The 225,631-nt window shown below is 71.4% G+C and carries 208 protein-coding genes, 5 pseudogenes and 1 riboswitch (2 of these 214 running past the window's edge); of the genes and pseudogenes, 134 read left to right on the top strand and 79 right to left on the bottom strand.

Features of this window, described 5'->3' with window-relative positions; all coding sequences use genetic code 11:
• A protein-coding gene (locus ACZ7L7_RS08085) for an acyl-CoA dehydrogenase family protein (protein WP_285512318.1) crosses the window boundary here: on the bottom strand, positions 1-1,018 show its 5' portion. Its footprint begins 638 nt before the window's first position; only the first 1,018 of its 1,656 coding nucleotides appear in the window; the start codon lies at positions 1,016-1,018; the stop codon falls past the left edge of the window.
• 74 nt (positions 1,019-1,092) lie between these two features.
• Between ACZ7L7_RS08085 and ACZ7L7_RS08080 the strand changes: the two genes are divergently transcribed.
• A complete protein-coding gene (locus tag ACZ7L7_RS08080; RefSeq protein ID WP_285512317.1) occupies positions 1,093-1,854 on the top strand; it encodes a PaaX family transcriptional regulator C-terminal domain-containing protein in 762 nt (253 codons plus the stop codon).
• 61 nt (positions 1,855-1,915) lie between these two features.
• Here ACZ7L7_RS08080 and ACZ7L7_RS08075 read toward each other — a convergent pair whose 3' ends face one another.
• On the bottom strand, positions 1,916-2,689 hold the full coding sequence (locus tag ACZ7L7_RS08075; protein WP_453603749.1) for a pectate lyase: 774 nt from the start codon (positions 2,687-2,689) through the stop codon (positions 1,916-1,918).
• Between the two features lie 348 nt (positions 2,690-3,037).
• On the opposite strand from ACZ7L7_RS08075, the gene ACZ7L7_RS08070 reads away from it, so the two are divergent.
• Complete coding sequence (locus ACZ7L7_RS08070; RefSeq protein ID WP_472075304.1) at positions 3,038-4,333, top strand: extracellular catalytic domain type 1 short-chain-length polyhydroxyalkanoate depolymerase; 1,296 nt, start codon at positions 3,038-3,040, stop codon at positions 4,331-4,333.
• Positions 4,334-4,360: 27 nt separating this feature from the next.
• Here the strand turns inward: ACZ7L7_RS08070 and ACZ7L7_RS08065 are convergent, their stop codons facing one another.
• Positions 4,361-5,698: an FAD-dependent oxidoreductase gene (locus tag ACZ7L7_RS08065; protein WP_472075302.1), complete on the bottom strand. Its 1,338-nt coding sequence runs from the start codon at positions 5,696-5,698 to the stop codon at positions 4,361-4,363.
• A 199-nt stretch (positions 5,699-5,897) separates the two neighbouring features.
• Between ACZ7L7_RS08065 and ACZ7L7_RS08060 the strand changes: the two genes are divergently transcribed.
• Complete coding sequence (locus ACZ7L7_RS08060; RefSeq protein ID WP_285512313.1) at positions 5,898-6,371, top strand: DUF6214 family protein; 474 nt, start codon at positions 5,898-5,900, stop codon at positions 6,369-6,371.
• 4 nt (positions 6,372-6,375) lie between these two features.
• Here the strand turns inward: ACZ7L7_RS08060 and ACZ7L7_RS08055 are convergent, their stop codons facing one another.
• On the bottom strand, positions 6,376-7,035 hold the full coding sequence (locus ACZ7L7_RS08055) for a TetR/AcrR family transcriptional regulator (RefSeq protein WP_285512312.1): 660 nt from the start codon (positions 7,033-7,035) through the stop codon (positions 6,376-6,378).
• Positions 7,036-7,470: 435 nt separating this feature from the next.
• Here ACZ7L7_RS08055 and ACZ7L7_RS08050 point away from each other — a divergent pair, with 435 nt between their 5' ends.
• Positions 7,471-7,929, top strand: coding sequence for a hypothetical protein (locus ACZ7L7_RS08050; protein WP_285512311.1), 459 nt, complete (start codon positions 7,471-7,473; stop codon positions 7,927-7,929).
• A gap of 100 nt (positions 7,930-8,029) precedes the next feature.
• Here ACZ7L7_RS08050 and ACZ7L7_RS08045 read toward each other — a convergent pair whose 3' ends face one another.
• The 6 genes from ACZ7L7_RS08045 to ACZ7L7_RS08020 form a co-directional block, all read right to left on the bottom strand.
• Entirely contained in the window at positions 8,030-8,752 is a 723-nt protein-coding gene (locus tag ACZ7L7_RS08045) for an HAD family hydrolase (RefSeq protein ID WP_453603743.1), read from the bottom strand.
• A 40-nt stretch (positions 8,753-8,792) separates the two neighbouring features.
• Positions 8,793-9,491 (bottom strand): phosphatase PAP2 family protein, encoded by a 699-nt coding sequence (locus tag ACZ7L7_RS08040; protein WP_472075299.1) that lies wholly within the window; start codon positions 9,489-9,491, stop codon positions 8,793-8,795.
• A 77-nt stretch (positions 9,492-9,568) separates the two neighbouring features.
• The gene (locus ACZ7L7_RS08035; protein WP_453603739.1) at positions 9,569-10,504 is read right to left on the bottom strand and encodes a M56 family metallopeptidase; all 936 of its coding nucleotides are present in this window, start codon (positions 10,502-10,504) and stop codon (positions 9,569-9,571) included.
• Positions 10,505-10,574: 70 nt separating this feature from the next.
• Positions 10,575-11,102, bottom strand: a complete 528-nt coding sequence (locus ACZ7L7_RS08030) for a DUF5134 domain-containing protein (protein ID WP_285512307.1) — start codon at positions 11,100-11,102, stop codon at positions 10,575-10,577.
• 151 nt (positions 11,103-11,253) lie between these two features.
• Positions 11,254-12,021 carry a VOC family protein gene (locus ACZ7L7_RS08025; protein WP_285512306.1) on the bottom strand — a complete coding sequence of 256 codons (768 nt, stop codon included), beginning with the start codon at positions 12,019-12,021 and terminating at the stop codon, positions 11,254-11,256.
• Positions 12,022-12,109: 88 nt separating this feature from the next.
• Positions 12,110-12,502 carry a VOC family protein gene (locus tag ACZ7L7_RS08020; protein ID WP_285512305.1) on the bottom strand — a complete coding sequence of 131 codons (393 nt, stop codon included), beginning with the start codon at positions 12,500-12,502 and terminating at the stop codon, positions 12,110-12,112.
• A gap of 73 nt (positions 12,503-12,575) precedes the next feature.
• Here ACZ7L7_RS08020 and ACZ7L7_RS08015 point away from each other — a divergent pair, with 73 nt between their 5' ends.
• On the top strand, positions 12,576-13,112 hold the full coding sequence (locus ACZ7L7_RS08015; RefSeq protein WP_472075296.1) for a GNAT family N-acetyltransferase: 537 nt from the start codon (positions 12,576-12,578) through the stop codon (positions 13,110-13,112).
• A gap of 9 nt (positions 13,113-13,121) precedes the next feature.
• Here ACZ7L7_RS08015 and ACZ7L7_RS08010 read toward each other — a convergent pair whose 3' ends face one another.
• A complete protein-coding gene (locus ACZ7L7_RS08010) occupies positions 13,122-13,805 on the bottom strand; it encodes a glycerophosphodiester phosphodiesterase (RefSeq protein WP_285512303.1) in 684 nt (227 codons plus the stop codon).
• Positions 13,806-14,199: 394 nt separating this feature from the next.
• Here ACZ7L7_RS08010 and ACZ7L7_RS08005 point away from each other — a divergent pair, with 394 nt between their 5' ends.
• From ACZ7L7_RS08005 to ACZ7L7_RS07990, 4 genes are all read left to right on the top strand, one after another.
• The gene (locus tag ACZ7L7_RS08005; protein ID WP_285512302.1) at positions 14,200-15,597 is read left to right on the top strand and encodes a DUF6421 family protein; all 1,398 of its coding nucleotides are present in this window, start codon (positions 14,200-14,202) and stop codon (positions 15,595-15,597) included.
• Positions 15,598-15,632: 35 nt separating this feature from the next.
• Complete coding sequence (locus ACZ7L7_RS08000; RefSeq protein ID WP_285512449.1) at positions 15,633-16,385, top strand: SDR family oxidoreductase; 753 nt, start codon at positions 15,633-15,635, stop codon at positions 16,383-16,385.
• Positions 16,382-17,452, top strand: coding sequence for a threonine aldolase family protein (locus tag ACZ7L7_RS07995; RefSeq protein WP_285512301.1), 1,071 nt, complete (start codon positions 16,382-16,384; stop codon positions 17,450-17,452). Before ACZ7L7_RS08000 ends, ACZ7L7_RS07995 begins: the two co-directional genes overlap by 4 nt.
• An 81-nt stretch (positions 17,453-17,533) precedes the next feature.
• Positions 17,534-18,106, top strand: a complete 573-nt coding sequence (locus ACZ7L7_RS07990) for a transglutaminase-like domain-containing protein (RefSeq protein WP_471429993.1) — start codon at positions 17,534-17,536, stop codon at positions 18,104-18,106.
• 7 nt (positions 18,107-18,113) lie between these two features.
• On the opposite strand, the gene ACZ7L7_RS07985 is transcribed toward ACZ7L7_RS07990, so the two are convergent.
• Positions 18,114-18,842, bottom strand: a complete 729-nt coding sequence (locus ACZ7L7_RS07985; RefSeq protein ID WP_285512299.1) for a lysophospholipid acyltransferase family protein — start codon at positions 18,840-18,842, stop codon at positions 18,114-18,116.
• 234 nt (positions 18,843-19,076) lie between these two features.
• On the opposite strand from ACZ7L7_RS07985, the gene ACZ7L7_RS07980 reads away from it, so the two are divergent.
• The 4 genes from ACZ7L7_RS07980 (at position 19,077) to ACZ7L7_RS07965 (ending at position 22,074) form a co-directional block, all read left to right on the top strand.
• Complete coding sequence (locus tag ACZ7L7_RS07980) at positions 19,077-19,403, top strand: TlpA family protein disulfide reductase (RefSeq protein ID WP_285512298.1); 327 nt, start codon at positions 19,077-19,079, stop codon at positions 19,401-19,403.
• 117 nt (positions 19,404-19,520) lie between these two features.
• Positions 19,521-20,030 (top strand): flavin reductase family protein, encoded by a 510-nt coding sequence (locus tag ACZ7L7_RS07975; RefSeq protein WP_285512297.1) that lies wholly within the window; start codon positions 19,521-19,523, stop codon positions 20,028-20,030.
• 242 nt (positions 20,031-20,272) lie between these two features.
• Complete coding sequence (locus tag ACZ7L7_RS07970; protein ID WP_285512296.1) at positions 20,273-21,061, top strand: electron transfer flavoprotein subunit beta/FixA family protein; 789 nt, start codon at positions 20,273-20,275, stop codon at positions 21,059-21,061.
• A gap of 50 nt (positions 21,062-21,111) precedes the next feature.
• Positions 21,112-22,074, top strand: a complete 963-nt coding sequence (locus tag ACZ7L7_RS07965; RefSeq protein ID WP_472075292.1) for an electron transfer flavoprotein subunit alpha/FixB family protein — start codon at positions 21,112-21,114, stop codon at positions 22,072-22,074.
• 62 nt (positions 22,075-22,136) lie between these two features.
• On the opposite strand, the gene ACZ7L7_RS07960 is transcribed toward ACZ7L7_RS07965, so the two are convergent.
• The gene (locus tag ACZ7L7_RS07960) at positions 22,137-23,042 is read right to left on the bottom strand and encodes an endonuclease/exonuclease/phosphatase family protein (protein WP_472075290.1); all 906 of its coding nucleotides are present in this window, start codon (positions 23,040-23,042) and stop codon (positions 22,137-22,139) included.
• 204 nt (positions 23,043-23,246) lie between these two features.
• Here ACZ7L7_RS07960 and ACZ7L7_RS07955 point away from each other — a divergent pair, with 204 nt between their 5' ends.
• Entirely contained in the window at positions 23,247-24,536 is a 1,290-nt protein-coding gene (locus ACZ7L7_RS07955; protein ID WP_472075288.1) for a DUF6986 family protein, read from the top strand.
• Between the two features lie 67 nt (positions 24,537-24,603).
• Positions 24,604-26,259: a serine/threonine-protein kinase gene (locus ACZ7L7_RS07950; protein WP_285512292.1), complete on the top strand. Its 1,656-nt coding sequence runs from the start codon at positions 24,604-24,606 to the stop codon at positions 26,257-26,259.
• Here the strand turns inward: ACZ7L7_RS07950 and ACZ7L7_RS07945 are convergent.
• Together ACZ7L7_RS07945 and ACZ7L7_RS07940 are read right to left on the bottom strand one after the other, a co-directional pair.
• Entirely contained in the window at positions 26,205-26,996 is a 792-nt protein-coding gene (locus ACZ7L7_RS07945; protein WP_285512291.1) for a hypothetical protein, read from the bottom strand. The two genes, ACZ7L7_RS07950 and ACZ7L7_RS07945, sit on opposite strands and share 55 nt — an antisense overlap.
• A 7-nt stretch (positions 26,997-27,003) precedes the next feature.
• Positions 27,004-28,098: a LacI family DNA-binding transcriptional regulator gene (locus ACZ7L7_RS07940; RefSeq protein ID WP_285512290.1), complete on the bottom strand. Its 1,095-nt coding sequence runs from the start codon at positions 28,096-28,098 to the stop codon at positions 27,004-27,006.
• Between the two features lie 146 nt (positions 28,099-28,244).
• Here ACZ7L7_RS07940 and ACZ7L7_RS07935 point away from each other — a divergent pair, with 146 nt between their 5' ends.
• The 3 genes from ACZ7L7_RS07935 to ACZ7L7_RS07925 all read left to right on the top strand — a co-directional run bounded on the left by ACZ7L7_RS07935 (position 28,245) and on the right by ACZ7L7_RS07925 (position 31,272).
• Entirely contained in the window at positions 28,245-29,192 is a 948-nt protein-coding gene (locus tag ACZ7L7_RS07935) for an ROK family protein (RefSeq protein WP_285512289.1), read from the top strand.
• Between the two features lie 700 nt (positions 29,193-29,892).
• Positions 29,893-30,093: a hypothetical protein gene (locus ACZ7L7_RS07930; RefSeq protein ID WP_093719319.1), complete on the top strand. Its 201-nt coding sequence runs from the start codon at positions 29,893-29,895 to the stop codon at positions 30,091-30,093.
• 141 nt (positions 30,094-30,234) lie between these two features.
• Complete coding sequence (locus ACZ7L7_RS07925) at positions 30,235-31,272, top strand: NUDIX hydrolase (protein WP_453603721.1); 1,038 nt, start codon at positions 30,235-30,237, stop codon at positions 31,270-31,272.
• Between the two features lie 19 nt (positions 31,273-31,291).
• Here ACZ7L7_RS07925 and ACZ7L7_RS07920 read toward each other — a convergent pair whose 3' ends face one another.
• Entirely contained in the window at positions 31,292-32,647 is a 1,356-nt protein-coding gene (locus tag ACZ7L7_RS07920; protein WP_453603719.1) for a dipeptidase, read from the bottom strand.
• A 193-nt stretch (positions 32,648-32,840) separates the two neighbouring features.
• Here ACZ7L7_RS07920 and ACZ7L7_RS07915 point away from each other — a divergent pair, with 193 nt between their 5' ends.
• A complete protein-coding gene (locus ACZ7L7_RS07915; protein WP_472075285.1) occupies positions 32,841-34,094 on the top strand; it encodes a geranylgeranyl reductase family protein in 1,254 nt (417 codons plus the stop codon).
• An 87-nt stretch (positions 34,095-34,181) separates the two neighbouring features.
• On the opposite strand, the gene ACZ7L7_RS07910 is transcribed toward ACZ7L7_RS07915, so the two are convergent.
• Entirely contained in the window at positions 34,182-34,652 is a 471-nt protein-coding gene (locus ACZ7L7_RS07910) for a nitroreductase family deazaflavin-dependent oxidoreductase (protein ID WP_453603716.1), read from the bottom strand.
• Between the two features lie 269 nt (positions 34,653-34,921).
• Here ACZ7L7_RS07910 and ACZ7L7_RS07905 point away from each other — a divergent pair, with 269 nt between their 5' ends.
• The 3 genes from ACZ7L7_RS07905 to ACZ7L7_RS07895 all read left to right on the top strand — a co-directional run bounded on the left by ACZ7L7_RS07905 (position 34,922) and on the right by ACZ7L7_RS07895 (position 37,658).
• On the top strand, positions 34,922-35,659 hold the full coding sequence (locus tag ACZ7L7_RS07905; RefSeq protein WP_285512283.1) for a TetR/AcrR family transcriptional regulator: 738 nt from the start codon (positions 34,922-34,924) through the stop codon (positions 35,657-35,659).
• Between the two features lie 110 nt (positions 35,660-35,769).
• Positions 35,770-36,996 (top strand): sensor histidine kinase, encoded by a 1,227-nt coding sequence (locus tag ACZ7L7_RS07900; RefSeq protein WP_285512282.1) that lies wholly within the window; start codon positions 35,770-35,772, stop codon positions 36,994-36,996.
• Positions 36,993-37,658 carry a response regulator transcription factor gene (locus tag ACZ7L7_RS07895; protein ID WP_285512281.1) on the top strand — a complete coding sequence of 222 codons (666 nt, stop codon included), beginning with the start codon at positions 36,993-36,995 and terminating at the stop codon, positions 37,656-37,658. The genes ACZ7L7_RS07900 and ACZ7L7_RS07895 overlap by 4 nt, the downstream gene beginning before the upstream one ends.
• Here the strand turns inward: ACZ7L7_RS07895 and ACZ7L7_RS07890 are convergent.
• Entirely contained in the window at positions 37,619-37,903 is a 285-nt protein-coding gene (locus ACZ7L7_RS07890; protein WP_472075283.1) for a DUF6332 family protein, read from the bottom strand. The genes ACZ7L7_RS07895 and ACZ7L7_RS07890 overlap by 40 nt on opposite strands.
• Before the next feature lie 248 nt (positions 37,904-38,151).
• A complete protein-coding gene (locus ACZ7L7_RS07885; RefSeq protein ID WP_453599406.1) occupies positions 38,152-39,639 on the bottom strand; it encodes an MFS transporter in 1,488 nt (495 codons plus the stop codon).
• 85 nt (positions 39,640-39,724) lie between these two features.
• Between ACZ7L7_RS07885 and ACZ7L7_RS07880 the strand changes: the two genes are divergently transcribed.
• Positions 39,725-40,102: a MarR family winged helix-turn-helix transcriptional regulator gene (locus ACZ7L7_RS07880; RefSeq protein WP_285512278.1), complete on the top strand. Its 378-nt coding sequence runs from the start codon at positions 39,725-39,727 to the stop codon at positions 40,100-40,102.
• A gap of 6 nt (positions 40,103-40,108) precedes the next feature.
• On the opposite strand, the gene ACZ7L7_RS07875 is transcribed toward ACZ7L7_RS07880, so the two are convergent.
• Positions 40,109-40,849, bottom strand: a complete 741-nt coding sequence (locus tag ACZ7L7_RS07875) for a maleylpyruvate isomerase family mycothiol-dependent enzyme (RefSeq protein WP_472075280.1) — start codon at positions 40,847-40,849, stop codon at positions 40,109-40,111.
• 143 nt (positions 40,850-40,992) lie between these two features.
• On the opposite strand from ACZ7L7_RS07875, the gene ACZ7L7_RS07870 reads away from it, so the two are divergent.
• Positions 40,993-41,529, top strand: coding sequence for a DM13 domain-containing protein (locus tag ACZ7L7_RS07870; RefSeq protein WP_285512276.1), 537 nt, complete (start codon positions 40,993-40,995; stop codon positions 41,527-41,529).
• Between the two features lie 127 nt (positions 41,530-41,656).
• Here ACZ7L7_RS07870 and ACZ7L7_RS07865 read toward each other — a convergent pair whose 3' ends face one another.
• Positions 41,657-42,838 (bottom strand): MFS transporter, encoded by a 1,182-nt coding sequence (locus ACZ7L7_RS07865; protein ID WP_472075278.1) that lies wholly within the window; start codon positions 42,836-42,838, stop codon positions 41,657-41,659.
• Between the two features lie 154 nt (positions 42,839-42,992).
• Here ACZ7L7_RS07865 and ACZ7L7_RS07860 point away from each other — a divergent pair, with 154 nt between their 5' ends.
• From ACZ7L7_RS07860 to ACZ7L7_RS07840, 5 genes are all read left to right on the top strand, one after another.
• Positions 42,993-43,634 carry an HAD family hydrolase gene (locus ACZ7L7_RS07860; RefSeq protein WP_285512274.1) on the top strand — a complete coding sequence of 214 codons (642 nt, stop codon included), beginning with the start codon at positions 42,993-42,995 and terminating at the stop codon, positions 43,632-43,634.
• A gap of 137 nt (positions 43,635-43,771) precedes the next feature.
• A complete protein-coding gene (locus ACZ7L7_RS07855) occupies positions 43,772-44,902 on the top strand; it encodes a helix-turn-helix domain-containing protein (protein WP_472075276.1) in 1,131 nt (376 codons plus the stop codon).
• A 686-nt stretch (positions 44,903-45,588) separates the two neighbouring features.
• On the top strand, positions 45,589-46,086 hold the full coding sequence (locus ACZ7L7_RS07850) for a DUF6415 family natural product biosynthesis protein (protein ID WP_471591878.1): 498 nt from the start codon (positions 45,589-45,591) through the stop codon (positions 46,084-46,086).
• A gap of 460 nt (positions 46,087-46,546) precedes the next feature.
• Complete coding sequence (locus tag ACZ7L7_RS07845; RefSeq protein WP_285512271.1) at positions 46,547-47,611, top strand: peptidoglycan recognition protein family protein; 1,065 nt, start codon at positions 46,547-46,549, stop codon at positions 47,609-47,611.
• 181 nt (positions 47,612-47,792) lie between these two features.
• Entirely contained in the window at positions 47,793-48,698 is a 906-nt protein-coding gene (locus ACZ7L7_RS07840) for an expansin EXLX1 family cellulose-binding protein (RefSeq protein WP_285512270.1), read from the top strand.
• A 3-nt stretch (positions 48,699-48,701) separates the two neighbouring features.
• Here ACZ7L7_RS07840 and ACZ7L7_RS07835 read toward each other — a convergent pair whose 3' ends face one another.
• Positions 48,702-49,541 carry a class I SAM-dependent methyltransferase gene (locus ACZ7L7_RS07835; RefSeq protein ID WP_472075273.1) on the bottom strand — a complete coding sequence of 280 codons (840 nt, stop codon included), beginning with the start codon at positions 49,539-49,541 and terminating at the stop codon, positions 48,702-48,704.
• An 80-nt stretch (positions 49,542-49,621) separates the two neighbouring features.
• Between ACZ7L7_RS07835 and ACZ7L7_RS07830 the strand changes: the two genes are divergently transcribed.
• The 3 genes from ACZ7L7_RS07830 (at position 49,622) to ACZ7L7_RS07820 (ending at position 52,888) form a co-directional block, all read left to right on the top strand.
• Positions 49,622-50,023 carry a helix-turn-helix domain-containing protein gene (locus tag ACZ7L7_RS07830; RefSeq protein WP_472075271.1) on the top strand — a complete coding sequence of 134 codons (402 nt, stop codon included), beginning with the start codon at positions 49,622-49,624 and terminating at the stop codon, positions 50,021-50,023.
• A gap of 163 nt (positions 50,024-50,186) precedes the next feature.
• Positions 50,187-52,247: a galactose-binding domain-containing protein gene (locus ACZ7L7_RS07825; protein WP_472075269.1), complete on the top strand. Its 2,061-nt coding sequence runs from the start codon at positions 50,187-50,189 to the stop codon at positions 52,245-52,247.
• A 29-nt stretch (positions 52,248-52,276) separates the two neighbouring features.
• Positions 52,277-52,888 carry a TetR/AcrR family transcriptional regulator gene (locus ACZ7L7_RS07820; RefSeq protein WP_285512266.1) on the top strand — a complete coding sequence of 204 codons (612 nt, stop codon included), beginning with the start codon at positions 52,277-52,279 and terminating at the stop codon, positions 52,886-52,888.
• On the opposite strand, the gene ACZ7L7_RS07815 is transcribed toward ACZ7L7_RS07820, so the two are convergent.
• Positions 52,883-53,392: a hypothetical protein gene (locus ACZ7L7_RS07815; protein ID WP_472075267.1), complete on the bottom strand. Its 510-nt coding sequence runs from the start codon at positions 53,390-53,392 to the stop codon at positions 52,883-52,885. The genes ACZ7L7_RS07820 and ACZ7L7_RS07815 overlap by 6 nt on opposite strands.
• Before the next feature lie 216 nt (positions 53,393-53,608).
• On the opposite strand from ACZ7L7_RS07815, the gene ACZ7L7_RS07810 reads away from it, so the two are divergent.
• Together ACZ7L7_RS07810 and ACZ7L7_RS07805 are read left to right on the top strand one after the other, a co-directional pair.
• Complete coding sequence (locus tag ACZ7L7_RS07810) at positions 53,609-54,394, top strand: cyclase family protein (RefSeq protein ID WP_471432070.1); 786 nt, start codon at positions 53,609-53,611, stop codon at positions 54,392-54,394.
• The gene (locus tag ACZ7L7_RS07805; RefSeq protein ID WP_285512263.1) at positions 54,391-56,016 is read left to right on the top strand and encodes a thiamine pyrophosphate-binding protein; all 1,626 of its coding nucleotides are present in this window, start codon (positions 54,391-54,393) and stop codon (positions 56,014-56,016) included. Before ACZ7L7_RS07810 ends, ACZ7L7_RS07805 begins: the two co-directional genes overlap by 4 nt.
• 96 nt (positions 56,017-56,112) lie before the next feature.
• Here the strand turns inward: ACZ7L7_RS07805 and ACZ7L7_RS07800 are convergent, their stop codons facing one another.
• Complete coding sequence (locus ACZ7L7_RS07800) at positions 56,113-56,763, bottom strand: FMN-dependent NADH-azoreductase (protein ID WP_285512262.1); 651 nt, start codon at positions 56,761-56,763, stop codon at positions 56,113-56,115.
• Positions 56,764-56,868: 105 nt separating this feature from the next.
• Between ACZ7L7_RS07800 and ACZ7L7_RS07795 the strand changes: the two genes are divergently transcribed.
• The 8 genes from ACZ7L7_RS07795 to ACZ7L7_RS07760 all read left to right on the top strand — a co-directional run bounded on the left by ACZ7L7_RS07795 (position 56,869) and on the right by ACZ7L7_RS07760 (position 65,121).
• Positions 56,869-57,228 (top strand): winged helix-turn-helix transcriptional regulator, encoded by a 360-nt coding sequence (locus tag ACZ7L7_RS07795; RefSeq protein ID WP_285512261.1) that lies wholly within the window; start codon positions 56,869-56,871, stop codon positions 57,226-57,228.
• Positions 57,229-57,525: 297 nt separating this feature from the next.
• Complete coding sequence (locus ACZ7L7_RS07790; RefSeq protein WP_285512260.1) at positions 57,526-58,635, top strand: GNAT family N-acetyltransferase; 1,110 nt, start codon at positions 57,526-57,528, stop codon at positions 58,633-58,635.
• Positions 58,636-58,795: 160 nt separating this feature from the next.
• Complete coding sequence (locus ACZ7L7_RS07785; protein WP_285512259.1) at positions 58,796-60,025, top strand: DegT/DnrJ/EryC1/StrS family aminotransferase; 1,230 nt, start codon at positions 58,796-58,798, stop codon at positions 60,023-60,025.
• A gap of 77 nt (positions 60,026-60,102) precedes the next feature.
• Positions 60,103-61,047, top strand: coding sequence for a GNAT family N-acetyltransferase (locus tag ACZ7L7_RS07780; protein ID WP_472075263.1), 945 nt, complete (start codon positions 60,103-60,105; stop codon positions 61,045-61,047).
• Positions 61,048-61,242: 195 nt separating this feature from the next.
• Positions 61,243-62,367, top strand: coding sequence for a Gfo/Idh/MocA family protein (locus tag ACZ7L7_RS07775; RefSeq protein WP_453599365.1), 1,125 nt, complete (start codon positions 61,243-61,245; stop codon positions 62,365-62,367).
• The gene (locus ACZ7L7_RS07770) at positions 62,364-63,275 is read left to right on the top strand and encodes a DUF6807 domain-containing protein (protein WP_453599362.1); all 912 of its coding nucleotides are present in this window, start codon (positions 62,364-62,366) and stop codon (positions 63,273-63,275) included. Before ACZ7L7_RS07775 ends, ACZ7L7_RS07770 begins: the two co-directional genes overlap by 4 nt.
• Positions 63,269-64,021, top strand: coding sequence for a cupin domain-containing protein (locus tag ACZ7L7_RS07765; protein WP_471432074.1), 753 nt, complete (start codon positions 63,269-63,271; stop codon positions 64,019-64,021). The genes ACZ7L7_RS07770 and ACZ7L7_RS07765 overlap by 7 nt, the downstream gene beginning before the upstream one ends.
• A 68-nt stretch (positions 64,022-64,089) precedes the next feature.
• Positions 64,090-65,121 (top strand): saccharopine dehydrogenase family protein, encoded by a 1,032-nt coding sequence (locus tag ACZ7L7_RS07760; RefSeq protein WP_472075260.1) that lies wholly within the window; start codon positions 64,090-64,092, stop codon positions 65,119-65,121.
• Positions 65,122-65,191: 70 nt separating this feature from the next.
• Here the strand turns inward: ACZ7L7_RS07760 and ACZ7L7_RS07755 are convergent, their stop codons facing one another.
• Both ACZ7L7_RS07755 and ACZ7L7_RS07750 read right to left on the bottom strand, forming a co-directional pair.
• The gene (locus ACZ7L7_RS07755) at positions 65,192-67,411 is read right to left on the bottom strand and encodes a heavy metal translocating P-type ATPase (protein WP_285512448.1); all 2,220 of its coding nucleotides are present in this window, start codon (positions 67,409-67,411) and stop codon (positions 65,192-65,194) included.
• A 54-nt stretch (positions 67,412-67,465) separates the two neighbouring features.
• Positions 67,466-67,687 (bottom strand): heavy-metal-associated domain-containing protein, encoded by a 222-nt coding sequence (locus tag ACZ7L7_RS07750; protein ID WP_285512253.1) that lies wholly within the window; start codon positions 67,685-67,687, stop codon positions 67,466-67,468.
• Positions 67,688-67,864: 177 nt separating this feature from the next.
• On the opposite strand from ACZ7L7_RS07750, the gene ACZ7L7_RS07745 reads away from it, so the two are divergent.
• Complete coding sequence (locus tag ACZ7L7_RS07745) at positions 67,865-68,830, top strand: hypothetical protein (protein ID WP_285512252.1); 966 nt, start codon at positions 67,865-67,867, stop codon at positions 68,828-68,830.
• A 1-nt stretch (position 68,831) separates the two neighbouring features.
• Here the strand turns inward: ACZ7L7_RS07745 and ACZ7L7_RS07740 are convergent, their stop codons facing one another.
• Both ACZ7L7_RS07740 and ACZ7L7_RS07735 read right to left on the bottom strand, forming a co-directional pair.
• Positions 68,832-70,670: a glycoside hydrolase family 15 protein gene (locus ACZ7L7_RS07740; protein WP_285512251.1), complete on the bottom strand. Its 1,839-nt coding sequence runs from the start codon at positions 70,668-70,670 to the stop codon at positions 68,832-68,834.
• A gap of 79 nt (positions 70,671-70,749) precedes the next feature.
• Complete coding sequence (locus ACZ7L7_RS07735; protein WP_285512250.1) at positions 70,750-71,529, bottom strand: DeoR/GlpR family DNA-binding transcription regulator; 780 nt, start codon at positions 71,527-71,529, stop codon at positions 70,750-70,752.
• A gap of 122 nt (positions 71,530-71,651) precedes the next feature.
• On the opposite strand from ACZ7L7_RS07735, the gene ACZ7L7_RS07730 reads away from it, so the two are divergent.
• Both ACZ7L7_RS07730 and ACZ7L7_RS07725 read left to right on the top strand, forming a co-directional pair.
• On the top strand, positions 71,652-72,533 hold the full coding sequence (locus ACZ7L7_RS07730; RefSeq protein WP_472075257.1) for an SIS domain-containing protein: 882 nt from the start codon (positions 71,652-71,654) through the stop codon (positions 72,531-72,533).
• 52 nt (positions 72,534-72,585) lie between these two features.
• Complete coding sequence (locus ACZ7L7_RS07725) at positions 72,586-73,443, top strand: class II fructose-bisphosphate aldolase (RefSeq protein ID WP_472075255.1); 858 nt, start codon at positions 72,586-72,588, stop codon at positions 73,441-73,443.
• On the opposite strand, the gene ACZ7L7_RS07720 is transcribed toward ACZ7L7_RS07725, so the two are convergent.
• Positions 73,427-74,575 carry a methyltransferase gene (locus tag ACZ7L7_RS07720; RefSeq protein ID WP_453599341.1) on the bottom strand — a complete coding sequence of 383 codons (1,149 nt, stop codon included), beginning with the start codon at positions 74,573-74,575 and terminating at the stop codon, positions 73,427-73,429. The two genes, ACZ7L7_RS07725 and ACZ7L7_RS07720, sit on opposite strands and share 17 nt — an antisense overlap.
• Positions 74,576-74,620: 45 nt before the next feature.
• On the opposite strand from ACZ7L7_RS07720, the gene ACZ7L7_RS07715 reads away from it, so the two are divergent.
• Together ACZ7L7_RS07715 and ACZ7L7_RS07710 are read left to right on the top strand one after the other, a co-directional pair.
• Positions 74,621-75,304, top strand: coding sequence for an alpha-ketoglutarate-dependent dioxygenase AlkB family protein (locus ACZ7L7_RS07715; protein WP_453599339.1), 684 nt, complete (start codon positions 74,621-74,623; stop codon positions 75,302-75,304).
• A gap of 36 nt (positions 75,305-75,340) precedes the next feature.
• Complete coding sequence (locus ACZ7L7_RS07710; protein WP_285512245.1) at positions 75,341-76,585, top strand: ROK family protein; 1,245 nt, start codon at positions 75,341-75,343, stop codon at positions 76,583-76,585.
• Here ACZ7L7_RS07710 and ACZ7L7_RS07705 read toward each other — a convergent pair.
• A complete protein-coding gene (locus tag ACZ7L7_RS07705; protein ID WP_285512244.1) occupies positions 76,571-77,410 on the bottom strand; it encodes a helix-turn-helix transcriptional regulator in 840 nt (279 codons plus the stop codon). The genes ACZ7L7_RS07710 and ACZ7L7_RS07705 overlap by 15 nt on opposite strands.
• A gap of 103 nt (positions 77,411-77,513) precedes the next feature.
• Here ACZ7L7_RS07705 and ACZ7L7_RS07700 point away from each other — a divergent pair, with 103 nt between their 5' ends.
• A complete protein-coding gene (locus ACZ7L7_RS07700) occupies positions 77,514-78,221 on the top strand; it encodes an SDR family oxidoreductase (protein ID WP_285512243.1) in 708 nt (235 codons plus the stop codon).
• On the opposite strand, the pseudogene ACZ7L7_RS07695 reads toward ACZ7L7_RS07700, so the two are convergent.
• A pseudogene (locus ACZ7L7_RS07695) lies at positions 78,188-78,812 on the bottom strand (LysR substrate-binding domain-containing protein); the annotation flags it as partial. The gene ACZ7L7_RS07700 and the pseudogene ACZ7L7_RS07695 sit on opposite strands and share 34 nt — an antisense overlap.
• Between ACZ7L7_RS07695 and ACZ7L7_RS07690 the strand changes: the two are divergent.
• Positions 78,807-79,430, top strand: a pseudogene (locus ACZ7L7_RS07690) (ketol-acid reductoisomerase); the annotation flags it as partial. The pseudogenes ACZ7L7_RS07695 and ACZ7L7_RS07690 overlap by 6 nt on opposite strands.
• Here ACZ7L7_RS07690 and ACZ7L7_RS07685 read toward each other — a convergent pair.
• Complete coding sequence (locus ACZ7L7_RS07685; RefSeq protein WP_472075252.1) at positions 79,402-79,812, bottom strand: VOC family protein; 411 nt, start codon at positions 79,810-79,812, stop codon at positions 79,402-79,404. The pseudogene ACZ7L7_RS07690 and the gene ACZ7L7_RS07685 overlap by 29 nt on opposite strands.
• Before the next feature lie 61 nt (positions 79,813-79,873).
• Positions 79,874-80,065, bottom strand: a complete 192-nt coding sequence (locus ACZ7L7_RS07680) for a DUF1272 domain-containing protein (protein ID WP_285512240.1) — start codon at positions 80,063-80,065, stop codon at positions 79,874-79,876.
• A gap of 243 nt (positions 80,066-80,308) precedes the next feature.
• Between ACZ7L7_RS07680 and ACZ7L7_RS07675 the strand changes: the two genes are divergently transcribed.
• The gene (locus ACZ7L7_RS07675) at positions 80,309-80,590 is read left to right on the top strand and encodes an SHOCT domain-containing protein (RefSeq protein WP_453599330.1); all 282 of its coding nucleotides are present in this window, start codon (positions 80,309-80,311) and stop codon (positions 80,588-80,590) included.
• A gap of 188 nt (positions 80,591-80,778) precedes the next feature.
• On the opposite strand, the gene ACZ7L7_RS07670 is transcribed toward ACZ7L7_RS07675, so the two are convergent.
• Positions 80,779-81,318, bottom strand: coding sequence for an ATP-binding protein (locus ACZ7L7_RS07670; RefSeq protein ID WP_285512238.1), 540 nt, complete (start codon positions 81,316-81,318; stop codon positions 80,779-80,781).
• Positions 81,319-81,504: 186 nt separating this feature from the next.
• The gene (locus tag ACZ7L7_RS07665; protein WP_093719490.1) at positions 81,505-81,828 is read right to left on the bottom strand and encodes a hypothetical protein; all 324 of its coding nucleotides are present in this window, start codon (positions 81,826-81,828) and stop codon (positions 81,505-81,507) included.
• A gap of 326 nt (positions 81,829-82,154) precedes the next feature.
• Between ACZ7L7_RS07665 and cds1 the strand changes: the two genes are divergently transcribed.
• On the top strand, positions 82,155-83,279 hold the full coding sequence (gene cds1 / locus ACZ7L7_RS07660; protein WP_472075249.1) for an L-cysteine desulfhydrase Cds1: 1,125 nt from the start codon (positions 82,155-82,157) through the stop codon (positions 83,277-83,279).
• A gap of 1 nt (position 83,280) precedes the next feature.
• Here cds1 and ACZ7L7_RS07655 read toward each other — a convergent pair whose 3' ends face one another.
• Entirely contained in the window at positions 83,281-83,757 is a 477-nt protein-coding gene (locus ACZ7L7_RS07655) for an SRPBCC family protein (protein ID WP_472075247.1), read from the bottom strand.
• A gap of 53 nt (positions 83,758-83,810) precedes the next feature.
• The gene (locus tag ACZ7L7_RS07650) at positions 83,811-84,638 is read right to left on the bottom strand and encodes a DeoR/GlpR family DNA-binding transcription regulator (RefSeq protein ID WP_261717588.1); all 828 of its coding nucleotides are present in this window, start codon (positions 84,636-84,638) and stop codon (positions 83,811-83,813) included.
• A gap of 290 nt (positions 84,639-84,928) precedes the next feature.
• Between ACZ7L7_RS07650 and ACZ7L7_RS07645 the strand changes: the two genes are divergently transcribed.
• Positions 84,929-87,262 (top strand): hypothetical protein, encoded by a 2,334-nt coding sequence (locus ACZ7L7_RS07645; protein ID WP_472075245.1) that lies wholly within the window; start codon positions 84,929-84,931, stop codon positions 87,260-87,262.
• Here ACZ7L7_RS07645 and ACZ7L7_RS07640 read toward each other — a convergent pair.
• From ACZ7L7_RS07640 to ACZ7L7_RS07625, 4 genes are all read right to left on the bottom strand, one after another.
• Complete coding sequence (locus ACZ7L7_RS07640; protein WP_472075243.1) at positions 87,232-89,682, bottom strand: right-handed parallel beta-helix repeat-containing protein; 2,451 nt, start codon at positions 89,680-89,682, stop codon at positions 87,232-87,234. The two genes, ACZ7L7_RS07645 and ACZ7L7_RS07640, sit on opposite strands and share 31 nt — an antisense overlap.
• A 159-nt stretch (positions 89,683-89,841) precedes the next feature.
• On the bottom strand, positions 89,842-90,450 hold the full coding sequence (locus ACZ7L7_RS07635) for an Rv1733c family protein (protein WP_453599317.1): 609 nt from the start codon (positions 90,448-90,450) through the stop codon (positions 89,842-89,844).
• 181 nt (positions 90,451-90,631) lie between these two features.
• Positions 90,632-91,459, bottom strand: a complete 828-nt coding sequence (locus ACZ7L7_RS07630; RefSeq protein WP_285512447.1) for an MOSC domain-containing protein — start codon at positions 91,457-91,459, stop codon at positions 90,632-90,634.
• 52 nt (positions 91,460-91,511) lie between these two features.
• Positions 91,512-91,940 (bottom strand): DUF6643 family protein, encoded by a 429-nt coding sequence (locus ACZ7L7_RS07625; RefSeq protein ID WP_093719483.1) that lies wholly within the window; start codon positions 91,938-91,940, stop codon positions 91,512-91,514.
• A gap of 326 nt (positions 91,941-92,266) precedes the next feature.
• Between ACZ7L7_RS07625 and ACZ7L7_RS07620 the strand changes: the two genes are divergently transcribed.
• Positions 92,267-93,559, top strand: coding sequence for a TerD family protein (locus tag ACZ7L7_RS07620; protein WP_472075241.1), 1,293 nt, complete (start codon positions 92,267-92,269; stop codon positions 93,557-93,559).
• A 1-nt stretch (position 93,560) separates the two neighbouring features.
• Here ACZ7L7_RS07620 and ACZ7L7_RS07615 read toward each other — a convergent pair whose 3' ends face one another.
• Positions 93,561-94,754: a glycosyltransferase gene (locus ACZ7L7_RS07615; protein WP_471591893.1), complete on the bottom strand. Its 1,194-nt coding sequence runs from the start codon at positions 94,752-94,754 to the stop codon at positions 93,561-93,563.
• Positions 94,755-94,793: 39 nt separating this feature from the next.
• Between ACZ7L7_RS07615 and ACZ7L7_RS07610 the strand changes: the two genes are divergently transcribed.
• Together ACZ7L7_RS07610 and ACZ7L7_RS07605 are read left to right on the top strand one after the other, a co-directional pair.
• Complete coding sequence (locus tag ACZ7L7_RS07610) at positions 94,794-95,579, top strand: glutamate racemase (protein ID WP_285512230.1); 786 nt, start codon at positions 94,794-94,796, stop codon at positions 95,577-95,579.
• Between the two features lie 73 nt (positions 95,580-95,652).
• On the top strand, positions 95,653-96,195 hold the full coding sequence (locus ACZ7L7_RS07605; RefSeq protein ID WP_285512229.1) for a hypothetical protein: 543 nt from the start codon (positions 95,653-95,655) through the stop codon (positions 96,193-96,195).
• A 376-nt stretch (positions 96,196-96,571) separates the two neighbouring features.
• On the opposite strand, the gene ACZ7L7_RS07600 is transcribed toward ACZ7L7_RS07605, so the two are convergent.
• Positions 96,572-97,630, bottom strand: coding sequence for an O-antigen ligase family protein (locus tag ACZ7L7_RS07600; RefSeq protein WP_285512228.1), 1,059 nt, complete (start codon positions 97,628-97,630; stop codon positions 96,572-96,574).
• 234 nt (positions 97,631-97,864) lie between these two features.
• Here ACZ7L7_RS07600 and lnt point away from each other — a divergent pair, with 234 nt between their 5' ends.
• The 4 genes from lnt (at position 97,865) to ACZ7L7_RS07580 (ending at position 103,068) form a co-directional block, all read left to right on the top strand.
• Positions 97,865-99,475 (top strand): apolipoprotein N-acyltransferase, encoded by a 1,611-nt coding sequence (gene lnt / locus ACZ7L7_RS07595; RefSeq protein WP_453599309.1) that lies wholly within the window; start codon positions 97,865-97,867, stop codon positions 99,473-99,475.
• A gap of 286 nt (positions 99,476-99,761) precedes the next feature.
• A complete protein-coding gene (locus tag ACZ7L7_RS07590) occupies positions 99,762-100,241 on the top strand; it encodes an NUDIX hydrolase (RefSeq protein ID WP_285512226.1) in 480 nt (159 codons plus the stop codon).
• Positions 100,242-100,295: 54 nt separating this feature from the next.
• Positions 100,296-101,096, top strand: a complete 801-nt coding sequence (locus tag ACZ7L7_RS07585; protein WP_453599305.1) for a 3-hydroxybutyrate dehydrogenase — start codon at positions 100,296-100,298, stop codon at positions 101,094-101,096.
• Between the two features lie 67 nt (positions 101,097-101,163).
• Positions 101,164-103,068: a helix-turn-helix domain-containing protein gene (locus ACZ7L7_RS07580; protein WP_471591894.1), complete on the top strand. Its 1,905-nt coding sequence runs from the start codon at positions 101,164-101,166 to the stop codon at positions 103,066-103,068.
• A 67-nt stretch (positions 103,069-103,135) separates the two neighbouring features.
• On the opposite strand, the gene ACZ7L7_RS07575 is transcribed toward ACZ7L7_RS07580, so the two are convergent.
• Positions 103,136-104,506, bottom strand: a complete 1,371-nt coding sequence (locus ACZ7L7_RS07575) for an MFS transporter (protein ID WP_471591895.1) — start codon at positions 104,504-104,506, stop codon at positions 103,136-103,138.
• Between the two features lie 122 nt (positions 104,507-104,628).
• Here ACZ7L7_RS07575 and ACZ7L7_RS07570 point away from each other — a divergent pair, with 122 nt between their 5' ends.
• On the top strand, positions 104,629-104,802 hold the full coding sequence (locus tag ACZ7L7_RS07570; protein WP_471432100.1) for a hypothetical protein: 174 nt from the start codon (positions 104,629-104,631) through the stop codon (positions 104,800-104,802).
• A gap of 57 nt (positions 104,803-104,859) precedes the next feature.
• Here the strand turns inward: ACZ7L7_RS07570 and ACZ7L7_RS07565 are convergent, their stop codons facing one another.
• Positions 104,860-109,707, bottom strand: a complete 4,848-nt coding sequence (locus tag ACZ7L7_RS07565; RefSeq protein WP_453608793.1) for an FG-GAP-like repeat-containing protein — start codon at positions 109,705-109,707, stop codon at positions 104,860-104,862.
• Between the two features lie 406 nt (positions 109,708-110,113).
• Between ACZ7L7_RS07565 and ACZ7L7_RS07560 the strand changes: the two genes are divergently transcribed.
• Together ACZ7L7_RS07560 and ACZ7L7_RS07555 are read left to right on the top strand one after the other, a co-directional pair.
• Entirely contained in the window at positions 110,114-117,118 is a 7,005-nt protein-coding gene (locus ACZ7L7_RS07560; protein ID WP_471591897.1) for a polymorphic toxin-type HINT domain-containing protein, read from the top strand.
• Positions 117,119-117,158: 40 nt separating this feature from the next.
• Positions 117,159-117,386, top strand: a complete 228-nt coding sequence (locus tag ACZ7L7_RS07555) for a hypothetical protein (protein ID WP_285512219.1) — start codon at positions 117,159-117,161, stop codon at positions 117,384-117,386.
• Positions 117,387-117,545: 159 nt separating this feature from the next.
• Here the strand turns inward: ACZ7L7_RS07555 and ACZ7L7_RS07550 are convergent.
• From ACZ7L7_RS07550 to ACZ7L7_RS07540, 3 genes and pseudogenes are all read right to left on the bottom strand, one after another.
• Positions 117,546-118,796 (bottom strand): annotated as a pseudogene (locus ACZ7L7_RS07550) (tyrosine-type recombinase/integrase).
• Positions 118,796-118,984: a helix-turn-helix domain-containing protein gene (locus tag ACZ7L7_RS07545; RefSeq protein ID WP_285512218.1), complete on the bottom strand. Its 189-nt coding sequence runs from the start codon at positions 118,982-118,984 to the stop codon at positions 118,796-118,798. The pseudogene ACZ7L7_RS07550 and the gene ACZ7L7_RS07545 overlap by 1 nt, the downstream one beginning before the upstream one ends.
• Positions 118,981-120,729, bottom strand: coding sequence for a replication initiator (locus ACZ7L7_RS07540; protein ID WP_472075236.1), 1,749 nt, complete (start codon positions 120,727-120,729; stop codon positions 118,981-118,983). Before ACZ7L7_RS07540 ends, ACZ7L7_RS07545 begins: the two co-directional genes overlap by 4 nt.
• A gap of 365 nt (positions 120,730-121,094) precedes the next feature.
• Between ACZ7L7_RS07540 and ACZ7L7_RS07535 the strand changes: the two genes are divergently transcribed.
• The 6 genes from ACZ7L7_RS07535 to ACZ7L7_RS07510 all read left to right on the top strand — a co-directional run bounded on the left by ACZ7L7_RS07535 (position 121,095) and on the right by ACZ7L7_RS07510 (position 124,396).
• Positions 121,095-121,472 (top strand): GntR family transcriptional regulator, encoded by a 378-nt coding sequence (locus ACZ7L7_RS07535; RefSeq protein ID WP_285512446.1) that lies wholly within the window; start codon positions 121,095-121,097, stop codon positions 121,470-121,472.
• 638 nt (positions 121,473-122,110) lie between these two features.
• Positions 122,111-122,494, top strand: a complete 384-nt coding sequence (locus ACZ7L7_RS07530; protein WP_285512445.1) for a type II toxin-antitoxin system RelE/ParE family toxin — start codon at positions 122,111-122,113, stop codon at positions 122,492-122,494.
• The gene (locus ACZ7L7_RS07525) at positions 122,491-122,829 is read left to right on the top strand and encodes a helix-turn-helix domain-containing protein (RefSeq protein WP_232649539.1); all 339 of its coding nucleotides are present in this window, start codon (positions 122,491-122,493) and stop codon (positions 122,827-122,829) included. The genes ACZ7L7_RS07530 and ACZ7L7_RS07525 overlap by 4 nt, the downstream gene beginning before the upstream one ends.
• 14 nt (positions 122,830-122,843) lie before the next feature.
• On the top strand, positions 122,844-123,080 hold the full coding sequence (locus ACZ7L7_RS07520) for a helix-turn-helix domain-containing protein (RefSeq protein WP_453609175.1): 237 nt from the start codon (positions 122,844-122,846) through the stop codon (positions 123,078-123,080).
• Positions 123,081-123,250: 170 nt separating this feature from the next.
• Positions 123,251-123,688: a DddA-like double-stranded DNA deaminase toxin gene (locus ACZ7L7_RS07515; protein WP_472075234.1), complete on the top strand. Its 438-nt coding sequence runs from the start codon at positions 123,251-123,253 to the stop codon at positions 123,686-123,688.
• Positions 123,689-123,802: 114 nt separating this feature from the next.
• Positions 123,803-124,396: an Imm1 family immunity protein gene (locus ACZ7L7_RS07510; protein ID WP_453609169.1), complete on the top strand. Its 594-nt coding sequence runs from the start codon at positions 123,803-123,805 to the stop codon at positions 124,394-124,396.
• 240 nt (positions 124,397-124,636) lie between these two features.
• Here ACZ7L7_RS07510 and ACZ7L7_RS07505 read toward each other — a convergent pair.
• A pseudogene (locus tag ACZ7L7_RS07505) lies at positions 124,637-125,713 on the bottom strand (IS630 family transposase).
• A 313-nt stretch (positions 125,714-126,026) separates the two neighbouring features.
• Here ACZ7L7_RS07505 and ACZ7L7_RS07500 point away from each other — a divergent pair.
• Positions 126,027-126,371, top strand: a complete 345-nt coding sequence (locus ACZ7L7_RS07500; RefSeq protein ID WP_471430598.1) for a hypothetical protein — start codon at positions 126,027-126,029, stop codon at positions 126,369-126,371.
• A gap of 103 nt (positions 126,372-126,474) precedes the next feature.
• Here the strand turns inward: ACZ7L7_RS07500 and ACZ7L7_RS07495 are convergent, their stop codons facing one another.
• The gene (locus ACZ7L7_RS07495; protein WP_285512444.1) at positions 126,475-126,696 is read right to left on the bottom strand and encodes a DUF5959 family protein; all 222 of its coding nucleotides are present in this window, start codon (positions 126,694-126,696) and stop codon (positions 126,475-126,477) included.
• Positions 126,697-126,906: 210 nt separating this feature from the next.
• On the opposite strand from ACZ7L7_RS07495, the gene ACZ7L7_RS07490 reads away from it, so the two are divergent.
• Entirely contained in the window at positions 126,907-127,305 is a 399-nt protein-coding gene (locus ACZ7L7_RS07490) for a VOC family protein (protein ID WP_285512214.1), read from the top strand.
• On the opposite strand, the gene ACZ7L7_RS07485 is transcribed toward ACZ7L7_RS07490, so the two are convergent.
• On the bottom strand, positions 127,302-128,114 hold the full coding sequence (locus ACZ7L7_RS07485; RefSeq protein ID WP_285512213.1) for a class I SAM-dependent methyltransferase: 813 nt from the start codon (positions 128,112-128,114) through the stop codon (positions 127,302-127,304). The two genes, ACZ7L7_RS07490 and ACZ7L7_RS07485, sit on opposite strands and share 4 nt — an antisense overlap.
• Before the next feature lie 207 nt (positions 128,115-128,321).
• On the opposite strand from ACZ7L7_RS07485, the gene ACZ7L7_RS07480 reads away from it, so the two are divergent.
• Both ACZ7L7_RS07480 and ACZ7L7_RS07475 read left to right on the top strand, forming a co-directional pair.
• Positions 128,322-129,518, top strand: a complete 1,197-nt coding sequence (locus ACZ7L7_RS07480) for a serine hydrolase domain-containing protein (protein WP_472075231.1) — start codon at positions 128,322-128,324, stop codon at positions 129,516-129,518.
• Between the two features lie 82 nt (positions 129,519-129,600).
• Positions 129,601-130,377, top strand: coding sequence for an isoprenyl transferase (locus ACZ7L7_RS07475; protein ID WP_285512211.1), 777 nt, complete (start codon positions 129,601-129,603; stop codon positions 130,375-130,377).
• 97 nt (positions 130,378-130,474) lie between these two features.
• Here the strand turns inward: ACZ7L7_RS07475 and ACZ7L7_RS07470 are convergent, their stop codons facing one another.
• From ACZ7L7_RS07470 to ACZ7L7_RS07445, 6 genes are read right to left on the bottom strand one after another with little or no spacing between them, the layout of a single operon-like run.
• Entirely contained in the window at positions 130,475-130,960 is a 486-nt protein-coding gene (locus ACZ7L7_RS07470; RefSeq protein ID WP_453599425.1) for a hypothetical protein, read from the bottom strand.
• Position 130,961: 1 nt separating this feature from the next.
• Positions 130,962-132,125: a glycosyltransferase gene (locus ACZ7L7_RS07465; protein WP_453599428.1), complete on the bottom strand. Its 1,164-nt coding sequence runs from the start codon at positions 132,123-132,125 to the stop codon at positions 130,962-130,964.
• Positions 132,126-132,138: 13 nt separating this feature from the next.
• Positions 132,139-133,401, bottom strand: coding sequence for an MFS transporter (locus ACZ7L7_RS07460; protein WP_453599431.1), 1,263 nt, complete (start codon positions 133,399-133,401; stop codon positions 132,139-132,141).
• A gap of 14 nt (positions 133,402-133,415) precedes the next feature.
• Complete coding sequence (locus ACZ7L7_RS07455) at positions 133,416-134,234, bottom strand: class I SAM-dependent methyltransferase (RefSeq protein WP_472075228.1); 819 nt, start codon at positions 134,232-134,234, stop codon at positions 133,416-133,418.
• The gene (locus ACZ7L7_RS07450) at positions 134,231-135,085 is read right to left on the bottom strand and encodes a beta-keto acid cleavage family enzyme (protein ID WP_472075226.1); all 855 of its coding nucleotides are present in this window, start codon (positions 135,083-135,085) and stop codon (positions 134,231-134,233) included. The genes ACZ7L7_RS07455 and ACZ7L7_RS07450 overlap by 4 nt, the downstream gene beginning before the upstream one ends.
• 57 nt (positions 135,086-135,142) lie before the next feature.
• Complete coding sequence (locus tag ACZ7L7_RS07445; RefSeq protein WP_472075224.1) at positions 135,143-135,775, bottom strand: GTP cyclohydrolase II; 633 nt, start codon at positions 135,773-135,775, stop codon at positions 135,143-135,145.
• Between the two features lie 383 nt (positions 135,776-136,158).
• Between ACZ7L7_RS07445 and ACZ7L7_RS07440 the strand changes: the two genes are divergently transcribed.
• The 5 genes from ACZ7L7_RS07440 (at position 136,159) to rosB (ending at position 141,362) form a co-directional block, all read left to right on the top strand.
• The gene (locus ACZ7L7_RS07440; RefSeq protein ID WP_285512204.1) at positions 136,159-137,760 is read left to right on the top strand and encodes a gamma-glutamyltransferase; all 1,602 of its coding nucleotides are present in this window, start codon (positions 136,159-136,161) and stop codon (positions 137,758-137,760) included.
• 83 nt (positions 137,761-137,843) lie between these two features.
• Entirely contained in the window at positions 137,844-138,320 is a 477-nt protein-coding gene (gene ribC, locus ACZ7L7_RS07435) for a riboflavin synthase (protein ID WP_285512203.1), read from the top strand.
• 534 nt (positions 138,321-138,854) lie between these two features.
• The gene (ribX, locus tag ACZ7L7_RS07430; protein WP_285512443.1) at positions 138,855-139,415 is read left to right on the top strand and encodes a riboflavin ABC transporter permease RibX; all 561 of its coding nucleotides are present in this window, start codon (positions 138,855-138,857) and stop codon (positions 139,413-139,415) included.
• A 75-nt stretch (positions 139,416-139,490) separates the two neighbouring features.
• A complete protein-coding gene (gene ribY, locus ACZ7L7_RS07425) occupies positions 139,491-140,528 on the top strand; it encodes a riboflavin ABC transporter substrate-binding protein RibY (protein ID WP_285512202.1) in 1,038 nt (345 codons plus the stop codon).
• 60 nt (positions 140,529-140,588) lie between these two features.
• Positions 140,589-141,362: an 8-demethyl-8-aminoriboflavin-5'-phosphate synthase RosB gene (gene rosB, locus ACZ7L7_RS07420; RefSeq protein WP_285512201.1), complete on the top strand. Its 774-nt coding sequence runs from the start codon at positions 140,589-140,591 to the stop codon at positions 141,360-141,362.
• A gap of 37 nt (positions 141,363-141,399) precedes the next feature.
• On the opposite strand, the gene ACZ7L7_RS07415 is transcribed toward rosB, so the two are convergent.
• A complete protein-coding gene (locus ACZ7L7_RS07415; protein WP_285512200.1) occupies positions 141,400-141,834 on the bottom strand; it encodes a response regulator transcription factor in 435 nt (144 codons plus the stop codon).
• 183 nt (positions 141,835-142,017) lie between these two features.
• On the opposite strand from ACZ7L7_RS07415, the gene ACZ7L7_RS07410 reads away from it, so the two are divergent.
• The 8 genes from ACZ7L7_RS07410 (at position 142,018) to ACZ7L7_RS07375 (ending at position 148,372) form a co-directional block, all read left to right on the top strand.
• Complete coding sequence (locus tag ACZ7L7_RS07410; RefSeq protein WP_472075221.1) at positions 142,018-142,695, top strand: 4'-phosphopantetheinyl transferase family protein; 678 nt, start codon at positions 142,018-142,020, stop codon at positions 142,693-142,695.
• A gap of 114 nt (positions 142,696-142,809) precedes the next feature.
• Positions 142,810-144,477: an AMP-binding protein gene (locus ACZ7L7_RS07405; protein WP_453599450.1), complete on the top strand. Its 1,668-nt coding sequence runs from the start codon at positions 142,810-142,812 to the stop codon at positions 144,475-144,477.
• 31 nt (positions 144,478-144,508) lie between these two features.
• Positions 144,509-145,366: a ferritin-like domain-containing protein gene (locus ACZ7L7_RS07400; RefSeq protein WP_453599452.1), complete on the top strand. Its 858-nt coding sequence runs from the start codon at positions 144,509-144,511 to the stop codon at positions 145,364-145,366.
• Positions 145,366-145,875: a PaaI family thioesterase gene (locus ACZ7L7_RS07395; RefSeq protein WP_285512196.1), complete on the top strand. Its 510-nt coding sequence runs from the start codon at positions 145,366-145,368 to the stop codon at positions 145,873-145,875. Before ACZ7L7_RS07400 ends, ACZ7L7_RS07395 begins: the two co-directional genes overlap by 1 nt.
• Before the next feature lie 2 nt (positions 145,876-145,877).
• Positions 145,878-146,165: an acyl carrier protein gene (locus ACZ7L7_RS07390; protein ID WP_285512195.1), complete on the top strand. Its 288-nt coding sequence runs from the start codon at positions 145,878-145,880 to the stop codon at positions 146,163-146,165.
• On the top strand, positions 146,162-147,046 hold the full coding sequence (locus ACZ7L7_RS07385) for an SAM-dependent methyltransferase (protein WP_285512194.1): 885 nt from the start codon (positions 146,162-146,164) through the stop codon (positions 147,044-147,046). Before ACZ7L7_RS07390 ends, ACZ7L7_RS07385 begins: the two co-directional genes overlap by 4 nt.
• Positions 147,043-147,888 (top strand): acyl-ACP desaturase, encoded by an 846-nt coding sequence (locus ACZ7L7_RS07380; RefSeq protein ID WP_453599457.1) that lies wholly within the window; start codon positions 147,043-147,045, stop codon positions 147,886-147,888. The genes ACZ7L7_RS07385 and ACZ7L7_RS07380 overlap by 4 nt, the downstream gene beginning before the upstream one ends.
• A gap of 76 nt (positions 147,889-147,964) precedes the next feature.
• Entirely contained in the window at positions 147,965-148,372 is a 408-nt protein-coding gene (locus ACZ7L7_RS07375; protein WP_453599460.1) for a MaoC/PaaZ C-terminal domain-containing protein, read from the top strand.
• 7 nt (positions 148,373-148,379) lie between these two features.
• Here the strand turns inward: ACZ7L7_RS07375 and ACZ7L7_RS07370 are convergent, their stop codons facing one another.
• Positions 148,380-150,239, bottom strand: coding sequence for a non-ribosomal peptide synthetase (locus ACZ7L7_RS07370; RefSeq protein ID WP_471592207.1), 1,860 nt, complete (start codon positions 150,237-150,239; stop codon positions 148,380-148,382).
• 354 nt (positions 150,240-150,593) lie between these two features.
• Between ACZ7L7_RS07370 and ACZ7L7_RS07365 the strand changes: the two genes are divergently transcribed.
• From ACZ7L7_RS07365 to ACZ7L7_RS07305, 13 genes are all read left to right on the top strand, one after another.
• Positions 150,594-151,568, top strand: coding sequence for an ABC transporter ATP-binding protein (locus ACZ7L7_RS07365; RefSeq protein WP_285512190.1), 975 nt, complete (start codon positions 150,594-150,596; stop codon positions 151,566-151,568).
• A complete protein-coding gene (locus tag ACZ7L7_RS07360; RefSeq protein ID WP_471592208.1) occupies positions 151,565-152,377 on the top strand; it encodes an ABC transporter permease in 813 nt (270 codons plus the stop codon). Before ACZ7L7_RS07365 ends, ACZ7L7_RS07360 begins: the two co-directional genes overlap by 4 nt.
• Entirely contained in the window at positions 152,374-153,150 is a 777-nt protein-coding gene (locus tag ACZ7L7_RS07355) for an ABC transporter permease (RefSeq protein WP_471592209.1), read from the top strand. Before ACZ7L7_RS07360 ends, ACZ7L7_RS07355 begins: the two co-directional genes overlap by 4 nt.
• A gap of 10 nt (positions 153,151-153,160) precedes the next feature.
• Positions 153,161-154,504 carry a condensation domain-containing protein gene (locus ACZ7L7_RS07350; protein WP_471592210.1) on the top strand — a complete coding sequence of 448 codons (1,344 nt, stop codon included), beginning with the start codon at positions 153,161-153,163 and terminating at the stop codon, positions 154,502-154,504.
• Positions 154,501-158,289, top strand: coding sequence for an amino acid adenylation domain-containing protein (locus ACZ7L7_RS07345; protein WP_472075216.1), 3,789 nt, complete (start codon positions 154,501-154,503; stop codon positions 158,287-158,289). The genes ACZ7L7_RS07350 and ACZ7L7_RS07345 overlap by 4 nt, the downstream gene beginning before the upstream one ends.
• Positions 158,286-163,181 (top strand): amino acid adenylation domain-containing protein, encoded by a 4,896-nt coding sequence (locus ACZ7L7_RS07340; RefSeq protein WP_472075214.1) that lies wholly within the window; start codon positions 158,286-158,288, stop codon positions 163,179-163,181. Before ACZ7L7_RS07345 ends, ACZ7L7_RS07340 begins: the two co-directional genes overlap by 4 nt.
• A 110-nt stretch (positions 163,182-163,291) precedes the next feature.
• A riboswitch (FMN riboswitch) is annotated at positions 163,292-163,420 on the top strand.
• A gap of 120 nt (positions 163,421-163,540) precedes the next feature.
• Positions 163,541-164,200, top strand: coding sequence for a 3,4-dihydroxy-2-butanone-4-phosphate synthase (gene ribB, locus ACZ7L7_RS07335; protein ID WP_285512184.1), 660 nt, complete (start codon positions 163,541-163,543; stop codon positions 164,198-164,200).
• A gap of 49 nt (positions 164,201-164,249) precedes the next feature.
• Positions 164,250-165,158 (top strand): hypothetical protein, encoded by a 909-nt coding sequence (locus ACZ7L7_RS07330; protein ID WP_472075212.1) that lies wholly within the window; start codon positions 164,250-164,252, stop codon positions 165,156-165,158.
• Positions 165,159-166,367 (top strand): cytochrome P450, encoded by a 1,209-nt coding sequence (locus tag ACZ7L7_RS07325; protein ID WP_453599475.1) that lies wholly within the window; start codon positions 165,159-165,161, stop codon positions 166,365-166,367.
• Positions 166,368-166,386: 19 nt separating this feature from the next.
• Positions 166,387-168,009, top strand: coding sequence for a hypothetical protein (locus ACZ7L7_RS07320; RefSeq protein WP_472075210.1), 1,623 nt, complete (start codon positions 166,387-166,389; stop codon positions 168,007-168,009).
• 25 nt (positions 168,010-168,034) lie between these two features.
• Positions 168,035-168,301: an acyl carrier protein gene (locus tag ACZ7L7_RS07315; protein ID WP_285512180.1), complete on the top strand. Its 267-nt coding sequence runs from the start codon at positions 168,035-168,037 to the stop codon at positions 168,299-168,301.
• 19 nt (positions 168,302-168,320) lie between these two features.
• Entirely contained in the window at positions 168,321-169,181 is an 861-nt protein-coding gene (locus ACZ7L7_RS07310; RefSeq protein ID WP_285512179.1) for a class I SAM-dependent methyltransferase, read from the top strand.
• The gene (locus tag ACZ7L7_RS07305; RefSeq protein ID WP_471430578.1) at positions 169,178-170,173 is read left to right on the top strand and encodes a phosphotransferase; all 996 of its coding nucleotides are present in this window, start codon (positions 169,178-169,180) and stop codon (positions 170,171-170,173) included. Before ACZ7L7_RS07310 ends, ACZ7L7_RS07305 begins: the two co-directional genes overlap by 4 nt.
• A 70-nt stretch (positions 170,174-170,243) precedes the next feature.
• On the opposite strand, the gene ACZ7L7_RS07300 is transcribed toward ACZ7L7_RS07305, so the two are convergent.
• Complete coding sequence (locus ACZ7L7_RS07300) at positions 170,244-171,707, bottom strand: SDR family NAD(P)-dependent oxidoreductase (RefSeq protein WP_472075207.1); 1,464 nt, start codon at positions 171,705-171,707, stop codon at positions 170,244-170,246.
• Between the two features lie 67 nt (positions 171,708-171,774).
• Here ACZ7L7_RS07300 and ACZ7L7_RS07295 point away from each other — a divergent pair, with 67 nt between their 5' ends.
• From ACZ7L7_RS07295 to ACZ7L7_RS07270, 6 genes are all read left to right on the top strand, one after another.
• On the top strand, positions 171,775-172,494 hold the full coding sequence (locus ACZ7L7_RS07295; RefSeq protein WP_285512176.1) for a hypothetical protein: 720 nt from the start codon (positions 171,775-171,777) through the stop codon (positions 172,492-172,494).
• A gap of 253 nt (positions 172,495-172,747) precedes the next feature.
• Positions 172,748-173,914, top strand: a complete 1,167-nt coding sequence (locus ACZ7L7_RS07290) for a 3-dehydroquinate synthase (RefSeq protein WP_472075205.1) — start codon at positions 172,748-172,750, stop codon at positions 173,912-173,914.
• Entirely contained in the window at positions 173,911-176,040 is a 2,130-nt protein-coding gene (locus ACZ7L7_RS07285) for a DegT/DnrJ/EryC1/StrS family aminotransferase (RefSeq protein WP_472075203.1), read from the top strand. The genes ACZ7L7_RS07290 and ACZ7L7_RS07285 overlap by 4 nt, the downstream gene beginning before the upstream one ends.
• Positions 176,037-176,744 (top strand): dTMP kinase, encoded by a 708-nt coding sequence (locus ACZ7L7_RS07280; protein ID WP_471592218.1) that lies wholly within the window; start codon positions 176,037-176,039, stop codon positions 176,742-176,744. The genes ACZ7L7_RS07285 and ACZ7L7_RS07280 overlap by 4 nt, the downstream gene beginning before the upstream one ends.
• Positions 176,741-177,460, top strand: coding sequence for an SDR family NAD(P)-dependent oxidoreductase (locus tag ACZ7L7_RS07275; RefSeq protein ID WP_285512172.1), 720 nt, complete (start codon positions 176,741-176,743; stop codon positions 177,458-177,460). The genes ACZ7L7_RS07280 and ACZ7L7_RS07275 overlap by 4 nt, the downstream gene beginning before the upstream one ends.
• Before the next feature lie 45 nt (positions 177,461-177,505).
• Complete coding sequence (locus ACZ7L7_RS07270; RefSeq protein ID WP_471592219.1) at positions 177,506-178,558, top strand: alcohol dehydrogenase catalytic domain-containing protein; 1,053 nt, start codon at positions 177,506-177,508, stop codon at positions 178,556-178,558.
• 7 nt (positions 178,559-178,565) lie between these two features.
• On the opposite strand, the gene ACZ7L7_RS07265 is transcribed toward ACZ7L7_RS07270, so the two are convergent.
• Entirely contained in the window at positions 178,566-179,342 is a 777-nt protein-coding gene (locus tag ACZ7L7_RS07265; protein ID WP_471592220.1) for an aminotransferase class IV, read from the bottom strand.
• Between the two features lie 66 nt (positions 179,343-179,408).
• Between ACZ7L7_RS07265 and ACZ7L7_RS07260 the strand changes: the two genes are divergently transcribed.
• Positions 179,409-179,981: a nucleoside monophosphate kinase gene (locus ACZ7L7_RS07260; RefSeq protein WP_471592221.1), complete on the top strand. Its 573-nt coding sequence runs from the start codon at positions 179,409-179,411 to the stop codon at positions 179,979-179,981.
• Here ACZ7L7_RS07260 and ACZ7L7_RS07255 read toward each other — a convergent pair.
• On the bottom strand, positions 179,978-181,015 hold the full coding sequence (locus ACZ7L7_RS07255; RefSeq protein ID WP_285512168.1) for a nucleotidyltransferase family protein: 1,038 nt from the start codon (positions 181,013-181,015) through the stop codon (positions 179,978-179,980). The genes ACZ7L7_RS07260 and ACZ7L7_RS07255 overlap by 4 nt on opposite strands.
• Positions 181,016-181,368: 353 nt before the next feature.
• On the opposite strand from ACZ7L7_RS07255, the gene ACZ7L7_RS07250 reads away from it, so the two are divergent.
• From ACZ7L7_RS07250 to ACZ7L7_RS07190, 13 genes are all read left to right on the top strand, one after another.
• Positions 181,369-181,620, top strand: coding sequence for a hypothetical protein (locus ACZ7L7_RS07250; RefSeq protein WP_285512167.1), 252 nt, complete (start codon positions 181,369-181,371; stop codon positions 181,618-181,620).
• Between the two features lie 5 nt (positions 181,621-181,625).
• Complete coding sequence (locus ACZ7L7_RS07245; protein WP_471430562.1) at positions 181,626-182,690, top strand: nucleotidyltransferase family protein; 1,065 nt, start codon at positions 181,626-181,628, stop codon at positions 182,688-182,690.
• Between the two features lie 284 nt (positions 182,691-182,974).
• On the top strand, positions 182,975-184,282 hold the full coding sequence (locus ACZ7L7_RS07240; protein WP_471592222.1) for a B12-binding domain-containing radical SAM protein: 1,308 nt from the start codon (positions 182,975-182,977) through the stop codon (positions 184,280-184,282).
• On the top strand, positions 184,279-185,805 hold the full coding sequence (locus ACZ7L7_RS07235; RefSeq protein WP_471592223.1) for a B12-binding domain-containing radical SAM protein: 1,527 nt from the start codon (positions 184,279-184,281) through the stop codon (positions 185,803-185,805). Before ACZ7L7_RS07240 ends, ACZ7L7_RS07235 begins: the two co-directional genes overlap by 4 nt.
• The gene (locus tag ACZ7L7_RS07230) at positions 185,802-187,448 is read left to right on the top strand and encodes an AMP-binding protein (RefSeq protein ID WP_471592224.1); all 1,647 of its coding nucleotides are present in this window, start codon (positions 185,802-185,804) and stop codon (positions 187,446-187,448) included. Before ACZ7L7_RS07235 ends, ACZ7L7_RS07230 begins: the two co-directional genes overlap by 4 nt.
• A 21-nt stretch (positions 187,449-187,469) precedes the next feature.
• Entirely contained in the window at positions 187,470-187,745 is a 276-nt protein-coding gene (locus ACZ7L7_RS07225) for an acyl carrier protein (RefSeq protein ID WP_285512162.1), read from the top strand.
• A 12-nt stretch (positions 187,746-187,757) separates the two neighbouring features.
• Positions 187,758-188,978, top strand: a complete 1,221-nt coding sequence (locus ACZ7L7_RS07220; RefSeq protein WP_453599514.1) for a beta-ketoacyl-[acyl-carrier-protein] synthase family protein — start codon at positions 187,758-187,760, stop codon at positions 188,976-188,978.
• Positions 188,979-189,148: 170 nt separating this feature from the next.
• A complete protein-coding gene (locus ACZ7L7_RS07215) occupies positions 189,149-189,583 on the top strand; it encodes a PaaI family thioesterase (protein ID WP_285512160.1) in 435 nt (144 codons plus the stop codon).
• A 27-nt stretch (positions 189,584-189,610) separates the two neighbouring features.
• Positions 189,611-190,654: a N,N-8-amino-8-demethyl-D-riboflavin dimethyltransferase RosA gene (gene rosA / locus ACZ7L7_RS07210; protein WP_285512159.1), complete on the top strand. Its 1,044-nt coding sequence runs from the start codon at positions 189,611-189,613 to the stop codon at positions 190,652-190,654.
• A 49-nt stretch (positions 190,655-190,703) separates the two neighbouring features.
• A complete protein-coding gene (gene rosC, locus ACZ7L7_RS07205; protein ID WP_471430556.1) occupies positions 190,704-191,372 on the top strand; it encodes an 8-demethyl-8-aminoriboflavin-5'-phosphate phosphatase in 669 nt (222 codons plus the stop codon).
• Between the two features lie 13 nt (positions 191,373-191,385).
• Complete coding sequence (locus ACZ7L7_RS07200) at positions 191,386-192,168, top strand: phytanoyl-CoA dioxygenase family protein (RefSeq protein WP_285512157.1); 783 nt, start codon at positions 191,386-191,388, stop codon at positions 192,166-192,168.
• A 70-nt stretch (positions 192,169-192,238) separates the two neighbouring features.
• Positions 192,239-192,889 carry an alcohol dehydrogenase catalytic domain-containing protein gene (locus tag ACZ7L7_RS07195; protein ID WP_471430554.1) on the top strand — a complete coding sequence of 217 codons (651 nt, stop codon included), beginning with the start codon at positions 192,239-192,241 and terminating at the stop codon, positions 192,887-192,889.
• Between the two features lie 203 nt (positions 192,890-193,092).
• A complete protein-coding gene (locus tag ACZ7L7_RS07190) occupies positions 193,093-193,566 on the top strand; it encodes an SRPBCC domain-containing protein (protein ID WP_285512154.1) in 474 nt (157 codons plus the stop codon).
• Positions 193,567-193,578: 12 nt separating this feature from the next.
• Here the strand turns inward: ACZ7L7_RS07190 and ACZ7L7_RS07185 are convergent, their stop codons facing one another.
• A complete protein-coding gene (locus ACZ7L7_RS07185) occupies positions 193,579-194,160 on the bottom strand; it encodes an AMIN-like domain-containing (lipo)protein (RefSeq protein ID WP_285512153.1) in 582 nt (193 codons plus the stop codon).
• Between the two features lie 166 nt (positions 194,161-194,326).
• On the opposite strand from ACZ7L7_RS07185, the gene ACZ7L7_RS07180 reads away from it, so the two are divergent.
• A complete protein-coding gene (locus ACZ7L7_RS07180; protein ID WP_453599525.1) occupies positions 194,327-194,725 on the top strand; it encodes an SseB family protein in 399 nt (132 codons plus the stop codon).
• Between the two features lie 204 nt (positions 194,726-194,929).
• On the opposite strand, the gene ACZ7L7_RS07175 is transcribed toward ACZ7L7_RS07180, so the two are convergent.
• From ACZ7L7_RS07175 to ACZ7L7_RS07145, 7 genes are all read right to left on the bottom strand, one after another.
• A complete protein-coding gene (locus ACZ7L7_RS07175; RefSeq protein WP_472075198.1) occupies positions 194,930-195,913 on the bottom strand; it encodes an AraC family transcriptional regulator in 984 nt (327 codons plus the stop codon).
• A gap of 93 nt (positions 195,914-196,006) precedes the next feature.
• The gene (locus tag ACZ7L7_RS07170; protein ID WP_285512150.1) at positions 196,007-196,396 is read right to left on the bottom strand and encodes a MarR family transcriptional regulator; all 390 of its coding nucleotides are present in this window, start codon (positions 196,394-196,396) and stop codon (positions 196,007-196,009) included.
• A 75-nt stretch (positions 196,397-196,471) separates the two neighbouring features.
• Positions 196,472-196,822, bottom strand: coding sequence for a VOC family protein (locus ACZ7L7_RS07165; protein WP_285512149.1), 351 nt, complete (start codon positions 196,820-196,822; stop codon positions 196,472-196,474).
• 607 nt (positions 196,823-197,429) lie between these two features.
• Positions 197,430-198,461, bottom strand: coding sequence for a LacI family DNA-binding transcriptional regulator (locus tag ACZ7L7_RS07160; protein WP_285512148.1), 1,032 nt, complete (start codon positions 198,459-198,461; stop codon positions 197,430-197,432).
• Positions 198,458-199,363: a carbohydrate ABC transporter permease gene (locus tag ACZ7L7_RS07155; RefSeq protein ID WP_453599531.1), complete on the bottom strand. Its 906-nt coding sequence runs from the start codon at positions 199,361-199,363 to the stop codon at positions 198,458-198,460. The genes ACZ7L7_RS07160 and ACZ7L7_RS07155 overlap by 4 nt, the downstream gene beginning before the upstream one ends.
• Positions 199,360-200,334, bottom strand: coding sequence for a carbohydrate ABC transporter permease (locus ACZ7L7_RS07150; protein ID WP_472075195.1), 975 nt, complete (start codon positions 200,332-200,334; stop codon positions 199,360-199,362). Before ACZ7L7_RS07150 ends, ACZ7L7_RS07155 begins: the two co-directional genes overlap by 4 nt.
• Positions 200,331-201,650, bottom strand: a complete 1,320-nt coding sequence (locus tag ACZ7L7_RS07145; protein WP_472075193.1) for an ABC transporter substrate-binding protein — start codon at positions 201,648-201,650, stop codon at positions 200,331-200,333. The genes ACZ7L7_RS07150 and ACZ7L7_RS07145 overlap by 4 nt, the downstream gene beginning before the upstream one ends.
• Before the next feature lie 184 nt (positions 201,651-201,834).
• On the opposite strand from ACZ7L7_RS07145, the gene ACZ7L7_RS07140 reads away from it, so the two are divergent.
• The 13 genes from ACZ7L7_RS07140 (at position 201,835) to ACZ7L7_RS07080 (ending at position 215,511) form a co-directional block, all read left to right on the top strand.
• Complete coding sequence (locus tag ACZ7L7_RS07140) at positions 201,835-203,856, top strand: beta-galactosidase (RefSeq protein ID WP_453599537.1); 2,022 nt, start codon at positions 201,835-201,837, stop codon at positions 203,854-203,856.
• A gap of 119 nt (positions 203,857-203,975) precedes the next feature.
• On the top strand, positions 203,976-205,535 hold the full coding sequence (locus ACZ7L7_RS07135) for a glycoside hydrolase family 53 protein (RefSeq protein WP_471430546.1): 1,560 nt from the start codon (positions 203,976-203,978) through the stop codon (positions 205,533-205,535).
• Between the two features lie 158 nt (positions 205,536-205,693).
• Complete coding sequence (locus ACZ7L7_RS07130; RefSeq protein ID WP_471430543.1) at positions 205,694-205,981, top strand: ArsR/SmtB family transcription factor; 288 nt, start codon at positions 205,694-205,696, stop codon at positions 205,979-205,981.
• Positions 205,982-205,986: 5 nt separating this feature from the next.
• Positions 205,987-206,949 carry an SMP-30/gluconolactonase/LRE family protein gene (locus ACZ7L7_RS07125; protein WP_453599545.1) on the top strand — a complete coding sequence of 321 codons (963 nt, stop codon included), beginning with the start codon at positions 205,987-205,989 and terminating at the stop codon, positions 206,947-206,949.
• A gap of 165 nt (positions 206,950-207,114) precedes the next feature.
• Positions 207,115-207,537 carry a fluoride efflux transporter CrcB gene (crcB, locus tag ACZ7L7_RS07120; RefSeq protein ID WP_285512140.1) on the top strand — a complete coding sequence of 141 codons (423 nt, stop codon included), beginning with the start codon at positions 207,115-207,117 and terminating at the stop codon, positions 207,535-207,537.
• The gene (locus ACZ7L7_RS07115) at positions 207,534-207,890 is read left to right on the top strand and encodes a DUF190 domain-containing protein (RefSeq protein WP_472075189.1); all 357 of its coding nucleotides are present in this window, start codon (positions 207,534-207,536) and stop codon (positions 207,888-207,890) included. Before crcB (ACZ7L7_RS07120) ends, ACZ7L7_RS07115 begins: the two co-directional genes overlap by 4 nt.
• Positions 207,887-208,246, top strand: a complete 360-nt coding sequence (crcB, locus tag ACZ7L7_RS07110) for a fluoride efflux transporter CrcB (RefSeq protein ID WP_453599554.1) — start codon at positions 207,887-207,889, stop codon at positions 208,244-208,246. The genes ACZ7L7_RS07115 and crcB (ACZ7L7_RS07110) overlap by 4 nt, the downstream gene beginning before the upstream one ends.
• Before the next feature lie 160 nt (positions 208,247-208,406).
• Positions 208,407-209,084 (top strand): FadR/GntR family transcriptional regulator, encoded by a 678-nt coding sequence (locus tag ACZ7L7_RS07105; RefSeq protein WP_285512442.1) that lies wholly within the window; start codon positions 208,407-208,409, stop codon positions 209,082-209,084.
• Complete coding sequence (locus ACZ7L7_RS07100) at positions 209,081-210,544, top strand: amino acid permease (RefSeq protein ID WP_285512137.1); 1,464 nt, start codon at positions 209,081-209,083, stop codon at positions 210,542-210,544. Before ACZ7L7_RS07105 ends, ACZ7L7_RS07100 begins: the two co-directional genes overlap by 4 nt.
• A gap of 49 nt (positions 210,545-210,593) precedes the next feature.
• A complete protein-coding gene (locus ACZ7L7_RS07095) occupies positions 210,594-211,610 on the top strand; it encodes an asparaginase (RefSeq protein ID WP_471430540.1) in 1,017 nt (338 codons plus the stop codon).
• 140 nt (positions 211,611-211,750) lie between these two features.
• Positions 211,751-213,160 (top strand): aspartate ammonia-lyase, encoded by a 1,410-nt coding sequence (aspA, locus tag ACZ7L7_RS07090; protein ID WP_285512135.1) that lies wholly within the window; start codon positions 211,751-211,753, stop codon positions 213,158-213,160.
• Between the two features lie 36 nt (positions 213,161-213,196).
• A complete protein-coding gene (locus ACZ7L7_RS07085) occupies positions 213,197-214,138 on the top strand; it encodes a glutaminase (RefSeq protein WP_471430538.1) in 942 nt (313 codons plus the stop codon).
• Between the two features lie 68 nt (positions 214,139-214,206).
• A complete protein-coding gene (locus ACZ7L7_RS07080) occupies positions 214,207-215,511 on the top strand; it encodes a hypothetical protein (RefSeq protein WP_472075185.1) in 1,305 nt (434 codons plus the stop codon).
• A gap of 3 nt (positions 215,512-215,514) precedes the next feature.
• On the opposite strand, the pseudogene ACZ7L7_RS07075 reads toward ACZ7L7_RS07080, so the two are convergent.
• The 5 genes and pseudogenes from ACZ7L7_RS07075 to ACZ7L7_RS07055 form a co-directional block, all read right to left on the bottom strand.
• Positions 215,515-216,349 (bottom strand): annotated as a pseudogene (locus tag ACZ7L7_RS07075) (MOSC domain-containing protein).
• 76 nt (positions 216,350-216,425) lie between these two features.
• The gene (locus ACZ7L7_RS07070) at positions 216,426-217,619 is read right to left on the bottom strand and encodes a D-alanyl-D-alanine carboxypeptidase family protein (RefSeq protein WP_453599569.1); all 1,194 of its coding nucleotides are present in this window, start codon (positions 217,617-217,619) and stop codon (positions 216,426-216,428) included.
• A gap of 84 nt (positions 217,620-217,703) precedes the next feature.
• Positions 217,704-218,831 (bottom strand): transcription termination factor Rho, encoded by a 1,128-nt coding sequence (rho, locus tag ACZ7L7_RS07065; RefSeq protein ID WP_285512130.1) that lies wholly within the window; start codon positions 218,829-218,831, stop codon positions 217,704-217,706.
• Between the two features lie 238 nt (positions 218,832-219,069).
• On the bottom strand, positions 219,070-219,897 hold the full coding sequence (locus ACZ7L7_RS07060) for a class I SAM-dependent methyltransferase (protein WP_285512129.1): 828 nt from the start codon (positions 219,895-219,897) through the stop codon (positions 219,070-219,072).
• A gap of 29 nt (positions 219,898-219,926) precedes the next feature.
• Entirely contained in the window at positions 219,927-220,325 is a 399-nt protein-coding gene (locus tag ACZ7L7_RS07055; RefSeq protein ID WP_285512128.1) for a nuclear transport factor 2 family protein, read from the bottom strand.
• A 75-nt stretch (positions 220,326-220,400) separates the two neighbouring features.
• Here ACZ7L7_RS07055 and ACZ7L7_RS07050 point away from each other — a divergent pair, with 75 nt between their 5' ends.
• Positions 220,401-220,964 (top strand): PadR family transcriptional regulator, encoded by a 564-nt coding sequence (locus ACZ7L7_RS07050; RefSeq protein WP_285512127.1) that lies wholly within the window; start codon positions 220,401-220,403, stop codon positions 220,962-220,964.
• Positions 220,965-220,969: 5 nt separating this feature from the next.
• Positions 220,970-221,725 carry a class I SAM-dependent methyltransferase gene (locus ACZ7L7_RS07045; protein WP_471430531.1) on the top strand — a complete coding sequence of 252 codons (756 nt, stop codon included), beginning with the start codon at positions 220,970-220,972 and terminating at the stop codon, positions 221,723-221,725.
• Here ACZ7L7_RS07045 and ACZ7L7_RS07040 read toward each other — a convergent pair.
• The 4 genes from ACZ7L7_RS07040 to ACZ7L7_RS07025 form a co-directional block, all read right to left on the bottom strand.
• Positions 221,695-222,438 carry a winged helix-turn-helix domain-containing protein gene (locus tag ACZ7L7_RS07040; RefSeq protein WP_285512125.1) on the bottom strand — a complete coding sequence of 248 codons (744 nt, stop codon included), beginning with the start codon at positions 222,436-222,438 and terminating at the stop codon, positions 221,695-221,697. The genes ACZ7L7_RS07045 and ACZ7L7_RS07040 overlap by 31 nt on opposite strands.
• Before the next feature lie 132 nt (positions 222,439-222,570).
• Complete coding sequence (locus ACZ7L7_RS07035; RefSeq protein WP_471430529.1) at positions 222,571-223,539, bottom strand: acetylxylan esterase; 969 nt, start codon at positions 223,537-223,539, stop codon at positions 222,571-222,573.
• Between the two features lie 185 nt (positions 223,540-223,724).
• Positions 223,725-224,414 (bottom strand): response regulator, encoded by a 690-nt coding sequence (locus tag ACZ7L7_RS07030; protein WP_453599578.1) that lies wholly within the window; start codon positions 224,412-224,414, stop codon positions 223,725-223,727.
• Positions 224,411-225,631: the 3' portion of a sensor histidine kinase gene (locus ACZ7L7_RS07025; RefSeq protein WP_285512122.1), read on the bottom strand. 189 nt of this gene lie beyond the right edge of the window; 1,221 of the gene's 1,410 nt are visible here — the last part of the coding sequence; its start codon lies beyond the right edge, outside the window; it ends in the stop codon at positions 224,411-224,413. The genes ACZ7L7_RS07030 and ACZ7L7_RS07025 overlap by 4 nt, the downstream gene beginning before the upstream one ends.

The following is a 225,631-nucleotide window of genomic DNA, read 5'->3' as shown; positions in this document are numbered from 1 at the left end:
GCTGGTCGAGCAGCCGCGCGCCGAACGCGCTGCGGTGCCGGGCGTGGTGACCTGCCTCCACCAGGGTCTTGCGCATCAGGGCCGCCGACATCATCACGCAGTCCAGGCGCGTGCAGTTGACCATCTCGATGATGGTCTTCACACCGCGCCCCTCGGGCCCGACGAGCCAGGCCACGGTGTTGTCGAACTCCGGCTCGCAGGAGGCGTTGGAGCGGTTGCCGAGCTTCTCCTTCAGGCGCTGGATGCGGAAGGTGTTGCGGGTGCCGTCGGGCAGGATCCGGGGGACCAGGAAGCAGGACAGTCCGCCCGGCGCCTGGGCCAGCACCAGGAAGACGTCGCACATGGGCGCCGAGGTGAACCACTTGTGCCCGCGCAGCACGTACACGCCGGGCTCGCCCGTGGGTGTGGCCGTGGTGGTGTTGGTCCGGACGTCGGAGCCGCCCTGCTTCTCGGTCATCCCCATGCCGGCCAGCAGGCCCCGCTTCTCGGTGGGCACCCGCAGCCCCGGGTCGTACTCCCGGCTGGTGAGCAGCGGCTCGTACACCTTGGCCAGATCCGGCTGGGCGCGCAGGGCGGGGACGGCCGCGTAGGTCATCGACGTCGGACAGCCGTGCCCGGCGTCGGTGTGGCCCCACACCAGCCCGCCCGCACTGCGGACGACGTGCGCGCCCTCGCGGTCGTCGGCCCAGGGCGCCCCGGCCAGCCCCTCGGTGACCGCGACCCGCATCAGCTCGTGCCAGCTCGGGTGGAAGTCCGCCTCGTCGATCCGGTGGCCGTAGCGGTCGTGGGTGCGCAGCTCCGGTTCGTGGCGGTTGGCCAGATCCGCCCACTCCTGGGCCTCGGCGCCGCCCGCGAGGGCGCCGAGCCGCCGGATGTCCCGCTCGGCCCATCCGGCGCCCTCCCGGCGCAGCCCCTCCAGCAGGGCGACGTCCTCGGAGGCGTCGTAGGGCGCGAGGAAAGGTGGCTGGTTGGTGACGTCGTGCGTGGCGTACGGCGCGTGCTCGGGTGTCAGGTCCATACGGCGAGTGTTGCATTTTCACTGCGACCGCAGCAAGAGTGCAACATGAAGATCGGTGCGTACAGTACGTGCTCATGCGGACGAACGACACGGCGCCGACGGCGGAAGGGCTCGCCCTGCGTCCCCTGTCCGCGCGCTCGGTCGTGCTGAGCCTGCTGCTCGGCAGCCATCCGCCCGAGCTGCCGGCGAAGGACCTGGTGCGCGGTGTGGAGCCGTTCGGGGTCGGCGGGTCCACGGTGCGGGCCGCCCTCAGCCGGATGGTCGCCGCCGGGGATCTGCACCGCACGGACACCGTCTACCGGCTCAGCGACCGGCTGCTGGAGCGCCAGCGCCGCCAGGACGAGTCGGTGCGGCCCCGCACGCGCGCGTGGGACGGCGACTGGGAGATGGTGGTGATCACCGCGGCCGGCCGCGGCCCCGCCGAACGGGCCGAACTGCGCACCCGGCTCGCCGAGTTGCGCCTGGCCGAACTGCGCGAGGGCGTCTGGCTGCGCCCCGCCAACCTCGTCCGCCCGCTCCCCGAGGACCTGGATCCGGTGGCCCAGCGGTACACGGCCCGCCCGGCCGCCCCCGCGCGGGAACTGGCCGGGAGCCTGTGGCCCCTGGACGCCTGGGCCGCCACCGCGCGGGCGCTGCTGGACCACATCGCCGCCACGGACGGGTACGCCGGCCGCTTCACGGCGCTGGCCGCCGCCGTACGGCATCTGCTGGCCGATCCGGTGCTGCCGCCCGAACTCCTGCCCGCCGACTGGCCGGGGGCGCGGCTGCGGGCCGCCTACACCGAGTACCAGAGTGAGCTGACCGAGCGGGTACGCGCGCGTACCGGCCGGGAATGACACGGCGGCCGTACGCACGCCCCGTGCGGGGAAGTGCGTACGGCCGCCACTGCCGCCGGGGCTAGCGGTAGGTGATGTCCGAGCTGGAGTACAGGCAGTTGGTGCTGTCCGGGCCGGTGCCGACCGCGGTGTTGTTGTTGTACTTCTGGCAGGGGACGACCTTGCGGCCGGAGTCGTTGAGGATCGTGATCCCGCGCAGGGTCGCCACGTCGTTGCGGTTGACGTTGATGCCGACCAGGCGGGCGGTCGAACCGGTGCCGGTCACCTCGATGTTGCTGAGGTTGACCTTGCGCGTGTACTGCGTGGAGCAGTCGCCGCAGGAGCGGTACAGCGTCTTGAACTCGCTCACGGCGAAGTTGGAGATGTTCACCGTGCCCGGACCGTTGTGCTGGAAGACCTTGTCGGCGGCCTTCCTGGCCCCGCCGCCGGTCACCGTGTAGGTCGAGCCGCCCCGGAAGGTGGCGGCGTCCTCGCCGACGTCCTCCCACCAGACGTTCTGCAGGGTGCAGTTGCCCTCGCAGTGGATGCCGTCGGCGCCCGGGGCGCCGATGATGACGTTCTTCAGCGTCGCGCCCGCCGCGAGCTTGAAGATGGGGTCCTGGCCCTCGTCCTGGCCGTCACCGGCCAGATCGCCGCTGCCGTAGTAGCGCTTCATCCCGCCGTCCACCGTGCCGGACACGGAGATGGTGCTGCTCACCGCCTGACTGCCCGTGGGGGCCGGCCAGGTGGCGGCCTGCGCGGCCGGAGCCGGGCCAGTCGTGATCATGCCAATCGTGACGCCGAGTGAGGCGAGCCCGCCGATCAGGGCGCGGCGCCTGGTCCTTCGTGAAGTCATGTCCCGATGCCTTCTTCTGAGTGGGGTCAGATCTGTCGGCTCCTGTTCGTGAACACCGTGCATATTCATGAACGGCATTCACGAACTGCGTGGCCATGTGCGCCCGTTGGGGTGCGTGTCGGTCACGCTGATGAACGGAACGTAGGGGGTAAGCGCTTTCTGGTCAACGCTTCGCGTACGCCACTTTCGGCCACCGTGGTCACGGTGGCCGCCGGTCCCGAGCGAATTCTTTCGAAGCGTGGGAGCGCTTCCATGGCAGCCATGTGCATGCCACGATGCCGGAGGAACAGCGGAGGTACAGCACCCGATGACCCACGTCCCCGAGCCGCGACCAGAAGGGACCAGGACGTGCCCACCCCCACCAGACGAAGTGCCGTTCTCCTGACAGCGCTGCTGTCGCTCCTCGCGGCGCTGCTCGTCACCGCCCCCGCCGCCCCCGCCGCCACGGCCGCCCCCGCCGCCGACGCCGTCCCCGCGGCGACCCTCACCGAGGTCACCGACTTCGGCGCCAACCCGAGCGGCCTGCAGATGTACGTGTACGTCCCGGACGGCGTGACCGAACGCCCCGCGGTCCTGGTGGCCGTGCACTACTGCACCGGATCCGGCCCGGCCATGCACTCCGGCACCGAGTTCGCCTCGCTCGCCGACCGCTACGGGTTCGTCGTGATCTACCCCTCGGTCACCCGCGCCAGCAAGTGTTTCGACGTCTCCTCGCCCCAGGCCCTGACCAGGGGCGGCGGCAGTGACCCGGTCGGCATCAAGTCCATGGTCGACTGGGTGGTGCGCACGTACGACGCGGACACCGACCGCGTCTACGCCACCGGCATCTCCTCGGGCGCGATGATGACCAACGTCCTGCTCGGCGTGTACCCCGACGTGTTCAAGGCGGGCGCCGCCTTCGCGGGCGTACCGTTCGGCTGCTTCGCCACCACCGACGGCTCGGAGTGGAACAGCGCCTGCGCGAACGGCACGGTCAATCGGACCCCGCAGGCCTGGGGCGACCTGGTCCGCGCCGCCTACCCCGGCTACACCGGCCCCCGGCCGCGTATGCAGCTCTGGCACGGCACCGAGGACGACGTGCTGCGCTACCCCAACTTCGGCGAGGAGATCGAGCAGTGGACGAACGTCCACGGACTCGGCCAGACGCCCGCCGCCACCGACTCGCCCCGCGCGGGCTGGACCCGCACCCGCTACGGCGGCACCGGTGACCAGGCCCCCGTCGAGGCGATCAGCCTCCAGGGCGTTGGCCACAACCTCTACAGTTACGGCGTGATGGGGCCCCTTGCCATCACCTTCTTCGGCCTGGACGAGGACGGCCCGGCCCCCGAACCCCCGGCCGGCCCCCGCAAGGTCACCGTCACCGCCAACGCCTGGAGCACCGGCCTGACCGCCACCAACACCGGGACGACGACGGTGAACGGCTGGCGTCTCGCCTTCACCCTCCCCTCCGGCCAGACGATCACCAACGGCTGGAACGCCTCCTACACCCCGTCCTCCGGGACGGTCACGGCCACGAACGCCTCCTACAACGGCACCCTCGCGCCGAACGCGAGCGTCAGCATCGGCTACCAGGCGACCCACACCGGGAACAGTGCGGCGCCGGGTGCCTTCACGCTCAACGGCACGGCCTGCACGGTCGGTTGAGCCTCACGGCCGCCCCGCGTCGCTGCCCTAGGCGCGACCCGCGGCGGCCATCAATGAATCCCAGTCCGCCAGTTTCACCACGCGCCGCCCCAGGCTCGCTCCGAGTTCCGCCTCCGCACGCTCGATGGACCGCCAGCCCTCCCAGCCCACCGGCTCGACGCCCCGCGCCCGCAGGGCCGTCAGGGGATCCTCGCGGACCTCCTTGGCGAGCAGGGCCGGGGCGTCCCCCAGCAGGGAGGCCACCGTTTCCTTGGCGCACGGTCTGTTGGTGCCGATCACGCCGGTCGGGCCGCGCTTGATCCACCCGGCCACGTACTCGCCGGACGAGACCGCGCCGTCGCGCTCCACGCGGCCGGCCGTGTTCGGGACCGTGCCCGTCGCCGGGTCGAACGGGAGCCCGTCCAGGGGCACTCCGCGGTACCCGACCGAGCGCAGCACCAACTGGGCCTCGATCTCATCGAATTGGCCGGTTCCGGTCACTCCGCCGCGTCCGTCGGGCGCCGTGCGTTCGAAGCGGACGGCGCCCACCCGGCCGTTGACGGCGAGGAGTTCGACGGGACGCAGGAAGAACCGCAGCCGGATGCGCCGGAGCGCGTCGTGGGTGCGGCCCGCGGACCAGGCGCGCAGGACGTCGACATTGCGGCGCTGCGCGGCGGGCAGCTCCGCGGGGTCGGACCAGGCAGGGTCCAGGGCGGCCTCCGCGGGGTCCACGACGACGTCGGTGCCGGGGAGGGTGCCCAGCTCGCGCAGCTCCTTGGTGGTGAAACGGGCCTGGGAGGGGCCGCGCCGCCCGACCACGTGGATGTCGGTGACCTCGCTCGCGGCGAGTGCGCTCAGCGCGGCCTGCGGCATGTCCGTGGGGCTCAGTTCCGCGGGCCCCCGGGCCAGCATCCGCGCGACGTCGACGGCGACATTGCCCACGCCGATCACCACGGCCGAGCGCACCCCGCGGACGAAACCGTCGTCCACGGCGTCCGGATGCGCGCTGTACCAGGACACGAACTGTGTCGCCGACCAACTGCCCGGCAGATCCTCGCCGGGGATCCCGAGATGCCGGTCGGAGGCCGCGCCCACGCAGTACACGACCGCGTGGTACAGCTCCCGCAGCCGCACCGTCGGCACCCCGTCGGTGCCGATCCGGACGCCTCCGAGGAACCGCACCCGCTCGTGCTCCAGCACCGTGCGCAGATTGGTCTGGAGAGACTTGATCTTCTCGTGGTCCGGTGCCACGCCGTACCGGACCAGGCCGTACGGGCACGGCAGCCGGTCCAGGACGTCGACGCGGACGGTCGGATCCTGCTGTACGAGGCTCTGCGCGGTGTAACACCCGCTGGGACCTGAGCCGATCACGGCGACACGCAGCACGGCGGAACTCCTCACCCGTGGGCTCGCAGGAGGGTGCTGTCGTCTCCAGCATCGCACCTGGGGTGCTGCGCTGACAGGGTGCCGACGCCGAGTGGCCGTGCGTGTCCGTTCGTATGGAATGTGATGATGCGGTTACGTTCCGTGTGTGCTAGAAGCATCCTTTCTTAATCTTTCTGATCGTTGTCCGACGGACGGCCAGGTGTCCGTGTGGCCCGCGTGGGAAGTGCGGGAGAGCGCGGGCGCGACGGCGTGGTTCCAGGTCAGGCTGGCCTTCACGGACGGCGCCCGGGTCGACGCGCTCGCGGTGGTGTCCGAGGGGCGCGTCTCCATCGAGGACGTACGGGCACAGCCGGCGCTGTCCCTGCACGACCTGGCGGAACTCGCCGACTGGATCGAGGAGCCGCTGTTCGAGGCGTGCGGCGGGACCGACGAGCCCCAGGTGCGCGAGGAGACGGAGGAGGCGGGCACCGGGCGGCGTGCCCGGCCCGCGTGGCCGCGCGGTATCGAGGGGCGCCGGCTGGTCGCCCAGGAATACCTGGCGGCCCAGGAGGAGGGCTACGACCCCGTCCTCGCCGTCATGTGCGCCACCGGCCACAGCCGCCGCAAGTCACTGCGCCTGATCGCCCAGGCCCGGGACGCGGGCTACCTCACGCCCCGCCACGCCCGGCGCTGAACCCTCAGCACTTGGGGCCGTCGCCCGTCTCGAAGAACCGGGACAGGTCCGAGGTGCAGGCCGGGGTCGGCGTCTCGGGCGGCACCCCCATCTCCCAGTCCAGCCGGTACCGCTTGAACAGTTCGGCCCGCAGCACAGGCACCGGCATCGGCACCCCGGGGACCAGCGCCGCGAACACCGCGCCCATCAGCAGGGCCCGCAGCATCGGGTAGTCGACATCGATGTTCTCGGAGCCGTGCCGGGCGCAGGTGTCCCGCAGCAGCTCGGCGAGCCGGCGCTGCTCGGGACACTGCACGAACCCCTCGGCCTGGAGAATCCCGGCCATGTGCTGCCGCATCAGCACCGGACGGTCCCGAGCGAGCCCCAGGATCGCGTCGATGGCCCGCGCCATCCGCTCCCGCCCGTCGTCCGTACGCGGCTCGCGCTCCAGCGCCTCCTCCAGCGTGCGGTGCATCAGCCGGTGCACCGCGGACTGGACGAGCTGGCGTTTTCCGGGGAAGTAGTACGACACCAGACCGCGCGCCGAACCGGCCCGGTCCGCGATGTCTCCCAAGGTCGTGGCCTCGTAACCGTGCTCACTGACCAGTTCCACGGCGGCCTGGAGCAGCCGCTCGCGAGAACGCCGTCGGAGTTCTTCATTGACCGAGGCGCTTCGCGGGGACATCCTGGACTCCTGCGTTGACTGGCTGCCAGCCAACTATACTCAGCGCAGCCGACCGGACTTTTGTTTCCGGCCGGTTCGGGTGCCGTCTGCCTTGGGCGACACGGGGGATCGCCTAAGGCAGGCGGCCACTCTCCCGAATGGTGGCCCGAGGCTACTTCATCGGCCGGGCCGAGCGAGCCGACCCGGACTGCGTTTCCGCCGGCCCGTCGCACATTCACGTATCGATCGCCAGGCATCCGCCCGAAGCGCGGGTTCATCGAGCTCGGCGAGCGGCGAACGACAGTACGAAGGCCTCGGTCATTCGGCCGGGGTCTTCGTCCTGCTCACGTGCAAGCGCCACTCGTTCCGGTCACAACCTCACCACACCATCACCTTGGCCTCACCACTCCCCATACGCTCACCCATCACAACAACCAGCTCCAACCAGGGAAAACTATGGCCAAAGGTAAGTTCATCGGCGGTGTCCTCGTCGGCCTCATCGTCGTCGGCGGATGCACCGCCGCCATGAACGGCAGCGACAGTGGCCCCCAGACCGGCACCGACGGCGCCAAGCCCGCCGCCGGCGCGGACTCCAAGGGGGCGGGCAGCGGCAAGGGTGAGGCCGTGGCGAGGAAGACACAGGCCGAGGAGTTCACCGACTGCGTCAACAGGACGGGTACCCCCACCGAGAAGGCCGCCGCCAAGCATGTCGTCAAGGTCACCGGCGCCGACAAGCGCAATGACATCCTCGACAACGCCGAGGTCTACACCGACTTCACCGGCGGCTTCATGAGCTCCAACGCGGGTGACGCCAAGCTGATCGCGTCCGCGTTCACCTCCTGCTACGAGTCCGACAACGGACTGGTGACGGTGTACGGCGAGGACGGCGAGATGATCGCCAACGCCAACTTCTGACCCGCCGCGGACCGGCCCGGCCGACGCCCACGCGCGACCGGGCCTTCGTCATGCCATGGGCCGGTGCGGTGCGGCTTGATGTCGTGCGGGCGCCGAAGTGTCAGGCCCCCACGCCCGAGTCCTCCGGCCGGCGTCGTTCCATCAGGTCCAGTACCGGGCGCAGGCCGTCGGGGCGGTCGGCTGCGGGGAGGTGGTCGACGAAGTGGACCGCGCAGCCCAGGGCCGCGGCTCCGCCGTCGGCGCGGCGGTCGTCGCCGACCATCAGGACCTCCTGCGGGTCGGCGGACAGCGCGGCGCAGGCCGTGCGGAAGAGGCGGGGGTCCGGCTTCTGGATGCCGTGTTCGTAGGACAGGACGTAGGCGTCCACATACTGGTCCAGGCCGTGCTCGCGGAAGACCGGACGCAGGTCCCAGCCGATGTTGCTGATCACGCCGACGCCAATGCCGCGCTGCCGGAGCTCGGCCAGTACCTCGGGCGCGTCGGGGTAGGGCTCCCAGGCGGCGGGCGTCATGTGGCGGTCGTAGAGCGTGTCGTGCAGGCGTTCGTCGGGGAGCTGGACGTGCCGGGACAGGCCCGTGTACGCGGCGCGGTGCAGTTCCTGGCTCTTGTCCCGGACGCCCCACACGCTCGCCACGTCCTCCGGCAGCCACGCCGGGTTCGGGCCGCCCGGCAGGGCCCCCATCCGCTCCAGTGCCGCGGCGGCCTCCGCCACCTCCGGCTCGGGCAGTTCCATCTGCCGCTCGGCGAGCGCCCCGCGCAGCCAGGAAGCGGTGGACTCGACACGGAACAGGGTGCCGGAGAAGTCGAACAGCACGGCGATCATGTTCGAATCCTACGGAACGCGGATCGCCGGTGCGGAAGGATCAGGCCGTTGTGTCCGCCGACTCCACGGTCCGGTGGTGGCGCCGGTGCAGGGCGATCGCCAGCGCCACCACCGCGGTGCCCATGAGCCAGCCGCCGATCACATCGCTCGTCCAGTGGACGCCGAGCCAGACCCGGGTCAGTCCGACGCCGACGACGGAAACCGCGGCCACGGACACTGCCGCACACCACAGGGCGCGGCCGGCGCCGTAGTGGCGCAGCAGGTACAGCAGGAGGCCCAGGACGACCGTGGCGGTCATCGCGTGCCCGGAGGGGAAGGCGGCGTAGTGCGCGGAGTCGACCGGGTCGGGCCACACGGGGCGGGGGCGGTCCACGGCGGCTTTCAGGCCCTGCTGGAGGACGTTGGCCACAAGGGTGGTCAGCGCGAGCCACAAGGCCGTCCACAGGGCCGCGTACCGCCGGATCAGCCATACCGCCGCGAGCGCGCACAGGATCCGCATCGTCCAGGGGTCCCACACCCAGTCCGTCAGGATCCGGTTCGTCTGCGTCACCCCGGACTCGGCGACCGCCCACCGGTGCGTGGTCTCGGCGATGTCACCGTCGAGGTTCATGAGCGGACGCCACCGGGCGGCGACCAGCACCAGCAGCAGGGCGGAGCACAGGGTCAGCGCCCCCGCCCAGCCGAGTGCGGGCCCGCGCAGCGACGTACGGGGCGGGGAGTCCACGGACTGGGTCTGCATACTGCGATCCTCGCCGACCCGGGGTGCGGGAGGCCAATGGACGCGGAGGCATGATGCCGACGCGGGGCCGGGGCGGTCTACCCCAGCGCCCGCAACCCCGGTACGAACGTCACCAGCACCGGCACCACCGGCACCAGCGCCGCCGCCGCCGTCAGACGCAGGCGGCGGAACGGGGGGAGGCGGTCCGGGGGAGTGAGGAGGCGGGTCACCCGTTCGGGGACGTGGGCCTGGGTCGCGGTCGGCCCGAACACGCCCCGGTCCTCGTTGAGTTCGACCAGGGCCAGAGCCGTGGTGAGGCGGCCGAAGCGGCGGGAGGCCATGTCGTCCGCGGCGAGTTCGACGAGGCGATGCATCTCGTCCCGGAACCCGGCGAACACCGGCACCTGCGGGAACCCCGCGGCCAGCGCGGCCGAGCAGTGCAGCAGCCAGTCGTGCCGCGCCCGGGCGTGCCCCTGCTCATGGGCGATCACGGCGTCCAGCTGCCGCCCCTTCAGGCGGCGCAGCGCCGCCGTGGTGACCACCAGCCGCGGTGACGGTCCGGGCAGCCACCAGGCGTCCGGGCGCTCGCCCTCCAGGACCAGCAGGCGCCGCTCGGGATCGGGCTCCTCGCCGGGCAACAGCGGTGCGCGGACGAGGAGTTCGGCCCGTCGGCGCCGACGCCGGGCCCGGGCCAGCAGGATCTCGCGGATCAGCATCGCCCCGGTCCAGAGCCCGCCGCAGGCCAGCGTCACCGCGGTGAGCGCCGCCCAGGGACCGGTCACGCCGAGTGCGTACGCCTCCACCACCGCGCGCGGTGCCGGGGCGAACACATGGCCGCGTACCGCCTGCCAGGCCGCCGCGGCGCTGAGCGTCATCGACAGCACGCAGCACAGCAGGACGGCCGCCACGACGCACTGCCACGCCCACAGCGCGACCACCGGTTCCCGGTCGGGCCAGTCGGCCCGGTGGAGGAACCGGGGGGCGACCACGGCGGTCAGAGCGGCGAGCAGCAACAGTGCCGCGGGGACCATCATGGGATCAGCCTATGAGCGCCGCGCCGCTCAGGGGTACGGGCCGACCGGCCAAGTGACACAGACCACGGTTTCACATCGTCAGCAGCATGGAGACCATCGCGATCCCCATCGACAGCCGGCAGGCCCGCGCCAACTCCGGCCGGTCACCGAGCCGTACGGCCGTACCGCCCGCCGCGACGGGCACCAGCCGGACCCCGCTCAGCAGCACGTACCCGGTGAAGTAGAGCAGCAGCGCGCCGGTCACCGGCGGGACACCGGAGCCGCCGTGGCCGGGGGAGGCCGCCATCGCGAGCGCCATGTAGACCATGGCGCAGGTGCCCACCAGGTGGTGCAGGTGGTGGGCGCTGCTCCGTGCCGACCACAGCGCGCGCAGCGCCGCCGCGCCGAACACCGCCGCGTAGACCGGCCAGGCCCAGCGCGGTGGGGTGAACACGGCCGCGGGCACGGCCATCGCGGCCATCCCGAAGCCCATCAGCGCCTCGCCGCCCGCGGCCCGGCGCTGTTCCTCGACATCGCTGCGCATGCGCAGCAGGCAGTAGGCGCCGGTGGCCGCGCACAGCGCGACCAGCAGCCAGCCGGGCGAAGCCGGTAGATGCACACGCCCTCCCCGCTCGACGGTGCGGGCTCTGGCCCGCGGTCGGTCGGAGAATGCCCGCACCACGCGGCGCGCACGCGAGCGCAAGGGTGTACACGGGGGGCATGCGGGGGAGCACGGCCGGTCGGGGCATATGCCCTGCGTACCGGGCCCCTCAGTCCCCTTCGTCCCCCGCCCGGTACACCCCGAACACAGCCCCCTGCGGATCCCGCAGTACGGCGATGCGCCTGCCGCCCGCCAGTGTCGTGGGCTCCATCAGGGCACTGCCGCCCGCCTCCGCCGTGACGGCCGCGCTCCCGTCGACGTCCTCGACCGCGAAGTACGGCAGCCAATGGGCGGGGACCTCGTGCGGGAACTTCTCGTCCATGGTGACCATGCCGCCGAAGTCGGCGCCCTCGATGCCCCACTGGGTGTAGTACGGGGAGGCGTTGACGCTCCAGCCGAACAGGGCGCGGTAGAAGGCGACGGCGCGTTCGGGGGCGCGGGTCATCAGCTCCACCCAGCCGAGCGTGCCCGGCGCGTTGAACAGGCCGGCGCCCGGGAAGGCACGGGCCTCCCACAGTTGAAAGGCGGCCCCCGTCGGATCGAGGACCACCACGAACCGGCCCACGTCGAACACGTCCATCGGCCCGACCAGCACCGTCGCCCCCGAGGCCTCCGCCTTCGCGGCCGTGGCGTCGGCGTCGGCGACTCGGAAGGACACGTTCCAGGCGACGGGCTGGGACTCCTGGTACAGCGGGGCCAGCGCGGCGACCGCCGCGTCCCCGAGGTGGGCCACCGTGTAGCCGCCCGCCTCCTGGCGCGGGTCCGTCTCGGCGCGCCAGCCGAAGAGCCGGTGGTAGAACCGCTGGGCGCCGTCCAGGTCACTGGTCCCCAGCTCGGTCCAGCAGGGCCCGCCGAGCACCGGCTTGTCGAGCTTCATGGCGTTCCTTCCGAGCGGCGGACCCCTTGAAGCACGCTAAGCCCGGCACCGCGGCCGGGCCATCGGAAAGCGGCGGGCCACCGGCGCCTCAGATCCCCGGCCGGTACCTCAGGGGATGGTCCATCGGCGTCTCCACCAGCGCGATCCGGGTGCCGTCCGGGTCGGCGATCCACATCTCGACCAGCCCCCACGGCTCGCGCACCGGCGGACGCAGGATCTCCACCCCCTTCGCCTTGAGCTCCTCGTGTGCCGCCTCCGCGTCCTCGACCTGGAGCCAGAGCTGGAGCGCGGGGGAGGGCGGGGTCTCGGAGCGGCCGGAGACCTCCAGGAAGCCGCCGCCGAGGAAGTAGACGGTGCCCCGTTCGGGGCCGGTGCCGAACTCGCGCTGGACGGCGAGGCCGAGCTGTTCGCCGTAGAAGGCGCGGGTGCGGTCGGGGTCGACGGGACGGAGCAGGATTCGACTGCTGAGTACATGCACCATGATCCGGGAGCCTAGTGGTCCCGGGTTACTCTCGTCCCTGTTCGCGCAGCGCCGAGAAGCTGGAGACACACCGATGGAGACCGCCGCCGCACTGACCTTCCGGGACGCCACCGACGCCGATGTGGACGCGCTGGTGGCGCTGATCGAGTCGGCCTACCGAGGCGACTCCAGCAGGGCCGGCTGGACCACCGAGGCGGACATCCTGGAGGGCCAGCGCACCGACCCGGAGGGCGTGCTGGAGGTCATCAAGTCGCCCGACAGTCGGCTGCTGACGGTGGAGCGGGACGGCACGATCGTCGCCTGCTGCCAGCTGGAGCACCGCGGCAGGCACGCCTACTTCGGCATGTTCGCGGTGAGCCCCACCCTGCAGGGCGGGGGCGTGGGCAAGACCGTCATAGCGCAGGCCGAGCGCACCGCCCGCGAGGAGTGGGACGTCACGGAGATGCACATGACGGTGATCTCCGTGCGCGAGGACCTCATCGCCTGGTACGAGCGGCGCGGCTACCGCCGTACGGGACAGATGACGCCGTTCCCGTACGGCGACGAGCGGTTCGGCATCCCGCAGCGCGACGACCTGCAGTTCGAGCTGCTCACCAAGGAACTCGGCTGAGGCGGCGCCTCACGCCGTGAAGCGGCCCGTGCGTTTGATCTCCGGGAAGTCGGTGGTCGCCCCGTCCAGTTCCAGGGCGCGCACGAGCCGCAGATGGTCCTGGGTGTTCACCACCCAGCCGATGACCCGGAGGTGCGCCTCGCGGGCCGCCTCCACCACTTCGAGGGTGATCCGGCGGATGTTGAGGCAGAGCGTGCCCGCGCCCACGGCGACGGCCCGGTCGACGATGTCGGTGCCGTAGCGGCTGCCGATCAGGGCGGTGCGCACCCCCGGTACCAGCCGGGCGATCTCGGCGACCGCCTCGTCGTGGAACGAGGACACCTCCACCCGGGAGACCAGGTCCCGCCGCTCCATCACCTCGGCCAGCGCCCGCGCCGCCGCCACGTCCTTGATCTCGGCCTGGAGCGGTGCCGTCACCGCGTCCAGCACCTCCTCGAAGACCGGCACCCGCTCGCCCTTGCCCGCGTCCAGGGCGCGCAGCTCGGCGAGGGTCTTCTCGGCGATGGGGCCGCTTCCGTCGGTCGTGCGGTCCACTTCGGTGTCGTGCATGACGACGAGATGGCCGTCCTTGCTCAGGTGCAGATCGAGTTCGATGACGTCGAGGCCGGAGTGCTGGGCGGCGACGAAGGATCGGAGGGTGTTCTCGGGTTCGACACCCATGACTCCGCGGTGACCGATGGTAAGGAAGTTCAAGGTTCGACTCGCTTCCGTCGACGGCGGCTCGGCGCGCGCGTACGACCGGAACGCGACGTTCGCGCGGCAGGCGCAGCCTAGCCGCCGGGACCCCGGATGAAACCCGTGCGTACACGGCGGATCGGCCCGATGGGCGGATGGAACCGGCCAGTACCTGGCGGGCACCGGTACGGGGCCCGGGACCGGGCGTCACCCGGCCGTGGGCGAGTCCGCGGCGCATTGACCGGGCGGCCCATTGCGCCTCCCCCAGAAGAGTGTCTCTACCCCGTGCCGCAGGAAAAAATGCGGCGACGGTGGGGGTGGTGCAGGATATTTTCCCGAGGTCCCTCTTGCTGGGAGGAACCTCGTGTGCGTACCGTGTCTCTACACGAGGTTCTCCAGTGGAGGATGGGACATGACGGAAATTCTTGTGCAGTCGGGTGTGGGGGAGAACGTTTCTCCTGTGGCCAGGGTGGTGGAACACCCTGCTTGGCCCGTGCTCAAGGATGCCGTGGAGCAGATCCGGCCATGGCAGTCCGCCGACGGGTCGATCGACTTCGAGGCCGAGGGCGCTCCGGCCGTCGCCGACGCCGAGGCCGCCGTGGCCCGCGTCACGAAGGCCGTCGAGGAGCTGTCGCCCCTGCTGCCGCACGACGCGGACTACCACCAGGCCCTGGTGAAGGACCTCAGCCGGTGGGCCGAGGGCGGCTTCGAGGTGCCGGACTTCCTGGACTCCCTGATGGTCTTCCATCCCGCCGCGAACCGCGCGGACGGCCTCCAGCACCTGGTCGTCTTCCCCATGTACACGCAGAACGGCAACCCGGACCGCAACCTCGAAGCGGTCGTGCTGCGCATGGTCTGGCCCGACTGGCTGGCCGAACTGGAGCGCACCCGCTACGACAACCCGCTGTTCTGCGGCATCAAGTTCGAGGACTTCACCTCCGGGTACGACACCAACTCCGCCGTGCTCTTCCCCGAGACCATCGCCGTGCGCGAGGCGCCGGAACGGTTCACCTGGGGCGGCATCTTCTGCGACCGCGAGGCCGCCCGCTTCCGCCGGGTCACCGAGGCCGCCGTGGACGTCCTGGGCCTGGAGCTGCCCGAGGACATCGCCGCGATGGTCCACGACCAGAAGCGCTGCGAGGAGGCCTTCGTCCTGTGGGACATGGTCCACGACCGCGCCCACAGCCACGGCGACCTGCCCTTCGACCCGTTCATGATCAAGCAGCGCCAGCCGTTCTGGATGTACGGCCTGGAGGAGCTGCGCTGCGACCTCACCGCCTTCAAGGAGGCCGTGAAGCTGGAGGCCGACGGCGTCCCGCAGGCCCGTGACGTGCAGTACGCGGTGCTCTTCGACCGGATGTTCCGCTTCCCGGTCACCGGCGACCGCAACCGCAACTACGACGGCCTGGGCGGCCAGCTGCTCTTCGCCTACCTGCACAAGCACGATGTCGTCCGCTGGACCGACAACAAGCTCTTCATCGACTGGCAGCGCGCCCCGCAGGTCACCAACGAGCTGTGCGCCGAGATAGAGAAGCTCTACCGCGACGGCATCGACCGTCCGAAGCTCGTGCACTGGTTCGCCGGGTACGAACTGGTCTCCACCTACCTCGCCCCGCACCCCGGCTCCAAGTGGGCCAAGGGTCCGGAGGCCCTGGACGTCTCCCTGCCGCCGCGCAAGCTCGTCGATGACGTGCTTCCGGACGAGTTTCCGCTGAGCATGTTCTATGAGGCCCTGTCCAAGAAGCTCAAGAATGTGATCGCCTCGACCAAGGGCATCACGGCGGACAGCGCCGAGCGGGTCGCCGCGTGAGCGACCTCAGCGAGGACACGGCTCAGGAGGGCAAGATGGCGAACGGGAACGGGCCGCTCAGCGGTGCGGTGATCGCGGTGGCCGGGGCGGGCGGACCGGCCGGCCGGGCGACCCTGCTCAAGCTGGCCGAGGCGGGCGCCACCGTCGTGGGCGCCGACAACGATCCCGAGCGGCTGGCGGAGGCCGTCGACGCGGCCCGCTACGCCGGGGGCGGCGCCACCGTCACCGGTGAGCCCGTCGACCTGCTCGACCTGGACGCCACCAAGGACTGGGCCGCCCGGACCGAGAAGGAGTTCGGCCGGATCGACGGCCTGGTCCACCTCGTCGGCGGCTGGCGGGGCAGCGAGACCTTCGTCAAGACCAGCCTGGACGACTGGGACTTCCTGGAGCTGCTGCTCATCCGCACCGTCCAGCACACCTCGCTGGCCTTCTTCGAGGGGCTGCAGCGCAGTGAGCGCGGCCGGTACCTGCTGATCAGCGCCGCCGGAGCGTCCAAGCCCACCGCGGGCAACGCCGCCTACGCCGCCGCCAAGGCCGCCGCCGAGGCGTGGACGCTGGCGCTGGCCGACGCCTTCCGCAAGGCCGGGGGCGCCGAGGGCCCGACCTCAGCGGCTGCCATCCTGGTGGTCAAGGCGTTGGTCCACGACGCGATGCGTGCCGAGCGGCCCAACGCGAAGTTCGCGGGCTTCACCGACGTCAAAGATCTCGCCGAGGCCATCGTCGACGTCTGGGACAAGCCCGCCGCGGAAGTGAACGGACAGCGTCTGTGGCTCACCGAGAAGCCGTGAACCCCCCGAAGACCGATGCGCGTCGCCACCACGACCCGGACGTCCGCGGTTTCGCCAGCGACAACTACGCCGGCGCGCACCCGGAGGTCCTCGCCGCGCTCGCCCTCGCCAACGGCGGCCACCAGGTCGCCTACGGCGAGGACGACTACACGGAGAACCTCCAGGCGATCATCCGCAGCCACTTCGGTCCCACGGCCGAGGCGTTCCCGGTCTTCAACGGCACCGGCGCCAATGTCGTAGCGCTCCAGGCGGTCACCGACCGCTGGGGCGCGGTGATCTGCGCCGAGAGCGCCCACATCAACGTCGACGAGGGCGGCGCCCCCGAGCGCATGGGCGGCCTGAAGCTGCTCACCGTGCCCACGCCGGACGGCAAGCTCACCCCCGAGCTGATCGACCGGCAGGCATGGGGCTGGGAGGACGAGCACCGGGCGATGCCGCAGGTCGTCTCGATCACCCAGAGCACGGAGCTGGGCACCCTCTACACGCCCGACGAGATCCGCGCGATCTGCGAGCACGCCCACGCGCACGGCATGAAGGTGCACCTGGACGGCTCCCGGATAGCCAACGCCGCGGCCTCCCTGAACGTCCCGATGCGGACCTTCACCAACGCCGTCGGCGTCGACATCCTCTCCCTGGGCGGCACCAAGAACGGCGCCCTGTTCGGCGAGGCCGTCGTGGTGATCAACCAGGACGCCGTCAGCCACATGAAGCATCTGCGCAAGCTGTCCATGCAGCTCGCCTCCAAGATGCGTTTTGTGTCGGTGCAGTTGGAGGCGCTGCTCGCGAAGGACCTGTGGCTGCGCAACGCCCGGCACGCCAACGAGATGGCGCAGCGGCTCGCCGAGGGCGTCCGCTCGGTGCACGGCGTGGAGATCCTCTACCCGGTGCAGGCCAACGGCGTGTTCGCCAAGCTCCCGCACGACGTGAGCGAGCGGCTGCAGAAGCGGTTCCGGTTCTACTTCTGGGACGAGGCCGAGGGCGTCGTGCGCTGGATGTGCGCGTACGACACGACCGAGGACGACGTGGACGCGTTCCTCGCGGCGCTCAAGGAGGAGATGGCCCGGTAGCTGTCCCGGACTGTGCATAGGTATGCGGTCACCTGAAAAGTCATTGACTCTTGGGTGATCGCATTCCTATGCTCTGCCGTCATGGAGCTCATCCAGGAAACCCCCGACCTCTCCGCCTACTTGGCCGCTGACGAGGTCATCGACCACGAGAGCCCGGTGGTGCGGAAGGCGGCCGACCGGCTTGCCGCGCAGGCCGAGGACTCGTATGCCTATGCGCGGCTGGCCTTCGAGTTCGTACGCGACACGATTCCGCATTCCCAGGACTCCGGCGACCCGCGTGTCACCTGGCGCGCCTCGGACGTACTGGAGCGGGGCACGGGCATCTGCTACGCCAAGTCCCATGCCCTCGCGGCCCTGTTGCGGGCCGAGGACATCCCGACGGCGCTGTGCTACCAGAAGTTCGACGTCGTCCACGGCCTGGTCGCCGTCCGCTTCAACGGCGCCTGGCACCGCCAGGACCCGCGGGGCAACAAGCCCGGCGTGAACGCGCAATTCTCCCTGGACGGCGAGCGGTTGGCCTTCCCGGTGGACCCGGAATCCGGCGAGCTCGACTACCCGACCCTGTACGCCGAGCCGCACCCGGCGGTCCTTGAGGCCCTCCGGAGCGCGAAAGACCGGGAGCACCTGTGGGGGCTGCTCCCGGCCGCGCTCTGAGCAGGGGTCAGCGGGCCTCGGCCGCGCGGACCTCTTCCGGTGTGGGGGCCGTGCCGCCGAGGTGGGCCGGCATCCACCAGGTGTCGTTCGCGTCCTTCGGGCGGACCGGATACGCCCGCTGCGCGGCCTCCAGGAGTTCCTGGACGCGTTCGCGGAGCTGGCGGGTGATGGCGCCCGCGTACTTGTCCTTGGAGGCCTCTATGGCCTCGCCGACACGGATGGTGATCGGGATGTGGCTGCGCTTGAAGTTGCGCGGGTGCCCCTTGGTCCACAGGCGCTGGGTGCCCCAGACCGCCATCGGGATCAGCGGGACACCGGCCTCCTGGGCGAGCCGCGCGGCACCGGACTTGAAGCTCTTCAGCGTGAACGACTGCGAGATCGTCGCCTCGGGGAAGACACCCACGATCTCACCGGAGCGCAGCGATTCCAGCGCGTGCTGGTAGGCGGCCTCGCCCTGCTTGCGGTCGACCGGGATGTGCTTCATCCCGCGCATCAGCGGACCGGAGATCCTGTGCCGGAACACCGACTCCTTCGCCATGAAGCGCACCAGGCGCTTCTGCGGCAGCGCGGCCAGGCCGTTGAAGATGAAGTCCAGATAGCTGATGTGATTGCTCACCAGCACAGCGCCGCCCGAGCGCGGGATGTTCTCCGAACCCTTGCAGTCGATCTTGAGGTCCCACGCCTTGAACATCGTGAGGGCGAGACCGACGACGGGACGGTAGACAAGCTCTGCCATGGACGGGTTGGACCCTTCCTTCTCTGCCTGGGAAGGGATCTCCCGGCGGGAAAGTTACGCAGCCGTAGGTTTACGGCATGTCGCAGATCGTGCCCCAAGAACGGACGGGGAACCAGTCCTCGTGCCCGTCGACGGCGAGATTCTCGTCACGTCGGCCCTGATCAACCTCCCGCGCCCGGGAATCTTCGCGCCGTCAAGAGCGCTGCAGAGGGCGACGGCAGGAGGAGGACGCGGGTGCGCGAGCGGGACCACGACAAGCGGCTGGGGCCGGACGAACTGGGCGGACAGCTCGGCGAGAAAGCCACCCTGGTGCAGTTCTCCAGCGCCTTCTGCGCCCCCTGCCGGGCCACCCGCCGGGTGCTGGGCGAGGTGTCCGCGATGGTGCCCGGAGTCGCCCATGTCGAGATCGACGCCGAGGCCCGCCTGGAGCTGGTGCGGGAGCTGGGAATCGTCAGGACGCCGACCGTCCTCGTCCTCGACGCCGCGGGGCGGGAGGTGCGCCGGGCCGCCGGACAGCCGCGCAAGGCCGACGTGATCGCGGCCCTCGGCGCGGCATTGTGACATGAGCACCCGTCCGACAGTGAGTCATCTCCCACATCGCGGTACGCACTTGACTGCACAGAGCAACTATCGTCAGTCTGACGGGATGTCCCCCGTGCTCGTCCTGTCCAGGTGCTCATGACCGCGACGCCCGACCTCGGCGCCCCCCGGCTCGCCTCGCCCGATCTGCTGCGCTCCGTCTTCCGGCGGCACGCGGCGGGAGTCGCGGTGATCACCGCGTTCGGCGAGCACGGCCCCGTGGGGTTCACCGCCACCTCCCTCACCTCGGTCTCCGCGGAGCCCCCGATGCTCTCCTTCGGCGTCGGCACCGGGTCCTCCTGTTGGCCCACGCTGTCCGCGGCCACACATGTGGGCGTACACCTGCTCGGCGAGCACCAGCGGGAACTGGCCGCCACCTTCGCCCGCAGCGGCGCCGACCGCTTCGCGCCGCCCACGTCCTGGCGCCCGGGACCCGAGGGCGTACCCGTCCTCGACGACGTGCCCGCCTGGCTGATCTGCCGGATCACCGCACGCGTGCCGGCCGGGGACCACCGGATAGTGCTGGCCGAGGTTCTGCTGGGTGACCCCACCGGCCCCGGGCGGCCGCTGCTGTACCACCAAGGCCGCTTCACCGGCCTGCGTGACTGAGCTCACCGGCCCTGTGTGATCGAACCGGCAGCCCGCTGGTCTGCGAACTCGTCGGTTTCCGATTACGCTGCGTTGCAGACGTCACAGTTCAAAGCGCTTGCTTAGCGGTAACGAACTGGGTGTACTGACGAGTAATATTTCGCTCGGAGCGCGGGTCGCCCCGATCGGGATCGGCCACTTGGGGCGCCTATGCTGCCTGCAAGAAGGCAGCAGAGAAATGACGATGCAGTAGGAGAGCCGGCGTGAGCTTGAGGATCGTTGTCACTGTGAAGTACGTGCCCGACGCCACTGGCGACCGGCACTTCGCCGATGACCTGACCGTCGACCGGGACGACGTGGACGGTCTGCTCTCCGAGCTCGACGAGTACGCGGTCGAGCAGGCGCTGCAGATCTCCGAGAACTCCGACGACGACGTCGAGGTCACCGTTCTGACGGTGGGTCCGGAGGACGCCAAGGACGCGCTGCGCAAGGCGCTGTCCATGGGCGCCGACAAGGCCGTCCACGTCGAGGACGACGACCTGCACGGCACCGACGCCATCGGCACCTCCCTGGTGCTGGCCAAGGCGATCGAGAAGGCCGGCTACGACCTGGTCATCTCCGGCATGGCCTCCACCGACGGCACCATGGGCGTCGTCCCCGCGCTGCTCGCCGAGCGTCTGGGCGTCCCGCAGGTCACCCTGCTCTCCGAGGTCTCCGTCGAGGACGGCACCGTCAAGGGCCGCCGCGACGGCGACGCCGCCTCCGAGCAGCTGGAGGCCTCCCTGCCGGCGGTCGTGTCCGTCACCGACCAGTCGGGCGAGGCGCGTTACCCGTCCTTCAAGGGCATCATGGCGGCCAAGAAGAAGCCGGTGGAGTCCTGGGACCTGTCCGACCTCGACATCGAGGCGGAGGAGGTCGGCCTGGAGGGCGCCTACACCGTCGTCGACGCGGCGGCCGAGCGTCCGGCCCGTACCGCGGGCACGATCGTCAAGGACGAGGGCGAGGGCGGCAAGCAGCTCGCTGAGTTCCTCGCGGGCCAGAAGTTCATCTGAGCCCCCATCGCCGACCGCCCCTCAACTTCGTTTCGCAGGAGAGCAATCCCATGGCTGAAGTCCTCGTCTACGTCGACCACGTGGACGGTGCCGTCCGCAAGCCCACCCTGGAGCTGATGACCCTCGCCCGCCGCATCGGCGAGCCGGTCGCCGTCGCCCTCGGCAACGGCGCCGCCGACACCGCCGCCACGCTCGCCGAGCACGGCGCGGTCAAGGTCCTCACCCACGAGGCGTCCGAGTACGCCGACTACCTGGTCGTGCCGAAGGTCGACGCGCTGCAGGCCGCCGTCGCCGCCGTCTCCCCGGCCGCCGTCCTGGTCCCCTCCTCCGCGGAGGGCAAGGAGATCGCCGCCCGTCTGGCGCTGCGCATCGGCTCCGGCATCATCACCGACGCCGTCGACCTGGAGGCCGGCGACGAGGGCCCGGTGGCCACCCAGTCGGTGTTCGCCGCGTCCTTCACCACCAAGTCCCGTGTCTCCAAGGGCACCCCGGTCATCACGGTCAAGCCCAACAGCGCGGCCGTCGAGGCCGCCCCGGCCGCCGGTGCGGTCGAGGCCCTCGCCGTGACCTTCTCCGACAAGGCGACCGGCACCAAGGTCACCGCGCGCACGCCGCGTGAGTCGACCGGCCGTCCGGAGCTGACCGAGGCCGCGATCGTGGTCTCCGGTGGCCGTGGCGTCAACGGCGCGGAGAACTTCGCGATCATCGAGGCGCTCGCCGACTCCCTCGGCGCGGCCGTCGGCGCCTCGCGTGCCGCCGTCGACGCCGGCTGGTACCCGCACACCAACCAGGTCGGCCAGACCGGTAAGTCGGTCTCGCCGCAGCTGTACATCGCCTCCGGTATCTCCGGCGCGATCCAGCACCGCGCGGGCATGCAGACCTCGAAGACGATCGTGGCGATCAACAAGGACGCCGAGGCACCGATCTTCGACCTCGTCGACTACGGCGTGGTCGGCGACCTCTTCGACGTCGTCCCGCAGCTCACCGAGGAGATCAACGCCCGCAAGGGCTGATCACCCCAGGCTGTACGAGGCCCCCGTGACCGCTGAGGCGGTGGCGGGGGCCTCGCCCTTGCTCAGCCCAGGGCCACCGACGCCTGCACGGGCAGATGGTCGCTGGGGAACTGCGCGTCCACGGCGAAGGTGTTGACGGCCGCCCGGTGCACGGTGACGCCCGGCGTGGTGAGGATCCAGTCGATGCGCTCACCGTCCGGGACCAGTGGCAGGTAGCCGTGGAAGGTGCCGTACAGGGGGCCGCGCTCGGCGGCGGTGTCCCAGGTGTCGAGCAGCCCGGCGCCCAGCAGGATGTCGTGGACGGCGTTGCCGCGCGCCGCGACGTTGAAGTCCCCGGTCACCAGGACCGGCAGGGCCGGATCGAGGCCCTTGATCCGCTCGGCGATCAGTCCGGCACCGCGCTCCCGGGCGTACTGGGAGCGGTGATCCAGGTGGGTGTTGAGGATGTGGAACTCGCGGTCGCCGTCGCCGAGATCGCGGAAGCGGACCCGGGTGACCATACGGGGGAAGGCGGCGCCCCAGGTGTTGGAGCCGATCGCGTACGGGGTGTCGGAGAGCCAGAAGTGGTCGTACTCCAGCGGGCGGACGCGGCGGGTGTCGTAGAAGACCGCCATCGCTTCGTCCTCGCTGCCGTGCAGACGGCCGGTGCCGATCCAGTCGTAGTGGCGGCCGAGGTCGGCCTCGATGTCGAGCAGTTGCGGGAAGAGGCCCTCCTGGGTGCCGATGACGTGCGGGGCCTCGCGGTGCAGCAGCGCGCGCATGACCGGGCGGCGCACGGCCCAGCTGTGCGGCTCGGCGGTGCTCGCGAAGCGCAGGTTGAAGGACATGACCTCCAGACGGCGGCGCGGCCGTGCGCGGGCCGCGGCGGACTGCCCGGTCAGTGCTGTACTGGACAGGGGTGTGGCGGCCGCGGCGACCAGTGCGGCCTTCAGACCCAGGCGGCGCGAGACTCGGTTGTGGTGCGGCACTCGGGCTCCTTCGGACGGGAACGGGCCGGACGAGTCGTGCGGAGGTGCCGTAGGAGTGTCATAGCGCGCCATGAGGCGGACGTGAGCACGGCGACAGCGGGGAGTGGCTCCGCGTGGACAGGGTGTTGACCATCAGGAAGGTCCCCGGATAACTTCGTTCTACGGATTGTTGATTCCGTACAGCGGAAAACAGGAGGGTGTGGGATGGGTCAGCAGGAGACGGTGGCGACCAGCCTCGCGGGCGCCGTCAGCGAGGAGATCAGCGCCTCCCTCGCGCCGGTCGACGCCGAACTGGAGCGCCGCTACCCCGGTGACCCCGGCACCCGCCAGCCCGTCCACACCGTGTACGTACCCGGCGACGTCTTCGCCGCCGACACCGTCCGCTCCTGGGGCGACCAGGCCCTCACCTCCCTCGACGAGCACGCGCCCGACGCCGCCTCCCTCGCCGCCGTCCTCGGCCTGTCCGACGACCTCGCCGAGCCCGTGTACACGCGCGTGCGCGCCAAGCTGGAGCACGAGCCCATCGAGGACCTCCGGGTCGACTTCGAGGACGGCTACCACGGCACCGACGAGGACGCGGACGCCGCCCGCGCGGCCCGCCTCATCGCCGAGGCGTACGCCAAGGGCACCGCCGCCCCGTACATGGGCATCCGCATGAAGTGCATGGAGGCCGCCGTCCGCGACCGCGGCATCCGCACCCTCGACATCTTCCTCACCGGCCTGATGGAGGCCGGCGGACTGCCGGACGGCCTGGTGCTGACCCTGCCCAAGGTCACCTACCCCGAGCAGGTCACCGCGATGGTCCGGCTCCTGGAGGCCTTCGAGAAGGCACGCGGACTGGAACCCGGGCGGCTCGGCTTCGAGATCCAGATCGAGACCAGCCAGGCCATCCTCGCCGCCGACGGCACCGCCACGGTCGCCCGGATGATCCAGGCCGCCGAGGGCCGCGCCACCGGACTGCACTACGGCACCTTCGACTACAGCGCCTGCCTCGGCGTCTCCGCCGCCTACCAGGCCAGCGACCACCCCGCCGCCGACCACGCCAAGGCCGTCATGCAGGTCGCCGCGGCCGGCACCGGCGTACGCGTCTCCGACGGCTCCACCAACGTCCTCCCGGTCGGTACGACCGAGAAGGTCCACGACGCCTGGCGCCTGCACTATGGCCTCACCCGCCGCGCCCTGTCCTGCGCCTACTACCAGGGCTGGGACATGCACCCCGGCCACATCCCCACCCGGTACGCCGCCGTCTTCGCCTTCTACCGCGAGGGCTTCGAACAGGCGGCGGCCCGCCTCGCCCGCTACGCCCACCGCGTCGACGGCGACGTCATGGACGAACCCGCCACCGCCAAGGCCCTCAGCGGCTATCTGCTGCGCGGCCTGGACTGCGGGGCACTGGACACGGGTGAGGTGGCCCGGCTGACCGGGCTGACCCGCGCCGACCTGGAGGGCTTCGCCGCGCCCCGGCGGGGGGATCTGACGGTCTCCGGGACGTAGGCCGGTGGTCACCGCCGCCCCTTAGGCTGTACGCCACGCAAACGGGGCTCACAGGAACGGGGCGGCTGTGTCATCGGGGGAGTACGGGCGGACTGACGGGGTCGGGCGGCTGCTCGCCGGGCGCTACCGGGTGCTGGCCCAGCTGGGCCGGGGCGGCATGGGCGTGGTCTGGCGGGCCGCCGACGAGGTCCTGGGGCGCGAGGTCGCCGTCAAGGAACTGCGCACCTACACCGACGCCGACGGACCGGAACTCGACGGGCTGCGGGTGCGCATGCAGCGCGAGGCCCGCGCGGCGGCACGGGTGCGGCACCCCGGAGTCGTGGCCGTGCACGACGTCGCCGAGGTCGACGGACGGCCGCTCATCGTCATGGAACTGGTCGACGGGCCCTCCCTGGACGACGTCCTGCGCGAGCGCGGCACCCTCGACCCCCACGAGGCGGCCGGGATCGGCACCAAGGTGATGGACGCGCTGGCCGCCGCCCACCGCGCGGGCGTCCTGCACCGCGACGTCAAGCCCGGCAACATCCTCCTCGACCGCTCGGGCCGCGTCGTCCTCACCGACTTCGGCATCGCCACCATGGAGGACCCGGGCGACGGCTCCGCCACCCACCTCACCCGCAGCGGCGAACTCGTCGGCTCCCTGGACTACCTGGCGCCCGAGCGCGCCCAGGGCGCGGACCCCGGTCCGGCCTCCGACGTGTGGGCGCTCGGCGCGACCCTGTACGCCGCCGTGGAGGGCTCCTCGCCCTTCCGCCGGACCTCGACCTTCTCCACGCTCACCGCGATCGTCAGCGACCCCCTGCCCGAGCCGCTGCGCGCCGGATCGCTCGCCCCCGTGCTGCACCGCCTGCTCGACAAGCGCCCCGAGTCCCGCCCGGAGGCCGAGGAGGCCCGCGACCTCCTCCAGGCCGTCGCCGACGGGAACCGCCGCGACACGCCCACGAGCGCACTGCGCGGCCCCGCGACCCCGGAACGAACCCCGACCGAGCGTGTCGCCCCGGCCGTCCCGCAGGGCTTCGGGCCGCCCGTGCCGCCGAGCCGTCCAGTCCCGTCCGCCGACAACTCCACCGCACCCCAGACCGCCACCACCGAACGCCCCTCCCGCGGCCGGAGCCGCGCCCTGCTCGCCGCCGCTGCCGTCGCCCTCGTCCTGGCCACGGCCGGCACCACGGTCGCGCTCCTGCGCGACGGCGACGACCCCGGGACGACCGCGGACCCCGGGCAGAGCGTCACCGCCGCGGCCCGCACCCCCTCGAAGAGCGGTGGCGGCGCGGCCGACCCCGACGGCTCGGCCGGGACCGAACCCACCGGCAAGGCCGACGAGAAGTCCCCCACACCGACCCCGACCCCCACCCGCACCACCGAGACCGAGCGGTCCCCGAAACCCAGCCCCACTCCGACCCGGACCTCCGGCGGCGGAGGAGGGGCCACCGTCCCGGCCGCCGCCTGCCACCCCATCGGCGGCGGCAAGTACAACTGCGAGGTCTGGCGCACCGCCAAGTCCTACACCGCCACCGGCACCGAGGTCGGTGTCCTCAACGCGGGCACCAACTACTTCTACTGCCAGCAGAAACTGGGGCGCCGCCAGACCATCGGCCAGTGGACCAACATCTGGTGGGCGAAGACCGACGACGACAGCGGCAACACCGACGTCTGGGTCAACGACGTTCACGTCAAGGGCGGCGACAACGACGAACCGGTGCCCGGACTCCCGCTGTGCTGACCGACGTACCGCTCGAAGCCGTGCCCGGTGACCAGCTTCTCGCTCGCGAACCATCGCGTACCGCGCTCGCACAGGGCACGGTCGGCGCGGGCCCGCGCGCAGAACTCCTCCGGGGTGACTCCGAACAGCTCCCTCAACTCGGCCGAGTCAAGCAGCAGTTCGGTGAGCAGCGGACGCTGGCCGGGGTGGCTGCGCGGGGCGCCGGTGCCGTTGTGCAGGACGCCGCGCCTGTTCACGTACGAGAAGACGCCCGGCAGCGTGGTGCCGTCCGGCAGGTCGACGCGGACCTCGGGTGCGGGCAGCCAGGCGCGCCGGTAGTTGCCGAGCGGCAGAGGCACGCCCTCGCTGGCGTCGATCACGGCGAGCTGGTCGTCGTCGAGCCACAGCACGAACAGTTCCCGCACGGCGCCGGGCGCGTGGAACGGCGACGCCGATACGTACCCCATGAGGCTGACGTGCGCCGAGACCCCGATCTCCACGCCTGTGACCCGCGCCTTGACCATGGGGATCGGTGAGTCGAGGCCGGCCTCGGCCATCTTGTGCCGCAACTGGCCGGGGCAGGCGTTGGAACCGATGGCGAGGACCGGCGTGCGCTCGGGGTGGGTCGGCCGGTCCAGGGGCAGGAAGTACTCGCCGTCCAGGAGCCCGGAGTCCGCGGGCCAGCAGCCCGGGTAGAGCAGCGGCTGGTCCCTCGGGGCCTCGCCGAGGCCCAGGGCCTGGAGCGTGAGGTGGTCCATCGCCCGCTCAGTCCGCCGGGGGCAGTTCGCCCGAGCCGCGCGTGATCAGCCGGGTGGGCAGCTCGATGCGCTCGGGTGCCACGAGCGTACCGTCGAGCTGCCGGAACAGGCGCTCGGCGGCGGTCCGGCCCAGGGCGGCCGCGTCCTGGGCGACGACCGTGACCCCGGGCTGGAGCAGATCGGCCAGCTCCAGGTCGTCGAAGCCGACCAGCGCCACCCGCCGGGACTGCTCGGCGAGGACACGGATCACTGTGACCGTCACACGGTTGTTGCCCGCGAAGATCGCGGTGACCGGCTCGGGCCCGGACAACATCTCCTCGGCCGCGCCGCGCACCCGCTCCGGGGTGGTGACACCCAGGGACATCCAGGAGTCCGCCACCGGGATGTCCGCGTCCTCCATGGCCGCCCGGTAGCCGCGCAGTCGCTCCGCGGAGGTGTGGATGCGGGGCATGTCACCGATGAAGCCGATCCGGCGGTGGCCGTGCGCGATCAGATGGGCGACACCGTCGCGGGCGCCGCCGTAGTTGTCCGACAGCACCACGTCCGCGTCGATCCGCCCGGCCGGACGGTCCACGAACACCGTGGCCACGCCCGCCCGTATCTCCGGCTCCAGATAGCGGTGGTCGTCCCCGGCCGGGATCACCACCAGGCCGTCCACCCGCCGGGCGCACAGCGCCAGCGCCAGTTCCTGCTCGCGGTCGGGGTCCTCGGCGCTGGAGCCGTTGATCAGCAGCGCCCCGTGCGCCCGCGCCACCTCCTCGACCGCGCGGCTGAGCGGGCCGTAGAACGGGTCCGCGAGGTCCTCCAGGACCAGCCCGATGCTCGCGGTACGGCCCTTGCGCAGCACCCGCGCGCTGTCGTTGCGGCGAAAGCCCAGGGCCTCGATCGCCTCCTGCACCCTGCGCTCGGTCTCGGGCGTGACGCCGGGCTCGCCGTTGACGACCCGCGAGACGGTCTTCAGACCCACTCCCGCCCGGGCGGCCACGTCCTTCATCGTCGGCCGGTTGCCGTAACGGTTGTGCGGGGAGCGGTCGGCGCGGCGGATGGTCTCGGGCACGATGCGGGTCCTGTCCTGTTCGTCCACGGGGATGCGCAGATCCATGGTTTGTATGAGGATGTGGCGTCGAGCATAGAGCCTGGACAACGTTGTCAGATGCAGGAGACACTGTCCACCGCACTCTCCGGCCTGCGCCCCACCGCTAGTCCGGCTTCCCTTTTCCGCATGGTTGACCGGGAGATCTGACTCTGATGCACACCGACCTCGTGGCCGCTCTCGACATCGGCGGCACGAAGATCGCCGGAGCGCTCGTGGACGGCCGCGGCCGGATTCTGGCGCGGTCCCAGCGGCCCACTCCGGCGCGCGAGAACGGTGACACCGTGATGGGCGCCGTCGAGGCGGTGCTCGCCGAACTGGCCGCCTCCCCGCTCTGGGCGGGCGCGAGCGCGATCGGTATCGGCAGCGCGGGGCCGGTGGACGCCTCCGCGGGCACCGTGAGCCCGGTCAATGTGCCCGGCTGGCGGGACTTCCCCCTGGTCCGCCGGGTCCGTGAGGCCACGGGCGGGCTGCCCGTCGAGCTGATCGGCGACGGCGTGGCCATCACGGCGGCCGAGCACTGGCAGGGCGCCGCCCGCGGCCACGACAACGCCCTGTGCATGGTGGTCTCCACCGGCGTCGGCGGCGGCCTCGTCCTGGGCGGACGGCTGCACCCGGGGCCCACCGGCAACGCCGGCCACATCGGCCACATCAGCGTCGACCTCGACGGCGACCCGTGCCCGTGCGGGGCGCGCGGCTGCGTGGAGCGCATCGCGAGCGGGCCCAACATCGCCCGGCGCGCCCTGGAGAACGGCTGGACCCCTGGCCCCGACGGCGACACCTCGGCCGCCGCGGTGGCCGCCGCCGCCCGCGCCGGGGACCCGGTCGCCGTGGCCTCCTTCGAGCGGGCCGCGCAGGCCCTGGCCGCCGGGATCGCGGCCACCGCGACCCTGGTCGAGATCGACATCGCCGTCATCGGCGGCGGCGTGGCCAAGTCGGGCGAGGTCCTCCTCGCGCCCCTGCGCAAGGCCCTGACCGACTACGCCACCCTCTCCTTCGTCCAGCGCCTGGTCGTCACCCCGGCCCGGATGGGCACGGACGCGGGTCTGGTGGGCGCGGCGGCTGCCGCGCTGGCCCGGCAGGCGGACGCGGCGACGGTGTGACATCCGGGGCCGGCGGGGCGGAAGGAACGTTACGGCGGGGGTGACCTCCGGTGCGGTGCGTGCGTCGGTGGTCGTACTCGCCCAGTGCGTGCGTCGACGGCCGACCTCGCCCTGCGGACGCCCTCGCCCCGGGGCGGACGCGGCCGCGGTGTGAGGCGGCCGGAGCCGTACGGCGCGGGCGACCTCCGGTCCGGTGCGTGCGGCGGCGGGCCCCCTCGGTCTGCGGGTGGGCACGGCGGTGGTGTGACGCGGCCGGAGCGGTACAGCGCGGCGGGGCGTTGGCGGGGCTTCCGGGGGGACGTCGGGGCTTCGCCCCGGCCCGGACGGGCGGCGTGGACGCCGGGCCGCCGCCGTGGCGCCAGGTGGGGGACGCAGGGGGCTGCCGCCGTGATGCGCCAACGGTGTGACGCCGGCTGCCGCCGTGGGCCAGGTGTGACGACGGGTGCTGGTGAGGCGGCAGGGGTCGTACGGCGTACTCGGGGTTGGTGAGGCGGCAGGGGTCGTACGGCGTACTCGGGGTTGGTGAGGCGGCAGGGGTCGTACGGCGTACTCGGGGCTGGTGAGGCGGCAGGAGCGGTACGGCGCAACGCGGGCCCGGTGAGGAGGCGGGAGCGTTGAGGCGCGGGGGCCGGTGAAGTGGCCGAGCCGTTTTCCGGACCCACACCGTGACCCCCGCCCCGCCCCCGCAGTTGAGCCGGTCATGAAGAAGCGCAGCATGCTCGCCATCGCCTCCCTGGCCACCGGATTCGTTGTCGCGGCCATCACGCCCTCGCACTCCCTCGGCAGCGACCTGACCGACCTCGACGTGGGCGAGACCCTCAGCACCCTCAGCGAAGTCGACGAGACGATCGCCAGCGACAGCCTGGCCGTGGAGGACAACGCCCTCGGGCAGAAGGGCTGACCCGACGGCACGCAGCACGGCGCCGGCGCCCCCGCAATCTGGGGCACCGGCGCCGCCGCTTGTGCGCCCTCAACTGGAACTGGTTTCCGTGGCAGGGTGGAGCGGGCAAGCCACAGGGGGCCAACAGAAGAGGGGGAGTCCGTGATCGTCTGGATCAACGGCGCGTTCGGTGCGGGGAAGACCACCGCCGCACGGGAACTGATCGAACTGATCCCGAACAGCACGCTCTTCGACCCCGAGGTCATCGGCGGAGCGCTGCCCCACCTGCTCCCGCCCAAACACCTCGCCGAGGTCGGCGACTTCCAGGATCTGCCGATCTGGCGGCGGCTCGTGATCGACACCGCGGCCGCCATGCTCGCCGAACTCGGCGGGACCCTCGTGGTCCCCATGACCCTGCTGCGTCAGGAGTACCGCGACGAGATCTTCGGCGGCCTCGCCGCCCGCCGGATCGCGGTACGGCACATTCTCCTGGCCCCGGCGGAAACGATTTTGCGCCAGCGCATAGCCCAGCGGGAGGTCCCCGACACCCCGGACGGAGAACTGCGCACCCGGCAGTGGGCCTACGACCGCATCGAGCCCTACCGGTCCGCCCTCGCCTCCTGGCTCACCGCCGACGCCCACCCCGTCGACAACGGCCACCTCACCCCGCGCCAGACCGCCGCGCGGATCGCCGAGGCCCTCGCCGGCGGAGCCGCGCCCGCCTGCGACATCGTGCAGACCCCCGAACCCACGGCCGAGACCCTGGCCGCCGGCGTCCTCCTCTTCGACGAACAGGACCGCGTCCTCCTCGTCGACCCCACCTACAAACCCGGCTGGGAGTTCCCCGGCGGAGTCGTCGAACCCGGAGAGGCCCCCGCGCGCGCCGGTATGCGCGAGGTCGCCGAGGAGACCGGGATCCACCTGGAGGACGTACCCCGGCTCCTCGTCGTCGACTGGGAACCGCCCGTGCCACCCGGATACGGCGGACTGCGCCTGCTCTTCGACGGCGGACGGCTGGACGCCGTACGGGCCGGACGGCTGCTGCTGCCCGGCCCCGAACTGCGCGACTGGCGCTTCGTCACCGAGGAGGAGGCTGCCGAACTCCTGCCACCGGTCCGCTACGAGCGCCTGCGCGGCGCCCTGCGGGCACGGGAACGCGGGGCCGCGCTCTACCTGGAAGCGGGCGTGCCCACTCCCTGATCCGCGGCCCCGCCGCCGCTCAGCTCGCCGCGTACTCGCGCAGGAACAGCGCCTCCGCCACAGACAGCCGCTCCAGTTCCTCGGGCGACACGCTCTCGTTCACGGCGTGGATCTGGGCCTCCGGCTCGCTCAGCCCGATCAGCAGGATCTCGGCCCGCGGGTACAGCGCGGCGAGCGTGTTGCACAGCGGGATGGAGCCGCCCTGACCGGCGTACTGCATCTCCTGGCCCGGGTAGGCCACCGCCATCGCCCGGGCCATCGCCGCGTACGCCGGGCTCGTGGTGTCCGCGCTGAACGCCTGGCCCTGGCCCACCTGCTCGACGCGCACCCGCGCGCCCCACGGCGTGTGCGCCTCCAGGTGGGCCTGGAGCAGCTTGGTGGCCTCGGCGGCGTCCACCCCCGGCGGCACCCGCAGGCTGACCAGGGCGCGGGCACTGGCCTGCACCGACGGGGTCGCGCCGACCACCGGCGGGCAGTCGATGCCGAGGACGGTGACGGCCGGACGCGACCAGATCCGGTCCGCGACCGTGCCGGAGCCGATCAGCTCCACCCCGTCCAGTACCTTGGCGTCCTTGCGGAACTGCTCCTCGTCGTACTGGAGCCCGTCCCACGCCGCCCCCTGCTCAAGCCCGTCGACCGTCGTCGAGCCGTCCTCGGCGCGCAGGGAGTCCAGTACGCGGATCAGCGCGGCCAGCGCGTCCGGGGCGGCGCCGCCGAACTGCCCGGAGTGCAGATTGCCCTCCAGCGTGTCGACCTGCACCCGGAGCATGGTCATACCGCGCAGCGTGGTCGTGACCGTGGGCAGACCGACCCGGAAGTTGCCCGCGTCGCCGACCACGATCGTGTCGGCCCGCAGCAGTTCCGGGTGCGCCTCGGCGTACCGCTCAAGGCCGCCGGTGCCCATCTCCTCCGAGCCCTCGGCGATCACCTTCACGTGCACCGGCACACCGCCGTTGGCCTTGAGCGCGCGCAGCGCCAGCAGGTGCATGATCACGCCGCCCTTGCAGTCGGCGCTGCCCCGCCCGTACCAGCGGCCGTCGCGCTCGGTCAGCTCGAACGGCGGAGTCCGCCACGCCGACTCGTCCAGCGGGGGCTGCACGTCGTAGTGCGCGTACAGCAGTACCGTCTTCGCGCCCTCCGGGCCGGGCAGGAAGCCGTAGACCGACTGGGTGCCGTCCGGCGTGTCCAGAAACGCCACGTCCTCGAAGCCCTCGGCGCGCAGGGCGTCCGCGACCCAGCGCGCGGCGCCCTCGCTCTCGCTGCGCGGGAACTGCTCGAAGTCCGCCACCGACTTGAAGGCCACCAGTTCGGTGAGCTCTTCCTTCGCCCTCGGCATCAGCGAGGCGACGGTCTCGGCGACCGGATTCGACGACATGGGCACGCTCCTTGTAGGTGCGACGTTGTAGAAGTGCGTACTTCTGTGTACGGCTGATCGGGCGAGCGTAAGCCCCTCCGGGTTCGGTGGGCGCCTACGGGCTTGATCCTCCCACAGCGGCCTGCGGTGACCGCCGCCGTAGGATGCGGGAGACAGCAGCGGCAGGCGGCTTGATCGGGAGCAGTAGACCATCGTGAGCAGCGAGAACTCTTCGGCGGACGACGTGCGGCAGGTGTGGGACGTCGTCGTGGTCGGCGCGGGGCCCGCGGGGGCCTCCGCCGCGTATGCGGCAGCGGTCGCGGGGCGACGGGTGCTGTTGCTGGAGAAAGCCGAGCTGCCGCGCTACAAGACCTGCGGCGGAGGCATCATCGGCCCGTCCCGCGACTCCCTGCCGCCCGGCTTCGAACTGCCGCTGCGCGACCGGGTGCACGCGGTGACGTTCTCCAACAACGGCCGGTTCAGCCGTACCCGCCGCTCCAAGCAGATGCTCTTCGGGCTCATCAACCGGCCCGAGTTCGACCAGCAGCTCGTCGAGCACGCCCAGAAGGCGGGCGCCGAACTGCGCACCGGCGTTGCGGTGCAGCGGGTCGAGCAGCACGGCTCCGCGGTCCCGGACCGGCGTTCGGTCGCCGTCGTCCTCCAGGGCGGCGAGACCCTTCTCGCGCGGGCGGTCGTGGGCGCCGACGGCAGCGCCAGCCGCATAGGAGCCCATGTCGGGGTGAAGCTCGCCCAGGTGGACCTGGGCCTGGAGGCCGAGATCCCGGTGCCGGAGACCGTCGCCGAGGACTGGAAGGGGCGGGTGCTCATCGACTGGGGCCCGATTCCCGGCAGTTACGGCTGGGTCTTCCCCAAGGGCGACACGCTCACCGTCGGTGTCATCTCCGCGCGCGGTGAAGGCGCCGCCACCAAGCGGTACTTGGAGGAGTTCATCGGGCGGCTCGGGCTCGCCGGGTTCGAACCGAGCATCTCCTCCGGGCACCTGACGCGTTGCCGGGCCGAGGACTCGCCGCTCTCGCGCGGGCGGGTGCTGGTGTGCGGGGACGCGGCGGGGTTGCTGGAGCCATGGACCCGTGAGGGCATCTCCTTCGCCCTGCGCTCCGGGCGGCTCGCGGGGGAGTGGGCGGTGCGGATCGCCGAGGCGCACGACGCCGTGGACACCCGCCGCCAGGCCCTGAACTACGCGTTCGCGGTCAAGGCCGGGCTCGGCGTGGAGATGAGCGTCGGCAAGCGGATGCTGGCCGCCTTCGAACGGCGTCCTGGTCTCTTCCATGCCGCGCTGACCGGGTTCCGGCCCGCCTGGCGGGCGTTCATGGACATCACGCGCGGGGCGACGACGCTGGGTGAGCTGGTGCGCAGCCACCCGATGGCGCAGCGGGCGCTGATGGTCATGGACCGGCGGCCGGATTCGGCGGGCGGGGAGGGCGGCGAGGCCGGCGCCGGGTCTTAGGCGCTGACCGTTCAGGACCTGACCGTTCGGGACCTGACTGCTCAGGGCCTGACCGTCTGGGACCTGACCGTCTGTTCGTCGCCTCGCCTACTTGTCGACTCGGTGGCTCTGGACGGTGATCCGGAACGCCGGGTGGTTCGGGGCGATGCGCCGCAGGTCGGCGTCGGGGGAGTCGGGGCCGACTCCGTCGAAGAAGACGCCGACCTCGGCCTTCCAGCGCTTGAGGTAGGCGCGCAGCAGTGGCACCTTGTCGTCGTCGGCGACCTCGGTCGCGGTGAACACGTCCACGTGCTTGCCGAGGCGCAGCTCACCGCCCCCGGCGGCACGCATGTTGTGCGTCCACTGGACGTGGCCGCGCGGGGCGAGCAGGTACTGCTCGCCTTCGAAGGTCAGCAGGTTGACGGGGGTGGTGCGCCACTGGCCGCTCTTGCGGCCGCGGACGGCGAGGACGCGGGAGCCCCAGACACTGACGCCGCGGCGGGTCAGCCAGGCGACGAAGCGGTTGATGACGTTGATGGTGATCCAGCCGGGCTTCTTGACGTGCGCGGGCGTGGTCATGGGGACCCCCTGTGGGTGGAGGAGCGGTGCTCTCTTGGGTGAGCGGCGCTCCGATGGATGCGTGCGGCGGTGTCTTCAGATGGATGAGCGGTGCTCTGCTGAGTGAGTACTGCCCTGCGAGTGAGCGGCGCTCTCTTTTGTGAGCACTGCTCTCGCTTGCTGATTCAGCATGCACGAGACAGGTGCTCTCGCGCAAGAGCAGCGCTCTCTTTTTTGTGCACCGCTCTCGATTGAGTGCAGTGCTCTCGCTTTCATGGCACACTCTCCGTATGAGCACCGCAGCCAGCAGCACACCCAAGGGAGCCCGCGCCCGGGCGCGGATCGAGGTCACCGCCGCCATCAAGGAACAGGCGCGCAGACAACTCGCCGCCGACGGCGCCGCCAAGCTCTCGCTGCGCGCCGTGGCCCGCGAACTCGGCATGGTCTCCTCCGCGCTCTACCGCTACTTCCCGAGCCGCGACGACCTGTTGACGGCGCTGATCATCGACGCCTACAACGCGGTCGGCGAAAGCGCCGAGACCGCGCGCGACGAGCATGCCGACGCCGGGCCCCGGGACCGCTGGACCGCCGTGTGTGAGGCGGTACGGCAGTGGGCGCTCACGCATCCGCACGAGTACGCCCTGATCCACGGCTCACCCGTGCCCGGTTACACCGCTCCCGAGACCACGGTCCCGGCCGCCGCCCGGGTCGGCCAGGTCTTCATCGGCATCGTGCGCGACGCCCACCAGGGCCTCGGACTCGCCAAGCCGCCGCTCCCCGCCGACCTGCGCCCCGAGGCCGAGCGCATGACCGCCGACTTCGCCCCCGACCTCCCCCCGGAGACGGTGGCGGCCCTCATCGCGGCCTGGGCCCAGCTGTACGGCCTCATCGGCTTCGAGGTGTTCGGTCAGTTCAACCGGGTCGTCGAGGACCGCGACCGGTTCTTCCGGCACGCGGCGTCCCAACTCGCCCACGGGGTGGGGCTGGTGTACCCGCAGACGGGGCCGGCGCCGGCAGCCCCGCGCTGACACCGGCGCCCAGCGCCCCCTCGGGGGGCCGGTGTACTTCGGCGGGAGTACGTGTGATCACCACGCGCGGGTGACGCCGCGTGGAGGTGGCGGCGTCTAGCGTGGCGGGCATGGAGGAGCAACAGGTGCCCATGGCAGCCGGTCCGCCGCAGTGGTGGCGGAGCGGGCCGCCGTGGTGGTGGCGCGAGGGGCAGCGGTGGCCGTGGCCGTCGACGTTGCTCGTGACCGCCGTCGTGTTCGCCGGGACGCACTTCGCCGCCCAGGAGCAGACCGGCGAGCGGGCGGACCTCGACCTGTGGGGCCGGCTGCTCGTGCTGCTCGCCGGGCTTCTGCTGCTGTGGCGGCACCGGTACCCGGGGGCGGTGGCCCTGGGTACGGCCGCGGTCGTCCTGGTGTACACGGGCGCCGGGTATCCGCACGGGCCGGTGTATCTGATCGTGGCGATCAGTTGTTTCCGGGCGATCGTCGTCGGCCGTCGGGCGGCCGCCTGGGCGGCGATGGGCGGGCTGTGGGCCGGGCACGTACTGATCGCCCACTGGCTCTATCAATGGCTGCCGCCCTCCGGGGACGGCGCCGCGTCCTGGGGGCAGGAGGGCGCCGTCGCCGCCTGGGTGCTGGCCGTGGGCGCGCTGGGGGAACTGGTGCGGTCCCGGCGGGAGCAGTGGGAGAAGGCGCGGGCCGAGCAGGCGCAGGCGGCGCGGCGGAGGGCCGACGAGGAGCGGCTGAGGATCGCCCGGGAACTGCACGACGTACTGGCGCACAGCATCTCCGTCATCAACGTCCAGGCCGGCGTGGGACTTGCCCTGCTCGACTCCGACCCCGAGCAGGCCCGTACGGCGCTGACCACCATCAAGGCCCAGAGCAAGGAGGCGCTCGGCGAGGTGCGCCAGGTGCTCGACACGCTCCGGGCGCCCGGAAACGCGCCGCGCGCGCCCGCGCCCGGACTCGACCGGCTGCCCGAACTGGTGGAGCAGGCGGCCCAGGCCGGACTGACCGTGGAGGTGCACGGCACCCCGCCCCCGCTTCCGCCCGGCACCGACCTCGCGGCCTTCCGGATCGTCCAGGAGGCGCTCACCAATGTCGTACGGCACTCCGGATCGCGGCAGGCGCGCGTGCACGTCGATCGGGAGGGCGGCGCGTTGCGGCTCCGGATCGACGACGACGGCCCCGCGACCGGCGCGGACGCGGGCGGGAGCGGCAACGGCCTGGCCGGGATGCGGGAGCGGGCCGCGGCCCTGGGTGGCACGATCGAGGCGGGCCCGCGGGCCGACGGCGGCTTCCGGGTGCTCGCCGTGCTCCCGCTCACCACGAAGGCCGTGAAGGAGGAGGAACGGTGATCCGTGTACTGCTCGCCGACGACCAGTCACTGGTGCGGGCCGGTTTCCGGGCGCTGCTCGACGCGCAGCCCGACATCGAGGTGGCGGGCGAGGCGTCCGACGGGGAGGAGGCGCTGCGCGCGGTGCGCGAACTGACCCCAGACGTGGTCCTGATGGACATCCGGATGCCGGTGCTGGACGGGCTGGCGGCGACCCGGCGGATCACCGGGGACGACCGGCTGAAGGACGTGAAGGTGGTGATGCTGACGACCTTCGAGCTCGACGAGTACGTCTTCGAGGCCATCCGCTCCGGCGCCTCCGGCTTCCTGGTCAAGGACACCGAGCCGGAGGAACTCCTGCGTGCCGTACGGGCCGTGGTGGGCGGTGACGCGTTGCTCTCGCCCGGCGTGACCCGTCGGCTGATCGCGGAGTTCGCGGCGCGTTCCAAGGAGCCCTCGGGCGCCGACGCGCTGGCCGAACTCACCGAGCGGGAACGGGAGGTGATGGCCCTGGTGGGGATGGGCCTGTCCAACGAGGAGATCGCCCGCCGTCTGGTGGTCAGCCCGCTCACGGCCAAGACCCATGTCAGCCGCGCGATGGTGAAGCTGGGCGCCCGTGACCGCGCCCAACTGGTCGTCCTGGCCTACGAGTCGGGGTTGGTACGGCCGGGCTGGCTGGGCTGAGCCGCACGCCGGTGGCGTACCACCACGCTGGTCACCCGGACCGCGAACATGACCACGGCGAGCCACAGACCGCCCTTCAGCAGCACCGCCTCCAAGGTCTCCGGCAGTGCGAACAGCAGCGCCGGACCGGCCACCGCCCCGAACACCACTCCTGCCGCGAAGAGGGCACTGACCAGCGCGTACCCCACCTCGACCACGAACGCGTCCTGCTCGGCCTTGTGCGAGCGTCCCCCATGCTGACTCATACCGGAAGTCAAACAGCCGGGTGCCCGGCGGGGCAAGCGACCCCCGCCGGGCACCTGGTGATGGAGACGTCCCCCTAGTCTGTCGTCACATTCCCGCCTGCCGTGCGGCGTCTGGCACGCGTGCTCGCCGCGTTGCCGGAGTGCCCACGTGACTCCGCCACGCGGGCACTCCGGCGCCTTGCGGTCGCACGCACCGGACGCCGCGCGGTCCGCCCTTCGGGCGGACGACGGGAATGTGACGACAGACCCTAGTCGCGGACCGGCACCCGGTCCTGCTCCGTCTCCCGCACAGTGGACTTGGCGACCACCACGGACTGCTGCGGGGCGCGGCGCTTACCGCGCAGACCCGTGAGGGTGATCAGCAGGCCCGCGACGGCGACACCGGCCACCACCACGAAGCCGGGGCGGTAGCTGTCGAGGACCGCCTGCGGGGTGGGCCGGTCCGGGGCGCCGGCGGTGACCACCGCGGTCACGACGGCGAGGAAGATCGCGCCGCCCACCTGCACCGAGGTGTTCAGCAGTCCGGAGACCATGCCCTGCTCGTGGTCCTCGACGCCGTTGGTGGCCTGGATGTTGAGCGACGGGAAGACCAGCGCGCAGGCCGCGCCGATCAGCAGCATCGACGGCAGGACGGTCGCGGCGTAGACCGGGTCGAGGTCGATGCGCAGGAACAGCGCGTAGCCGACGACCATGAGGCCGAAGCCCACCGCGATCAGCCGCTGGGTGCCGTACCGGTCGACGATCGGGCCGACCTTCGTCGAGGACAGCGCCACCAGCGCGCCCGCCGGCAGGAAGGCGAGGGCGGTGTGCAGCGCGGACCAGCCGAGCAGCGACTGCATGTAGAGGGTGGTCAGGAACTGGAATCCGACGTACGAGCCGAAGAAGGCGAGGGCGCCGAGCTGGGCGCGGATCTGGTTGCCCGAGCGCAGTACGCCCAGCCGGATCAGGGGACCGGCGGAGCGCTGTTCGACCAGGACGAACGCGGTCAGCAGGACGGCCACGGCGAGGAAGGACAGCAGGGTGCGGGCGGAGGTCCAGCCGACCTCCGGTGCCTGGACGACGGTGAACACCAGCAGCAGCATCGAGGCAGTGCCGAGGATGGCGCCGGGGATGTCGTAGCCGTTGTGGTTCTTCTCGCGGGTGCTGCGCGGCAGCAGCTTCAGGCCCGCGACCAGGGCCGCGAGGGCGATCGGGGCGGGCAGCAGCATGGTCAGGCGCCAACTGGCCTCGGTGAGCAGACCGGAGAGGACCAGGCCCATGGAGAAGCCGGTGGCCGCGCAGGTGGTGTAGATGGCGAGGGCGCGGTTGCGCAGCGGGCCCTCGGGAAACGTCGTGGTGATGATGGACAGTCCGGCGGGGGCGGTGAAGGCCGCGCTCAGGCCCTTGATGAAGCGGCTGGCGATGAGCAGCGGACCGGAGTCGACGAGTCCGCCGAGCAGCGAGGCGAGGGCGAAGACACCGAGGGCCACCAGGAAGACCTGGCGCCGGCCGAGCAGGTCCGCGGTGCGTCCGCCGAGGAGCAGCAGTCCGCCGTAGCCGAGGATGTAGCCGCTGACGATCCACTGCAGCGTCGAGGTGGACAGGTCCAGGTCGGCGCCTATGGAGGGCAGGGCGACGCCCACCATCGAGACGTCGAGGGCGTCGAGGAACATCGCGGCGCAGAGCACCAGCAAAGTGCCCCACAGCCGGGGTGTCCAGCGTCCGTCGGTGGTGGGGTTGGAGAGCGGAGAGGTCATGGCGGAGACACTACATGCATACGCATCGAATGCAAGCGCATTAAATTCAGATGCATGGAAATCTGTTCTCTGCTACGGTGCGCCCATGGCGGCGAACAAGGCCGAGCAGGAGCTCGTGGACCAGTGGCGGGACATCCTGTCGCTGCACGCCCGCACGCAGTGCGAACTCGACCGCGCGCTGAACCAACACGGCCTGTGCGGCAGCGACTTCGAGGTACTGGACGTCCTGGCGGGCGGTACCTGCCCGCGACGCGTGCAGGAGATCGCCGAGCATGTGCACCTGAGCCAGAGCGCGCTCTCGCGGCTGATCGCCCGGCTGGAGAAGGACGGACTCGTCGAGCGCCGGATGTGCCCCGAGGACCGGCGCGGAGTGAAGGTCGCACTCACGGCGAAGGGGCACCGGCTGCACGGGGAGGTGCTGCCCGTGCAGCGCGCCGTACTGACCAGGATGCTGTCGGGCTGACCGGGGTCAGCCCCAGGTGATGGCGGAGTTCTCCCGCCACAGCGCGGCCAGTGCCGCGTCACCTTCCACGGCCGGGAACGGCTGCCGGTTCCACAGTGCCGCGTACAACTCGGCGACCGGCCCGGACACTTCACAGTCCGCCTCGCCCTCCGCGCCCCGCGCAGCCACGGGCGGCTCCGCGGAGAGGCGTACGGTCCACACCGCGTCCGCGCTGTCGGTGGCCCGTACCCGCAGGACCCGGGGCTCGGCTGTGCGGACCCGGCTCTTGGGGCGGGCGTGGAAGGCGAGGAGGACTTCGTCGATGCCGTCGGCCGCGAACGCGGGGTCGATCCGGGTCGGTGTGCCGCCGAGGGCCGACTCCGCGTCCAGACGGTGGATCGCGGTCTCGTGCGCCTGACGGCGGGCCCAGAAGGCGAGCGGCGAGGGCGCGGGCAGGAAGTACCAGCACCGCATGTCCGGCCGCGCCCCGTCGAGGGCGTCGACGAGACGGCGGTGCCCCTCACGGAACCAGGTGATCAGCTCGGTGCCGTCGAGGTCGGGCGGGTCGGCGGCGGGCCGGTACTCGGTCTGCTCCTCGGCCACGAACACGGTCGCCCAGCGGTGCACCATCCCCGTGTGCCGCAGCAGGTCCCGCACCTGCCACTCGGGGCAGGTCGGCACCTTGGCGTCGGTCCCGGCCCGCTCGGCCGCCTCGGCCAGCAGCCGGCCCTCACGGTCCAGTGCACGGATGAACTCGGCAGTTGTCATGCGCCCGAGTCTGCCTGGTGAAGCGCGCTCCAGGGCAAGCCGGACGTAAGAGTTTCGTCATCGGTGCGCGGATGACCTACGGCCCGGCGATCCGTTGGAATGGGTGCAGTGCAAGCAACTCTCAGGAATCGGGGGAACGCGCCATGTGGCGGAGGCGGAAGTCGTTGATCGTCGGGGTGCTGGTGGTGGCCGTCGCCGGACTCGGGTTCGGGCTGTACTGGTTCCAGCCGTGGAAGCTGTGGCAGGACACGACCGTGGAGGAGGCGCTGCCCGTCGCCGTCGGTACGGCGGCGCCGTCCACGTCGGCGACGAGCAGCCCCGCGGACCCCGAAGTCCTCGCCCGCGGTGAGCTGATCAGCCACGAGCACGACACCTCGGGCAGTGTGAAGCTCGTCCGGCTGGCCGACGGCTCCCATGTGGTCCGGCTGGAGAACCTCGACACCAGCAACGGCCCCGACCTGCGGGTCTGGCTGACCGACGCGCCCGTGAAGCAGGGCGTGGGCGGCTGGCGCGTCTTCGACGACGGGCTCCATGTCAGCCTCGGCAAGCTCAAGGGCAACAAGGGAAGCCAGAACTACGTCGTCCCGGCCGACCTCGACCTGACGCGCTACAGCAGCGTCAGCATCTGGTGCGACCGGTTCGACGTCTCGTTCGGCGCGGCGGAGCTGGTCCGGGCCTGAACGCCGGTTCTCAGGCGGTCAGTTCCCTGCGGATGCGGTCCAGCATGAACGCCGAGGACTCCCGGGCCCGTTCCTCCGTCGGATCGGCGCCGCGTACGAGGACGGCGTCCACGTCGTTCTTGATGGCTCAGGACGTCTCCGCACGGGGTGCGGTCGCCCGTCGGGTGGCGAGCCCGATGACCGCGGCGACGGCGGCGAGCACGGCGACGCTGGTCAGGGCCGTGGGCAGGGAGAACCACTCGGCCATGAACCCGATGGCGGGCGGCCCGAGGAGCATGCCGCCGTAGCCGAGCGTGGACGCGGTGGCCACACCACTGGGCCCGGCGAGCGCCCCGGCCCGCTCGATGGCGACGGGGAAGAGGTTGGCGAGCCCGAGCCCGGTGACGGCGAACCCGGCGAGGGCGAGCCAGGTGTACGGGGTGAGCGCGCCGAGGAGCATCCCGGCGGCGGCCGTACCGCCCCCGATCACGACGGTACGGGTGCGGCCGAGCCGCTGGAGCAGCGCGGACCCGGTGAGCCGCCCGAGGGTCATGGCGAGCGCGAAGCAGGAGTACCCCGCGGCGGCGAGGCCCGGCGAGGCGCCCAGGTCCTGCTCCAGGTGCAGGGCGCCCCAGTCGGCCATCGCGCCCTCGCCGTACGCCGTGCACAGCGCGATGAGCCCGAACACGGCGACGAGCCCGCGGGTACGGCGGTCGAGCCGCCGGGGCCGGTGATCCTGCCCCGCCGTCTCCGGTGCCGCGGGCGGCGCGATGCGCAGGAGCACCCGCCCGGCGAAGAAGGTCACGACGAGCCCGACGAAGGTGAGCCCGAGCAGATGCCGGGCGGGGGACAGGCTCCCGGCGACCAGCCCGCCGACCCCCGCCCCGACCATTCCTCCGAGGCTGAACGCCGCGTGGAAACTCGGCATGATCGGCCGCCGCAGCGCGGTCACGAGATCGACGGCGGCGCTGTTGAAGGCCACGTTGATGGAGCCGTACGCGGCCCCGAACACGAACAGCACGGCGGTCAGCGCCGCGACGGAGTGGGTGAGCGGGGGCAGGGCCACGCTGAGGGAGAGCAGCACGGCGCAGACGACGGTGACCGGATGGCTGCCGTAGCGGCGGCAGAGCCGACCGGTGAGCGTCATGGTCACGACGGCGCCCGCCGACACCCCGAGCAGGGCGATGCCCAGCGCGCCCGCTGACGCGTCGACCTGCTCCTTGATCGCGGGGATCCGCACGACCCAGCCCGCGAAGACGAAGCCGTCGAGTGCGAAGAAGACGGTGAGGGCGATACGGAGACGGGTGAGGTCGACTGAGGTACCCGGCACGACGTTGTGCGAACGGGTTTTGTTTATCGGCGGCACAAAGTCAGGGTACGGGAGGGATGGGGGGAGGGGGCAAGGGGGTTACTTTCGGGTAGGTCGGTGTGCGCCTTCGCGAGGTCGCACCTGCACGGGTGCCGCGGAGTCGTAGGCTCCCAGCGTGATTGAGACCATCGTGCTGGACGTCGGCGAGACGATCATCCGCGACGACCGCTACTGGGCTTCATGGGCCGACTGGCTGGATGTGCCCCGGCACACCCTGTCCGCACTCGTCGGGGCGGTGGTCGCCCGAGGTCATGACAACGCCGAGGCACTCCGGCTGGTGCGGCCGGGCATCGACGTCGCGGCCGAGTACGCCGCACGCGAGGCCGCAGGTCTCGGTGAACGGCTCGAAGAGAGCGACCTGTACGACGACGTCCGGCCGTCCTTGTCGGCCGTTCAGCAGGCCGGTGTACGTGTGGTCATCGCGGGGAACCAGACGGCTCGTGCGGCGGAACTGCTGCGTGGTCTGGCCCTCCCGGTCGATCTTGTCGCGACCTCTGGGGAATGGCGGGTGGCCAAGCCGCAGCCGGAGTTCTTCCGGCGCGTGATGGATGTGGCACATGCCGCGCCGGAGCAGACCTTGTACGTGGGGGACCACCCTGCGAACGACGTCTTCCCGGCGAAGGCGGCCGGGCTGCGCACGGCACACCTGCGCCGAGGCCCGTGGGGGCATCTCTGGGCGGACGATCCAGAGGTGGCGGAGGCGGCGGACTGGCGACTCGACGACCTGATGCAGCTCGCCGAGATCGTGAAGGGTTAGGGCGTGCGAGCCCGTTCGGGTGCACACCCCGTTCCCACGCCGGTACGGTTCGGAGTGGCTAGCACCGAACTGGAGCCGGCACGCGCGCACCGAGCAAGGGCGGAGTAGGCGCCCGGATCGCCTACTACCGCAGTGTCATGCGCCCCAGGATGACGCAGGCGCAACTCGCGGATGCGGCCTGCGTCGCGCTCGGCACCATCCGCAAGATCGAACGTGGCGAACGCGGTGTCAGCGACGCCACCCTGGACGCCGTCGCGCACGCCCTCGGCGTCGATCCCGTACGTCTGCGCACCGACCGTGCGGCGGCCCACACTCGCGTGCGTGAGGCGCTGCCGACGCTCTCCGCAGTGATCGCCACCTACGACCTTCCGGATGACGGTCCGGTCCGTCCCACCCCTCAGCTCGCTGCGGTAATCGCGGAGGCCGCCCGCTGGCGCCTGGCTGCCCAGTACACGCGCATCGTCCGTGAGCTGCCCGACCTCCTTGGCGAACTCGCTCGTGCCTATCACACGGCGCCCCTGGCCGAACGGCCGGAACTGGCCCGGCTCTTGGTGGGGGCGTACCGCTCGGCTGACGCAGTTGCCTACAAGTTCGGTGCGCACGACCTCTCCGCCCGACTCGTCGAGCTCATGCGGTGGGCCGTCACCGAGGCCGGTGACCCGCTCTTGTCCGCGACTGTGGCCTACGTGCGTACAGAGACCTTCTTCGCGGCCCGCGCGCATGCTGCCGGCCTACGCGCACTGGACCAAGCCCTGGAGGCGGCCCCTGCTCCGGTCACTTCTTCAGAGATCGCCGTCACGGGCGCTCTCCACATGCGAGCCGCCGTCATCGCCGGCCGGGCACGTGACGCTTCGGCTGCCGTCACACACCTTGCCGAGGCGAGGGCGCTTGCCGACCGTGTGGTCGAAGGCGTGTATTTCGGGACCGCGTTCGGCCCGGACTCGGTCAACGCCCACACGGTGTCCGTCGCCGTCAGCCTTGGAGACGAGCACGTCGGCCGCGCTCTGGAGGCCGTGAAGGAATGGACGCCTCCCAAGAGCCTGCCTGCCGAACGGCGCTCCGGGTTCTACATCGATCTCGCCCGTGCGCAACTGTGGTCCGGCCTTGCGGCTGACGCCTTCGAGTCGCTCAAAGCCGCGCGCCGCATCGCTCCGCAGCACACCCGTGAGCACCCTTGGGTCCGTGAGGACGCGGCCACGTTACGCCGCCTCAAACGCGCTGACGCGGAGAGCCTCACCGACTTCGCCGAGTGGTGCGCCGCCGTCTGAACCACCCCAACTACCCCTCGCCGGGGTACTTGTGAGTCCGTCCTGCCCTCACCATCTGTTGCACCCGCGACAGATCGGCCGACTCCCGCGACCGCCCGAAACGGTTCCAGGACGTGGCCAACGCTCAAACCCGTGAGGGAGCGTTGACATGACGAACAGCATGGCCCCGCGTAGGGCATCAAGGCCATCGAGTCCGCCTCCGACAGGCGGGGTTGGACCGTGGCTCGCTTCCGCGCACCCCCAGCCTGCCGCAGTCCGCGAGGCATGGGGCACGGACGCCCGCCTTGCCCTGATCCCCCTCGGGCGCCTCTTCGACGCGGTCCGTATCCCCGCCGACGTCGTACACCTCACGCTCGCCAGCCACGACCAGGCGGTCGTCGAGCGGCGGTTGGCGAGGCACCTGCGAGGCGGCCCCGTCATCCACGACCCCGAGGGCCACCGCTACTACGCCCTCGTCCCGCCCGGCACCGCCCAGGGGAATGGACGGCGCCTGGCGCCGAATGCCTCGGCCAGGACGTCTACCTCGGCGTCCCCCGCCCCGACCTCACCCAACCGGACCAGGTCACACGTCACTCGTACTGGGCGGTCCCGGTGTCCCGGCCCGGCAAGCTCTGCCGTGTCATGGAAGTCCGCGTGCTGGCCACGGTGGGCGGCTGCCTCACCGACGACGAGGACGAGGCGAGCGCATGAACACGACCGAGGACGCCCGCGCGTTGGTCGTGGACAGCGCCGCGATGCGTACGGTCGTGGCGGAGGTGCTGCCGCCCGAGGTGACTCCCACCGACCCGGCGACTCTGGACAGGCTGATCGGCCTGCTGCGCGGCCACATCGAACGACTCATCCCCGAGGTCGAGCAGGCCGCCGCGCAGCTGCCTGTCGACGACGTACCCCGCTATGTGGCGCTCGCCTGCGTCACCGAGGCCCGCGGCAGGCTGGAAGCCGTCCCCGCCCTGCTGCCGTCCGACATGGCGGCGCAGGCACGCAGGCTCGGCCGGGCGCTGCTGGCGCTGTGCGACCACTACGAGGCTCTTGGCGGCGTCCGCGTGTGCCTGGCCTGCGACCGGCCCATCAGACCGGGCGAGGCGATCCGCCCGTACGACCAGGTCAGCCCGTCCGGTGGCGCGATGCGCTCCGGCCACGTCCACGACTGCTGCATCAACACGGTCCGCTGCACCGGCCGCTGACCGGCTGCCTTGCCCCGGCATTTGGGGCCCCATGGCGACCGCAGGGTCAGGGTCGCGCCTCCCGAACGGCCGTCCCACCGGAAGACCCCCATCTCCCGGCGGGACGGGTTCCCAAACCCTCCGCTCCGCGCCCCACCCCGGACAGGTCGAGGGTCCATCCTCGCCAGCGGGCGATGGCAGCAGCTCGCTGAGGCCGTGCCGCAGTCACGCAACGCCTGCCCTCGGGACGATTCCGGCGACTGTGACCCGGCCAACACCCCGGCGTGCGAGCCTGCCTCCCCAGACGTTTCAACAACTCCTTCCCCGGTACCGGTACCACCCCCCGCGCGAAGAAGTCAGGACGCACCGAACCCACACGCCCCCACCACCCCTCGCACACCAGTCCCCTGGCGTACGCGCCACCCCTCGCGGGCAAGAACCCCGCGGTGCCTCGGTGCCGAGCAGGAAGGGAGACCTGCCTATGGCCACTCCGCTCACGGCCAGTCGGCTCGTGGCGGCTCTGCGCGCTGAGGGGTGCAGAGTGCACGAGGTCCGCGGATGGCGGACCAACAACCGTAATCACAAAGGGCCTTGGGGGCCGGTCAACGGGGTGGTGGTCCATCACACCGTCACGGGGCCCGGGACCGACGTGGTCAGTCTCGTCTACCACGGGCACAGCGCCCTGCCGGGCCCGCTGGCCACCGCCTGCATCACCAAGGACGGCACGGTCCACATGACCGGCAACGGGCGCGCGAACCACGCCGGCGGGGGAGACCCCGATGTGCTCGCCGCCGTGATCAACGAGTCGTACGGCAGCTATCCGCCGCCCACCCACGAGCATGACGGCAGCCCCGGTTCCGTGGACGGCAACGCCCGCTTCTACGGCTGGGAGTGCGAGAACAAGGGCGACGGCCGGGACCCGTGGCCGCGGGTGCAGTACGCCGCCATGGTCAAGGCCACCGCGGCGGTGTGCCGGGCGCACGGCTGGAGTGCGAAGAGCGCCGTCGGCCACCTGGAGTGGTCGGACTGGAAGCCCGATCCGCGCGGCTTCGACATGAAGGACTTCCGCAGCGATCTCGCCGCGTGCCTGCGCCTCCCGGCAGGCGTGTGGGAAGGAGACGACGACCCCATGCCCCAGTACGTCAATCTCGGTATCGCCGACCCCTACCAACTGCGGCCCGGCGTATGGGACTCCATAGAGTTCACCACCGAGTGGACCGACGAGCCCGGCGACCACGGCCGGGGCGGCAGCGTCTTCGTCCGCGGCCCGGCCCGCTTCACCGGCTCCCTCAGCCTGCGCCTGGACGATCTGCCGGCCGGCTGTGTCGTCCAGGCCCGGATGTCCGAGTACGAGGGCTCCGAGCACCGCGCGGACCACCCGGTCCACGAGACCGCCGCCACCAGCGGTGGGACCTTCGCCGTGGTGCCCCTCACCAAGCGCATCGGGTCGGGCCGGGGCATGCGCATCCGGCTGCTCAATCAGGCGGACGTGCCCATCACGGTCACCAGAGCCGTGCTCACCGTGCTGGTGTGGGAGGAGGGCTGACGGGGCCGCCGCCGAAGGCATCGTGACGGCCCCGGGGACAGCCCCGCCGTACTGAACCCGCGAATGTCGCGGCTTGTCGGTGTGCGGCCGGTTCTGGCACGATCGCTGCTCCCGTCACTCACGGCACGCGCGACACGGCCACCCACGGCACGAGCGGCACCGCGGCCGTCAAGGAGGTCCGGTGCACAGACGGTGGCTGTTGATATCGGCGGCCACGGCCCTGATCGTGGTCTCCTTCCTGGCCGTACTGTTCTCCGACGGCGAGGCCGACGCGGACCGGGCCGAGGCCACTCCCACCGCGAGTGCCCCGCTGAACGCGCTCGATCCGACGCCGAGTCCGTCGCCCAGTACCACCAAGCCCTCCAAGAAGCCGTCCCCTTCGGCCTCGCCGTCCCGCTCCAAGAAGGCCACCGCCTCCGCGAAGGCGAAGCCGACCGCGACGACCGCGCCCCGCACGGCCTCCGGCCCGGCCGCGCTCGCCGGACGCATCCGGCCCGGAGTCAGCTACCGCGGCGTCGCCACCTTCTACGACTCCGACGGCACCGGCGCCTGCGCGTACGACGCGAGCGGTGACGTCATGACCGCGGCGATGAACCACACCGACTACGAGACGGCCAAGGCGTGCGGGGCGTACGTCAACGTCCACGCCGCCGACGGGACCACCATCACGGTCCGCGTCACCAACGAGTGTCCCGAGTGCGCGCCCGGCCACCTCGACCTCAGCGCCGAGGCGTTCGCCAGGCTCGCCCCGCCCGTCGCCGGGCAAATCCCGATCACCTGGGAGCTGGCCAGCCCGGCCGACCCCGGCCCGCTGTCGATCCGGTACAAGACCGGGTCCAGCGCCTACTGGTGCGGCATCCAGGTGATCGGCCACCGCAATCCGCTGGCCCGGCTGGAGGTGAGCAGCGGCGGCGGCTGGCGGCAGCTGCCGCGCGCCGAGTACAACTACTTCCTCGCCGAGGACGGCGGCGGCTGCGGGGGCACGATCAGGATCACCGACATCTACGGGGAGCGGCTCACCGTCCAGGGGATCCCGGTCCGGCCGGACGTCGTGCAGCGCACCCAGGTGCAGTTCGCCCGGCGCTGACCCTCAGCGGGCCCGGGCGGTCATCACCCAGCACGCCGCCGTGAAACGGACCCGGGGTCCGTCCACGAACGGTTCGAAGGCGGCGCGGACGGTTTCCACGAGCCGGGTCCGCGTCGGCTCGTCCACGTCCGGCATGACCTGCCCGAGCGGGCCGAGCCGGGTGAAGTAGCGCACCAGGTCCGCGGAGGGGAACGCGCACGGGACGTCGTACGGCTGGACGTCCCCCTCCGCCCAGCCGCTCCGGTCGAGCACCTCCCGTACCCGCTCCGGGTCGGCGAGGGCGAACTGGCCGGGGCCGTCCTTCGGGCGGGCGGGCAGGTCGGGGAGCAGAGGTGCCGCGGCGCGCTCGGCCGTCGTCATGAACGGGTTCTCCTCGGCACCGCGCCACACCACCATCCGCAGTACGGCGCCGTCCGCCGCCGCGCGGCGGAGGTTGGTGAAGGCACGGACGAAGTCGTCGAAGAACATCACGCCGAACCGCGAGACGACCGTGTCGAAGGAGCCGGGTTCGAAGGGGTACTCCTGGGCGTCCCCCTGCACGAAGGTCGCCGCCGCGCCCTCCCGCTCGGCCCGCTCCCAGGCCGCCGTGACCATGGGCTCGGAGATGTCGACCCCCACGTACTGTCCCCCGGGGCCGAGGCGCCGGGCGATGGCCACGGTGGTGCCGCCCGTGCCGCAGCCGACATCAAGGACCCGGCCGCCGCTCCCGGCGGGTAGCCCCTGAAGGAGCAGGTCCTGCATGGGGCGCAGCACCTCGTCCAGCAGGGGCTGCTCCTCGACCCAGACGTTTCCGGAGGGCCCGTTCCAACGGGCGGCCATGTCGTTCTCGCTGCTGCGCGTCATGCTCATCATCGTCTCCCGTGGTTGCGGTCAGCGGGCGGAGATGACAGCGTGCTACTTCAAGCCGACTTGAGGTCAACGCCATGACGGACCTGGACATCGCCGAGGTGGCGCGCCGCTCGGGGCTGCCCGCCTCGACCCTGCGGTACTACGAGGAGCGGGGTCTGATCGCCCCCTCCGGCAGGCGCGGACTGCGCCGCCAGTACGAGGAGGCGGTGCTGGAGCGGCTGGCGCTGATCAGCCTGGGCCGCACCGCGGGCTTCTCGCTCGACGAGATCGCCCGCATGTTCGCGCCGGACGGCCGGCCGGACATCGACCGCGGCATGCTCGCCGCCAAGGCGGACGAACTGGAGGCGCGGATCCGGGAACTCCGTGTCCTGCGCGACTCCCTCCGCCACGCCGCCGCCTGCCCCGCCCCGACGCACCTGGAATGCCCCACCTTCCGGCGGATGCTCCGCGTGGCCGGGGCCGGTCGCTCCGGGTAGATCGACCACAACCGGCCGGAAATGAAACGGCAGTTGCGGCGGGCCCTCCGTATCAGGTCACTTGTCCCGGACTCTTGACTCATATTGAGCCAGTCGTCATCCTCGACCCACACATTGGGCTGGCCATGACAATGCCGTCATGCCCGTTCCAGGAGGGTGGCCCATGGCTCGACTCCCGTACCGCAGGCGCAAGGACGTGACCGTCGCCTCACTGCTCCTCCTGGTACTGGCCCTGCTGCTCGGCCCGGCGCCGAGCTCGGCGGCCGGGACCGACTGGTGGCAGCCGACCGCGCGGCCCGCCCCGGACTCCGACATCAACGTCACCGGCGAGCCGTTCAAGGGCACCAACGCCCAGGGCGAGGTGCGCGGCTTCGTCGACACGCACAACCACCTGTTCTCCAACGAGGCGTTCGGCGGACGGCTCATCTGCGGCAAGACCTTCTCCGCGGCCGGTGTCGCCGACGCGCTGAAGGACTGCCCCGAGCACTACCCCGACGGCTCGCTCGCCATCTTCGACTTCATCACCAACGGCGGCGACGGCAAGCACGACCCGGTCGGCTGGCCCACCTTCAAGGACTGGCCCGCCCATGACTCGCTCACCCACCAGCAGAACTACTACGCCTGGGTGGAGCGCGCCTGGCGCGGCGGCCAGCGGGTCCTCGTCAACGACCTCGTCACCAACGGCGTGATCTGCTCGGTCTACTTCTTCAAGGACCGCTCCTGCGACGAGATGACCTCCATCCGCCTGCAGGCGAAGCTGAGTTACGACCTCCAGGCCTACATCGACAAGATGTACGGCGGCACGGGCAAGGGCTGGTTCCGGATCGTCACCGACAGCGCCCAGGCCCGCCAGGTCATCGAACAGGGCAAACTCGCGGTCATTCTCGGCGTGGAGACCTCCGAGCCGTTCGGCTGCAAGATGATCCTGGACATCGCGCAGTGCAGCAAGGCCGACATCGACAAGGGCCTGGACGAGCTGTACGACCTGGGCGTGCGCAGCATGTTCCTGTGCCACAAGTTCGACAACGCCCTGTGCGGCGTGCGCTTCGACTCCGGGACGCTCGGAACCGCCATCAACGTCGGCCAGTTCCTGTCCACCGGCACCTTCTGGAGGACCGAGGACTGCAAGGGCCCGCAGCACGACAACCCCATCGGCAACGCCACCGCCGCGGAGGCGGAGGACGAGCTGCCGGCCGGGGTGGACGTGCCGACGTACGCCAGTGGCGCGCAGTGCAACGTGCGCGGACTGACCGACCTCGGTGAGTACGCGGTGCGCGGCATGATGAAGCGGAAGATGATGCTGGAGATCGACCACATGAGCGTCAAGTCCGTCGGCCGGGTGCTCGACATCTTCGAGGCCGAGTCCTACCCCGGCGTCATCTCCTCGCACAGCTGGATGGACATGGACTGGACCGACCGGGTCTACGGCCTCGGCGGCTTCATCGGCCAGTACATGCACGGCTCCGAAGGGTTCGTCACGGAGGCCGACCGCACCGAGGCGCTGCGCGACAAGCACGGCGTCGGCTACGGCTTCGGCACCGACATGAACGGCGTCGGCGGCTGGCCCGGACCGCGCGGGGCGGACGCGCCGAACAAGGTGACGTACCCCTTCAAGAGCGTCGACGGCGGCTCCGTCATCGACCGGCAGACCACCGGACAGCGCACCTGGGACCTCAACACCGACGGCGCCGCCCACTACGGGCTGGTCCCGGACTGGATCGAGGACATACGCAAGGTCGGCGGCCAGCACGTCGTCGACGACCTTTTCCGCGGCGCCGAGTCCTACCTGGACACCTGGGGCGCCTCCGAGCAGCACGAGGCATCGGTGAATCTGGCCGACAGGGCGCCCGCGACGGCCAGTTCGGCGGAGTGGTGGAACCCGTTCGTCAGCTACGCGCCCGGCCGGGCCGTCGACGGCGACCGGGGCACCCGGTGGGCCAGCGAGTGGAGCGACAACCAGTGGCTGCGCATCGACCTCGGCGCCACCCACCGCGTCGGCCGGGTCACCCTGGACTGGGAGCGCGCCTACGCCAAGTCCTACCGCGTGGAACTCTCCACGGACGGCAGCAACTGGCGTACCGCCTGGTCCACGACCGCGGGCGACGGCGGGCTGGACAATGCCCGGTTCGCCGGAACCCCCGCCCGCTACGTCCGCGTCCTCGGTCTCGAACGCGGCACACAATGGGGCTACTCACTGCACGAGGTGAGTGTCCACAGCAACTGAGATCCGGCATCGGCACGGGGGACACGCACATGGCACGCAGGCCGTCGGCGGAACGGCGACAGCAGCTGACGGAAGCGGCGATCAGGGCGATGGCCCGGGACGGCGTCGCACGGACGACGACCCGGTCCATCGCCGCCGAGGCCGGCGTGTCCCTCAGCGTCGTCCACTACTGCTTCGACTCCAAGCAGGCCCTGATCGAGTCCGTCATCACCACCATCACCGACCACTACGTCGGCCTGGTCAAGGACGCCCTGCGCCCGAGGGACACCCTCCAGGAGACCGTACGGGCCGGACTCCAGGCGTACTGGGACCACGTCCGCGCCCACCCCGACGAGCACATGCTCACCTACGAACTCACCCAGTACGCCCTGCGCCAGCCCGGGTTCGAGCACCTGGCCCGGCGCCAGCACGAGCTGTACCGGGACGTCTTCGCCGAACTGATAGAAGACCTGCGCCCCGTGATGGACCTCCAACTGAGGGTGCCCGTCCCGGTGCTGGCGCGCTATCTGGCCGCCATGACCGACGGGCTGACCCTCAACTACCTGGTCCTGGGCGAGGAGGAGGCCTGGGCGGGCGTCCTGGACACGGTCACCGCCCACATCGCCGCACTGGTCGACCCGGGCGTTGTTCAGGAGTCATGAGGGCGCGCCGCCACCGGTCCACTTCAGCAGCAGCGCCTCCCGTTCCTCCCGGGACGGAGTGGCGTCACCGGCCCGGTCCCGGCGCCACTGGAGCAGGTCGACCAGGGCGGTACGGCCGTCCACGAGCCGGGCCAGCAGGGCCCGGGACAGCTCGTACTCGGTCGGGCCGTAGAACCCTCCGGCCACGGCGGTGTACGCGTCCGTCTCCACCGACCCGTCCGCGGTGGCGATGCGGACGGTGAAGGGCGGGGGCAGCTCCCCGCCCCCGGTCAGCGCGCTGGCCACCACGTCCACGGCCTGCGACACCCAGCGCCGCGGCAGCGGACGCACGGCCACGTCCGCCACCTCGATCCCGCACACCTCGGCCCAGCTCCAGGTGCCAGCGTTCCGCCCCAGCGCCTCGACACCGTCCTTGGACAGCCGTACGCCGGATGCCGTGCCCGCCGGCTCGGCGCCGATGTACACCGAGTCGTCGGTGATCCAGAACAGGCCGACCATGGCCATGGGGTCCTCCTCGTGATTCGTCTCGGTCACTGAGACGACACGCCCGGCCGGTCGGTTGCGTCCGAGGTCAGCAGGTTGATCACGGACCCCGCGGGGCGAGCGCCGACGCCGTGCGGAGCGTCCCTGGCAACTCGTGCGGTTCTCGCATGGTGCATCCCCGTGAACCGATCCATCCTGGGAGTCCCGCGTGCTGTCCGCCGTCGTCCGGAGGCCCTCATGCCCGAACCGTCCGTCCTCGCGTCACTGGTGTCCGCGCTGCGGGAGGGGTCGATCGAGGTCGTCGACCTGACCGCGCCGCTGTCGGCGGCGACCCCGCTGATCCAGCTGCCGTCCGAGTTCGGGCAGACGGCGGCCTTCGAACTGCAGGAGATCAGCCGGTACGACGGCCGGGGCCCCGCCTGGTACTGGAACAACTTCCGTACCGGCGAGCACACCGGCACCCACTTCGACGCCCCGAACCACTGGGTGACCGGCAAGGACCTGGACGACGTGGCCTCGGTGCCGGTCCGCCGCCTGATCGCGCCCGCCGTCGTCCTGGACTTCACCGCCGAGGCGGAGCGGGACCCCGACTTCCTGGTCGGTGCGGACCATGTGAAGGCGTGGGAGGCGGAGAACGGGCCGCTGCCGGACGGGGGTTGGCTGCTGCTGCGCACCGGCTGGGACGAACGCGCCGGTTCCCAAGAGGAGTTCCTCAACGCCGACGACAACGGACCCCACACGCCCGGACTTTCCCCGGAGTGCGCGCGCTGGCTGGCCGAGGAGGCGCCGGTGCTCGGGCTGGGCGTGGAGACCGTGGGCACGGACGCAGGGCGGGCGCACTCCTTCGAACCGGCCTTCCCCTGCCACTCGTATCTCATGGGCAACGACAAGTACGGGCTGACGCAGTTGCAGAACCTGGCGTTGCTGCCGCCGACGGGCGCCGTCGTGATCGCCGGCCCGCTGCCCATCGTCACCGGGTCCGGGTCGCCCGCGCGGGTGCTGGCACTGGTGGAGCGCCGGTGAAGGGCGCGGAGGCGGTCGGACGGGCCCTGGTGGGTGCCGGGGCCGGACAGGTCTTCGGGGTGGTCGGATCGGGCAACTTCCACCTCACCAACGCCATGGTGGCGGCCGGGGCGCGGTTCACGGCGGCGCGGCACGAGGGCGGCGCGGCGACCATGGCGGACGCGTACGCCCGGACCAGCGGCACCGTGGCCGTGCTCAGCGTGCACCAGGGGCCCGGGCTCACGAACGCGCTGACCGGGATCACCGAGGCCGCCAAGAGCCGTACCCCGCTGGTGGTCGCGGCGGCGGAGGTGACCGAGCCGCGGTCCAACTTCCATGTGGACCAGGAGGCGTTGGGGCGGGCGGTCGGCGCGGTGCCGATGCGGGTGGGTGCCGCCGAGGACGCGGTGGCGTCGGCCTGCGAGGCGGTGCGCAGGGCCCTGCACGAGCGGCGGACGGTGCTGCTCAACCTGCCGCTGGAGGTGCAGGGTTCGGAGGTTCCGGCGGACACCCTGGGGGAGGCGGTGTGGCCCCTGCCGAGGGCGGCGGTCGAACCGGCGGCGGCCGAGGTGGAGGCGCTGGCGGGGGTGCTGGCCGGGGCACGACGGCCGGTGTTCGTGGCCGGGCGCGGGGCACGCTCGGCCGGGGCGCGGGACGCCCTGGAGGCCCTCGCCGAGCGCTGCGGGGCGCTGCTGGCGACCTCGGCCGTGGCGCGCGGGCTGTTCCGGGGGAGCCCTTGGGCGCTGGACGTGTCCGGCGGGTTCGCCTCACCGCTCGCCGCCGAGCTGATCACGGACGCCGACACGATCGTCGCCTGGGGCTGCTCCCTCACTCCCTGGACGACCCGGCACGGCCGCCTGATCGGCCCCGGCGCCACCGTCGTACGGGTCGACGACGACGCCCCGCCCATCGGCCCGTACGACGTCACCGGCGACGTCGAGCTGACCGCGCGCCGCGTGCTGGAGGCCACCGGCGCCGCCCGGGAGGGCTACCGCACGCCCGAGATCGCCGAGGCGCTGGCGGACCGGGTGCGCTGGCGTGACGTGCCGTACGAGGACCGGAGCACCCGGGACCGGATCGACCCGCGCACCCTGAACATCGCCCTGGACGACCTGCTGCCCGCCGAGCGTGTGGTGGCGGTGGACTCCGGCAACTTCATGGGCTACCCGACCATGTACCTCTCGGTCCCGGACGAGCAGGGCCTGTGCTTCACCCAGGCCTTCCAGTCGATCGGCCTGGGCCTGGCGACCGCGATCGGTGCCGCGCTGGCCCGCCCGGACCGCCTGCCGGTGGCGGCCCTGGGCGACGGCGGGGCGCTGATGGGGGCGGCGGAGCTGGACACGGTCCGCCGTCTCGGGCTGCCCATGGTGGTCGTCGTCCACAACGACGACGCCTACGGAGCCGAGGTCCACCACTTCGGCCCCGACGGGCACCCGCTCGACACCGTCCGCTTCCCCGAGACCGACATCGCGGCCGTGGCGCGCGGCTACGGCTTCGAGGCGGTGACCGTGCGCACCCGGGCGGATCTGAAGGCCGTCGCCGACTGGCTGGCGGGGCCGCGGACGGCTCCGCTGCTGGTCGACGCGAAGGTGGTGGCCGAGCGGGGGAGCTGGTGGTTGGAGGAGGCCTTCAGGGGCCACTGAGCGACCGGCTCTCTGTCAGTCCGGGGGAGCTCCGGCTCCCGCTCGGTCCGTGGGCTTGTGCGGCCCGAGCCACCGGCCTCCTCCCGGTCCGTGCGCTTACGCGGCCAGGCGCTCGGCCAGGGCCTTCGCCTTGCGGTCGGCGGCCTGGAGGGCCTGCTCGCGGGAGGACTCGAAGAGCGGGACCAGTTCGGCCATCGCCGGGTTCTGCGGGGCCATGGTCAGCTCCGGGACGATGAAGTCCAGGTCGGCCTGCATCCAGTCGGCGAAGACCGCGCTCAGGTAGTTCTGCACGTACTCGAAGCCCTCGCGCGGCGTGCCCGGCGCGTAGGAGCCGCCGCGGCTGGCGACGACCGTGACCGGCTTGCCCTTGAGGGAGGGAGCGTCACCAGCGGTGCGGCCGACCACGATCACGTGGTCCAGCCATGCCTTGAGGGTCGACGGGACCGTGAAGTTGTACATGGGGGCGCCGATCACCACGGCGTCCGCCGCCTCCAGCTCCTCGACCAGCCGACTGCGCTCGGCGAAAGCGGCCGCCTGCTCGGGCGTGTGGTTGGCGGGATCGACGAAGAACGCCGTCGTGGCGTCGGCGGTGATGTGCGGCACCGGCTCGGCGTGCAGGTCCCGGTAGACGACCGTGCCCTCGGGGTGCTGCTCCAGCCACGCGGTCCGGAACGCATCGGTCACAGCGCGTGACGAGGAGGCCGCGGCGGGGAACGCGGACGAGTCGATGTGCAGAAGGGTGGCCATGAGGATCTCCAAAGAGTGAGTCGCTGAAAGTCTGTACTCAACTATGGATAGCACATGGACTTACTTTTTTTCATCCCCTCTCGAACGGCACAGTACCCTGGGGGTATGGCGGTAGAGGAACTGCACGACAGTGCGGCGTGCAAACAGGTGGACGGCGGCATCAGCCGCGTCTTCCAGCTGCTCGGGAAGCGCTGGACCGGCCCCATCGTGTCCGTGCTCGTCGGCCAGCCCGCGCACTTCGCGGAGCTGCGCCGGGCGATCCCGGGGATCAGCGAGCGCATGCTCTCCGACCGCCTCGCCGAGCTGGGCGCCGCCGGCCTTGTCCTGCGCGAGGTCGACGAGGGGCCGCCGCTGCGCGTCTCCTACCGGCTGACGGAGAAGGGTGCCGCCCTGGAGCCCGCACTGAAGGAACTCGGCGAGTGGGCGAAGAAGTATCTGCCGGATCTGGGTCCCTGCGGGGAGTGACCGGTCCGCCCGGCCGGGAAGGTGCCACGGCTTCCCGCTTGATTGTCATGTCCGCATCCGGTGTACACCCTGCCGCTCCCGGGGCGAGTTGACCGGATCGGCGCCATTCCGTCGTCCCGGGGCGAGAAGTCGTCGAACATGCCCTTCCTTTACGAGCGACGGTCTTGACAGCCTCGGTGACGTTTCGCCACGTTTGATCCTTGTCGGCCCGCTCCGATCGTGGTCGGACGGCCGGTACCGGAGGGGACTGACGCGGACCGCGCGTCATCCGGGGGGAACTGGGGGGAGCGGTCGCCCATGCGATCCACACGCAGTACCGACACGGACATAACGGTCCACAGACCCGGGGAGTTGAGCGCCGCGCTGCGCTCGGCCTGGCACCGGGCCATGGACGAGTCACCCGAGTACGCCAACCCGTTCCTGGCACCGGAGTTCGCCGACGGCGTCGGCCGGCACCGGGGCGGGGTCGAGATCGGCGTCCTGCACGAACACGGCGAGCCGGTGGGCTTCCTGCCGTACGAGCGCAACCTGTTCGGCGTCGGCCGGGCCGTCGGCATCGGGCTCTCCGACTGCCAGGCCCTGGTGCACCGGCCCGGCGTCATCTGGGACGCCGAGGAACTGCTGCGCGCCTGCGGGCTCGTGAGCTTCGAGTTCGACCATCTCGTCGAGGAACAGAAGCCGTTCGGGCGGTACGTCACCGGTATGTTCGCCTCGCCGGTGATCGACCTGGAACCCGGCGACGGCGACTACGCGGCGTGGCTGCGGGCGACGTACCCCGGCCAGGCCAAGACCACGCTGAAGAAGGAGCGCCGACTGGCGCGCGACGCGGGCGAGGTGCGGTTCGTCTTCGACGAGCGGGACCCCGAAGTGCTGCACCGGCTCATGGAGTGGAAGTCCGCCCAGTACCGCAGAACCGGCCGGATGGACCGCTTCGCCCGGCCCTGGATCGTCGACCTGGTCGACCATCTCTTCCAGCTGCGCGAGGAACACTTCACCGGTGTGCTCTCCGTGCTCTACGCCGGTGACCGCCCCGTCGCCGCGCACTTCGGACCACGCTCCCGGACCGTCCTCGCGGCCTGGTTCACCGCCTACGACCCGGAGTTCCACTACTACTCACCGGGCCTGATGATGCATCTGCGCACCGCGGAGGCCGCCGCCCGGCACGGAGTGCGGATGATCGACCTGGGGCGGGGCGACAAGGAGTACAAGGACTGGCTCAAGACCCGTGAACTGCGCGTGGGCGAGGGGTTCGCGACCCGGCCCCACCCCGTGGCGGCGGCCCACCGGATGTGGCGCAGACCGGTCCGTGGCCTGCGCAACACCGTGCTCGCCCACCCCCAGTTGCGCCAACCGGCGGACCGGTTGCTGAGAACGGTCGGCTCGATGCGCTCCGGCCGCGGCCACTGAATCGGTCCGCGCACTCCCTTCACGTAGCGTCCCGTCACCGCTGACGGCGACGGTCCTGCGAGCCGCGAGGCTCACGGCTCCGATCGGCGCGCGCCACGTGCCGCGTCCGTCCCACCCCCGACGGAAGACGTCCGTCCCACCCTCGACGGAAGAAGTGACGATGCCGTACGGATCCCGGCTTGCCGCGACGATGACGCGGCGGCTCGGACGCGAATGCGTGTACACGCCCTCGGCCCGGCTGGCCCTCTACCTGGCGCTGCGGCGCTGGTGCAGGCCCGGCGCCCGGGTGCTGATGTCACCGGTGAACGACGACGTGATCCTCTTCGTCGTACTGGCGGCGGGCTGCCGCCCGGTGCAGGCGCCCGTCTCCGCGTGGGACGGCAACATCGACCCGGCCGCCGTACCCGAGTCGACCTGGCGGGAGATCGACGCCGTACTGACCACCAACCTCTACGGCGTCCCCGACCGGGTGCTCGAACTGCGCCGCCGCTGCGAGCGGTTGGGCATCCCGCTGATCGAGGATGCGGCCCACGCCATCGGCAGCCACGTGGACGGGCAGCCGATCGGCACCTTCGGCACCGCCGCCGCGTTCAGCCTCTCCAAGCACGTCGCGGCCATGGCCGGCGGCTTCCTCGCCGTCGAGGACGCCCGCACCCGCCGCGAACTGGAACGGCTGCGCGACGACCTGCTCACCCCGCGCCGCCTGCGCGAAGACCTCAATGTCACCCTGCGCCCGCTGGCCCGCTCCACCGTCCGCACCCTGCGACTGGTCCGCCCGGTGTGGCGCACCATGCAACGCCTCGGCCTGATGGAACGCGACGGCTTCCGCATGGACCTGCACGCGCCTCGGCTCACCACCTCCGCCCGCTCCGCGCCCAGCCTGACCGCCTACGAACCCTGGGTCCGCGTCGACCTGCACGGCTTCCGGGTCCGCCACGGCACCCTGGTACGCGGCCAGTTGGGCCTGCGCATGGCCCGGCTGGAGGACGACCTCGCCCGCCGCCGTGCGGGCGTCGCCCTGCTCTCCGGCACCGCCTGGTCCTCCACCGCCCTGAGCGAACGCGCCCTCCACGACGGACCGCTGCCGCTGTTCCGCGTTCCCCTGCTGGTCCGGGACCGCGACACCCTCCTGGAACGCATGGTCGACCACGGCATGGTGTGCGGCTACGTCTACGACCCGCCCCTCGACGACTACGCGGGCGCCGAGTTCGTCGACCCGTCACCCGACCCCCGCGCGGCCCGCTGGTTCGCCTCCCACGTCCTTCCCGTCGATCCGCTGCTGGCCCGCCGCACGATCTCCGCCCTCACCCGCGAACGAGCGACGGCGGTCCGCCCCACCTTCCTCACGGCCCCGCAGGAGGCCAACCCGACGGCGCCACTGGGCACATAGGGCCACGCCTCGGCCGGGCCGGAGCCCTGCGGAAATCCTGTCGACGGCGGGGCCCGCTCCTGGCACAGTGGCCCACCATGCCGCATCACGAAGAGCTGACCGCCGCGGACCTCGGCCTCATGCAGGGCATGGCGCAGCGGGTCACCGCGCTCCGGCCGGACCTGGTGAACAGCGACGCCTCCTACGGCGAGCTGGCCTGGAACTGGGGGAGGGGGCGCAGCGCACGCGGCTCGACCTGGACCCGCCGACTGTGGTTCTCCGGCGAGGAGTTGGTCGCGTGGGGCTGGCTCCAGCCGCCGCACACGGTGCGGCGCGGCGACGGATCGGTGAAGGACGTGACCCACGCCTACCTCGTGTACCAGGTCCACCCCGAGCACGCCGGGCTAGTCGAGGAGGTCATCGACTGGTACGACACCTCGGCGGCGGGCCTCGACCGCACGGTGGTGCCGAGCGCCGTCGACACGTACGGCCTGGAGCGATGGGCCGCGCACGGCTACGGCACCGATCCCGACGCGCTCGGCGACAAGGCGTCCTGGACCCAGCTCAACCAGCGGGACCTCGCCGAGGTGGAGGAGCCGTCGCTGCCGGACGGATTCCGGTTCCGCACGGCCGACGAGGCCGGTCCGGAAGCGGCCGTACAGGCGCATGTGGCGGCGTGGGCGCCCTCGTCGTACACCCTGGAGAGCTACGCGGGCGTGCGGGGGACCGCGGCGTACCGCGGGGACCTGCATGTGCTGGTCGAGGCGCCGGACGCCACCATGGCCGCCTCCGCGCTCATCTGGCTGGACACGGTGAACCGGACCGCCCAGTTCGAATCGGTCGGCACCCACCCGGACCACCGGCGCCGGGGCCTGGGCCGGGCGGCGCTGCTGCACGGCATGCGGCTGGCGCGGGGGGCGGGCGCCGAGCAGATGACGGTGGCCTGTCTGGGCGCGCCCGGTCATCCGGCGGCACGCGGGCTGTACTACAGCGTCGGGTTCCGGAAGTTCACGCGGGACGCGCCGCTCCTCAAGCGCGCCTGACGCCGGCGATCGCGGCACGGCGGGCGCCGGTGAGGGGTGTGAGTGTCTCCGCCGGCCACAGGGCCCCGGCCCTGACCTCCACATCATTGGTCCCTGCAAGGGGTTGTCCGGACAATGCCTCGGCGCCTAGGGTCTGACCTGTGAGAGCAAGCGCTTTCTAGTTGGCATGTCCGTCGGCCGTCCGAGGAGCGCCGCATGTCCTTGTCCCCAGCGAACCCCGTTCGCCGCCGGGTGGCCGTCGTCGGCACCGGTGCCATCGTCAGCGGCAGCCATCTGTCCGCCCTCACGGCCCACGCCGACCGGACGGAACTGGTCGCAGCGGTGGACGTGGACCAGGGCAGGCTCGGCGCCTTCCGGGAGCTCGCGGGCGGCACCGTCACCGGCTACACCTCGATGGGCGCCATGCTCGACGCCGAACGCCCCGACCTGGTCCTCATCGGCACCCCGCCCGCCCTGCACCGGGAGCAGACCGTCGCCGCCCTCAAGGCGGGTGCCTGGGTGCTGTGCGAGAAGCCGCTCACCCTCTCCCTCGCCGACTACGACGAGATCGCCGCCGCCGAGGAGGCCTCCGGCGCCTACGCGGCCGTGATCTTCCAGCACCGCTACGGCTCCGGCGCCGACCACGCCCGCAGGCTGATCACCAGCGGCGAGCTGGGCGCCCCGCGGGTCGCGCACTGCCAGACCACCTGGCACCGGGACGCCGCCTACTACGCGGTGCCCTGGCGGGGCCGCTGGGCCAGTGAGGGCGGCGGCCCCACCATGGGCCACGGCATCCACCAGTACGACCTGCTGCTGCACCTGCTCGGCGAGTGGGACGAGATCCGCGCCATGGCCGCGCGCCTCGTCCACGACACCGAGAGCGAGGACGTCTCCACCGCCCTGGTCCGCTTCCGCAACGGCGCCCTCGCCACCGTCGTCAACAGCGTGCTCTCCCCGGACGAGGTCAGCCGCATCCGCATCGACTGCGCCGACGCCACGGTCGAACTGACCCATCTGTACGGGCACCGCAACGAGGACTGGGCCTACACCCCCGCCCCGCACGTCGCCCCCGAACGCGCCGCCGCCTGGCGCACCCCGCCCGCCGACGTCCCCAGCTCCCACACAGCCCAGCTCGGCACCCTCCTCGACGCCTACGACGCGGGCGTACGGCCCCCCGGCAGCGGTCCCGAGGCGCGGGCCACCCTCGAATTCGCCGCCGCCCTGTACAAGGCGGCCTTCACCGGCCTGCCCGTCCGCTCCGGCGAGATCGCGCCCGGGGACCCCTTCTACGCGGCGATGCACGGAGACCACCCCGACTGGGCCCCCGAGGAGCGCGTGTGACCATCCGAGTCAGCCACCTGCACGGCGAGCACATCGCGGTCGCCGCGGCGAACGGCACGGAGATCCTCCGCTACGTCTACCGCCCCGACCCGGACCCCTTCGAGTCCCGCAAGCCGTACGCCCACCCCCTGCGCACCCTCGCCGGGCACACGGTCACCGGCTACCGGCCGAACGACCACCGCTGGCACAAAGGCCTGCAGATGACCGCCAGCCACCTGTCCGGGCAGAACTTCTGGGGCGGCAACTCCTATGTCCACGGCGAGGGTTACCGGCGACTGCCGGAGCGGGTCGGCTCGATGCGGCACGACGGCTTCTCCGCGTTCACGGTGCGCGACGACCGGCTCGCCGTCACCGAGGAGCTGACCTGGGTGGAGAACGGCGGCGAGGAGTGGGCCCGCGAGGAGCGGGGCCTGACCGTCCACTCCGTCGACGAGGAGACCGGATCCTGGGCCCTGGACTGGTCGATCCGGCTCACCAACACCCGCTCCGCGCCCCTGGTCTTCGGCTCCCCGACCACCGCGGGACGCGAGATGGCCGGCTACACCGGACTCCAGTGGCGCGGACCGCGCGACTTCACCGGCGGCACGGTCTTCGCGCCCGGCACCGACGCCGAGAAGCTGATGGGGTCGCAGGGGCCCTGGCTCGCCTTCACCACCGAGCACGACGAGGTCGACGCGCACTCCACGGTCGTCTTCGCGCACGCGCCGGAGAACGAGGTGGCCGTCCACGAGTCCCACTGGTTCGTCCGCTCCGAGCCGTTCCCGACCGTCGCGTTCTCCTGGGCGTTCTTCGACGAGTTCGCGCTGGCCCCGGGAGAGTCCTTCGGCTACCGCTACCGTGTGGTGATCGCCGACGGCGCCTGGGACACCGAACGCGTGGCCGAGCACCTGGCGGGCCTGCCGTGGTGAAACCCGCCCTGCCGAACCCGCTGCCCGGCGCCATCGGCCTGTCCCACCTCAGCGCCTACGACTGGGAGGCCGCCGACGGCGTCTGCGGCGGCAGCCCGCATCTGCACCTGGTGTGCACCGAGGCGTACGTCGTCACCGGCGGCCGGGGCGCCGTGCAGACCCTCAGCCCCGACGGCTACCGGGAGATCCCGCTGGAGCCCGGCTCGCTCGCCTGGTTCACCCCCGGCACCGTGCACCGCATGGTCCAGGGCGGCGATCTGCGCGTCACCGTGCTGATGCAGAACAGCGGGCTGCCCGAGGCCGGGGACGCGGTGTTCACCTTCCCGCCCGACGTGCTCGCCGACCCCGACCGGTACCGCGCCGCGGCCACCCTCCCGCCCGGCACGGGCCCCGACACCGCCGAGGCCGCCCGGCGCCGCAGGGACCTCGCCGTCGAGGGCTACCTCGTCCTGCGCGAGGCCCTGGTCGCGGGCGACACCGGCCCGTACCGCGCCTTCCAGCGCACCGCGGCCCGCCTCGTCCGCGACAAGGTGCCGGCCTGGCGCGCCCTGTGGCAGGAGGGCGCCCTGGCCGCCGCCCGGCGCACCGGCGCCCACCTCGACGCCCTCGTGGACGGTGACCCCGGCTACCTCGACGACTCCACCGCCCACTGGACGACCCCGACCCGCCACGGCGGCTTCGGCATGTGCGGCAGACGGGACGAGTACGGGGTAGCGGGGACGACACTGCCGTACGGCGGGGACTGACGCCTTCCGGCTCGCGGCAGAGGCCTGTGCGCCCACAAGAGGGGGCCGAGTGCCCTACGTTGGCGCGTATGACTACTGGAGACACGCGGGGCCGGATCCTCGTCATCGGCGGTTACGGCGCTGTGGGCAGCGCGGTCGGCACCCGGCTGGAGGAACGGTTTCCCGGGCGCGTGGTCCCGGCGGGCCGCAACGAGGTCCGGGCCCGCCGCCTCGGCGGGGTCCGCGTCGACGTGCGGGACCTGGACGGACTGCGGCGCACGCTGGACAAGTTGGGCGATGTGCGCGTGGTCGTGCTGTGCGTCGAGCCCGAGGACGCCTCGCTCGCCCGTGTCTGCCTGGAACGCGGGATCCACCTGGTCGACGTGAACGCCACTCGGGATCTGCTGGAGGCCGTGGCGGACCTGGACGGTGTCGCGTCCGGCGCCGGTGCCACCGCCGTGCTGAGCGTGGGCGTCGCGCCCGGACTGACGAACCTGCTCGCCCACCGGGCCCACGAGGCCGTGGGCGGCGCGCAACGACTCGATGTGACGGTGCTGTTGGGCTCCGGCGAACGCCATGGCACCGACGCCGTGCGCTGGACGGTGGAGAACCTGACGGAGCCGGTGACGGCGGCACCCCGCTCCGTGTACCTGCCGGGCCACGGCACCCACCGGGCCTACCCGTTCCCCTTCTCCGACCAGCACACCCTGCGCCGCACCCTCGGCGTCCCGCAGGCCACGACCCGCCTCTGCCTGGACTCCCGCCCCTTGACCGCCGCCCTCTTCGCCCTGCGCGGCACGGGAGTGCTGCGCGGCGAGGACCGCGCCCCGCTGCGGCGCAGCCTGACCGGCGCCTTCAGCCGCGTCCACGTGGGCGCCGAGAGTTTCGCACTCCGCGCGGACGCCTGGCGTGACGATCGCCACGCCGCGTTCGCGCTGACGGGACATGAGCAGAGCCGGGTGACGGGTCTGGTGGCGGCGGAGGTCGCGAGCGAGCTGCTGCGGGGGCAGCTCCTGCCCGGCGTCCACCACATCGAGCAGCTGCCCGAACTGGCGGATGTGCCGGAGAGGCTGGCGGGGGACGGGGTGAGGGTGCTGCGGCGCCACAGCGGACGCGACTAGGGACGTCCGCGCCCGAACAGCCCTGGGCCCGGCCACTCGGCAGGAGTGACCGGGCCCCGGACGGTTGCCCTCAGTCGGCCGCCTTGAACGACCGCAGCCTCAGCGAGTTGCCGACCACGAACACCGACGAGAAGGCCATCGCCGCCCCCGCCAGCATCGGGTAGAGCAGCCCCGCCGCGGCCAGCGGCAGCGCGGCCACGTTGTACGCGAAGGCCCAGAACAGGTTGGACCGGATCGTGCCCAGCGTCCGGCGGGCCAGGCGGATGGCGTCCGGCGCGGCGCGCAGGTCGCCGCGGACCAGGGTCAGGTCGCCGGCCTCGATCGCCGCGTCCGTGCCGGTGCCCATGGCCAGACCGAGGTCGGCCTGGGCCAGCGCCGCCGCGTCGTTGACGCCGTCGCCGACCATGGCCACCGAACGCCCCTCCGCCTGGAGCCGCTTGACGACGTCCACCTTGTCCTGCGGCATCACTTCGGCGACGACGTGCTCGGGCGCGATGCCGACCTGCCGGGCCACGGACTCGGCGACGGCCCGGTTGTCCCCGGTGAGCAGCATCGGCGTCAGACCGAGCGCCCGCAGCCGGGTGATCGCCTCCGCGCTGGTCTCCTTCACGGCGTCGGCGACCTCCAGGACCGCCCGCGGCTCCCCGTCCCAGGCCACGGCGACGGCGGTACGGCCGCCCGCCTCGGCCTCGGACCTGGCCGCCGCCAGCCTCAGCGGCAGCTCCATGGCCCATTCCTCAAGCAGCCGTTCCCGGCCCACCAGCACGGCGTGTCCGTCCACGACGCCCTGCACGCCGAGCCCCGGCACATTGGCGAAGTCCTCGGGCGCCGGGAGCGAGCCGAACTTCTGGATCGCGCCGTCCGCGACGGCCCGGGCGACCGGGTGCTCGGAGGCGTGCTCCAGGGCGCCCGCCAGCCGCAGTACCTCGGCCTCGTCGGTGCCGTCGGCGGTGTGCACGGCCAGCAGGGTCATGCGGCCGGTGGTGACGGTGCCGGTCTTGTCGAGGACGACGGTGTCGACGCGCCGGGTGGACTCCAGCACCTCCGGGCCCTTGATCAGGATGCCGAGCTGGGCACCGCGCCCCGTGCCGACCATGAGCGCGGTGGGCGTGGCGAGGCCCAGGGCGCAGGGGCAGGCGATGATCAGGACCGCCACCGCGGCCGTGAACGCGGCGGCCGTGCCCGCGCCACTGCCCAGCCAGAAGCCGAGGGTGCCCAGCGACAGCGCGATCACGATCGGTACGAACACCGCCGAGATCCGGTCGGCGAGCCGCTGTGCCGCGGCCTTGCCGTTCTGCGCGTCCTCCACCAGCCTGGCCATCCGCGCCAGCTGGGTGTCGGCGCCGACCCTGGTCGCCTCGACGACCAGACGTCCGCCCGCGTTGACCGTGGCCCCGGTGACGGCGTCACCGACGCCCACCTCGACCGGTACGGACTCGCCGGTGAGCATGGAGGCGTCGACCGCGGACGAGCCCTCGGTGACGGTTCCGTCGGTGGCGATCTTCTCGCCGGGGCGTACGAGGAAGCGGTCGCCGACCTTCAACTCGTCTACGGGCACGGTCCGTTCGGAACCGTCGGCAGCGATCAGCGTGACGTCCTTGGCGCCGAGCTCCAGCAGCGCCTTCAGCGCCGCACCCGCCTTCCGCTTGGAGCGGGCCTCGAAGTAGCGCCCGGCGAGGATGAAGGCGGTGACCCCGGCGGCGGCCTCCAGATAGATGTTGGCCGACCCGTCACTGCGGGAGATGGTCAGCTCCAAGGGGTGCGTCATTCCCGGTTCGCCCGCGGTGCCGAAGAACAGCGCCCACAGCGACCACAGGAACGCGGCCGACGTACCGACCGAGATCAGCGTGTCCATGGTGGCGGCGCCGTGCCGGGCATTGATGAACGCGGCCTTGTGGAACGGCCAGGCGGCATACGTCACGACCGGCGCCGCCAGCGTCAGCGAGAGCCACTGCCAGTACTCGAACTGGAGCGCCGGGATCATCGCCATCGCGACCACGGGGACGGACAGCACGATCGCCGTGATCAACCGCTCGCGCAGCGGCCGGAGTTCGTCGTTCTCCGGTGCCTTCTCCGGTTTTGGTGCGGGCAGTTGGGCGGTGTACCCGGTCGCCTCCACGGCCGCGATCAGGTCGTCGACGGACACGCCGGCGCCGTAGGAGACCTTCGCCTTCTCCGTGGCGTAGTTGACGGTGGCGGTCACGCCGTCCATGCGGTTGAGCTTCTTCTCGATGCGCGCCGCGCACGAGGCGCAGGTCATGCCGCCGATGGTGAGTTCGGTGTCGATCATGGTGGTCACTTCTGCTCCTCGGGCGGGCGGGCGTATCAGTCGCGGCGGGCGGTGTCAGGCGCGGCCGGTGACTTCGTATCCGGCCTCGTCGACGACCTCGGCGATCAGCGCGTCGTCGGGCTCGGTGCTGCTGCTGACGGAGACCTGGCCGGCCGCGAGGTCGACCTCGACGCCGGTCACTCCGTCCAGCTCACCGATGACCTTGGTGAGCGTGGCCTTGCAGTGGCCGCAGGACATGCCGGAGACGGCGTACGTGGTGATCGTCTGGGTGGACATGGGGTGCCTCCTGGATCGACTGTTCCTATGGGTTCCGCATACCCGGTGGGGGTATCTTTCCGGATGGCTCCATGTATACCCCTGGGGGGTAGTCGACGCAAGCCCGTCCAGAGGTTGACTTCATACCCCCTAGGGGTATCGTGAGCGGCATCGGAAGCTGAGACCGAGGAGATCGACATGCATGCCGGACTGAAGATCACCGCGTTCGCCGCGGGCCTGGCCGCCACCTTCGGTACGGCCTACGGCGTCGGCAAGGGAGTGGGGCCGGTGGACGAGGACCCCAAGCCCGTCGCGCGGCACGAGAGCCACAGCGAGGCGTCGGAGGGCCATGACGGCGGCGGGGGAGCCGCCCAGGCCGCGGCCGGGGGACTCCAGATCTCCGAGGGCGGCTACACCCTTGATCTGAAGACCCCGACCGTCCCCGCCCGCGACCGCTCCGACCTGCGCTTCGTCATACGGGACAGCAGTGGCCGCGCGGTCAAGGCATTCCAACGCGAGCACGAGAAGGAACTGCACCTCATCGTGGCCTCCCGCGACCTGGTCACCTACCGCCATCTGCACCCCACCCGCGCCGCCGACGGCACCTGGAGCACCCCCGTCGACCTGCCCCGCGCGGGCGGCTACCGCGTCTTCGCCGACTTCACCCCGGCGAAGAAGGGTGCCGAGAACCTCACCCTCGGCGCCGACCTCGCCGCCTCCGGCTCCTACCGGCCCGAGCACCTGCCGGCCCCGAAGGCCACCGCCGAGGTCGCCGGCTACCAGGTCCGCCTGGACGGCACCCTGCGCCCCGGCAGGGCGAGCGAGCTGAAGCTGCACGTCTCACGCGACGGCAAGCCCGTCACCGACCTCCAGCCCTACCTCGGCGCCTACGGCCACCTGGTCGCCCTGCGCTCCGGTGACCTCGCCTACCTGCACGTCCACCCGAACGGCGAACCCGGCGACGGCAGCACCGAGCCCGGACCGGCGGTCTCCTTCACCGCGACCGCGCCGAGCAGCGGTTCCTACCGGCTCTTCCTCGACTTCAAGCACGACGGGAAGGTCCACACCGCCGCCTTCACGGTCCGCACCGAGGGCGCACCGCCCGCCCCGGAGGAGCAGCAGCAGGAATCCGGGCACGAGGAGAGCCCCGGCCACGGCCACTGAGTCAGCCGAGCGCCTTGTCCAGGTTGAAGGCCGCGCTGATCAGCGCGAGATGCGTGAACGCCTGCGGGAAGTTGCCCTGTTGCTCCCCGGTGTGGCTGATCTCCTCGGCGTACAGGCCCAGATGGTTGGCGTACGTGAGCATCTTCTCGAACGCCAGCCGGGCCTCGTCCACGCGGCCGGCGTGCACCATGGCCTCGACGTACCAGAAGGAGCAGATCGAGAAGGTCCCCTCGTCGCCGCGCAGCCCGTCGGGGCTGGCCAGCGGGTCGTAGCGGTAGACGAGGGAGTCCGACACCAGCTCCTGGGTGAGGGCGTCCAGGGTGGACAGCCACTTCGGGTCGGTCGGCGCGATGAACTTCGTCAGCGGCATCATCAGGACGGCCGCGTCCAGCACGTCGTCCTCCTCGTGCTGGACGAACGCCTGCCGGGACTCGGACCAGCCGTGGCTCATGATGCGCCGGTAGATGGTGTCCCGGCAGGTGCGCCAGCGGACGATGTCGGCGGGCAGTCCGCGCCGGGTGGCCATCCGGATGGCCCGCTCGATCGCCACCCAGCACATCAGCCGCGAGTACAGGAACTTCTTGCGCCCGCCCCGGGTCTCCCAGATGCCCTCGTCGGGCTGGTCCCAGTGCTCGCACACCCAGTCCACCAGCGCGCACACGTCGTCCCACTGGTCGCTGGAAATGGCCTTGGCCCACTTGTCGTAGAGGTAGATGGAGTCGATCAGCGCGCCGTAGATGTCGAGTTGGAGCTGCTCGGCGGCGGCGTTGCCGATCCGCACCGGCGCCGAGCCCTGGTGGCCCTCCAGATGGTCCAGGTCGCGTTCGGTCAGGTCGGTGCGGCCGTCGATGCCGTACATGATCTGCAGCGGCCCCGACGGCTTGCCGTCACCCGGACTGATGTGCCGCATCACGAAGTTCATGAACGCCTCGGCCTCGCCCGTGAACCCGAGCCGCAGCAGCGCGTACACGCAGAACGCCGCGTCCCGCACCCACACGTACCGGTAGTCCCAGTTGCGCTCGCCGCCGATCTGCTCGGGCAGGCTGGTGGTCGGCGCCGCGACGATGGCGCCGGTGGGCGCGTAGGTGAGGAGTTTGAGGGTGAGCGCCGAGCGGTGCACCATCTCCCGCCAGCGGCCCCGGTACTTGGACGACGACAGCCAGTGCCGCCAGTAGGAGACCGTGGTGTTGAACTGCTCCTCCGCCTCGGTCATCGCGCACCGGCGCGGGCTGATCTCGCCGCCGACCTGGTCCAGCGCGAACACCGCCGTCTCGCCCTCGGCGAGCTTGAACTCGGCCCGTACGTCCACTCCGTCGGGCTCCAGCGGCACCGTCGCGGTCAGGCCGAGGGAGAGCTTGCTCGACTCGAACACGGCCACGTCGCCGACCATCCGCACGGTGTGCGGCTGGGAGCCGTAGGCGAAGCGCGGGGCCACCCGGGCGCGGAACGGGATGGAGCCGCGCACGCACAGCACGCGCCGGATCAGCCGGTGCCGCTCGGTCTCCACCGAGTCGCCGTCGACGGGCATGAAGTCCTGCACCTCACCGACGCCGTCCTCGGTGAAGAAGCGGGTGATCAGGACGTTGGTGTCCGGGAAGTAGAACTGTTTCGTCTGCGCGGGCACGGCCGCCGCCAGCTCGAAGGCGCCGCCCCGCTCGGCGTCGAGGATCGCCGCGAAGACGCTCGGCGCGTCGAAGGAGGGGCAGCAGTACCAGTCGATCGTGCCGTCCGTCCCCACCAGGGCCACGCTGCGCAGATCGCCGATCAGACCGTGCTCGGCGATCGGCAGATAGCGGGCGGCGGCCGGGCCGTCCTGGTCGCTCGGTGCAGTTCCGCTCATCGCAGCCTCCCTGGGGCCCCCGACACCGCCACGTCGCCAGCGTAGGCGGAAAGGGGTGGCCCGCGAGGGCGTAATGGCGTCAGACCGTGACGACCTCGATGCCCCGCTCCTCGAAACGCCGGACAGTGTCCGTTCCGGCCGCAGAGTCGGTGACCAGGGTGTCCACCGTGCTCGCGTCGCAGATCCGGGCGAACGCCCTGCCGCCCAGCTTGCTGGAGTCGGCGGCCACGATCACCCGCCCGGCCCGCTCGCACAGCAGCCGGTTGATCGCCGCCTCCGCCTCGTCATTGGCCGCCGCGCCGTGCATGACGTCGAAGGCGACGACCCCGAGCACGGCCACGTCCAGGGTGATCTGCCCGAGTACCCCGTCCGCGAGCGGCCCGATCAGCTCGTACGACTGCGGGCGGGCGACCCCGCCCGTCACCACGATCTTGAACTGCGGGCGCACGGCCAGCTCGTTGGCGATGTTCAGCGCGTTCGTGACGATCGTCAGCGCGGGTGAGCCGTCGGCCAGATCGCCGCGCACGGCCAGGGCGCGGGCCACCTCGGTGGTTGTGGTGCCACCGGTGAGGCCGACCGCCTCGCCGGGGGAGACCAGGGCGGCCACCGCCTTGGCGATGCGCTCCTTCTCCGAGGCGTGCCGGGCGGTCTTGTAGCGCAGGGGCAGCTCGTAGGAGACCCCGTGGACGACCGCGCCGCCACGGGTGCGCACCAGCATCTGCTGCTCGGCCAGCTGGTCGAAGTCCCGGCGGATCGTGGCCGCCGAGACCGACAGCTCCGTCGCCGCCTCCTCGACATCCAGCCGGCCGCGCTCGACGAGCAGTTCCAGCAGCGCCTTCCAGCGGGCGTCGCGTGACATCCGCGCCTCCGTTTCTCGATCTACCCGGCGACCCTAGCGCACCCGTTCTCCGTTCGGATGCTTGATCCTGTTCGAAACTGCGCTATATCTTGCAAGAAGAATCAAGTGAGGGAGGGTGGGGCATGACCCACGTGGAGGGGGAGCTGGCGAGCCAGCCCGAGTGCTGGACCCGAGCCGCGCTCCAGGCCCCGGAGCACGGCGCGGCGCTGCCCGCACCGGGGGAGCGGGTCGCGATCGTCGGCTGCGGCACCTCGTACTTCATGGCGCAGTCCGCCGCGGCGCTCCGTGAGGGAGTGGGCCCGGGCGAGACGGACGCCTTCGCCGCCTCGGAGTTCCCGCGCGGACGCCGCTACGACCGGGTGGTCGCCCTGACCCGCTCCGGCACCACGACCGAAGTGCTGCAACTCCTCCGGGAGTTGAAGGGCACTACCCGCACGACCGCGCTCACCGCCGACCGGGACACGCCCGTCATGGAGGCGGCGGACGACGTTATCGTCCTCGACTACGCCGACGAACGCTCCGTCGTGCAGACCCGGTTCGCGACCACCGCGCTCACCCTGCTGAGGGCACACCTGGGCCTGCACACCGACGCCGTCGTCACCGACGCCCGTGCCGCGCTCGACGCCCCGCTACCCCAAGAGCTCGTCGACAGCGCCCAGTTCACCTTCCTGGGTCGCGGCTGGACCGTCGGGCTCGCCCACGAGGCAGCCCTGAAGATGCGCGAGGCCGCGCAGGCGTGGACCGAGTCCTACCCGGCGATGGAGTACCGGCACGGCCCCATCAGCATCACCACCACGGGCACCGCCACCTGGATGCTGGGCGAGCCGCCGGAGGGCCTTGCCGACCAGGTCCGCGCCACGGGCGGCACCTGGATCGCGGACGCCCTCGACCCGCTGGCCGACCTGGTCCGCGCCCAGCGTCTGGCGGTGGCTGTGGCGCAGGCCCGCGGCCTCGACCCCGACCTGCCGCGGCACCTGACCCGCTCGGTGATCCTCACGCCCTGACCGCCCTCGAACACATCCGGCTGACCGCCCTCGAACACAGGAAGGCCCGCCCATGCCCCTGGTCACCACCGGCGAACTGGTCACCGCCGCCGCGGCACGGCGCTCCGCCGTGGCCGCCTTCAACATCATCACCCTCGAACACATCGAGGCCGTCATCGCGGGCGCCGAGTCGGCGGAGACGCCCGTGGTGCTCCAAGTCAGCGAGAACGCCGTCAAGTTCCGCTACGGCCGCCTCCTGCCGCTCGCCCGCGCCGCCGTCACCGCCGCCGAACGCGCCGCCGTCCCCGTCGCGCTGCACCTCGACCACGTCCAGAGCGACGACCTGCTGCGCCAGGCGCCCGGCGCCGGATTCAGCTCCGTCATGTACGACGCGGCCCGGCTGCCCTACGCCGACAACCTCGCCGCTACCCGCGCCGCCGCCGACTGGGCGCACGCCCAGGGGCTCTGGATCGAGGCGGAGTTGGGCCAGATCGGCGGCAAGGCCGGACAACCGGCCCTGGACGCCCACGCCCCCGGCGCCCGCACCGACCCCGCCGAGGCGCGTGCCTTCGTCGCCGAGTCCGGGGTCGACGCCCTGGCCGTCGCCATCGGCAGCAGCCACGCCATGACCACCCGCACCGCCGCCCTCGACCACGACCGCCTCAAGCAGCTCGCCGCCACGCTGGACGTGCCGCTCGTCCTGCACGGCTCCTCGGGCGTCCCCGACCCCGAACTGACCGCCGCCGTCACCGGAGGCATCGCCAAGGTCAACATCGGCACCGCCCTCAACATCGCCATGACCGGCGCCATCCGCACCTATCTCGCGGAGCACCCGGAAGCGGTGGACTCGCGCCGCTACCTGAGCGTCGGGAGGGAGGCGATGGTGCGTGCGGTGGAGTCGCTGATGCGGGTGATCAGCCCGCCCGCCTGACCGCCTTCAGGATCACGAACTTGCGGTCACCGGCCACCAGTTGGCAGTTGCCGAACAGGCGGCGCAGTTTGACGTGGTAGCCGAGATGGCGGTTGCCGACGACCCACAGCTCGCCGCCCGGCCGGAGCGCGCGCCGCGCCCCGGTGAACATCCGCCACGCGGTGGCGTCGGTCGTGGCCTGGTGGGAGTGGAACGGCGGGTTGTTCAGCACCAGATCGACACTCCCGGCCGGCACCCCGGCCAGCCCGTCGCCCACCCGGAACTCCGCGTGCCCCGGCACCCCGTTCGCCTTGAAGGTGGCCTCGGCCGACGCCACCGCCGGGAAGGACTCGTCGACGAACAGCACCTCGGCCGTGGGATCGGCGAGCGCCACCGCCGTACCGAGAACACCGTTCCCGCAACCGAGGTCCACCACGCGCCCGCCCCGGGCGTCCGGCAGATGCCCGAGGAAGAAGCGGGTGCCGATGTCGAGCCGGTCGGCGCAGAACACGCCCGCGTGATTGACGACCGTGCGACCGGAGACGAGGCCGACGTCGCCGGGCAGGGCGTAGCTGTACGGCCACGGGTTCTCCGGGCGCTCCAGGCCGGGGTCGGGGGTGCAGAAGATCAGCCGGGCCTTCTGCTCGGCCAGCGAGGTCCGGGTCGGGCCGATGATCCGCTCGAACAGGTTCAGCGTCGAGGTGTGGATCTCCTTCACCATGCCGGTGCCGACCACCACCGTGTCCGCGTGCACGGCGGGCGCCAGCCGGTGCAGCTGGTCCTCCAGCAGCGCCAGGCTCTTCGGCACCCGCACGAGCAGTACGTCGATCCGCTCCGGCGGTGGGTCCTGCGTGGTCAGCAGGCGTACGGTGCCGGGCTCGACACCGGCCCGCGCCAGGTTCGCCCGGGTCGCCTCCTGGGCGAGATGGGAGTCGGTGATCTGCGTCGGCCGGTGCTCCGCGAGCGCCGTGACCAGCGCGCCCCAGCGGTCACCGACCACCACGACCGTGCCGGACAGCGGGGCCTCCCGCTGCGCCAGATGCCTCAGCAGATAGGCGTCGGAGGCGTCCCAGGCCCGCAGCCGGTCGCGCGGGTCCTCGGGGTAGCGGGTGAGGGCGAGCTCGCCCCACGGCGTCGTCAAAGGGTCGTTCATCGTCCGTCAAGGCTAGCCGAGCCGCAGCTCAGGCAGGATGGAGCCATGGACGCCGAGCTGTTCCCCAGGCCCCGTACGACGATCGCGCCCGGCGCGGCGCACCTACCGGACTGGCTGGACGCCCAGGCCCAGCGCGAGCTGCTGGCGGCCTGCCGGGAGTGGGCCAGACCCCCCGCCGGACTGCGCACGGTACGCACCCCCGGCGGCGGCACGATGACCGCCCGACAGGTCTGCCTCGGCTGGCACTGGTACCCGTACGGCTACGCCCGCACCGTCGTCGACGGCGACGGCGCCCCCGTCAAGCCGTTCCCGGACTGGCTGGGCGAGCTGGGACGGCGCGCGGTCCGCGACGCGCTGGGGGAGGGGGCGCCGGGGACTCTGCCGTACGACGACCCACTGGCGACCGGGAAACCGCCCTACGACATCGCGCTGATCAACTTCTACGACGGCGACGCCCGCATGGGCATGCATCGCGACAGCGACGAGGAGTCGGACGCGCCCGTGGTGTCGCTGAGCCTCGGCGACACCTGTGTCTTCCGGTTCGGCAACACCGAGACCCGGACCCGGCCCTGGACGGACGTGGAGCTGCGCAGCGGCGACCTGTTCGTGTTCGGCGGGCCCTCCCGGCTCGCCCATCACGGGGTGCCCAAGGTGCACCCGGGCACGGCACCCCCCGAGTTGGGGCTGGCCGGGCGGCTGAACGTCACGCTCCGAGTCAGTGGCCGGTAGGTGGTCACCACATCGGATCATGGGAGACTCCCCCTCATGAGCGGCAAGGCGGACCCCCGGCCGACGGGGGAAGGGACCACCTCAAGGACGCGGTTGGACCGGGGACGCGGTGCGCTCGGGCCCGCGCTGGAGCTCGTGCACACCGGGCGGGCCCCGACCCGTGCCGTGCTCACCGCGGAGCTGGGCGTGACCCGTGCCACGGCGGGCGCGGTCGCCGCCGAACTGGAGGCGCTGGGGCTGATCCGGGTCGACGCCCGGCCCGCCGCGGCGGCCGGCTCGCAGGGCCGCCCCTCGCACCGGCTCGAAGTCGCCGAGGACGGGCCCGTCGTACTCGCCGCGCAGGTGCACGCCGACGGCTTCCGGGCGGCGCTGGTGGGGCTCGGCGGGCGGATCGTCGCCACCGCGCCGGGCAGCGAGACCATCGACGCCGACCCGGCCAAAGTCCTCGGCTCGGTCGTGGAGGCGGGCGCCGAACTGCTGCGCACGACCGGCCGGCGCTGTGTGGGCGCCGGGCTCGCGGTGCCCTCCGCGGTCGCCGAACCCGACGGTCTCGCACTCAACCCCCTGCACCTGGCGTGGCCGGTGGGCGCCCCGGTGCGCCGTATCTTTGCCGAGTGCGTACGGGACGCCGGGATCACCGGCCCCGCGTTCGCCGCCAACGACGTCAACCTCGCCGCGCTCGCCGAGCACCGGCACGGCGCGGGCCGCGGCGCCCGGGACCTGCTGTGCGTGGCCACCGGGCACCGGGGCGTGGGCGGCGCGCTGGTGCTGGACGGGCGGCTGCACACCGGGAGTTCGGGGCTCGCCCTGGAGGTCGGCCACCTCACCGTCAACCCCGAGGGCCGCCCCTGCCACTGCGGCGGGCGCGGCTGCCTGGACGTCGAGGCCGACCCGCTGGCCCTGCTCACCGCGGCGGGCCGCGAGCCGGGCCCGGAGGTGTCCCTGCTCCAGCAGGCCAACGAACTCATCCGGCACCACTACGACGCCCCCGGCGTCCGCGACGCCGTCGAGGCGCTCATCGACCGGCTCGGCCTCGGCCTGGCAGGTCTGGTGAACATCCTCAACCCGGACCGGATCATCCTCGGCGGACTGCACCGCACCCTCCTGGACGCCGACCCGGAGCGGCTGCGCGCGGTGGTCGCCGACCGCAGCCTGTGGGGGCAGAGCGGGGGCGTGCCGATCCTGGCCTGCACCCTGGACCACAACAGCCTGGTGGGGGCCGCCGAACTGGCCTGGCAGCCCGTGCTGGACGATCCGCTGGGAGCGCTAACCCACCAGTGACTGCGTGCCGAGGACGCCGAGCAGCGCGAGCCGTTCGGCGTCCTCGGTGCCCGGCTCGGCCGTGTAGACCATGATCCGCAGATCGCTTCCGGCGACGGAGAGAATGTCGCAGTCCAGGGTCAGCGGGCCCACCCGCGGATGGTCGACGGTCTTGCGGCCGCCCGGCTGCGTGCCCACCGCGCCCGAGTCCCACAGCTCCGCGAACCGCTCGCTCTTCGCCCGCAACTCCTCGACGAGAAGCCGAAGTTGACGGTCCTTCGGATAGCGGGCCGCCGTCGTGCGCAGATCGGCGACCAGCGCGGCCCGGAACTCCCGCCGCTCCTCCGGCGTCTGTCGCACCCGGCTGCCCGGACCGAGGAAGTTGCGCCACACGCCGTTGCGTTCAAAACCCCGCCGTCCCGACGGATCACCCATCAGTGCCGCGTACAGCGGATTGGCCAGCAGCAGCGTCCACATCGCGTCGTAGACCCCGACCGGAACGCCCACCAGCCGGTCCAGCAGCCGCTGCACACTGGGCGTGAGATACCCCGGCACGGTCTCCGGCCCCGGCGGCACCAGACCGGCCAGCCTAAACAGATACGCCCGCTCCTCGGCGTTCAGCCGCAGCGCACGCGCGAGCGCCTCCACGACCTGCGCCGACGGGTTGGCCGCCCGGCCCTGCTCCAGCCGGGTCACATAGTCCGCGGAGATCCCCGCGAGCAGCGCCAGCTCCTCCCGGCGCAGCCCGGCGGCCCGCCGCTGCCCACCGGACGGCAGCCCGGCCGCACCGGGCGGGACCCGGTCCCGCCACCGGCGCAGCGCCTGCCCGAACTCGGTAGCCGTCATGCTCCCCAGTGAACACCGTCCGCGGCCCGCCTTCCTGGTACCGGCAGTCCCAGGAAGCGGGGACTTCTGGCAGTCCGGGCCGCCGCGCCGGAGCCTGGAGCGCATGACCACCACACTCATCACCGGAGCCAACAAGGGCCTGGGATTCGAAACCGCCCGCCGCCTCCTCGAAGCGGGCCACACCGTCTACGTCGGCAGCCGGGACGAGGAGCGGGGCCGCCGCGCCGCCGAGCGCCTGGGCGCACGCTTCGTCCTCCTCGACGTCACCGACGACGTGTCCGTCACGGCGGCGGCGCGCACCATCGAGGCCGACGGCGGCCTCGACGTCCTGATCAACAACGCGGGCATCGAGGCGCGGGACGCCGAGAACCGCGTGCCGGTCCCCGCGGACACCACGGCCGACGCGGTGCGGACGGTGTTCGAGACGAACGTCTTCGGCGTCGTCCGCGTCACCCACGCCTTCCTGCCGCTGCTCCAGAAGTCCGCGGCACCCGTGATCGTCAACGTCAGCAGCGGCCTGGCCTCCCTGACCGCCCTGTCCGACCCGGCCTCCCCGGCGCACTTCTACGCGGGCCTGGCGTACCCGGCTTCCAAGAGCGCGGTCAACATGCTCACCGTGCAGTACGCGAAGGCGTTCCCGCAGATACGGGTCAACGCCGTGGAACCGGGCTTCACCGCGACCGACCTCAACGGCCGCACCGGCACCCAGACCGTCGAGGAGGGCGCCGAGATCATCGTCCGGATGGCCCTGGCGGGGGAGGACGGTTCGACGGGGGGCTACTTCTCGGCCGAGGGGCCGCTGCCCTGGTAGCCCGCCGCTGAATCGGTGAGGCTCCACAGCGCCGCCACCAGCGGCCGCCGCAGATCCGCCCGCCGGACGCACAGTCCGATCGGGAAGTCCTCCGGCGCCGGATCGGCGGGGAGCACCGCCAGCCGGTCGCGCACCGCGCTGTGTCCAGGACCAGGCGGGGAACCACGCCGGTGCCGCAGCCCAGCGCGACCAGCGTCAGCAGGCTCTCGTGGCCGTCCGGCTCGCAGGCCACCTCGGGCACCGTGCCACGGGCCCGGAACCAGCACCGGCGGCCTCCCGGACCAAGCCCCGGTGGGGGAGGACGAAGGGGCCGTCGAGCCCCGGATCCGGCCGGTCCCTCGCGGTGACGAGGACCAGCCCGGTCACCGCGACCGTGCGGCTCATCAGGGCCTCCGGCAACCGCGCCGGGACCCCCGCGACGGCCACGTCGACCTCCCCCTCGTCCAGCCGGGCCAGCGCCGCCGCCGCGTCCCCGGTGCGCAGGTCCAGCCGTACCGGGGGGTGGGCCGCACGGAACGGCGCCAACAGGTCGGGCAGCAGCGCCTGGCAGGCCGTCACGGTGGCGAACAGCGCCAGACGGCCGGTGACCCGGCCGGGCGGGACGTCTTCGACCGCGCGTACCCGGCGGCCTACGGGCCCGCCCGCGAGATCGTCGCCGAGATCTACGACGAGGTCGCCTACGGAACCGAGCTGCGCAGCGTCGTGCTCGCCGAACGACGGCTCGGCGCCCGGCCGATGAGCGAGATCGGCGGGGCGCCGATGTGGTCCGCCGGCGACGAGGTGCGCGCCCGGCGTGCCGAACGCGCCCTGTCCGTCGAGCCGTTCACCGCCGGGGTGTTCGTCGCCACCATGACGGCCCGGATCGACGAGTTCGCCGAACGCGGGCACCCCTGGTCGGAGATCGTCAACGAGTCGGTGATCGAAGCCGTCGACTCGCTGCTTCCCTACATGCACGCGCGCGACGTCGCCCATATGGTCGACAGCTGCTCCCGTACGGCACGCCTGGGTGCCCGCCGCTGGGGGCCGCGCTTCCAGGCCGCGTACGAGCAGATCGCCTACCCGGCGGCCCGAACTCCCGCCGACACCGCGCTGTTGGCCGCCTTCGGCACGCATCCCGTGCACGCGGCCCTGGCCGCGGCGGCGAAGCTCGGGCCCGCCGTCGACATCGCCGTGGAGCCCGTTACGGCCGTGCGTACGGCCGCGTCATGATCTCCATGTTGTGGCCGTCCGGGTCGTCGAAGTAGGCGCCCCGGCCGCCGAAGAGCCGGTTGATCCGCCCGGGCTCGGTGTGGCTCGGGTCGGCGTAGTAGGTCACCCCGAGCGCCTCCAGCCGGGCGATCATGGCGTCGAACCCGTCGTCGGGCACGAGGAAGGCGTAGTGCTGCGACTGGATCGGCTCGTCCCGCATCTCGTAGAAGTCGAGCGTGACCCCGTTGCCGAGGTCGACCGGCAGGAACGGCCCGAACGGCGCGCCGACCTCAAGCCCGAGGACCGTCGCGAGGAACTCGGCGGACAGGCCGCGGTCGGAGGCGAGGACGGCGGTGTGGTTGAACTGGACAGTGGTGGTCGAGGATGGGTGGTCGGAAGACATGGATCACCACCCTACGGGGACGGGCGCCCAGGGGTTCATCGATTGACGAGCGCCCCGGAGATCACCGACGTACGGCCGCCACCCGCCTCGGCCTCGCGACCAGCTCCCCACCGCAGTTGGGGCACACCGCGTCCATCGCCTCGGCGCACGGCACGCAGAAGGTGCACTCGTAGGAGCAGATCCGCGCGGGTCCGTCGGCGGGGAGGGCGGTCGTCTCGCACCGCTCGCAGCGGTCCCGCATCTCCAGTGCCATCGTCGCGCCTTTCGTCGGGCCGGGCTCCCATCCTCCCCACCTTGACCGTCACCGAAAGGGCCCGGCGGGCCGGACATCGACAGGATCGGGCCGGCCGCCTCGGGAGCAGGCGCGCCCACCGCGCCTACTTCCCAGGAGGTACAGGCACTGCCGCTGCCCGTACGACGACCCGGGCACCCTCCAGGAGGGACCGTCGAGGCAGCACCGGAAATCCCGGTGAACCGACTCGGGAGATGACTCACGATGCTGACCCTGGCGCACTTCGCGGACGGCGGGCCCGGCCCCTGGATCCTGTTCCTGCCGCTCATCTGGGCGGCCGTGGTCATCGGCGGGATCACCCTGCTGCGGCGCACCGTCCGGCGCGGGCGCGGCGGACCGCGCGGGCCCGCCGTCGACGACCACTCACCGATCACCGTGCTCGGCCACCGCTTCGCCTCCGGCGAGATCGACGAGGACGAGTACTGGCGCCGGCTGTCCGTCCTGGACGAGCAGTTCGGCCGCACCGGCAAGGGCGGTGCGGCATGACCACCACGACCCCGACGGGGACCGCCGCCCGTCTCGTCGACGGCGGGCGGGTGTACGGCTACGGGCCCTGGGCCGGATCCCGGTGGCCTCCCGGCGGCCCGGGCGGAGCGCCCGGACGGCCTGTACGCCATCGCCACCGAGCGGGGTCCGTACGCCGGGCATGAGCCCGGCACCCCCTCACCGCCCGGTCAGCCGACAACGGCCGACCGGGCGGGAGCGCGTTCGGGCCGGCGCAGGTCGACACGCGGTCCGAGATCCGTGAAAACGTGGCCGGGCTTGTCCAGCGCCGCCCGCCGGGGCGGACGGGCCGCCGCGCGTGCCGACGCCGGGGTGGGCAGGGTGAACCACACGACCTTGCCCGACTCGCCGTCCGGCCGCACGCCCCAGCTCTCGCTGACGGCGGCGACCATCGCGAGGCCGCGACCGCAGGTGGCCAGCGGGGCGACGTCCTCGATGTCCTCCACGACCGGCAGACGCGGGTCGCGGTCGCGCACGGAGACCATGAGCCGGTCGAGCAGCAGCTCGATCTCCACGGTGCACGTCTTGTCGGGCTGGGCATGCTGGTGGACGTTGGTCAACAGCTCGGTCACACCGAGCGCCGCCCGGTCTATCAAGGGATCAAGATGCCAGTAGCGCAACTGCGCTGAAAGGATTCTGCGGACCTGGCCGATCCGCGACGGCAGGGCTTGGAGCTCCACCGTGCAGTGCCTGCTTGGGTGACTGATCACGGCTGCGACTCCCCGACTTGAGGTCCGGAAGAACACGGGATTCGGATCGATCCAGCAAGGTGCCCTCGTACAGCGGCCGCCTGCTGTCATGGCCGGCGGGCTGGTTCGCAGCGTTATCGCCGGTAAACCCTGAGTGACGTGAGACCAGCGTGACCCAGGGGCCGCGATGCCGCAACTCGCCGTACGTCAGCGGTTACGCCCCGCCGCCTTGCGCACCGCCTCGATGAACCGGCGTGCCGCGGGCGGGCCGGGCTCACCCGGAGCAGGGTCGTGGTCGCCCAGAGTCAGCAGGTATCGCTTGCCGTTGAGGTCCGCGAGAGCCTTGTCCTCCGGGGCGAACCAGGGCTTGGACGCGCGGACCGCCTGCACCGGCGCACTGTCGATCTCGGTGCCGTAGCTGGTGAGCAACTCCAGCCGCCCGCCGCTGATCCGGACCTTTCCGGCCCGGGTGAGCGAGCGCAGCCGCTTCCCGATCCGCACACCCGTGGCCGTGAACTCCGGTTCCGCCATGTCGCCCCGCCCCCTCGCGCGTGTCGGTCTGCCGGAACCCCAGGGCCTGAGCGGGCGAGGTCCGGCATGTGTCGTGATCCAGTGTGCGCCCTCGGTGCAGTCTGCCCGCACCCGGCGTCGCGCACCAGTGCGTACGCCGCGTGGGGCGCCCGGGGCAGGAGCACTCGGCCGAATGCGCCCCCTCGGCACACACCGGCCCTGTCCCCAGGGTGGTCTTTGAGGCGCTCAAAGGTGTGTTTATGCAGGTGAGAAGCGTGTGCAAGGTGTCTATGATCGGGGCGTCGGCCGCGCCGGGCACCCATGGCGCGCAACCTTAGGAGTCCGTCGTGAGCACCACCCACCAGACCCGGACCGGCGCAACCCTCGACGTCGACCACACCGATGTCTCCTATCGGAACTGGCTGAAAGAGGCGGTGCGCAAGGTCCAGGCGGACGCCAACCGCTCGGCCGACACCCACCTGCTGCGCTTCCCGCTGCCCGAGCGGTGGGGGATCGACCTGTACCTGAAGGACGAGTCGACCCACCCCACCGGAAGCCTCAAGCACCGCCTCGCCCGCTCGCTGTTCCTGTACGGACTGTGCAATGGCTGGATCCGGCCGAACCGCCCGGTCATCGAGGCGTCCAGCGGCTCGACGGCGGTGTCCGAGGCGTACTTCGCGAAGCTGATCGGCGTGCCCTTCATCGCCGTCATGCCGCGCACGACCAGTGCCGAGAAGTGCCGACTGATCGAGTTCCACGGCGGGCAGTGCCACTTCGTGGACGACCCGCGCACCATGTACGAGGAGTCCGCCCGCCTCGCGGTGGAGACCGGCGGCCACTACATGGACCAGTTCACCTACGCGGAGCGGGCCACGGACTGGCGCGGCAACAACAACATCGCCGAATCCGTCTTCCGCCAGCTGGAGTTGGAGCGCTACCCGGAACCCACCTGGATCGTCGCCACGGCCGGGACCGGCGGCACGTCGGCTACCATCGCCCGGTACGTGCACTACATGCAGTACAACACCCGCATCTGTGTGGCCGATCCGGAGAACTCCTGTTTCTTCGAGGGCTGGACCACCGGCGATCCGGACGTCACCTGTGACTGCGGCTCCCGGATCGAGGGCATCGGGCGTCCGCGCATGGAACCGAGCTTCGTGCCCGGCGCGATCGACCGCATGATGAAGGTCCCGGACGCGGCGAGCGTCGCCGCCGTGCGGGCGCTGGAGCAGGCCATCGGCCGCAAGGCGGGCGGCTCCACCGGCACCGGACTGTGGAGCGCGCTGAAGATCGTCGCCGAGATGGTGGCGCAGGGGCAGCAGGGCAGTGTGGTGACCCTGCTGTGCGACCCGGGCGACCGCTACCTGGACAAGTACTACTCCGACGCCTGGCTGGCCGAACAGGGACTGGACATCCAGCCGTACACCGAGGCCATCGCGTCCCTGCTGACCACGGGCGAGTGGCGGGACTGAGTCAGCCCTTGGCGAGCTTCCGGTCCAGCGCGGTGACCGCGTCCCGGAACGACCGGCCCAGTGCGGGCCGCGCCGCCCTGAGCAGGACCCGGAACAGTGCCGGGCCGTCCGCCGCGAACGTGCAGCGCATCCTCGTGCCCGTCCCGGCCGGGGTCAGGCGCCACTCCTCGACCAGGGCGCGCAGGCCCGGCGCGCTGGTCGCGTCGACCCGGTAGGCGTACCGCTCGGGCCGGTCCGCCGCGAGCACGCTCTCCTCGAACCGGACGCCGCCCCGCAACAGGATCCGCCGCCCCGGCGAGGCGCCCTCGACCGGCTCCGCCCGCGTCACCGCCGAGAACCAGTCCGGCCAGCCGGTGACGTCCTCGGCGAGGGCGGTGAAGACGGCGTCGGGCGGCGCGGCGATCTCACGGGTGAAGACCAGACGTATCGGAGCGCTCTCGACGAAGTCGAGTTCCTCGTGCCGCAGTCGGCGGAGCATGGAAGCGACCCCCTTCGGCGATGGCCGGAGGTGCCACCCTAGCTGACGCCACGTCAGCTGTCTGTGCCGTCCTCCGGCTCGCCCGCCACGATCAGCCGCAACTGCTCCGACACCTGTGCCCGCGCCTCGGCCGGCAGCCCGCGGTCCGTCACCAGCGTGTCCACCTGGTGCAGCTTCGCGAACGAACTCAGGCCCACCACACCCCACTTGGTGTGGTCGGCGACCACCACGACCCGGCGCGCCGACTGCACCAGACGACGGTTGGTCTCCGCCTCGGCGAGGTTCGGCGTCGACAGGCCGGCCTCCAGCGATATCCCGTGCACGCCCAGGAAGAGCACGTCGAAGTGGAGCGCCGCGATGGCCTGGTCGGCCACCGGGCCCACCAGCGAGTCGGACGGGGTGCGCACCCCGCCGGTCAGCACCACCGTGGCCGCGCCCTGACGGGGGCCCGAGGTGCGCTGCGCGACATGGAAGACATCGGCCACCCGCACCGAGTTGGTGACCACGGTCAGATCCGGCACGTCCACCAGCTGGTGCGCCAAGGCGTACGTCGTCGTACCGCCCGACAGCGCGATCGCCGCACCCGGCGCCACCAGCTGGGCCGCGGCCCGCGCGATGTCCTCCTTCGCCGTCAGCTCCAGACCCGACTTGGCCTCGAAGCCCGGCTCATGGGTGCTCGCCTCGACCACCGGGACGGCGCCGCCGTGCACCTTCTCCAGCACGCCCTGCCGGGCCAGCGCGTCGAGATCGCGGCGCACGGTCATGTCCGACACGCCGAGCTTGCGGGTGAGCTCGTTGACCCGGACCCCGCCGCGCCGCCGGACCTCGTCCAGGATCAGGGCGCGCCGCTGCTCCGCGAGGAGGTTCTGATTCTCACTCACGTACGCTCCGGTTCCTTTCCCTCGCTGCTCCGCCCGCCCCGCGCACCCGCTCCGACGAGGGGGTTTCCGCTCGGCCCGGTGCGCGGAGGTCCCATCCTCGCACGCCGTGCCACGGCACGCGCCACCGACTTCCCCGACGCGCGCATGTCACTCTCGCACCATCGGGCCCCCGCATGTCACCCGGATCGGGGAGATTCCGTGACGAGAGGTGTGAGCAGGCCGTCCAGCGGACATCCTGGAGCCCGCACGGACAGAAGCCGACGGCTCGTCACGGGGGCAGGTGCGAAACAGTGGAGCGCGCGCCAGAACGTGCCGGGGCCGCCCCGAAGCGGCCCGAGCAAGCCGACATCGCCCTGGAACTCCTGGTGCACGGAGTGGGCGGCACCACCCCCGAGGCGATGCTCGGCGATCCCCGCACCGAACGGATCACCGGCGACGACACCGCCGCCGTCTTCCGCCGCGCCGACGATGTGGACGCCGAGTCCCGCCCTGAGGACTACCGCGACCGCCCGGTCCCGGAGGCGTACGTCTGGTGCAACCTCACCTCCGGCAACGGCGCCCGCGCCCTGTGGCTGCTGCTGTTGCCGTTCATGGTGGTCAACCTCGCCCACTGGATGCGCCCCAGCGCCCGCGGCCGCACCCGCGTGGTGCGCTGCTACGGCCTGCTGGTCCGCCTCGCCGGACTCACCCTGACCGTGCTGCTGGTCGCCGCCGTCTGCGAGGTGGCCCTCGACCTCACCGCCTGGCAGTGCGCGGGCACCGAAGCCTGCGCCCGGCGCCACTCCTGGCTGGGCTTCCTCTCGCCCGACGTGTCGCACCACGGCTGGTGGAGCCCGCCCGGCCGCCGCCTCGCCCTCGCCGCCCTCGTCCCGGCCGCCCTCACCGGCCTGCTCTGGTACCTCTCCCACCGCACCTGGAGCGCCTACGAGTCCCAGGAGCCCCGCACCCACGTCCGGGAACCCGAGGAGACCACCGACCGCACCGCACTCGGCCGCCCCGGCTTCTGGTACGGCCGACGCCTGGTCGCCCGCCTGCGCGCCGCGCACACCGCCGCGGGCCTGCTCACGGTCGCCGCCGCGGTGGGCCTGCCCGCGGCCCGCTTCGACCACCGCCTCGGCGGCCCCGCCGCCCTCGACCTCCTCGGCCGCCTCCTGGAGGGCCTGCTGCTCGCCGCCGCGGCCGTCGTGGTGTGGGTGGTCTGCCGCCGGGGCCGCAGCGAGAACCGCCTCGACCAGCACCTCGACGACTCCCTCGTACGGTGGCTCCCGCTCGGCGCCCTCGTCCTGCTGACCCTCACCCTGGTGTACGCCGCCTGGGAGCGCCCGAAGTGGGCCTCCAGCGGCCGCCTGCCCGGCGACGAGACCTTCGGCGCCATCGCCTTCGTCCAAGGGCTGCTGGTGATCGCCCTCGCCGTGCTCGCCCACGTCCTGCACCGCACCCACCCCGACCCGCGCGCGGCGATGCGGGGCCTGGGCGGACCCGCCGTCGCCCTGCTGGCCTGCGCGCTCGGCGGGGTGATGTCCGGCGGCGTCGCCCAGCGCGTCGCCGACTGGCTCGACGGCACCCGTACCGCGATGCCCGGACCGCCGGTCCTGCTCACCTGGCAGGCCTCCGTGATCCCGCCCCTGCTGGTGCTGGTCCTGCTGCTGTGCGCGGGGCTCGGCCTGCGCACCTGGCGCCGGGCCCGTGACGAACGGGGCGCCGTGGAGCGCGACTACCCCGGCGAGCCCCTGGACAGCACGCGCAGCCGCCGCATCGCCCGCACCCGTGCCCTGGCCGCCCTCACCGACCGGGGCCCGCTCCTCGTCGCCGTCGTCTCCACCTCGACCCTGCTCCTCGGCGCCGGAGCACTGGTGGGCGCGCTCACCACCGACAAGACCCCCGCCGACGCCGGTGACCGGGCGCCCGCCTTCGTGCAGGGCGCCGCCGAGACCGCCCAGGCCCTCGGCTCCTGGCTGATCGGCCTCGGCTTCATACTGTTCGTCACCTGGGGCAGACGCGCCTACAAGGACGCCTCAGCCCGCCGCACCATCGGCATCCTCTGGGACGTCGGCACCTTCTGGCCGCGCGCCGCCCACCCCTTCGCGCCACCCTGCTACGCCGAGCGCGCCGTGCCCGACCTGACCTGGCGGATGGCCACCTGGACCGAGGCCACCGGCGGGCGGCTGGTGCTCTCCGGCCACTCCCAGGGCAGCGTCCTCGCCGCGGCCGCCGCCTGGCAACTGGAGCCGGCCGTCCGCAAACGCGTCGCCCTGCTCACCTACGGCTCACCCCTGGAGCGCCTCTACGGCCGCTGGTTCCCCGCCCACTTCGGCCCGGCCGCGCTCAGCGCCCTCCACCACGACGTGCACTGCTGGCGCAATCTGCACCGGCCCACCGACCCCATCGGCGGACCCGTGCGCCTCACCGGCGCCTGCGGCCCCGAAGTGGACCGCCCCGCCCTCAAGGACCCCCTCGCCTACGGCCGCACCGAGCGGCACCCGCTGCCCGCGCCGATCCTCGGCCACTCCGACTACCAGGCCGACCCGGCCTTCGCCGAGGAACGCGAACACCTGCTGGCCCGGCTGCGGCCCGCACTGCCCGCCCCGCGGGCTCAGGACGATTCCGGCAGATCCTCCGCGTAGAGCAGCGTCAGATCGTCGGTGGTCGGCTCCTCCACCTGCGCGACCCGGCTCGCGTGCCGCTCCACCATCGCCTCGAACGTCTGCCGCGCCGTACGGCCGTTGCCGAACGCGGGCCCCTTCGGCAGCTCCGTGAAGTACTTCAGCAGCGCCTCGGCGGCGCCCGGCGCCAGCCGGTACTCGTGCTCCTCGGCCTGCTGCTCCACGATCCGCAGCAGTTCCTCCGGGTTGTAGTCGCAGAAGGTGATGGTCCGCGAGAAACGTGAGGCCACACCGGGGTTGACAGACAGGAAGCGCTCCATCTCCGCCGTGTAGCCCGCGACGATCACCACCACCGCGTCCCGGTGGTCCTCCATCAGCTTCACCAGGGTGTCGATGGCCTCCTTGCCGAAGTCCCGGCCGGAGTCCTCCGGTGAGAGCGCGTACGCCTCGTCGATGAACAGCACCCCGCCGCGCGCCCGGTCGAAGGCCTCCTGGGTGCGGATCGCGGTGGAGCCGATGTGCTCGCCCACCAGGTCGACCCGGGACACCTCCACCAGGTGCCCCTTCTCCAGCACCCCGAGCGAGGCCAGGATCTCGCCGTAGAGGCGGGCGACCGTCGTCTTGCCGGTGCCGGGGGAGCCGGTGAACACCAGATGCCGCTTGACGGAGGCGGCCTTGAGACCCGCCTGCTGGCGGCGGCGCCCCACCTCGATCATGTCGGTGAGCGCGCGCACCTCCCGCTTGACGCTCTCCAGGCCCACCAGCGCGTCCAGTTCGCCGAGGACGGCCTTGGAGGTGCGCACCGGCCGCTCCGGCTGCTCGGGTTGCTCCGAGGCGATCAGCGGCTCCTGCTCGGTGCTGCGCTGGCCGGGGATCGCGCCGAGCAGGCCCGGCGACTGGCTCGCCGTCTGCACCGCCGTCTCGCGCGGGGCGGCGGGGGAGCGCACGCCCGCGCTCTCGTCGCTGGTGCAGTCCTCCACCACGGGCCCGGTCCCGGCGCCCGCGTCCGGGCCGCCGTCGGCGAACTCGTAACCCCCGCGCGCGCAGCGCTCCGTACGGCACTTGCGCAGCGTCGTACGGCAGCCGTCGATGACATGGAAGCCGTAGCCCAGGCTGCCGGTGACGCGGCAGCCCAGGAAGCTGCCCCGGCCGCCCGCGGACACGTAGAAGCCGGCCTCCGCGGGGGAGTCGACCGTGCACCGCTCGACGGTGGGGTCGGCGCCCTTGGTGACGATGACGCCGGTCTGCACGCCGTCCAGCGTGCAGTTGGCGAGCGTGCCGCCGCTGCCGTGGTCGCGGAACCAGGCGCCGGTCGCCGCGTCCCGGATCCGGCAGTCGTCCAACTGGGCGGTGGCGCCGTCGCTGACGGAGACGGCGGTGTTGCGCACCTGCGTCAGATCGCTGTCGACGACATCCGCGCGGGAGCCCCGGTCGAGCACGAACAGGGCGTCCGGCACGTCGTGCACCCGGCAGGAGTCCAGTACGGCGGTGGCGCCGTCACTGACCCAGACGGCCGGGTAGTCGCCGGTGCTGTCGAAGAGTTCGCACTGGTTGGCATCGACCCGGGTGCCCGGGTCCCACACCGACAGGCCGTTGCGCCCGAACTGACGCACGGTCGTGCGGGTCAGCGTCAGCACCGAACGGGAGCGTAGGTCGACCGCGTTCTCCGGGATGTCGTGGATACGGCAGTCGGCGAGGGTGAGCACCGCGTCCGTGTCGAGCGTGACGCCGTCGGCGGTGGTGCGGTGCACATCGCAGTCGGTGAGGTGGCCGGTGGCCCGGCCGGTGATCTGCACCCCGCTGCCCCGGACCTCGTAGACCTCGCAACCGACCGCCTCCAGCGCGGAGTTCTCGCCCGTCGCGGTCAGTCCCGAGCCCGAGGCGTGGTGCACCCGGCAGCGCTCCAGGCGGGGGTGGGCGCCGCCGCGGACCGCGACCCCGGACTGCCCGGCCGAGACGACCTCGCAGTCCTCGAACACCCCACCGCCGCCGTCCACCACGGCGATACCGATGCCCGCCGGGTTGTCGACGGTGCAGCGCCGCACGGTCGGGCGGGCGCCGCCGCGCACCTCGATCCCGGCCGCGGAGCGGGTGACGACCCGGATGTCCACCAGTTCCGGCGTGCCCTCCTCGACGAGCACAGCGGGCGCCGCCGCGTCCTGGCCCTCCACGTGCAGGTCCTGGATCACCGCCGAGGCCCGCACGGTCAGCGGGACCCCGTCCGGCGGGGCGATCCGCACCGAGCCGGGGGCGCCCTCGGGACCGCGCAGGGTCACCGGCCGCTGCACGACGAGGTTCTCCCGGTACGTACCGGGCGCGACGGTGAGGACGTCACCGTCCGCCGCGGCCTGAAGCGCTGCGGCGAGCGACGCGTACTCACCCGTGCGGCGCCGCCACCGCGATGTGCCGGTGTGCGTCACCTGGACCGTGCCCTGTGCCATGGCGTTGCTGTGCCCCCACCTCGGTCGTACTGATGGCTCGTCGCCTCCAAGGCGCTCCGGTCACCCCCGGAAGGCCTGTGCGCTCGGGTTTCGCCGAAGAGCCGGCCGGTCCACCGTAGCGTGCGTGCGCCTCGCCGGTTGACCAGAGGCGCAAGGCGGTCAGCTGCCGGTCTCGGTCCGGCCCCAGTCCGGTCCGGCCCGGTCCCATGCCTGGTCCCAACGGGCGTACCGGCGGCGGACCATGTGCCAGACGATCAGCCGTCTGGCCGATTCGATCAGACCGGCCGTCAGCAGGGCGGCGCCCACACCGGCCAGCACGGCATGGGTGGTGGCTGTCGTGGAGTCCAGCGGGCGGGCCACTATGCGGCCCTGACGGTCCGTCCAGAGCGTGAAGCGCTCGCCGGGCTGCGGGTTCTCGATCCGCGCGGTGACCTTGCCGTGGCGCGGGGTTCCGTCCGGGGCGGTCCAGTCGGCGAGCACGCGGGAGCGCACCTCGCGTCCGGTGGCGGCGGCCTCCGGGTCGCTGCTGAACGGGGAGTCCTCCAGCGCGGCGGTGACCGTCGCGGTCACCGGGTGGCGGGCGGCGCGCTGTTCGCGTACGGACTCCTGCAGGGCTGCCTCGGCGGCGGTGCCGGTCAGGGTTCCGCAGACGGGGACGAGGACGAGGGCGAGCAGCAGTGCGGAGAACGCCAGCCATGCCTCGGCCAGATCGGTCGGTCGGCACAGCGGGTTGTGCCGCCAGCGCCAGAGCCCGCTGATCGCTCGCATCGTCCCGCACCCCCTTCCCGCTCCGTGGTAACTCCCTGTGGAGTCGCGCACGCGCGATCCCGGTCGAAGAGAGAGCGACATTACCCGCGCCGAGCCTCTCATGAATCGCTCGCGAAACGGTCAACGCACAGGCGGGTGGGAGCGGTTCCCGGCCTTGGGGTCCGTCGTCAAACCCTAGGGATCACGCCAGGATCCGGACCGGATCGCCGACCCGCACCGTGCCTCCGGTGAGCGGCACCAGGTTCTGGCCGAAGACGAGCTTGCCGTCGATGCGCCGGTGCCGGGCGAGGGAGTGCAGCGGCTCCTTGCCGCGCGCCGCGGTGCCCTGGTCGGTGGTGGTGACCACGCACCGTCCGGACTTCTTGGCGACCCGGAAGGTGACCTCGCCGATGGCCAGGCGCGACCAGTGGTCCTCGGCCCAGGCCTCGGTGCCGCCGACGACGACGTTCGGCCGGAAGCGGTTCATCGGAAGCGGGCCCTCCTGCGCGTGACGGCCCTCGGCTATCAGCGAGTTGAGGGCGGTGAGGGAGGCGGTGGTGGTGAGCAGCAGCGGGTAGCCGTCGGCGAAGCTCACGGTCTCACCGGGCAGCGCGTACTGGGAGTCCACGGGCCGGCGGGTGGCCGGGTCGTCGAGGTGCATCAGGGCGGCGGGGGCGCCGAGGTAGTCGCTGCACCAGGCGTGCACTGCGGTGTCCTGCGCGGGCACGGCCTCGACCTTGTCGCCGAAGACGTCGATGGTCGTCGTCACACCGGGCTTCGGCACCGGCACCGTCAGGTCCGGCATCCCGGGCGCGGACAGCCGAAGGCCGCCGCCGGGCAGGTGCTCGGCGGCGGCCAGGGCGAGACGTGGCTGCTGGCGTTGGGTGACGACCTTTCCCCCGTCGTCGATCAGCGTCCAGCGACGATCACCGGTCAGCCCCCAGGGCTCCACGACGGCCTCCCGGGGCGCGAAGCCCCGGAACGCCTTGACCGGATGAACGTGAATGGACAGCAGTTCGGCGTTCCCCAAGTTCCCCATACGGACATCGTGCCAGGTGGTACTCGCCCGACGGGAAGGGAAATCAGTAACCGCGGTACTGCTGGTTGTTGTACGGATCCTGGTACGAGGGGGCGGCGGGGCGGGGCGCGGCGGGGCGCATCGCCTCGTAGCCCATGGGCGACGCGGGGCGCGGCGGCTGGGGCTGCGGGCCGGGATAGCCGCGGGGCGCGGCGGCCTGCTGCGGGATGTACGCGGCGGGGGCCTGTTGCAGCGGTGCGGGCTGCGGCGCCTGCGGATAGCCGTAGGAGGGCTGGGAGGGGGCGGCCGGCAGGGCCGGCAGCGCCGAGGGCAGCGCGGGCAGATGGCTGCTCGGGCTGTCGTAGGCCGCGGGGACCCGGATCGGGGCGATCTGCGGGGTGCCCCGCTCGGCCACGAGCGAGTCGTAGATCGGGGTGTCCGGGAAGGAGGCGGAGTAGTAGCCGCCACCATAAGTGGAGCGGGGGGAGGTCATGGCACATAAGTTAAGCCCACGATGTGCTGGTTGGGGAGACCGATAAGAGGGTTGTTTTCCGTGTCCGCGGTGACGTGGGATCGCCAATGCGAGCGAACTTGGCAAAAAAGGGCATCAAGAAGCGCGTAGATCCTGTAAAAGCCGAGTTCCGCGGGGGTTACCGGCGGTTGACGGGCGATCTTCGCCGACGCGCTGTGCACGTACCCCGCGTGTGGGGAATAGGTTGGCCCTGTACGGGACCGCACAGGCGGGACCGAAGAACGGAACCGACGGACCGGCCGGGGCTCGACCTGGCGCGCTGACACGTGATGGGGGCGGACATGTCAATGCCGAAAGGATCGAACGTGCCGGTGCCGACCACGGCACTCCGCGTGGAGCTGGGCTGGCGCTCCGGCCCCGGGGTGCCCGACGCGGACGCCTCGGCACTGCTGCTGGTCGGCGGGAAGGTCCGCTCGGACGCGGACTTCGTCTTCTACAACCAGCCGGTGCACTCCTCGAACGCGGTCCGGCACGAGGGCAAGCAGAACACCGGCGGGCGAGTGACCGACACCCTCCTCGTCGACCTCGCGCACGTGGAGCCCGCGATCGAGACCGTCATCCTCGCGGCATCCGCCGACGGCGGCTCCTTCGGCCAGGTCCCCGATCTCGCCATCGAGGTCAAGGACGCCGCCCAGGGCACCTCGGTCGCCCGCTTCGACAGCACCGGCGCCACCGTGGAGACCGCCTTCGTGCTCGGCGAGTTCTACCGCCGCCAGGGCGCCTGGAAGTTCCGCGCCGTCGGCCAGGGCTACAGCAGCGGCCTGGAGGGACTGGCCACCGACTACGGCATCACCGTCGACGAGCCCCAGCAGCCCGCGCCCGCCGCACCGGCTCCGGCCGCGCCGACGCCCACCATGCCGCAGATGCCGGCCGCCCCCGCCACCGTGCCGCCCCCGCCCGCGATGCCCCCCACCGCCCCGCCCGCGCCCCAGGCACCCCCGGTCAGCCTCAGCAAGGTGACGCTCACCAAGGCCGCCCCGACCGTCTCCCTGACCAAGCAGGGCGGCACTTCGGGCGCCATGCGCGTGAACCTCAACTGGGAGGTGCGCAAGCAGTTCTCGGGCTGGGCCAGCAAACTGGGCCGCCCCGTCGCCATGCACAACGACCTCGACCTCGACCTGTGTGCCCTCTTCGAGCTCGTCGACGGCAGCAAGGGCGTCGTCCAGGCCCTCGGCAACGCCTTCGGCTCGCTGCACCAGCCGCCGTTCATCCTGCTCGACGGCGACGACCGCACCGGCGCCGTCGCCACCGGCGAGAACCTCACCATCAACCTCGACTACCAGCAGGCCTTCAGGCGGATCCTGGTCTTCGTCACCATCTACGAGGGCGCGCGCTCGTTCGCCGACCTGCACGCCACGGTCACCCTCACCCCGCAGTTCGGCGCCCCCATCGACTTCTCCCTCGACGAGTGCACGGTCCCCTCCACGGTGTGCGCGCTGGCCCTGATCACCAACACCGGCAACGACCTCGTCGTCCAGCGCGAGGCCCGCTACCTGGTGCCCGAGCGCGGGGTCAGCCCGCAGCGGACCGTCGACTACGCGTACGGCTGGGGCATGAACTGGACACCCGGCCGCAAGTAGCTCATCCCTCGTCGGCCACCGCGCCCGGACGGGCGTAGGTGCGGCCCTTCCAGGCCGCGCCGCGCCCCCGGTAGTGCTGCACCGCCGAGTCGACGGTCATCAGCAGATAGAGGAAGGCCGTGAACGGCAGCAGAGGAGCGAGCCACAGCGGCTGCCGGTAGTAACGGAGCATCGGCACGTACGTCCCGGCCATCACCAGCCACGCCACCCCGCCCGCGACCGCGGCCGCCCACTGCCCGGCGGCCGCGCCCGCGACCAGCGCCACGGGCGGCACCACATAGACCAGAACCAGCCCCGCGACCGTACCGATCAACAGCAGCGGGTTGTGCCGTAGCTGCGCGTACGCGCTGCGGGAGACCATCCGCCACAGGTCGTGCAGACGCGGATACGGCCGAACACTGTCCACCCGGTCGGCCAGCCCCAGCCAGATGTGCCCGCCGCCGCCCTTCACCACGCGGGCGAGCGCCACGTCGTCGATCACCGCGTGCCGGATCGCCCCGGGGATCCGCGCCCGCTCGGCCGCCTCCGTGCGCAGCAGCACACAGCCGCCCGCCGCGGCGGCCGTACGCGTCCCCTTCTTATTGATGCGGCGGAAGGGGTAGAGCTGCGCGAAGAAGTAGACGAAGGCCGGGACGACCAGCCGCTCCCACACGCTCTCCACCCGCAGCCGGGCCATCTGCGACACCGCGTCGAATCCCCCGGCGTCCGCCGCCGCGACCAGGCGGCGCAGACTGTCCGGCGCGTGCGCGATGTCGGCGTCCGTCAGCAGCAGGTACTCGGGGCCACGCGCGCGTGCCAGTCCGATGCCGTGGCGCACCGCCCACAGCTTGCCCGTCCAGCCCGCGGGCGGTTCCCCGGGCGAGTCCACGGTCAGCGGCAGCCCGCCCTGCCGCTCGGCGAGCGCGCGCGCCAGCTCGCCGGTGCCGTCCGTACTGCCGTCGTCGACGAGGAAGACCTCGGCCCGCCCCGGATAGTCCTGGGCGAGCAGCGAGGGCAGGCTGTCCGGCAGCACCGCCGCCTCGTCGCGGGCCGGGACGACCACGCAGACGTGCGGCCACGTACGCGGTTCCCGCCCGGCGGGCAGCCGTACGTCCGTGCGCCAGAAGAAGCCCTGGCAGAGCAGCAGCCACAGCCAGGCGGCGAGTGATCCGAGGGTGATCCACACGAAGGCGCTCACCCGCGCAGTCTGCCCCACGGGAGGGGCCGGTAGGGGGCCATCGTCTATCGTGGCCGGGTGAAGATCGCGCTGATGGACTCCGGAATCGGCTTGCTCGCGGCCACCGCCGCGGTACGACGGCTGCGGCCCGACGCCGATCTCGTTCTCTCCCTGGACCCGGACGGCATGCCCTGGGGTGTGCGCACGCTCGACGACCTCATCCAGCGCGCCACCCACGTCGCCGAGGCCGCCGCCGCCCATCGGCCCGACGCTCTGATCGTCGGCTGCAACACCGCGACCGTGCACGCCCTGGCCACCCTGCGCACCCGCCTGGAGCCGGGCATCCCGGTGATCGGCACCGTCCCCGCGATCAAGCCCGCCGCGGCGGGCGGCGGTCCCGTCGCCATCTGGGCCACCCCCGCCACCACCGGCAGCGCCTACCAGCGCGGGCTCATCGAGGACTTCGCGGGCGGCGTGAGCGTCGCCGAGGTGCCCTGCTACGGGCTCGCCGAGGCCGTGGAGCACGCCGACGAGGACGCCATCACCGCCGCCGTCGCGGCGGCCGCCGCCCTCACCCCCGCCGACGTGACCACCGTCGTCCTCGGCTGCACCCACTACGAACTGGTCGCCGAGCGTATCCGCGCCGCCGTCCAGCGCCCCGGCAACCCCCCGCTGGTCCTGCACGGCTCCGCCGGAGCGGTCGCCGCCCAGGCGCTGCGCCGCATCGGCGAGCAGCCCGCGCCCGAGGCGGACGCCACCGGCACCCTCACAGTGCTGCTGAGCGGACGCGAGGGCAGCCTGCCCGCACCGGCCCTCGCCTACGACGAGGGCAAGCTGCTCCGGGCGGTCACCCCCGCCTCGTGACCGGGCGTCGGCCGGAGCGGTAACGCTGTGCGACGAGGTACCCGCGCAGCGAAACATGAGTAACCTCATTGCCATGAGGGACCACCCCCACGGCGAGCCCGCCGCCCACCCCGACGTCTGGACCGGGCGGGCCACCAACCGTGTCCAGTGGCTGCTGGCCCTGGCCGGGGCCGCCTGCATGGCGCTCGGCATCGAGCTGGCCGTCGACTCCGCCTGGACCTCCGGCGTCGCACCCCTGGCGATGGCCGTCGTCGGCTGCATCGCGGCCGGCCTGCTGGTCCTGTTCGGCACCCTCGCCTTCGTGCACGTCGCGCTGAAGGTCGACACCGAGTGCCTCGAAGTGCGCTGCGGCCACATGGGTGTGCCGCGCCGCAGAATCCCGCTCTCCCATGTGGCGGGCGCCGACTTCGCCCCGTTGGTCACCCCGCGCCACTGGGGCGGCTGGGGGTACCGCTGGCGACCCGAGAAGGGCACCGCCGTGGTGGTGCGCCGGGGCGAGGGCATCGTGCTGCGCCTGTGGGACGGCCACACGTTCACCATCACCATCGACGACGCGGAGGCGGCCGTACGGGTGATCAGGGCCCGGTTGAGCCCGGGGACGCCCGGCACGGCTTGAGCTTGGTCTCTCGTCCTGGGGCGGGGCTGGGCGTTCGCGGCTCCGTGGCGGGGGTGGGTGACGGGTCGCCGGGGTCGACGTCGCGGGGATGGGCGACGGGTCGCCGGGGTCGCCGTGCGGGTGGTCGGGGTCCGGGTACGTCCGGCGCGGCTTGATCTCATGTCGTCGGCTGGGGCCGGGGCTCCGTGGCGACGGTGGGCGACCGGTCGCCGAGGCCGCTGTGCGGGTGGTCGGGGCTCGGTTGGGTTCGGGTGCCTGTCGCGCGCCTGTTTTCCGCCGTCTCGCAGGCTGCGTGTCCACGGTGGTGCTGGGTGACGGGTGACCGAGATCGCCGTACGGGGGGTCAGGGCTCGGGTACGTCCGGTGCCGCCCGACGTCACGCCGTCCGGCGGGGCTGGGCCTCCGTGGTCGGGGTCGGGGACGGGTCCGGCAGGGGGCGGGCCGTGGCGAGGCCGGCCAGGAGGCCCGCGCCGACGGACACCGTGGTGAAGCTGAGGGCGTTGCCGACCGCGGCGATCGCCGCGAGCCCGGTCAGGGCCGCCCCGGCGGTGAGCACGACCGGGGTGGGGCGCGGGGCGCGCCACAGTGCGAAGAGCACCCAGCAGAACGCCGCCGCCAGCAGTACCACCCCGACCACACCCTGCTCGGCGGCCTGCTGCAAGGGCGCCGAGTGCGGTTTGCCGTCGGAGAGCAGGCTGCCGCTCGCCGTCGCGCTCAGCTCGCCGAAGCGTCCCGGGCCCACGCCCAGGGCGGCGTCCCGCTCCGCCAGCGTCAGGGCGTCGTGCCAGAGGGCGAGCCGTTGTCCGGTGAGCTGGCCCTCCAGCGAGGCGGCGAGTCCGTCGGGCACCGCGTTGCTCGCGACGGCCCAGGTCAGGGTGGTCACCAGGCCGGTGGCCAGGGCCAGCCCGGCGATGCCGAGACCGCGGTGGTGCATCCGGCCCGCGGCGAGGGAGCACAGCAGCACCGCCGCGCAGACGACCGTGCCCGAGGTGGAGCCGAGGACGGCGGCGGTCACCGCGATACCGGCGGCCAGCAGTCGCAGTGCCAGCCGCAGGGCGGCGGCGCGGGCGGACCAGGCGGCGCAGCAGGCGGCGCCCGCGGAGAGGGTCAGCAGGGCGGCGGTGGCACCGGCGTGCCCGAGCGGCGGGACGATGGCGGGGTCCGGGCCGAGCCGGGGCAGGGTGATCGCCAGGCCGGTTCCGGCCAGGGCGGCGATACAGGGCGCGGCCACCGGCAGCAGCGCTCCGCCGATACGGCCGGCCGCGTACCCGGCGGCGACGGCCAGGATCGCGAGCAGGACGCCTTCGGGGCGGCCGTCGTGCACGGCGGCGGTGACCAGGGACCAGGTGGCGCAGGCGCCGAGCACGACGACACCCGCCGCGTCAGAAACGTTTCGTCTCTCACCGACGTCCTGGGAACCGGCCGCAGACGTCATTCGTGTGGCACCCACCCCGACCGACCCCCGCAACCCGGTCTCCCCCCACCGGCGACGAAACGCTCCGTCACCGGCCCTGACCGGCTCGTACGACTCTTGCTCGGCACACCGTAACGGCTGATGGACGATTTGTGGACGTGTCGGGAAGGAGCGATGCAGCACACCGGGGGCGCCGGTGACCGCCGCCGCGGACCGCGCTGTCGGCGCCCAGGTCAACCGCCGTACACTCCCGGAGTGACCGTCACCGCAACTTCCGTGGACGAGTCGGACCAGGTACAGCCGCTCGCGCCCGCCCCGCGCGGGGCCCGGCTCCTACGCCTGCTGCCGGCTCTCTCCGCAGCCCTCCTCGGAGTGCTGCTCTACGTCAGCTTCCCGCCGCGCACCCTGTGGTGGCTCGCCCTGCCCGCCTTCGCCGGTCTCGGCTGGGTGCTGCGCGGCCGGAGCTGGAAGGCGGCTCTCGGTCTCGGCTACCTGTTCGGCCTGGGCTTCCTGCTGCCGCTGCTGGTGTGGACCGGCGTGGAGGTGGGCCCCGGGCCGTGGATCGCGCTCGTGGTCATCGAGGCGATCTTCGTCGCCCTGGTCGGCGCGGGTGTCGCCGCGGTCTCCCGGCTGCCCGGCTGGCCCCTGTGGGCCGCGGCGCTGTGGACCGCCGGAGAGGCGGCACGCGCGCGTGCGCCGTTCAACGGATTCCCCTGGGGCAAGATCGCCTTCGGCCAGGCCGACGGTGTCTTCCTGCCGCTCGCCGCGGTCGGCGGCACCCCGGTGCTCGGCTTCGCGGTCGTCCTGTGCGGCTTCGGCCTCTGCGAGATCGTCCGGCTGGCCGTGGAACGGCGCCGCACCCGAGCCGTCCAGCGCTCCGCCGCGGCCGTGGCACTGCTGAGCGTCGCCGTCCCCGTCGCCGGGGCGCTCGCCGCCCGCCCGCTGGTCAGCGACAAGGCCGAGAACGGCACCGTGACCGTGGCGGTCATCCAGGGCAACGTCCCGCGCGCGGGGCTGGACTTCAACGCCCAGCGCAGGGCCGTACTGGACTACCACGCGCGGGAGACCGAGCGGCTGGCCGCCGCCGTCGACGCGGGCAAGGTCGATCGGCCCGACTTCGTGCTGTGGCCGGAGAACTCCTCCGACATCGACCCCTTCGCCAACGACGACGCCCGCGACGTCATCGACCGGGCGGCCAAGGCCGTCGGCGTGCCGATCTCGGTGGGCGGCGTCGTGGAGCGCGACGGCAAGCTGCTCAACGAGCAGATCCTGTGGGACCCGGCCAAGGGCCCGCTCCAGACGTACGACAAGCGGCAGATCCAGCCGTTCGGCGAGTATCTGCCGCTGCGCACGATGATCGGGGCGATCAACTCCGAGTGGACCTCGATGGTCCGCCAGGACTTCAGCCGGGGCAGCAAGCCCGGCGTCTTCGACATCGAAGGCGCCAAGGTGGGCCTCGCCACCTGCTACGAGGCCGCCTTCGACTGGGCGGTGCGCGACACCGTCACCGACGGCGCGCAGATGATCTCGGTGCCCAGCAACAACGCCACCTTCGGCCGCAGCGAGATGACCTACCAGCAGCTCGCCATGTCACGGGTGCGCGCGGTCGAGCACAGCCGGACCGTCACGGTGCCGGTCACCAGCGGGGTCAGCGCGATCATCCTGCCGGACGGGTCGATCAGCCAGAAGACCGGCATGTTCGTCGCGGACTCGCTCGTGCAGGAGGTGCCGCTGCGCTCCTCCAAGACCCCTGCGACCGAGCTCGGCATCCTGCCGGAGATGGCTCTGGTGCTCGTCGCCGCGGGCGGGCTCGGATGGGCGATCGGGGCCGGAATGCGCAGGCGGCGGGGCGAGTCGGAAGCCTGAGGGCCGGGGCCGGTCGGTGCGCCTGACCCCAGCCCGTCAGGCCGGGGACGTGCCGACCGGACCGCGACTGAGTGCGCGAGGCCGAGGGAGCGCCGACCGGTCCGCGAGACCGAGGGAGCGCCGACCGGTCTGCGAGACGGGAGGGAGCGCCGACCGGGCCGCGAGGCCGAGGGAGCGCCGACCGGTCCGCGAGGCCGAGGGAGCGCCGACCAGTCCGCGACCGGAGGGAGCCCCGACTGGGCCGTCGCGCCGAGAACGTGCCCGACCGGGCCGTTAGGGTCGAGGCATGCCTACACCTGACTTCATACGTACGATCCGGGCCGCCGCCGGGCATCAGCTGCTGTGGCTGCCCGGAGTGAGCGCCGTCGTCTTCGACGACGAGGGCCGGGTCCTGCTGGGGCAGCGCTCTGACAACCAGAAGTGGGCGGTGATCTCCGGCATCCCGGACCCCGGCGAGCAGCCGGCGGCGTGTGCCGTGCGGGAGGTGTACGAGGAGACGGGCGTGCACTGTGTGCCCGAGCGGGTCGTGCTGGTGCGGTCGGGGAAGGAAGTCACCTTCGACAACGGTGACATCTGCCAGTTCATGGACGTCTGCATCCGCTGCCGCGCGACCGGCGGCGAGGCCCGGGTCAACGACGACGAGTCGCTCCAGGTCGGCTGGTTCGCGGTGGACGCGCTGCCGCCGCTGAGCGAGACCCAGCTCTTCCGGATCAAGCAGGCGCTGTCCGACGAACCCACATGGTTCGAACCCATGGCCACCGACTGAAGTATGGGTGACGACCACATGGGGCGGGGCGGGAGCGCTGCCTAGGGTCGGGGCATGACCCCGTCCAAGGCCCTCCCGGCACCCTCCGCCCCCTCGCCCGACCTCGGTGGCCGCACCGCGCTCGTGACCGGCGCCGCCGGCGGCATCGGCCGCGCCTGCGCGCTGCGGCTCGCCGCCGCCGGGGCCAAGGTCAGAGCGGTCGACCGGGACGCCGAGGGCCTGGAGCGGCTCGCGGAGCGGTGCCACGGCCTCGCGGGCACCGTCGAGCCCCACCCCCTCGACCTCACCGACCTGGACGCCGCCGAAGTCGCCGCGGCCGGCACCGACGTCCTCGTCAACAACGCCGGACTCCAGCTCGTACGGCCGCTGGAGGAGTTCCCGCCGGACGTCTTCCACACGGTGCTCACCGTCATGCTGGAGGCCCCGTTCCGGCTCATCCGCGGCGCCCTGCCCCATATGTACGGCCAGGGCTGGGGCCGTATCGTCAACATCTCCTCGGTGCACGGACTGCGCGCCTCCGCCTACAAGGCGGCCTACGTCTCCGCCAAGCACGGCCTGGAGGGCCTGTCCAAGACAGCCGCGCTGGAGGGCGCCGCCCACGGCGTGACCTCGAACTGTGTGTGCCCTTCCTATGTGCGCACCCCCCTGGTCGAGAAGCAGGTGGCCGACCAGGCCCGCGCCCACGGCATCCCCGAGGACCGCGTCCTGACCGAGGTGATGCTCCAGGACAGCGCACTCAAGCGGCTCATCGAACCGGACGAGGTCGCCGAGGCCGTGGCCTACCTGTGCGGCCCGCAGGCATCCTTCGTGACGGGCACGTCCCTCGTCCTGGACGGCGGCTGGACCGCGCACTGAACGGCCACGGACAAGAGTTGTCCACAGGGGCCGACCCGGCGGCCGTGCCATGAGGAATCCTGTGACCATGTCCAGCGATCACGCGCAGTCCGCGGAGCAGCCCACCGGCGCCGAGACGCCGTTCCTCGCGCTGCTGGCCCGGGGCGCCTCCGTCGACGCCTACGAGCGGCCGGTGCTGCTCGCCCGCGCCGAGGGGCAGCCCGCCGAACGGATCGCCGCGCTGGAATCGGCCAAGCTCCTCGCCCTGCGCGTCCGCTCCGAACTGGAGGGACGGCGCAGGCGCGAGGCCGAGCTGTCCGCCCTCTTCGAGACCGCCCACGACCTCGCCGGCCTGCGCGACCTCGACTCCGTGCTCCAGGCCATCGTGCAGCGCGCCCGCTCGCTGCTCGGCACCGATGTCGCCTACCTCAGCCTGAACGACCCCAAGCGCGGCGACACCTACATGCGCGTCACCGAGGGCTCGGTCGCCGCCCGCTTCCAGCAGCTCCGGCTCGGCATGGGGGAGGGGCTCGGCGGCCTCGTCGCCCAGACCGCCCGCCCCTACGTCACCGACGACTACTTCAAGGACGACCGGTTCCGGCACACCGCCACCATCGACTCGGGGGTGCGGGACGAGGGGCTGGTGGCGATCTGCGGGGTGCCGCTCATGCTCGGCCACACCGTCATCGGGGTGCTGTTCGCCGCGGACCGGCGGGCCCGGGTCTTCGAACGGGAGCAGATCGCCCTGCTGGGCTCCTTCGCCGCCCTGGCCGCGGCCGCCATCGACACCGCCAACCTCCTCACCGAGACCCGCTCGGCCCTCGCCGACCTGGAGCGCGCCAACGAGATCATCCGGGACCGCAGCGGGGTCATCGAGCGCGCCTCCGACGTCCACGACCGGCTCGCCGAACTGGTGCTGCGCGGCGGCGGCGTGCACGACGTGGCCGCCGCCGTCTCCGAAATCCTTGACGGCACCGTCGAGTTCACCGAGACCGCCCCCGCCGACGCGTTGGAGACCTCCCGTGTGGAGGGCCACGCGGTCCGGCACCAGGACGACTGGATCGCCGCCGTCGCCGCGGGCGGCGAACTCCTCGGCGCGCTCGTCCTGCACGGACACCCCGGTCTCGACCCCGTCGACCAACGCACCCTGGAACGCGCCGCGATGGTCACCTCACTGCTCCTGCTCGCCCGGCGCTCGGCCGCGGAGGCCGAACAGCGGGTCCGCGGCGAACTCCTCGACGACCTGCTCAACGGCCGCGACCGCGACCCGCGCCTGCTGCGCGAGCGGGCCGCCCGGCTCGACGCCGACCTCGACGCCACCCATGTGGTGCTCGCCGCCCGCTTCGACGGCCCCGCCGCGGGCGCCGACGAGGAGGCCGCCGCCCGCCGCCGCCTGTGGTCGGCCGCCTCCCACCTCGCCGCGACCCGGCACGGCCTGGCCGCCGCGCGCGACGGCGGTACGGTCCTGCTGCTCCCCCTGAAGGCAGGTGACTCCGCCACCGCCGTGGCCCGCCGCACTGCCCACCACCTGGGCACCGCCGTCCACGAACCGGTCACCGTGGGCGCCTCCGCCCCCGTCGAGAACCTCGCCACCCGCCCCGAGGCCGTGGCCGCCGCCTACGAGGAGGGCCGCCGCTGTCTGGACGCCCTGCGCCTGTTCGGCCGCCGCGGCGACGGCGCCGCCGCCGAGGACTTCGGCTTCGTAGGACTCCTGCTGGCCGGAGACCGCGACATCACCGGCTTCGTGGCCCGCACGATCGGCCCGGTCGTCGACTACGACGCCCGCCGCGGCACCGACCTGGTACGCACCCTCGACGCCTACTTCGCCAGCGGGATGAGCCCCGCCCGCACCAAGGACGACCTGCACGTCCATGTGAACACCGTCGCCCAGCGCCTGGAACGCGTGGGCCGGTTGCTGGGCGAGGACTGGCAGAGCCCGGAGCGGGTGCTGGAGATCCAACTGGCGCTGAGGCTGCACCGGTTGACGGGGTAGACGATCCACAGGATCAGCCCCCCCGACCGGGTATCCCGGCGGGGGGCTGAACCTGCTGCACGCGGCGTCAGTGGACCGAAGCCGGATCCGGGACGTCCTGCTCGGCGGGCGCGGCACCGATCTGCGCGAGATCCCGGTGCCGGGTCTCACGGGCGGCGAGGACGGCCACGAGGGTGATGGCCACGGCGGCGAGCAGATAGAGCGAAATCAGCGTTGACCCGCCGGACTCGGCCAACAGCGCGGTGGCGATGAGCGGGGCCGGGGCGCCGGCGGCCACGGAGGCGAACTGCGCGCCGATGGAGGCACCGGAGTAGCGCATCCGCGTCGCGAACATCTCGGAGAAGAAGGCGGCTTGGGGCGCGTACATCGCACCGTGAAAGACCAGACCCACGGTCACCGCGAGGATGAGCATCCCGAAGCTCTCGGTGTCGACGAGGGCGAAGAAGGGGAACGCCCAGGCCCCCATCCCGAGGGCGCCCACCAGATAGACCGGACGCCGCCCCCACACATCGGACAGCGCACCCCAGGCCGGGATCACGGCGAAGTGAATGGCCGAGGCAATGAGAACAGCGTTGAGGGCGGTCTGCTTCTCCAGACCGGTGTGCTCGACGGCGTACACGAGGATGAAGGCCGTGATCACGTAGTACGAGATGTTCTCGGCCATCCGCGCGCCCATCGCGATGAGCACGTCCTTCCAGTGGTGCCGCAGGACAGCCACGAGCGGCATCTTCTCGGCGACCTGCTCGGCCTTGCGCGCCTCGGCCTGTGCCAACGCCGCCTTGAACACCGGCGATTCGTCGACGGACAGCCGGATCCACAGCCCGACGACGACCAACACCCCGGAGAGCAGGAACGGCACCCGCCACCCCCAGGACTCGAAGGCGGCCTCACTCTGCAGCGCGGTGAGCGCGGCCAGCACACCGGTGGCGAGCAGCTGTCCCGCGGGCGCCCCGGTCTGCGGCCAAGAGGCCCAGAAACCACGCCGCTTGGCATCCCCGTGCTCGGAGACAAGAAGTACAGCGCCACCCCACTCACCACCAAGGGCGAACCCCTGGACCAGCCTCAACACGGTCAACAGCACCGGAGCGGCGGAGCCGATGGTGGCGTGGGTGGGCAGCAACCCGATGGCGAAGGTCGCACCGCCCATCATCAACAGACTGAGCACGAGCAGCTTCTTGCGCCCCAGCCGGTCACCGTAGTGCCCGAACACCAGCGCGCCGATGGGGCGGGCGGCGAACCCGACGGCGTAGGTGAGGAACGAGAGCAGCGTGCCGACGAGCGGGTCGGAGTCGGGGAAGAACAGGGTGTTGAACACCAGCGCGGCAGCGGCACCGTACAGAAAGAAGTCGTACCACTCGATCGTCGTCCCGATGAGGCTGGCGGCGACGATGCGCTTGAGGTTGCCGGGGGGTGGGGGAGCGGTTGCTGCGGAGGCCATGTGCGCCACTTCCTCGGGTGCGGTGGGGACGGGTACGTGTCGGCACACCGTAGGAAGCGGCAGGTCGGGGGCACATGTGGTGGGGCTACATAGTTTGGGGGGTGGGGGTGAGCGGGGGCACCATGGCCGAGGGACGGTCACGTGCCGTGGTCGGTCAGGTCGTCGTTCCTGCCGTCGTGGACAAGCCCGATCTCGTCGACCACTTCGCCCGGCTGGGTGCCGAACGGTGCGCGAAGCGGCTCGCCCAGCATGTCGCGGTGCAGATGACAGAAGTGTTCGCGACGGAAGCTTCCTGAAAGACACCCGCCGGGCGCCCGTACAGGCGCCCGGTGGCTGTCACCCGAAGAGGGCTGTCACCAGGTCCCCGGCTCCGCGTACCAGGAGCGTTGGGGGTTGTCGAACGTGCCGTCCTCCTTCGCGGGGAAGGTGAACGCCCGGGTGGCCCCGATCGCGTAGTTGTACATGATCAGGATGTCCGCGCGGCCGTCCGCGTCGGCGTCACCCGAGACCGGCATGCCCGAACTGCTGGCGTACCAGTTCTCCGGCTGGGACTTCCAGCCCGCCCTGGGGGCCTCGAAGCCGCCGTCCGGCTTTGCCAGGAAGGTGTGCAGTGCGGTCACGCCCTCGTCGTGCCGGTACATCACCGCGGCGTCGGTGCGCTTGTCGCCGTTGTAGTCGCCGCTGGTCAGCTCGACGCGGTCGCGCTCCCAGGTTCCCGGCTCGACGTTCCACGACTTGAACGGCTTGTCCAGGGTGCCGTCGGCCTTGGCGGGGAACGTCCACAGCGCGGCGGCGCCCGTGCTGTAGCCGTAGAAGGCGATCAGGTCGGCCCGGCCGTCGCCGTTGGCGTCGCCCATCGTGTAATGGGCGTTCTTGGCCCACCAGTTGCCGTCGCCGGAGTTGTAGCCGCGCACCGGGTTCTCGAACCCGCCGTCGGCGCGGCCGAGGAACTTGTGCAGGCCCATCTGGCCGTCGTCGTAGTCGTAGACGGCGGTCATGTCGGCCCGGCCGTCGCCGTTCACGTCACCGGCCTGGACCGAGATCACCCGCTCCATGTACCAGCTCTTCGGCGGCATGACCGCGCTCTTGAGCGGCTTGAACCCGCCGTCCTTCTGCGTGACGAACGTCCACATGGCGACCGACCCGTCGGCGTAGCCGTAGAAGGCGATCACGTCGGTCAGCCCGTCGCCGTTGACGTCACCGGCCGCCCACTTGGCGCGGCCCGCGTCGAAGCTTCCCCTGGCGCTCGTCCAGACCTCCTTCGGCGGACGCACACCCCCGTCGGACTCGGCGGTCAGGACGTGGATGCCGGTCGAGGCGTTCCCGTAGTTGTAGACCGTGATCATGTCGGTGCGGCCGTCGCCGTTGACGTCACCGGCGAGGTCCGTGCGCAGGTGCGCGGTGCGGTCGTCGGGCTTGTGCTCGGTGGTCGTGCCGCTGGTGCGGTTCCAGCGGACGTAGCCGTTCTGGAAGTCGGCCCGTACACCGCCGGTCACCTCGTACTCGCCCGAGGTGGGGAAGCCCAGCCAGCCGTTCTCCGACTTCAGCTCGGTGTACTTGCGCATGATGGCGTTGTGGACGGGCCAGGCTCCGGTCGCCTTGCTCCAGTAGATCGTCGTGCTGTACGTGTCCTCGTCCCGGAACCGGAACCGCTGGAACACGCCCGCCTTGGGCGTGGTCGCCTTCTCGGCGTCGATCGGGTAGCCGACGCGCTGCGGGCCGCCGAGGGCGAGATAGCGGGTGTAGACGGCGCCTTGCACCTCGTGCGCGCCGATGCCGGAGACGTAGTAAATGGCGCTGCCCTTGCCGGATTTGCTGAACGTGCTGAACCAGCCGACGCCGTCGCTGGTGCGGCGCTCGCCGGAGGTCGGGTAGCCGAGGACGCCGCCCTCGCGGCCCAGCTCGGTCCACCTGGCCCAGATCGCGCCGCGCACCTCCCACGCCCCGGTGTCCGGACTCCAGTAGATGGAGCGGTTGTCTGCCGTGGTGCCGGGCGCCTGGAAGTGCGTGTACCGGCCGGTCTTGTCGGGGGCGGTGACCACGTCGGTGCTCGGGTAGCCGAAGCCCGCCGGTCCGCCCAGTGCCTTGTACTTGGCGAGGATCGGGCCGCACAGCGTGCGCTTTCCGGTGGCCTTCGACTCGAAGGACTCACAGGTGCCCCACGGGGTGCCGCCGGTCACCAGCGGGCGGGCCGGGCCGAAGGCGGAGCCGTCGGCGAGCGCGCGGCCCGGGAACTCGACCGCGTTGCCCTCCCCGTCCCGGGACCACAGGTCGGGGAAGCCGTCACCCTCGAAGTCGCCGTTCGTGCCCAGGTGCGGGTGGGCGGCGCGGGTGAAGCCGCCGCCGATGGACGTGGCGCGCGCGGCCGGGTCGGCGTACACGCTCAGGTCGGCCGCCGTGACGTCGTCCTGGACCGGGTTCTTCCGGCTGGTGTACTGGTGGATCTTCCCGCTGTTGATGTCACGCGCCCACAGCTCGGGCAGGCCGTCGCGGTTGAGGTCGCCGGGGGCGAGCAGCGTCATGTTCTGCCAGTCGGCGTTCCCGAGGGACACCGGCTCCACCTCGTCGATGAGCGGGCTGCCCTGGCTGCCCAGGTAGAGCCAGAGTTCGGCGCCGCCCTTGACCAGGAGGTCGGGCGCGTCGTCGGTGTCGACCTTGCCGTCGGCGTTGTCGTCGTTGACACTGCCGATGGACAGCACCTGGTCGGCGTTGCGCCAGTGGTTGGCGTCCTCGACGGCGACCTCCAACGGCCAGCGTCCGGTGTCGTCGCCGCCCAACTCGCCGTCACCGCGGTTGGTGTAGACCCACAGCTCCTTGACCCCGGGGTCCTCCAGACCCGGCCGCAGCGCGACGAGATCCTCGTAGTAGTCCTCGTTCCAGCTGCCGCGGTGGCTGATCACCGCGTCGCCGAAGGACTCCTCGTCGGCCTGGCGGCCCACGCCGAACTTGCCGTTGCCCTGGCCCGGGTGGACCCACAGGGCGCCATTGCCGGGGTCGACGGTCCACAGGTCGACGGTGGTGTCGCCGTTGAGGTCACCCGGTCCGTCGCGCTGCGGGGCGCGGGTCGGGTAGAACAGGTACGTCTTGAGGTCGGACCGGTTGCCGGCCGCGTCGAGACTGCGGACGTACAGGTACTGCGGTCCGGCGTTGAGCGGTGTGTAGGTCACCGGTTCCTTGGCGGGTCCGCCGGGCTTGGTGGCGTCGACGAACCGCTCCCGGGTGTCGGAGTCGGTCCACCAGACGTACCGGGTGACGTCGTTGACGCCCTCGGCGGTGAAGAGGAACTTGCCCGCCGTGCGGGCCGGGTTGCCGTCCTTCTCCGGCGGGAACTCGGCCGAGGTCACGCCGGGGAGCTTCGCGGGACGGGTCTTGTCGAAGGTGAAGCTGCACCGGCCGGCCCAGGGGCCGTTGGCGGAGCCGTCACTGGCCCTGACATCCCACCAGTACGTGCCGGAGGCCAGGTTCTTGGTGGGGATGCGCAGGCTCGCGACCGAGCCGCGGCTCGCCTTGACCTTGGCGGTGGTGGGGGAGTCGTCTCCCTTTGGCGCGTAGTGGAACTCCGCGACGAGGTTGTTGTCCTCGGCGTCGTTCACCTTCGCACGCAGAGTGATGTAGTCCGTGGTGCCGAACGTGCCGCCGGTACAGGGCACGGACGGGTCGGTGGACCTGCCGCTCGGCTTGGCCGGAAGCGTGTTCAGATAAGTCGAAACACGCACCGAGTGCGGGTCGAACTTCCGCCAGGAAACGTCGATTTCGGAGCTTTTCGCGGACATGACGAATGCCCACGAACCCCACTTCTCCTTCGCCGCCTTGCTGATCGCGTCGGTCACGTCGAATTCGACGAGTCCAGCCGAGTCCGCGGGGCAGTTGCGGCCGCCGAAGGATTCGCCGGAGGAGTCCACCAGCGCGCCCCACTTGGGCTGCCGGTTCCAAGTGATGTTGGTGGGAAGGGACTTGCCGATCGTACGGACCTGAACGGCACCCGACTTGCAGGACCAGGACCCGGCGTGGGTCTGCTTGATCCGCAGCGTCGAGCGAATGATCTGCTTGCCCCAGGTGTTCGACGTGGAGACCCGGAAGTAGGTGTTGGCCCGCACCGTTCCGCCGCGCTGGGTGTCGGTGGCGACACCGACGCGTGCGAAGTCGGAGATCGTGCCGCCGTTCCAGTAGACGGTGTCGTCGGAGTTGGCGTAGGCGGTGTGCTTGTACGCGATGGACCACGCGTTCTTCCAGGCGTCCTTCGCCCACACGGGGTCGATGACGACCGGGAACACCGTGTTCGGGTCCTTCAGGAGCCGCTGGTCCGGGCGCAGTGTCAGCTTGCGGTCCGTCAACTCGACGCCGATGCCCGCCTGCCGGGAGCCTTCGGTGGCGCCGGTCAGGGTTTCGGTGAGGGGGCGCGGCTTGGGGGCGTTGGGTGCCTTGTCGGCCGTGCGCGCCTTGGACGACTTCCTGGCCGAGGCCTTGGGTGCACCGGCGCCCGCCTCCTCGGACCCCGCCGAGTCCCACATCCGCGGCTGCGGGGCCGAGAACACGGCCGTCCCGGTCGGGTCAACGGCCTCCAGGCGCCCGTCCGTTCCCGACTTCAGGTCCAGCCCCTTGCTGGAGTGGCCGAACGTGACCGCGTCCAGCGCCGGGTTCTTCGCGGCCTCGGCGTTCTTGACGACGAGTGCGTGGGAGAAGGACTCCACGTCGGCGGTGGCCGTGAGGTCGACGCCGGGCAGGACGTCGGGGTACGTGGCCGTGGAGCCGTTGACGACCGGCTCGGGCAGCTTGCCCGGCCAGGTCAGGGAGATCTCCCTGCCGTCCCTGACCATGGTGGCGAAGGGGCCGTCACCGCCGCCGGAGAACGAGACCGACATGCCGGTGGCCGCGGGCGCGACACGGCCGTCGTCGGTCCTGGACAGCCGGGTGTCCACGGGGACGAGCCTGCCGCCCTGGCGCACCCGCACCGGGATCAGCGCGCGGTCCACGCTGAACGTGCCGTCGGGGTTGGCGTACGTCTCGTCCGTCTCGGTGCGCGCGGACACGATCTCGACGCGTCGCTTTTCCTCGGCCGCCTTCCGGACGGCCGCTTCGGTCTCTTTGCGCTGTTTCTCGGCGAGGGTGTCACCCTTGTTTTCCGCGGCCTTCGCAGCGGAGTTTTCCGCCGCTGTCGCGGCCGTCGGAGAAAGGGTGAGCATTCCCGCTGAAAGAGCCATCAGAAGTGCTGCTGAAACAGCTTTTCCGAATGTTCTCCCGGGGCCGTTCACAGGCCCTCTCGGTCTGTTTCTCATACGGTTTTCAACCGCCCGTTTCCTTGCGGTGCGTTGGTCGATGTGCGCGGGCGGCGCGCAGACTTCCGGTACGAGGCATTCCGTTTTCCCCCGGCCCTCGCGCTCCATCACTGAATGTGACGAAGGTGGGGTACGCGCCCCCGCCGAGCTTTCTAGCAGGGCCGATGGCATGCACGCGACCCGACCCCGGTGCAGGGGGCCGAAGGTGAGAGCGGCCGATACCAGGTGGTAACTTTCGCCCCGACTGTTTTCACGGGGGATCAAAACTGGGGAATTCTCTATGGCAAAACGTAGTGGGCACAGACCTGCCCACAGACGTATACGCACGGCGATGCGCTGGTCACTTCCAGCACTCGCCGTCTCGCTTCTGCTGACCGGCCTCCCGCCCCTGACCCCGGACGCCCGTGCGGCCGGCGGGGAGCTGCCCGATGTGCAGGAGCTCGTGGATGTGCCGGGCAATCCGGCCGGGAAGAAGTCGGGACTCAACCCGGTACTGAGGCGGACCTGGACCAAGTCCCCTTCGGTCACCTGGCCGAAGGCCGACTCGGCCGAGGTCCGGCTGACGGCCGACGGCAAAGCCGCCCCGCGTGTCCGGGCCGGTTCCCTGCCGGTCCGCCTGACCGCCGCCCCGGGGAAGGGCAAGGCCGCCGAACGGGCCGTCACCGCCGAGGTCGAGGTCGCCGACCGCGCCACCACCGCCAAGGCCGGCATCGACGGCGTGATGCTCGCGGTGCGACGTGACGACCGGGCACAGGACGCCGCGAAGGTCCAGGTCGAGCTCGACTACAAGGGCTTCCGCAACGCCTACGGCGGCGACTGGGGCTCCCGCCTGACCTTCACCGCACTGCCCGCCTGCGCGCTGACCACGCCGCAGAAGGCCGAGTGCCAGACCCGTACCCCCGTCGCCACCACCAACAACGCGGCGAAGGGCACCCTGACGGCCACCGTCAAGGCACCCCCGGCCCAGGCGTCCGGCACAGCACAGCGCAGCGCGCGGGCCGCCGCCGGGGCCACCGTGCTCGCCGCTGCCGCCGCGCCCAACGGCGCGTCCGGCGACTACCGCGCCACCTCCCTGAGCCCCTCCGGCTCCTGGCAGGCAGGAGGATCCTCGGGCGACTTCGCCTGGTCGTACCCGATGGACATCCCCTCCTCGCTGGGAGGCCCCGGCCCCATGCTCGGGCTGAGTTACTCCTCCGCCAGCGTCGACGGCCGCTCCTCCGCCTCCTCGCAGCAGAGCAGCTGGGTCGGTGACGGCTGGGACACCGGCGCCAACTTCATCGAGCGCCAGTACGTGCCCTGCTCCAACGACCGCAAGGAGGGCTCGGGTTACAACAACCCCAAGCACCCCACCGGTGACCTGTGCCAGGGCCCGCCGGTCGTCACCCTGTCGCTGAACGGCAGCTCCACGCAGCTCGTCCTCGACGACAAGACGAAGAAGTGGGTGCCCGTCGGCGACGACGGCTCGCGCGTCGAACTCCTCAAGGGCGCCGCCAACGGCGACAAGGAGAAGGAGTACTGGCGCGTCACCAACGAAGAGGGCGTGCAGTACTACTTCGGGATGGACCGGCTGCCCGGATGGGCGTCCGGAAAGCCGGAGACCAACTCCGCCTGGTCCGTGCCGGTGTACGGCAACCACGAGGGCGAACCCTGCCGCAAGGCCGCCTACGCCGACTCCGTCTGCGACCAGGTCTACCGCTGGAACCTCGACTACGTCGTGGACCTGCGCGGCAACGCGATGACGTACTGGTACGAGAAGGAGCGCAACCACTACGGCTCCAACGTCACCCGCGAGGGCAAGTCCACCAACCGCGGCTACGACCGCGGCGGTTGGCTCAAGCGGATCTCCTACGGCCTGCGCGGCGACGCCCCGTTTGCCGACGCCCCGGCCCAGGTGGTCTTCGACGTCGCCGAACGCTGTGTCAAGACCGCGTCGTTCGACTGCGCGGAGAGCAAGCTGACCTCCGAGGCCAAGTGGGAGGTCACCCGCAACTGGCCCGACGTGCCCGCCGACCAGCTGTGCGCCGCGGGCAAGGAATGCAAGGACCGCTACGCGCCCACGTTCTTCACCCGCAAGCGCCTGACCTCCATCACCACGGAGATCCTCAAGGACGGCAAGCACCAGCCGGTCGACACCTGGGCCTTCACCCAGGACTTCAAGTCCACCGGTGACGGCGGCGTCGCCGGGGACTACCCGCTCTGGCTCAGCGCCATCCGGCACACCGGCAAGAACGGCACGCCGATCTCCCTGCCCCCGGTGACCTTCCAGGGCAAGCAGCTGCCCAACCGCGTCGACAACGACAGCGACGGCAACCCGCCGTTCCTGCGCTGGCGCGTGGAGACCATCCAGACCGAGACGGGCGCCCGCATCGCGGTCGAGTACGCCAAGCCGGAGTGCTCCACCGAGACCAGCCCCAAGAAGCTCCCGGACGCGGCGCACACCAACACCATGCGGTGCTACCCGGTCGTCAACGAGGTCCCCGACCCCACCGACGAAACCGGCCTGAAGAAGAAGTACTTCACCGACTGGTTCCACAAGCACCGCGTCGACGAGGTCCGCGAGGAGGACAAGAACGGAACCTCGCCGACGAAGGTCACCACGTTCAAGTACCTCGGCGACCCGGCCTGGGCCTACGACGACGACAGCGAACTGCTCAGCGAGAAGGCCCGTACCTGGTCGCAGTGGCGCGGCTACGAGAAGGTCCGCACCCTCGTCGGTACCGCCCCGGACAAGCGCTCCCAGGTGGAGACCGTCTACTTCCGCGGCATGGACGGCGACAAGCTGCCCAGCGGCAAGCGCGAGGTGAAGATCAAGGACAGCGAGGGCGGCACGGTCGACGACCACGAGCTCTACGCCGGCCAGATCCGAGAATCGCTGTACTACGACGGTGAGGGCGGCCCCCTCCAGTCCGCCACCCTCTACACCCCGTGGGTCCGCGGCCCCACCGCCACCCGCAAGCGTGACGAGGGAGCCGAGCCGCTCCAGGCGTTCATGGCCGGCACCGCGAAGGTCGCCTCCCGCACCGTCCTGTCGGGCGACCGCGGCCAGCGCCGCACCGCCGTCGAGCACGCCTACGACAGCCGGGGTCGCCTGGAACACACCACGGTCCAGGGCGACTTGAGCAAGTTCGGCGACGAGACGTGCACCCGCTACGAGTACGTCAACGACGCCGACAAGCACGTGTACACCCCGCAGAAGCGGGTGGAGACACTGACCAAGGCGTGCGACGCCAAGGACATCGCCCGCCCGGCGGACGTCGGCAGCGACAAGGTGATGCACTACGACGCCGACTACAACGTCACCAAGGTCGAGTCGCTCTCCGACTACAAGGACGGCAAGCCGGTCTACCGCGTCGACGGTTCGTCCACGTTCGACAAGTACGGGCGCGTCAAGTCCGTGACGGACCACGAGGGCAACACCACGCGCACCGCGTACACGCCCGCGACCGGCACCCTGCCGGTGAAGACGGTGGTCACCAACCCCAAGGGACACACCGACACCACCGAACTCGACCCCGCCCGCGGCCTGGCCCTGGCCAAGGAGGACACCAACAAGCGCCGCCAGGTGCTGGAGTACGACGCGCTCGGCCGTCTGGTGAAGACCTGGTCGCCCGACCGCGACCCTGCCACCCAGACCCCGGACGCCGAGTTCAGTTACACCGTCACCCCGGACGGACCCGTCGTCGTCACCACCAAGAAGCTCCTCGAACGGGGCGACTACGTGGTCACGTACGACATCTACGACGGCGCCCTGCGCCTGCGCCAGACCCAGCAGCCCGCGCTCGACGGCGGCCGGGTCATCACGGACACCTTCTACGACAGCAGGGGCCTGGTCTGGAAGGAGAACGGGGCCCACTTCAACTCCCTGGATCCCGAACCGAAGTTGTGGATCTCGGACGACAACAAGGTCCCGGCCTCCACCCGCACCGAGTACGACGGCCAGGGCCGCCCGGTCGCCACCATCGCCCGCAAGTTCGGCGAGGAGACCTGGCGCACCACCACCACCTACGGCGGTGACTGGGTCGCGGTGGACCCGCCCAAGGGCGAGACGCCGACGATGTCCCTGGTCGACGCCCAGGGCCGCAAGACGGAGCTGCGCCAGTTCAAGGGCGAGGGTCCGTCGGGTGCTTACGACCGTACGCGGTACACGTACGAGCGGCGCGGCATGCTGGAGTCCGTCACGGACCAGGCCGGCAACGTCTGGTCGTACAAGTACGACCTGCGCGGGCGTGTGTACGAGACGAAGGACCCCGACAAGGGGACCACGAAGTCCACGTACGACAAGGGCGATCGTCTCCTGACGACGACCGACGGCCGCGACCCGGCGAAGACCATCGCGTACGAGTACGACACCCTCGGCCGGGTCACCGGGACGTACGAGGGCTCGCTCAAGGGCCGCAAGCTCACCGAGCAGACCTACGACAGCCTCCCGGGCGCACTCGGCATGCCGGTCTCCACGACCCGCTTCGTCGACGGCAACGCCTACAAGCAGGAGGTCACCGGCTACGACAGCGAGTACCGTCCGCTCGGCTCGAAGATCACCATCCCCGCCTCCGAGGGCAAGCTCGCCGGCACGTACGAGTACTCCAGCACGTACACCAAGACCACCGGCATGCCCCAGACGATGACGCAGCCCGCGGTCGCCGGTCTGCCCAAGGAGCGGACGTCGGTCGGTTACAACGGCCTCGACATGGTCACCACCATGGCCGTGGCCGGGAAGACGTTCGTGGCCGGTACGGAGTACACGCCGCTCGGCGACGTGGTCCGCACCAGGGTCGGCCCGGCGGGCAAGCAGCTCATCACGAGCCGTGAGTTCGACGAGCAGACCCGCCGTCCGCTGCGCACGGTCTTCGACCAGGAGGTCGGCACCACGGGCACGGCCCGGATCAGCGACATCCGCACGGCGTACGACCAGGCCGGCAACATCCTGAAGATCACGGACGCCCAGGGCCCCAACCCGACGGCGGCCACGACCGACACGCAGTGCTTCGCCTACGACTACCTGCGCCGGATGACGGAGGCCTGGACGTCGGCCAAGGCCGGTGATTGCACCAGTCTCACGGGCAGCCCCGCGGCCAAGCCGGAGGTCGGCGGCCCCAACCCGTACTGGACGTCGTACACGTTCGACGCGGTCGGCAACCGCAAGACGGAGGTCAAGCACGACGTCACCGGTGACACCAGCAAGGACGTCACCCGCGACTACGAGTACGCCGAGGGCGGCACCACCACCAGCAAGCTCATGAAGGTCCGCACCAAGGGACCCGAGGGCGAGCGCGAGGACACCTTCGGCTACGACAAGGTCGGCAACACGACCACCCGCACGGTCATGGGCACCACCCAGGATCTGGAGTGGGACGTCGAGGGCCACCTGGAGCGGGTGACCGAGGGCTCCGGCGACAAGGCGAAGAAGACCGAGTACGTCTACGACGCGGGCGGCAACCGCCTGATCCGCCGCGACCCCAACGGCACGACCCTGTACCTGCCGGGTACGGAGGTACGGCTCGACAAGTCCGGCAACGTCGTCAAGGGCACGCGCTACTACCAGCATCCGGCCGGGCCGGCGATGGTGCGCACCGCCGAGGGCGGCAAGGTCACCACGACGTACCTGCTGTCCGATCACAACGGCACGGCGACGATGGCTGTCGACTCCGCCTCGGGTGCGGTCACGCGGCGCGCGTTCATGCCGTTCGGCGAGCCGCGCGGCAAGAAGCAGTCGATGTGGCCGGACGAGAAGGGCTTCGTCGGCGGCACGACGGACGAGTCCACCGGACTCACCCACCTCGGCGCACGGGAGTACGACCCGGCGATCGGACGGTTCATCTCGGTCGACCCGGTGATGGACATGGCCGAGTCGCAGACGATGAACCCCTACGCGTACGCCAACAACAGCCCGGTCACCTTCAGCGACCCGTCGGGGCAGTTCTGGGGGATCCCCCAGCTGATCCACGCGGCCGTCAAGCTGTACAAGAAGGCCTACGCCGCACTGACCGGCGGCACGCCTCCGGCCCCGTCCAAGCCGGTGCCCAGCGTCAGCAAGAAGGACGTCGAGCGGGCCAGGTGGCTGAAGAAGCAGACCAAGATGGACATGGTCATGCACGTGGCCAAGGAGGCGGTCAAGGAGGCCAGCGGCTACAACGACGTCGTCGACTGCCTCAACGGAGCCCTGGGCACCTGCGCCATGATCGCCGCGGAGGCCGCGATCCCGTTCGCGGGCAAGGCCAAGCGCCTCCTCAAGGCCCTGGAGAAGGCCTGGAGCGCCTACCGCAAGTGGGGGGAAGAGGTCCGCTGGGCCACGGGCATCATCAGGCGGGCCGATGCCGACGCCAAGGCCATGGCCAAGTACACGGAGGACATGGCCGAATGGAGGAAACAGGCTGACGCGGCGAAGGCGGCGAAGAAGGCGAAAGCCGAGGAAGCGGAAGCCACAGCCGCCAAGAAGGCCGACAGCAACGGAGACGGCGGCGGGGGAGACGGCACACAGTCCGGCTCCGGCGCCGGTGAGTCCTGCCGGGTCAACAGCTTCACGCCCGAGACCAGGGTCCTGATGGCCGATGGGACCACCAAGCCCATCAAGGACGTGAAGCCCGGCGACAAGGTGGTGGCCAAGGACCCGGAGACCGGCAAGACCGCGGTCAAGAAGGTCACGGCCCAGATCATCGGCAAGGGCAAGAAGAACCTCGTCGAGGTCACCATCGACACCGACGGCAAGAAGGGCAAGAGGACCGCCAAGGCGACGGCCACGGACGGCCACCCGTTCTGGGTGCCGGAGCTGCGTGAGTGGGTCAAGGCCACGGACCTGATGTCCGGCGACTGGCTGGAGACGGGGTCGGGCAGCCGGGTCCAGGTCACGGCGGTCAAGAGGTGGACGCAGCAGGATGTGGTCCACAACCTGACTGTCGCTGATATCCACACGTACTATGTGCTGGCGGGGGCTACGCCAGTCCTCGTTCACAATTGCAATGAGTCGATGGACTTCGTGCATGGGACGAGCTCGACCCATGCCGACAACATCGAGGCGAATGGGCTCAGTGGTGATGCGGCTCGCGCGAATTCGAGTGGCGGATCCGTTGGGCAGCCAGGGAACCTGTTTACGTATCGGGTGAGTCCCGGGGATTCGGACACTCTCAGCGCTGCTGCGACATTCGGTGGAAGTCGCACCGCTTCGGGAGATCGCCCAGCCATTCTCATCTTCCGTATGTGTAAGTGCACGTACGATCGATTGACGGCAGACGGTCATATAACTACACGGGTCACTGACGAGGTGAGCGGGAGGGTCGAGCACATCTTCGGCCCAGGAGCGCTGCCGTACCTGCAGCAGGTCTATCGCAGGAACCTATGAGTGCCATGTGGCCCTGAAAGTGATAGGTGGTGACGTTCGCATGGTCGATCCCGCAGAGTACGACAAGGATATTCCTCGTGTTCAAGAGCATTTGCGTAAATTTGAACGCGCCTTTGGGAAGGTCCGCGGGACCCACAAGGGGCGCCCGGTGGACGAAATTCGGCAGGCCCTCCTGGAAGAATTCGAATCCGAGGGGTTGATCGTGTGGAGCGAAGTTGCGGATGGCGCGGCTCGCCGAATTGCCGAAGAGCAGGCGGATGAGGCGTAAGGTCTCCCGCGCGTAGGCTGCATCGGCTTCGTAGAGTTGTGACAGCAAACCTGAGGCCTTGCAGATTGTGATTGGTGGGGCTCCAGGGGAGCTTGACGGCAGTAGTTGACGGCAACGGCGGCGGACACCTGGGTGTCCGCCGCCGTTGCCGTACGTACGTCAGGGGTGGTCGAGGGCGCGGCCGAGGGAGTCGATGGCGTCTCGCTGGAGGCGGAGTCGGACGTGGGCGTAGACGGTGGCGGTGACGCCGATGTGGGCGTGGCCTAGGAGTTCCTTGATCACGACGAGTTCGACTCCCTGCTCCAGGAGCAGAGTGGCGGTCGAATGGCGGAGGTCGTGGAAGCGGATGCGGCGGAGGCCGGCCTTGCAGAGGAGCGTAGTGAAGGTGCGGGTGAGGTTGGTCGGGTCGATCGGCCTGCCCTGGGGTGTGGTGAACACGTACCCGTTGTGCTGCCACTCGGTGCTTGCCGTGTGACGGTCGCGCTACTGCTCCTCATGGTGGTGCTTCAGCGATTGGAGGCAGCGGGCGGGGAGGGCGATGCGGCGCTCGGAGGCCCGGGTCTTGGTGGGCAACGTGGTGAGTCCGCCTGTGCTGGTGCGCTGCAAGGTGCGGCGGATGGCAGCCGTGCCCCGGTCGAGGTCGAGGTCGAGGTCTTCCCAGCGGAGGCTGAGAAGTTCGCCTTTGCGGAGTCCGGTGTGGAGCGCGAGTTCGAACAGGGCACGGAGCCGGTGTCCGCGCGCGGCTGTGAGGAACTGCCGGGCTTCGTCGGCGGTGAGGGGTTCGAAGCGTCGGGGGCGTGGGGTGCCGGTGCGGACGTTGCGGGCGACGTTGCGCGGGATCTCTTCCTCTCGGGCGGCGTGCTCCAGGGCGGACTTGAGCACGGAGTGGATGTAGGTGAGCGTCAGCGGGGAGAGCAGCTTGGAGCAGCACCGGCCGATGGCGCAGCAGCGGGGCTGGTCGCGCCGGGCGTCGATGCCGCGCGAGCAGCACTGGCAGGTGGTGCGGAGCTGGTTGAGCCAGGTGCGGACGTCCTTGGCGGTGAGCTTGGTGAGCTTCTTCTTGCCGAGGCCGGGGATGAGGTACCGGTGGACGCAGGTGGTGTAGCGGGTGTGGGTGTTCTCGCGGAGGTGGTGGACGGCGACGTTCTCCAGCCAGTACGTCAGGTATGCGGCCACGCTGCCCTGTGCGGAGGGGACGGGGAGGCCGCGGTTGCTGGCGGCGATCTTCTCGGTGAGCTTGTCCAGCGCTTCCTTGCGGGTTGTGCCGTAGACGCGGACGCGCTTGCGGGTGTTGCCGGGGGCGAGGACGTATCCGGCGGCTTCCCAGCGGCTGTCCCTGCGCTGGTAGACGGTCCCGTCGCCGTTGGCGCGTACGCGGCGGGAGGCGGCGGTGTCTCGGGGGGTGGTCATCAGGCGGCTTCCTGGTCGAGGCGGGTGCGGATGAAGTCGGTGAGGGCGTGGGCGGGGATGCGGCGGGCACGGCCGAGGGTGAGGGAGGCGAGTTGCCGGGTGCGGAGGAGGTCGTAGACGGCGGTGCGGCCGAGTTGGAGGCGGGCCATGACCTGGGGGACGGTGAGGAGTTCGGTGCCGGCGGTCACGCGACGGCCCCCGCCCGGACAGCACTGGTCAGCCGATCAGCAGAGTGACCGACCGGGTGACCGGTGGAGTGACCGGCGCGGTCACTGGAGCGCTCCGAGCGCCGGGTTCGGGTCGGTTGCTCAGGTCGGGGCTGCCGCGTCGCGGCCAGGAGGTCGGCGAGATGTTCGAGTTCGGGCAGGAGGCCGGTTCCGGCGTACTGCCAGTGGGAGATGACCAGCGTCGTATCCGAGTCCACGCGCTGACTGGCGGTATCGCGGTGACCTGTGGGGTGGCCGTGACCGGGTCGGTGACCGGCGGTCAGGCCGGTGGGGTGACCGGCCCGGTCACCGACAGGGTGCCTGTCGGTGCGGTGGTCAGCGGTCGGCATGTCGGCTGTGGCGTCGAGTCGGCCGAGGCGCCAGGCTGTGCGTTCGGCGCGGAGGTGGGTGAGGGTGGTGGAGTAGTGGCGGGTGCGGGTGGAGAAGTGGCCGCGGAAGCCGAGCATGTGGGCCCATTGGCGCAGGCGGAGGTGGGCGTGCTGGGGGTGGGTGGCGAGGTGCCAGGCTGTGTGGATCATGCGGCGGGCGTGGTCGATGATGTCGTGGGTGGCGAGTTCGGCGAGGAGTCGGAGGCGGCGGTCGAGGGTGCCGGTGGTGGTCTCGGCGCCCTTGGTGGCGTACTTGGCGATGTAGGCGGCGACGTGCCGCTCGGTGACCGGGCCGCCGCCGGTGAAGTCCCTACTGCGGATCGCCCGGACGTCGATCTGCCGCCCGAACCGGAACACCAACCGACCCGCCCGATCTGAGTCTTGAGGCTGGGACGCGGGGATGTACTCGGCGGGCTGCGGTTGCTTCGGCGGTTCGCCTTCGTGGTGGACGCGGGTGCGTGTGGCGGCGGCGCGGACGGCGTGGTCGAGGAGTTGGGTGGTGGCCCAGGCAGGTGGGGTGCTGGTGGGGCCGGTGGGTCCGTCGAGGCGGATGACGGCGTGGAAGTGGACCTGGCCGCGTTTCTGGTACTCGGCGACCTTGGCGTAGGAGAGCGTGGCGTGATCGTGCAGCGCGCGCTGGGTCAGCCCCGCCGTCTTGGCGATCTCGCGGCGCAGGTGGGTGGTGAAGCGGGCCCACAGGGCCGGGGCGTGCGCGTTCCACAGGACCGCGCCGGTGTAGTCGTAGCGGTCGGGGTCGAGCGGGGTGCCGAGGAGAGGGTCGTCGTCGGGGTGGACCTGACCGCAGTGGCAGCGGCTGGTGTCGGGCTGGTTGTGGACGGGGCCGAAGCCGGGTGCGGTGAGGGTGGCGAACACGCGCGGGTGGGCGGCGACGCTGGTGGGGACGGTCTTGCCGCCGCGTAGTCCGGCGGCGATGAGTTGGTAGGTGTCGTAGCGGTAGAGGGTGGAGCAGGCCGGGCAGCGGGTGGCACGACGGTTGCCGCAGCGCACCAGCAGTTCGCCCGCCGGGAGTCGGCCGGAGTCGAAGTGGTCGAGGACCTCACCGGTCGCGGTGTCCAGGCGGGTGCGGTACCCGCTCAGGCGGACAGGCTGCGTGCAGCCGCCGAGTCCGGCTATCTGCCGTGCGAGGGGTGCGAGTTGGCCGGTCGCGGCGAGCTTCGCCAGCTTGGCGGTGAGCCTGGCGCGACGCTCCAGCGCCTGCCCTGCCGCCGATGAGGCGGTGGCGTCCGTTCGGCAGGTCGGCGTCGTGAACGTCGACGACGAGGGACGAGAAGCGGCTGGAACGGACGCGGAGTACGGGAGTTGGAGCTGTGCAGGCATGCGGAAGGGGGCCTTTCGGCGGGAGCGCGGAAGGGGTACGGCGCGGGGTGGCGTGGGCAGGCCGAAGTGATCGGCTCACAGGGAAATGGGGCGCCTCGGAGTTGGGCGCGGGGGCCGGACCAAAGGGGGCTTGGTCGGCGGGGCGCGGCGGTGATCACCGGCGGGTGCGTGACGTTAACATCGCCCCATCAGCACATTCAAGTGCATCCCTTTTGATTCCTTTCTAATGGGTGGTGGGACGTGGGTAGTGTGAGGGCGGTTTCCCGGTTTGGACGGGCCGGATTGTGCTGGTAGAGGGCATGGGAAAGCGGGGGTGGCCAGGCGTGGTGGTGGGGCGGCGCGGGCGCAGGCCGGCGGGCAGCGGGGTGCAATTGACGTTCGAGGTCATCGCCGAGACCCTGCGCGAGCGCATCCGCTCCGGCGGGCTGAAGCCGGGGGACGCGTTGCCGACGCAGGCCGTGCTGATGCGGGAGTTCGGGGCGTCAAGCCTGACCGTGCAGAAGGCCATGGCCCTGCTGAAGCAGGACGGGTGGGCGGTCTCCCGCCCCGGCAAGGGGGCCTTCGTCGCGCACTACGACGACACCGATGACCTTGACCACCCAGACATGACCGCCCCCGTCGGCGGGACGGCGGCCCGCGTCGAAGCGCTGGAACTGGCACTGGCCGAGGCCGCTCAGCAGATTGTCGACCTCCGCGCCCGCGTCGAGGCCCTGGAGTCGCGCGGCGGCGGGCGGGGCCGCTGACCCGCGCCGGGACGCTGGTCAGGGCGGGTCAGGGCGGTACGTTCAGATTTTCTCTTCGAGGTTCAAGGGGGCCCCGCCCGCCGAGGTTGGCCGCTGTCGCCGACAAACCCGCCGTTCAATCGGGAGGCCGGCTACGCCGCAGGTGGCGGGCCGCCCCGGCAGCCGGGGGTGATCCGGGGCTGCCGGAGCGGCAATCTGCCTGGTCACCGGGCTGACAGTAATGGGGCTCCTGGGCGGAGCAAGTTGTCGCCGACGACCGTCCTACGGCCGGATCGCAGGCACATGGTCGACCAGGGGGCCGACCCTCACGCCCGCCGCCGGACTCGCCGAGCGCGGTGGTCGGCGTTGCCTCCGTCGGGGGCCGACTCCTCCCGCCCCGGCCCCGCGCCGCCAGACTGGGCGACGCACCAGCCCGGCCGTACGCTGCCTCTCCCACTCGGGCCCGATCCCGCCGAAAGAAGCCGACCCTGCACCGCCTCGGCAGGTTGCCGCTGGCTTGCGGGCGGCGCCATGGCATCAGGACGAGGAGGGGGAGTACGGGGGTGTGCGGCGCTGGAGTGGCTGCGGTCGCGGTGACGGCACACGACCTGAACTACGAAGTCGCGCTCTCGCGCCCCGTGCCATATATCATCGGCGATATGGACAGCGGGCGGTACTCGATCGAGATCGAGCCGGAGGTGCGGCTGTGGCTGGAGAACATTCCCGCCCATCACTACAAGCAGGCCGAACGCGTCGCCGACCTGCTCGCCGAGCAGCCCACCACCCTTGACGAACCGTACTCCCGCCACCTGGGCGGCAAGCTCCGTGAGCTGCGCTTCCGCCTGGGCGATGCCCATCAGCGGATCACCTACTGGCTGGCGCCCGGCCGACGTGTCGTGCTGCTCACCGTGTTCCGCAAGACCAAGATGCGCGAGCAGGCCGAAGTGGACCGCGCCCACGCCGCACAGCGATTGTGCGAGGCAGAGCATGAAGCCGCCGCTGAGCACGACCTCTACAGCCGCAACCTCAAGGAGTCTCAATGAACCACAGCGAATGGAGGACCCGTCGCCACCGCCGGCTGCTGGGCGAACACCTGGACGCTGACCCCGAGTACGACCGGGTCTACGAAGAGGCCGGCCTCGCCATGACATTGGGCAAGGCCGTCTACGACCGGCGTAAGCAGCTGGGCCTGAGCGAGGCCGACCTCGCCGAGCGCATGCACGTCGACGTCGATGACATCGAAGGCATCGAGACGGCCACCGAGCTGCCGCCCATCGCGGTCATCATGCGCCTGGCCCGCGCACTGGACCTCACGGTGGACGTGCACCTCGCCGGCGGAGACGAGCCCACCGTCACCATCGTCGCCCCAGCGGCCTGAGGCGGGGAGGAACCATGCAGGACCCGCCTTCCGCGCTCGCCCGTGAGCTCGGGCAACTCGTCCACGACCGGCGCATCGAGCTCGGGCTGTCCCAGGCCGAGCTGGCCGGGCGGTGCGGGATGAAGCAGCCGCAGATCTCCCGCTTCGAAGGCGGCGGGACCGTGCCCACGCTTCCCCTCCTGCGCCGCCTCGCTCAGGCTCTCGGCGCCGACCTGACCATCAGCCTCACCCCGCACGACAAAGCCGCTTGACACGCATTCGGAATTCCTGGAATTCCCCAGGCGGTGTAGACCACTGACGGCGGTAGTGACGGCAACACCAGCAGACTCCAGCGCCCGAGCACGAACATTTGGCAACTGTCAAATCACCCGCTGACCAGCAAACTTGCAGGTAGGAGCGGCCTGGCCTGCACACGTACTATGTGCTGGCGGGGGCCACGCCGGTACTCGTACACAACTGCAATCCACTCGACGGCATTGCGGACGAGTTGGCAGGCAGCAAGATTACGACTGGTCAGGTCGTAGATGATGCTGGAAATAAAGTCGGAGCTCCCGTATCAAGCGGTGAGAATGGTTCATTCGCGCAAGTAAGGGACGCGCTCAAAGAATCTGGCGTGCCTCACGACGCTGCAGGTGGGTTCGCGGCCGCATCTCATGTAGAAACCAAGATCGCTTTGGCCATGAGAAGCAATGGCGTTCAGAGGGCGACAGTCGTAATCAACAATTCTGACGGCGTTTGTTCTGGTCCCTATTCATGCATGACTGGGGTGTCTGCAATTCTACCAAGTGGGTCTAGCCTGACAGCCGTTTGGCGCACTGAAGAGGGCTGGCACGGGGTAACTATGCTGGGCGGCGGTTAATCTCAAGAGGTGTAATATCTGGCCGGCCCTGCCCTGGGGTAGAATCCTCCGGGGTGGGGCCGGTCTAATTTCGGTATTCCGCATCGCCTCACCTGTGAACGTTGGAGGATATTAATGATTCTGACTATTTTCACTGGCGGTACGACATATCATGCAGCATCGGGAGCTATTCTTAGGCGCTTGATTAGCGAGTTGGTGACCGGCGGGCACGACCAAGGGTCAGACGTGGCTGGACGGCCGAAGGGTGGAATTTTTGCAACGTTTGTGCTCTTGGCGCCACATAGGGATCCGATGAAATCAGATCGGTACTTTGACAGCTATCTTCAAGTCTCGACAAATCCGCTTACAGGGTATGGCGCATTGAGGTGGCAAGTTCCCGAGGATTCCGTAGTTCGAGTGGATTGGGAGATTGCGAGGAGTGTGTGGACCTCTAGGAATCCGGAACCGCCGGTGTTGAATCAAAACGTTGTTGCTGATTTGGGTGATTGGAGGCTGTTCGAGCCCCGCAATACGCTGCCGGTAGCTGATATTCGTGCGGCCGTCGAGGAATTTTGCGAACTAAGAAGCGGTCAGAGGCCAACGGCGATTTGCTGGGATCGTGGTGACTTTGGCACGTGCCACTCTCTGAATGGGCAGGCGGATGTGACACCTTCCTACTGCCAGGATCCGTGGTGCAGAGACTCGGGTACACGGCACCCATTGCACTGATTAAGGTTCTCGGTGGCGCTTCGTGCAAGTTGGAATCTCCCTTTCGGTGAGACGGTATTTATTACTCGAACATGGAGGTTATGTGCGAATGTCGCGTTGATGTCGCTGTTTGTTGAACTTCAATTTGCTTGTCGACGTGTGCAAGCGAATTTGACGCCCCGTCAGGCGGTGTCTGGCGAGGCGTCTGTGTGGGGTGACGGCAGTAGTTGCCGTTGAGGTTGAAAGGGTGGGGTGACAAGGTCATCCGGGTTCGAGGCTGAGTCCCGTCTCGGCGACGAAGCCGTTGAGGACCTCGGTGCGGCGTTGGAGGGCTCGTAGCCGGTTCTTGACCAGGGGGTGGAGGTCCTCGACCGCTCTCGGGGCCAGGTTGGCAAGGGACTTCTTCAGGTGCGCCCACACCGCTTCGGCAGGGTTGAGGTCCGGCGCGTATGCGGGGAGCTTGACGACGGTGAGCCAGTCACTGTTGCGGTCGAGGAACTGCCGCAGTGCTTGTGAGTGGTGGGTACTGGCGTTGTCCCACACGACGATCAGCGGGGCACCGCCGAGCTGCCGTCGGGCGGAGGACAGCAGGTCCGCGAACTCGCGTGCCCGGAAGCCCTTCTTCTCACCCGTCCTGCCCCGGTACAGCTGGGTCCGGTAGATCAGCTTCGTCTCACGTCCGGCCTTGACGCAGACCATCCCGGCCATCAGGACTCGGCCCGAGCCCTTGCCCGTCACCTTGACCACCGGGGTCCGGCCGCGCCGGGACCAGGTACGGCCCTTCGCCGGGCGCAAGTCCTGGCCGGCTTCGTCCTCGAAGGCTATCCACGCCCCCAGGAGCTCGGCCGTCCTCTTACCCGTGACCACTGCTCCGTCCGCCACCGGGCCACGGCCGGCTCGTCACGTTCGACGGCCCGATGCGCCGGCACCTGCGGTGCCCAGCCCAGCCGGTGCAGCAGATACGACACCCCGCGCGGGGTGTACCTGTAGCCGAACAGGCGGTGGATCAGATCCGCCACCCTGGCCAGGGTCCACCGCTGGTCCTCGCTCCAGCCCTGCGCGGCCGGGCCCGCTTCCAACTCGGTCTGGAGCCGTTCTGCCTGGGCCCCGCTGAGCTGGCAGGGGAAGCCGCCGGCTCCCCTGGAGGCCAGGGCCGCCCGGCCGCCCTCACGCCAGGAGGCGTGCCAGGCGTACGCCGACTTCCGCGACACCCGTAACCTGCGGGCCACCTCCGGCGGCCGCACCCCCCCGCTCGAACATCTCCGCGGCCTCGAAGCGCACCGCCTCCCGCTTCGCCCGCCCCGCAGCGGTCAGACCGCCGCCATCCGCGTACCTCATGACGAGGACGTAGCACCGCCAACGACTGCTGTCACCCCACCCTTTCAACCTCAGCGTCAACGTAAGCGGACGAGGGCGGCGCAGGGTGGCGGTTCGTCGCCGTCGGAGCGTGCCGTCTTGGTGTTCTCCGGGCTGTCGAGTGCGGTGCTGAGGGTGTCGATGGCGTCGCGCTGGAGGCGGAGTCGGGTTCAGCACTTCCAGACGGCCGCACTGAGACCTCGGTGACCTCTCGACGTATCAGACCCTGCAGCGGTCTTCGCCAGGCCGGAATATCCGCAAGCGCCCGACACGGAAGCTGTGACAGCCTGCTGACATGCCATGGGAGCTGCGAGAACATGCAGGCCGTCACTACGCCGTCCTGTTCCACTACGCCTTGCCCGACGATGCCTGGGCCGTGGAGCTGAGCGAGGCTGTGCCGGCGTCGACCGAGGGGGCCGACAACCTCGACGCCGCGGTGACCCACGTGCCCGGCGCTGCCTTCTTGACGGCGCTTGTCCCAGAGGAGGACCCGAATCTGCAACCGACCGTCCGCGTCTGGAGCCCTGACGAGCGCGTTGTCCCCTACGAGGTCATGCGCTGGTTCATGGAGCAGGTGGCCGACCAGGTAGAACGCTGTCGCATCGCGTTCGATCAAGGGGAATCTGAAGCAGTGGAATGATCACGCAGTGACCGGTGTGATCACGGCGTCGGAGCTTCCACTGGAGGACTGGGCCATGGCCGCGGCACGGTCACCGGTCGAACATGGCGTCGCCTGCCTTCTCTCAACGCCGCCATTCGTAGGCGCCCGGGCCTGTTTCCCTCACCTCGCTTGGCCATTCCTGGAGCACGGCCCGATCTGACGGGTAGGAGCAGACGCTGAGATGTCCGCCGACGAAGCTGCTTTCCACGACGACCTCTGCGTCGAGCAAGTCGTGCGTAGGCAGAATTCCCGGGCTGCGCCGCCCCAGGACACTCACCCGGAAGGTGTTGTCGCAGTCCGACATTCTGATCAGGTCGGTGGCGCTATCTTGAGATGTCACGGTTTGGCCATTCCTGTTTGTCGTGCATTTCCCGCAGGCGGTTACATCACTCCGGCTGTGCGACGCTTTCGGACCGACGGCCAACAGCCAGCGCAAGGGTGAAGTTGCCGCGGCCACCGGTCCCGTGGTGTGCCCTGGGACGCCGGGAAAGGCCACCCATGAAGGAGACGCGGCATGTTCGGACAGTCGAAGGCGTTCAGTGGATTCTCCGTCGATGACATCGACGCGGCCCGCCGTTTCTACGGCGAGACGCTCGGGCTTGAGGTGGAGGAGGCCGGGCAGGGTGGCATGCGGATGCTCGTCATCAAGCTCGGCAGTGGGGCCGAGGTGTTCGTCTATCCCAAGGACACGCACACGCCCGCGTCGTTCACCATCCTCAACTTTCCCGTGGACGACATCGAGCCCGCCGTCGGTGAGCTGGAGCGACGCGGGGTGACCATGGAGCGTTACGAAGGGTTCGAGCACGACGACAAGGGCATCGTGCGGATCGGCGAAGGCGGGCCCGCCGCGATTGCGTGGTTCACCGACCCGGCCGGGAACGTCCTCTCCGTCCTTCAGGAGAACCCGAGTTAGAGCCTCCGCCCCCATGCCAGCAGTATCCCGGGGGCGAGTTCGGCGAGCGTCGGCGACGACAGATACGCCAGGCACTCCTCGACCGTGGCGGCGTCCACCCCTCCCGTCGCCACCAGTTCGGGACGCATCCGCTGCAAGGTCTGCGACCAGAAGTGGGCCAGTGGGCCGTCGGGGACCAGAGGTGGGCAGTACAGTTCGGTGCCCACGTCCGCCAGGCCCTCCTCCCGCAGGAGGTGTGGGTACGCCGGTACGGCCGAGATGTCCGTGCCGATCGTCGTGCGCAGGGCCTCCCACATGGCGTCCATGGTGCGGCGGTAGGGCGAGGTGGAGCCCAGGGTGTCCGGCAGCTCCACGGCGTCGCCGAGGAGGAGCCGACCGCCCGGGTTCAGACGGGTCGCCAGGCGGGCCAGGACCCGGCGTCGTTCGGGCAGGTGCATGAGTACGAACCGGGCGTGGATCAGGTCGAAGGTGCCCAGGTCCAGCGAGTCGTCGGTCACGTCCGCCGTGACCACACGAAGGCCCTGCTCCGGCGCTTCGCCCAGCGCGCTCGTGTCCCGGTCCAGTGCCACCACCTCACGCGCACCCGCCTCCCTCAGCAGCCACCGTGCCACCGTCCCGGTACCGGCACCCACCTCCAGGCAGCGCGCACCAGGACCCACGCCCAGGGCGCGCAGCCGGTGCGTGGTGACCGGGTCGTAGATCACGGCGGCGTCGTCGATACGCTCCGCCTCACGTGGGTGCCCGGCGTTGAAAAGGGTCTCCCCGTAGTGACCGGCGCCTTCGTGAGCTGCGGGATCCGTCGAGTTCATGGTCCGACGTTAGGTCGTGCCCGCACAGTCCCGCCTGCCGCCCGAGGCGCGGGACAACCTCTCGGACCGGCGCAGGGCCGCTTCAGCGACCTTCCCCGGTCCGAACGGGTGGATTCGCCTGAACGAGTGCGGGGAGGGGGCCCGGGCCAGGTACCCGAAGGTTGATGCGGCCGACCGGTGTCGCACTGACCCGGAAGGTGTCGCGCCGTGCGCCGAACCCCCTCCCGCCGCCTGTCCGCCGCAGCCCTGCTCGTGGCCTCCGTGCTCACCCCCGTGGCGGTGACACCGGCGGCCGCCGTGCCGTCCGTGAGAGCCGAACGGCCGGACACGACCGACTACCCCCGGCACGCCCTCGGCCCCGAGCTGAGCCACCGGCTCGACCGGGCCATCGAAGAGGTGCGCCAGCAGGCCGACATCCCCGGCCTCGTTGTCGGCCTCTGGATGCCGGGCAAGGGGCACTACGTCCGCGCGACCGGCGTCGCCGACACCGCGACCGGTCGGCCGATGACCCGGGATGTGTCCGTACGCATCGGCAGCGAGACGAAGACTTTCACCGTCACGGCGCTGCTGAAGCTCGTCGACGACGGCAGGGTCGGCCTGGACGACCCGATCGCCAAGTACGTCAAGGGCGTGCCGAACGGCCGGAAGATCACCCTGCGGCACCTCGCGGAGATGCGCAGCGGACTGTTCCCGTACACGTCCGACCCGGACTTCGTGCACGACCTGCTGAGCGACCCGCAGCGCACCTTCACCCCGCGGCAGACGCTCGCCTACGGCTTCAAGCACAAGAACACCTTCAAACCGGCTAAGCAGTTCGAGTACTGCAACAGCAACCTCGTCCTGCTCGGCCTCGTCATCGAGAAGGTCACCGGCAAGCGGCTCGCCGATGTCATCGACAAGCGCGTCCTGCGCCCGGCCCATCTGCACCACACGGTGTTCCCGGACAACTCCGAGTTCCCCGAACCGCATCCGCGCGGTTACACGAACCAGACGCTCAGCGGAGAAGTCGCCGACGCCACGGACTGGAACCCCAGTTGGGCCTGGGCCGCCGGAGCCATGATCTCGAACCTGCACGATCTGCGGCGCTGGGCGAGGGTCGTCGCCACCGGTACGCTGCTGAGCCCGCGTACGCAGGCGGAGCGGCTGAAGATGCTCCCGACCGGTGTCCCCGGCACCGGCTACGGCCTCGGCATCTTCGAGAGCGGCGGCTGGATCGGCCACAACGGGTCCATCCCCGGGTACGAGACCGTGACCGTCTACCTGCCCTCGAAGCGGGCGACCCTGGTGCTGATGATGAACACGGACATCACCTACCAGGGTCAGGAGCCGTCCTCCCTCGTGGCCCGGGCGATCACCGAGATCATCACGCCGCACAACGTGTACGACCGGCCGATCCCGCGCTGACGCAGGGCCGATGGCTCGGGCCGCGCATCGGGCGATACGGTGGCCCCCACTAGCGGTCGGTGGGGACGAAGGGACATGGCACGTGGCCTATAGGGCGCTTCGCGCGGGATTGGAAGCCCTGTACGTCAGGCGACTGGCGCGCAAGCTGGAGGGCAAGCCGCGGCCACGGCACGTCGCCATCATGCTCGACGGCAACCGTCGTTGGGCCCGCGGCGCCGGGCACGACGACGTCCGCGAGGGATACCGTGTCGGCGGCGCGAAGGTCGGCGACTTCCTGCGCTGGTGCGACGCCGCCGACATCGAGCACGTCACCCTGTGGATGCTCTCCGACGACAACCTGCACCGGCCGCCCGCCGAACTCGGTCCGCTGCTGGAGATCATCGAAGAGACCGTGGCCAGCGTCTGCGCGGCCGACGAGAACTGGCGGATCGATGTGATCGGCGCCCTCGACCTGCTGCCGGGGGACACCGCGCGGGCCCTGAAGGCGGCGGTCGCGGGCACCACGGGCCGCACCGGCCTCAAGGTAGACGTGGCGGTCGGCTACGGCGGGCGCCGCGAGATCATCGACGCGGTGCGGTCCGCCTTCGACAAGCACATGTCCGCCGGCGGGGATCCGCGTGAACTGGCCGAGAACTTCGACCTCCACCACATCTCGGACAACCTGTACTCCCCGGCGGCCGCCGACACGGACTTCATCATCCGCACCTCCGGCGAGCAGCGCCTGTCCGGCTTCCTGCTGTGGCAGTCCGCCTACGCCGAAGTGCACTTCGTGGAAGTCCTGTGGCCCGCCTTCCGCCAGATAGACCTGCTGCGGGCGCTGCGTTCGTACGCGGTCCGGGACCGGCGATACGGCAGATGACAGCAGCGGACGGTGGTGAGGGTCAACCCTCCCGCCGGAGCCGCGGCTTGTCCGGAATGAGCACAAGGCGGGCCGGGCGGCGGCCCGGCCCCCGGGCTCAGGCGCTCAGGTCCCGCCACGCCGCCGGGTCGTCGGGGCCCGACGGCGGGCGGCAGCGTACGGCGGCCGTGTCCGTGTCCACGTCCAGCAGCCAGGAGCCCTGAGCCCCGGTGGCGGGGGGTGGCACCTCCTCCAGGGCGACGCCGCCGCCCGGCGGACACAGGCCCCGGTCCGCCGGCGGACGCCACACGAAGCGCCGTACGTCCGGCTCCGCCGACCACAGCGGACGGGCCGCCGCCCAGTAGTCCGTCAGGGCGCAAGGCGGTGCCGCCCACAAGGCGTCCCGGTCGCGGATGTCCCGCCACAGCCAGTACACGCACAGCCGCCGCCCGTCGGTGACCTTCCCCAGCACCTGAAAGCGCAACAGGCCCTCGGCGTCGAGCAGTTCGCCGAGCCGCAGGTTCAGCTCGGCGAGCCGAACGCCCGCCCCCGGCCGCGCCGTCTGGAATCCCAGCACCGCGCACGCGTCGACCCCGGCCGCCATGTCAGCCGGAGAAGCGTTCGAGGCGGCCGATGGGTTCGGTCGGCGCCCACGACAGCAGCGGGATGTGGTAGTTGACGGTCTGTCCGTTCTTCAGCTGCCCGGAGCTCGGGTGGTACAGATGCAGCATGCGGTCGTCGTACTGGTCGAACGCGGTGGCCAGTTGGACGCGGAGCACGAAGTCGAGGTCCTCCCGGCCCCAGCCCTCGAACCGCTCGTCCATGCCGCTCACCGAGTCGAAGACATCGCGGCGCAGCCAGACACACAGCCCGGGCGCCCGCTGCACCGCGAACCATCGCAGTCTGGCCGCGTCGGCCTCCGCCCTCCCCTCCACGCAGCGCTCGCGCACCGCCACCGCGGATGCGGGCGCGTCCAGGTACAGCAGGTCACGGAAGCACAGGAACGCGCCCGCCCCGGCGCGCCGGAACCGCTCGGTGTTGCGCCGTACGAAGTCCCGGTCGACCAGGGCGTCGGCGTCGATCAGGCACAGGTATGGAGCCTGGCGCGTGGCGTTGAGGACACCGCAGTTGGTGGTCCAGCACTTGTTGAAGGGGCGGTCGGAGAACGCGAACAGCCAGTCGTCGGCGTACTTGAGGGCGGTCTCGCGCCAGCGCGGGGTGGTGTCGGACTCGACGACGGTCACGTGGTACCGCTCGCGCGGCAGGGTCTGGTCGGCGAGGGCGGCCAGACAGGCCACCAGGTTGCGGGCGCGCACCCCGTCGGGGCTCTGGTCGCGGAAGGCGACCACGATCTGGGCGACCGGTTCGACGGAGGTGGGTGCGGGCGGTGCGGCGGGCCAGGAGCGCCAGTCGGGGTCGGCGGTCGCGGTGCGGTCGTGGGCGGCGCCGAGGTGGTAACCGAACCGGGAGCGGTCCTTGAGGTCGAGGGCGATGTCCACGAAGGATGCCCACGGGTCGTGCGCCACCAGGTCCCGCACCCGGTGCCAGGCTTCGGCGCTCGCCGGGTCCGCCACCAACGCGTCGGCGGCCGCGGTCAGTTGGGTGTCACCGTGGGACTGGATCTCCTTCAGCAGCTCGGCCGTCCGCTCCTGCAGCCGGTACCAGTAGTAGGGGTTCGCCTCGCGGGCGCCGTGGTCGGCGTGGACGACCAGGGCGTCGGCGACGGCGCTCGCGGCGACGGCGGGCTCTTGGGGGGGTCGGGGCATCATGGGCGTACGGTCCTCACGTCGATGGCTGGGTCTTGGTGTCGACATGCCGGGGGAAGCGGGTGCGCAGCGCGGCGAAGACGAGGGCGGCGGCGAGCATCAGCGCGAGGAACGCCGTCCACAGCAGCAGCGGCGGCCCGCTGAGCAGGTAGCCGACCAGGGCGGGGCCCGTGACGGACGACAGGCTCCAGGAGAGCTGGAACACAGCCACATAGCGGCCCTGGGAGCCCTCCGGCGCCGCGGCGACGGCCAGGCTGGTGGTGGCGGGCGCGGCGAGCATCTCGCCGAGGGAGAGGAAGACGACACCGGCGATGACCACCGCCATCGCCAGGACGTCGGACGACGGTGCGGGGGCGCAGGCCAGCAGGAGCACGGCGGCCACGAACGAGGCGGTGCCCGCGAGCGCGGTCGTGGTTCTGCGCAGGTGGTAGAGGCGGGCGGCGACGGTGGTCTGGAAGAGCATGGTGAGTGTCATCTTCAGCATCAGCGCGAAGGCCGCCGTCCAGCTCGCCAGATGCACATGCCGGACCAGGTAGACCGGCAGCACGAGGGTGGAGATCAGCCAGCCGTAGGTCAGCAGGGTGTTGCCGAAGGTCAGCGTCAGGTACGGGCGGTCCGAGCGGAGGGCCCGCCACCCTCCCACGGGTGCCGCTTCCTCGGCGGCGGGCCGGGTGGGCCGGTTGCCGCGCAGGGAGACGAACAGCAGCCCGGCCGCGACCGAGGTCGCGACGTTCAGGGCCAGCATCGCCCTCAGGCCGTCGGTGCCGCTCAACGCGAGCGCCACCGAGGCGATGCCGGAACCGGCGGCCAGGCTGGCGCTCTTGGCCGCGTTGACGATGGCGTACCAGCGGTCCAGGCTGTCGCCGTCGCCCACCTGCTCGCTGACGAAGACCGGCCAGGCGGCCCAGTAGGTGCGGTCCGCGACCGTGACGACCACGATGCCGATGAGCAGGGGCCACAAGGAGTGCACCCAGAAGTACAGGGTGTACCCCACCGCGGCCGCCGCCGTCTGCGCGATCAGCACGTGCCGTGCGCCCAGCCGGTCCACCAAGTGCCCCACGAACAGCGGCACCGGCAGTCCGGCCAGGCTCGCCACCGTGATGATCACACCGAGCCGGGCCACCGGGATGTCCGTGGCGGTGGACAGGTACAGGAAGGTCAGCGGCAGGAACGCCCCGTAGCCGACCGTGTCCACCACGACGGCGGCCACCAGCCGCCGGTGCACCGAGCGCCGGTCGACGGACCGGCTCCGGTTCCGCCGCCCCGAGGTAATGCTCATCCGCCTCAGTATGGTCAAGGACGGCCGACCGGTCGTCGCAGCACGGCGAACACACTGGCGTGCACCACCTCGATCTCGCCGTCCGGCCCGCCGAGCGCCCCCTGGAGCAGTTCCACCGCCCGCTCCCGTCGCGGTGGATCCGCCTGCCAGGGCCCGCCGCTGGCCAGCCACCAGGTGACGTAGGCCGGCACGCTCACCGAGCTGCGGCGCTCGACAAGAAAGGCGTCCTCCGCCGCAAGGCCGTTGCGCTCGCCGACCGCGACGAGTTCGGCGCAGGTCAGTCTGCGGCGGGTGAAGTCGTCCGCGGTGTCCTGGCCGAGCAGCCGGCGGACCCGCCCGCCGACCCGGTGGTCGAAGTCGTCGGTGGCCGCGCTCCGTCCGGCGGTCGCCGCGCAGAGCAGGCCGTCCGGCGCGAGGAGGTGCCGCAGTCGGGTGAAGCAGTCGTCGTAGCGCGGGTGCATCCAGTGCAGGGCGGCATTGCTGAACACTGCGTCGTACGGTCCCTCGACCGCCCCGGTGTCGAGCAGGGAGCCGTGCCGGAACTCGACGCGCCGGGCGTCCTGTTCGGCGGTGCGGGCGCGGGCGTGGCGGAGCATGTCGGCGGAGACGTCCAGCCCGGTGATCCGGGCGGCCGTCGGCAGCCGGGACAGCAGCTCCTCGGTGAGCGCTCCGGTGCCGCAGCCCACGTCCAGGGCGTGCCGCACCCGCTCGGGGTCGGGATGCAGCCGTGCCACCAGGGCGGCGTTGCGGCGCTGGAGGCGTCCGGTGGCCTCGTCGTAGGAGTCGGCCGCGTGCCAGCGGTGCTGCCCGACCGTGGCGGTGTCCCGGGTCATTCGCGCGTCACCGGCTTGAGCCCGATGATCGCCCGGGTCTCCTCCGGGGTCGCCGGTTCCCGGCCCAGCTCCCGCCCGATGCGGACCGCGCGCTCGACCAGCCGGGCGTTGGCGGCGGGGGACTTGTGCGTCCAGTCCTCGTACGGGTTGTCCTCCAGGCCGACGCGCACATGTCCGCCGAGCGCGGTGGCGAGGGTGTTGGCGCGGGTCTGGTAGCGGCCGATGCCGGCCAGCGCCCAGGTGGTGTTCCGGGGCAGCGCGGCCAGCACGGCGGCCAGGTTCGCCGCGCTGACCGAGGCCGTACCGAGGGAGCCGAGCAGGATGTTGGCGTAGAACGGCGGCTGCAGCACACCCTTGTCGGCCAGGAACGAGGCGTAGTCGGCCATGCCGACGTCGAAGATCTCCAGCTCGGGAACCACCTCGTGGTCCCGCATCGCGGTGGCCAACTCCTGGATCGTCCGGGGCGAGTTGACGGAGGGGCCGGTCGGGAAGTTCATGGAGCCCAGCGTCAGGGAGGCCATCTCCGGTTTGCCGGGGCCGGTGACGGTCAGGGAGGCGGCGCGCTTGTCGGTCTCGGACCAGTTGCGGCCGCTGGTGGTCACCACGACGACGATGTCGGGCGCCTCGGAGACGACCGCGTCGCAGATCTCCTGGAACCGCTCCGGCCGCCAGGTGGGTTCCTCGTCGGCGTCGCGGGCGTGCAGATGGACCATGGAGGCACCGGCGTCACGGCAGCGGCGGACGTCCGCCGCGATCTCGGCCGGCTCCAGCGGCACGGCCGGTACCTTCGCGCGGCGCGGGATCATTCCGGTGGGGCAGAGGTTGACGATGAGCTTGTCGGCTAAACCCATGCGGAGCCTGCTTTCGAGGGACGTTCCGGGTGCGGCGGGGGTGCGGAGGGGGCTTCGTCAGCCGCGCGGCTCGGCGGCTTCCGGCAGGGGGCCGAGGCTTCCGAGGTGGCCGAGCACATAGTCCTTGGTCTTCAGGTAGCCGGAGTTGTGCGGGGTGACGAAACCGCCCCACGGGACGCGCTGGACCTCAAGGCCCGCGGTCTCCAACGCGGCGATCTTCGAGGGGTTGTTGGTGGCGAGCCGGAGCCGGGCCACGCCGAACTCGCGGAGCACCTCGGCGGCGTCGGTGTAGTCACGGTCGTCCACGGGCAGCCCCAGCGCGAGATTGGCCTCGGCGGTGTTCAGGCCCTGCTCCTGGAGGGCGTAGGCCCTGATCTTGTTGGCGAGGCCGATGCCCCGGCCTTCGTGGCCCAGCAGGTACAGCAGGATGCCGTGGTCGCTCTCCAGCAGGGCGTCGAGCGCCGCGGACAACTGGCTGCCGCAGTCGCAGCGCAGCGAGCCGAGGATGTCGCCGGTCGCGCACGCGCTGTGCAGCCGGACGAGGGGCGCGCACTCCTCGGCGCGTTCGGTGCGGTGGACAGCGGCGATGACGCTCTCGGGGCCATTTCTGTCCCTGCCGAAAACGTGCAACCTCACCTCTCCGCCGGAAATCGGCAATGTGCAGCTGGCCTGGTTGACGATATGCGGCATGGGATTCCCTCAGGGCGCGCGAAAGGTCACGGCGTACGGATCCTCTTCCAAATCCAGGCTACAAGCGGTTTCGTGCGAAAGAATACGAGTTGGATTTCTGTCGTGAAACCGCTCTCCGACCCGACCGAAAAGGTGGGCAAATAGGGTCACTTCGGGCCGGTCCTGTGCAACTCCCCTGGAGGTGGAGGTGTGTTGTTCGGGCATTCCCCCGGAAGCGCTTACCCGAAGGGGTGATGACAGTCCGCCGGGTTCCTTCATAAGGTCGTGCCGCCGCCGTGCCGTTCGACGAAGAAGGTGCACGTGTTAGTCATTCTTCCCCGCCTCCTGAATGAATCAGGTCATCCGGTTTTCCGGGCCGCCGGTTCCCCCTCGGTGGTGTGGCCGTGCGGGTGATTCTCCGTGACCGTCAGCAGTGGGGGAGCCGCGGCATCGCCTCCACCGGTTCCTCGGCCGCCACCCTCGCCGCGCTGGCCGTCCTGGGCGAGGGCGGCACCGCCTTCGACGCGGCGATCACCGCCTCGGCGCTGCTCACCGTCGCCATGCCGATGGCCTCGGGCCCCGGCGGCGATGCGAGCGCCGTGCTCCACCCGGCAGGAGAGCGCACCCCGCTCGCCCTGCTCGGGCTGGGCCGGGCCCCGCGCGCCGCCGAACCCGGCGCCTTCGAGCGGCGCGGACTGGACGGCGTTCCCCGCACCGGAGTCCTCTCGGTCACCACCCCCGGGCTGCTGGACGCCTGGTACGAGGTCCACGAGCGCTTCGGCTCCCTGCCGCTCGCCCGCCTCCTGCGCCCCGCGGCCCGCGCCGCCGCCGAGGGCACCGTCATCACCGGCCAGTTCCAGCGCTGGACCAGGGAGAACCTCCAGGTGCTGGAGCAGCCCGAGTTCCACGCCTGCTACCGTCCGGCTGCCGCACCGGAGTCCGTCGGCGGCCGGCTGCCCCAGCCCGGCCTCGCCCGCCTCTACGACCGGGCCGCGCGCTCGGACCGGGCGGCCCTGCGGGACTGGATCGCCGAACTGACTGAGGAGACGAGCCGGCGGTACGGCGGACTCGTGCGCGGCGAGGACGTCACCGCCACGACCGCCCGGCTGGCCCCCGCCCTGGTCGCCGAGGTCGCCGGCCGCCGTGTCGCGGTACCGCCCGCCCCCACCCAGGGCCCGCTGATGCTGCAAAACCTCCTGGTCTACGAGTCGTTGCGCGCCGAGGGGCAGCGCAGCGACTCCGCCGCCGGGATCCATCTGCTCGCCGAGGCCGTGCACCAGAGCTTCGCCTGGCGCCTGGACCACCTGAGCGACCCGGAGGCCGACGACACGCCCCGGCCGGACCCCCTGGGCGCTCGCACCCTCGACGGGCTGCGGCAGGGCGTCGACCCGGACAAGCGCAGCCCCTGCCGGTACGCCGGCCACTACTCGCACGGCGACACGACCCACTTCGCCATCGCCGACGGCATGGGCAACGCCGTCACCTGGGTGCAGAGCCTCGGCCTGGGTTTCGGCGCCGGAGTGGGCCTCGCCGAAGCGGGGCTGCTGCTCTGCAACCGGCTGGGCCGCAGCACGACGCTGAAGGCCGGCCACGCCAACCGGGTCAGGCCCGGCGCACGGCCCGTCAACACCATCTTCCCCTGGACGATCAGCGAAGGACAGGAGGTGCGCTGGTTGGGCGGGACGCCCGGCGGGGACGGCCAGTGCCAGTGGAACACCCAGGTCGCGGCGGCCCTGTTGTGCGACGACAGCACTCCGCTGCGCGTCCTGTCGGGGCCGCGCTGGACCTACTTCCCCGGCAGCGACCGCGTCGAGGCCGGACGTCCCGAGCACCTGCACGTCGACGACACGATGCCCGAGGAGACGGTGGCGGAGCTGGCGCGCCGCGGCCACGACGTGGTCCGCAAGGCGAGCGTCGGCGGGGTCAACCGGGTGGTCGGCCGGCAGGGCGGAGGGCTGTACGGACTGGACGACGGACGGCAGGAAGGGCTGACGGCGGCCCTGTGAACCGCCGTGACGGAGGCACCCGCCGACGGGGCGGAGCGCTCCTCGCACAGCCACGACAGGCATCCACCGACTGAGGAGGGCGCATGGACCGCATCGGGGTCGTCGACACCATGTTCGCGCGCGTCGACATGGGATCGATCGCCGAGAACCGGCTGGCCGGGATGGAGGGATTCGGTGAACGTTTCAAGGTGGTCCGGCGGACCGTGCCGGGCTTCAAGGACCTGGCCGTGGCCTGCCGTCAGCTGATCGAGCGGGAGAACTGCGAGGTCGTCCTCGCCTGCGGGATGCCGGGCGACGCGGACCTGGACCGGATCTGCGCGCACGAGGCGGCGCAGGGGATCATGATGGCCCAGGTGCTGGCGGGCAAGCACATCCTCGAAGTGTTCGTCCATGCCCAGGAGGAGCCGGATCCGGTCAAGTTCACCGAGCTGTGCCGCAGGCGGATCGGTGCGCACGCCGTGAACGCGTACTGGCTGTTGTACGCGCCCGAGGAGTTGCGCAAGCGGGCCGGCCAGGGCATCCGCCAGGGCGGCCCGGACGCCGGACCGCTGCCCGGCTGACCGAGCGGGCCCGTGACGAGAACTCGCTCATTGCCCCCGGTTATTGGGCACTTGTAGGCTAAACCTTCCTCAAGGGGTGCCGGGTAATTCGGAGCCCCCACGACCGTGGCCGAGCCGGTCGGTAAACCGGGTTGCACGACCGGTTTATTTCTCCCTCGAATATTCGTTGCGGATATCCCCCGGGGTGGACTAGCTTGCCTGGAGCGCCACTTGAGTCGAATTCGGGACGGTTGAGTGTTCCAGCAGGCTGCCACACGCGACGCGCCACCATCCGAAGCAGATCAGCAAAAGAGTGATCGCTCCACCGGCCGGGAGAAAAGAATCGGAAGCCGGAAAACGCGGCGGCGCTCGCCGGGTCGCGGCACCGGTTTTCTCGCCCCGGTCCTGCTCGGAATGTTGCTGGTGGCTCTCTGGGACGCCGTCACCCGTTTTGGAGCCGTCTCCACCTTTTTCCTGCCCACCCCTCAGTCCATCGCGAAGGAGCTGGTAAGCCAACTGCGGGACGGTTTCCTGCTCGACTACACCGCACACACCGTGACCGAGAGCGTCGCGGGCAGTGCGCTGGGCCTGGCCGTCGCCCTCCCGCTCGCCTACCTCATCGCCCGCAACCGCGTGGCCGCCGCCGCGCTCCAGCCCTACATCGCCGCCTCCCAGGCGGTGCCCGCGGTCGCGCTCGCCCCCCTGCTCGCCCTCTGGTTCGGCTACGGCCTGCTGCCCATCGCCGTCCTGTGCGCCCTGCTGGTGTTTTTTCCCATCCTCGTCAGCACCGTCGTGGGACTGCGCCAGATCGACCCGGACGTGATGAACGCGGCCAAGGTCGACGGGGTGAGCCGGGTGCAGCTGCTGCGGCACATCGAGTGGCCGCTCGCCCTGCCGAGCACCCTCGCGGGCATCCGCGCCGGTCTGACGCTCTCCGTCACCGGAGCCGTCGTCGGTGAGTTCGTGGTCGGCGGCGACGGCCTCGGGCAGCTGCTCACCGTGCAGCGCAGCGAGGCGGACACCGTCGGCCTGTTCGCCACGCTGTTCGTCCTGACCCTGCTCGCGGCCGTCCTGTACGGCCTGATGCTGCTGCTGGAGCGCTGGGCCCGCTGGTGACCCGGCGTCCCGCGGCACACCTTCCCGCCCCGACCCCTGAACCGGACCGACGTGCCGTCAGAAAGAGCCCAGTCCATGAGAGTTGCCACCGGATCCTCCGTCCCGCGCCGCATCGCCGTCGCAGCCGTCGCCGCGTTACTGGCGACGACGCTCGCCTCCTGCGCGGAGGAACCGAACGCGAGCGGCACGAGCGACGACGCGGGCACCACCTCGCTCACGCTCGGGCTCACCTACATCCCGAACATCCAGTTCGCGCCCTTCTACGTGGCCGAGGAGAAGGGCTACTACAAGGACGCCGGACTCGATGTGACACTGCATCACCACAGTGCCAGCGAGGACCTGTTCGGCGGACTGAAGGCGGGCAAGGAGGACCTCGTCATCGCGGGCGGCGACGAGATCGTGCAGGGCCGGGCCGGTGACATCCCCGTCGTCAGCGTCATGACGCTCTACAAGAGCTACCCGGTGGCCCTGCTGGTCCGCGACGACTCACCGGTCCGCGACGCGGCGGACCTGAAGGGCAGGACGATCGGTGTCCCGGGACCGTACGGCGAGACCTACTTCGGCCTGCTCGCCCTGCTGGCCGAGGGCGGGCTCACCACCGACGACGTCGACGTGAAGTCCATCGGCTACACCCAGCAGGCGGCCCTCACCGCCAAACGGGTCGACGGAGTGATGGGCTTCGTCAACAACGACCAGGTCCAGTTCGAGCAGGCGGGCCTGGACGTCCGCGCCGTCCCCCTCACCCAGGGCGCGCCCCTGATCTCGTCGGGCGTCGGAGCCTCCGACGGCTTCCTGGAAAAACGGCCCGACGACGTAAGGAAGTTCGTGGCCGCCACCCTGCGCGGCGTCGAGTTCACCCTGAACAACCCCGAGGAAGCGGTCGAGTTGAGCCGCGCCCACATCCCCACGCTGAAGGACGACAGGAGCAGGTCCTCGGCGCTGGCGGTGCTCAAGGCGTCGGCACCCCTCATCCGCGGCACCGACGGACGGCTCGGGGCGGTCGACGCGCGCACGTGGAGCCGTATGGCGGACTTCATGAAGGAGAAGGGACTGATCAAGAAGGAGATCCCGGCCGAACAGACCCACACCGAGGACTACTTGCCCAAGGAGTGAGGACGCGGCGTCCGCACTCCCGTGCAGTCGAACCAGTCGCGACGGGAAGGAACGAGAAGAATGGCTCTCAAGGCTCTCATTCTCAACACCACACTGCGCCGGTCCCCGAGCCGCTCGCAGACCCAGGGACTCATCGACAAGGCGGTCCCCCTCTACGAGAAGGAGGGGATCGAGACCGAGGTCATCCGGGTCATCGACCATGACATCGAGCAGGAGTACTGGGACGACTTCGACGACTGGAACGCCGGCGAGAAGGCGCGCCGCGAGGACGAGTGGCCCTGGCTGCTCGACAAGATCAGGGAGGCGGACATCCTGGTGATCGCCACCCCGATCACCCTCAACATGTGCACCTCCGCCGCCCATGTGATCCTCGAAAAGCTCAACCTCATGGACGAGTTGAACGCCGACACCAAGCAGTTCCCGCTGTACAACAAGGTCGCGGGGCTGCTGATGTGCGGCAACGAGGACGGCGCCCACCACGTGGCCGGCACGGTGCTCAACAACCTCGGGCGGCTCGGTTACAGCGTGCCGCCGAACGCCGCCGCCTACTGGCTCGGCCCGGCCGGCACCGGTCCGGGCTACATCGAGGGCAAGGGTGACCGGCACTTCCACACCAACAAGCTGATCCGCTTCATGGTGGCCAACACCGCCCACCTGGCCCGGGTGCTCCAGGAGACCCCGTACACCACGGACCTGGAGGGTTGCGCGCAGGCGGCCCGGGAGGAGAGCGACGACGTGTTCGCGATCCGGGTGAATGTGAACACCCCGGCCATTCGCTACAAGCGGTTCCAGAAGCTCGGCGAGGTCAAGGTCGAGGACGCCCAACTCGGCTGAATTCGGCGGGCCGGGCGCTCTGTGGGGCGCCCGGCCTTCAGGGGCGGATTTCCGTTCGGATGTGGCTCACCGCGTAGAGTGCGGCCTGAGTGCGGTCGGTGGCGCCGATTTTGGTGTAGATCGCGCTCAGATGGTTCTTCACCGTCTTCTCGGAGATGGCGAGGCTCTGCGCGATCCCGCGATTGGTCAAGCCCTCGGTGATCAGCCGCAGTACATCCGTCTCGCGGGAGGTCAGCCGTACGCCCTCCGGGCGCTGTTCGGGGAGTCCGGCCTGGTCGGCGCGCATCGCGTAGAGCGCCGCCTGGGTGCGGCCGGAGGCGCCGATCTTGGCGTAGATGGTCGAGAGATGGTTCTTCACGGTCTTCTCGGAGATTCCGAGAATTCTGGAGATCCGTCGATTCGTCATGCCCTGGGGAACGAGCCGAAGAATGTCCAGCTCTCGGCGTGTCAGATTGCTCGTGGATAAGTCCAAGTCTTCTCCTCGGGAGCCTTCGTGGCCTGGGGACGAGATGAGAAGCGGGCACTTTTACACTTCGGCGGGATTGTCCTGCAAGTTACCCCGGAGTCTCAAGCCGAGTCAACGCCCGATGAGTTGGCGGGAATTCGATCTCGATGCCTCTTGCCCGCGCATTGTGTTCCTGGAACGGTCGCTCCCGTGACTTTTGAGGCGGGCGTTCCGATTCTCGTGCTGAGCTGCGACTGGCGCTCCCGTGAGGCCCCCGAGGCACTGCTGGGCGATGGGGAGCGCGCCCGGGCCGCCGCACTGCCGGGGCCCGCGCGGCGCACGGAGTGGGTACGCGCCCGGCTCACCGCGAAGGCGGCGGTACGCCTGCTCACCGGGGCACCGGGCGCGCAGATCCTCACCGCGCCGGACGGCGCCCCCAGCCTGCCCGGCCGCAGCGTGAGCGTGTCCCTCTCCCACACCGGCTCGGTCGCGGTGTGCGCCGTGATGCCGGTCCGCGCACCCCTCGGTGTCGACGTCGAGCCCGTGGACCCGCGCAACGACGTCCTCCTGCGGCGTCTGCTGCTCCCCGAGGAGGAACCCGCCGTCGCCGGCGGCCGCCCCGGGCTGCGCGCCACGGCCTGCATCAGCTGCAAGGAGGCCGCGGTGAAGGCGTACCGCCGACCGTCCGTCCGCCTGCGCGACTACCGACTGCGCCGGGGCTCGCAGGGCAGCGTGTGGGTCACCGTGCACGGCACCGACCTGCCCCGGCTGCGGGTGTGGCGGGAGTGCAGCCGAGGTCTGCTGACGGCGGTCTGCGCGCCGTGCGGGGCCCGGCCGGTGTACCGCAGGGTGAGCCCTCGGCGGGTACTGGAGGTGCTCACCGGGTGACTCCGCGACCCGCGCCCCGACCGGGACGTAGGTCCTATTTACCGCCCGCGGAAGGCGATGCAAAGCTCAACCATCACGCAAGCGGCGACTCACCGGGACGACGGAAGGATCGCCTTGAGGCCCGCACTGCTCTCCGGTGACACACTCACCGCCTGTCTCGCCGCACACGTCCGGACGTCTCCTTCGGCGACGGTCACCTTCCCCGGCACCGGCGAGCGGATGACCGCGCGCGACCTGGACGAGGCGTCACTGCGCAGCGCGCGGGGGCTGATGGCACACGGGGTCGGACCCGGCACGGTCGTGGCGCTGCTGATGCCGACCGACGCCACCTTCCTCGGCGTCTTCTTCGGCGTCCAGCGCGCCGGAGCCGCCGTCAGCATCCTCCCGGTGCCCGCCGGTTTCGGCGACGAGTCCGGCATGGCCCGAAGACTCGACCGAATCCTCACCACCGCCGGTTCCCGGCACCTGGTCATCGACCCCGCCTTCCGGGGCGTCGGCAAACTGCTCGCCGAGCGGCTTCCCGGCCTCGTCCTCATCGACCCCAAGGTCACCGGCACCGGCCTCGCGCGCACCCTGCCCGCGACCGACCCGGACGCGCTGTCCGTCGTCCAGTTCACCTCCGGCAGCACCAGCGCCCCCAAGGGCGTCCAGCTCACCCAGGCCGCCATGGCCGCCGGACTGCACGCCTCGGTGGTCTCCGGGCACTTCAGCCCCGACGACGTGTTCATGCAGTGGGTGCCCGTCTTCCACGACATGGGACTGATCGGGCTGCTGTCCCACACCCTCAACGGCGCCGAGGTGCACGTCTTCAGCCCGATCGCCTTCCTGCGCCGCCCCGCCGCCCTGCTGACCTACTTCGCCGAGCACCGCGGCACGGTGATCACCGGGCCGAACTTCTCCTACGACCAGATGCTGGACGCCGCCCCGCCCGAACTGGTCGACCGGCTCGACCTGTCCGCCTGGCGGCTCGCCTTCAACGGCGCCGAACCGGTCAGCGCCGCCACCACCGCCCGCTTCGCCCGCGCCCTGGCCCCGGCCGGCGTGGGGGACAACGTGATGTACCCGGCGTACGGCATGGCCGAGGCGACCCTGGCCATCACCTTCCCGGTGCCCGGCAGCCCTGTACGGGTGATCACCGTCGACCGCACCGCGCTCACGACCCGCGGCCGCGCCGTCCCGGTGGCCCCCGCGACCCCCGGCGCCAAGGACCTGGTGTCCGTCGGACACCCCGTGCACGGGGTCGAGGTGCGGCTGATGACCGAGGACGGACGGCGCTGCGCCCCCGGCGAGACGGGCGAGATCCAGATCGCCGGCGCACCCGTCACCCACGGCTATCTGAACAACCCCGAGGCCACCGCCGCCGCCTTCGACGGGCGCTGGCTGCGCACCGGCGACATCGGCCTCCAGCTCGACGGCCACCTCTACGTCACCGGCCGCCGCAAGGACATGGTCATCGTGCGCGGCCAGAACTACTTCCCCGACGACGTCGAGGCCGTCGCCCGTCAGGCACCCGGCGTCTACCGGGGGCGCTGCGTCGCCTTCTCCGACACCGAGGACGACGGCCGTGAGGTCGTCCGCCTGGTCGTCGAAGCGGTACCGCAGGCCGACCGCGCCGAACTCGCCGCGCTGATCCGGGCCCGCGTGGAGAGCGAGATGGACTTCACCGACGTACGCGTGCACCTGGTCAAGCCGCGCTGGCTGACCCGCACCAGCAGTGGCAAGTGGCAGCGCGCCCGCACCCGCGAGCGGCTCGCGGAGCTGACCGGGGCAACCGACTCCTGAGCGCACCGAACCCCCACGGAGGACACCGCACATGACCACCCCGCAACGGATCGACCAGGCCCGCGACCCGTCGGCGGAGCCCCTGCACAGCTACGACGTCTTCGCCGTCTACCAGCAGGCGTCCTGGGAGCTGACGGACATCCCCTGGGACGACTTCCGCCCCGACCTGGTCCGTCCCGAGCACATCGCCTTCGCCAAGGGCGCGGTGATGGGGGAGTCCAACTCGGTCGCCGCCCAGCACGGGTTCTTCAACGAGTTCGTCGACGACTACGACTTCTCCGCCTTCGTCTGCCTGTGGGGCTACCAGGAACTCCAGCACCACCTCGCCTTCAAGAAGTGGCTGCGCCTGGCGGGCGAGGACGTCGGCTACGAGCAGATCAACGCGATGCGGGCCCCCTATCCGCCCGGGGTCACCCCGTCGGCCACCCTCGCCACCAACGTCATCTCCGAGATCGCCACCAACCACATGTACAAGTGCGTCAGCCGGGTCACCCCGGAACCCGTACTGGCGAAGATCATGAAGCGGGCGAGCGGCGACGAGGCCCGCCACGCACGGGAGTTCATCCACTACACCGCCCGACGACTGCGCGACCGGCCCGACGAACTGCCCTCGGTGCTGGAGGTGTTCTACGTCTACCTCGCCGACGTCAAGGGCAAGTACCAGCACCCGGTGAGCAAGTTCAAGGGCGATCTGCCCGAACTGGCCGGGCACGTCACCATCGACGAGGTCTTCCGGTACTTCGCGGAGGTCGACGACGGCAGCGAATGGGACCGCATCCACCGTCAGCTCTTCGACACCCTCACCGAGCTGTCCGGCCGCCCCATCAGCAGGCTCCGCGACATCAGGCGGGCGCTCGCCGAGCTGACCGCCCCCACGGACGCCGCCTGATGCGCGAGCGTGCGCCCGTCGAACTGCCCTGGCTCGACGAACCCGGCTTCCGCTGCTTCGGCTGCTCGCCGCGCAACCGCATCGGCCTCGCCCTGGAGATGTTCCGCACCGACGACGGGGCACTCGCCACCGACGTCACCTTCGCCGACGAGTACGCCTCCTACCCCGGCGTGGTGCACGGCGGCATCGTCAGCGCCCTGGTGGACGAGGTGATGGGCGACCTGATCGCCCTCGACCGCGGCATGCTCGCCTTCTCGGTCACCCTGCGCACCAAGTTCCTGCGGCCCCTGCGCACCCGGTTCCCCTACCGCGCCGTCGCCCGCATCGTCCGCGAGGGCAACGGCGTGGTGCACACCGAGGCCGACGTCCTCGCCCCCGACGGCGAACCGCACGTCATGGCGAGCGCCGCCTACCAGCCCATCAGCTCCCAGCAGGCCGCCGACCACATGGGCCTGCCCGCCGAGGACCGGGAGCGCCTCGCCCATTACTTCGACCACGCGATTGGATGACGATGTCCCAGCAAGCCGCCGACCCCACCCCCCTGCCCAGTGTCGACGCGGTCGTCGACGAGATCCGCGCCCAGGTCGGCCGGGAACTCGGCCTCGAACCGGAGAAGATCGACGCCGACACCGTGCTGAAGAACCTCCCCGGCGCCGACTCGGTGCGGCTGCTGCGGGTGGTCGCGCAGATCGAGCGCCGCTACGACGTGGAGTTCGAGGACGAGGACGTCTTCCGGGTGCGTACGCCCCAGGAGCTGGCCGAACTGGTCGTGCGCGACCTCACCGGCGGCCCGGCGTGACCGGCGCCGTCGGCATCGGGCCCGACCAGGCCCGGCAGGCCACCAACCAGCACTACGAGCTGCCCCCGGAGGTGTTCGAGGCGTTCCTCGACGCACGCCTGAAGTACAGCTCGGCGCTCTACCTCTCCCCGGACGCCGGCCTGGAGGAGGCCCAGACCGCCAAGTTGTGCTTTGTCGCCGAACGGCTGGCGCTGACCGGCGGCGAACGGCTGCTGGACATCGGCTGCGGCTGGGGCAGCCTGGCCCTGTTCATGGCCGAGGAGTACGGCTGCCGGGTCACCGCGGTCACCCCGTCCGCCCCGCAGGCGAGTTACATCGGCGACCTCGCCGAGCGCCGCGGACTGACCACGCTCCTGGACGTGCGCGTCGGCTCCTTCACCGACCAGGACCTGACCGGACCCTACGACGCCGTCACCCTGCTCGGCTCCATCGTCCACATGCCCAACCGGGAAGCCGTGCTGCGCAAGACGTACGACCTGCTCGCCCGGCGCGGCAGGCTGTACCTGTCCGAGAGCTGCTTCCGCAACGCCGATGCGTACCACGAGTTCGACCGCAGGCCCGGCACCCGGCACGTCACCCGGACCGTCTTCGGGTTCGCCGACATGGTTCCGCTCTCCGAGCTGATCCGCGCCACCGAGGCCGCCGGGTTCAGCCTGACCTCGCTCGACGACCTCACCGCCCACTACCGGCGCACCGTCGAGGAATGGGAGCGCCGCGCCCTCGCCCACCGCGACCGCATCGAGACCGCCGCCCCCGGCATGTCGGAACCCCTGCTGCGGTACTTGCGTACCGCGCACGCCGGTTGGGGCTACACCACCAAGCACTACGCCTTCACCGCGCTGAAGTCCCGCCTGGGCCCGGAGGGGGCGACCACGCCATGAACCTCACCGGCACCGAGTTGCTCCCCCCTGGCACCATGCACGAACTCGTCGACCAGGCGGTGACCCGGGCCGGGGAGCGCTCATGGACCCTCCAGGACCTGGACTGGGCGGCGCTGCGCCCCGAGGAACTGACCGACGTGGACCGCTCGGCGGTGCGGTTCATCACGCTGGTCGAGGACCACATCCCCGGCTATCTCTCGCACTTCCTCCAGGCGTTCCCCATGGCCGGCGCCGAACTGGAGCTGGAGCGCTTCGGGTTCAACCGGGAGTACTTCCGCTTCCTGGTCGCCTGGGCGGGCGACGAGGAGCGGCACGCGGCGGCGCTTTCCCGCTACCAGGTCGAGACGGAGATGACCACCCGCGAGGAACTGTGGCGGGAACTGGCCGAGGAGGGCCGCAAGGAGTTCACCATCCCCTACGCCCACCCGCTGCAGTCCTTCACCTACACCCTGGTCCAGGAGAAGGCCACGCAACTGTTCTACCAGCGGTTCCGGCAGACCGTCAGCGAGCCCTTCCTGCGCGAGCTGCTGGGCCGGCTGGCCCGCGACGAGGCCCGCCACTTCGCGTTCTACAGCTCCCTCGTGGGCGCCTATCTGGCCCGCGACGGCGCCGAGGCGGTCCCCGGGCTGAAGGATGTGATCGCGTCATTCCGGATGCCGCTGGCCGACACCATGAACGGCTACTGGCGCTGGTCGCTCAAGGTCGCGGACGCCGCGCACTACGACCACACCGAGGCGTACGAGGCCCTGGTCCGCCTGGTCCACGGCTTCGTCGACCGGCCCGGCGATCCCTCCGTGGCCGACCTCACCGACTTCGTGCACGCGATCCGGTCAGTGCGCTGAGCCGGTCCGGACACGGCGCACGACCCGCCTATACCGTACGAACGAACCGTCGCCTACCTGGGAGCGAGGAACGAGGATGGCGCAGACCGAGGACGACTCGATCGATGTGGACAGCCTCAAGGTCGGCAGTTGCTTCACCGAGACCCGGCACATCACCGAGGCGGACATCGCGGCGTTCGCTGCCCTCGTCGGGGACACCGGGCGCCACCACATGGCCGGACAGGCCGAACGCGTCATGGCGCACGGCCTGTTGACGGCATCCCTGGCCACCAAGGTCGGCGGCAGGCTGCACTACATCGCCCGGCGCATGGAGTGGGAGTTCCTCAAGCCCGTCTGGGCCGGGGACACCATCGAGGCGCAGGTCACCGTGGTCGCCCTCGGGGAGCACCGCGTGGGCGTGGCGGTGGAGTTCGAGCTGGTCATCGTGAACCAGGACGGCGAACCGGTGCTCCGGGGCGGGAGCACCGGCGTCATCCGCCGCTGACGGGCCGTCACAGAGGGCCGTCGTCGATCCCTCCGGCGACGGCCGTCCGGGCCGCGTTCGCGACGGTGTCCCCGTCGAGCAGGATGTCCGCGACGAGATCGTCGTCGGAGTCCAGGCCCAGCCGTTCGGCGATGAGGAACGAGATCTCCACGGCGGCCAGCGAGTCACCGCCCAGCTGGTGGAAGTCGTCCCACCGGCCGACCTCGTCGAGGTCCAGCACCTGCGCCCAGATCCCCGCGATCAGCAGCTCCAGCCGGGTCGCCGGCTCTTCGAACGGGACCGCCAGCTCCGGCCGCCCCCGCCCGGGCACCGGCAGCGCGTTCCGGTCCGTCTTGCCGTGCCTGCCGACCGGCAGCTGTGCCGCGACGCTGATCCGCGCCGGTACCGAACGGCTCGGGATCCGCTCCGCCAGGTGCGCCATCAGCACCCCCAGCGGGTCCAGCAGCCCGTGGTCGGGCCGCAGCACCACATGCGCGGCCAGCGACCAGCGCCCCGAGCCGCTCCGGTACGGGACCACACAGGCGTCCTCGACCGCCGGGTGCTCCCGCAGCGCGCTCTCCGCCTCCGCGGGTTCCACGCGCTGCCCCCTAATCTTCACCTGGGCGTCCAGCCGTCCGCAGAACTCGATCTGCCCGTCCGGTGTGCACCGTCCGAGGTCACCGGTCCGGAACGTGCGCGAGCCGTCCTGGGTGACCGGGAGGCCGCGCGGCGGTACGAACCGGGCCGCCTGCTCCGGGTCGGCGCCCACATACCCGGCGGCGACACCGAGGCCCTCCAGACAGATCTCGCCCACCTCGCCGACCGGGCAGATCCGGTCGTCGGGATCGAGGACGTACACCCGCATGTTGTCGATGGGCCGTCCGATCGGCACCGGGTCCCTGGGCGCGCGGTCCGCGCGTGCGTGGGTGACGTCGATGGACGCCTCCGTCGGGCCGTACAGGTTGTGCAGCTCGGCGTCCGACTGCCGGACGAACTCCTTGACCAGGTCCGCCGTGAGCGCCTCGCCGCTGCAGAACACCAGCCGCAGGTCGGGACAGCGCCGGGCGCCGTCCGCGCGCAGCCACAGCCGGAGCATCGACGGCACGAAGTGGGCGACCGTCACCCGGTGCTCGGTGAAGCGGGCGATCAGCGCTTCCGGTGAGGTGTGCTCCCCGGGCGGGACCACCACCGTCCGCGCGCCCGCGTACTGCGGCCAGAACAGCTCCCACCCGGCCACGTCGAAGGTGACCGGCGTCTTCAGCGCCACCCGGTCGTCCTCGCCGAGCGGGAAGGCACGCTGCATCCACCGGATCCGGTTGGCGAAACCCTCGTGCGTGCACAGCACCCCCTTGGGCCGCCCGGTGGAACCGGAGGTGAAGATGACCTGAGCCAGGGTGTCGGCGTCCACGGTCACCGGCTCGACGGCGGGGGACAGCGCAGGACTCGTTCGTACGTCGAAGGATTCCGGGTGGCCCGCGTCCTCGCCGGCGGCCAGTACGGCCACGGCGCCCGCGGTTTGTGCCGCCGACCGGCGCCATGCGGGCGGATCCGCCGTACCCAGGGGACAGTAGGCGCCCCCGGACAGGGCCACGGCGTGGACGGCGGCGACGAGTTCGGCCGAGCGGTCGATCGCCACGCCGTACGCCCCGGCCCCGAACCGCTGCGTCAGCGCGGCGCGCAGCCCGAGCACCCACTGGCCCAACTCCCCGTACGTCCAGTGCCGGTCGCCGTCGGTGAGCGCGATCCGGGACCCGCCCTCGGTGTACCGGCGGTGCAGTTCCCGCAGTACCTCGTCGGGTCGGACGGGGTCTCGGGTGCCCCGCAGCTTTTCGAGGACCGCCCGGTCGGCGGGTGTGCAGCGGGCCCACGGATCGTGTTCCGGCGGCATGGTCACACCTTTCTGTCACCCATTTCAAAAATCGGGAGGTCGCCCGGTTTTCTTTTGACCGGCGGGAATTCACTGCCGGGGCCGGTGGCCGATGCACGAAAGCCGTTGCAGTGGCGGGGGATTGGCGGAGCCTAACCCGCCCGCACTGGCGTGACAAGGAGCGATCCGGGCCAACTCCCTCCCCGCGAAACGCCGTTCACCTGGCGCCCCGGCGCATGACGGGGGCAGTTTCGGACAACCTGAACAGGCTTCATTGAGGAAGATCCGGCAGCGTTTTAGGGTCGCTGTGGAATTGCGGTCCCTCTTCCGGCCGACGGCAGCAACTCTTCGGTCCGATGACAGCAAGAGGTGCGAATGCAGGCTCCCGAATCCGCGTACGCCATCGCCGTGGACGACCTCACCCGCACCTTCCGCGGCCCCCAGGGCCGGGTGAAGCGCGCGGTCGACGGTCTCTCCCTCCAGGTGGAGCGCGGCGAGATGGTCGGACTGCTCGGACCCAACGGAGCCGGCAAGACCAGCACCGTGAAGATCCTGATGACCGTGCTGCTGCCGACCTCGGGGCGGGCCCGTGTCCTCGGGTACGACGTGGTGGCCGACGCACAGACCGTGCGCCGCCGCACCGGCGTGATCCTCGGCGGCGACCAGGGCCTGTACGCCCGCCTCTCGGCCCGCGACAACCTGCTGCTCTTCGCCGATCTGTACGGGCTGCCGTACCGCGAGCAGAAGAAGCGGGTGCCCGAACTCCTCGACATGGTCGGCCTGTCGGGGGAGGAGCGCAAGCGCGTCGAGTCCTACTCCCGGGGCATGAAGCAGCGGCTGCACATCGCGCGCGGTCTGCTGCACGATCCGGACGTGGTCATCCTCGACGAGCCCAGCAACGGCATCGACCCGGTCGGCGCCCGCGAACTGCGCGCCCTCGTCCGCGAACAGGTGCACCGGGGACGCACGGTGCTGCTCACGACCCACTACATGTTCGAGGCCGACGAACTCTGCGACCGCGTGGTCGTCATGCGCGACGGCCGCAAGATCGCCGAGGGCACCCCCGAGTCACTGAAGAAGCAGACCGACGGCCAGGTCGTGCTCACCGTGCACCTCAACGGCGCCGGCGAGGACGACGTGGCCCGGGTGCGCGCACTGCCCGGCATCCAGTCGGTCAGCCTCTCCGAACGGGACGCGGGCCAGGTCCTCGACGTGCACAGCGGACAGCGGACCGACGTCACCGCCGCCGTCCTGGCCGAACTGCGCGACGTGTCCGTCCTCCAGGTCTTCAAGCGCGAACCCACCCTGGAGGACGCCTACGTCTCCCTCATCGCGGGAGCGGCCCGATGACGGCGGACCCCGGCGCCCGCGAGGCGCCCGGCGCCCGCGCGACGGCCGGGTACCTGCTGCGTTCCTGGCGCCTGGAACTGCGCCAGCTCGTCCGCACCCGCCTGTACGTCTTCCTCGCCGTCTTCCTGCCGCTGATCTGCGCCTCCCTGGCCTTCTACATGCTCGACGGCTCCGAGCGCGACATCGCCCCCGTGCAGGTCGCGCTCAGCGCCGGACTGATGGGCATGTGGTCCTCGACCCTGCTCGGCTCCGGCAACGCCATCAACCGGCTGCGCTGGATGCACGTCCTCGAACCCCTGGTCGCCAGCCCCCGCTCCACCTTCCTCATCACCCTGGCGTTCGCCCTCGCCACCGCCACCCTCGGCGTCTACGGCCTCGCGGCCACCCTGACGTGGAGCGCGCTCCTGTTCGACATGCCCCTGCACCTGGCCGACCCGGCGCTCTTCCTGCTGGCACTGCCCGCCACCGTGCTCGCCCTGGGCATGCTGGGTCTGCTGCTGTCCTCGGCGTTCATCCTGTACCCGACCGCCCAGTCGCTGGCCAACTTCTTCGAGTACCCGGTGTGGATGCTCAGCGGCATGCTCGCACCCGTCTCCACGCTCCCCGAGCCGGTACGCGCCCTGTCCTGGTGCCTGTCACCGACCTGGGGAGTCAAAGCCCTGGAGGGCGCGGCCCTCGGAACCGGGGGCGCGGTGCGCGCGGTGGGCATGTGCGTGCTGCTCTCGGCCGTGTACGCCGCCCTCACCCTGCTGCTGCAGAGGAGGTTCGAGTGGATGGCACGCTCCAGCGGCACGCTGGCCCTGCAGTGACCCTCCGACTGTTCCTCCTCGCGGGCTGGCGCTCCCACCTCGCCCTCTTCCGCTGGCTGCGGCCCTCCGCCTTCGTCCCGACCGTCATCGGGGTACCCGTGGTGCAGCTGATCTGGTTCGCCCACCTCGGCCGCTACCTCGGCACCCACCCCGTCGCCTACTACGTGATCGGCAACGCGCTCATCTCCTGCGCGATGGCGGGCCTGTTCGCCCCGGCGATGTCCATCCAGGGCGAACGCCACAGCGGCACCCTCAACGCCCTGCTGGCCAGCCCCGCGAACCGTGCCGTCATGTTCGGCGGCCGGATCGTCCCGGCCGTCCTGATCGGCGCCTTCACCTCCACCCTGATGCTGGCGTTCGGCGTCGCGCTCGGCTGGGTGGTCGTCCCGGCCGCCGCACTGCCGGGCCTGACCGCCGCCGTCCTGGTCACCGCCCTGTCGTGCAGCGCCTGCGGGCTGGTCATCGGCGCGATCGGGCTGCGCACCCGCGAGGCGACATTCGTCGCCAACGTGGTGCTCTACGCCCTGCTCCTGCTGTGCGGGGTGAACATCCCGCTCGACCGGCTGCCCGACTGGCTCGCCGCGATCGGCCACGCGATGCCCATGACGCAGGGCGTCGAGGCGGCCCGCCGGGCGCTCGCGGAACAGAGCGGGGTGGCGGGTCTGCTCGGGTGGGAGCTGTCCAAGGCCGCCGGCTACATCCTGCTGGGCCTGCTCGTGCTGCGGCTCCTGGAGCGGATGAGCCGCGCCTGTGCCGCCCTCGACGACGTATGAGGAAAGGGACATGACCACCACGCCGGCCGACCGCGCCCCCCTGACCTACGGCCAGCTCTCCGTGCGACGCGTCATGACCGACTGGCCGCTCGACCGCTGGCCCGAGACCTACCTCAGCACGGTCGTCCCCGTACCGCACGGGCGCACGCTCACCGACGTGGCAACGGCCCTGCACACCCTCTGCGCCCGCCACGAGTCACTGCGCACACGGTTCGTCGACCAGGAGCAGCACGTGCTGCCCGTCGCCGACGACGTGGACGTGACGGTCGTCGACCAGCCCGGCGCCACCCGGAGCGCGGCGGAGGCGGCCGGACGCGAACAGGCCCGCCAACCCTTCGACCGGGAGCGGGAGTTCGCACGCCGCTTCACCGTGGTCACCGACGGCGGACGCCCGGTGTACGCGGTGATCGTCGTCGACCACATCGTGGCCGACGGCTACGGACTGGCTCGGCTGCGCGCCGAAGCCGCGGCGCTGCTCGGCTCCGCCGACCCCGACGGCAGACAACTCCTCGACGAAACCCCGCCCCAGCCCCGCGACTTGGCCCGCCTCCAGCGCTCCGCCGCCCAACTCCCGCGCCGCGAGGCAGCCCTGGACTACTGGCGCCAACTGCTGCGCACCCTGCCGAAGGACCTGTTCCCGGCGCCGGACGAGGCCGGACACCACCCCGGCCGGATCGAGGCGATCCTCCACTCGCCCGGCGCCCGCTCCGCCCTCGGCACGTCCGCAGGCCGGCTGGGCGTCCCACCGCAGGCCGTGCTCCTCGCCCTCACCTCCCTCGCCACCGCCGCCGTGACCGGCGGCGAACAGGTCGTCCACACCCTCCAGTCGAGCAACCGGTTCACCGCGCCCTGGCGCTCCATCGTCAGCTCCATGAACCAGTACGTGCCTCTCCCGCTGGAACCCGGAGCCACTCCCTTCGCGCGGTACGCCCGGCACGTCCACGGCGCCGCCCTGAAGGCGTACCGCCTCGGCACGTACGACATAGACAGCGTCACCGACCTGGTGCGCGGTGAACGCGGCATCACGCTCGGCTTCGACCACTTCTTCAACTTCATGGCCCACGACGTGCCCAGCGGGCCGACAGCGCCGGACCGCGGACCCGGGTGGATCGAGACGACCACTCCCCACCGGCAGATCGGCCCCCGCCTGGACGTCAAGGTCCGCGGTGGCTCCGACATGCCCCTCGTCGTCCGCGCCGACCCCGCGCTCCTGCCCCGCCCCGCTCTGCACGCACTGCTCGCCTGGTACGACGACGCACTCCACCGCCTGTCCACCGACAGCGGCCCGGGAACCACGACCGACGCGCTGCTGGACAGCTGCCGCACCGCCGTCACCCGCGAGGCCCGCTCATGACGGACCTGCCCCTGTCCCACGCCCAACGACGCCTGTGGTTCCTGGCACACATCGGCGCCGGGGGAGCGGCGTACCACCTCGCGGCGGCCGTACGGCTGACCGGACCCGTCAGCGTGCCGGCACTCGGCGAGGCGCTGACCGACGTCGCCGAACGGCACGAGCCACTGCGCACGGTCTACACCGAGGAACCCCGTCAGGTGATCCTCGAACCGGCCGCGGCCCGGCCCGAGTTGAGGGTGGCCGCCGTATCCGCCGACGGGCTGGACCCGGCGGTACGGGCCGTGACCGAGGAGCCTTTCCGGCCGGCGGAACGTCCGCCCTTCCGCGCCACGCTGTTCGAGGTGGGCCCGGAGGACCACGTTCTCGTCCTCGCGGCCCATCACATAGCCGTCGACGGCTGGTCGATCCCCGTCCTCCTGCGCGATCTGGGCACGGCCTACCGCTCCCGCGCCGCCGGCCGGTCCGGACCCGACTGGGCCGAACTCCCCGTGCGCTACAGCGACTACACCCTGTGGCAGCGCGAACTGCTCGGCGATCCGGCCGACCCGCGCAGCCTGCGGTCCCGCCAGACCGCGTACTGGACCCGCACCCTGGCCGACCTCCCGGACACCCCCTCCCTGCCCACCGACCGCCCTCGCCCCGCGACCGCCCGGTACCGCGCGGCCCGCACCCCCCTGACCTGCGACCCCGACCGCTACCGGGCCCTGCTCCGCCTCGCCCGCGAGCACCGCTGCACCCCCTTCATGGCGGTCCACGCCCTCCTCGCCGTCCTGCTCGCCCGCCTCGGAGGCGGCGACGACAGCGTGCTGGGGGCAGCGGTCTCGGGGCGTACCGAGGAACCCATGGCCGATCTGGTCGGCTTCTTCGTCAACACGCTCGTCCTGCGTACCGACCTCTCCGGCGACCCGTCCTTCCGGCAGGTGCTCGACCGGGTCCGCGAGGTGGACCTGGACGCCTACGCCCACCAGGACCTGCCCTTCGACCTCCTCGTCGAGGCCCTCAACCCCAGCCGCTCCCTCTCCCGCCACCCCCTGTTCCAGGTCCTGCTCGCCTTCGAGAGCCACGGCCCCGCCCAGCTGGACTTCGGCGCCGTCCGCGCCGTCCGGTACCCCGTCGACGGGCCGCCCGCCGCCAAGGTGGACCTCACCTTCCAACTGGAGGAGAACAACGGTCTCACCGGCTACCTGGAGTACGACACCGACCTCTTCGACCAGGACACCGCCGACGCGGTCGTCACCCGGCTCGGCCTCCTCGTCGACGCGGTGCTCGCCCAACCGGACCGCCCGGTGGGGGAGTTCGACCTGCGCACACCGGACGAGCCGATCACCACGGGGGACACCGTCGACCTCGGTCCGGTCACCACCCTCCCGCAGTCCCTCGCGGACCGGGCCGCCCGCACCCCGCACGCGACCGCGGTCGTGTGCGGCAGGACCACGCTGACGTACACCGAACTGCACGCACGGGCCGATGAACTGGCCGCGAAACTCGGCGAATCGGGTACGGCCCCCGGAGGCATCGTCGCGGTCGCCCTGCCCCGCTCCCTCGACTTCGTGGTCGCGGTCCTCGCCGTCCTGAAGGCGGGCTGCGCCTACCTCCCCGTGGACCCCGACCTGCCCCGCGCCCGCGTCGACGACATGCTGGCCGAGGCGAGGCCCGTGGGCGTACTCACCGAGGACGGGTTGCGCCTGATGAACCCGGCCCGGCGGACGGGCGCGCCCCTGCGGCCCGAGCATCCGGCGTACGTCATCCACACCTCCGGCTCCACCGGACGCCCCAAGGGAGTCGTCGTCCCGCACGCCGCGATCGACAACCGGCTGAAGTGGATGCAGGCCGCCTACCCCCTCGAACCCGGCGACCGGGTACTGCACAAGACCCCCGCCGGATTCGACGTGTCGGTGTGGGAGCTGTTCTGGCCGCTGCGCGAAGGGGCGGTCCTGGTCGTGGCCGGACCCGACGAGCACCGCGACCCGGCGCGGCTCGCCCGCACCGTCCGCGAACACGGGGTGACCGTCGCCCACTTTGTGCCCTCTGTGCTCGACCTGTTCCTCGGCGAGCCCGAGGCCGCCCACTGCACCGGCCTGCGGCGGGTGTTCGCCAGCGGGGAGGCACTGCCCGAGGCGACGGCCCGTCGGTTCCACGAGACCTTGCCCAAGGTGTCCCTGGTGAACCTGTACGGCCCCACGGAAGCGGCCGTGGACGTCACCCACCACCCCTGCCACCCTGACGACGACGGACCGGTGCCCATCGGGCTGCCCGTCGCCAACACCCGTACCTACGTGCTCGACAAGTCGCTGCGCCCCTGCCCGCCCGGTGTCCCGGGAGAGCTGTACCTCGCCGGCGTGCAGCTCGCCGACGGCTATCTGCGCCGCCCGGCCCTGTCCGCCACCCGCTTCGTCGCCGACCCCTACGGCCCGCCCGGCACCCGCATGTACCGCACCGGTGACATCGTCCGCCGCCGGCGGGACGGTGTGCTGCTCTACCAGGGCCGCGAGGACCAGCAGATCAAACTGCGCGGGCAGCGACTGGAGCTGGGCGAGATCGAGAGCCTGCTGCGGGCCGAGGAGAGTGTGGGGAGCTGCTGTGCCGTATTCCAGCCGGACCAGCAGCGGCTGATCGCGTACGTCACCCCAGGAGGGGCCCGGCCACCCGACCCGGAGCGGCTGCGCGCGAAGCTGGCCGAACGGCTGCCCGCCGCGGCGGTGCCCGGCGCCGTCGTCGTACTCGACCGGCTGCCGCTGACCCGCAACGGCAAGCTCGACCGGACGGCGCTGCCGCTGCCGGCACCGCCCACGCGCGGGACGGCACCGGGCAGCGCGCCCCGCACCCCCCGCGAGAAGGCCGTCGCCCGCGCCTTCGCCGAGGTGCTCGGGCTGCCCGAACCGGACCGCGACACCGACTTCTTCCTCAGCGGAGGGCACTCCCTGCTCGCGGTGACCCTCGTCCGACGGCTGCGGGAGGAACTGGGCACGGCCGTGCCCGTACGGGCCGTCTTCCGCTCGCCCACGGTGGCGGGACTGGCCGCGGACCTCGGCGCCCGCGACGGGACCGAGGAACTGCTGACACTCCGCTTCCGGGGCAGCGGCAGCCCCTTGTTCTTCGTCCATCCGGGCACCGGACTGAGCTGGTGCTACCACCGGCTCCTGGCGCCCCTGGCCACCGACCGCCCCGCCTACGCCCTGCAGGCGACCGGCCTGGCGGGTGAGCCCCAACTGCCGCACAGCATCGAGGAGATGGCGGACGACTACCTGCGCCGCATCCGACGCATCCAGCCCACCGGCCCCTACCACCTCCTCGGCTGGTCGCTCGGCGGACAGATCGCCCACGCCATGGCCGTCCGCCTGAACGCCACGGGCGAGCGGGTCGGTCTGCTCGCCCTCCTCGACAGCCATCCCACGAGCGAACCGGCCGACGAGGAGGCACTCACCCGCGAGGCCCTGCGCAACCTGTGCGACGGCCGCGTACCGGCCGCCGACGAGATCCGCACCAGCGCCCCCGCCCTGGCCGACGCGTCACCCGAACGGGTCCGGGCCGTCCTCCGCGTGGGCGTCAACAACCTGCGCCTGGCCCAGGACTTCGTCCCCGGCCGCCTCGACGGCGACCTCGTGCTGCTGACCGCGGGCCGACCCGACCCGCCGGACCTCGGCTGGAGCCGGTTCGTCAGCGGCGAGGTGACCGTCGTGCCCGTCGACTGCGGCCACTACGACCTGCTCACCACCGCCGTCGAGACCACCGGCCGCCTGCTGAGGCCGTTCCTGGCCGCCCCCGCACCGGAGGAGCCCGCGTGACCGCCGTACCCCACTTCGTGCAGCTCTGCGAGGAACAGGCCGCGCGCACCCCGGACGCCATCGCCGTCCAGAGCGGCGGGGAGACGCTGACCCACGCGGAACTCCACACCCGCGCCGACCGTCTCGCCCGCCGACTGCGTCACCAGGGTGCGGCCCCCGAAACCCTGGTGGCCGTATCCCTGCCCAGGTCCCCCCGACTGGTCGTGGCCCTGCTGGCGGTGGCGAAGGCAGGCGCCGCCTATCTGCCCCTCGACCCCGGCCATCCCCCGGCGCGCACCGCCCGCATCCTGGCGGACGCGTCCCCGGCCGTGCTGCTGACAAAATCCTGCGTACGGGGCGTCGAGGACACACCCGGCACCGAGGCACCGGCCGTCCACCCGGACCACACGGCCTACGTCATCTACACCTCCGGCTCCACCGGCCGACCCAAGGGCGTCACGGTCACCTACGGCAACCTCACCCATCTGCTGCGCACCTTCGCCGAGCGCCTGAAGCCGACCTGCGACGACCGGCTCCTCGCGGTCACCACCGTCGCCTTCGACATCGCCGCCCTGGAGATCTTCCTGCCCCTGATGACGGGCGCGCGCCTGGTCCTGGCCACCGACGACGAGCACCGTGATCCGCTGCGCCTGTCCCGGGCCGTGGCCGAGCACCGGATCACCTTGCTGCAGGCCACCCCGGCGCTGTGGCAGTCGCTGCTGGAGGCCGGACCGGAGGACCTGTCCGGGGTGCGTGCGCTCGTCGGCGGCGAGGCCCTGCACAGCGGCCTCGCCCGGGAACTGCGCGCCCGTGCCCGCGAGGTGACCAACGTCTACGGCCCCACCGAGACCACCGTCTGGTCCACCGCAGCGCCCCTCGACCGCGAGGACCGCCTGAACCGGCCGCCGATCGGAGAGCCCCTGGGCGACACCCGGGTGCATGTGCTGGACGAGCGGTTGCGTCCCATTCCGGCCGGTGGCCGGGGGGAGTTGTACATCGCGGGCGCCGGAGTGGCGCGAGGCTACCGGGGGCGCGGGGACCTGACGGCGGACCGGTTCGTGGCGGATCCGTTCGGGCACGGCGGGCGGATGTACCGGACCGGGGATGTCGTACGCCGGTGCGCGGACGGTGGTCTGGAGTTCCTGGGGCGCTCCGACTTCCAGGTCAAGGTGCGCGGCTTCCGGGTCGAGCTGGGCGAGGTCGAGGCGGCGGTCGGCGCCGTCGCGGGGGTGGCCCGGGCGGTGGCCGCCGTGCGCGCGGGACAGCGGCTGGTGGCGTACGTCGTGCCGGTGCCGGGGCACCGGGTGGTGGGGGGCGAGGTACGGCGGGCGGTGGCGGAGGCGCTGCCGGACTACATGGTGCCGTCAGCGGTCGTGGTGCTGGACGAAGGGCTCCCGCTGACCGCCAACGGCAAGGTCGACCGGGCCCGTCTGCCTGAACCCGTCTACGCGGCCTCCGCGGGCACCCCGGCCGACGAACGGGAGCGCGCCCTGTGCGCGTTGTTCGGCACGGTGCTCGGCGTCGACGGCGTCGGCCCCGAGGACGACTTCTTCGAGCTGGGCGGCCATTCCCTGCTCGCCGTCCGCCTCATGAGCAGGATCCGTGCCGACCTGGACCGCGAGGTGTCCCTGCGGGACGTCTTCGACCACCCCACCGTCCGCGAGCTGGCCGGTCGCCTCCACCACCCCGCGGCCCCGCGACCGCCCCTGGTCCCGGTACCGCGTCCGGCCCAGCTGCCGCTCTCCCACGCGCAGCGCCGTCTGTGGTTCCTGAACCGGCTGGAAGGCCCGACGGCCACCTACAACATGCCCCTCGCGATCCACCTGCGCGGCCCCCTCGACACCGCCGCCCTGCACACCGCACTCGCCTCCGCGGTGGCCCGGCACGAGGCGCTGCGGACCGTGTTCCCGGACAACGACGGAGAGCCGAGCCAGGAAGTCGTCGAGGCCGCGCTCCCGGCACTGCCGATCGTGGCCCCCGGCGAGGCGAGTGCCGACTTCCTCCACCGCGGCTTCGACCTGTCCACGGAACTCCCGTGGCGAGCACGCCTGTTACACCACGCTCCGCAGGACCACGTCCTCCAGCTCGTCGTCCACCACATCGCCTGCGACGGCTGGTCCCTGGCCCCGCTCGCCCGCGACATCCTCGACGCCTACGCCCGTCGCCGCCCGCCTGCGGCACCCGTGCCGGTCCAGTACGCCGACTACACCCTCTGGCAGCACCGCCTGCTCGGCCACCCACAGGACCCCACATCCCGCTACTCCCGCCAACTGGCCTACTGGCGGCGCGCGTTGCAAGGCATCCCGGAGCAACTGGAACTCCCCTTCGACCACCCCCGATCGCCCCGGGCCTCCTACCGCGGCGCGGCCACCACCCTGGCCGTCACGCCCGCACAGCACCGCGCCCTGCACCGCCTCGCCCGCGAGTCCGGCGCCACCGTCTTCATGGCCGTACGCGCCCTCGTGGCCGCCCTCCTCACCCGGCTCGGCGCCGGAACCGACATCCCGCTGGGCGTCCCCGTCGCCGGCCGCACCGACCCGGCGCTGGACGACCTGGTGGGCTTCTTCGTCAACACGCTGGTCCTGCGCACCGACACCTCCGGGGACCCGGCCTTCCGGGAACTGCTGGCCCGCGTCCGTGCCACCGACCTCGACGGACTCGCCCACCAGGACCTGCCCTTCGAGTGCCTCGTCGAGCACCTGGCACCGCCGCGCTCCACCGCCCGCCACCCCCTCTTCCAGGTCCTGGTGGTGAGCCAGAACAACGACCGGCCACGACTCGAACTACCGGGACTGAAGGTCGAATTGACCGAACCCGCGCTCGGCGTGGCCAAGTTCGACCTCTCCTTCAGCCTCGACGAACGGCACACCCCGGGCGGCGAACCCGACGGCATCGGGATCACCGTCGAGTACGCCACCGACCTCTTCGAACCGCCCACGATCGAGCGCGTCAAGGGACACCTGCTCCGCCTGCTGGACGCGGTCCTCGCCGACCCCGAAGCGCCCCTCGGCCGCCTGGACATCCTCTCCGCCCACGAGCGGCACCAGGTGCTGGTGGAGTGGAACACCACCGACCGGGACACCCCCGCCCTCACCCTGCCCCGGATGATCGAGGCCCAGGCCGCCCGCACTCCCGACGCCGTCGCCCTGGTCCACGAGGGGCAGTCCCTCACCTACGCGGACCTCAACGCCCGCGCCAACCGCATGGCCCGGCTGCTGGCCTCCACGGGCGTGGGGCCGGAGGAGACGGTCGCGCTGTTCCTGCCGCGCTCCGTCGAACTGCTGGTGGGCCTGCTGGGCGTGGTGAAGGCCGGCGCCGCGTATCTTCCGCTGGACCCCGACTACCCGGCCGAGCGCATCGCGTACATGATCGAGGACGCCCGGCCCCTGCGCACCCTCACCCTCACCGGCACCGCGCGGCGGCTCCCGGCGACCGACGCGACCCGCACCCTCGTCCTCGACGACCCCACGGTGATCTCGGCCCTGGCCGCCCGGTCGGGCTTCGACCTCACCGACGCCGACCGCACCGCACCGCTGCGTCCCGGCCACCCCGTGTACGTCATCTACACCTCGGGCTCCACCGGGCGGCCCAAGGGCGTGGTCTTCCCCTCGGGCGCGCTGGCCAACCTGATGGCCTGGCACCACCGGACCGTCGGCGGCGGGGTGGGCACCACCACCGCACAGTTCGCGTCCCTCAGCTTCGACGCCGCCGCCCACGAGATCTTCTCCGCGCTCACCTCGGGCAAGACCCTCGCCGTCCCCCGGGACGACACCCGCAAGGACACCCGCGACCTCGTCCGCTGGCTCGCGGAGTACGAGGTGAACGAACTGTTCGCGCCGACCCCGGTCGTCGAGACCGTCGTCGACACCGCACGCGAACTCAGCACGGAACTCCCGGCGTTGACCGACATTGTGCAGGCGGGCGAGGCCCTCGTCCTGCGCCCCGCCCTGCGCGCCTTCATCACCGCCGTCCCCGGCCGCCGCCTGCACAACTTCTACGGCCCCACCGAGACCCACGTCGTCACCGCGCACACCGTCACCCGCGAGGAGCTGCGCTCGGGCGCCGGAAGCGTCCCCATCGGAGGACCGGTGTGGAACACGCGCGCCTATGTGCTCGACGACGGCCTGCGGCCGGTCCCGGCCGGGGTGTGGGGAGAGCTGTACGTGGCGGGGGAGTGCGTCGGGCGCGGCTACGGGGGCCGTGCGGGGCTCACCGCGGCCCGGTTCGTCGCCGACCCGTTCGGGCGGGGCGGGCGGATGTACCGGACGGGTGACGTCGTGCGGTGGCGGACGGACGGCGCCCTGGAGTTCGCGGGGCGCGCCGACTTCCAGGTCAAGGTGCGGGGCTTCCGGGTGGAGCTGGGGGAGGTCGAGGCGGTGGTGGGAGCCGTCGACGGGGTGAGACGGGCGGTCGCGGTGGTGCGTGAGGACCGGCCCGGCGACCGGCGGCTCGTGGCCTACGTCGTGCCCGAGGCCGGACGTGGTGTCGTCGGCGCCGAGGTCAGGCGCGCCGTCGCCGGGGTGCTGCCGGAGTACATGGTGCCGTCGGTCGTGGTCCTGGACGACGGGCTCCCGCTCACCGTGAACGGCAAGGTGGACCGGGCCCGCCTGCCCGTGCCCGACCTCGGCGCGGGCAGCAGTGGAGGCGCCCCGCGTGACAGCCGGGAGGAGACGCTGTGCCGGCTGTTCGCCGACGTGCTCGGCGTGGCGCGGGTCGGCCCCGAGGACGGCTTCTTCGACCTGGGCGGCCACTCCCTGCTCGCCGTGCGGCTCGTCGCGCGGATCCGCGCCGAGCTGGGCCACGAGGTGTCCGTTCGGGACGTGTTCGACCGCCCGACCGTACGGGCGGTGGCCGGGCGCCTGGAGGAGCCCGCCACCGCACGGCCCCTGCTCCGGCGGAGGGCGGTCACATGAGCACACGCGATATCGGCCGAGAACCGTTGTTTGTCGATGGCGCGGCCATGGAAGAGCCTGGCGGGGTGCATAGCCCTGTGGCACCATGTGACTGCCACATTCAATCCACACAACGCAAGCGGGGTTCGGTGCAATTCCGAACCGGCGGTGAAAGCCCGCGACCCGGTCGAAGCCATCGACCGGTTGACCCGATGGAATTTCGGGGCCGACGGTTAAAGTCCGGAAGGGAGTTTGCGTGTAGTGGCATTCTGGCGTACACCGGCGCGTTCACCCGGCCGGTGCGCCCTGGGTTGTCGCGCTCTTCCGCTCCCGGCCTCGCTCGCGCTGCGTGCCAGGTCGTGCCGGAAGAGGAGATGGGGATGTTCCCGCTCGAAAGCGTGGAGGAAGCCATCGACACCGTACGGGCCGGAAGGCCGGTCGTGGTGGCCGATGACAATGACCGGGAGAACGAGGGCGACCTGATCTTCGCCGCCCAGCACGCCACCCCGGAACTGCTCGCATTCATGGTGCGCCACACCTCCGGATATGTGTGCGCGCCTTTGACCCCGCAGAACTGCGACCGCCTGGAACTGCCGCCGATGCACGCGGTGAACCAGGACCGGCGCGGCACGGCATATACCGTGACCGTGGATGCCCGCGAAGGCGTCACCACCGGAATTTCCGCCGCCGACCGTGCCCACACCATCCGGCTGCTCGCCGACCCGGCCACCACGGCCGGGGACCTGTGCCGGCCGGGCCATGTGGTCCCGCTGCGGGGCGTCCCCGGCGGCGTGCTGCGCCGCACCGGGCACACCGAGGCCACCCTCGACCTCGTACGCCTGGCCGGGTGCCGCCCGGCGGGTGTGCTGTGCGAGCTGGTCAACGACGACGGCACCATGAAACGCCTGCCCGACCTGCGCCGCTTCGCCGACGAGTTCGGCCTGCCCCTGATCACCGTCGCCCAATTGGTGCAGTACCGCCGCCGGATCGGCGACACCCACGACGGCCGAGACCTGGCCCTGGGCGCCGCCGCCCGGTGACCCGGTTCGCCCCCTGAGCACCGACCCCACTCGCAGCAACGGAGGTACCGTGGAGCTTCACCGCCGCGACGCCGGCCCGGACCGGCCCCAGCGCCCCGACGAGGGCGCGGGCCTGCACATCGCCCTGATGGGCATCGACGGAGCGGGCAAGAGCACCATCGCCGTCGAACTGGCCGACACCCTGCGCGCGGGCGGCCACGAGGTGGAGATCGTCAACTTCAAACGGGCCATGGCGGGAGCCGAACCGGCCACCGCCCAGGTGCTCTCCCATGTCGCGTTCGCGGCCCTGCGCGCCCAGTACGCCGAAGCCGTCCCCGCGGACCCGGCCACCGACCTCGGGGCGCTGCTGGCCCGGGAGGACGACGCGGCGAAGTTCTCCGAGATCGAGGACGGCCTGCGCGCCGTGGACGTCGCCGCGAACCGGGCGCGGCCGCTGCTGTCCTCCGCCGTCCTGGAGATCGTCGGCGGCTTCTGGGTGCACACCTACGTGGCCTCCCGGCTGCGCGACGGGGTCGTGGTCGTCAACGACAGCTTCGGCTACAAGCACGTCCTGAAGAACGTCCTGCTCGCCCAGCGCCTGTCCGCCCCGGGTTCGCCCGAGCACACCGAGGCCCGGCGTGTCCTGGACACCGCCAGAACCCTCTTCCACGCGCTGTTCGGGCCGACGCTCGGCTACTGGGTCGACACCGACCCCCGCCTCGCCGTGCGCTGGCGGGCCGCGACCGGCGACGTGACCACCCCCTTCGAGAGCTACGGCCTGGCCGGGGAGCACGGCGACGCCTCCTTCCTCGCGATGCAGGACCACTGCCGCGACGCCTTCCGGGAAGCCGCGCACGCCTGGCAGTGGCAGACCGTCGCCCTGACGGACGTACCGAAGGAGCAGAACATCTCGGGCGCCGTCCGGCGGATCGAGCAGGACGCCCTGCGGCACCTCCGACGGGCCCGGGAAGCGCGGTAGATGCGCACCGGATACGCCACCGACCACCGGGGACTGGCCTGGCTGCACCGCAGCCTGGCCGAGGAACAGGCCGCACACGGGCTGGTCTTCAACCCCCTGCGGGACGCCTTCCAGCGGGACCCCGAACGGGTCTACGCCGAGTTACGGCACCGCAGCCCGGTCCACCGCAGCCGCCTGCTGGACTGCTGGGTCGTCACCCGGTACGCCGACATCGCCCGCGTCCTGCGCGAGCACACCCTCTTCCGCAGCAGCCCCGACACCACCACCCAGGACCTCGTCGACCCCTACGTCACCCTCGACCCGGGCCGGCCGTCCCTGTTCATGCTGGACCCGCCCGACCACACCCGGCTGCGCGGCGCCGTCCGCGAGGCGTTCGCGCCCGAGGCGCTGCGACGGCTGACCCCGCGTCTGGAGGACTGCGTCCGCGAGGTGGTGACCGCCCTCGGGCGCCCCGGCGACCGGGTCGACCTGGTCGCCGGTTTCGCCACGGTGCTACCGCTGCGCGTCCTCGACCTGCTCACCGGGCTCGACCTGCACACCGTGCCCCGCGTCACCGGCTGGGTCGACCGCATCGTCAGCGGCCTGGAGCCGATAGCCACCGTACGGACCGCCGAACAGGCCCTGGCCGCCTACCGGGAACTCGGCGCCTGCCTTGACGAGCGCCTTGCGGCACCCGCCCGCGAGGGCACGCTCCACCGGTCCCTGACCCGGGATGTCGAGGCGGGACGGCTGAGCGACGCGGAGGCAAGGCAACTGCTGATGTTCCTGGTCCTCGCCGGGACCAGGACCGTCTCCGACTTCCTCGCCGGCGCCGCCCGGGAGCTGGCCGCGCTGCCGCCCGGTGCGCCCCAACGGCGGTGCGTGGACAGCGCGTTGGTGGACGATCTCATCGCGCGCACCTCGCCGGTCCAGATCGTGGCCCGCACCGCTGCCGCCGCGACGGTCGTGGGCGGCCGGAACATCAGCGCCGGGGACCGCCTGCTCCTGGTGCTCGCCTCCGCCAACCGCGACCCCGACCGGACCGGCCGGGAGCTGGCCTTCGGCGGGGGCATCCACCGCTGCGTGGGGGCACGCCTGGCCCGGCTGGAGGGCAGGGCGGCGCTGTCGTGCCTGCTGGCGACGTTCCCAGGGATGCGGCCGGTCGAGGCCGTGCCCGCGCGCCGGTGCGTCACCCTGCGCGGCTGGGACCGCGTGATCGTGCACTTATGAGTCAACCCCGGGAGGGAACGTGCTGGATCTGGCAAGGGAACTGGAGATCGCACGGGCCGTGGCCGCCCGGCTCCGGCAGCGGGGCCGGTTCGCGGACGACGACTGCGTCATGCTGATCGGCTCCTCGGTGTCCGGCTTCGGCCACGCCCGCTCCGACCTCGACCTGCTCGTCTCCGGCAGTACGACCGGACGGCTGCCGATGCACTCCTTCCACGAGGGCCGACGGGTCGACGTGGACTTCCTCTACCCCAGCGCCTGGGAGGAGACCAAGGGCTGGGTCAACACCTGGGCCCGCGCCGTCGACCAGCCCTACCAGGGCCGTACACCGCCGCCCGTGGACGACCGCGAATGGTGGGCGGACCATCTGTGGCTCTACGACCGGGTGGTCAACAGCGTCCCCCTCACCGAGGAGACCACCGCCGAGTTCCTCAAGGACAGTTCGGCCGACCTCCTCTCGGCCGCCATCCACAACTACTCCCGCGCCCTGTGCCTGCGCATGGCCGGGCGAGCCGGGGTGCACCTGCGCTCGGGCGACCTCGCCGCCGGGTCCCAGTACCTGTGCGAGGCACTGCTCGCCGCCGTCGAAGGCGTCGCGGCCGCTCGCGGCATCACCTTCGTCAGCGACCGGACCGTCCTGGAGAAGGGCCTCCGGGCACAGGGCCCCGACGACCCGTGGGACGCCGCCCACGTCGAGCGGCTCTTCAACGACCTGATGCGCCGCGCCTGGGGCACCGGCCCCGACCGGAGCGCCGAGGTACCCGCCGTACTGGAGGCCCTCCTCGGCGGCGAGTTCGGCGAGGAGCTCAAGGCGAGCACCGCCGGCCTGCCACCGGACGGACACCTGCGGCTCGACCCGGCGCCGGGCTGGAAGGCCCAAGTGGCGGGCGGCGAGGGCTTCCTGTTACGCCCGGACCGCTCGCTGTACGCCACCAGCCCCGCCGTCGCACGTTTCGTCATGGACCTCGGAGGAGTTCAGACGCTGGCCCGTCCCGTCGCCGCCGAACTCCTCGCCACCGGCGCCGCGGTCGTCGCGCCCGACGGCCGCGCCGTTCCCGCCGTCCACCGCACCGCCGAGCACCCGCCGCTGTCCGAGGTGTGCACGGCACCGGTCGCGCCCAGCCCGGAAGCCTGGGTGTCGTGCCGGATCGCCGCCAACTGGTACGCGATGACCGTGTGGAGCCTCTCCGACGATCTGCACGGCGCCGTCGAGAGCGGCCACCGCAACCGCGTGCTGCCCATCCTGCGCAAGGCGGAGATCTACCTGCGCATGATGGCCGTCGCCCTCAAGAGCGTGCGCAGCCAGGTCGGCCGCAACACCGCCATGGACCTCCAGGGCAGCGCCCTCGGCGACGGCTTCCACGAACTGCTCGACCTCGCGGGCAGCGAGCGGCCCGAGGACTTCCAACGGGTGCCGGAGCGTGCGGTCGCCGTGTTCGGCGCCGTGATGGAGGCGTGCGGGATGCCCGCGCGCGCCGACATGTTCGAGACCAACCGGGGCTTCATGAAGCAGGTCGCCGACGTACGCGTGTGGTTCAGGGTCTCCGAAGGACTCGGCATCCCCGTCGAGGCACCGCCCACGCTTCTCGCCAAGGGCGGCGACGCCGCACCCGGAAGCTCCTCCGTCATCGCCGATCCGTCATGACAGCCAGAGCAGAGGGAGACACAGTGTGACTACCGTTCTCGACCGGGTGACCCAGATCCTCGTCTCCCATCTCGGCGTGGACGAAGGGCAGGTGACACCCGACACCGGCTTCAAGGAACTCGGCATGGACTCCCTCGACCTGGTGGAGATCATCATCCGCTTCGAGGAGGAGTTCGCCGGAGAGGCCGACACCGGCGAGGAGTTCGAGATCTCCGACGACCAGGCCAAGCAGATCGCGACCGTCCAGGACGCGGTCGCCTACCTCAAGTCCCGTGGCATACAGGACCGTTAGGCCCAAAGGGAGCGCGCGCATGGGAAGCCCGAGCGAAACCGCGGAGCTGACGGAGTTCTTCACCAGGGTGCTCGGCGGGGAGTGGCACCTGTACTCCTCCCACATCCTCGGCCACGCGACCGAGACCGAGAACCAGGAGGCCAAACTCGACCTGATCGCCGGCCTGATGCACCTGCGGCCCGGCGCCCGGGTCCTCGACATCGGCTGCGGCTGGGGAGGCTCACTCACCTACCTCGCCGCCCGGTACGGCGTCACCGGTGTCGGGATCTCCCTCGTGCCGCAGCAGTGCGCCTACGCCAACCGGCGCGCCGAACGCCACGGCGTCCCACTGGAGTTCCGGCCCAGTCACTGGCAGGACTTCGACACCGACGAACCGTTCGACGCGGTGATGACGACCGGCGTCGTCGTCCACTTCCCCAGCCTCCTCGACTACTTCGTCCGTGCCGGGCAGTGGCTGCGGCCCGGCGGGATCATCCTCAACGAGGAGATGCACCTGCTGTCGGCGGACGCCTCGGCGCACCGTGCCACCCGCGCCCTGGCCGCCCTGGACGACGTACGAAGGAAGGGCCGTGAGGCCGGGGGCCGCCTGGTGGTGGACGAAGAGGGCAACTACGTCACTCTCGACGAGGAGAGAGACCTGCTGCGCCGGGCGGGTTTCGAGATCGAGCAGGTGGTGCCGCTGTCGATGGCCGACTACCAGAAGACGGTGGAGGGCTGGATCGACAACTGCGAGCGTCTGGAGCCCGAACTGACCGAGCTGACGGGCCGGGACGTCTACCGCTGGTACCGGCTCTACTTCCGGCTCTTCCGCCGTCTGATCGACGACCGCGCCATGCGCCTGGACGTGGTCACCGCACGGGTGCCGAACGACAACCCGTGACCGACGCCCTCCCCGAGCCGGTCCGCGCCGCCCTGGCGACGACGTTCCCACGGCACCGTGTCGTGGGCGTCGCCCCGGTGGCCCGGCCCGGCCGGATGGCGGAGAGCGCCCGGGTACGGCTGGAGGGCGGCGACGGCACGCGGAGCACGGTGTTCGCCAAGTGGCCGTCGCGGCACGGCCGGATCCGCCGGATCGCCCGCCAGTCCGGCGCCTACCAACGGGAGGTGATGTTCTACCGGCACCTCGCCGGGGACTGCGGGACGAGCGTGCCACGGCTGCTCCACGGCTCCCACGACCCCGGTACCGACGCCTTCGTCCTGCTCCTGGAGGACCTCGGCGACGCCCGGCCCGGCGACGACGCCCAGGGCTCGGTAGCCGATGTCCGGCGCGCCCTGCGGACCGTCGCCGGCCTGCACGCCCGCTGGGCGACCGGCGTCGACAAGGTGCCATGGCTGCCCGCCGGGTGCGGTCCCCGGACCCGGCGCTACACCCGGTTCGAACTGGACCGGATCGCCCGCGCCGCCGCCCGGGGACGCCTCGTCCACGGCCGCCCCCTGCTCCCGCTGCTCGCCGCACTGACCGACCGGCTCGACGAGTTCTTCACCCGCCTCGCCCAGGACCCGAGCACCGTCATCCACGGCGACCTCCACCTGGACCAGGTGCTCCTCCCGCAGTCGCCCGACGCCGTCCTCGTGGACTGGCAGCTCGTGCAGCGCGGCAGCCCCGGCCTGGACGTGGCACGGCTCGTCGTCCTGGGCCTGACGCCCGAACAGCGGCGCAGACACGAGTCACGGCTGCTGGAGACCTACGGCGGCCTTCCCCGCGACGCCTATCGCAGGGGGATCGTCTGGACGGCTCTCATGAACACCTCGTACGCCCTGGCGCGCGGCCCGGACACCGGGGCGCGCGGCTTCGACGACGTGATGTTCGGGCGGGTCGCGGCAGCCGCCGCCGACCACGGTCTGCTGACGGGAGGCGCGCTCACGCGATGAGTGAGCGTGGCCTCCTGCGCGGTGGGGAAGGCGTGCGGCGCGGGCTCCCGGCCGGGAGCACCGAGCACGCCTACGGGCCGGTGTCCCCGCCCGGAGCAGGCCGGTCCACGGTGCCGGGCCGGTAGAGCTCGATGCGTCCGCCGCCCGTGCCGACCAAGAGGCCGTGGGCGGCGTCGGGGCCGCAGAGCCAGTTGATCGCGGCCACGTTGTTCTCCGGGTCCTGTTCGGGCGCGGCACGGTAGGCGACCGGGTCGGTGATGCCGTGGTGGCGGGCGCGCATCAGCTCGATGCGGCGGCGGCGCGCGTTGGGGGCCTGCGGTGCCGAGGCCCGGGTCCGCCCGCTGGGCAGTACGACGTTGACGTGGACCCCGCTGCCCGCGACCTGTTCGGCGACCGACCGGGCGTAGGAGAGCACCGCGCCCTTGGCGGCCGAGTAGGTGCTCAGGCCGGGGGAGCCGGTCACCGAGCGGGAGGAGAACAGCACGATGCGGCCGTGGCCCCGCTCGGCCATCGGGCCGAGACAGGCTTCGACCAGGTGCCGTGCGCCCGCGACATGGACGCCCAGTACCGCCTCCCAGTCCTCGTCCGTGGCGTCCTGGACGAGTGCCTGACGGACCACCCCGGCCGCATGGCACAGCGCGTCGACCCGGCCGAAGGCCCGCACCGTGCGCGCCACCAGCTCCCGGCACTCCTCGGCACGCGACACGTCCACGCACACCGCGACCGCCCGCCCGCCCCGCCGGACGATCTCCCGCGCGGTGTCCTCGGCGAACCCCGGGTCCCGGCCCCGCCCGTCCGCGTCGCAGCCCAGGTCGGCCACGACGACCGTGGCGCCCTCCGCGGCGAGCCCCGTCGCCACGGCCCGCCCGATCCCGCCGCCACCGCCGGTCACGATCACCACCCGGCCCGCCATGTCGGGCGGGCCCGGCGCCCCGAACGCGTGCGCCACCTGCGCCGTGGTGGGACGCCCTGCGACACGCAGGAGTTCGCGCTCCACGGCCGGTGCCCCGACGCGGGCGACCTCCCCGCAGTCCGCCAGGAACACGGACCCCTCCGAGGGCCGCTCCGCCAGGAACACCGACCCCTCCGAGGGCCGCTCCGCCAGCGCGCGCACCAGCCGCGCCCCTTGCGCATCCCCCTCGCGCAGGATCACCCCACGCACCTCGACACCGTAGAACGCCAGCTCGGCCGCCGCGCACCGCACGAATCCGGACAATGCCTGGCAAGGCGGTCGACCGGTTTTCGGGGCGTCCCCGGGCAGCGACAGGACGCACACCAGCACCCCGGAACGCTGCCCGGCCAGCATCCGTGCGGCCTTCCGGGCGCGCCGGGCCAACACCGCGACACAGCGCGGCTCGTCGCCGTCCGCCCTGGCCAGCGAAGCCCCCACCACAACGGCCCGCACCGGGCCCTCGTCGGGCAGTGCGGTACGCACCTCGCCGTGGAAGGCGGCGGACAGGGGAGCGAGGAGCGGGGCGTCGGCCAGAACCGAAACGATTCCGTCGCCCTCGCGGGGCTCGTCCGGACGATTCATGGCCGCACCAACCAAGTGACCCTATGGTGGGGCAGCACGACGGTGAACCGAGGCATAAGGACTTTCCATGAGTGAATCCGACTGGCTCGACCACATATCGATCGACTGGAACGACTTCGACAGCGCGAGCCGGATCTCCGGTGAGATCGTGCGGCACCTGGCTGCCGACCGGGGCTTGTTACGCCGGATGGTGAGGGAGGCCCAGCAGGACGAACACCTGCGCCCACTCGCCGAGAAACACTACGAGCTGACGTACATCGTACTGTACGACGCCCTCGACCGAGGGCTGCGGATCCGGCTCCACCGCTTCACCAAGGGCTTGGAGGACATCCCCCACAACCACCGGTTCTCCTTCTCCTCCGCGCTGCTCGCGGGCTCCTACGTCCACACGATCTACGACCTGGAGCGGCCCGAGGACAGCGGGCCGGGGCGAGGGCTGTGGACCCTGGACCAGCCGGCGGGCACCCACGAGGGCGCCAGCGTCCAGGAGTTGGAGACCACGGGGCTGCGGCCCGCGCTGGCCACCGTGCAGAGCGCCGGAAGCTCGTACACCCTCCACCACTCCACCATCCACAAGACGGCCATGCCCGACGAGACCGCCTTCTCGGTCTTCTGCCGCGGCCCCGCCCAGAAGCCCTGCGCACTCCAGCTCCAGCCCGACAGCCGGAGCTACCTGTGGAAGTTCGGCCGGGCCAACGAGACGCCCGACGTGCTCGCCTCCCGGCGGCTCGACGACGACGAGTACCGGGCCTTCATCACCTCGCTCGAAGAAGCGGACGTCATCTGACGTGCCCGGCCGCCGCTCCCCGGCTGGCGTGTAATGAGCCAACGGGGTTGATGGCACTGGGTAGTTGATCCAGGATGAGGGACCTCGCACAGCCCGTTGTGCCGAGCGGCCGTCCGGCCGCCCACGACGCGAGTGGTTCCCCCGTCATCCGCCGCTTTCCAGCCTGGTGCCACCACGTCTGCCTGCCAGGGTGGTCATGCGATGCCCGGTCATGGAGACCGCCGGTGAAGTCACCACGAGGAGGAGACAGCCGATGCCACTGGGACACGGGACGCTGGACTTACGTGAGGACCCCGACGGAACGCTCTCCGTCGCGGTGACACGCCAGGACACCTACCCGGTGATCATCGGTCCCGGCGAACTCGACAACCTGCCGGGCCTGTTGGGACGACTGGGCCTGACCGAGTCCGCGTTCGTCATCACCGACACCGACGTCGCCGACCTGCTGCTCCAGCGCACACTCGACATGCTCGGCGCCGACGGCATCCGGGCGGAGCCGATCATCATCCCCGCCGGGGAGGCATCGAAGTCCTGGCCCGTGCAGCAGAGCGTCATCGAGGCGCTGCTGAGCCGGGGCGTGAAGCGACGTTCGGTGCTGGTGGCGCTGGGCGGCGGGGTCGTCGTCGACTCCGTCGGGTTCGTCGCCTCGGTCGTCATGCGGGGGCTGCCGTACATTAATGTGCCGACCTCGCTGGTGGCCCAGCTCGACGCGGCCATCGGCGGCAAGACCGGCATCGACCACAACGGCGCCAAGAACCTCCTCGGCGGCTTCTACCACCCGGCGGCCGTCCTCGTCGACCCCGAACTCCTGCGCACCCTGCCCCCGCGCGAGATCCGGGGCGGCCTCGCCGAGGCGGTCAAGGTCGGCATCCTGCACCCACCGCTCTTCGGCAAACTGGAGAAACTCGACCAGGGCCCGCCCCACGACATCGACGCGCTCACCGCCATCACCCGCGACGCCGCCGTCTACAAGATGCACCTGCTGAAGGACGACCCCTTCGAGCGGTCCCTGGTCCGGCTGCTCAACCTGGGCCACTCCTTCGGGCACGCGCTGGAGGCCGCGACCGGCTTCGAGGTGTACCGGCACGGCGAGGCGATCGCCGTGGGCCTCGCCCTCGCCACGGTGATGAGCCGGCACCGCGGACTGTGCGACGCCGCGACCCAGGACCGCATCCTGGCCTGCCTCACCCACTGCGGTCTCCACGTCGCCCTGCCCGCCTCCCAAACCGCGGCCACCTGGGCGGAGATCGACGTGATCCGCCGCGTCCGCAACGGCGTACTCCACGAAGTACTGCCGGTCTCGATCGGCGAGTGCGTGGTCGTCGACGAGGTCGCGCACGAGGAGTTCACGGCGGCCGCCGACGCGCTGGCCGCCCTGGCACGGACCCTGCCCCCGCGAGCCACCGCCGGCCAGCGGTGAGCGCCGCCCGGCTGCTCGTCGACGGCGGCGGCACCCTGACCCGGATCGCCCTCTGGCGCGACGGGGACGACGCGCCGTGCGTGCGGAGCGACGGCCCCAGCTGCAATCCCCGGAGCGTGGGACAGCAGCGGGCCCTCACCCACCTCGACGACCTGATGCGCGAGGCCTGGCAGCGCCGCCCGGCGGACGTCGACACCCTGCACGCGGTGTGGCTGTGCCTGTCCACGGCCTCCACCCGCAGGGCCCTGGACGACTTCGCCACCGCCCTGCTGGACCGGCCCGCCTCCCCGCTCCACCACGCCGCCGAGGTCTGGGTCACCAACGACATCGGACCCCTGCTGGTCCACGACGGACAGGCCGTCGACCGGGTCGTCGTCATCTGCGGCACCGGAACCGGCTTCAGCGCCGTCAACCCGGCCAAGGGGCTGGCCGCCCGCGCCTCCGGCAAGGACTACTTCCTCGCCGACGAGGGCGGCGGCTTCGACATCGGCCTGCACGGACTGCGCGCCGTCGTCCGCGCCGGGGACGGACGCGGTCCGCGCACCCGGCTGACCCGGTCGGTACGGGAATGGCGGGACATCGGCCAGGAGGACCTGTTCGATCTGGTCCACGGCTCCGAGGAACCCAAGGTGCTCATCGCCTCCTTCGCGCCCTTCGTACTGCGGGCCGCCGAGGAGGGCGACGAGTGCGCCCGCGGCATCGTGGACCGCGCGGCCGGGGAACTGGTCACCGGGGCGCGAGCGGTCGCCGAGCGAGCCGAACTCAGCGGTCCCTACGAGGTGCTGCTCGTCGGTTCCAACCTGGTCGGTGAACACCCCTTGCTCCACACCGAGTTCGAGAACCGACTCGCTCTGCAGTCGCCGGAGGCGACGGTACGGCCCCTGCGCACCCCGACCCTCTCCGCCGTACGCGAGATGGCCGAGCTGCTGCCCGGGGACGAACGCCTGCGGCAACTGCTCGGGGAGTGCGTGCCGTTGCGGCGGTTCGAGCCGCGCGGGAAGCGGATGGCCGTGGAGCGGACCAACAGCCGGTTCGAGCTGACGCCGATTCTCGCGCCGGTCCTCGCCGGCATGGAGAGCGTGCTGCTGTCCGGCGAGGCCATCCTCTCGCCGGAGGTACGACGGTTCGAGGAGGCGTTCGCCCAGTACATCGGCGTCGGGCACGCCCTGGGGGTGAACAGCGGGACCGACGCCCTGACGCTCGCCCTGGAGGCACTGGACATCGGCCCCGGCGACGAAGTGATCACCGTCGCCAACACCTTCCACGCCACCGCCCTCGCGATCACCCGCGCCGGAGCCACCCCAGTGCTGGTGGACGCCCGCCCGGACGACTACCTGATGGACACCCACGCCCTCGAAGCGGCGGTGACCCCCCGCACGCGAGCGATCGTGGCCGTGCACCTCTTCGGACTGCCGCTCGACCTGGCACCCGTCCTCGACCTCTGCGAACGGCACGGCATCCAGCTGGTCGAGGACTGCGCGCAGGCCGTCGGAGCCCGGGTCGGCGGCCGACGCGTGGGTTCCATCGGTGTGCTCGGCTGCTTCAGCTTCCACCCCAGCAAGAACCTCGGCGCGGCGGGCGACGCCGGGATCATCACCACGAACAGCACCGAACTGGCCGAGCGCGTACGCGGCCTGCGCTACTTCGGGCAGCGACAGCGCAAGGTGCACAGCGAGCAGGGGCACAACACCAAACTCGACGCCCTGCAAGCCATTGTGCTGCAGCACAAACTCCCGTACCTGGACGGCTGGAACGCCGCGCGCGCCGAGCGGGCGGCGCGGTACCGAGCCGCGCTCGCCGGACTGCCCGTGGGCTTCCAGACACCCGGCGACGAACACGTCTACCACCTCTTCCAGCTCCACACCGACCGGCGCGACGCGCTCCTCGCCCATCTCAAGGCACGGGACATCGACGCCGTCGTCCGCTATCCGCGCCCCATCCACCGCCAGCCCGCCTTCGCCGGGCTCGGCCTGGGCGAGGGCGCGTTCCCGGTCGCCGAGCACCTCGCCGACCATCTGCTGTGCCTGCCGCTGCGCCCCGACCTCGGCGAGCGGGAGACCGACGCGGTGGTGTCGGCGGTGCGGGAGTTCTTCGCTCACGAGCGGGACGGACGGCGGACCGGATGACGTGGAGCGACGCGCCCCAACTGCCCTTCGGCCCCAACCCGGGACCCGGCAGACTCCTCACCGTCGACGGCCTCGACGGCTCCGGCAAGACCACCCTCACCGCGTCCCTGCGCGACCACCTGACGGCCGCCGGTGTACCCGTGCTCACCACCAGGCTGCCCACGACCCGGATGCGGGAGACCGACTTCTTCCGGCTGCTGCGCGACCAGGGCCGCACCGACCTGGTCGACCCGCTCGCCTTCGAGGTCGCCTACATGGTCGACCGGATCCAGCACTGCCGTACCGTCATCGAACCCGCCCTGCGCGAGGGCCGTACCGTCATCACCGACCGCTACGCCCTGTCGTCCGTCGGCACCTTGCTGCTCCGGCTGCCCGAGGTGCGCCGAACAGTGCTGGACGCACTCTTCAGCGATCTGTGGTTCATCGACCTGTGCCGCAGACTGATCCGACCGGACGTCTCCTTCCTCCTGTGGACCGAGCCGGAGACCGGGGCACGCCGACTGCGCGCGCGACCGGGTGAGGCGGACGCGGGGTTCGACCCGTTGGAGTACGCCGAGCTGCAGCGGCTGCTGCTGGAGCTGGCCGCCGCCAACCACATGGTGCCGATCGACTCCGGCGGCCCGCCCGACGAGGTGCTCGCCGCCTGCCTGCCCCACCTGGAGGAGATCCGCCGGCCGGCGGGACAGCGAGGGGGCCGCCCGTGACCCATGGAGCGATCCTCACCACAGGGGGCTCCCGGGGAATCGGCGCCGCCATCGCCGCGACGATCGCCTCGACAGGACGCCGGGTCGGAGTCCTGTCCCGCCGGCCACCGCCCGCCGAGATGGCCCGCCACCCGCTCGTCGACCACATCGAGGCCGACCTGACGGACGCTCCGTCCACCAACGCCGCCATCCGCGCCTGGCACGACGGCGCCCCGGTCGACGGCCTGATCCTGAGCGCCGTCTCCTACGGTCACGGCCCCAGACACCCGGTGCTCGCGACGACTGTGGAGGAGTGGGACGAGGTGATGGCGGTCAACCTCCGCGGACAGTTCGTGGCCGTCTCCGCCGTGCTACCCGAACTCCTCACCCGGCCGCGGGCGTTGATCCTCGCCGTCACCTCGGTCGCCGCACTCCAACCGGCGCCGGGACGGGCCCACTACGCGGCCTCCAAGGCGGGGGCCCTGGCCTTCTTCCGGGCCCTGACCGAGGAGTTGAGCGCAACCCATGTCTCCGTCGTGCAGGTGATGCCCCGCAACCAGGTCGCCACCCCGGGCCTGGCGGCGCGCAGACCACCGGGGTTCGCCTTCGAGGGGTACGACCCGCCGACGGTGTTCGACCCGTTCGTCCGGACGGTGCTGACGGACCTGGGGGAGAAGTTCGACGGAGCGCTCGTCACCGTCGACAGCGACGGCCACTGGGAGGTGGGCCGCGCCTGAGGCCGGGCACCGCCGGTACGACCGACCACAAGGAGGCGCAGCAGCATGACACCCGAGGACACCGCGGCCGGGGCGGGACGGATGCGTGTCGCCCGCTACCACGACAACCGCACGGTCCGCGTCGAGTCACATCCCCGCCCGGTGATCGGGGACGGGGAAGTCCTCGTCCGCGTGCGGGCGAGCGGCATCTGCGGCAGTGACGTGATGGAGTGGTTCCGGGTGCCGAAGAGCCCGCGCATCCTGGGCCACGAGATCAGCGGAGAGGTCGCCGCGTCCCGCACGGAGGCCTGGGCGGTGGGGGACAGGGTCGTGGTCCGCAACCAGATACCCTGCGGCACCTGCCACGCCTGCCGGTCCGGCCATCACGCCGTCTGCGAGGAGCAGGTGGAGATCGAACCCGGCGGCATGGCCGAGTACGTCCGGGTCCCCGCGCAGCTGGCCCACCGGGGCCTGACCCCGCTCCCGCCCGGCCTCTCCTTCCCGGCGGGCACACTGGCCGAACCGCTGGCGTGCACCCTGCACTCCCAGGCGCTGGCCCGTCTCGAACCCCACCACTGCGTGCTGGTCCTGGGCTGCGGCGTCTTCGGACTGCTGCACATACAGATCGCCCTGGCGGCCGGCGCGGACCGGGTCGTCGCCGTCGACAAGGTCGGCTACCGCCGTGAGGCCGCGGCGCGTGCCGGGGCGACCCTGGTGCTCGACACCGACGCCGACCTCGCCAGCGAGGTCCGCCGGGTGAACGACGGCCGGGCCGCCGACGTGGCGATCCTGGCCACCGGCGCCCCGGAGGCCCTGGTGGCCGCGTCGGGCGCCCTCACCCGGCACGGCACGATCCTTCTCTTCGGCGCCCCCGCTCCGGCCGCCCCGATGCCGCTCACCCTCAACCAGCTCTTCTGGCGGCGGGAGTTGACGATGGTCAGCAGCTACGGCGCCGGGGACGTGGACTTCGCGCGCGGGCTGGAACTGATGGAGAAGGGCGCGGTGGACGCCGACGCGCTGATCACCCATCACATTCCGCTGACGGAGGTGCAGCGGGCCTTCGGCACGGTCGCCGACGCCCGCGACTCCCTCAAGGTCGTGCTCGACATGACCCGGTGAGCCGACGTCACACCGGGTCCCCCGCCAGCTTGTCGTAGGTCTCGATCAGGGCCCGCGTACGGTCCACGTCCACCGGCAGCTCCCTGCCGTCCAGGTGCGACACCGCCGCGATCCCACGGGAGTTCGCCACGAACGCCCCCTGGAACGACGGCACATCGGCGACCCTGACGACCCGCCGCTCCGACTCCGGTCCGTGTGCCACGAGCAGCTGCATGGTGATCCCGGCGAGCAGCGGGGCGTCGGGCCAGACCACGGCCGGCCCGTCGAAGAACCCGATGTTGGCGGTGGCGGTCTCGGAGACCGTGCCGTCGGCGGCCACCAGCAGGGCGTCGTCGTGCCCGCCGCGCCGGGCCAGCCGCTGGTAGTAGGACTGCCCGAAGTCCCCGATGTGCTTCACCTCGGCGACGGCCCGCTGGTAGGGGACGCTCAGCAGCCGCCGGGGTGACGCGGGCGCGGCCTTCGGCGGCCGTACGGCGATCAGTACGGCGAAGCCGTCCCCGCCGCCCGTCGCGTACACCTGCACCCGCACGGAGGCGTCCCGCACGTCGTCGCCGAGCGCGTGCCGGATCCGCCCGCGGATCAGTTCGCCGTCGAGACCGGTGCCGAACAGCTCACGGTGGGCGGAGTCGAGACGGGCCAGATGCAGTGGGAGCCCCCGCACCCGCCCCTCCCGCACCTGCATGGCGGTGAAGTGCCCGTACGCCCGTAGCAGCGGACCGAACAGGTCCTCGGCGGTGGCCCGGCGGCCGTCGATCTCGAAGCGGGGTAAGTCGGCGGGTGTCATGATCCCAGGGTAGTGAGGCGTGGTGGCACCGAACAGGACGCCTCCGCTTCCGGTAGCGTCGGCCCGGTGAGCTTCCCTCCCATCATCGCGGTCCTGGGTGTGCCGGGCGCGGGCAAGAGCACACAGGCGAAGGCGGTCGCGCGCGGCCTCGGCGGGGTCTCGGTCTCCGTCGGCGACTGGCTGCGGGCGCTCGCGGCGGCCGGGGACGAGGGCGCGCGGACCACCGTGGCCGACGGATCGCCGATCACCCCCGCCCAGTACGAGCGGTTCCTGCGGCACATCCGTGACGAGGTGGCCGCGAGCACGCTCGTCCTCGACGGCTCCCCGCGCGACAAACGGCATGTGCCCGTACTCGCCGACGCCCTCACCGCCGACAGCCGCGTCTTCGGCGTCCTGCTCCACCTGCCGACGCGGATCGCCGAGTCACGCATCGAGATCCGCAAGAGCACCACCGCGTCGAACCGTCCCGACGACTCGGCCGAGGCGGCGGCCCGCCGACTCGCCCACCAGACGGCGTCCCTGGCGCGCCTCACGGAGAGCTTCCGCGCGCACTGGCCCCTGGTGACCGTCGACGCCACCGAGGACGAGCCGGCGGTGACCCGCCGCATCCTGGACTCACTGCCCGCGGACTGGACCTAGTGGACGCGGACTGTGATCTGCTCGTCCGGTCCTTCGTGCGGTCCCAACTCGGCCAGGACACCCAGGTCGAGGAAGGCCGGCAGACAGTCGCCCAGGTTCAGCAGCGGGGCGGTCGTGGCGCGAAGGCTCTCCGGGTCCGGCAGCCCGGGGACGTCGAAGGCGCAGATCCGTCCGGCCGCGCGGAGCGCGTAGTACAGGCTCGGCGCGAGATAGGGGAAGCGACGGGCGTCCTCGATGACGTGGGTGGTGTTCAACCGGCCTTGTCTCCACAGGAGTTTGAGGTGACACAGGGCCTTGATGTTGGGATCGTTCAGCAGCATGCAGTCGGCGTAGAGGCGGTGCAGCAGGGTCCAGGTCAGGACCCGGTCGCTGAGGGTCGCCACCTCCGTGTCACCGACCCGGATGGTCCGGGTGTCGGCCCACCAGTCGTCCTCGGACGGTTTGACCCGGGTGCCCACGTCGTCGGTGAGCATGTTGAGCGTGTAGTGCAGATCGACCGAGAGCTTGAAGTGCAGCCGGTCGTCGACGAAGCAGAACCGGTGCGGCATCAGCGCGCGCAACCGCGACCCGTGCCGCTCCAGTGCGGGCATCGGCACGACCTTCTCGTACGGCATCAACTGCCCGAAGGAGTACAGCGATTCCTCGGTCATGCGGGTGAGGCGGGCGGGCATGCGCCGGACCTTGCCGCTGTCCACCCGCAGGTCGGGCTCGTAGCCCAGGGAGACCAGACCCTCCCGCGCCTGCGGGAGGGCCTTGTGCCGGACGAGCAGATCGATGTCGCTGCTGAGTGAGGGCGCGTCCGTGTTCCCGAGCAGCAGGTCCAGGGCCAGGCCCTTGTAGGCGATGACCGGTACGCCCAGACCGCGCAGCAGTTCACCGAGCCGCCCGAGCTCCGCCCGGTGCAGCTCGCGGACGGCCAGACCGGCCTCCTGGTAGAGCCGGAATGGGCCGTCGGGATCCCTTACGACGGGATGCCAGGCATGACTCACCAATGCGGCGTTGACGATTCTGCGCCGCTTCAGGTACTCGAACACCGTGAGCGGACCGTGCGTATCGACGATCCGGGAAAAACAGTCGCGCTGATAATCGACCGAAACCTCGGGAAACGGAATCAGGGTGGCCCGTACGAGATCGATCCGATCGGCAACGGGCAGTGCCGATAATTCAGCCATTTCGCCGGTCCTTGTGTGGGGGTCGGGCGGAGCTGGTGACTCGGTACTGATCACGAGATCGATCAGCCTAGGCGCGCCCGAGCGCCCGACGCAAGGGTCGGCCGAAAGAGTCTCTTGCCCATCGGGGAGGGGACTCCATGAGGTGCCCATTCCGCAGCCGTGCCATAGCCTGGAATCGTTCCTTGCGTGCTCCTCCCAGTCCGAGGAAGTGATCCGTGGTGTCCGAGAGCCTGGAATTCAGCGATGGAACGCCGGTGTCCGTGAGCCTGTCGCTGCGAAACTCCGCCGATGTATCGAAGCTGGTGCGCGCGATCCGCGGAACTCTCGGGGAGGTCGCCGATTCCGTCGCCGTCTCCGTCAGGGGATCGAAGTCGGTGGTGGTCGGTCTGCTGTCGGACCTGGACGAGCACACCGTGGCCGTGTCGGCGAGGATTTCCCTCCGGGCGGACCGCCCCGTGAAGGAGTAGCCGGGTTGACGAGAGCCCACACCGCGTACCGGCTCCTGCAGTGGTGCGCCGACCGCGCGGACGACCCCGGACTCGGCCCCTGCGACGACGACATGCGGTCGTTCCTGCGGTCACGGAACATCGACTCGCTGCTCGCGCTGTCCTCCGGGACCCTCGACGCGCGGCAGCGGGCCTACGACACGGTGTGGCGGCATCAGCTCCGGGCGCTCCTCGACGTCACCGAGGCCCTGACGAGCAGGGGAGTACGCACCCTGACCTTCAAGGGCGGGGAACTGCTCCCGCGGCACTTCCCCGGACACTCCGTCGGGCTCATGGGCGACGGGGACATCCTCGTCCCGCGCGAACAGATCGAGACCGCCAAGGCGGTCCTGTACGGACTCGGGTTCCGCCACGCCGTCTTCGACCCGGAGCTGGGCGCCCTGCGCGACCGTGACCTGCGGGACGTGGCGGAGACCGAGCTGCACCACTACGAACTCGCCTCCTTCGTGCGCACCGTCGAGGTGACCGACCCGGAGGTCGTGGCGGTGGCGCGGGCCCACCAGGCGCATCCGCTCTACGCCCTCCCGGACCGGGCGGTCGTGCTCACCGCCGTCGACGTGCACCACAACGTCGCCCTGGACGCCGACGTCACCCCGCTCTTCGAGCGCGCGGTCCCCAGCGGCCTCGGCGTGGGCGAGACCCTGTCGCCGGCCGACCACGTCTGGCTCAACCTCAGCCGGTACTACAACGAGGTCGCCATCCACGGGGGCTGCTCACTGCGCCCGTTCGCCTACACCATCCCCGAGATCGCCGACGGGCACGTCGACTGGGACGTCGTCGAACGGGTCGCGCACGAGCTCGCGCTGGGCCCGACCCTCTCGTACTTCCTGCGCTTCTGCGACCGTGTGGCGCCGGGACGGATTCCCCCGGAGACCCTCGCCGCCGTGCACCGCTCCTGCGACAGCCGGGTCCGCGACTGGGGCTGGCAGCTCGCGAAGCTCTTCGACTTCCAGGAGGAGTTCCCCGCCGACGCGTTCGCGCCCGCCGCGGTGAACCCCCGCGCGAGGAAACAGGCCACGCACCCCAGTTGACCAAGGCGCACAGGCGACCGATCCGGCCATTGGGAACGGACGCGGCGTACCTGCCCGCGGTCCGGGCCGCGCCCCTCTGATGTCGGATGTCGGCGTCCCCCGAAGATCCTCGGGCCGGGGGATGCCGTGGCGTGAATATGTGCGCGGCACTGGCCGGAGCGTCACGCGTGGGTTGACTGGCCGGATGACGCAAACCTAGGGTCAAAAAATCGGAGCACTCCCGAAATCGAAGCCTTTACCGGCGTTATCGCGCTGCAGCATGCATTCGAAGCGAAGGGGACACGATGAAGAAAGTGCTCCTGGCGACAGCTCCCAAAGAAGCGTTAGTCGAGCCCGACGGCGTGGGCGGAAACTGGTACGACCGCACCGATACCTATATGGCGTGGACCTGTGCGGTGGACATCGAGGACCGGCTTTCCGTTACCTGCCCGCCGACCGGGCTGCGATTCATCAAGCACAATGTGCCGGACGTGGAGATCCTGGAGTACCCGACCTGGCAGGAGTACCTGGACGCGCTGTACGCCGAGAACTGGGACATGGTCGGCCTCAGCTTCTACACCTGGTCCACGCCGGTCGCCATCGAGATGGCCAAGTGCGCCCGCGAGGCCGGGGTGAAGGAAATCTGGGCGGGCAACTACGGCGTCCTCTCACCCGGCATCGACGCGTACTTCACCCGGCTGGTGAAGGGCGCCGGCGAGGCCCCCATCCACCAGTACGTCTACGACAAGCCGCTCCCCCGGGTGCGGCACCCCGCCATGCTGGGGGAGAGCGGCTTCCGCGGCACGAGCTCCCCGGTGGGCTACCTGTACTCCAAGCGGGGCTGCAACATCGGCTGCACCTTTTGCTCGACGCCGATCTTCAACCCCAGGGAAGAAGCCATCTTCATGGAGGACACCTACGCGGCCCTGGACGAGTACCGGGACGCCAAGGTCGCCCACGTCATCATCTACGACGAGAGCTTCTTCCTCACCAACAAGCTCGCCGAACAGGTCGTGGACGCCCTCGCCGAACGCGAACTGCCCTGGATCTGCCTCACCCGCGCCGACCTCATCCGCGGCCGCATCCCCGAACTCACCGACCGGTACATGGACGGCGCCATCGTCGGCATCGAGTCCTACCGCGACAAGAACGTCGCCGACGTGAAGAAGCGCGACGACGTCTACAACGTCCGCCAGACCGTGCGCGAACTCATCGACAACGGCCGCCGCGCGCTGGGCACCTTCATGGTCGGCTTCGCCGAGGACACCATCGAGGACATGCGGTACGACATCGAACAGCTCAGCCAGGAAGGGCTGTTCGCCTGTCAGCTGACCTTGCTGACCCCGTTCCACGGCACCCGGCTCTACCGCCAGATGGAGCACCTGATCGACGAGCCGGACTTCAGCAAGCACGACCTGTACAACCTGGTGTGGAAGCACCCGCACATGAACCGCAGCGAGGCACGCGACCTGCTCGCCTGGGCACAGCGCCGGGTCAACGACCCCGAACGCATCGCCGCCCGGCTGAAGCAGGAGATGAAGACCAGGCTCCGCGCGGAACTCGCCCGCCGCCACGCCGAGCGCCAGGCCAGCCCCACGGGGACCCCGGCATGAGGAAGCTGAACATCCTCTGCGTCCAACTCGGCTTCCACGACGCCTATCCCGACGCCTCCACCCTGGCCACGACCTACAACGACGGCATCTACTACGTCGCCTCCTTCGTGCAGCAGGAGTTCCCGGACGCGCACGTCGAGATGTGCCAGATGTTCTGGGGTGAGAAACCCGAGGACTTCCCGCTCGCCTCCTTCGACTACATCCTCATCTCCGCGCTCGCCACGCACTTCTGGTCCAACATCGAGGCACTGGAACTGATCAAGCGCGAGAAGCGTGCCGACTGCGTGGTCGTCATGGGCGGACCGCATGCCGCGTTCGCCCCCTACGAGGCCCTGCGCTACGCCGACTACGCGGTCATCGCCGAGGGCGAGATCCCCTCCGTGCAGCTGATCCGGGCACTGGAGAGCGGAGAGCCGGTCACCGGCGTCGACAACCTCGCCTACCTCGCGGCGGACGGGCACATGGTCCTCAACCAGGTCGCCCGCTACGGCAACATCGCCAACGCCATCAACCCCCGGCTCCTCGCCCGCGCGCCCAAACTGCACTGGGCCACGGTCTCCATGACCCGCGGCTGCCCCTTCGACTGCTCGTTCTGCTACGCCATCCGATTACTCGGCCGGAAGTTCCGCACCAAGACGGCCGAGGACGTGCGCAGCGAACTGGACGCCATCCACGCCCAGACCGGCTGCAACCGCTTCTACGTCACGGACCTCAACTTCACCACCCGCAAGGCGTACTGCCGGGAGATCGCCGAGACCTTCCGGGACCGCGACTACAAGTTCATCGCGATGAGCCGGGTCAACCACGCCGACGACATGGACCTCGTCCTCGACCTCAAGCGCTCCGGGTTCGAGGAGTACTGCCTGGGTGTGGAGTCGGAGGACCCGAGTGTCCTGGAGGCGTTCAACAAGCGCGTCGACCCCTCGGAACAGACCCGCAGGCTGCTGAGGTTCGCCGAGAACGACATCGCCATCCACTCCGCGATCATCTTCGGCCTGGACGTCCAGGACCGCCAGGCCATCGAGGCCACCGCGTACTGGTGCGCCGAGGCCCGCATCATGCACCCGGTCTTCGTGTGCCTGGCCGAGTACCCCTTCCAGGACCTGCTCTACGGCGCCCGCCAGGACGTCGAGGACCACCGCATCATCATGGAGGTGCCGACCTACCAGCACTACTCCTTCGTCGGCATCTTCCCGCGCCGGATGCGCCCCAGCGAACTCCAGCGGGGCATCCTCGACAGCTACGACATCTTCTTCAAGCGTGCCTTCGAGATCGAGCAGCGACCGCAGCGGCGGGCCCGCCTGAAGTCGTACTCCCGCAGCGTCGACCGCGGCCGGGCCGGCATGGAACAGCACATCCGCTTCCTGGAGGAGCTGGAGAAGCCGTACTACACCCCCGCCGGCGAGCTGAAGGAGGAGCGCCTGAAGGCCGACTTCGACTCCCGCCACGGGGAACTGCGCGACTGGCTGGCGAAGTCCTCCCGGCGCACCGACGTCGAGTTCGTGAAGCGGTACGCGCGATGACCGGTACCGTGATCGACGCGCTGTTGGACAGTGCCCGCCGCACCCCGGACCGGCTCGCCTTCCGCGTCATCGAACGCGATGAGCGGGAGTACGCCCTCACGTGCGCGGACACCGCCCACCTGATCGGCGAGACAGCGACCGGACTGCGAAGGCAGGGGCTCGCCGAAGGCGACCATGTGATCCTCGTCCTGCCCACGTCCCGCGACTTCCTGGCGCTGTACCTGGGCTGCCTGTACGCCGGAGTCGTACCGCTCGTCGCGGCCGAGCCGACCGGGGGCGGCACCGGGCGCTGGACGGCCAACCTGCGCGCGCTGGCCGAACAGGCCCGCGCCGGCCACGTCATCACCTCCCCGGAGCTGACGGGCCCCCTCGCCTCCGCCCTGCCGGTCCCGGTCAGCACCCCCGACGCCCTGCGCGGCACCTACGCACCGCCCGACCGGCCCCGGCCCCGCCCCGACACGCTCGCCCACCTCCAGGCCACCTCCGGCTCGACCGGCGTCCCCAAGCTGGCCATGGTCCGGCACCGGAACATCACCGCCAACGTCGGCGCCATCGCCGAGGCCATCCATGCCCGCCCCGACGACTCACTGGTCAGCTGGCTGCCCCTGTTCCACGACATGGGCCTCATCGGGATCTCCTACGCGCTGCACGCCCGCATCCCGATGATCCTGGCCGACCCGGTGAACTTCCTGCGCAACCCGATGTCCTGGCTGCGCTGGATCGACCGCCACGGCGGCACCCTGTCGCCGGCGCCCAGCTCGGCCTTCCACATCTGCGCCCGGGTCGCCCGGCGCCGCCCACCGGGCCCGCTCGACCTGTCGAGCTGGCGGGTCGCCCTGTGCGGCGCGGAAGCTGTGCACGAGCACACCATGCGCGAGTTCCAGGACACCTTCGGCCCGTTCGGGCTCCCCGAGACCACGCTGCTGCCCGTGTACGGGCTGGCCGAGGCCACGCTCGCGGCGACGATCTCCGACGTGGAGCGGCCCTACGCGGTGGACCGCGTGGACGCCGAGGCCGTCTCCGCCAAGGGGTACGCCGAACCGCGTGCCGCCGACGACCCGCGCAGCGTCGGCATGATATGCGTCGGCCGCGTCCTGCCCGGACACCGGCTGCGCGTCGTCGACGAGGACGGCGGAGCACTGCCCGAGCGGGCGGTGGGCGAGATCGAGGTGGCGGGGCCGAGCGTCATCGACGGGTACCTGCCGGGGCCCGGTGGGGAGTTGACGACCTCGGACGGCTTCCTGCGCACCGGCGACCTCGGCTATCTGCTCGACGGCGAGGTCTATGTCACCGGCCGCCGCAAGGACCTCGTGATCATCTCCGGCCGCAACTACATCCCGGACCAGCTCGAACGGTTCGTGGAAGCCGTCATCGGCTCCCCGCGCACCCCGGCGGTCGTCGCCGTCGGCGTCCAGGACCCGGACCTGCTCACCGAGCAGCTCCATCTGCTGCTGGACGAAAGGCTCGCCGAGGCCGGCGACCGGGAGAAGGCCGCCGACCGGGTGCGCCGCGCACTAGCCGAGGCGTTCGGGATCACCGGCGTCGCCCTTCACTGGATCCCCCGCGCCAGGCTGCCGCGCACCACCAGCGGCAAGATCCAGCGCCACCTGTGCCGCAAGTTGATCGAGACACAAGCAAGTTGACGATGGGGGAGGCCCACCACGATGCAGCACGACAAGCAGGACCAGGAACTGTTCGACAAACTGGTCAAGCACATCGGCGAGTTCGTCGAGCGGGACGTCTCCCATCTCACACCGCAGTCGCACATCAACAGCTCCATCGAGGGCATGAGCTCGCTGAAGATGATCGAGCTGCTGCTCTACCTGGAAGACTGCTTCGGCATCGACTTCGAGGAGTCCGCCATGGACAAGCTGGAGACGATGCGGGACCTGGAGGACTACATAAGGCAGACCCAGGACACGGCCCGGCAGCAGGCCTGACCGGGTGACGCGGTGCCGCGCAGCGTGGTGGTCACCGGCATGGGGGTCGTCTGCTCGCTCGGCGCGGACGTCGACGAGCTGTGGAAGGGCCTGCTCGCCGGACGCTCCGGGATCGGCCCGGTGACCCGCTTCGACCCCGAACGGTTCCGCTCCCGGTACGCCGCTGAGATCGACGACACCCGCGTGACCCTCGAACCCGGCCCGCTCCGCTTCGAGACCGACCGGATGAGCGGCTTCGTGCGCTACGCGCTCTTCGCCGCCGACCGGGCACTCGCCGCCAGCGGCCTGACCGAACGCCGTGCGGGCGGGGTCTGGCTCGGCGTCGCCATGGGCGGACTGCCCAGCATCGAGGCGGGCGTACTCAGACAGGAACGGCAGGGCCCCCGCAGGACCAGCCCCTTCCTCATCCCGTCCCTGATCCCCAACATGGCCGCGAGCATGATCGCGCTGCGCCACGGCATCGAGGGCGAGCAGGTGACGGTCGCCGGGGCCTGCGCGAGCGGCTGCCAGGCGGTGGGGCAGGCGATGCGGGCCGTCCGCTCCGGCGCCCGCCGCTGGGCCGTCGCGGGCGGCTCCGAGGCCGTCACCACGCCGGTCACCTGGTCCGGTTTCGAGGCGATGAGGGCGCTCAGCCGCCGTGGCGGCCCCGAGGGGACACCCCGCCCGTTCGACCGGGACAGGGACGGCATGATCGTCGGTGAGGCGGCCGCCGTCTTCGTACTGGAGGACCGCGAGCACGCCGAGGCGCGCGGCGCGGACATCCACGGTGAGCTGACGGGGTTCGCCTCCAACAGCGGCGGAGAGGGCATCACCGGACTGTCGGCACCGCACATCACCCGGTGCATGACCGACGCCCTCGCCGACGCCGGGCTCGGACCGGACGCCGTGGACTGCGTCCTCGCACAGGCATCCGGCATGGTGCAGGGGGACGCGGCCGAACTGGCGGCGGTGCGGGCCGCGTCCGCGGGCTCCGCGCGACCGCCCGTGGTGACCTCCGTCAAGGGACACCTCGGGTACGCGTTCGCCGCCAACGGCCCGCTGAACCTCGCCGCCGCCCTCCTGGCGCTGCGCCACCGGACCGTACCGCCCACCCTCAACCTCGACCGGACCGAACCCTCCTTCGCCGACCTCGACATCGCCCGTGAGCCGCGCGAGCGAGTCATCCGACACTGCCTGATCAACGCGTTCGGCTTCGGCGGCATCAATGCCAGCCTGGTCGTGTCCCGTGCCTAGGGCCCTTCTTTGGATCAGCCCGGCTGAGACCCACGGTGCTGTGCAACCGACCCGAGCGGGGCCTGGTGCGTGCAGACGACAACGCCGCAGACGGGCGTGCCAGACCCCGCGACGGCGCGATGATCCAAACGACAGGCCCCAGCCCCGCCCCGCACTCCCGAGGAGCCGCCTTGGCCAGCCACTTCGAGAAGCTGACCCGCTGCTGCATGCGCTGCAGGATCTCCCGCTTCCTGGACAAGACCATCGAGATCCAGAAACCCGGCGTGGCACGGGTGGCGATCCCCTTCCAGCCCGAACTGACCCAGAACGCGGACTTCCTGCACGCGGCCATGCTCTTCGAGGTCGGCGACACCGCCGGGTTCATGGCCGCCAACTCTCTGGAGGAGACCTACAGCGTCCTGACCGTCGACTACCACATCAACCTCGTCCGGCCGGTGCGCAAGGAGGGCGTGTACGCCATCGGCGAGGTGGTGACCGCCGGAAAGACCATCTACGTCGCCCGCAGCGACGTCTACTCCGAGAGCGGCAAGCTCGTGGCGGCGGGACAGGGCACCTACACGGTGTCGAAGATCCTCCTCGCCGACCTCGACGGCTACGACGACTGAGACCGGCCCCGCAACGAGAGAGGACCCATGCGGCAGGAACCGACCGAGACCTCCGAACGCACCGCGGCACAGCGCCTCTACCAGTACAACGTCGACCTCAAGGCCGCCTTCGTGCTGTACGCCGTGGCCAAGCTGAACATCCCCGACCTCCTCGCCGACGGCCCGCGCAGCACCGCCGACCTCGCCGCCGCGACCGGCTCCGACACCCACCGGCTGCGCAGACTGCTGCGCGCGGCCGCCGCCGTCGACGCCCTGACAGAGGTACCGGAGGACGGCTTCCGACTCGCCGCGATGGGCGAGCTGCTGCGCTCCGACCACCCCCGCGGCATGCGCGGCATGACGACCTTCTTCGCCGAACCCGACGTCCTGGCCGCCTACGGAGCCGTGGTGGAGTCCGTACGCACCGGCGTCCCGGCCTTCCGGCTGCGCCACGAGGAACCCCTCTACGACTTCCTCGCCCGGCCCGGGCACAAGGAGGTCCGCGACGAATTCGACGCGGCGATGGTGGAGTTCGGCCAGTACTTCGCCGACGACTTCCTGACCTCCTTCGACTTCGCGCGCTTCACCCGCTTCGCCGACATAGGCGGTGGCCGCGGACAGTTCCTCGCCGGAGTGCTCACCGCCGTGCCGTCGGCGACCGGAGTCCTCGTGGACGGGCCCGCGGTGGCCGAGAGCGCCCACGAGTTCCTCGCCTCGCAGGGACTGACCGAGCGGGTCGAGGTGCGCATCGGGGACTTCTTCGACGTCCTGCCCACCGGCTGCGACGCCTACGTCCTGCGCGGCGTACTGGAGGACTGGGCCGACGACGACGCCGTACGCCTGCTCTCCCGCATACGCGAGGCCATCGGCACCGCCCCCGGGGCCCGGCTGCTCGTCCTGGACTCGGTGATCGGCGAGACCGGCGAACTGGGCAAGGTGCTGGACCTCGACATGCTGGTGCTGGTCGAGGGCGAGCACCGCACCCGCGCGCAGTGGAACGCCCTGATGGCACGGGCCGGTTTCGATATCGCGAGCATCCACCCGGCCGGGGACGTATGGGCCGTCATCGAATGCCGGGCCACGGCGGACTGAGCCGCCGCCGTCCCCGGTGAACCCCTGAAACACGGATACGGAGAACGTGGTGAGTGACGGACGCGAGAGCTTTCTTCAGGTCATGCGCTCGGTGTACGAGCGCTATCTGGTGGGGGTCCCCGGAGTCAGCGAGGTCTGGCTGATCCGGCACGCCGACTCCTACACCGGCCTGGAGGACTACGACGGCGACCCGCGCGACCCGGCGCTGTCCGAGAAGGGCCGGGCACAGGCACGGCTGCTGGCGGCCCGGCTCGCCGGAGTCCCGCTGCACGGTGTGTGGGCCAGCGGAGCGCGGCGCGCCCAGGAGACGGCGTCGGCCGTGGCCGCCGAGCACGGGCTGCGCGTGCGCACCGACCCCAGACTGCGGGAGGTCCGCACCAACTGGGACGACGGACGGCCCAGCGAGCTGAAACCGCACGGCGTGTACCCCTTCCCGGAGCCGGAGAAGGAGGTCGCCGAACGCATGCGGGAGGCGGTCACGGCCGCCGTCGCGGCCACCCCGGCGGCCCACGAGGGCACGACCCGGGTGGCGGTGGTCGGCCATGACTCCGCGCTGGTCATCCTGATGGGCAGCCTGATGAACCTCGGCTGGGGCCAGCTGGACATGATCCTCCCGCTGACCAGCGTTTCCGTCCTCGCCGTCAAGGACGAGCGGATGGTCGTACGGTCCATCGGGGACGCCACGCACCTGGCCTCGGCCCCGTCCGGCCTCGTGTGAGGGCACGACACCGATGAGCAGCCACTTGCAGCGTGCCGCCTACGCCGACCAGGGCTGGTGCCCCGCCCCGCACAGCCTTCCCCCGGACGCCCTCGCCAAGGTGCGCGCGAGCGTCCGGGCCATCGCCGGATCGGGGCGCCCGGAGGTGGTGTACGAGGAGGGCACCCGCACCGTCCGCGCCCTGCACGGCTGCCACCGCTACGACCCGGTGTGCGCCGAACTCGTGCGCCACCCCGCGCTGGTGGACCTGGCACGGGCACTGATCGGCGGGCCGGTGTACCTCTACCAGTTCAAGGTCAACATGAAGTCGCCGCGGGAGGGCCGGGCGTGGCCCTGGCACCAGGACTACGCCTTCTGGGCACACGAGGACGGCATGCCCGAGCCCGCCGCCGTGAACATCGCCCTCCACCTCGACGACGTGCACGAGGGGAACGGCCCGCTCACCGTGCTCCCCGGCTCCCACACCCTCGGGCTGGTGCCCACCGGGGAGGCCGGGGGCCGCAGTTGGCGGGACCATGTCTCGGCCCGGCTCGCCCACGCCATCCCGCCGGAGGAGATCGACGCGCTGACCGCCAAGTTCCCCCCACGCCCCATACTCGGCCCGGCCGGCACCGTCGCCGCCTTCCACCCGTCGATCGTGCACTCCTCCACCAACAACACCTCCGACGACCGCCGGGCCGTCCTCCTGCTCACCTACAACTCCGTCACCAACGCGCCGACCCGGCTGACCCGCCCCGCCTTCCTCGTCGACCCCGACACCACACCGGTACGGCGCCTGGAGAACGCCCTGACGTGACCGGCCCCCGACGGGCGACGACCCCTTCGATCATGAGGGGGGCGACAACCTGTCAGAAATCAAGGGGAAGTTGCCATGTCCGTGCGTACCCTGGTCGGCGTCGCTCAACTACGGCGACCTCAACGACGCCCGCTCCGGCCGGGTCCCCGAGGGCGCGGTGCTCGGGTCGGACGCGGCCGGGGCGGTGGTCGAGGCCGCCGCCGACGGGACCGGGCCCAAGGCAGGCGCGCGGGTGGTGGCGATGACGCCGGGGGCGTTCGCCGAGCGCGTCGCCGTCGATGTGGCCGCGCTCGCCGAGGTGCCGGACACCCTGGACCCCGTACTGGCGGTGGCGCTGCCGGTGGCCGGGATCGCGGCGCTGCGCTCCCTGCGGGCCGCCGGGCTCGGGCCCGGCAAGCGGGTGCTGATCACCGGTGCGTCGGGCGGGGTCGGCCGGTTCGCGGTGCGGCTGGCGGCGCGGGCGGGCGCGTATGTGATCGCCTCCGTGGGGTCGGCGGCCCGCGGTGCCGGGCCGGCCGAGGCCGGTGCGCACGAGGTGCTGGTGGGCGTCGACGGCATCGAGCGGCCGGTCGACATCGCCGTCGACAGCGTGGGTGGCCCGCAGCTCGTCGCCGTACGGAATCCGCTCGCCCCGGCGGCAGCCTGCAGAGCGTCGGCTGGACCTCCGGGGAGCCCGCGGTGTTCCCGCCGTACGCGACCGTGGGCCCGGCGAAGTCGCTGACCTTGTTCGTCGACGAGTGACCCGCGGGGGAGGACCTCGCGGAGCTGACCCGGCTCGCCGCCGAGGGCGCGCTGAGTGTCGGGATCGGCTGGCAGGGGTCGTGGGAGCGGTTCGGTGAGGCGGCCGGGGCGCTGCGCGGGCGCAAGGTGTCCGGGAAGGCGGTCCTGGAGGTGGCCCGGGACTGAGCGCGTTATGTTCGGGCCATGCACACCACGCGGGTGACCGGGCATGTGAACGCCGAGCGCGCGGCCGTGTACCGCGCGCTGCTGGACGCCGACGCGGTACGGCGCTGGCGGGTGCCGGACGGGATGACGGCGCGGGTGCACCGCTTCGAGCCCAGGGCGGGCGGCGCCTTCCGGGTGTCGCTCACCTACGACCTGCCGGCCGGCACCGGCAAGACCGAGTCGGACACCGACACCTACCACGGGCACTTCACCGAGCTGGTGCCCGGTGAACGGGTGGTGGAGGAGCTGGAGTTCGAGAGCCCGGACCCCGCGATGCGGGGCACGATGACGATGACCACCACCCTCACGGACGCCGAGGGTGGTGGCACGGATGTACTGATGGTGCACGAGGGGCTGCCGGACGCGGTGCCCGCCGCGGACAACGAGACGGGCACGCGTATGGCGCTGGCCAGACTGGCCGAGCTGGTCGAGAGCGGTTCCGGCCCCGGCTGAGGGGCCGCACACTCAGCGGGCGCCGGTCCAGTTGTGGGCGACGTCCACGACGATCCGGTCGGTGAGCACCAGCACCCGGAACGGCAGGCGCGCGCGGACCCCGAGTCCGACGAGCGTCTCCCCTTCGAAGCTGCCGCCGTACCGGGCGTCCCGGAAGGTGCGGTAACCGGCGAGGTCGACTCCCGGCAGGGGCCTGCTCACCCGGCCCGGATAGGTCGGGGCGCCGGTCTCGTGGTCGTAGGCGGGCGCCGCGACCCGGATTTCCAGGACGGCGCCGCCGGCGACCGGAATCGGGCGGCCGGAGCCGTCCTGGTACAGCTTGCTGACGTAGCGGACCGAGTAGCCGAGCCCGGACGTCCCGGCCCCCGGCAGATCGACGACCATGCGGTCGTAGCAGGCGTGCCGGCCGGTCCTGATGTTCTCGACCGGTGTCGTCGTGGCGGTGGAGCTCACCTTCGGCAGGCTGCCCCAGCCGGTCGGGCACGCGGTGGTCGCCGCCGTGGGGGCGGCCGAGGCGGTTGCGGCGGGCAGGGCGGGGAGGGCCAGGGCGGCGACAGCGGCTACGGCCACCCCGGTGGTTCTGATTCTTCGCATTGCGGCCCCCGACGGGTGCGTGGTTCTGATACCAGGGGAGACAGCCGACTTGCCTCGATGGTTGCGGTACATCACGAAAATTCCGGAGCCGGATCCTCTCCCATGAATGCCGGGCTCCGGATCGGGTACGCGGCCCAGGACCGCCGCCGCTACCAGGGGATCTGTGATGGAGACACCCGAGAACCGCCAGACCGACACTCCGGCCCGCCAGGCGCTGGACGCGCTCGTCGACAACCACGAGGACATCGCGGCGCTGAACATGCTCGCGGGCAGCGAGGTGCTGGTGCCCGTGCCCGACGACGCGAACGAGGAGGACGCCACCGACCCGGGCACCGTCGCCCTGCCCGTGCTGGAGCAGCCGGGCGGCGAGCCCATGGTGCCCGTGTTCACCTCGGAACCCGCGATGGCCGCGCTGCTGCCCTTCGTCGGCCGCTACCGCCTGGTGCCGCTCGGGGCGCTGGCCGCGCAGTGGCCCGCCGACGAGCTGTCCCTGACCATCGACGCGGGCTCCCCGCACCCGCTCACCCTCACGTCGGAGGGAGTGCGCACGCTCCTGGCCCGGTGAGGGGCCGGGCCCGGCCACCAAGGCGTCGGAGGGGGAGCGGCCGGGCCCTCCCGGCGATGCTTCGCGCAGGACCGAATGGCACCGACTCCGCTCGGTCCGCGCGGCCGGCATCGCCGTGCCCCCGACGATAGGACCGTCCCGGGGCCGCGTCGCTCCCTCTTGCGCGAGCCCTGTCCGCAAAACGCGGCGGAACTGACCCGCGGTTCAGCGCGCCGCACGCAGGGTCTGCGACGGCGACTCCCCGAACCGCTCCCGGTAGCGCCGCGCGAACCGCCCGAGATGGGCGAAGCCCCACTGATAGGCGACGTCCGCCACGGTCGTCGACCCCGGCGCCGACGCCCTCAGCTGCCCGTGCACCCGTTCCAGCCGCACCTCGCTGACGTACGCCATCGGCGGCACTCCGACGTGCTTGCGGAACGCCTCCTGCAGCGTGCGCACACTGACCTGCGCGATCGCCGCGAGCCGCGCCGCGTCGTACGGCTCGGCGGGCAGTTCCTGTATGGCGTCCATGACCCGTTTCACCGCGGCGGGCCGCATCGGCGGGGGCGGGCCCGCCAGTTCGGCCCGGTAGGAGTGGTCCGCGGCCAGCAACAGCCCTTCGACCAGGGTCTGTTCGATCCGGCCCCGGATCAGGGGTCGGCTCAGCAGCCCGGCCGAGACCTCGGTGTCCCGCAGGAACCAGCGCACCAGCTGGGCCCAGCTGCGGCCGGGGCCCCGGCTGACATCGATGAACGGTTCGAACCGCGGCGGGCGCCGCACCGGTCTGCCCAGCAGGGACTCAAGTGCCTTGAGCACGGCGTCCTTGTCGAGCTTGACGGTCAGGGAGTGGCAGTCGGGCGACCAGTGGTCGATGCCGATGCCGTACCCCGGATCGAAGAAGACGGCCCGCCGGGTGGTGGCGAACACCAGGTCGTCGCGGCCCTGTTGGACACCGAAGGCAGCCCGTAACGGCACCGCCACGTGGTAGACGCCCGGTTCGCCGAAGGCCATCCGCATCCCGGTGCCGAAACTGACGTCGCCGACGACCAGCGGACCGAGGTCGACAACGCGCAGACTGGTGCGGAACCGGGCGGCGGCGCCGGTGACTTGGAGGCGCAGATCATAGTAGTGAGCCGCTATCGCGTCGTGGCTCTCCTCCACTGAGCGCGTCGTGTACGTGATGAGCTCGGCGTTACCGTCGTCATCCACGGGCAAGGCGGTCTCTCCCCGTCCCCTCACAGGGCTTTTTGGGAGTCATGATGCCCCGCCCGCCGGTATCCGAACAGCCCGGCGGCCCCCGGGTCAGTCGCCGAGCGAGCGGGCGAGCGCCTCACGTTGGAGCGGCAGCACCTCGGCGTGCCGCTGACGCCCCTTCTCGGTGAGGGAGACCCACACCCCGCGCCGGTCCTCCGTGCAGGCGGAGCGCTCGACCAGGCCCTCCTTCTCCAGCCGGCCGATCAGCCGGGACAGGGCGCTCTGGCTCAGGTGCACCCGGCCCACGAGGTTCTGCACCCGGCAGTGCGCGCGCTCCTCCGGCGGGGCGGTGGCGAGGATGTCGAGCACCTCGAAGTCGCTCGCTCCGAGCCCGTGCGGATGCAGCACCCGATCGATCTCGCACATCGTGCGCGCGTGCACCGACAGGATGTCCCGCCACCGCTCCTCAAGCCCCGCACCGGCCGTTTTCGCTGCCATACCTGCACCGTAACACCGAAGCCAGCATTTGTTTACAGTGCAACTAGTGCAGGTGCAAGCGATACCCGGGCGTGCTTACTCGGCCGGGTCCTGGAGCAGCCCGATCATGTTCCCGTCCGTGTCCTTGAGGAAGGCGATCTTGCGGCCGCCGCCCACGTCCTGCACGTCCTGCAGCGTCTCCGCGCCTGCCGTGACCAGCGCCGAGAGGGTCGCCGCGATGTCGTCGACGTGCCAGTAGGGGACCGGGCCCGTCATGCCCTTGGCGTGCCCGTTCGGGTCGAGGCCCACGTCCTGGCCGGCGGCCTTGTAGCCGACGTAGTACGGCTCGTCCGCGTACGGCTCCACCCCGAGCAGGGCGCCGAACACGGCCTTCGCCCGGTCGAGGTCCTTCACGGGGTACATGATCGTCTGCACACCTGCGGTCATGACGTACTCCTGGGAGATCTGCTCCGACGCCTGTCGTCGGTGTCTCCCACGCTAGGGGCGCGGCTCCCCTCCGGCTTCTCGAAAACTGACCGCTTGCTCCGGAGGGAGCCGCCGCCGGGCGGAGTCGCGCGGACTGTCCCCGCCTCGTCCCGGTCGGCAGACGGCCGCCCGTGTCAGGTGGACTCGCGGGCGACCGTGCCCGGCGCCTGCCGGACGGCGGAGAGCTGCCCGCATCGGGCGGACCCGAAGGCGATCGTGGCCTTCGCCCGTCCCGGTCGGCAGTCGGCTGCCGGTGTCGGGCGGACCCCGAAGGCGTTCGTGGCCTTGGCCCGTCCCGGTCGGCAGTCGGCTGCCGGTGTTGGGCGGGCCCGAAGGCGTTCGTGGCCTTGGCCCGTCCCGGTCGGCAGTCGGCTGCCGGTGTCGGGTGGGTCCGAAGGCGTTCGTGGCCTTGGCCCGTCGCGGTCGGCAGTCGGCTGCCGGTGTCGGGCGGACCCCGAAGGCGTTCGTGGCCTTGGCCCGTCCCGGTCGGCAGTCGGCTGCCCGTGTCGGGCGGACCCCGAAGGCGACCGTGCCCCTCGCCCGCCCCGGACGGCAGACAGCCGCCGCGTCAGGTGGACTCGCGCCGGACCAGCTCGGTCGGCAGGATCACCGCGGCCGGGTCCTCGCCGCCGATCTGCGCCAGCAGAACCCGGACCATCTCGGAGCTGATCCGGTCCCAGGGCTGCCGGATGGTGGTCAGCTCGGGGCGGGAGGCGACCGCCGCGGGGGAGTCGTCGAAGCCGCCCACCGCCACGTCCTGCGGCACCCGGCGCCCGGCCTTCTCCAGCGCGGTCAGCACACCCTGCGCCATCAGGTCGGAGGCGACGAACACCGCGTCCATGTCCGGCGCCTGCGCCAGCAGCCGGTCGGCGCCCGCCTCACCGCTGGCCCGGCTGTAGTCGCCGGACACGACGAGCCTGTCGTCGATCTCGATGCCCGCCTCGGTGAGGACCTCCTTGTACCCGGCGAGCCGCTCCACACCACCCGGTGTGTCCAGCGGGCCGGTGACCACGCCGATCCGGCGTCTGCCGAGGGAGAGCAGATGGCGCACCATGTCCCGGGCGCCGTCCCGGTCGTCCGCGGCCACATAGCTGACCTTGGAACCCAGCCCGAGCGGCTTGCCGCAGGCCACCAGCGGCACCCCTGCCTCCCGCAACTCCTGGGCGATCGGGTCGCCCGAGTGACTGGAGACCAGCAGCACCCCGTCGACGTGCCCGGCGGTGATGTAGCGGGTGATACGGCGCCGTTCGTCCTCGGTGCCGGCCAGCATCAGCAGCAGCGGGATGTCGTGCGCGGCCAGCGCCTGGGTGCAACCACGCAGCAGGACATTGAAGTTGGGGTCCTCGAAGAACCGCTCCTGGGGCTCGGTCAGCAGGAAGCCGACCGAGTCGGAGCGGCCGGTGATCAGCGAACGGGCGTGCCGGTTCACGACGTAACCCGTCTTGCGGATCGCGGCGTTGACCGCCTCCGCCGCCGCGGGGCTGACGTAGTGCCCGCCGTTGAGGACGCGTGAGACGGTGCCCCGTGAGACCCCTGCCTCCCGGGCCACGTCGTGGATCGTCGGCGGCTTGCGTCGTCCCCCGGTGTTGCTCATGGTCATGACTTTACGGCCCCGGACAGCAGATCAAGGCTCCAGAACCGCTGGATGACCAGGAAGAGCGCGATGAGCGGAACGACCGCGAGCAGCGCCCCCGTGATCACCAGGGTGTACAGCGCGGGCGTGTTCGCGCCCTGCTCCAGGAGCGTGTACAGACCGAGCGTGATCGGGAACTTCTCGTCGTCGCTGAGCATGATGTACGGCAGCAGGAAGTTGTTCCACACGGCCACGAACTGGAAGAGGAACACCGTCACCAGGCCCGGCACCATCATCGGCAGCGCGACCCGGGTGAAGATCCGCCACTCGCTCGCCCCGTCCATCCGCCCGGCCTCCACCACGTCGGAGGGCACGGCGGCGGCCGCGTAGATCCGCGCCAGGTACACCCCGTAGGGGGAGAGGATCAGCGGCAGCAGCACCGACAGGTAGGAGTCGGTCAGGTTGGCCTCGGCCAGCAGCAGGTACTGCGGCACGGCGAGGATCACCGGGGGCATGAGCACGCCCGCCAGCAGCACGTTGAAGATGGTCTCCCGGCCTCGGAAGCGGTAGATGGCCAGGGCGTAGCCGCTGAACGCGGAGACCACCGTGGAGAGCAGCGCGCCGAGGCCGGCGTAGAGGGCGGAGTTACCCATCCACTTCCAGTAGACGCCGTCGCGGTAGGCGTTCAGGTCGCTGATGTTCTCGGTGAAGCCGGAGCCCGGCAGGAAGGTGAACGTGGAGAACAGTTCGCTGCCGGACTTGGTGGCCGCGATCACCACCCAGGCGACCGGCAGCAGGCAGTACAGGGCGCCGATCAGCAGGGTGACGGTGGGCACCAGGGCGATCCGGCGGCGCCGCGGCGGGCCCTGGGCGGTGCCGGGCGTGGTCCCGGCCGCCGGCTGGGCCTTGCGGACGGCAAGAGAACTCATCGTGCTGCCTCCTGCTTCTGACGACGGTTCGCGGCCCGCAGGAAGGCGAAGGAGAGGACCAGTGTGGCGAGGGCGATGATCACGGCCTGGGCGGCGGCCGCGTGGATGTCACCGTTGCCGAAGGCGTCCTGGTAGACCTTCATCAGCGGACTCCAGGTGCTGGACACGGAGTTGGTGAGCGGTCGGAGGGTGGTGGGTTCGTTGAACACCTGGAGCGTGGCGATGATCGAGAAGAAGAAGGTCAGCACCAGCGAGGGCGCCACCATCGGGATCTTGATCCGCAACGCGATCTGTGTCGGGGTCGCGCCGTCCAGCTTCGCCGCCTCGTACACCTCGGCCGGGATGGACTGCAGCGAGGTGTAGATGACGATCATGTTGAAGCCGGTGCCGCCCCACACCGCGATGTTCGACAGCGCGAGATACAGCGGACCGCCGTCCAGCAGGTCCGGCTGCGGCAGGCCCAGCCTGTCCAGCACGAAGTAGAAGGGGCTGACGTCCGGCAGGTACAGGAAGCCCCACAGCAGGGCGGCGACCACGCCGGGGATGGCGTACGGCAGGAAGATCGCCAGCCGGGTGAAGGGGGCGAGCCGCACTCGCTCGGAGTCCAGCATCAGCGCGAACAGCAGGGCCAGGCCCAGCATCACCGGCACCACGATGCAGCCGTAGCCGAGGACGCGCAGGGCGCCGTCGACCAGCTCGCTGTCGCCGAGGGCGTCGGTGTAGTTCTGCATACCGGCCCAGACCTCGTCCCGCGCACCGGAGCCGAGGCCCAGCCCGGAGACCTGCACCTTGCGGAAGCTGAGGTAGACGGCATAGCCGATGGGCAGTGCGAAGAAGAGCAGGAACAGGACGGTCGCGGGGATGAGGAAGAGGTAGGGCGCGCTGCGCGCTCGTTTGAGGGCGGTGGTGCGAGACGGGTGGGCGTACGGGGCCCCCTTGACCCCGTACGGCCTCCGGCGTGCGGTGGTCACTGAGCGACCTCGAAGCCCTGCTTCTTCATGTCGGCCACGGTGTCGTTCTGCATGGTGTTCAGGGCGGCGACGAAGTCCGACTTGTTCTTGGCGGCCTTGCCGAAGGCGTCCTTGAAGGTCGTGTAGGCGACGTTCACGTTCGGACCCCAGGCGGAGGGAGCGGTGCTCTTCGCGATCTCGGCGGCCTTGGTGTAGAAGTCGGCCTGGTTGGCGAAGTACTCCGGCGGGCTGGTGAAGGCGCCGGAGGTCTGGGCGTTGGTGGCGGCGGGGTAGATGCCGCTCTCCTTGGCCAGTGCCTGAAGGGCCGTGCCGTCGGTGTTGAGCCAGGCGGCGAACTTCGCGGCGGCGTCCGGGTGGTCGGAGTCCGTGGTGACGGCGGTGGAGGAACCGCCCCAGCTGCCGGTGACGTTCTCGCCCTCGGACCACTGCGGCAGCGGGGCCATGGCCCACTTGCCCTTGGTGTCGGGCGCGGCCGTGTTCAGGGTGCCGGGCGCCCAGACGGCGGAGACCCAGGCGATCTGCTTGCCGGTGTTGAGGGCCTTGTTCCAGGCCGGGGTGTACATCGGCTGGTTGTCGATGACGCCCTCCTTGACCAGCCCGCCCCAGAACTTGGCGACCTTCTGGGTGGCGGCGTCGTTGATGGCGACCTTCCACTGGTCGCCCTCGGTGGTCCACCACTGGGCGCCGGCCTGCTGGGCCAGGCCCGCGAAGAGTCCGGAGTCATTGGCGGAGAAGGTGGTGAGGTCCGTGCCCGGGGACTTCTTCTTCAGCTTCCGGGCGGTCTCGGCGAACTCCTCCCAGGTCGTGGGGACTTCGAGGCCGTACTTCTTGAACAGGTCCTCGCGGTAGTAGAACATCATCGGCCCGATGTCCTGCGGGACCGCGTAGACCGCGTCCGTGCCGAGCGTGGTCTGCTGCCACACCCCGTCGGCGAACTTGCTCTTGGCGTCGGCGGTCTCCTTGGCTATGTCCGCCAGCGCGTCATTGCTGACCAGGGTCGGCAGCGCCTGGTACTCGGCCTGCACCAGATCCGGGGCCTTGCCGGCCTTGTGCGCGGTGAGGATCTTGGTGACCAGCGTGTCGCCGGACGCCTGCTTCTTCACCGTGACCTTGATCTGCTCCTTCTTGCCCGGCCCCTTGTTCCACAGGTCGACGACCTTGTCCATGCCGGGCGCCCAGGTCCAGTACGTGAGCGAGACCGGTCCGGACGATGCCTCGGTGTCGTCGTCGGACGAGCCGCACGCGGCGAGGGCGCCTGCTCCGAGGGCTACGGCGATGGTGGATGCCACGAGGCGGCTGCGCGTCGTGATGGGCATGGATCTCTCCCCTGACCTGGGGCTCTCGCCTGGTGCGAGAACCTGCCATGCTTCTGTGAGCGTTCACAGTAGAGAAACATCCCGGACACTTGTCAATGGTTGTTGCTGTGCGGTTATGTTGGGCTCACACCACGATCGCTGTGTGTGTACGTTCCCAAATGATCGATTACCCGGGAGAGATTCCATGCCGGAGACCACCCCCAAGGGCCTCACCAGGCTCGCCTTCGGTGGGGACTACAACCCCGAGCAGTGGCCGGAATCCGTCTGGCAGGAGGACGTCCGGCTGATGCGCGAGGCCGGAGTCACGATGGTCAGCGTCGGGATCTTCTCCTGGGCCCTGCTGGAGCCCGCCCGCGGCAGCTACGACTTCGGCTGGCTGGACCGCGTACTCGACCTGCTGCACGACAACGGCATCCGCGTCGACCTCGGCACCCCCACCGTCGTCCCCCCGGTCTGGTTCTACCGGGAACACCCCGAGGCCCTGCCGGTCACCGCCGACGGCGTGCGCCTGGAGTTCGGCTCCCGCGGCGCCATCTGCCACAGCAACGCCGACTACCGCGCCGCCGCCGCGAACATCACCACCCGGCTCGCCGAGCGGTACGCCGACCACCCGGCCCTGGCCATGTGGCACGTGCACAACGAGTACGGCGTCCCCGTCTCCGCCTGCTACTGCGACTCCTGCGCCGCCCACTTCCGCCGCTGGCTGGCCGCCACCTACGGCACCGTCGACGCCGTCAACGAGGCCTGGGGCACCGCCTTCTGGGGCCAGCGCTACACCGACCTCGCGCAGATCAACCCGCCGCGCACCACACCCACGGTCGGCAACCCGGCCCAGGCGCTGGACTACAGGCGGTTCGCCGACGCCACCATGCGCGAGAACTTCGTCGCGGAGCGGGACATCCTGCACCGGCTCACCCCGGACGTCCCGGTGACCACCAACTTCATGACCGCGCTCAGCCAGTGCGACTCGGTCGACTACTGGGCCTGGGGCCGCGAGGTCGACATCGTCACCAACGACCACTACCTGATCACCGACGGCCGGCGCACCCATGTGAACCTCGCGATGGCCGCCGACCTCACCCGCTCGGTGGCCGGGGGAGCGCCCTGGATCCTGCTGGAGCACTCCACCTCGGGCGTCAACTGGCAGGCCCGCAACCCCGCCAAGGCTCCCGGTCAGATGGCCCGCAACTCCCTCGCCCATGTGGCGCGCGGCTCCGAGGGCGCCATGTTCTTCCAGTGGCGGCAGTCCCGGCGCGGCGCCGAGAAGTTCCACTCGGCGATGGTCCCGCACGGCGGCACCGACACCCGCGTCTGGCGCGAGGTCGTCGAACTCGGCGCGTCCCTGGACTCGTTGAGCACCATCCGGGGCTCCCGCACGCAGGCGGACGTCGCCGTGCTGTGGGACTGGCACTCCTGGTGGGCGCAGAACCTCGACTGGCGGCCCAGCGAGGACCACGACCCGCGCGAACGCGCGGACGCCTTCTACGAGGCCCTCTACGACCGCCACCTCACGGTCGACTTCGCCCACCCCGAGGCCGACCTGTCCGGCTACCCCCTGGTCGTCGTCCCCGCCCTCTACCTGATGACCGAGGCCGCCGGGAACAACCTCAGGGAGTATGTCGAGAACGGCGGCACCCTCGTCGTGTCGTACTTCTCCGGCATCGTCGACGAGCACGACGCCGTGCACGAGGGCGCCTGCCCCGGCGCGCTGCGGGACGTGCTCGGCCTGACGGTGGAGGAGTTCTCACCGCTGCTGAAGGACGAGACGGTACGGATCACCGGCCCCGACGGCTCCGAGCTGACCGGCGATGTGTGGACCGAGTTCGTGGTGCCCGGCGCGGCCGAGACGGTCTGGACGTACGCCGACGGCCTGACCGCGGGCCGCCCCGCGGTCACCCGGCACCGGCTCGGCGCGGGCACCGCCTGGTACGTCTCCACCCGCCTCGACGCGCAGGGCCTGGACGCCCTCCTGGGTTGGGCCGCCGAGGACGCCCGGATCGCGCCGCGCGCCGACCTGCCGCACGACGTCGAAGTCGTCCGGCGTGCGGGCGAGTCCGGCATGTACCTCTTCGCGATCAACCACAGCCCGTCGGACGTCAAGGTGCCGCTGGAGGCGCACGGCACCGAACTGCTCACGGGCGAACGAGCCGCGGGCCGCCTCGAAGTGCCCGCCGGAGCCGTCCGGGTCGTCCGGCTCGACGGCTGAACCGACCCCCCTCCGCCCGCGATTCAGGACAGCCGCGGGCGGAGGGGCACCCCCTCGGAGCCACCCCGACAGGCCCCGGGGTTCTTATCCCCGTTACGTCGAAGGGACGACGGACGACGATGTTCCATCCCAGACGCACGACGAAGGCCCTGCTGCTGCCGCTCGCGGCCGGGCTCGCCCTCACCGCCCTGCCCGCGCAGACCGCGCAGGCCGCCTCGACCCTCATCAACGGCGGCTTCGAGTCCGACGGAGCCGGCGCCGCCACGCCGGCCGGCTGGTCCGAGTACGGCTCCACGGCCGCCTCGTTCTCCGAGGCCGGCGGACACAGCGGCGGCTACCGGCTCAGCCACTGGTCGTCCTCCGCCTACAAGGTGGAGACCTATCAGTACCTCTCCGGACTGACCAACGGGAACTACAGGCTCACCGCCTGGGTCCGCTCGGGCGGCGGCCAGAACTCCGCCTACATAGCCCTGAAGAACTGCGGCGGCACCGAGCAGCGCACCGACATACCCGTCTCCTCCAGCGGCTGGATACGCATCGTCGTGCCGGTCCAGGTGACCAACAACCAGTGCACGATCAGCATCAACAGTGACGCGAACGCCGGCAACTGGATCAACGTCGACGACCTGACCTTCGCCTCCGGCACGTCCAGCACGTCGATCAAGGGTTCCGATGTCTCCTCCCTCGCCAAGAGCGAGGCGCTGGGCGGGAAGTACAGGAACAGCTCGGGCGGCACCGGCGACGCGCTGGCCATCCTGAAGTCCGCCGGGCAGAACTACGCCCGCGTCAAGGTCTGGGTGAACGCGGCCGACGGCTACAACGGCAAGGACGAGGTCCTGGCCATGGCCAAGCGGATCAAGGGCCAGGGCATGAAGCTGCTGGTGGACTTCCACTACTCCGACACCTGGGCCGACCCCGGCGCCCAGACCAAGCCCGCCGCCTGGGCCGGGCACTCCTACAGCCAGCTCAAGTCCGACGTCTACAACCACACCTACGACGTGCTCAACGCCCTCAAGGCGCAGGGCACCACGGCCGACATGGTCCAGGTCGGCAACGAGATCAACGGCGGCATGCTGTGGAACGAGGGCTCCACGAGCAACTGGTCCCAGCTCGCCGGACTGCTCAACTCCGGCTACGACGCGGTCAAGGCGGTCAACTCCTCCACCCAGGTCGCCCTGCACCTCGCCAAGGGCGGTGACCTCTCCGGCACCCGCTGGTGGTTCGACAGCGCCGTCGCGAACGGTGTGAAGTTCGACGTCATCGGCCTGTCGTACTACGGCTACTGGCACGGCACCCTGTACGACTTCCAGACCACCCTGGACGACGCCGCGACCCGATACGGCAAGCCGGTCTTCGTCGCCGAGACGGCCTACCCCTTCCGGCTCGACAGCGAGGACGCGCACGAGAACATCATCGACCTCGCAAGCGAACTCGTCCCCGGCTACCCGGCCACCACCACCGGCCAGACCCGCTGGATGAACGACATCGCGAGCATCGTCGAGGCCGTCCCGGGCGGCCGTGGACTGGGCGTCTTCTACTGGGAGTCGACCTGGACCGCGGTCACCGGCAACGGCTGGGACCCGACCGACCCCTCCTCCGGCAACGGCTGGGAGAACCAGGCCCTGTTCGGCTACGACGACAAGGCCCTGCCCGCGACGGCGTGGCTCCGCCACCGCTGACCCGGCGGACGGGCCGCTGAACCGGCCGGTACCGAACTGCCCTCCCTCGCACGGCAGTTCGGTACCGGCCAAGACGCGGAGAGTGCCGGACATATCGGCATCCCCTGCGGGACAGTGGACGCACGCGCTTCGAGGAGAGCCGGACGGAGGGGACCGTGATGTTGAGGACACCTGTGAACGAGAGGCGTCTGGACATCCTGGAGTGGCTGAAGGACCCGGCCGCGCACTTCCCGCCCCAGCGCCACGGCGACCTCGTCGAGGACGGCGTCACCTGCGACGCCGTCGCCGCGAAACTCGGAGTGCCCCGCGGGGTCGCCGAGAACCACCTGCACCTCCTCGCCCGGATAGGGCTGCTGCGCACCCGTCGCATCCGCCGCCACGTCCACTACCGTCGTGACGAGGTCCGCATCGCCGAAGTGGCCCGCATGTTCGAGAAGGGCTGGTAGACCGTATGAACCGTTCCGGCACGCTCGTCCCGCACCGCTGCGTCGCGATCGGCGGCCACGGCCCAGAGGACGTCGTCGCCGACGCCCGCGGCCGGGTGATCACCGGCGTCGAGGACGGCCGCATCCTGCGGCTCGACAACCTCGCCGACCCCGACCACATCCGCGTCACCGTGCTCGCCGAGACCGGCGGACGCCCACTCGGCCTCGAACTCCTCGGCGACGACACCCTGTTGGTCTGCGACGCCGACCGCGGACTGCTGCGCGTCGACCTGACCGACGGCACCGTCCGCATCCTCGCCGACTCGGTGGCGGGGGAGCCCCTGCGCTTCGCCAGCAATGTCGTCGCCCTCTCCGACGGCAGCGTGTACTTCACCGTCTCCAGCCGCCGTTACCCCCTGCAGCAGTGGATCGGCGAGATCGCCGAACACACCGGCACCGGGCGCCTGCTGCGCCTCGAACCGGGCTCCGAGACCCCCGAAGTCGTCCTGGAGGGCCTTCAGTTCGCCAACGGCCTCGCCGCGAGCGCCGACGAATCCTTCCTGGTCGTCGCCGAGACCGGCGCCTGCCGCCTCACCCGCTACTGGCTCACCGGCCCGAAGGCGGGCAGCGGCGAACCCTTCGTCGAACACCTCCCCGGCATGCCCGACAACATCTGGCGCGGCGCCCCCGACGGCCCCATCTGGGTCGCGCTCGCAGGCCCGCACCTCCCGCCCCTGGACCTGCTGCACCGCGCCGCGCCCGCCGTCCGCCGTGCCGCCGCCCGGATCGCCGTGCGCGCCCCCTACCGCCCCACCGCCGCGATCGGCGCCCTCGCCGTGGACGACACCGGCGCCACCGTCCACCACCTCACCGGCCGCAGCCCCGGCTTCCGCATGGTCACCAGCGTCTGCGAGGCAGGAGGTCACCTCGTCCTGGGCAGCGTCCACGAGCGCGGCATCGCCCTGTGCGAGCCACCCGCCCCGAAGTGACCCGGCCGAAGCCCCGGAGTTAACCTGGTTCCCGGCCGCGATCATCCTCGCGGCGCGGCGGTGGGGCCCGCCGTACCCGAACCGCGGCACGGCAGCCGCCAACGGTCCCTACTTGCACCGGCACGCGCCCGCGGACCGGGCCCCGGCGAGTAGGAGACGTACGACATGACAGCCCCCCACAGGCTTCTGCGCGGCCAGGGCCCCGTCGTCGCCGTGGTCGCCCTGGGCGGCGCCCTCGGCGCCACGGCCCGCTACGCGCTCACCCTGTGGTGGCCCCTCGAACCCGGCGGATTCCCCTGGGCGACCTTCTGGACCAACGTCGTCGGCTGCGCCGTGATCGGCGCCTTCATGGTGCTGATCACCGACGTGTGGGCCGCCCACCGCCTCGTCCGCCCCTTCTTCGGCACCGGCGTGCTCGGCGGCTTCACCACGTTCTCGACCTACGCCGTGGACACCCGCCGCCTGCTCGCCGGCGGCCACCCGGGAACCGCCTTCGCCTACCTGTTCGCGACCCTCCTCGCCGCCCTCACCGCGGTGTGGCTCGGCGCGACGACGACCCGACGACTCGTGCGGGGGAGACAGCCATGACCCGACTCACCGGCGCCGCGCTGCGCCTGACCGTCCTCGTGGGCGAGCACGACACCTGGCACCACCGGCCGCTCTACAGCGAGATCGTGCACCGCGCGCACACCGCGGGGCTGGCCGGGGCCAGCGTCTTCCGCGGTATCGAGGGGTTCGGCGCCTCCTCGCTGATCCACACCTCGCGGCTGCTCTCCCTGAGCGAGGACCTTCCCGTCGCGATCGTGATCGTCGACACGGAGGAGCGGATCCGGGCCTTCCTGCCCCGGCTCGACGAGCTCGTCACCGAGGGGCTGGTCACCCTCGACCCCTGCGAGGTCATCCGGTACACCGGCCGCACGGCGGGGGAGCCCCCGGCGTGAACTGGCTGCTGGTCGTCGCGGGCGCCATGGTCGGCGCACCCCTGCGCTACCTCACCGACCGCGCGGTGCAGTCCCGGCACGACTCGGTCTTCCCCTGGGGCACCTTCGTGGTCAACGCCGTCGGCTGCCTGATCCTCGGCCTGGTCACCGGTGCCGCGAGTACGGACGTCCAGCTGCTGCTCGGCGCGGGCCTGTGCGGGGCCCTGACCACGTACTCGACCTTCTCCTACGAGACCCTCCGGCTGGCCGAGACCGGCGCTGGGCGGTACGCCCTCGCCAATGTCGTCGGCAGCGTGAGCGTCGGCCTGGCCGCCGCCTTCGCGGGGGTGTGGCTCGCGGACGCGGTGTGGGGGTGACCGGGGGCGGACCGAGGGCCCCGCATTCAGTGCGAGCATCCCGCTGAAAGTTTCCTTTCAGCGACCTTGACAGCGGCCTCACGCCACCCTGAGTATCACTCCCGTGAACCTGTCAGACAGCCGGACAGCCGGACAGCAGCCGCCCCGCCGCGTCAGCGCCATGGAGGCGGTCCTCGCCCATCTGCGCAGCGCCATCGAGCGCGGCGAGTACGCCGTGGGGGACAAGCTCCCCTCCGAGGCGGAGCTGTGCCGCACCCTGGAGGTCAGCCGTCCCGTGCTGCGCGAGGCCCTCAGGGCCCTGCAGACCATGGGGCTGACCGTCTCCAAGACCGGCAAGGGCACCTTCGTGGTCGCGAGCACCGTGGAGGACCCGACCTTCGGCGACTACGCGGCCAGCGACCTGCTGGAGGTCCGCCGGCACGTGGAGATCCCGGTCGCCGGGTACGCGGCGGTGCGCCGCACCCCGGAGAACCTCGATCACCTGGCGCATCTGCTGGACCGTATGGAACGCGAGACGGACACCACCGCGTGGGTCGCGATGGACACCCTCTTCCATCTCGCCGTCGCCGAGGCCGCCCAGAACCCGGTGTTCCGCCGGGTCATCGAGGAGATCCGCGACGCACTGGCGCGTCAGTCGGCCTTCCTCAACGAACTGGGCGGCCGCCGCGAGCAGTCCAACCGCGAGCACCGGGCGATCGTCGAGGCGCTCATCGACGGTTCCGAAGTCGACGCCGCCGAGGCGATGGCCCATCACCTCGACCGCGTCGAGACCACCCTCACCGACATCGTGCGCCCCGGGCACACGAGCACCTCCACGGAAGGCGGACGCGAGCGTTGAGCGAGCAGTCCCTGCGCAATGAGGCGCAGACCCCGCACGACGGCGTGCAGGAACGTTCCGGCCATGTCGACGCCGGAGACGCCGGGTACAGCAAGTCCCTGAAGTCCCGGCACGTCAACATGATCGCCATCGGTGGCGCCATCGGCACCGGCCTCTTCCTCGGCGCCGGCGGCCGCCTGGCCGACGCCGGCCCCTCCCTCTTCATCGCCTACGCGGTCTGCGGCGTCTTCGCCTTCCTGGTCGTCCGCGCCCTCGGCGAACTCGTCCTGTACCGGCCCTCCTCCGGCGCCTTCGTCTCCTACGCCCGTGAGTTCATGGGGGAGAAGGGCGCCTACACCGCGGGCTGGATGTACTTCCTGAACTGGGCCACCACCGGCATCGCCGACATCACCGCGGTCGCCACCTACACCCACTACTGGGGCATGTTCTCCGACATCCCGCAGTGGGTGCTCGCCCTCATAGCCCTGGCCGTGGTGCTCACCGTGAACCTGATCTCGGTACGCATCTTCGGCGAACTGGAGTTCTGGTTCGCCATCATCAAGGTCAGCGCACTGGTGATCTTCATGTGCATCGGCATCTTCCTGCTGGTCACCCAGCACGAGGTCGACGGCACCACCCCCGGCCCCTCCCTCATCACCGACCACGGCGGCGTCTTCCCCAACGGCCTGCTGCCGATGCTGCTGATCATCCAGGGCGTCGTCTTCGCCTACGCCTCCGTCGAGCTGGTCGGCGTCGCCGCCGGTGAGACCGAGAACCCCGAGAAGATCATGCCCAAGGCGATCAACTCGATCATGTGGCGCGTCGGCCTGTTCTACGTCGGCTCCGTCGTCCTGCTCTCGATGCTGCTGCCCTGGTCCTCCTACAAGGCGGGCGAGAGCCCCTTCGTCACCGTGCTCTCCAACATCGGCATCCCGGCCGCCGGCGGTGTGATGAACCTGGTCGTCCTCACCGCGGCCATGTCCTCGCTCAACTCCGGTCTGTACTCCACCGGCCGCATCCTGCGCTCCATGGCGATGTCCGGCTCCGCCCCCAAGTTCACCGGAGTGATGAGCCGCAGCCAGGTCCCCTACGGCGGCATCCTGCTCACCAGCGGCATCTGCGTCCTCGGCGTCGGACTCAACTTCGTCGTCCCCGCCGACGCGTTCGAGATCGTCCTCAACTTCGCGGCGATCGGCATCCTCGCCACCTGGGGCATGATCATGGTCTGTCACCTGCTCTTCTGGCAGAAGACCCAGAAGGGCGAACTCACCCGCCCCGGCTACCGCTTGCCGGGCTCCCCCTGGACCGAACTCGTGACGCTGGCCTTCCTCGCCTCCGTCCTGGTCCTCATGTACGCCGACGGAGGCGCCGGCCGCACCACCGTGCTGTGCCTGCCCCTGATCGTCGGCGCGCTCGTCGCCGGCTGGTACGCGATCCGCCGCCGCGCCGAGCGCACCCCCCTCGACAAGGCCGACGCGTAACCCGCGTCCGGCCGCCCATCCACCACCCACCACCAGGAATCAGGCAGTGATGGACAGCAGTTCCCTCGCGGACGCACCCCTTGTCCGTGAACCCCTCCACGCCCCCGTCGCCCACCTCATACGCGGCGGGGTCGTGGAAGGGATCCACTACGGTTCGGTCGTCGTCCTCGGCACCGACGGTGAGGTGCGGCTCCAACTCGGCGACATCGAGGCCGCGTTCTACCCGCGCTCCGCCCTCAAGCCCGTCCAGGCCGCCGCCATGGTGCGCGCCGGGCTGCCCCTGGACGGTGAACTCCTCTCCCTCGCCGCCGCCAGCCACTCCGGCGAGGAACGGCACATCGCCGGCGCCCGGCGCATCCTGGAGCTGGCGGACGTGCCCGAGAGCGCCCTCGGCAACGTCGCGGACCTGCCGCTGGACCCGGTCGTCCGCGACGCCTGGATCCGCGAGGGCCGGCTGCCCTCGCAGCTCGCCCAGAACTGCTCCGGCAAGCATGCGGCGATGCTGTACACCTGCCGGATCAACGGCTGGCCCCTGGACGGGTATCTCGACCCCGGGCATCCGCTCCAGCAGGCGATCGCCGAGATCGTGGAGGACCTCACGGGGCAGCGCATCGCGCGGGTCACCGTCGACGGGTGCGGCGCTCCGCTGTTCGCCGTCTCGCTGCACGGGCTGGCCCGGGCCGCGGCGCGGATCACCACCGCGGTGGCGGGGACGCCCGAGGCGCGGGTCGCCGACGCCATGCGCGAGCACGCCGAGATGGCCTCCGGGGCCGGGCGGGATGTCGCCGCGCTGATGCGGGCCGTGCCCGGTCTTCTGGCGAAGGACGGCTTCGAGGGCGTGCAGGTCGCTGCGCTGCCTGATGGGCGTGCTGTCGCCGTGAAGATCTCTGATGGGGCCAATCGGGCGCGGATTCCTGTCGCTGCGGCGGCGCTTGGGTGGGCGGGGGTTGAGCCGTCGCTGCTCGCCGAGTTCCAGGGCGAGGCGTTGCTGGGCGGTGGTCGGGCTGTGGGGTGTGTGCGGCCTGTTCGGTCGCTGGAGCCTGTTGTTGTTTCGTCGTGCGCCTAATGGGGTGCCGGGAGCTGTTGTCGTGCGCCGATCGGTGCGTTGTGGCTGGTCGCGCCCCGCGGCGGTAGCCGCAGATCAACCATGCCCCGCGCCCCTGAGGGAGTTTCCCCTCTCTACGCCAGAAAGCGAGCCTTTCCCTCATGAACCTCGTCACCCGTCGCGAGCACGACCTGCTCGGCGACCGTGATGTCCCCGCCGACGCCTACTGGGGTGTGCACACCCTGCGGGCCACCGAGAACTTCCCCATCACGGGTACACCGATCTCGGCCTACCCGCACCTGATCGACGCCCTCGCCGCCGTGAAGGAGGCCGCCGCTCTGGCCAACCAGGAGCTGGGGCTGCTGGAGTCGCGGAAGGCCGACGCGATTGTCGCCGCGTGCCGGGAGATCCGGGACGGGAAGCTGCACGACCAGTTCGTCGTGGACGTGATCCAGGGCGGTGCGGGCACCTCGACGAACATGAACGCCAACGAGGTGATCGCCAACCGGGCGCTGGAGCTGCTGGGGCACGCCAAGGGCGAGTACCGGCATCTGCACCCCAACGAGGACGTCAACCTCAGCCAGTCGACCAACGACGTCTACCCGACCGCCGTCAAGATCGCGACCGTCTTCGCGGTGCGTGGACTGCTCAAGGCGATGGCCGTACTGCAGGACTCGTTCGCCCGCAAGGCCGTCGAGTTCCGTGATGTGGTCAAGATGGGCCGTACACAGTTGCAGGACGCGGTCCCCATGACGCTGGGGCAGGAGTTCTCCGCGTACGCGGTCATGATGGACGAGGACCGGTCAAGACTTGACGAGGCCGTCGAGTTGATCCATGAGATCAACCTCGGTGCCACGGCCATCGGCACCGGACTCAACGCTCCCGCCGGATACGCCGAGGCCGCTCGTCGCCACCTCGCCGACATCACCGGACTGCCCCTGGTCACCGCCGCCAACCTGGTCGAGGCCACCCAGGACTGCGGTGCGTTCGTGCAGATGTCCGGCGTCCTCAAGCGGATCGCCGTCAAGCTCTCCAAGAGCTGCAACGACCTGCGGCTGCTGTCGTCCGGGCCGCGCGCGGGGCTCGGCGAGATCAACCTGCCGCCGGTGCAGGCCGGTTCGTCGATCATGCCCGGCAAGGTCAACCCGGTGATCCCCGAGGTCGTCAACCAGGTCGCCTTCGAGGTGATCGGCAACGACGTGACCATCACCATGGCCGCCGAGGCGGGCCAGCTCCAGCTCAACGCCTTCGAGCCGGTCATCCTGCACTCCCTGTCGGAGTCCATCACCCATCTGCGCGCCGCCTGCCTCACCCTCGCCGAGCGCTGCGTGGACGGCATCACCGCCAACACCGAGGAGCTGCGCCGGACCGTGGAGAACTCCATCGGCCTGGTCACCGCGCTCAACCCGCACATCGGGTACACGGCCGCCACCGACATCGCCAAGGAGGCCCTCGTCACCGGCCGCGGCGTCGCCGAACTCGTGCTGGAGAAAGGGCTGTTGCCCGCCGAGACCCTCGCCGATGTGCTGCGCCCCGAGAGCCTCGCGGGCAGCGCGGCCCCGCTCGTCTGACCTGCGAAGGCGCGCCAGGACCGGCCCGGAGGCACAATGGTGATCATGAGCGTTCCCCCCTCGTCCCAGACCTTCAAGCCGGTCCTGGAGCGCATCGCCGACGAGATCGGCCGCACCCCGGGCCGGGGCCGCGCCGCCGACTACATCCCGGCGCTCGCGGCCTGTGACCCGCGCAGCTTCGGCATGGCCGTCGCCGAACTGGACGGCACGGTGTACGGGGTGGGGGACTGGCGCGAGCCCTTCTCCACCCAGTCCATCACCAAGGTCTTCACCCTCGCCCTCGACCTGGCCCGCGAGGGCGAGGAGTTGTGGGAGCACGTGGGCCGCGAGCCGTCCGGCAACCCCTTCAACTCGCTGGTGCAGCTGGAGTACGAGAATGGCATCCCGCGTAATCCGTTCATCAACGCCGGCGCCCTCGTCGTCACCGACCGGCTCCAGACCCGTACCGGCGACGCGGCCGGCGAACTGCTCGCCTTCCTGCGCTCGGAGAGCGGCAACCCGGCGCTGGACTTCGACAAGGAGGTCGCCGACTCCGAGTCCGCCAACGGCGACCGCAACGCCGCCCTCGCCCATTTCATGGCCTCCTACGGCAACATCGACAACCCGGTGCCGGTCCTGCTCGACCAGTACTTCCGCCAGTGCTCCCTCCGCGCCTCCTGCGCCGACCTGGCCCTGGCCACCGGATTCCTCGCCCGCCACGGAGTGCGCGCCGACGGCTCCCGGCTGCTCAGCCGCAGCCAGGCCAAGCAGGTCAACGCGGTGATGCTGACCTGCGGCACGTACGACGCGGCCGGTGACTTCGCCTACCGCGTGGGCCTGCCCGGCAAGAGCGGCGTCGGCGGCGGCATCATCGCCGTCGTCCCAGGCCGCTGCACCCTGTGCGTGTGGAGCCCCGGCCTGGACGAGCGCGGCAACTCGGTGGCCGGGGTGGCGGCCCTGGACCGCTTCACGACCCTCACGGGCCTGTCGGTCTTCTGACGGACCGGCAGGGACGGTGTCCCGCAATCCGGTTGAGCCGCCCCGCCCGACCCGCGATGATCATCAGCATGTTCTCGCGCAAGCCCCGCCGCCCCAAGTCCCCCGAACTCCTCAAGGCCTGGGAGTCCCTCGACTCCGGAGACATACCCGGCGCGCTGCGGCAGCTGCGCTCCGGCACCGACTCCCTGCCCCTGGCGGAGACCGCCCTGGTGGTGGCCCGTGCCGCAGGTGCCGCCGGGTTCGACGACCTGGAGCAGGCCGCCGAGGCGGTCGTCGCCCACCCCGACCGGCCGCAGGAGCTGTACGACTACGGGTACGCGTGCGTGGAGCGCGGCGTCTCCTATCTGGCCGTCCCCGCCCTGCGCGAGGCGCTGCGCCTGGCGCCGGGTTCCCTGGCGGCCCTGCGCGAACTCGTCTCCGCCTACGAGCGCGAGGAACGGCACGGTGAGGCCGTGGAGGTCCTGTCGGCGCACGACGGCGAGCTGACCGACTGGCCGGACCGCTACCTCCTGGTCCACAACGCCCTCATGGCGGGCGACCTGCCGCTGGCCCGCCGCCAGCACGCGCTGCTCGCCCCTCCGGAGGACGACCAGTGGCAGTTCGCGCGGACGCGGCAGAACCGCATGCTGGAACGGGCGGCGAGCGCGCAGGGCGCGGGCCCTGTGGACCGTACGGACCTGCGGGGCTGGCAGTACGTCCTCGGCGGCACCGTCCTCGGCACCCTGTCCCCGCACGGCTACAGCGCGGGCATGACCGGGCGGTACGCCTGGCTCCAGGACTCCTACGACCAGTGCCTGCGCGGCCTGCTGCGGCTGAGGACCGTACTGGAGGCGGCCGGGGTGCGGCCCACGTCCGTGTCCCTGCTGCCCGACCGCGCCGGCCGCGTCCTGGGCCTGGCCGCCGCCGAGGTGCTGGGCCTTCCCGCGGTGCCCTTCGCGCCCGAGCGGGCGGACACCGTGGTCGTGGCCTACGACCTGAACGACGTCGATCCGGAGATCCTCGGGCAGCTCTACGAGCGGACCCCGGGACAGGTGCTGCACGAGCACGCGAGCTGCTGGACCGACCCGCCCGCCGTCTGCGCCGACTCCGTCACCCTGCTCCACCAGTCGAACACGGCGCCCTGGGCGGGCCTGCTGCGCCAGACGGAGGACGGCGGCATCGAGCGCTCGGCCCCGGACGAGCGCCCCGAGGAGGAGATCGCCGCGGACATCGTCTGCGCCGACCCGACCCCCGAGGAGGGCGACGACGACGCACCCGCCGACCCGGACGAGGCACTGCGCGCCTTCGTCGAGGCGGTCCGCGCCACCTGGCTCCAGGGCGAGCGAGCACGCCTGCAGTCGTCGGGCCCGGTCCCGAGTTCCCGCTTCATGTGAGGGCTACCGCTCGGACTCGCCCCACTGGTCGACGACCACCTCGTCACCGACGGACAACTTCCCCGGCCGCACCACGGAGAACTTCGTACCGAAGACCACGCCCCCGCTCGCCGCACGCCGGTACATGGCCAGCGTCCGCAACGGCTCCTTGCCGGCGCGTGCCCCGGCCTCCTGGTCGACGAGGGTGACGGCACAGCGCACCGCGAGCTTGGCGTAGCCCAGCTCCGTCCCGCCGATCCGCACCCGGCGCATACGGTCCTCGGCGTGCGGCTCGGCCGCCCAGTCGGCGCCGTCGACGACGATGTTCGGCCGGAACCGGCTCATCGGCAGCGCGGGGGCGCCGTGTTCGGCCATCCGCCGGTCGAGCAGGGCCAGGGAGGCGCGGGACAGCAGGTGCACGGCGCTGCTGTCGGCGTAGCCGGGACGGACCGGGCGTCCAGCCGTCGGCGATCCTGCCGTGCTCGGGCGGCACCCGGACCAGTCTGCTGGGCGTTCCCAGTACCTCCGACAGCCAGGCGGCGGCCGCGTCGCCCTGGTCGACGCCAGTGAAGGCGTCCCCGAACAGATCGACGGCACGGCGCGGTCCCGACGTGATGACGTCGATTTCCACGCCCGTGCCGTTCGCGGCGAGTGACAGCGCGGTACCCCCGGCGCTCACCGAGGGTTTGATCAGGGCCAGTCGGGGATGGCGGCGCTGGGTGCGGTAGACCCCGTTCTCGTCGGTGACCATGAAGGTACGGTCGTGCGCGAGGCCCGCGGGGGTGAGCAGGGCCTCGCCCATCGAGGTGCCCGCGCAGCCCTTCACGGGGTAACAGACGAGATCCACGACATTGGCCATGCGCCGCCTCCTCGGGTCTGCGGCCAGGCTAGAACATCTGCCTCAACCCCCTTGCGCCGAGGGGCTGTCCGGAGGATCAGTCCTCCGTCTCCCGGCGCCTTGCGGGCCGCAGCGTCAGCGCCATGACACCGGCCCCGGCGATACCGGCGCCCGCAACCATCCCCGCCTCCGCCCAGCCCGGGCCCTTGTGCGCCGGCTTCGCCACCGGAGCGGCGGCCGCGGTCACCGGCTCCGGGCCGGGGCGGGGTTTGGCGCGCAGTTCGTCGAGGGAGCCCACCGCGTCGACCCGGTCGGCCGCCTCGAAGCCCCAGTCGAGCAGTTCCCGCGCCTCCTCGTAGACGGCGAAGCCACCGCCGTACTGCGGGTTCATGACGGTGACGACGAGGGTGCGGCCGCCCTTGCGGGCGGCGGTGACCAGGGTGTGCCCGGCCTGGCTGGTGTAGCCGTTCTTGATGCCGATCAGACCGGGGTAGGGCTCCACCCCGTCGGAGCCGGTGAGCAGCCGGTTGGTGTTGCGGATGGCGTACGAGCCGCCGTCGCGGGCCGGGAACCGCGCCTCGACCGTGCCGCAGTACCGGGCGAACTCCTTGTTGCGCAGCCCCGCCCGGCCGAACACCGCGAGGTCGAAGGCAGAGGAGACCTGGCCGGGCGTGTCGTACCCGTCCGGGGAGAGTACCCGCGTGTCGTGGGCGCCGAGCGCCCGCGCCTTGGCCTGCATCCGGGCGGCCGTGGTCCGCCAGCCGCCGTTGAGGTGGGCCAGGACGTGCACGGCGTCGTTCCCGGAGTTCAGGAACACCCCGTTCCACAGGTCCGAGATCCGGTAGGTGCGGTCCTCGGCGACACCGACCATGCTGCTGCCGGGACCGATGCCCGCCAGTTCCTCCTCGTCGACCGTGTGCCGGATCCCGGCGGGCAGGGTGGGCAGCACCGTCAGAGCGAACAGGGTCTTCAGGGTGCTGGCGGGCGGGAGCTTGCGGTGCGCGTTCCTCGCGGCCAGCACCTCGCCGGTGTCGGCGTCGGCGACCACCCAGGACAGCGCGGAGAGCCGCGGTACCCGGGGCGCCCCCTCCCGCGGTCTGACCTGCGTGCCGGAGCGGTTCAGCAGCGACGGCCGGTGCCCCGCCGCCGTACGCGCCCGGTCCGCGCCACCGGACCCCGCTCCGCCCTCGTCGGCCACCGCTGCGGGCCCGAGGGCCAGCAGGCCCGCCACACACAGCGCGCAGGACGACGCGGTCACCGCGGACACCCGGGAAGAGAATCTGATCGTCATATGATCAACGTAGAAAGGGTGGGGCCGCACACCGCGCTGCCCTGACGGAGCGTCGCCCGCGAGCACCCGGATGCCGTACGGCGGTCAGGAGCCCTTCGGCAGCGTCGGCTGGACCCGCCGCAGGAAGGTCGAGTTGTCCGGCGTCTCGCGCAGGCGTTCCAGCAGGGTCTCCAGGCCGTCCTTGTTCTGCAGCACCCGCCGCAGGCCGGTCACGGCGGCCAACTCGGGCCCGGTCAGCAGGAGTTCCTCGCGGCGGGTGCCGGAAGGATTGACGTCGACCGCTGGGAAGACCCGGCGCGCGGCCAGTTCGCGGCTCAGGCGCAGCTCCATGTTGCCGGTGCTCTTGAGCTCCTCGAAGTAGAAGTCGTCGGCCCGGGAACCGGTCTCCACCAGGGCCGTGGCCAGGATGGTGAGCGAGCCGCCCTCCTCGGCGGAGCGCGCGGCGCCGAAGAATCGCTTCGGGCCGATCAGCGCGGAGGCGTCGACACCGCCGCTGAGGGTACGGCCACCGGCGGCGGCCGCGTTGTTGTGGGCCCGGCACAGCCGGGTCAGCGAGTCCAGCAGGATCACCACGTCCTCGCCCGCCTCGACGAGCCGCTTGGCCCGTTCGACGACGAGTTCGGCGAGCGCGATGTGCTGCTTGGGTGCCCGGTCGAACGTGGAGGCGTACACCTCGCCGCGCACCGAGCGCCGCATCTCGGTGACTTCCTCGGGGCGTTCGTCGAGCAGCAGCACCATCAGCCGACATTCGGGGTGGTTGCCGGCGACGGCGGCGGCGAGCTGCTGGAGCAGGACGGTCTTGCCGGTCTTGGGCGGGGCCACGATCAGCCCGCGCTGGCCCTTGCCGACGGGGGTGAGCAGGTCGGCGACGCGGCCGGTCAGTCCGGCGGCCGGGTGTTCGAGGCGGATCCGCTCGCTCGGGTGCAGCGGGGTGAGGTCGGCGAACCGGCGGCGGTCGCGTTCGGGGGCGCGGCCGTTGACGCGGGCGACCTCGGTGAGGCTCCGCCGGTCGCCGCGCACGCCCTCGACGAGGTCGCCCTTGCGCAGGCCGTGGCGGCGGATCAGGGCGGGGGAGACCTGGAGGTCGGAGGAGGTGGTCAGCAGGCTGTCGGCGGCGCGCAGGTGCCCCTTCCCGCCGGCGTCGATGTCGAGCACGCCGAGGACGGTGGGGGGTGCGGAGTTCTGGACCGCGGGTTCGAGTGTGGTGGTCATGGGTGGGGTCCTTTCGCGGACGGACGGCATGAGGCATGCGTGGGGAAGGGGATTGCCGCGGGAAGTGAGGCGGACACAGCGTGCCTCCAGGCGGCGGGAACAGCACCTCGGGTATGGCAAGAACGCTGGTCACGAGGTGGTGAGGAAGCCGGGGATCACCGGCTGAACTGAAGGAGAACTGGCACCGGCGCCCGGGACCGGGCGTACACAAGTGCTAACGGGACGGTACCACGGGGGATCAGCGCGTGGCGAGGAGTCCGTACAACAGGGGAATCCGGGGCTCGGGAAGACGCCACCAGCCGGAGTCGGCGGTGACCATGTGCGGCCAGCGCTGCCAGGGCAGCTCGTCGCACTCACGGAGCCGCCGGACGGTCAGTCCCGCCCCTGTCAACGCGGTGACGACCTCTCCTATTCCGTGCATCCACTCGTAACTGTCGGTGGCGCCCTCGACGGCCGGGCCGTCGGTGTAGGTGTGGGTCGCGTCCCGGTGCACGGGACCGCCGCCGCCGAGGTAGTCGTGGCGCAACAGGAGTTCGGGCCCCTCGCCCGGCGCGGGCTTCGGCCCAAGGGAGTTGAGCAGCGGATGGAACTCCACGAGGTACAACAGGCCGCCGGGGCGCAGGAGTTCGGCCACTACCGCAGCCCAGCGCGGCAGGTCCGGCAGGTAGCACAGGGCACCCTTGCCGGTGTACACGACGTCGAACCGGGCCGGACCGAGGGCGGTCACGGCGTCGTACACGTTCGCCTCGACGTACGCGACCTCGGCGCCCGCCTTCCGGGCGATCGCGCGGGCGGCCTCGACGGAGGCGGCGGAGAAGTCCAGGCCGGTCGCACGGGCACCGCGCCGGGCGAACGCGACGGTCTCGGTGCCGAGATGGCACTGGAGATGGAGCACGTCCCGCCCCGTCAGGTCGCCGAGGTCGGTCCACTCGAACGGGGCGAACCAGCGCTCGGGATCGAGGTCCTGGTCCAGGCCGTAGAAGCGGCTGGCGAGGTGGACGGGCGTGCGGGCGTCCCAGTTCGCCTGGTTCGCCCGCATCAGCCGTGCCTGCTCGTCGGTGCTCATGGGGACATCAAACCGCGAACGGACCCCTCTCACACGGAGCGTCGCTGTGCCTCCGCCGCGATTCGGTCGAACTGCGCGCCCATGGCCTCGGCCAGCGCCTGGGCGGCCGACAGCGGGCGGACCATCACCGTGAACTCGTCGATCAGGCCCTCGTCGTTGACGTGGAGGAAGTCGCAGCCCTGGATCTCCCGGTCACCGACCCGCGCCTTGAAGACCAGGGCGTGGTCGCGGCCGTCCGTGTCGTTGATCTCGCGGACGTAGTGGAAGTCCTCGAAGACCCGCGCCACCCCGCGCAGGATCGCCGCCGTCATCGCCTTGCCGGGATACGGCTTGAACACGACCGGGCTGGTGAAGACGACGTCCTCGGCCAGCAGCGCCTCGGCGGCGTCGAGGTCCCATTTCTCGATGGCCTCGCGGAATGCCCGCATCGCCCCTCCAGGGTCGATAGTCAATTTGTTGAGTAGGTGCGGAAGAGATTAATCACCTCCTGCTAGCGTGTCCATATGTCGCTGAAGTACGCCGTCCTCGCCGCCCTCCTGGAGGGGGAGGCGTCGGGCTACGAGCTGTCCAAACTGTTCGACGTGTCGCTCGCGAACTTCTGGGCCGCCACCCCGCAGCAGCTCTACCGGGAGCTGGAGCGGCTGGCGCAGGACGGCCTGGTCAGCGCGCGGGTCGTCCAGCAGGAGCGCCGACCCAACAAGCGGATGTTCACGCTGACCGAGACGGGCCGCGCGGAGCTGGGCGCTTTCGCCGAAGAGCCCGTACGGCGGCCCGCCGCGATGCGCGACGAACTGCTGATCAAGATCCAGGCCATGGACGAGGCGGACCCGGCGGCGGTCCGGGAACTGGTCGAGGAGCGGATGACCTGGGCGCGCGCCAAACTGGCGCGATACGAACGGGTCCGGGAGCGGCTGCTGGCCGGGCGGACCGAGGAGGAGTACCTGCGCGGGACCGACCGCGTCGGCCCGTACCTCACCCTGCAGGCCGGGCTCGCCTACGAGCGGGAGATCCTTGCCTGGTGCGACCGCGTCCGCACGGTCGTTGAGCAGCGGGCTGCTCTAAGCTGACCCGGATGTTCAGCCCCGAAGGCCCCTCCCTGCGCGAACTCGCCGTCCAGGCGCTCTCGTCCGTCGAGCGCGGCTACGACCTGCTCGCCCCGAAGTTCGACCACACCCCCTTCCGCACCCCGGACTCGGTGCTCGACGCCGTCGCCGAGACACTGGCGAGCAGGGGCCCCTTCGGTCACGGCCTCGACCTGTGCTGCGGCACCGGCGCCGGGATCGACGTCCTCGCCCGGGTGTGCCAAGAAGGCGTCACCGGCGTCGACTTCAGCGCGGGCATGCTCGCCGTCGCGCGTGGTCGCCGCCGCGAGCCGGGCCCACCGGTGTCCTACGTCCGCGCCGACGCCCGCGCCCTGCCGTTCGGGCCCGCCTTCGACCTGGTGGTGAGCTTCGGCGCGTTCGGCCACTTCCTGCCGCGTGAACTGCCCGCCCTGTTCGCCCAGGTGCACTCGGTCCTGCGGCCCGGCGGCACCTTCACCTTCCCGGTCGTCGCGCCGCCGCGGCCCGCTTCCCGGGCGTACTGGATGCTGCTGGGCTTCGACCTGGTGATGCGGGTGCGCAACGCCGTGTGGCGTCCGCCCTTCGTGATGTACTACCGCGCCTTCCGGTTCGGCGAGGTGTGCCGCGAGCTGGAACGGGCCGGATTCACCGTGGAGTTGACGGCGCTGCCCGAGTTCGGGCAGCGCCGTGACGGCAGTCCGCGGGTGCGGATGGTGCTCGCCCGCCCCGCCGGGGCTCAGCCGGCCGCCGGGAGGGTGAACTCGTAGACCAGCGCGTCCTGCCGCGAGTCCACCAGCAGATCAGTGATCTCCAGCGGGCGGGCGTACTGGTCGTGCACCTGCCGGGTGACCCGTACCGAGGAACAGCCTTCCAGCGGCGTGATGGAGTCCCGGTGGTGCAGGGTCAGGCCCGCCTTGCGCATCCAGTCGTAGGCGCGGCGCAGTTGGGCCGCGGTCGACGAGCGGGCGCGCTCCCGGTAGCGGCCCAGCTCCTCGACCTCGGCGAGCGCCACGGCCGAGAACGAGGTCACGGCCGTGCGGCGGCCCAGTCCGTCGGCGCCCTCGGACTCGTAGCGGTGCACCAGCGTCGGACGGTGCGGGGCCAGGCCCAGGGCCTGCGCGTGGCCGGGCGGCGGTGCCTCCCAGGTGACCGTCGTGCGGTCCACGGCGCGCGGGTCGGCCGACCGGGCGCCCACCGGGAAGGTCAGCGCCGCGGGGTTCTCCACCGGCCGGCCGGACAGTGTGGCATGGCTGCCGCGCCGGTCGGTGGCGACCAGACCGTCGTGCCGCAGCACCTCAAGGGCCTGCCGTACCGTCTCCCGGCTGACGCCGAAGTGCCGGGCCAAGTGCCGCTCGCCCGGCAGGCGTTCGCCGGGCGGGATGGTCCCGTCGCGCAGCTCCGCGAGCAACTGCGTCGCGACGCTCCAGTAGAGGGGCTGCCCCTCGATGTGCGGGTGTTCGTGTGGGGTGGTGCGGGCCATGCCGCGCCCTCCTGTTGGTGACGTGCGGTAGCCATGTCGACTCATTGCGCCACCACATCTAGCATTGGTCTAAACCACTAGGGAAGGGTGTCGGGCCGGTTCGGCTGAAACCGGCCCGCCGCAGGGCTCCGCTCAGGCGTACGACTTCAGCCAGCGCAGCTTGGCCGCGTCGTGGTACGGGCCGCCGCCCTCGTGGTCGTTGAACTCGTACACCTCGATCGCCTTCTCCTCGCGGGCCCAGGAGTTGAAGGCCGCGAACACGGTCGACGGCGGGCAGGTCTGGTCCTCCAGGGCGGCCGAGAACAGGGCCGGGGCCCGGCCGCGCGCGGCGAAGTGGACGCCGTCGAAGTAGGAGAGCGTGCGCAGCACGTCCTGGGTGCGGCCGCGGTGCGTCTTGAGGTACGCGCCTATCTCGCGGTACGGGTGACGGTCCGTCAGTGTCGTGGCGCGCGGGAAGTCGCACAGGAACGGCACGTCCGGGGCGACGGCCACCAGGTCCGGCACCAGCCCGCCCACCGCGATCGTGATCCCGCCACCCTGGCTGGAGCCCGTCACCGCGGTGCGCGAGGCGTCGGTCAGCGGATGCGACCGGGCCGCCTCCACCGCCCGTACCGCGTCCGTGAACACCCGCCGGTAGTAGTAGTTCTCCGGCGCGTCGATCCCGCGCGTCATGAACCCGGGGTACGCGGGCGCCCCGCCCACCGGGTCCGCCGTACCGCCGCCCGCGCCCCAGGCGCTGCCCTGACCGCGCGTGTCCATCACGAAGTGCGCCCGCCCCGAGGACGCCCACAGCAGATGTTCGTGCGGCAGCCCCCGCCCGCCGCCGTACCCGATGAACTCCACGACCAGCGGCAACGGCTCCTCGGCCGCGGCCGGAACCGTCAGCCACCCCTTCACCGGGTGCCCGCCGAACCCGGCGAACGTCACGTCGTACACCGTCACCGTGGTCAGCCCCGTGTCGACCGGCTCGAAGCGGGCGTCCAGATCGTGCTCCCGGGCCTCCTGGAGCGTCTTGGACCAGAAGGCGTCGAAGTCCTCCGGCGCGACGGACTCACTGACGTATTCGCGCATTTCGTCGAGCGGCAGATCGAACAGGGCCATGGGGAACCGCCTTTGGCAGGAACGGGTACGGGTGATCACACACCGTACGACGGTGATCGGACCTCTCGCCAGGTCGAAGGCCCGCACTCACTGGCCCTCGGCCCCGAGTAACCGCTGGTCAGAGCGGCCGAGTCGGCCTTCCCCGGCGAAAGTTTCATGATCGTTTCGCCTCGCGGGTGGTCGGGTCACCCGGCGGGAGTATCTGGGACGAAGCGGTAGCCGATGCCGGGTTCGGTGACGAGGTAGCGCGGCCGGGAGGGCTCGGGTTCGAGCTTGCGGCGGAGGTTGGCGAGGTGGACGCGCAGGTAGTTGGTCTCCTTCTCGTAGCGCGGTCCCCATACCTCCTGCAGGAGCTGGCGCTGGGTGACCAGGCGGCCGGGATGGCGGACCAGGATCTCCAGCAGGTGCCACTCGGTGGGGGTCAGGCGCGTCTCGCCGGCGGCTGTGGTGACGCGCTTGGCGGCCAGGTCGACGGTGAACGCCGCGGTGGTGACGACGGGCTGTTCCTCGGCGGGGGCGGCGCGGCGCAGGGCGGCGCGGATCCGGGCCAGCAGCTCGCCCATGCCGAAGGGCTTGGTGACGTAGTCGTCGGCGCCCGCGTCCAGGGCGTTGATCTTGGCGGTCTCGTCGTGCCGCGCGGACAGCACGATGATCGGGGCGGTGGACCAGCCGCGCAGGCTCTCGATGACGGTGATGCCGTCGAGGTCGGGCAGGCCGAGGTCGATGACGGCCAGGTCCGGCGGGGCGTCGGCGGCGGCCCGGAGCGCGCCCGCGGCGTCCGTGGCGGGACTGGTCCGGTAGCCGCGGGCGCCCAGGGCGATGGTCAGGGCCCGCAGCAGGTGCGGGTCGTCGTCGACGACGAGGATGCGGGTCATGGCGCGAGGGGGAGGGTGAGGGTCATGGTCAGTCCGCCGCCGGGGGTGTCGGTGGGAGTGAGGCGGCCGTTCATGGCCTCGGTGAAGCCGCGGGCGATGGCCAGGCCCAGGCCGAGGCCCTGATGGGTGGTGCGGTCGTCCAGACGCTGGAAGGGGGCGAAGACGCGTTCGCGGTCCTCGGCCGGGATACCCGTGCCATGGTCGACGATCCGCAGCACGAGGGTGTTCTCTTCCTGACGGGCGTGGAGGTGAACGGGTTGGTCGGGCGGTCCGGCCTCGAAGGCGTTGGCGACCAGATTGGCGATCACCCGCTCCAGCAGTCCGGGGTCGGCCCACACGGGCGGCAGGTCGTCGGGAACGTCGATGTCGAGCAGGCGCCCGGCGGGCCGGGGCGTGTGCAGCAGGGCGGCGGCCGTGATCTCGTCCAGGGCGGTGGCGCGGGGGCTGATGCTCAGGGCACCGGCCTGCAGGCGGCTGAGCGCCAGCAGGTTCTCCACCAGGTCGCTCATCTTGTCCGCGGCGGTGTCCACAGCGGACAGCAACTCGCCGCGCTGGGCCTCGGTGAGCTCCAGATCGGGTTCACGCAGGACCGACACGGAGGCCTTGATCCCGGCGAGCGGGGTGCGCAGATCGTGGCCCACCGCGGCCAGCAGCGCCGCCCGCAGCCGGTCGATCTCGGCCAGCTCCCGGGCCCGGGCCGCCTGGTCGGCCAGCCGCTCGGCCTGCAGTGCCCGGGCGGCCGCCGTGGCCAGCAGGACGAGGAAGCGCTGGTCGGCGGCGAAGACGGCGGGACCGTCGGCGACCAGCCGCAGGTGTTCCCCGGCGGACGCGGACAGCGCCGGATCGGCGGAGGGCAGGTCACCGACGACGGCCACCGGGTGCTCGCCGCCGGCGTCGCGCTCCAGCAGCGCGGCACCGGTCATGCCGAAAGTGTCCCGGACATGCTCCAGTACGGCGGTCAGCGGCCGTTCCTCCAGCGGAGCCTGCGTGATCCGGGCCAGCAGGGCGGCTTCAACCCCGCTCCGGGCGGCGGCGGCTCGGTGCCGGGCGGCCAGGTCCACGGCCACGCTGACGGTGGTGGCCACCACGACGTACACGGCCAGCGTGATGACCAGGTCCCGGCTCTCCGCGCCCAGGGTGCGAAACGGCGGCACGAAGAAGAAGTTGACCAGCAGGTCCGAGGCCACCGCGGTGGCCAGGGCCACAACCAGGCCGCC

The organism is Streptomyces sp. NPDC110618 (assembly GCF_055657065.1).
This window is presented reverse-complemented; position numbering and strand designations above follow the sequence as displayed.

Coding starts and splice junctions, on each gene's coding strand:
- ACZ7L7_RS07525 (WP_232649539.1), top strand. CDS start 122,491: ATGAACCACAGCGAATGGAGGACCCGTCGCCACCGCCGGCTGCTGGGC.
- ACZ7L7_RS07470 (WP_453599425.1), bottom strand. CDS start 130,960: ATGGCGGCCGGGGTCGACGCGTGCGCGGTGCTGGGATTCCAGACGGCG.
- ACZ7L7_RS07800 (WP_285512262.1), bottom strand. CDS start 56,763: ATGGCCACCCTTCTGCACATCGACTCGTCCGCGTTCCCCGCCGCGGCC.
- ACZ7L7_RS07620 (WP_472075241.1), top strand. CDS start 92,267: ATGCCGAAAGGATCGAACGTGCCGGTGCCGACCACGGCACTCCGCGTG.
- ACZ7L7_RS07750 (WP_285512253.1), bottom strand. CDS start 67,687: ATGTCCACCCAGACGATCACCACGTACGCCGTCTCCGGCATGTCCTGC.
- ACZ7L7_RS07745 (WP_285512252.1), top strand. CDS start 67,865: ATGCATGCCGGACTGAAGATCACCGCGTTCGCCGCGGGCCTGGCCGCC.
- rosB (WP_285512201.1), top strand. CDS start 140,589: ATGGCTCTCAAGGCTCTCATTCTCAACACCACACTGCGCCGGTCCCCG.
- ACZ7L7_RS07050 (WP_285512127.1), top strand. CDS start 220,401: ATGTCGCTGAAGTACGCCGTCCTCGCCGCCCTCCTGGAGGGGGAGGCG.
- ACZ7L7_RS07570 (WP_471432100.1), top strand. CDS start 104,629: ATGGCCGAGGGACGGTCACGTGCCGTGGTCGGTCAGGTCGTCGTTCCT.
- ACZ7L7_RS07030 (WP_453599578.1), bottom strand. CDS start 224,414: ATGACCCGCATCCTCGTCGTCGACGACGACCCGCACCTGCTGCGGGCC.
- ACZ7L7_RS07500 (WP_471430598.1), top strand. CDS start 126,027: ATGCCATGGGAGCTGCGAGAACATGCAGGCCGTCACTACGCCGTCCTG.
- ACZ7L7_RS08005 (WP_285512302.1), top strand. CDS start 14,200: ATGACGGAAATTCTTGTGCAGTCGGGTGTGGGGGAGAACGTTTCTCCT.
- ACZ7L7_RS07930 (WP_093719319.1), top strand. CDS start 29,893: ATGAAGAAGCGCAGCATGCTCGCCATCGCCTCCCTGGCCACCGGATTC.
- ACZ7L7_RS07675 (WP_453599330.1), top strand. CDS start 80,309: ATGCTGACCCTGGCGCACTTCGCGGACGGCGGGCCCGGCCCCTGGATC.
- ACZ7L7_RS07395 (WP_285512196.1), top strand. CDS start 145,366: ATGCGCGAGCGTGCGCCCGTCGAACTGCCCTGGCTCGACGAACCCGGC.
- ACZ7L7_RS07965 (WP_472075292.1), top strand. CDS start 21,112: ATGGCTGAAGTCCTCGTCTACGTCGACCACGTGGACGGTGCCGTCCGC.
- ACZ7L7_RS07605 (WP_285512229.1), top strand. CDS start 95,653: ATGAGGGACCACCCCCACGGCGAGCCCGCCGCCCACCCCGACGTCTGG.
- rho (WP_285512130.1), bottom strand. CDS start 218,831: ATGACCACCACACTCGAACCCGCGGTCCAGAACTCCGCACCCCCCACC.
- ACZ7L7_RS07080 (WP_472075185.1), top strand. CDS start 214,207: ATGTTCTCGCGCAAGCCCCGCCGCCCCAAGTCCCCCGAACTCCTCAAG.
- ACZ7L7_RS07975 (WP_285512297.1), top strand. CDS start 19,521: ATGACCGCGACGCCCGACCTCGGCGCCCCCCGGCTCGCCTCGCCCGAT.
- crcB (WP_285512140.1), top strand. CDS start 207,115: ATGACAGCCCCCCACAGGCTTCTGCGCGGCCAGGGCCCCGTCGTCGCC.
- ACZ7L7_RS07945 (WP_285512291.1), bottom strand. CDS start 26,996: ATGGACCACCTCACGCTCCAGGCCCTGGGCCTCGGCGAGGCCCCGAGG.
- ACZ7L7_RS07715 (WP_453599339.1), top strand. CDS start 74,621: ATGGACGCCGAGCTGTTCCCCAGGCCCCGTACGACGATCGCGCCCGGC.
- ACZ7L7_RS07910 (WP_453603716.1), bottom strand. CDS start 34,652: ATGACCACGCCCGCGCACGTCAAGAAGCCCGGCTGGATCACCATCAAC.
- ACZ7L7_RS07125 (WP_453599545.1), top strand. CDS start 205,987: ATGAACCGTTCCGGCACGCTCGTCCCGCACCGCTGCGTCGCGATCGGC.
- ACZ7L7_RS07540 (WP_472075236.1), bottom strand. CDS start 120,729: ATGCCTGCACAGCTCCAACTCCCGTACTCCGCGTCCGTTCCAGCCGCT.
- ACZ7L7_RS07580 (WP_471591894.1), top strand. CDS start 101,164: ATGTCCAGCGATCACGCGCAGTCCGCGGAGCAGCCCACCGGCGCCGAG.
- ACZ7L7_RS07920 (WP_453603719.1), bottom strand. CDS start 32,647: ATGTCGTCGAATCCGGTCGCCGAGACCGTCGCCTCGCTGATGCCGAGG.
- ACZ7L7_RS07300 (WP_472075207.1), bottom strand. CDS start 171,707: ATGAATCGTCCGGACGAGCCCCGCGAGGGCGACGGAATCGTTTCGGTT.
- ACZ7L7_RS08075 (WP_453603749.1), bottom strand. CDS start 2,689: ATGACTTCACGAAGGACCAGGCGCCGCGCCCTGATCGGCGGGCTCGCC.
- ACZ7L7_RS07200 (WP_285512157.1), top strand. CDS start 191,386: ATGAGCAGCCACTTGCAGCGTGCCGCCTACGCCGACCAGGGCTGGTGC.
- ACZ7L7_RS07510 (WP_453609169.1), top strand. CDS start 123,803: ATGATTCTGACTATTTTCACTGGCGGTACGACATATCATGCAGCATCG.
- ACZ7L7_RS07070 (WP_453599569.1), bottom strand. CDS start 217,619: ATGACGATCAGATTCTCTTCCCGGGTGTCCGCGGTGACCGCGTCGTCC.
- ACZ7L7_RS07875 (WP_472075280.1), bottom strand. CDS start 40,849: ATGACAACTGCCGAGTTCATCCGTGCACTGGACCGTGAGGGCCGGCTG.
- ACZ7L7_RS07495 (WP_285512444.1), bottom strand. CDS start 126,696: ATGTCGGACTGCGACAACACCTTCCGGGTGAGTGTCCTGGGGCGGCGC.
- ACZ7L7_RS07730 (WP_472075257.1), top strand. CDS start 71,652: ATGACCCACGTGGAGGGGGAGCTGGCGAGCCAGCCCGAGTGCTGGACC.
- ACZ7L7_RS07165 (WP_285512149.1), bottom strand. CDS start 196,822: ATGACCGCAGGTGTGCAGACGATCATGTACCCCGTGAAGGACCTCGAC.
- ACZ7L7_RS07350 (WP_471592210.1), top strand. CDS start 153,161: ATGACCACCACGCCGGCCGACCGCGCCCCCCTGACCTACGGCCAGCTC.
- ACZ7L7_RS08000 (WP_285512449.1), top strand. CDS start 15,633: ATGGCGAACGGGAACGGGCCGCTCAGCGGTGCGGTGATCGCGGTGGCC.
- ACZ7L7_RS07880 (WP_285512278.1), top strand. CDS start 39,725: ATGGCGGCGAACAAGGCCGAGCAGGAGCTCGTGGACCAGTGGCGGGAC.
- ACZ7L7_RS07085 (WP_471430538.1), top strand. CDS start 213,197: ATGGTGATCATGAGCGTTCCCCCCTCGTCCCAGACCTTCAAGCCGGTC.
- ACZ7L7_RS07295 (WP_285512176.1), top strand. CDS start 171,775: ATGAGTGAATCCGACTGGCTCGACCACATATCGATCGACTGGAACGAC.
- ACZ7L7_RS07035 (WP_471430529.1), bottom strand. CDS start 223,539: ATGGCCCTGTTCGATCTGCCGCTCGACGAAATGCGCGAATACGTCAGT.
- ACZ7L7_RS07955 (WP_472075288.1), top strand. CDS start 23,247: ATGGGTCAGCAGGAGACGGTGGCGACCAGCCTCGCGGGCGCCGTCAGC.
- rosA (WP_285512159.1), top strand. CDS start 189,611: ATGCGGCAGGAACCGACCGAGACCTCCGAACGCACCGCGGCACAGCGC.
- ACZ7L7_RS07380 (WP_453599457.1), top strand. CDS start 147,043: ATGAACCTCACCGGCACCGAGTTGCTCCCCCCTGGCACCATGCACGAA.
- ACZ7L7_RS08035 (WP_453603739.1), bottom strand. CDS start 10,504: ATGATGGTCCCCGCGGCACTGTTGCTGCTCGCCGCTCTGACCGCCGTG.
- ACZ7L7_RS08015 (WP_472075296.1), top strand. CDS start 12,576: ATGGAGACCGCCGCCGCACTGACCTTCCGGGACGCCACCGACGCCGAT.
- ACZ7L7_RS07640 (WP_472075243.1), bottom strand. CDS start 89,682: ATGGCACAGGGCACGGTCCAGGTGACGCACACCGGCACATCGCGGTGG.
- ACZ7L7_RS08025 (WP_285512306.1), bottom strand. CDS start 12,021: ATGAAGCTCGACAAGCCGGTGCTCGGCGGGCCCTGCTGGACCGAGCTG.
- ACZ7L7_RS07825 (WP_472075269.1), top strand. CDS start 50,187: ATGGCTCGACTCCCGTACCGCAGGCGCAAGGACGTGACCGTCGCCTCA.
- ACZ7L7_RS07115 (WP_472075189.1), top strand. CDS start 207,534: ATGACCCGACTCACCGGCGCCGCGCTGCGCCTGACCGTCCTCGTGGGC.
- ACZ7L7_RS07635 (WP_453599317.1), bottom strand. CDS start 90,450: ATGCGAGCGATCAGCGGGCTCTGGCGCTGGCGGCACAACCCGCTGTGC.
- ACZ7L7_RS07600 (WP_285512228.1), bottom strand. CDS start 97,630: ATGACGTCTGCGGCCGGTTCCCAGGACGTCGGTGAGAGACGAAACGTT.
- ribB (WP_285512184.1), top strand. CDS start 163,541: ATGTTCCCGCTCGAAAGCGTGGAGGAAGCCATCGACACCGTACGGGCC.
- ACZ7L7_RS07900 (WP_285512282.1), top strand. CDS start 35,770: ATGGAGGAGCAACAGGTGCCCATGGCAGCCGGTCCGCCGCAGTGGTGG.
- ACZ7L7_RS07575 (WP_471591895.1), bottom strand. CDS start 104,506: ATGGCCTCCGCAGCAACCGCTCCCCCACCCCCCGGCAACCTCAAGCGC.
- ribC (WP_285512203.1), top strand. CDS start 137,844: ATGGACCGCATCGGGGTCGTCGACACCATGTTCGCGCGCGTCGACATG.
- ACZ7L7_RS07935 (WP_285512289.1), top strand. CDS start 28,245: ATGCACACCGACCTCGTGGCCGCTCTCGACATCGGCGGCACGAAGATC.
- ACZ7L7_RS07725 (WP_472075255.1), top strand. CDS start 72,586: ATGCCCCTGGTCACCACCGGCGAACTGGTCACCGCCGCCGCGGCACGG.
- ACZ7L7_RS07180 (WP_453599525.1), top strand. CDS start 194,327: ATGGAGACACCCGAGAACCGCCAGACCGACACTCCGGCCCGCCAGGCG.
- ACZ7L7_RS07775 (WP_453599365.1), top strand. CDS start 61,243: ATGTCCTTGTCCCCAGCGAACCCCGTTCGCCGCCGGGTGGCCGTCGTC.
- ACZ7L7_RS07850 (WP_471591878.1), top strand. CDS start 45,589: ATGAACACGACCGAGGACGCCCGCGCGTTGGTCGTGGACAGCGCCGCG.
- ACZ7L7_RS07185 (WP_285512153.1), bottom strand. CDS start 194,160: ATGCGAAGAATCAGAACCACCGGGGTGGCCGTAGCCGCTGTCGCCGCC.
- ACZ7L7_RS07710 (WP_285512245.1), top strand. CDS start 75,341: ATGAGCGGCAAGGCGGACCCCCGGCCGACGGGGGAAGGGACCACCTCA.
- ACZ7L7_RS07225 (WP_285512162.1), top strand. CDS start 187,470: ATGCAGCACGACAAGCAGGACCAGGAACTGTTCGACAAACTGGTCAAG.
- ACZ7L7_RS07465 (WP_453599428.1), bottom strand. CDS start 132,125: ATGATGCCCCGACCCCCCCAAGAGCCCGCCGTCGCCGCGAGCGCCGTC.
- ACZ7L7_RS07170 (WP_285512150.1), bottom strand. CDS start 196,396: ATGGCAGCGAAAACGGCCGGTGCGGGGCTTGAGGAGCGGTGGCGGGAC.
- ACZ7L7_RS07795 (WP_285512261.1), top strand. CDS start 56,869: ATGGCGGTAGAGGAACTGCACGACAGTGCGGCGTGCAAACAGGTGGAC.
- ACZ7L7_RS07045 (WP_471430531.1), top strand. CDS start 220,970: ATGTTCAGCCCCGAAGGCCCCTCCCTGCGCGAACTCGCCGTCCAGGCG.
- ACZ7L7_RS08020 (WP_285512305.1), bottom strand. CDS start 12,502: ATGGTGCATGTACTCAGCAGTCGAATCCTGCTCCGTCCCGTCGACCCC.
- ACZ7L7_RS07235 (WP_471592223.1), top strand. CDS start 184,279: ATGAGGAAGCTGAACATCCTCTGCGTCCAACTCGGCTTCCACGACGCC.
- ACZ7L7_RS07490 (WP_285512214.1), top strand. CDS start 126,907: ATGTTCGGACAGTCGAAGGCGTTCAGTGGATTCTCCGTCGATGACATC.
- ACZ7L7_RS07230 (WP_471592224.1), top strand. CDS start 185,802: ATGACCGGTACCGTGATCGACGCGCTGTTGGACAGTGCCCGCCGCACC.
- ACZ7L7_RS07820 (WP_285512266.1), top strand. CDS start 52,277: ATGGCACGCAGGCCGTCGGCGGAACGGCGACAGCAGCTGACGGAAGCG.
- ACZ7L7_RS07360 (WP_471592208.1), top strand. CDS start 151,565: ATGACGGCGGACCCCGGCGCCCGCGAGGCGCCCGGCGCCCGCGCGACG.
- ACZ7L7_RS07140 (WP_453599537.1), top strand. CDS start 201,835: ATGCCGGAGACCACCCCCAAGGGCCTCACCAGGCTCGCCTTCGGTGGG.
- ACZ7L7_RS07855 (WP_472075276.1), top strand. CDS start 43,772: ATGCGCCCCAGGATGACGCAGGCGCAACTCGCGGATGCGGCCTGCGTC.
- ACZ7L7_RS08080 (WP_285512317.1), top strand. CDS start 1,093: ATGCGGACGAACGACACGGCGCCGACGGCGGAAGGGCTCGCCCTGCGT.
- ACZ7L7_RS07370 (WP_471592207.1), bottom strand. CDS start 150,239: ATGCCGCCGGAACACGATCCGTGGGCCCGCTGCACACCCGCCGACCGG.
- ACZ7L7_RS07685 (WP_472075252.1), bottom strand. CDS start 79,812: ATGTCTTCCGACCACCCATCCTCGACCACCACTGTCCAGTTCAACCAC.
- ACZ7L7_RS07885 (WP_453599406.1), bottom strand. CDS start 39,639: ATGACCTCTCCGCTCTCCAACCCCACCACCGACGGACGCTGGACACCC.
- ACZ7L7_RS07560 (WP_471591897.1), top strand. CDS start 110,114: ATGCGCTGGTCACTTCCAGCACTCGCCGTCTCGCTTCTGCTGACCGGC.
- ACZ7L7_RS07530 (WP_285512445.1), top strand. CDS start 122,111: ATGGACAGCGGGCGGTACTCGATCGAGATCGAGCCGGAGGTGCGGCTG.
- ACZ7L7_RS07555 (WP_285512219.1), top strand. CDS start 117,159: ATGGTCGATCCCGCAGAGTACGACAAGGATATTCCTCGTGTTCAAGAG.
- ACZ7L7_RS07345 (WP_472075216.1), top strand. CDS start 154,501: ATGACGGACCTGCCCCTGTCCCACGCCCAACGACGCCTGTGGTTCCTG.
- ACZ7L7_RS07135 (WP_471430546.1), top strand. CDS start 203,976: ATGTTCCATCCCAGACGCACGACGAAGGCCCTGCTGCTGCCGCTCGCG.
- ACZ7L7_RS07590 (WP_285512226.1), top strand. CDS start 99,762: ATGCCTACACCTGACTTCATACGTACGATCCGGGCCGCCGCCGGGCAT.
- ACZ7L7_RS07755 (WP_285512448.1), bottom strand. CDS start 67,411: ATGATCGACACCGAACTCACCATCGGCGGCATGACCTGCGCCTCGTGC.
- ACZ7L7_RS07190 (WP_285512154.1), top strand. CDS start 193,093: ATGCACACCACGCGGGTGACCGGGCATGTGAACGCCGAGCGCGCGGCC.
- ACZ7L7_RS07240 (WP_471592222.1), top strand. CDS start 182,975: ATGAAGAAAGTGCTCCTGGCGACAGCTCCCAAAGAAGCGTTAGTCGAG.
- ACZ7L7_RS07835 (WP_472075273.1), bottom strand. CDS start 49,541: ATGACGCGCAGCAGCGAGAACGACATGGCCGCCCGTTGGAACGGGCCC.
- ACZ7L7_RS07625 (WP_093719483.1), bottom strand. CDS start 91,940: ATGACCTCCCCCCGCTCCACTTATGGTGGCGGCTACTACTCCGCCTCC.
- ACZ7L7_RS07375 (WP_453599460.1), top strand. CDS start 147,965: ATGGCGCAGACCGAGGACGACTCGATCGATGTGGACAGCCTCAAGGTC.
- ACZ7L7_RS07565 (WP_453608793.1), bottom strand. CDS start 109,707: ATGGCTCTTTCAGCGGGAATGCTCACCCTTTCTCCGACGGCCGCGACA.
- ACZ7L7_RS07040 (WP_285512125.1), bottom strand. CDS start 222,438: ATGGCCCGCACCACCCCACACGAACACCCGCACATCGAGGGGCAGCCC.
- ACZ7L7_RS08040 (WP_472075299.1), bottom strand. CDS start 9,491: ATGCAGACCCAGTCCGTGGACTCCCCGCCCCGTACGTCGCTGCGCGGG.
- ACZ7L7_RS07520 (WP_453609175.1), top strand. CDS start 122,844: ATGCAGGACCCGCCTTCCGCGCTCGCCCGTGAGCTCGGGCAACTCGTC.
- ACZ7L7_RS07365 (WP_285512190.1), top strand. CDS start 150,594: ATGCAGGCTCCCGAATCCGCGTACGCCATCGCCGTGGACGACCTCACC.
- ACZ7L7_RS07095 (WP_471430540.1), top strand. CDS start 210,594: ATGGACAGCAGTTCCCTCGCGGACGCACCCCTTGTCCGTGAACCCCTC.
- ACZ7L7_RS07740 (WP_285512251.1), bottom strand. CDS start 70,670: ATGAGCGGAACTGCACCGAGCGACCAGGACGGCCCGGCCGCCGCCCGC.
- ACZ7L7_RS07270 (WP_471592219.1), top strand. CDS start 177,506: ATGACACCCGAGGACACCGCGGCCGGGGCGGGACGGATGCGTGTCGCC.
- ACZ7L7_RS07290 (WP_472075205.1), top strand. CDS start 172,748: ATGCCACTGGGACACGGGACGCTGGACTTACGTGAGGACCCCGACGGA.
- ACZ7L7_RS07325 (WP_453599475.1), top strand. CDS start 165,159: ATGCGCACCGGATACGCCACCGACCACCGGGGACTGGCCTGGCTGCAC.
- ACZ7L7_RS07450 (WP_472075226.1), bottom strand. CDS start 135,085: ATGGGTTTAGCCGACAAGCTCATCGTCAACCTCTGCCCCACCGGAATG.
- ribY (WP_285512202.1), top strand. CDS start 139,491: ATGAGAGTTGCCACCGGATCCTCCGTCCCGCGCCGCATCGCCGTCGCA.
- ACZ7L7_RS07655 (WP_472075247.1), bottom strand. CDS start 83,757: ATGCTCCGCCGACTGCGGCACGAGGAACTCGACTTCGTCGAGAGCGCT.
- ACZ7L7_RS07265 (WP_471592220.1), bottom strand. CDS start 179,342: ATGACACCCGCCGACTTACCCCGCTTCGAGATCGACGGCCGCCGGGCC.
- ACZ7L7_RS07760 (WP_472075260.1), top strand. CDS start 64,090: ATGACTACTGGAGACACGCGGGGCCGGATCCTCGTCATCGGCGGTTAC.
- ACZ7L7_RS07700 (WP_285512243.1), top strand. CDS start 77,514: ATGACCACCACACTCATCACCGGAGCCAACAAGGGCCTGGGATTCGAA.
- ACZ7L7_RS07160 (WP_285512148.1), bottom strand. CDS start 198,461: ATGACCATGAGCAACACCGGGGGACGACGCAAGCCGCCGACGATCCAC.
- ACZ7L7_RS07940 (WP_285512290.1), bottom strand. CDS start 28,098: ATGGATCTGCGCATCCCCGTGGACGAACAGGACAGGACCCGCATCGTG.
- ACZ7L7_RS07280 (WP_471592218.1), top strand. CDS start 176,037: ATGACGTGGAGCGACGCGCCCCAACTGCCCTTCGGCCCCAACCCGGGA.
- ACZ7L7_RS07870 (WP_285512276.1), top strand. CDS start 40,993: ATGTGGCGGAGGCGGAAGTCGTTGATCGTCGGGGTGCTGGTGGTGGCC.
- ACZ7L7_RS07985 (WP_285512299.1), bottom strand. CDS start 18,842: ATGGCAGAGCTTGTCTACCGTCCCGTCGTCGGTCTCGCCCTCACGATG.
- ACZ7L7_RS07155 (WP_453599531.1), bottom strand. CDS start 199,363: ATGAGTTCTCTTGCCGTCCGCAAGGCCCAGCCGGCGGCCGGGACCACG.
- ACZ7L7_RS07485 (WP_285512213.1), bottom strand. CDS start 128,114: ATGAACTCGACGGATCCCGCAGCTCACGAAGGCGCCGGTCACTACGGG.
- ACZ7L7_RS07705 (WP_285512244.1), bottom strand. CDS start 77,410: ATGACGGCTACCGAGTTCGGGCAGGCGCTGCGCCGGTGGCGGGACCGG.
- aspA (WP_285512135.1), top strand. CDS start 211,751: ATGAACCTCGTCACCCGTCGCGAGCACGACCTGCTCGGCGACCGTGAT.
- ACZ7L7_RS07815 (WP_472075267.1), bottom strand. CDS start 53,392: ATGGCCATGGTCGGCCTGTTCTGGATCACCGACGACTCGGTGTACATC.
- ACZ7L7_RS07585 (WP_453599305.1), top strand. CDS start 100,296: ATGACCCCGTCCAAGGCCCTCCCGGCACCCTCCGCCCCCTCGCCCGAC.
- ACZ7L7_RS07390 (WP_285512195.1), top strand. CDS start 145,878: ATGTCCCAGCAAGCCGCCGACCCCACCCCCCTGCCCAGTGTCGACGCG.
- ACZ7L7_RS07055 (WP_285512128.1), bottom strand. CDS start 220,325: ATGCGGGCATTCCGCGAGGCCATCGAGAAATGGGACCTCGACGCCGCC.
- ACZ7L7_RS07890 (WP_472075283.1), bottom strand. CDS start 37,903: ATGAGTCAGCATGGGGGACGCTCGCACAAGGCCGAGCAGGACGCGTTC.
- ACZ7L7_RS07845 (WP_285512271.1), top strand. CDS start 46,547: ATGGCCACTCCGCTCACGGCCAGTCGGCTCGTGGCGGCTCTGCGCGCT.
- ACZ7L7_RS07680 (WP_285512240.1), bottom strand. CDS start 80,065: ATGGCACTGGAGATGCGGGACCGCTGCGAGCGGTGCGAGACGACCGCC.
- ACZ7L7_RS07720 (WP_453599341.1), bottom strand. CDS start 74,575: ATGAACGACCCTTTGACGACGCCGTGGGGCGAGCTCGCCCTCACCCGC.
- ACZ7L7_RS07990 (WP_471429993.1), top strand. CDS start 17,534: ATGGAGCTCATCCAGGAAACCCCCGACCTCTCCGCCTACTTGGCCGCT.
- ACZ7L7_RS07145 (WP_472075193.1), bottom strand. CDS start 201,650: ATGCCCATCACGACGCGCAGCCGCCTCGTGGCATCCACCATCGCCGTA.
- ACZ7L7_RS07810 (WP_471432070.1), top strand. CDS start 53,609: ATGCCCGAACCGTCCGTCCTCGCGTCACTGGTGTCCGCGCTGCGGGAG.
- ACZ7L7_RS07460 (WP_453599431.1), bottom strand. CDS start 133,401: ATGAGCATTACCTCGGGGCGGCGGAACCGGAGCCGGTCCGTCGACCGG.
- ACZ7L7_RS07905 (WP_285512283.1), top strand. CDS start 34,922: ATGAGCACCGCAGCCAGCAGCACACCCAAGGGAGCCCGCGCCCGGGCG.
- ACZ7L7_RS07785 (WP_285512259.1), top strand. CDS start 58,796: ATGCCGTACGGATCCCGGCTTGCCGCGACGATGACGCGGCGGCTCGGA.
- ACZ7L7_RS08055 (WP_285512312.1), bottom strand. CDS start 7,035: ATGTCCCCGCGAAGCGCCTCGGTCAATGAAGAACTCCGACGGCGTTCT.
- ACZ7L7_RS08045 (WP_453603743.1), bottom strand. CDS start 8,752: ATGATCGCCGTGCTGTTCGACTTCTCCGGCACCCTGTTCCGTGTCGAG.
- ACZ7L7_RS07130 (WP_471430543.1), top strand. CDS start 205,694: ATGTTGAGGACACCTGTGAACGAGAGGCGTCTGGACATCCTGGAGTGG.
- ACZ7L7_RS07665 (WP_093719490.1), bottom strand. CDS start 81,828: ATGGCGGAACCGGAGTTCACGGCCACGGGTGTGCGGATCGGGAAGCGG.
- ACZ7L7_RS08050 (WP_285512311.1), top strand. CDS start 7,471: ATGGCCAAAGGTAAGTTCATCGGCGGTGTCCTCGTCGGCCTCATCGTC.
- ACZ7L7_RS07105 (WP_285512442.1), top strand. CDS start 208,407: ATGGAGGCGGTCCTCGCCCATCTGCGCAGCGCCATCGAGCGCGGCGAG.
- ACZ7L7_RS07790 (WP_285512260.1), top strand. CDS start 57,526: ATGCGATCCACACGCAGTACCGACACGGACATAACGGTCCACAGACCC.
- ACZ7L7_RS07310 (WP_285512179.1), top strand. CDS start 168,321: ATGGGAAGCCCGAGCGAAACCGCGGAGCTGACGGAGTTCTTCACCAGG.
- ACZ7L7_RS07060 (WP_285512129.1), bottom strand. CDS start 219,897: ATGAGCACCGACGAGCAGGCACGGCTGATGCGGGCGAACCAGGCGAAC.
- ACZ7L7_RS07400 (WP_453599452.1), top strand. CDS start 144,509: ATGACCACCCCGCAACGGATCGACCAGGCCCGCGACCCGTCGGCGGAG.
- ACZ7L7_RS07445 (WP_472075224.1), bottom strand. CDS start 135,775: ATGCCGCATATCGTCAACCAGGCCAGCTGCACATTGCCGATTTCCGGC.
- ACZ7L7_RS07830 (WP_472075271.1), top strand. CDS start 49,622: ATGACGGACCTGGACATCGCCGAGGTGGCGCGCCGCTCGGGGCTGCCC.
- ACZ7L7_RS07780 (WP_472075263.1), top strand. CDS start 60,103: ATGCCGCATCACGAAGAGCTGACCGCCGCGGACCTCGGCCTCATGCAG.
- ACZ7L7_RS07735 (WP_285512250.1), bottom strand. CDS start 71,529: ATGTCACGCGACGCCCGCTGGAAGGCGCTGCTGGAACTGCTCGTCGAG.
- ACZ7L7_RS07455 (WP_472075228.1), bottom strand. CDS start 134,234: ATGACCCGGGACACCGCCACGGTCGGGCAGCACCGCTGGCACGCGGCC.